This is a genomic window from Pantoea sp. GD03673 (assembly GCF_029844725.1).
In the GTDB taxonomy this organism is placed as follows: Bacteria; Pseudomonadota; Gammaproteobacteria; order Enterobacterales; family Enterobacteriaceae; genus Pantoea.
Genome location: NZ_JAOCKJ010000004.1, coordinates 171,981 through 400,505, shown reverse-complemented (window position 1 = coordinate 400,505; position 228,525 = coordinate 171,981). Strand labels below are relative to the sequence as shown.

Annotated in this window: 217 protein-coding genes, 1 tRNA gene, 1 other RNA gene, 7 pseudogenes and 1 other annotated feature (2 of these 227 running past the window's edge); of the genes and pseudogenes, 117 read left to right on the top strand and 109 right to left on the bottom strand. The window is 55.8% G+C overall.

Features of this window, described 5'->3' with window-relative positions; genetic code table 11:
- The 6 genes from N5J69_RS10115 to yniD form a co-directional block, all read left to right on the top strand.
- Positions 1-355 carry the end of a cyanate transporter gene (locus N5J69_RS10115; protein WP_279770009.1) on the top strand. The gene continues 815 nt to the left of window position 1, outside the view, so 355 of the gene's 1,170 nt are visible here — the last part of the coding sequence; its start codon lies off the left edge, out of view; it ends in the stop codon at positions 353-355.
- A 207-nt stretch (positions 356-562) separates the two neighbouring features.
- Positions 563-2,218, top strand: a complete 1,656-nt coding sequence (gene lldP / locus N5J69_RS10110) for an L-lactate permease (protein WP_279770008.1) — start codon at positions 563-565, stop codon at positions 2,216-2,218.
- Entirely contained in the window at positions 2,215-2,991 is a 777-nt protein-coding gene (gene lldR / locus N5J69_RS10105; protein WP_279770007.1) for a transcriptional regulator LldR, read from the top strand. The genes lldP and lldR overlap by 4 nt, the downstream gene beginning before the upstream one ends.
- Positions 2,991-4,178, top strand: coding sequence for an FMN-dependent L-lactate dehydrogenase LldD (lldD, locus tag N5J69_RS10100; RefSeq protein ID WP_279770006.1), 1,188 nt, complete (start codon positions 2,991-2,993; stop codon positions 4,176-4,178). The genes lldR and lldD overlap by 1 nt, the downstream gene beginning before the upstream one ends.
- A gap of 57 nt (positions 4,179-4,235) precedes the next feature.
- Positions 4,236-4,664 carry an OsmC family protein gene (locus N5J69_RS10095; RefSeq protein ID WP_279770004.1) on the top strand — a complete coding sequence of 143 codons (429 nt, stop codon included), beginning with the start codon at positions 4,236-4,238 and terminating at the stop codon, positions 4,662-4,664.
- Positions 4,665-4,784: 120 nt separating this feature from the next.
- A complete protein-coding gene (yniD, locus tag N5J69_RS22215) occupies positions 4,785-4,892 on the top strand; it encodes a small membrane protein YniD (protein ID WP_085980552.1) in 108 nt (35 codons plus the stop codon).
- Positions 4,893-5,007: 115 nt separating this feature from the next.
- Here yniD and N5J69_RS10085 read toward each other — a convergent pair whose 3' ends face one another.
- The 3 genes from N5J69_RS10085 to N5J69_RS10075 form a co-directional block, all read right to left on the bottom strand.
- Positions 5,008-5,238 carry a hypothetical protein gene (locus N5J69_RS10085; protein ID WP_033731707.1) on the bottom strand — a complete coding sequence of 77 codons (231 nt, stop codon included), beginning with the start codon at positions 5,236-5,238 and terminating at the stop codon, positions 5,008-5,010.
- A gap of 99 nt (positions 5,239-5,337) precedes the next feature.
- Positions 5,338-5,508 carry a hypothetical protein gene (locus N5J69_RS10080; RefSeq protein ID WP_003850083.1) on the bottom strand — a complete coding sequence of 57 codons (171 nt, stop codon included), beginning with the start codon at positions 5,506-5,508 and terminating at the stop codon, positions 5,338-5,340.
- A 173-nt stretch (positions 5,509-5,681) separates the two neighbouring features.
- Positions 5,682-6,332 (bottom strand): type II CAAX endopeptidase family protein, encoded by a 651-nt coding sequence (locus tag N5J69_RS10075; protein WP_010255238.1) that lies wholly within the window; start codon positions 6,330-6,332, stop codon positions 5,682-5,684.
- A 213-nt stretch (positions 6,333-6,545) separates the two neighbouring features.
- Between N5J69_RS10075 and N5J69_RS10070 the strand changes: the two genes are divergently transcribed.
- From N5J69_RS10070 to N5J69_RS10060, 3 genes are all read left to right on the top strand, one after another.
- Positions 6,546-9,149, top strand: a complete 2,604-nt coding sequence (locus tag N5J69_RS10070; RefSeq protein WP_279770000.1) for an EAL domain-containing protein — start codon at positions 6,546-6,548, stop codon at positions 9,147-9,149.
- Between the two features lie 274 nt (positions 9,150-9,423).
- On the top strand, positions 9,424-9,720 hold the full coding sequence (locus N5J69_RS10065) for an I78 family peptidase inhibitor (protein ID WP_279769997.1): 297 nt from the start codon (positions 9,424-9,426) through the stop codon (positions 9,718-9,720).
- A 155-nt stretch (positions 9,721-9,875) separates the two neighbouring features.
- Complete coding sequence (locus tag N5J69_RS10060) at positions 9,876-10,193, top strand: hypothetical protein (RefSeq protein ID WP_279769995.1); 318 nt, start codon at positions 9,876-9,878, stop codon at positions 10,191-10,193.
- Positions 10,194-10,202: 9 nt separating this feature from the next.
- Here the strand turns inward: N5J69_RS10060 and N5J69_RS10055 are convergent, their stop codons facing one another.
- Positions 10,203-10,454, bottom strand: a complete 252-nt coding sequence (locus N5J69_RS10055; RefSeq protein ID WP_279769993.1) for a biofilm development regulator YmgB/AriR family protein — start codon at positions 10,452-10,454, stop codon at positions 10,203-10,205.
- 433 nt (positions 10,455-10,887) lie between these two features.
- Here N5J69_RS10055 and N5J69_RS10050 point away from each other — a divergent pair, with 433 nt between their 5' ends.
- Positions 10,888-12,162: a multidrug efflux MFS transporter gene (locus N5J69_RS10050; RefSeq protein WP_279769992.1), complete on the top strand. Its 1,275-nt coding sequence runs from the start codon at positions 10,888-10,890 to the stop codon at positions 12,160-12,162.
- On the opposite strand, the gene N5J69_RS10045 is transcribed toward N5J69_RS10050, so the two are convergent.
- Entirely contained in the window at positions 12,044-15,184 is a 3,141-nt protein-coding gene (locus tag N5J69_RS10045) for a beta-galactosidase (protein ID WP_279769991.1), read from the bottom strand. The genes N5J69_RS10050 and N5J69_RS10045 overlap by 119 nt on opposite strands.
- Before the next feature lie 610 nt (positions 15,185-15,794).
- Between N5J69_RS10045 and iraP the strand changes: the two genes are divergently transcribed.
- The 3 genes and pseudogenes from iraP (at position 15,795) to N5J69_RS10030 (ending at position 18,221) form a co-directional block, all read left to right on the top strand.
- The gene (gene iraP, locus N5J69_RS10040) at positions 15,795-16,046 is read left to right on the top strand and encodes an anti-adapter protein IraP (protein WP_279769988.1); all 252 of its coding nucleotides are present in this window, start codon (positions 15,795-15,797) and stop codon (positions 16,044-16,046) included.
- Positions 16,047-16,161: 115 nt separating this feature from the next.
- Entirely contained in the window at positions 16,162-16,464 is a 303-nt protein-coding gene (locus N5J69_RS10035; RefSeq protein WP_013356938.1) for a PsiF family protein, read from the top strand.
- Positions 16,465-16,693: 229 nt separating this feature from the next.
- A pseudogene (locus N5J69_RS10030) lies at positions 16,694-18,221 on the top strand (FAD-dependent oxidoreductase).
- Between the two features lie 46 nt (positions 18,222-18,267).
- Here the strand turns inward: N5J69_RS10030 and proC are convergent.
- Positions 18,268-19,080, bottom strand: a complete 813-nt coding sequence (gene proC / locus N5J69_RS10025) for a pyrroline-5-carboxylate reductase (RefSeq protein ID WP_279769985.1) — start codon at positions 19,078-19,080, stop codon at positions 18,268-18,270.
- Positions 19,081-19,248: 168 nt separating this feature from the next.
- On the opposite strand from proC, the gene N5J69_RS10020 reads away from it, so the two are divergent.
- Positions 19,249-19,698: a YaiI/YqxD family protein gene (locus tag N5J69_RS10020; RefSeq protein WP_279770103.1), complete on the top strand. Its 450-nt coding sequence runs from the start codon at positions 19,249-19,251 to the stop codon at positions 19,696-19,698.
- Positions 19,699-19,700: 2 nt separating this feature from the next.
- On the opposite strand, the gene N5J69_RS10015 is transcribed toward N5J69_RS10020, so the two are convergent.
- Positions 19,701-20,429 (bottom strand): DUF2076 domain-containing protein, encoded by a 729-nt coding sequence (locus N5J69_RS10015; RefSeq protein ID WP_279769984.1) that lies wholly within the window; start codon positions 20,427-20,429, stop codon positions 19,701-19,703.
- A gap of 315 nt (positions 20,430-20,744) precedes the next feature.
- Here N5J69_RS10015 and aroL point away from each other — a divergent pair, with 315 nt between their 5' ends.
- The 7 genes and pseudogenes from aroL to ppnP all read left to right on the top strand — a co-directional run bounded on the left by aroL (position 20,745) and on the right by ppnP (position 26,525).
- A complete protein-coding gene (gene aroL, locus N5J69_RS10010) occupies positions 20,745-21,269 on the top strand; it encodes a shikimate kinase AroL (RefSeq protein WP_279769982.1) in 525 nt (174 codons plus the stop codon).
- A 111-nt stretch (positions 21,270-21,380) separates the two neighbouring features.
- Positions 21,381-21,572 carry a YaiA family protein gene (locus N5J69_RS10005; protein ID WP_033731718.1) on the top strand — a complete coding sequence of 64 codons (192 nt, stop codon included), beginning with the start codon at positions 21,381-21,383 and terminating at the stop codon, positions 21,570-21,572.
- Positions 21,573-21,915: 343 nt separating this feature from the next.
- Positions 21,916-22,668, top strand: a complete 753-nt coding sequence (locus N5J69_RS10000; protein WP_279769979.1) for an IclR family transcriptional regulator — start codon at positions 21,916-21,918, stop codon at positions 22,666-22,668.
- A gap of 286 nt (positions 22,669-22,954) precedes the next feature.
- Positions 22,955-24,511 (top strand): annotated as a pseudogene (locus N5J69_RS09995) (OPT/YSL family transporter).
- 10 nt (positions 24,512-24,521) lie between these two features.
- Positions 24,522-25,454, top strand: coding sequence for a DUF1177 domain-containing protein (locus N5J69_RS09990; protein ID WP_279769978.1), 933 nt, complete (start codon positions 24,522-24,524; stop codon positions 25,452-25,454).
- 1 nt (position 25,455) lies between these two features.
- A complete protein-coding gene (locus N5J69_RS09985; RefSeq protein WP_279769976.1) occupies positions 25,456-26,133 on the top strand; it encodes an AroM family protein in 678 nt (225 codons plus the stop codon).
- 95 nt (positions 26,134-26,228) lie between these two features.
- On the top strand, positions 26,229-26,525 hold the full coding sequence (ppnP, locus tag N5J69_RS09980; RefSeq protein ID WP_013356948.1) for a pyrimidine/purine nucleoside phosphorylase: 297 nt from the start codon (positions 26,229-26,231) through the stop codon (positions 26,523-26,525).
- Positions 26,526-26,552: 27 nt separating this feature from the next.
- On the opposite strand, the gene N5J69_RS09975 is transcribed toward ppnP, so the two are convergent.
- Complete coding sequence (locus N5J69_RS09975) at positions 26,553-27,965, bottom strand: hypothetical protein (RefSeq protein ID WP_279769974.1); 1,413 nt, start codon at positions 27,963-27,965, stop codon at positions 26,553-26,555.
- An 83-nt stretch (positions 27,966-28,048) separates the two neighbouring features.
- The gene (gene rdgC, locus N5J69_RS09970; protein WP_279769973.1) at positions 28,049-28,960 is read right to left on the bottom strand and encodes a recombination-associated protein RdgC; all 912 of its coding nucleotides are present in this window, start codon (positions 28,958-28,960) and stop codon (positions 28,049-28,051) included.
- Between the two features lie 146 nt (positions 28,961-29,106).
- Between rdgC and mak the strand changes: the two genes are divergently transcribed.
- Positions 29,107-30,018, top strand: a complete 912-nt coding sequence (gene mak, locus N5J69_RS09965) for a fructokinase (RefSeq protein WP_279769970.1) — start codon at positions 29,107-29,109, stop codon at positions 30,016-30,018.
- A gap of 108 nt (positions 30,019-30,126) precedes the next feature.
- On the opposite strand, the gene eat is transcribed toward mak, so the two are convergent.
- On the bottom strand, positions 30,127-31,491 hold the full coding sequence (gene eat / locus N5J69_RS09960) for an ethanolamine permease (RefSeq protein ID WP_279769968.1): 1,365 nt from the start codon (positions 31,489-31,491) through the stop codon (positions 30,127-30,129).
- Positions 31,492-31,741: 250 nt separating this feature from the next.
- On the opposite strand from eat, the gene N5J69_RS09955 reads away from it, so the two are divergent.
- Together N5J69_RS09955 and N5J69_RS09950 are read left to right on the top strand one after the other, a co-directional pair.
- Positions 31,742-32,746, top strand: a complete 1,005-nt coding sequence (locus N5J69_RS09955) for a phosphotransferase (RefSeq protein WP_279769967.1) — start codon at positions 31,742-31,744, stop codon at positions 32,744-32,746.
- A 162-nt stretch (positions 32,747-32,908) separates the two neighbouring features.
- Positions 32,909-33,976, top strand: a complete 1,068-nt coding sequence (locus N5J69_RS09950; RefSeq protein WP_279769966.1) for an AraC family transcriptional regulator — start codon at positions 32,909-32,911, stop codon at positions 33,974-33,976.
- Here the strand turns inward: N5J69_RS09950 and N5J69_RS09945 are convergent.
- From N5J69_RS09945 to sbcD, 3 genes are all read right to left on the bottom strand, one after another.
- Positions 33,973-34,287, bottom strand: coding sequence for a cell envelope integrity TolA C-terminal domain-containing protein (locus N5J69_RS09945; RefSeq protein WP_279769964.1), 315 nt, complete (start codon positions 34,285-34,287; stop codon positions 33,973-33,975). The two genes, N5J69_RS09950 and N5J69_RS09945, sit on opposite strands and share 4 nt — an antisense overlap.
- Positions 34,288-34,644: 357 nt before the next feature.
- Entirely contained in the window at positions 34,645-38,319 is a 3,675-nt protein-coding gene (locus N5J69_RS09940) for an AAA family ATPase (RefSeq protein ID WP_279769962.1), read from the bottom strand.
- Positions 38,316-39,515 (bottom strand): exonuclease subunit SbcD, encoded by a 1,200-nt coding sequence (gene sbcD / locus N5J69_RS09935; RefSeq protein ID WP_279769960.1) that lies wholly within the window; start codon positions 39,513-39,515, stop codon positions 38,316-38,318. Before sbcD ends, N5J69_RS09940 begins: the two co-directional genes overlap by 4 nt.
- Positions 39,516-39,712: 197 nt before the next feature.
- Here sbcD and phoB point away from each other — a divergent pair, with 197 nt between their 5' ends.
- The 6 genes from phoB to proY all read left to right on the top strand — a co-directional run bounded on the left by phoB (position 39,713) and on the right by proY (position 47,074).
- On the top strand, positions 39,713-40,402 hold the full coding sequence (phoB, locus tag N5J69_RS09930) for a phosphate response regulator transcription factor PhoB (protein WP_279769958.1): 690 nt from the start codon (positions 39,713-39,715) through the stop codon (positions 40,400-40,402).
- A 14-nt stretch (positions 40,403-40,416) separates the two neighbouring features.
- On the top strand, positions 40,417-41,730 hold the full coding sequence (gene phoR / locus N5J69_RS09925; RefSeq protein WP_279769957.1) for a phosphate regulon sensor histidine kinase PhoR: 1,314 nt from the start codon (positions 40,417-40,419) through the stop codon (positions 41,728-41,730).
- Between the two features lie 19 nt (positions 41,731-41,749).
- Complete coding sequence (locus tag N5J69_RS09920) at positions 41,750-42,670, top strand: PstS family phosphate ABC transporter substrate-binding protein (RefSeq protein WP_279769956.1); 921 nt, start codon at positions 41,750-41,752, stop codon at positions 42,668-42,670.
- A 164-nt stretch (positions 42,671-42,834) separates the two neighbouring features.
- A complete protein-coding gene (locus N5J69_RS09915) occupies positions 42,835-43,941 on the top strand; it encodes a cobalamin-independent methionine synthase II family protein (RefSeq protein WP_279769955.1) in 1,107 nt (368 codons plus the stop codon).
- A 391-nt stretch (positions 43,942-44,332) separates the two neighbouring features.
- The gene (gene brnQ / locus N5J69_RS09910) at positions 44,333-45,652 is read left to right on the top strand and encodes a branched-chain amino acid transporter carrier protein BrnQ (protein WP_279769953.1); all 1,320 of its coding nucleotides are present in this window, start codon (positions 44,333-44,335) and stop codon (positions 45,650-45,652) included.
- A gap of 69 nt (positions 45,653-45,721) precedes the next feature.
- Positions 45,722-47,074 carry a proline-specific permease ProY gene (gene proY / locus N5J69_RS09905; RefSeq protein ID WP_279769951.1) on the top strand — a complete coding sequence of 451 codons (1,353 nt, stop codon included), beginning with the start codon at positions 45,722-45,724 and terminating at the stop codon, positions 47,072-47,074.
- Positions 47,075-47,595: 521 nt separating this feature from the next.
- On the opposite strand, the gene N5J69_RS09900 is transcribed toward proY, so the two are convergent.
- The 3 genes from N5J69_RS09900 to N5J69_RS09890 form a co-directional block, all read right to left on the bottom strand.
- Complete coding sequence (locus N5J69_RS09900; RefSeq protein WP_279769949.1) at positions 47,596-48,852, bottom strand: histidine-type phosphatase; 1,257 nt, start codon at positions 48,850-48,852, stop codon at positions 47,596-47,598.
- Positions 48,853-49,665, bottom strand: coding sequence for an inositol monophosphatase (locus tag N5J69_RS09895; protein ID WP_279769948.1), 813 nt, complete (start codon positions 49,663-49,665; stop codon positions 48,853-48,855).
- 208 nt (positions 49,666-49,873) lie between these two features.
- The gene (locus N5J69_RS09890) at positions 49,874-50,455 is read right to left on the bottom strand and encodes an ACP phosphodiesterase (protein WP_279769946.1); all 582 of its coding nucleotides are present in this window, start codon (positions 50,453-50,455) and stop codon (positions 49,874-49,876) included.
- A 103-nt stretch (positions 50,456-50,558) separates the two neighbouring features.
- On the opposite strand from N5J69_RS09890, the gene queA reads away from it, so the two are divergent.
- From queA to secF, 5 genes are all read left to right on the top strand, one after another.
- The gene (queA, locus tag N5J69_RS09885) at positions 50,559-51,629 is read left to right on the top strand and encodes a tRNA preQ1(34) S-adenosylmethionine ribosyltransferase-isomerase QueA (RefSeq protein ID WP_279769944.1); all 1,071 of its coding nucleotides are present in this window, start codon (positions 50,559-50,561) and stop codon (positions 51,627-51,629) included.
- 79 nt (positions 51,630-51,708) lie between these two features.
- Positions 51,709-52,857, top strand: coding sequence for a tRNA guanosine(34) transglycosylase Tgt (tgt, locus tag N5J69_RS09880; RefSeq protein ID WP_111140010.1), 1,149 nt, complete (start codon positions 51,709-51,711; stop codon positions 52,855-52,857).
- Positions 52,857-53,189 (top strand): preprotein translocase subunit YajC, encoded by a 333-nt coding sequence (gene yajC, locus N5J69_RS09875; RefSeq protein ID WP_009091760.1) that lies wholly within the window; start codon positions 52,857-52,859, stop codon positions 53,187-53,189. The genes tgt and yajC overlap by 1 nt, the downstream gene beginning before the upstream one ends.
- Before the next feature lie 25 nt (positions 53,190-53,214).
- Positions 53,215-55,062 (top strand): protein translocase subunit SecD, encoded by a 1,848-nt coding sequence (gene secD, locus N5J69_RS09870; RefSeq protein ID WP_279769941.1) that lies wholly within the window; start codon positions 53,215-53,217, stop codon positions 55,060-55,062.
- 10 nt (positions 55,063-55,072) lie between these two features.
- Complete coding sequence (gene secF, locus N5J69_RS09865) at positions 55,073-56,041, top strand: protein translocase subunit SecF (RefSeq protein WP_279769939.1); 969 nt, start codon at positions 55,073-55,075, stop codon at positions 56,039-56,041.
- Positions 56,042-56,103: 62 nt separating this feature from the next.
- Here the strand turns inward: secF and N5J69_RS09860 are convergent, their stop codons facing one another.
- The gene (locus tag N5J69_RS09860; RefSeq protein WP_279769937.1) at positions 56,104-56,682 is read right to left on the bottom strand and encodes a DUF3251 domain-containing protein; all 579 of its coding nucleotides are present in this window, start codon (positions 56,680-56,682) and stop codon (positions 56,104-56,106) included.
- A 16-nt stretch (positions 56,683-56,698) separates the two neighbouring features.
- Positions 56,699-57,136 carry a peptidoglycan-binding protein LysM gene (gene lysM / locus N5J69_RS09855; RefSeq protein ID WP_279769936.1) on the bottom strand — a complete coding sequence of 146 codons (438 nt, stop codon included), beginning with the start codon at positions 57,134-57,136 and terminating at the stop codon, positions 56,699-56,701.
- Positions 57,137-57,323: 187 nt separating this feature from the next.
- Here lysM and nrdR point away from each other — a divergent pair, with 187 nt between their 5' ends.
- The 6 genes from nrdR to pgpA all read left to right on the top strand — a co-directional run bounded on the left by nrdR (position 57,324) and on the right by pgpA (position 61,394).
- On the top strand, positions 57,324-57,773 hold the full coding sequence (nrdR, locus tag N5J69_RS09850; RefSeq protein ID WP_009091750.1) for a transcriptional regulator NrdR: 450 nt from the start codon (positions 57,324-57,326) through the stop codon (positions 57,771-57,773).
- 3 nt (positions 57,774-57,776) lie between these two features.
- Positions 57,777-58,877, top strand: a complete 1,101-nt coding sequence (ribD, locus tag N5J69_RS09845; protein WP_279769933.1) for a bifunctional diaminohydroxyphosphoribosylaminopyrimidine deaminase/5-amino-6-(5-phosphoribosylamino)uracil reductase RibD — start codon at positions 57,777-57,779, stop codon at positions 58,875-58,877.
- Positions 58,878-58,967: 90 nt separating this feature from the next.
- Positions 58,968-59,438, top strand: a complete 471-nt coding sequence (ribE, locus tag N5J69_RS09840) for a 6,7-dimethyl-8-ribityllumazine synthase (protein ID WP_275219971.1) — start codon at positions 58,968-58,970, stop codon at positions 59,436-59,438.
- A gap of 19 nt (positions 59,439-59,457) precedes the next feature.
- The gene (gene nusB, locus N5J69_RS09835; protein WP_098051325.1) at positions 59,458-59,877 is read left to right on the top strand and encodes a transcription antitermination factor NusB; all 420 of its coding nucleotides are present in this window, start codon (positions 59,458-59,460) and stop codon (positions 59,875-59,877) included.
- A 55-nt stretch (positions 59,878-59,932) separates the two neighbouring features.
- Complete coding sequence (gene thiL / locus N5J69_RS09830; RefSeq protein WP_279769929.1) at positions 59,933-60,910, top strand: thiamine-phosphate kinase; 978 nt, start codon at positions 59,933-59,935, stop codon at positions 60,908-60,910.
- Positions 60,855-61,394: a phosphatidylglycerophosphatase A gene (gene pgpA / locus N5J69_RS09825; protein ID WP_279770101.1), complete on the top strand. Its 540-nt coding sequence runs from the start codon at positions 60,855-60,857 to the stop codon at positions 61,392-61,394. Before thiL ends, pgpA begins: the two co-directional genes overlap by 56 nt.
- 64 nt (positions 61,395-61,458) lie before the next feature.
- On the opposite strand, the gene N5J69_RS09820 is transcribed toward pgpA, so the two are convergent.
- From N5J69_RS09820 to xseB, 4 genes are all read right to left on the bottom strand, one after another.
- Positions 61,459-62,433: an aldo/keto reductase gene (locus N5J69_RS09820; protein ID WP_279769928.1), complete on the bottom strand. Its 975-nt coding sequence runs from the start codon at positions 62,431-62,433 to the stop codon at positions 61,459-61,461.
- Positions 62,434-62,514: 81 nt separating this feature from the next.
- Positions 62,515-64,380, bottom strand: coding sequence for a 1-deoxy-D-xylulose-5-phosphate synthase (gene dxs / locus N5J69_RS09815; protein WP_279769927.1), 1,866 nt, complete (start codon positions 64,378-64,380; stop codon positions 62,515-62,517).
- Positions 64,381-64,399: 19 nt separating this feature from the next.
- The gene (gene ispA / locus N5J69_RS09810; RefSeq protein WP_279769925.1) at positions 64,400-65,299 is read right to left on the bottom strand and encodes a (2E,6E)-farnesyl diphosphate synthase; all 900 of its coding nucleotides are present in this window, start codon (positions 65,297-65,299) and stop codon (positions 64,400-64,402) included.
- Positions 65,299-65,541, bottom strand: coding sequence for an exodeoxyribonuclease VII small subunit (gene xseB, locus N5J69_RS09805; RefSeq protein ID WP_013356982.1), 243 nt, complete (start codon positions 65,539-65,541; stop codon positions 65,299-65,301). Before xseB ends, ispA begins: the two co-directional genes overlap by 1 nt.
- A 232-nt stretch (positions 65,542-65,773) precedes the next feature.
- Between xseB and thiI the strand changes: the two genes are divergently transcribed.
- On the top strand, positions 65,774-67,222 hold the full coding sequence (gene thiI / locus N5J69_RS09800) for a tRNA uracil 4-sulfurtransferase ThiI (protein WP_279769922.1): 1,449 nt from the start codon (positions 65,774-65,776) through the stop codon (positions 67,220-67,222).
- 66 nt (positions 67,223-67,288) lie between these two features.
- Here the strand turns inward: thiI and yajL are convergent, their stop codons facing one another.
- Both yajL and panE read right to left on the bottom strand, forming a co-directional pair.
- A complete protein-coding gene (yajL, locus tag N5J69_RS09795; protein ID WP_279769921.1) occupies positions 67,289-67,885 on the bottom strand; it encodes a protein deglycase YajL in 597 nt (198 codons plus the stop codon).
- Entirely contained in the window at positions 67,839-68,759 is a 921-nt protein-coding gene (panE, locus tag N5J69_RS09790; RefSeq protein WP_279769920.1) for a 2-dehydropantoate 2-reductase, read from the bottom strand. Before panE ends, yajL begins: the two co-directional genes overlap by 47 nt.
- Positions 68,760-68,894: 135 nt before the next feature.
- On the opposite strand from panE, the gene N5J69_RS09785 reads away from it, so the two are divergent.
- Positions 68,895-69,386 carry a YajQ family cyclic di-GMP-binding protein gene (locus N5J69_RS09785; protein ID WP_003852530.1) on the top strand — a complete coding sequence of 164 codons (492 nt, stop codon included), beginning with the start codon at positions 68,895-68,897 and terminating at the stop codon, positions 69,384-69,386.
- A 683-nt stretch (positions 69,387-70,069) separates the two neighbouring features.
- Here N5J69_RS09785 and N5J69_RS09780 read toward each other — a convergent pair.
- The 8 genes from N5J69_RS09780 to N5J69_RS09745 all read right to left on the bottom strand — a co-directional run bounded on the left by N5J69_RS09780 (position 70,070) and on the right by N5J69_RS09745 (position 78,898).
- Positions 70,070-71,434, bottom strand: a complete 1,365-nt coding sequence (locus tag N5J69_RS09780; protein ID WP_279769919.1) for an MFS transporter — start codon at positions 71,432-71,434, stop codon at positions 70,070-70,072.
- Positions 71,435-71,566: 132 nt separating this feature from the next.
- Positions 71,567-72,454, bottom strand: a complete 888-nt coding sequence (gene cyoE, locus N5J69_RS09775) for a heme o synthase (RefSeq protein ID WP_010255394.1) — start codon at positions 72,452-72,454, stop codon at positions 71,567-71,569.
- Positions 72,455-72,467: 13 nt separating this feature from the next.
- Positions 72,468-72,797 carry a cytochrome o ubiquinol oxidase subunit IV gene (locus N5J69_RS09770; protein WP_008924889.1) on the bottom strand — a complete coding sequence of 110 codons (330 nt, stop codon included), beginning with the start codon at positions 72,795-72,797 and terminating at the stop codon, positions 72,468-72,470.
- A complete protein-coding gene (locus N5J69_RS09765) occupies positions 72,797-73,414 on the bottom strand; it encodes a cytochrome o ubiquinol oxidase subunit III (protein WP_279769918.1) in 618 nt (205 codons plus the stop codon). Before N5J69_RS09765 ends, N5J69_RS09770 begins: the two co-directional genes overlap by 1 nt.
- Positions 73,414-75,396, bottom strand: a complete 1,983-nt coding sequence (gene cyoB, locus N5J69_RS09760) for a cytochrome o ubiquinol oxidase subunit I (RefSeq protein WP_279769916.1) — start codon at positions 75,394-75,396, stop codon at positions 73,414-73,416. The genes N5J69_RS09765 and cyoB overlap by 1 nt, the downstream gene beginning before the upstream one ends.
- 4 nt (positions 75,397-75,400) lie before the next feature.
- On the bottom strand, positions 75,401-76,327 hold the full coding sequence (gene cyoA / locus N5J69_RS09755) for a cytochrome o ubiquinol oxidase subunit II (RefSeq protein WP_279769915.1): 927 nt from the start codon (positions 76,325-76,327) through the stop codon (positions 75,401-75,403).
- Positions 76,328-76,771: 444 nt separating this feature from the next.
- Complete coding sequence (gene ampG / locus N5J69_RS09750; protein WP_279769913.1) at positions 76,772-78,262, bottom strand: muropeptide MFS transporter AmpG; 1,491 nt, start codon at positions 78,260-78,262, stop codon at positions 76,772-76,774.
- A 57-nt stretch (positions 78,263-78,319) separates the two neighbouring features.
- On the bottom strand, positions 78,320-78,898 hold the full coding sequence (locus tag N5J69_RS09745; RefSeq protein ID WP_279769911.1) for a lipoprotein: 579 nt from the start codon (positions 78,896-78,898) through the stop codon (positions 78,320-78,322).
- A 286-nt stretch (positions 78,899-79,184) separates the two neighbouring features.
- On the opposite strand from N5J69_RS09745, the gene bolA reads away from it, so the two are divergent.
- The 9 genes from bolA (at position 79,185) to N5J69_RS09700 (ending at position 89,597) form a co-directional block, all read left to right on the top strand.
- A complete protein-coding gene (bolA, locus tag N5J69_RS09740) occupies positions 79,185-79,499 on the top strand; it encodes a transcriptional regulator BolA (protein WP_279769909.1) in 315 nt (104 codons plus the stop codon).
- Between the two features lie 293 nt (positions 79,500-79,792).
- The gene (gene tig / locus N5J69_RS09735; protein WP_279769907.1) at positions 79,793-81,097 is read left to right on the top strand and encodes a trigger factor; all 1,305 of its coding nucleotides are present in this window, start codon (positions 79,793-79,795) and stop codon (positions 81,095-81,097) included.
- A gap of 336 nt (positions 81,098-81,433) precedes the next feature.
- Positions 81,434-82,057, top strand: a complete 624-nt coding sequence (clpP, locus tag N5J69_RS09730) for an ATP-dependent Clp endopeptidase proteolytic subunit ClpP (RefSeq protein ID WP_010255410.1) — start codon at positions 81,434-81,436, stop codon at positions 82,055-82,057.
- Between the two features lie 134 nt (positions 82,058-82,191).
- Entirely contained in the window at positions 82,192-83,463 is a 1,272-nt protein-coding gene (clpX, locus tag N5J69_RS09725) for an ATP-dependent protease ATP-binding subunit ClpX (RefSeq protein WP_003850494.1), read from the top strand.
- A 186-nt stretch (positions 83,464-83,649) separates the two neighbouring features.
- Positions 83,650-86,004, top strand: coding sequence for an endopeptidase La (gene lon, locus N5J69_RS09720; RefSeq protein WP_279769903.1), 2,355 nt, complete (start codon positions 83,650-83,652; stop codon positions 86,002-86,004).
- Positions 86,005-86,218: 214 nt separating this feature from the next.
- The gene (gene hupB / locus N5J69_RS09715) at positions 86,219-86,491 is read left to right on the top strand and encodes a nucleoid-associated protein HU-beta (RefSeq protein WP_033731763.1); all 273 of its coding nucleotides are present in this window, start codon (positions 86,219-86,221) and stop codon (positions 86,489-86,491) included.
- A gap of 247 nt (positions 86,492-86,738) precedes the next feature.
- Entirely contained in the window at positions 86,739-88,607 is a 1,869-nt protein-coding gene (gene ppiD / locus N5J69_RS09710; RefSeq protein ID WP_279769900.1) for a peptidylprolyl isomerase, read from the top strand.
- 140 nt (positions 88,608-88,747) lie between these two features.
- The gene (locus N5J69_RS09705) at positions 88,748-89,098 is read left to right on the top strand and encodes a helix-hairpin-helix domain-containing protein (protein WP_279769898.1); all 351 of its coding nucleotides are present in this window, start codon (positions 88,748-88,750) and stop codon (positions 89,096-89,098) included.
- Between the two features lie 100 nt (positions 89,099-89,198).
- Positions 89,199-89,597 (top strand): YbgC/FadM family acyl-CoA thioesterase, encoded by a 399-nt coding sequence (locus N5J69_RS09700; RefSeq protein ID WP_279769896.1) that lies wholly within the window; start codon positions 89,199-89,201, stop codon positions 89,595-89,597.
- Between the two features lie 50 nt (positions 89,598-89,647).
- Here N5J69_RS09700 and queC read toward each other — a convergent pair whose 3' ends face one another.
- Together queC and N5J69_RS09690 are read right to left on the bottom strand one after the other, a co-directional pair.
- Positions 89,648-90,343 (bottom strand): 7-cyano-7-deazaguanine synthase QueC, encoded by a 696-nt coding sequence (gene queC, locus N5J69_RS09695; RefSeq protein ID WP_279769894.1) that lies wholly within the window; start codon positions 90,341-90,343, stop codon positions 89,648-89,650.
- A 41-nt stretch (positions 90,344-90,384) separates the two neighbouring features.
- A complete protein-coding gene (locus tag N5J69_RS09690; RefSeq protein ID WP_279769892.1) occupies positions 90,385-92,103 on the bottom strand; it encodes an SgrR family transcriptional regulator in 1,719 nt (572 codons plus the stop codon).
- A gap of 92 nt (positions 92,104-92,195) precedes the next feature.
- Here N5J69_RS09690 and cof point away from each other — a divergent pair, with 92 nt between their 5' ends.
- Positions 92,196-93,017, top strand: a complete 822-nt coding sequence (gene cof, locus N5J69_RS09685; protein WP_279769890.1) for an HMP-PP phosphatase — start codon at positions 92,196-92,198, stop codon at positions 93,015-93,017.
- Positions 93,018-93,051: 34 nt separating this feature from the next.
- On the opposite strand, the gene N5J69_RS09680 is transcribed toward cof, so the two are convergent.
- The gene (locus N5J69_RS09680) at positions 93,052-94,086 is read right to left on the bottom strand and encodes a PLP-dependent cysteine synthase family protein (protein ID WP_279769888.1); all 1,035 of its coding nucleotides are present in this window, start codon (positions 94,084-94,086) and stop codon (positions 93,052-93,054) included.
- 116 nt (positions 94,087-94,202) lie between these two features.
- On the opposite strand from N5J69_RS09680, the gene N5J69_RS09675 reads away from it, so the two are divergent.
- From N5J69_RS09675 to amtB, 5 genes are all read left to right on the top strand, one after another.
- On the top strand, positions 94,203-94,664 hold the full coding sequence (locus N5J69_RS09675) for an Lrp/AsnC family transcriptional regulator (protein WP_279769886.1): 462 nt from the start codon (positions 94,203-94,205) through the stop codon (positions 94,662-94,664).
- 24 nt (positions 94,665-94,688) lie between these two features.
- On the top strand, positions 94,689-96,458 hold the full coding sequence (locus N5J69_RS09670) for a SmdA family multidrug ABC transporter permease/ATP-binding protein (RefSeq protein WP_279769884.1): 1,770 nt from the start codon (positions 94,689-94,691) through the stop codon (positions 96,456-96,458).
- Positions 96,451-98,226 (top strand): SmdB family multidrug efflux ABC transporter permease/ATP-binding protein, encoded by a 1,776-nt coding sequence (locus N5J69_RS09665; RefSeq protein WP_279769883.1) that lies wholly within the window; start codon positions 96,451-96,453, stop codon positions 98,224-98,226. The genes N5J69_RS09670 and N5J69_RS09665 overlap by 8 nt, the downstream gene beginning before the upstream one ends.
- A 257-nt stretch (positions 98,227-98,483) precedes the next feature.
- Positions 98,484-98,822, top strand: a complete 339-nt coding sequence (gene glnK, locus N5J69_RS09660) for a P-II family nitrogen regulator (protein ID WP_003850469.1) — start codon at positions 98,484-98,486, stop codon at positions 98,820-98,822.
- Positions 98,823-98,855: 33 nt separating this feature from the next.
- Positions 98,856-100,142, top strand: coding sequence for an ammonium transporter AmtB (amtB, locus tag N5J69_RS09655; RefSeq protein ID WP_279769881.1), 1,287 nt, complete (start codon positions 98,856-98,858; stop codon positions 100,140-100,142).
- Positions 100,143-100,192: 50 nt separating this feature from the next.
- On the opposite strand, the gene tesB is transcribed toward amtB, so the two are convergent.
- Positions 100,193-101,056, bottom strand: a complete 864-nt coding sequence (tesB, locus tag N5J69_RS09650; protein ID WP_279769879.1) for an acyl-CoA thioesterase II — start codon at positions 101,054-101,056, stop codon at positions 100,193-100,195.
- A 190-nt stretch (positions 101,057-101,246) separates the two neighbouring features.
- Here tesB and N5J69_RS09645 point away from each other — a divergent pair, with 190 nt between their 5' ends.
- Positions 101,247-101,804, top strand: coding sequence for a YbaY family lipoprotein (locus tag N5J69_RS09645; protein WP_279769878.1), 558 nt, complete (start codon positions 101,247-101,249; stop codon positions 101,802-101,804).
- Positions 101,805-101,835: 31 nt separating this feature from the next.
- Here N5J69_RS09645 and N5J69_RS09640 read toward each other — a convergent pair whose 3' ends face one another.
- On the bottom strand, positions 101,836-102,156 hold the full coding sequence (locus N5J69_RS09640; protein WP_279769876.1) for an MGMT family protein: 321 nt from the start codon (positions 102,154-102,156) through the stop codon (positions 101,836-101,838).
- A 175-nt stretch (positions 102,157-102,331) separates the two neighbouring features.
- On the opposite strand from N5J69_RS09640, the gene ffs reads away from it, so the two are divergent.
- Positions 102,332-102,428, top strand: an RNA gene (gene ffs / locus N5J69_RS09635) — signal recognition particle sRNA small type.
- 138 nt (positions 102,429-102,566) lie between these two features.
- Here ffs and N5J69_RS09630 read toward each other — a convergent pair.
- The 3 genes from N5J69_RS09630 to N5J69_RS09620 form a co-directional block, all read right to left on the bottom strand.
- Positions 102,567-102,782, bottom strand: coding sequence for an HHA domain-containing protein (locus N5J69_RS09630; protein ID WP_279769874.1), 216 nt, complete (start codon positions 102,780-102,782; stop codon positions 102,567-102,569).
- Between the two features lie 24 nt (positions 102,783-102,806).
- Positions 102,807-103,184: an Hha toxicity modulator TomB gene (gene tomB / locus N5J69_RS09625; RefSeq protein ID WP_279769873.1), complete on the bottom strand. Its 378-nt coding sequence runs from the start codon at positions 103,182-103,184 to the stop codon at positions 102,807-102,809.
- A 147-nt stretch (positions 103,185-103,331) separates the two neighbouring features.
- Complete coding sequence (locus N5J69_RS09620; protein ID WP_279769871.1) at positions 103,332-103,685, bottom strand: hypothetical protein; 354 nt, start codon at positions 103,683-103,685, stop codon at positions 103,332-103,334.
- A gap of 339 nt (positions 103,686-104,024) precedes the next feature.
- Here N5J69_RS09620 and N5J69_RS09615 point away from each other — a divergent pair, with 339 nt between their 5' ends.
- Genes N5J69_RS09615 through N5J69_RS09605 form a run of 3 tightly spaced genes read left to right on the top strand, consistent with a single transcriptional unit; the run spans position 104,025 to position 106,423 of the window.
- Complete coding sequence (locus N5J69_RS09615; protein ID WP_279769870.1) at positions 104,025-104,693, top strand: ABC transporter ATP-binding protein; 669 nt, start codon at positions 104,025-104,027, stop codon at positions 104,691-104,693.
- Entirely contained in the window at positions 104,690-105,529 is an 840-nt protein-coding gene (locus N5J69_RS09610) for a metal ABC transporter permease (RefSeq protein WP_279769868.1), read from the top strand. The genes N5J69_RS09615 and N5J69_RS09610 overlap by 4 nt, the downstream gene beginning before the upstream one ends.
- A 15-nt stretch (positions 105,530-105,544) precedes the next feature.
- Entirely contained in the window at positions 105,545-106,423 is an 879-nt protein-coding gene (locus N5J69_RS09605; protein ID WP_279769866.1) for a metal ABC transporter substrate-binding protein, read from the top strand.
- Positions 106,424-106,468: 45 nt separating this feature from the next.
- On the opposite strand, the gene ykgO is transcribed toward N5J69_RS09605, so the two are convergent.
- From ykgO to N5J69_RS09585, 4 genes are all read right to left on the bottom strand, one after another.
- Positions 106,469-106,609, bottom strand: coding sequence for a type B 50S ribosomal protein L36 (gene ykgO / locus N5J69_RS09600; protein ID WP_009091664.1), 141 nt, complete (start codon positions 106,607-106,609; stop codon positions 106,469-106,471).
- 11 nt (positions 106,610-106,620) lie between these two features.
- Positions 106,621-106,875 (bottom strand): type B 50S ribosomal protein L31, encoded by a 255-nt coding sequence (locus N5J69_RS09595; RefSeq protein ID WP_033731777.1) that lies wholly within the window; start codon positions 106,873-106,875, stop codon positions 106,621-106,623.
- A 144-nt stretch (positions 106,876-107,019) separates the two neighbouring features.
- Complete coding sequence (locus N5J69_RS09590; RefSeq protein ID WP_279769859.1) at positions 107,020-110,175, bottom strand: efflux RND transporter permease subunit; 3,156 nt, start codon at positions 110,173-110,175, stop codon at positions 107,020-107,022.
- A 16-nt stretch (positions 110,176-110,191) separates the two neighbouring features.
- The gene (locus N5J69_RS09585) at positions 110,192-111,385 is read right to left on the bottom strand and encodes an efflux RND transporter periplasmic adaptor subunit (RefSeq protein ID WP_222924417.1); all 1,194 of its coding nucleotides are present in this window, start codon (positions 111,383-111,385) and stop codon (positions 110,192-110,194) included.
- A 142-nt stretch (positions 111,386-111,527) separates the two neighbouring features.
- Between N5J69_RS09585 and acrR the strand changes: the two genes are divergently transcribed.
- Entirely contained in the window at positions 111,528-112,166 is a 639-nt protein-coding gene (gene acrR / locus N5J69_RS09580) for a multidrug efflux transporter transcriptional repressor AcrR (protein ID WP_279769853.1), read from the top strand.
- Here the strand turns inward: acrR and rsmS are convergent.
- From rsmS to N5J69_RS09565, 3 genes are read right to left on the bottom strand one after another with little or no spacing between them, the layout of a single operon-like run.
- On the bottom strand, positions 112,163-112,315 hold the full coding sequence (gene rsmS, locus N5J69_RS09575; RefSeq protein WP_279769851.1) for a pleiotropic regulatory protein RsmS: 153 nt from the start codon (positions 112,313-112,315) through the stop codon (positions 112,163-112,165). The genes acrR and rsmS overlap by 4 nt on opposite strands.
- 8 nt (positions 112,316-112,323) lie before the next feature.
- Positions 112,324-112,569: a hypothetical protein gene (locus tag N5J69_RS09570; protein WP_279769849.1), complete on the bottom strand. Its 246-nt coding sequence runs from the start codon at positions 112,567-112,569 to the stop codon at positions 112,324-112,326.
- 57 nt (positions 112,570-112,626) lie between these two features.
- Positions 112,627-113,157: a primosomal replication protein gene (locus N5J69_RS09565; protein ID WP_279769848.1), complete on the bottom strand. Its 531-nt coding sequence runs from the start codon at positions 113,155-113,157 to the stop codon at positions 112,627-112,629.
- A gap of 57 nt (positions 113,158-113,214) precedes the next feature.
- Between N5J69_RS09565 and N5J69_RS09560 the strand changes: the two genes are divergently transcribed.
- From N5J69_RS09560 to htpG, 6 genes are all read left to right on the top strand, one after another.
- On the top strand, positions 113,215-113,604 hold the full coding sequence (locus N5J69_RS09560; protein ID WP_279769847.1) for a DUF454 family protein: 390 nt from the start codon (positions 113,215-113,217) through the stop codon (positions 113,602-113,604).
- A gap of 144 nt (positions 113,605-113,748) precedes the next feature.
- Positions 113,749-114,300: an adenine phosphoribosyltransferase gene (gene apt, locus N5J69_RS09555; protein WP_279769846.1), complete on the top strand. Its 552-nt coding sequence runs from the start codon at positions 113,749-113,751 to the stop codon at positions 114,298-114,300.
- 157 nt (positions 114,301-114,457) lie between these two features.
- On the top strand, positions 114,458-116,545 hold the full coding sequence (gene dnaX, locus N5J69_RS09550; RefSeq protein WP_279769845.1) for a DNA polymerase III subunit gamma/tau: 2,088 nt from the start codon (positions 114,458-114,460) through the stop codon (positions 116,543-116,545).
- Positions 115,887-115,948: a sequence feature (DnaX frameshifting element), on the top strand. (Overlaps the previous gene by 62 nt.)
- Before the next feature lie 55 nt (positions 116,546-116,600).
- Entirely contained in the window at positions 116,601-116,933 is a 333-nt protein-coding gene (locus N5J69_RS09545; RefSeq protein WP_003850423.1) for a YbaB/EbfC family nucleoid-associated protein, read from the top strand.
- The gene (recR, locus tag N5J69_RS09540) at positions 116,933-117,538 is read left to right on the top strand and encodes a recombination mediator RecR (protein WP_279769844.1); all 606 of its coding nucleotides are present in this window, start codon (positions 116,933-116,935) and stop codon (positions 117,536-117,538) included. The genes N5J69_RS09545 and recR overlap by 1 nt, the downstream gene beginning before the upstream one ends.
- A gap of 97 nt (positions 117,539-117,635) precedes the next feature.
- Positions 117,636-119,510, top strand: a complete 1,875-nt coding sequence (gene htpG, locus N5J69_RS09535; RefSeq protein WP_279769842.1) for a molecular chaperone HtpG — start codon at positions 117,636-117,638, stop codon at positions 119,508-119,510.
- A gap of 264 nt (positions 119,511-119,774) precedes the next feature.
- Here htpG and N5J69_RS09530 read toward each other — a convergent pair whose 3' ends face one another.
- Positions 119,775-120,644, bottom strand: coding sequence for a LysR substrate-binding domain-containing protein (locus N5J69_RS09530; RefSeq protein ID WP_279769841.1), 870 nt, complete (start codon positions 120,642-120,644; stop codon positions 119,775-119,777).
- Positions 120,645-120,831: 187 nt separating this feature from the next.
- On the opposite strand from N5J69_RS09530, the gene N5J69_RS09525 reads away from it, so the two are divergent.
- The 4 genes from N5J69_RS09525 to N5J69_RS09510 all read left to right on the top strand — a co-directional run bounded on the left by N5J69_RS09525 (position 120,832) and on the right by N5J69_RS09510 (position 124,898).
- Complete coding sequence (locus N5J69_RS09525; RefSeq protein WP_279769839.1) at positions 120,832-121,707, top strand: DUF6024 family protein; 876 nt, start codon at positions 120,832-120,834, stop codon at positions 121,705-121,707.
- Positions 121,708-121,821: 114 nt separating this feature from the next.
- Complete coding sequence (gene adk / locus N5J69_RS09520) at positions 121,822-122,466, top strand: adenylate kinase (RefSeq protein ID WP_279769837.1); 645 nt, start codon at positions 121,822-121,824, stop codon at positions 122,464-122,466.
- 113 nt (positions 122,467-122,579) lie between these two features.
- Positions 122,580-123,539: a ferrochelatase gene (hemH, locus tag N5J69_RS09515; RefSeq protein WP_279769835.1), complete on the top strand. Its 960-nt coding sequence runs from the start codon at positions 122,580-122,582 to the stop codon at positions 123,537-123,539.
- A 57-nt stretch (positions 123,540-123,596) separates the two neighbouring features.
- The gene (locus tag N5J69_RS09510) at positions 123,597-124,898 is read left to right on the top strand and encodes an inosine/guanosine kinase (protein ID WP_279769833.1); all 1,302 of its coding nucleotides are present in this window, start codon (positions 123,597-123,599) and stop codon (positions 124,896-124,898) included.
- 265 nt (positions 124,899-125,163) lie between these two features.
- Here the strand turns inward: N5J69_RS09510 and ybaL are convergent, their stop codons facing one another.
- Positions 125,164-126,858, bottom strand: coding sequence for a YbaL family putative K(+) efflux transporter (gene ybaL / locus N5J69_RS09505; RefSeq protein WP_279769831.1), 1,695 nt, complete (start codon positions 126,856-126,858; stop codon positions 125,164-125,166).
- 553 nt (positions 126,859-127,411) lie between these two features.
- Here ybaL and ushA point away from each other — a divergent pair.
- Entirely contained in the window at positions 127,412-129,178 is a 1,767-nt protein-coding gene (gene ushA / locus N5J69_RS09500) for a bifunctional UDP-sugar hydrolase/5'-nucleotidase UshA (protein ID WP_279769829.1), read from the top strand.
- 34 nt (positions 129,179-129,212) lie between these two features.
- On the opposite strand, the gene N5J69_RS09495 is transcribed toward ushA, so the two are convergent.
- Positions 129,213-129,644 carry a multidrug/biocide efflux PACE transporter gene (locus N5J69_RS09495; protein ID WP_279769827.1) on the bottom strand — a complete coding sequence of 144 codons (432 nt, stop codon included), beginning with the start codon at positions 129,642-129,644 and terminating at the stop codon, positions 129,213-129,215.
- A gap of 88 nt (positions 129,645-129,732) precedes the next feature.
- Here N5J69_RS09495 and N5J69_RS09490 point away from each other — a divergent pair, with 88 nt between their 5' ends.
- Entirely contained in the window at positions 129,733-130,602 is an 870-nt protein-coding gene (locus tag N5J69_RS09490) for a LysR family transcriptional regulator (RefSeq protein ID WP_279769825.1), read from the top strand.
- Here N5J69_RS09490 and ybaK read toward each other — a convergent pair.
- The 3 genes from ybaK to copA all read right to left on the bottom strand — a co-directional run bounded on the left by ybaK (position 130,599) and on the right by copA (position 134,640).
- Complete coding sequence (ybaK, locus tag N5J69_RS09485) at positions 130,599-131,078, bottom strand: Cys-tRNA(Pro)/Cys-tRNA(Cys) deacylase YbaK (protein ID WP_279769823.1); 480 nt, start codon at positions 131,076-131,078, stop codon at positions 130,599-130,601. The two genes, N5J69_RS09490 and ybaK, sit on opposite strands and share 4 nt — an antisense overlap.
- A gap of 173 nt (positions 131,079-131,251) precedes the next feature.
- Entirely contained in the window at positions 131,252-132,055 is an 804-nt protein-coding gene (locus N5J69_RS09480) for a TraB/GumN family protein (protein WP_279769821.1), read from the bottom strand.
- Between the two features lie 71 nt (positions 132,056-132,126).
- The gene (gene copA, locus N5J69_RS09475) at positions 132,127-134,640 is read right to left on the bottom strand and encodes a copper-exporting P-type ATPase CopA (RefSeq protein ID WP_279769819.1); all 2,514 of its coding nucleotides are present in this window, start codon (positions 134,638-134,640) and stop codon (positions 132,127-132,129) included.
- A 97-nt stretch (positions 134,641-134,737) separates the two neighbouring features.
- Here copA and cueR point away from each other — a divergent pair, with 97 nt between their 5' ends.
- A complete protein-coding gene (cueR, locus tag N5J69_RS09470) occupies positions 134,738-135,142 on the top strand; it encodes a Cu(I)-responsive transcriptional regulator (RefSeq protein ID WP_279769818.1) in 405 nt (134 codons plus the stop codon).
- Here cueR and N5J69_RS09465 read toward each other — a convergent pair.
- The 5 genes from N5J69_RS09465 to tesA form a co-directional block, all read right to left on the bottom strand.
- Positions 135,130-135,576, bottom strand: a complete 447-nt coding sequence (locus N5J69_RS09465; protein WP_279769816.1) for an NfeD family protein — start codon at positions 135,574-135,576, stop codon at positions 135,130-135,132. The two genes, cueR and N5J69_RS09465, sit on opposite strands and share 13 nt — an antisense overlap.
- Positions 135,576-136,490 (bottom strand): SPFH domain-containing protein, encoded by a 915-nt coding sequence (locus tag N5J69_RS09460; protein ID WP_279769814.1) that lies wholly within the window; start codon positions 136,488-136,490, stop codon positions 135,576-135,578. Before N5J69_RS09460 ends, N5J69_RS09465 begins: the two co-directional genes overlap by 1 nt.
- Positions 136,491-136,548: 58 nt before the next feature.
- Positions 136,549-137,406, bottom strand: a complete 858-nt coding sequence (locus tag N5J69_RS09455; protein ID WP_279769813.1) for a co-chaperone YbbN — start codon at positions 137,404-137,406, stop codon at positions 136,549-136,551.
- Between the two features lie 79 nt (positions 137,407-137,485).
- Complete coding sequence (locus tag N5J69_RS09450; protein WP_279769812.1) at positions 137,486-138,259, bottom strand: SDR family oxidoreductase; 774 nt, start codon at positions 138,257-138,259, stop codon at positions 137,486-137,488.
- Positions 138,260-138,289: 30 nt separating this feature from the next.
- Positions 138,290-138,916, bottom strand: coding sequence for a multifunctional acyl-CoA thioesterase I/protease I/lysophospholipase L1 (tesA, locus tag N5J69_RS09445; protein WP_279769811.1), 627 nt, complete (start codon positions 138,914-138,916; stop codon positions 138,290-138,292).
- Here tesA and ybbA point away from each other — a divergent pair.
- Both ybbA and ybbP read left to right on the top strand, forming a co-directional pair.
- A complete protein-coding gene (gene ybbA, locus N5J69_RS09440; protein WP_010259059.1) occupies positions 138,884-139,570 on the top strand; it encodes a putative ABC transporter ATP-binding protein YbbA in 687 nt (228 codons plus the stop codon). The two genes, tesA and ybbA, sit on opposite strands and share 33 nt — an antisense overlap.
- A complete protein-coding gene (gene ybbP, locus N5J69_RS09435) occupies positions 139,567-141,984 on the top strand; it encodes a putative ABC transporter permease subunit YbbP (RefSeq protein ID WP_279769809.1) in 2,418 nt (805 codons plus the stop codon). Before ybbA ends, ybbP begins: the two co-directional genes overlap by 4 nt.
- Positions 141,985-142,217: 233 nt before the next feature.
- Here the strand turns inward: ybbP and purK are convergent, their stop codons facing one another.
- The 4 genes from purK to ppiB form a co-directional block, all read right to left on the bottom strand.
- Positions 142,218-143,282, bottom strand: a complete 1,065-nt coding sequence (gene purK, locus N5J69_RS09430) for a 5-(carboxyamino)imidazole ribonucleotide synthase (protein ID WP_279769808.1) — start codon at positions 143,280-143,282, stop codon at positions 142,218-142,220.
- Positions 143,279-143,785, bottom strand: a complete 507-nt coding sequence (gene purE / locus N5J69_RS09425; protein WP_279769806.1) for a 5-(carboxyamino)imidazole ribonucleotide mutase — start codon at positions 143,783-143,785, stop codon at positions 143,279-143,281. The genes purK and purE overlap by 4 nt, the downstream gene beginning before the upstream one ends.
- A 130-nt stretch (positions 143,786-143,915) precedes the next feature.
- Positions 143,916-144,632, bottom strand: a complete 717-nt coding sequence (lpxH, locus tag N5J69_RS09420) for a UDP-2,3-diacylglucosamine diphosphatase (protein WP_279769804.1) — start codon at positions 144,630-144,632, stop codon at positions 143,916-143,918.
- Positions 144,632-145,126: a peptidylprolyl isomerase B gene (gene ppiB, locus N5J69_RS09415; RefSeq protein ID WP_279769803.1), complete on the bottom strand. Its 495-nt coding sequence runs from the start codon at positions 145,124-145,126 to the stop codon at positions 144,632-144,634. The genes lpxH and ppiB overlap by 1 nt, the downstream gene beginning before the upstream one ends.
- A gap of 212 nt (positions 145,127-145,338) precedes the next feature.
- Here ppiB and cysS point away from each other — a divergent pair, with 212 nt between their 5' ends.
- Complete coding sequence (gene cysS, locus N5J69_RS09410; protein WP_279769802.1) at positions 145,339-146,724, top strand: cysteine--tRNA ligase; 1,386 nt, start codon at positions 145,339-145,341, stop codon at positions 146,722-146,724.
- Positions 146,725-146,757: 33 nt separating this feature from the next.
- The gene (locus N5J69_RS09405; protein WP_279769801.1) at positions 146,758-147,864 is read left to right on the top strand and encodes an AAA family ATPase; all 1,107 of its coding nucleotides are present in this window, start codon (positions 146,758-146,760) and stop codon (positions 147,862-147,864) included.
- A 27-nt stretch (positions 147,865-147,891) separates the two neighbouring features.
- Here N5J69_RS09405 and ybcJ read toward each other — a convergent pair whose 3' ends face one another.
- Positions 147,892-148,104: a ribosome-associated protein YbcJ gene (gene ybcJ, locus N5J69_RS09400; protein WP_279769800.1), complete on the bottom strand. Its 213-nt coding sequence runs from the start codon at positions 148,102-148,104 to the stop codon at positions 147,892-147,894.
- The gene (gene folD / locus N5J69_RS09395) at positions 148,105-148,971 is read right to left on the bottom strand and encodes a bifunctional methylenetetrahydrofolate dehydrogenase/methenyltetrahydrofolate cyclohydrolase FolD (RefSeq protein WP_279769798.1); all 867 of its coding nucleotides are present in this window, start codon (positions 148,969-148,971) and stop codon (positions 148,105-148,107) included. It abuts the gene before it with no gap.
- A gap of 179 nt (positions 148,972-149,150) precedes the next feature.
- Between folD and N5J69_RS09390 the strand changes: the two genes are divergently transcribed.
- Positions 149,151-149,227, top strand: a tRNA-Arg gene (locus N5J69_RS09390).
- Positions 149,228-149,457: 230 nt separating this feature from the next.
- Here the strand turns inward: N5J69_RS09390 and N5J69_RS09385 are convergent.
- Positions 149,458-149,896 (bottom strand): annotated as a pseudogene (locus N5J69_RS09385) (YfjP family GTPase); the annotation flags it as partial.
- Between the two features lie 292 nt (positions 149,897-150,188).
- Between N5J69_RS09385 and N5J69_RS09380 the strand changes: the two are divergent.
- Positions 150,189-150,860, top strand: a complete 672-nt coding sequence (locus tag N5J69_RS09380) for a DotU family type IV/VI secretion system protein (protein WP_279769796.1) — start codon at positions 150,189-150,191, stop codon at positions 150,858-150,860.
- A 10-nt stretch (positions 150,861-150,870) separates the two neighbouring features.
- Here the strand turns inward: N5J69_RS09380 and N5J69_RS09375 are convergent, their stop codons facing one another.
- Positions 150,871-151,005 carry a hypothetical protein gene (locus N5J69_RS09375; protein WP_279769795.1) on the bottom strand — a complete coding sequence of 45 codons (135 nt, stop codon included), beginning with the start codon at positions 151,003-151,005 and terminating at the stop codon, positions 150,871-150,873.
- On the opposite strand from N5J69_RS09375, the gene N5J69_RS09370 reads away from it, so the two are divergent.
- The 9 genes and pseudogenes from N5J69_RS09370 to N5J69_RS09330 form a co-directional block, all read left to right on the top strand.
- Positions 151,004-152,038, top strand: coding sequence for a type VI secretion system Vgr family protein (locus tag N5J69_RS09370; protein ID WP_279769793.1), 1,035 nt, complete (start codon positions 151,004-151,006; stop codon positions 152,036-152,038). The genes N5J69_RS09375 and N5J69_RS09370 overlap by 2 nt on opposite strands.
- 14 nt (positions 152,039-152,052) lie before the next feature.
- Positions 152,053-153,027 carry a DUF4123 domain-containing protein gene (locus tag N5J69_RS09365; protein ID WP_279769791.1) on the top strand — a complete coding sequence of 325 codons (975 nt, stop codon included), beginning with the start codon at positions 152,053-152,055 and terminating at the stop codon, positions 153,025-153,027.
- Positions 153,027-155,690 carry a T6SS effector BTH_I2691 family protein gene (locus N5J69_RS09360; RefSeq protein WP_279769789.1) on the top strand — a complete coding sequence of 888 codons (2,664 nt, stop codon included), beginning with the start codon at positions 153,027-153,029 and terminating at the stop codon, positions 155,688-155,690. The genes N5J69_RS09365 and N5J69_RS09360 overlap by 1 nt, the downstream gene beginning before the upstream one ends.
- Positions 155,687-156,676 (top strand): putative type VI secretion system effector, encoded by a 990-nt coding sequence (locus N5J69_RS09355; RefSeq protein ID WP_279769787.1) that lies wholly within the window; start codon positions 155,687-155,689, stop codon positions 156,674-156,676. Before N5J69_RS09360 ends, N5J69_RS09355 begins: the two co-directional genes overlap by 4 nt.
- A gap of 12 nt (positions 156,677-156,688) precedes the next feature.
- Positions 156,689-156,967: a PAAR domain-containing protein gene (locus N5J69_RS09350; RefSeq protein WP_279769785.1), complete on the top strand. Its 279-nt coding sequence runs from the start codon at positions 156,689-156,691 to the stop codon at positions 156,965-156,967.
- On the top strand, positions 156,967-157,299 hold the full coding sequence (locus N5J69_RS09345; protein ID WP_279769783.1) for a hypothetical protein: 333 nt from the start codon (positions 156,967-156,969) through the stop codon (positions 157,297-157,299). The genes N5J69_RS09350 and N5J69_RS09345 overlap by 1 nt, the downstream gene beginning before the upstream one ends.
- 328 nt (positions 157,300-157,627) lie before the next feature.
- Positions 157,628-157,822: a type VI secretion system baseplate subunit TssG gene (locus N5J69_RS09340; protein ID WP_279769780.1), complete on the top strand. Its 195-nt coding sequence runs from the start codon at positions 157,628-157,630 to the stop codon at positions 157,820-157,822.
- 86 nt (positions 157,823-157,908) lie between these two features.
- Positions 157,909-158,448, top strand: coding sequence for a type VI secretion system baseplate subunit TssG (locus N5J69_RS09335; RefSeq protein ID WP_347882075.1), 540 nt, complete (start codon positions 157,909-157,911; stop codon positions 158,446-158,448).
- Positions 158,424-159,157: pseudogene (locus N5J69_RS09330) on the top strand (IS3 family transposase); the annotation flags it as partial. The gene N5J69_RS09335 and the pseudogene N5J69_RS09330, both read left to right, overlap by 25 nt.
- Before the next feature lie 35 nt (positions 159,158-159,192).
- On the opposite strand, the pseudogene N5J69_RS09325 reads toward N5J69_RS09330, so the two are convergent.
- The 15 genes and pseudogenes from N5J69_RS09325 to N5J69_RS09255 form a co-directional block, all read right to left on the bottom strand.
- A pseudogene (locus tag N5J69_RS09325) lies at positions 159,193-159,270 on the bottom strand (hypothetical protein); the annotation flags it as partial.
- Positions 159,236-160,087: pseudogene (locus tag N5J69_RS09320) on the bottom strand (IS3 family transposase); the annotation flags it as partial. The pseudogenes N5J69_RS09320 and N5J69_RS09325, both read right to left, overlap by 35 nt.
- A gap of 209 nt (positions 160,088-160,296) precedes the next feature.
- Positions 160,297-160,818 (bottom strand): type VI secretion system lipoprotein TssJ, encoded by a 522-nt coding sequence (gene tssJ / locus N5J69_RS09315; protein ID WP_279769777.1) that lies wholly within the window; start codon positions 160,816-160,818, stop codon positions 160,297-160,299.
- 29 nt (positions 160,819-160,847) lie between these two features.
- A complete protein-coding gene (locus N5J69_RS09310) occupies positions 160,848-161,108 on the bottom strand; it encodes a hypothetical protein (RefSeq protein WP_279769775.1) in 261 nt (86 codons plus the stop codon).
- A gap of 187 nt (positions 161,109-161,295) precedes the next feature.
- Positions 161,296-161,520, bottom strand: a complete 225-nt coding sequence (locus N5J69_RS09305) for a hypothetical protein (protein WP_279770116.1) — start codon at positions 161,518-161,520, stop codon at positions 161,296-161,298.
- A 9-nt stretch (positions 161,521-161,529) separates the two neighbouring features.
- A pseudogene (locus N5J69_RS09300) lies at positions 161,530-161,818 on the bottom strand (type VI secretion system baseplate subunit TssF); the annotation flags it as partial.
- Positions 161,811-162,305 (bottom strand): hypothetical protein, encoded by a 495-nt coding sequence (locus tag N5J69_RS09295; RefSeq protein ID WP_279769773.1) that lies wholly within the window; start codon positions 162,303-162,305, stop codon positions 161,811-161,813. The pseudogene N5J69_RS09300 and the gene N5J69_RS09295, both read right to left, overlap by 8 nt.
- Before the next feature lie 190 nt (positions 162,306-162,495).
- Positions 162,496-165,774: an ImcF-related family protein gene (locus N5J69_RS09290; RefSeq protein ID WP_279769772.1), complete on the bottom strand. Its 3,279-nt coding sequence runs from the start codon at positions 165,772-165,774 to the stop codon at positions 162,496-162,498.
- On the bottom strand, positions 165,767-166,906 hold the full coding sequence (locus N5J69_RS09285) for a hypothetical protein (RefSeq protein WP_279769770.1): 1,140 nt from the start codon (positions 166,904-166,906) through the stop codon (positions 165,767-165,769). The genes N5J69_RS09290 and N5J69_RS09285 overlap by 8 nt, the downstream gene beginning before the upstream one ends.
- A 4-nt stretch (positions 166,907-166,910) precedes the next feature.
- Positions 166,911-167,180 (bottom strand): PAAR domain-containing protein, encoded by a 270-nt coding sequence (locus N5J69_RS09280; protein ID WP_279769768.1) that lies wholly within the window; start codon positions 167,178-167,180, stop codon positions 166,911-166,913.
- Positions 167,181-167,192: 12 nt separating this feature from the next.
- Positions 167,193-168,185: a putative type VI secretion system effector gene (locus N5J69_RS09275; protein WP_279769766.1), complete on the bottom strand. Its 993-nt coding sequence runs from the start codon at positions 168,183-168,185 to the stop codon at positions 167,193-167,195.
- Positions 168,182-170,815 carry a T6SS effector BTH_I2691 family protein gene (locus tag N5J69_RS09270; RefSeq protein WP_279769765.1) on the bottom strand — a complete coding sequence of 878 codons (2,634 nt, stop codon included), beginning with the start codon at positions 170,813-170,815 and terminating at the stop codon, positions 168,182-168,184. Before N5J69_RS09270 ends, N5J69_RS09275 begins: the two co-directional genes overlap by 4 nt.
- 11 nt (positions 170,816-170,826) lie before the next feature.
- A complete protein-coding gene (locus tag N5J69_RS09265; protein WP_279769763.1) occupies positions 170,827-171,819 on the bottom strand; it encodes a DUF4123 domain-containing protein in 993 nt (330 codons plus the stop codon).
- An 11-nt stretch (positions 171,820-171,830) separates the two neighbouring features.
- Positions 171,831-174,215 (bottom strand): type VI secretion system Vgr family protein, encoded by a 2,385-nt coding sequence (gene vgrG / locus N5J69_RS09260; RefSeq protein ID WP_279769762.1) that lies wholly within the window; start codon positions 174,213-174,215, stop codon positions 171,831-171,833.
- Between the two features lie 155 nt (positions 174,216-174,370).
- Positions 174,371-175,024, bottom strand: a complete 654-nt coding sequence (locus tag N5J69_RS09255; RefSeq protein ID WP_279769761.1) for a DotU/TssL family secretion system protein — start codon at positions 175,022-175,024, stop codon at positions 174,371-174,373.
- A gap of 553 nt (positions 175,025-175,577) precedes the next feature.
- Between N5J69_RS09255 and ddpX the strand changes: the two genes are divergently transcribed.
- Positions 175,578-176,159, top strand: coding sequence for a D-alanyl-D-alanine dipeptidase (gene ddpX / locus N5J69_RS09250; RefSeq protein WP_279769760.1), 582 nt, complete (start codon positions 175,578-175,580; stop codon positions 176,157-176,159).
- A gap of 176 nt (positions 176,160-176,335) precedes the next feature.
- Here the strand turns inward: ddpX and N5J69_RS09245 are convergent, their stop codons facing one another.
- Positions 176,336-176,572 carry a DUF2171 domain-containing protein gene (locus N5J69_RS09245; RefSeq protein ID WP_098051257.1) on the bottom strand — a complete coding sequence of 79 codons (237 nt, stop codon included), beginning with the start codon at positions 176,570-176,572 and terminating at the stop codon, positions 176,336-176,338.
- Positions 176,573-176,915: 343 nt separating this feature from the next.
- Between N5J69_RS09245 and N5J69_RS09240 the strand changes: the two genes are divergently transcribed.
- The 8 genes from N5J69_RS09240 (at position 176,916) to N5J69_RS09205 (ending at position 183,825) form a co-directional block, all read left to right on the top strand.
- The gene (locus N5J69_RS09240; RefSeq protein WP_279769757.1) at positions 176,916-177,512 is read left to right on the top strand and encodes a DUF1349 domain-containing protein; all 597 of its coding nucleotides are present in this window, start codon (positions 176,916-176,918) and stop codon (positions 177,510-177,512) included.
- A 96-nt stretch (positions 177,513-177,608) separates the two neighbouring features.
- Positions 177,609-178,628, top strand: a complete 1,020-nt coding sequence (locus tag N5J69_RS09235) for a DUF481 domain-containing protein (RefSeq protein WP_279769756.1) — start codon at positions 177,609-177,611, stop codon at positions 178,626-178,628.
- Positions 178,629-178,731: 103 nt separating this feature from the next.
- Complete coding sequence (locus N5J69_RS09230) at positions 178,732-179,697, top strand: magnesium and cobalt transport protein CorA (RefSeq protein ID WP_279769755.1); 966 nt, start codon at positions 178,732-178,734, stop codon at positions 179,695-179,697.
- 372 nt (positions 179,698-180,069) lie between these two features.
- Positions 180,070-181,434 (top strand): cytochrome ubiquinol oxidase subunit I, encoded by a 1,365-nt coding sequence (locus N5J69_RS09225; RefSeq protein WP_279769753.1) that lies wholly within the window; start codon positions 180,070-180,072, stop codon positions 181,432-181,434.
- A gap of 9 nt (positions 181,435-181,443) precedes the next feature.
- Positions 181,444-182,379: a cytochrome d ubiquinol oxidase subunit II gene (locus tag N5J69_RS09220; RefSeq protein WP_279769751.1), complete on the top strand. Its 936-nt coding sequence runs from the start codon at positions 181,444-181,446 to the stop codon at positions 182,377-182,379.
- Positions 182,380-182,446: 67 nt separating this feature from the next.
- On the top strand, positions 182,447-182,956 hold the full coding sequence (locus N5J69_RS09215; RefSeq protein WP_279769750.1) for a hypothetical protein: 510 nt from the start codon (positions 182,447-182,449) through the stop codon (positions 182,954-182,956).
- A gap of 12 nt (positions 182,957-182,968) precedes the next feature.
- Positions 182,969-183,418, top strand: coding sequence for a YetF domain-containing protein (locus N5J69_RS09210; protein ID WP_279769748.1), 450 nt, complete (start codon positions 182,969-182,971; stop codon positions 183,416-183,418).
- Between the two features lie 173 nt (positions 183,419-183,591).
- Positions 183,592-183,825, top strand: a complete 234-nt coding sequence (locus tag N5J69_RS09205; RefSeq protein WP_279769746.1) for a hypothetical protein — start codon at positions 183,592-183,594, stop codon at positions 183,823-183,825.
- Between the two features lie 15 nt (positions 183,826-183,840).
- Here N5J69_RS09205 and N5J69_RS09200 read toward each other — a convergent pair whose 3' ends face one another.
- Positions 183,841-184,737, bottom strand: a complete 897-nt coding sequence (locus tag N5J69_RS09200; protein ID WP_279769744.1) for a lipid kinase — start codon at positions 184,735-184,737, stop codon at positions 183,841-183,843.
- Positions 184,738-184,906: 169 nt separating this feature from the next.
- Between N5J69_RS09200 and N5J69_RS09195 the strand changes: the two genes are divergently transcribed.
- The 3 genes from N5J69_RS09195 to N5J69_RS09185 all read left to right on the top strand — a co-directional run bounded on the left by N5J69_RS09195 (position 184,907) and on the right by N5J69_RS09185 (position 186,073).
- Positions 184,907-185,179, top strand: coding sequence for an AraC family ligand binding domain-containing protein (locus N5J69_RS09195; RefSeq protein WP_279769742.1), 273 nt, complete (start codon positions 184,907-184,909; stop codon positions 185,177-185,179).
- Between the two features lie 12 nt (positions 185,180-185,191).
- Positions 185,192-185,617 (top strand): DUF4186 domain-containing protein, encoded by a 426-nt coding sequence (locus N5J69_RS09190; RefSeq protein WP_279769740.1) that lies wholly within the window; start codon positions 185,192-185,194, stop codon positions 185,615-185,617.
- 138 nt (positions 185,618-185,755) lie between these two features.
- Positions 185,756-186,073: a hypothetical protein gene (locus tag N5J69_RS09185; RefSeq protein WP_150012385.1), complete on the top strand. Its 318-nt coding sequence runs from the start codon at positions 185,756-185,758 to the stop codon at positions 186,071-186,073.
- A 64-nt stretch (positions 186,074-186,137) separates the two neighbouring features.
- Here N5J69_RS09185 and N5J69_RS09180 read toward each other — a convergent pair whose 3' ends face one another.
- Positions 186,138-187,376 carry an AI-2E family transporter gene (locus N5J69_RS09180; protein ID WP_279769737.1) on the bottom strand — a complete coding sequence of 413 codons (1,239 nt, stop codon included), beginning with the start codon at positions 187,374-187,376 and terminating at the stop codon, positions 186,138-186,140.
- A 352-nt stretch (positions 187,377-187,728) separates the two neighbouring features.
- On the opposite strand from N5J69_RS09180, the gene N5J69_RS09175 reads away from it, so the two are divergent.
- Positions 187,729-188,058, top strand: a complete 330-nt coding sequence (locus N5J69_RS09175; RefSeq protein ID WP_279769735.1) for a hypothetical protein — start codon at positions 187,729-187,731, stop codon at positions 188,056-188,058.
- A gap of 14 nt (positions 188,059-188,072) precedes the next feature.
- Here the strand turns inward: N5J69_RS09175 and N5J69_RS09170 are convergent, their stop codons facing one another.
- Positions 188,073-191,834, bottom strand: coding sequence for an NAD(P)-binding protein (locus N5J69_RS09170; protein WP_279769733.1), 3,762 nt, complete (start codon positions 191,832-191,834; stop codon positions 188,073-188,075).
- A 575-nt stretch (positions 191,835-192,409) separates the two neighbouring features.
- Here N5J69_RS09170 and N5J69_RS09165 point away from each other — a divergent pair.
- A complete protein-coding gene (locus tag N5J69_RS09165; protein WP_279769731.1) occupies positions 192,410-193,102 on the top strand; it encodes a YetF domain-containing protein in 693 nt (230 codons plus the stop codon).
- A 35-nt stretch (positions 193,103-193,137) separates the two neighbouring features.
- Here the strand turns inward: N5J69_RS09165 and N5J69_RS09160 are convergent, their stop codons facing one another.
- Positions 193,138-193,848 carry a GNAT family protein gene (locus tag N5J69_RS09160; RefSeq protein WP_279769729.1) on the bottom strand — a complete coding sequence of 237 codons (711 nt, stop codon included), beginning with the start codon at positions 193,846-193,848 and terminating at the stop codon, positions 193,138-193,140.
- Between the two features lie 182 nt (positions 193,849-194,030).
- Here N5J69_RS09160 and N5J69_RS09155 point away from each other — a divergent pair, with 182 nt between their 5' ends.
- Positions 194,031-194,237 carry a hypothetical protein gene (locus tag N5J69_RS09155; protein ID WP_279769728.1) on the top strand — a complete coding sequence of 69 codons (207 nt, stop codon included), beginning with the start codon at positions 194,031-194,033 and terminating at the stop codon, positions 194,235-194,237.
- A gap of 52 nt (positions 194,238-194,289) precedes the next feature.
- Here the strand turns inward: N5J69_RS09155 and N5J69_RS09150 are convergent, their stop codons facing one another.
- A complete protein-coding gene (locus N5J69_RS09150) occupies positions 194,290-195,483 on the bottom strand; it encodes a zinc-dependent alcohol dehydrogenase (protein ID WP_279769726.1) in 1,194 nt (397 codons plus the stop codon).
- 149 nt (positions 195,484-195,632) lie between these two features.
- Entirely contained in the window at positions 195,633-196,223 is a 591-nt protein-coding gene (locus N5J69_RS09145; protein WP_279769725.1) for a hypothetical protein, read from the bottom strand.
- A 364-nt stretch (positions 196,224-196,587) separates the two neighbouring features.
- Here N5J69_RS09145 and N5J69_RS09140 point away from each other — a divergent pair, with 364 nt between their 5' ends.
- From N5J69_RS09140 to N5J69_RS09125, 4 genes are all read left to right on the top strand, one after another.
- The gene (locus tag N5J69_RS09140; RefSeq protein ID WP_279769723.1) at positions 196,588-197,874 is read left to right on the top strand and encodes an HAAAP family serine/threonine permease; all 1,287 of its coding nucleotides are present in this window, start codon (positions 196,588-196,590) and stop codon (positions 197,872-197,874) included.
- 231 nt (positions 197,875-198,105) lie between these two features.
- Complete coding sequence (locus tag N5J69_RS09135; protein WP_279769721.1) at positions 198,106-199,203, top strand: ABC transporter substrate-binding protein; 1,098 nt, start codon at positions 198,106-198,108, stop codon at positions 199,201-199,203.
- A gap of 271 nt (positions 199,204-199,474) precedes the next feature.
- Positions 199,475-199,948: an RcnB family protein gene (locus tag N5J69_RS09130; RefSeq protein WP_279769719.1), complete on the top strand. Its 474-nt coding sequence runs from the start codon at positions 199,475-199,477 to the stop codon at positions 199,946-199,948.
- 101 nt (positions 199,949-200,049) lie between these two features.
- Complete coding sequence (locus N5J69_RS09125; RefSeq protein ID WP_279769717.1) at positions 200,050-200,886, top strand: Cof-type HAD-IIB family hydrolase; 837 nt, start codon at positions 200,050-200,052, stop codon at positions 200,884-200,886.
- A gap of 199 nt (positions 200,887-201,085) precedes the next feature.
- On the opposite strand, the gene N5J69_RS09120 is transcribed toward N5J69_RS09125, so the two are convergent.
- Positions 201,086-202,234 (bottom strand): iron-containing alcohol dehydrogenase, encoded by a 1,149-nt coding sequence (locus N5J69_RS09120; protein WP_279769715.1) that lies wholly within the window; start codon positions 202,232-202,234, stop codon positions 201,086-201,088.
- Between the two features lie 291 nt (positions 202,235-202,525).
- Here N5J69_RS09120 and gntT point away from each other — a divergent pair, with 291 nt between their 5' ends.
- A complete protein-coding gene (gene gntT / locus N5J69_RS09115) occupies positions 202,526-203,842 on the top strand; it encodes a gluconate transporter (RefSeq protein ID WP_279769714.1) in 1,317 nt (438 codons plus the stop codon).
- A gap of 177 nt (positions 203,843-204,019) precedes the next feature.
- Here gntT and N5J69_RS09110 read toward each other — a convergent pair whose 3' ends face one another.
- Positions 204,020-204,265, bottom strand: a complete 246-nt coding sequence (locus N5J69_RS09110; RefSeq protein WP_150012361.1) for a hypothetical protein — start codon at positions 204,263-204,265, stop codon at positions 204,020-204,022.
- A gap of 1,306 nt (positions 204,266-205,571) precedes the next feature.
- Here N5J69_RS09110 and cspE point away from each other — a divergent pair.
- From cspE to tatE, 4 genes are all read left to right on the top strand, one after another.
- Positions 205,572-205,781, top strand: a complete 210-nt coding sequence (gene cspE, locus N5J69_RS09105; protein ID WP_006118399.1) for a transcription antiterminator/RNA stability regulator CspE — start codon at positions 205,572-205,574, stop codon at positions 205,779-205,781.
- Between the two features lie 226 nt (positions 205,782-206,007).
- Complete coding sequence (locus N5J69_RS09100; RefSeq protein WP_279769712.1) at positions 206,008-206,439, top strand: GNAT family N-acetyltransferase; 432 nt, start codon at positions 206,008-206,010, stop codon at positions 206,437-206,439.
- 459 nt (positions 206,440-206,898) lie between these two features.
- On the top strand, positions 206,899-207,687 hold the full coding sequence (locus N5J69_RS09095; RefSeq protein WP_279770098.1) for a deaminated glutathione amidase: 789 nt from the start codon (positions 206,899-206,901) through the stop codon (positions 207,685-207,687).
- Between the two features lie 163 nt (positions 207,688-207,850).
- Positions 207,851-208,054, top strand: coding sequence for a twin-arginine translocase subunit TatE (tatE, locus tag N5J69_RS09090; protein ID WP_003854033.1), 204 nt, complete (start codon positions 207,851-207,853; stop codon positions 208,052-208,054).
- Between the two features lie 112 nt (positions 208,055-208,166).
- Here tatE and lipA read toward each other — a convergent pair whose 3' ends face one another.
- The 13 genes from lipA to leuS all read right to left on the bottom strand — a co-directional run bounded on the left by lipA (position 208,167) and on the right by leuS (position 221,659).
- A complete protein-coding gene (lipA, locus tag N5J69_RS09085) occupies positions 208,167-209,132 on the bottom strand; it encodes a lipoyl synthase (RefSeq protein WP_279769710.1) in 966 nt (321 codons plus the stop codon).
- A gap of 169 nt (positions 209,133-209,301) precedes the next feature.
- A complete protein-coding gene (gene lipB, locus N5J69_RS09080) occupies positions 209,302-209,961 on the bottom strand; it encodes a lipoyl(octanoyl) transferase LipB (RefSeq protein ID WP_279769708.1) in 660 nt (219 codons plus the stop codon).
- Positions 209,962-210,041: 80 nt separating this feature from the next.
- A complete protein-coding gene (gene ybeD / locus N5J69_RS09075; RefSeq protein WP_279769707.1) occupies positions 210,042-210,305 on the bottom strand; it encodes a DUF493 family protein YbeD in 264 nt (87 codons plus the stop codon).
- Between the two features lie 100 nt (positions 210,306-210,405).
- The gene (dacA, locus tag N5J69_RS09070; RefSeq protein ID WP_033732040.1) at positions 210,406-211,617 is read right to left on the bottom strand and encodes a D-alanyl-D-alanine carboxypeptidase DacA; all 1,212 of its coding nucleotides are present in this window, start codon (positions 211,615-211,617) and stop codon (positions 210,406-210,408) included.
- Positions 211,618-211,748: 131 nt separating this feature from the next.
- Positions 211,749-212,843 (bottom strand): endolytic peptidoglycan transglycosylase RlpA, encoded by a 1,095-nt coding sequence (gene rlpA / locus N5J69_RS09065; RefSeq protein WP_279769705.1) that lies wholly within the window; start codon positions 212,841-212,843, stop codon positions 211,749-211,751.
- 10 nt (positions 212,844-212,853) lie between these two features.
- Positions 212,854-213,966, bottom strand: a complete 1,113-nt coding sequence (gene mrdB / locus N5J69_RS09060) for a peptidoglycan glycosyltransferase MrdB (RefSeq protein ID WP_279770095.1) — start codon at positions 213,964-213,966, stop codon at positions 212,854-212,856.
- 8 nt (positions 213,967-213,974) lie between these two features.
- Positions 213,975-215,879 (bottom strand): peptidoglycan DD-transpeptidase MrdA, encoded by a 1,905-nt coding sequence (gene mrdA / locus N5J69_RS09055; protein WP_279769703.1) that lies wholly within the window; start codon positions 215,877-215,879, stop codon positions 213,975-213,977.
- 34 nt (positions 215,880-215,913) lie between these two features.
- Positions 215,914-216,384 (bottom strand): 23S rRNA (pseudouridine(1915)-N(3))-methyltransferase RlmH, encoded by a 471-nt coding sequence (rlmH, locus tag N5J69_RS09050; protein WP_013357098.1) that lies wholly within the window; start codon positions 216,382-216,384, stop codon positions 215,914-215,916.
- Positions 216,385-216,387: 3 nt separating this feature from the next.
- A complete protein-coding gene (rsfS, locus tag N5J69_RS09045) occupies positions 216,388-216,705 on the bottom strand; it encodes a ribosome silencing factor (protein WP_111139027.1) in 318 nt (105 codons plus the stop codon).
- 92 nt (positions 216,706-216,797) lie between these two features.
- Positions 216,798-217,442: a nicotinate-nucleotide adenylyltransferase gene (gene nadD, locus N5J69_RS09040; protein WP_279769700.1), complete on the bottom strand. Its 645-nt coding sequence runs from the start codon at positions 217,440-217,442 to the stop codon at positions 216,798-216,800.
- Positions 217,435-218,466: a DNA polymerase III subunit delta gene (gene holA / locus N5J69_RS09035; protein ID WP_279769699.1), complete on the bottom strand. Its 1,032-nt coding sequence runs from the start codon at positions 218,464-218,466 to the stop codon at positions 217,435-217,437. Before holA ends, nadD begins: the two co-directional genes overlap by 8 nt.
- Positions 218,463-219,062 (bottom strand): LPS assembly lipoprotein LptE, encoded by a 600-nt coding sequence (lptE, locus tag N5J69_RS09030; RefSeq protein ID WP_279769698.1) that lies wholly within the window; start codon positions 219,060-219,062, stop codon positions 218,463-218,465. Before lptE ends, holA begins: the two co-directional genes overlap by 4 nt.
- A 14-nt stretch (positions 219,063-219,076) precedes the next feature.
- Positions 219,077-221,659, bottom strand: a complete 2,583-nt coding sequence (gene leuS / locus N5J69_RS09025; protein ID WP_279769696.1) for a leucine--tRNA ligase — start codon at positions 221,657-221,659, stop codon at positions 219,077-219,079.
- Between the two features lie 222 nt (positions 221,660-221,881).
- Between leuS and N5J69_RS09020 the strand changes: the two genes are divergently transcribed.
- Entirely contained in the window at positions 221,882-222,364 is a 483-nt protein-coding gene (locus N5J69_RS09020; RefSeq protein WP_279769695.1) for a zinc ribbon-containing protein, read from the top strand.
- 44 nt (positions 222,365-222,408) lie between these two features.
- On the opposite strand, the gene N5J69_RS09015 is transcribed toward N5J69_RS09020, so the two are convergent.
- The 6 genes from N5J69_RS09015 to corC all read right to left on the bottom strand — a co-directional run.
- Positions 222,409-223,134, bottom strand: coding sequence for an amino acid ABC transporter ATP-binding protein (locus N5J69_RS09015; protein ID WP_279769694.1), 726 nt, complete (start codon positions 223,132-223,134; stop codon positions 222,409-222,411).
- Positions 223,135-223,812, bottom strand: coding sequence for a glutamate/aspartate ABC transporter permease GltK (gene gltK / locus N5J69_RS09010; RefSeq protein WP_279769692.1), 678 nt, complete (start codon positions 223,810-223,812; stop codon positions 223,135-223,137).
- A complete protein-coding gene (locus N5J69_RS09005; RefSeq protein ID WP_279769691.1) occupies positions 223,812-224,552 on the bottom strand; it encodes an amino acid ABC transporter permease in 741 nt (246 codons plus the stop codon). Before N5J69_RS09005 ends, gltK begins: the two co-directional genes overlap by 1 nt.
- Before the next feature lie 281 nt (positions 224,553-224,833).
- Entirely contained in the window at positions 224,834-225,730 is an 897-nt protein-coding gene (locus N5J69_RS09000) for an amino acid ABC transporter substrate-binding protein (RefSeq protein WP_279769690.1), read from the bottom strand.
- 627 nt (positions 225,731-226,357) lie between these two features.
- Positions 226,358-227,881, bottom strand: coding sequence for an apolipoprotein N-acyltransferase (gene lnt, locus N5J69_RS08995; RefSeq protein ID WP_279769689.1), 1,524 nt, complete (start codon positions 227,879-227,881; stop codon positions 226,358-226,360).
- A gap of 4 nt (positions 227,882-227,885) precedes the next feature.
- Positions 227,886-228,525: the 3' portion of a CNNM family magnesium/cobalt transport protein CorC gene (gene corC / locus N5J69_RS08990; protein WP_013357111.1), read on the bottom strand. 242 nt of this gene lie beyond the right edge of the window; only the last 640 of its 882 coding nucleotides appear in the window; its start codon lies off the right edge, out of view; it ends in the stop codon at positions 227,886-227,888.

The window sequence follows — 228,525 nt, the reverse complement described above, 5'->3', positions numbered from 1 at the left end:
GGCCATGCAGCTTTGCGGCATGCTCGGCTTTCTGTTTGCGCCGCAGCTGGCACCGTGGCTCTGGGCGGGGATGGCAGGTTTCGGGCTGGGCGGGGCGTTTCCACTGGCACTGGTGCTGGCGCTGGATCATCTGGCGCAGCCCCAGGCTGGTGCGCGGCTGGTGGCCTTTATGCAGGGCGTCGGCTTTATTATCGCGGGCAGCATGCCGTTTATCGCCGGACAGCTGCATGCGCTCACCGGAAATTTCACCAGCGTCTGGATCCTGCAGGCGACGGTCACGCTGCTGTTGATTGCGCTTAATCTGCGTTTTCATCCGCACAGCTATCAGCGCGCCTTTCCCGAAGGAAATGGCTGATTTTGGTCCGACCAATTCCGGCAATATTTTTCTCTGGTTCACACTCCGGGAAAATTCACCCAACTTCTGTTGCCATAGATTAACAATGCATTAACTATCTGTTGCCATACGCCCCGGGACAGCGGTTTGGTCTGACCAATCCGGGGCGAAAGGGTATGCAGCAGAGCGGCTGTGTGCCACGTCACCTCTTCCTCTGGAGATACTGGCATGCAGATCTGGCAACAAAATTACGATCCGCTGGGTAATATCTGGCTCTCAAGCCTGGTCGCGCTGATCCCGATTCTCTTTTTCTTTTTTGCGCTGATTAAGCTGAAGATGAAAGGCTACCTGGCGGCGACCACCACCGTGGTGCTGGCGTTGCTGGTGGCGCTGTTTCTCTACCAGATGCCGGCGGCCCAGGCGCTGGCCGCTGTGGTGTATGGCTTTCTCTATGGGTTGTGGCCGATTGCCTGGATCATTGTCGCCGCGGTTTTCGTCTACAGGATCTCGGTCAAAACGGGTCAGTTCGACATTATTCGCGCCTCCATTCTGTCAATTACCCCCGATCAGCGTCTGCAGATGCTGATTGTGGGCTTCTCGTTCGGTGCTTTCCTGGAGGGGGCGGCGGGCTTTGGTGCGCCAGTGGCGATAACCGCCGCGCTGCTGGTCGGGCTGGGTTTTAATCCGCTCTACGCCGCCGGGCTTTGCCTGATTGTGAATACCGCGCCTGTTGCGTTTGGCGCGATGGGGATCCCCATTATCGTGGCGGGCCAGGTGACCGGGCTGGACAGCTTTGCCATCGGCCAGATGGCCGGACGCCAGCTGCCGCTGCTGACGCTGATTGTGCTGTTCTGGATTATGGCGATTATGGATGGCTGGCGCGGCGTGAAAGAGACCTGGCCCGCGGTCATGGTCGCGGGGGGATCGTTTGCCATTGCCCAGTTCCTCAGCTCCAACTTCCTGGGCCCGGAGCTGCCCGACATTATCTCGTCGCTCGCCTCGCTGATTTCGCTGACGCTGTTTCTGCGCGTCTGGAAACCGGTGCGCATTTTTCGCTTTGCCGATGCAGAGGCGAAGCAGGACGCCTCCCTGCAGCCGCCGCAGACGTATCGGCTGGGGCAGGTGCTCCGCGCCTGGATGCCGTTCCTGTTTCTTACCGCCACCGTCACGCTCTGGAGCATCCCGCCGTTTAAAGCGCTGTTCGCCAAAGGCGGTGCGCTCTATGACTGGGTGCTGGCTATGCCGGTCCCGATGCTGAATGAGCTGGTGGCACGTATGCCGCCCGTGGTCGGCAGCGCGACCCCTTTTCCGGCCATCTTTAAGCTGGATCTGGTGTCCGCCACCGGCACCGCCATCTTAATTGCGGCGATCATGGCTATTCTGTTCCTGCGCATGAAGCCAAAGGCGGCGCTGCAGACCTTTGGGGAAACGCTGAAAGAGCTGGCGCTGCCGATCTACTCCATCGGGATGGTGCTGGCCTTTGCGTTTATCTCCAACTATTCCGGCCTCTCTGCGACGCTGGCGCTGGCGCTGGCACACACCGGCCACGCGTTTACCTTCTTTTCGCCGTTCCTGGGCTGGCTGGGCGTCTTCCTGACCGGATCCGATACCTCGTCGAATGCGCTGTTTGCTGCTTTACAGGCCACCACCGCCCAGCAGATTGGTGTCTCCGATGTTCTGCTGGTGGCGGCTAACACCACTGGCGGCGTGACGGGCAAGATGATCTCGCCGCAGTCGATCGCCATTGCCTGTGCGGCGGTCGGGCTGGTGGGGAAAGAGTCTGACCTGTTCCGGTTTACCGTTAAGCACAGCCTGATTTTCACCTGTATGGTGGGGGTGATTACCACGCTTCAGGCCTACGTTTTCCCCTGGATGATCCCATGAGCAACAACACTACCGAACCGCTGGTGACGCGCCTCCAGGCGTACATCACCGACCATCAGCTTGAACCAGGCATGCGCCTGCCTGCCGAGCGGCAGCTCTCGGCGGAACTCGGCGTCTCTCGCTCCTCGCTGCGTGAAGCAATACAGCAGCTGATCAGCAGTGGGATGCTGGTCAGCCGACGCGGCGGCGGCACCTGGATCCGCCAACAGCTGGCACCCTGGTCGGAACAGCGCATTGTCGGGCCGATTCGCCAGCTGCTGCATGACGATCCCGACTACCGCTACGATATTCTGGAGGCACGCCACGCCATTGAGGCCAGCACCGCCTGGCATGCAGCACTGCGCGCCACCGGGGCCGACAAAGAGAAGCTGCAGTTCGCTTTCGACGCCACCCTGAAGCTGAAAGAGAGTGATGACCCTGATCTCGCTGCTCAGGCCGATGTGCGCTTTCATCTGGCCATTGCCGAAGCGTCCCACAACGTGGTGCTGCTGCAGACCATGCGCGGCTTTTTCGCGCTGCTGCAGTCGTCGGTGATGCAGAGCCGTCAGCGCATGTATACCCAGCCCGCGATTTTTGCCCGCCTGACGGAGCAGCACCAGGCGCTGCTTGATGCGATTCTCGCGGGCGATGCGGAAGCGGCCCGTCAGGCCGCGATGCAGCATCTGGGGTTTGTCCACGCCACCATGAAAAGCCTCCATGAAGATGAAGCGCGCCAGGCGCGCATCACCCGCTTACCGGATAACGACACACGCAACCCAAAGGAATCTGACTGATGATTATCTCAGCTGCCAGTGACTATCGCGCCGCCGCGCAACGCATCCTGCCGCCGTTCCTGTTTCACTATCTTGACGGCGGGGCGTATGCCGAGCACACCCTGCGCCGCAACGTGGAAGATCTGTCAGATGTGGCGCTGCGCCAGCGCATTCTGAAGAACATGTCGGAACTGAGCCTTGAAACCAGATTATTCAATGAAACCCTGTCGATGCCGGTTGCGCTGGCACCGGTCGGCCTGTGCGGCATGTATGCCCGCCGGGGAGAAGTGCAGGCGGCACGTGCGGCAGCTCTGAAAGGCATTCCGTTTACCCTGTCGACCGTCTCGGTCTGCCCGATTGAAGAGGTGGCCCCGCAGATCAACCGGCCGATGTGGTTCCAGCTTTACGTGCTGCGTGACCGCGGTTTTATGCGCAATGCGCTGGAACGTGCCAAAGCCGCCGGTTGCTCAACGCTGGTGTTTACCGTGGATATGCCGACGCCGGGTGCGCGCTATCGTGATGCGCACTCCGGTATGAGCGGCAATCACGCGGCGCTGCGTCGTTACTGGCAGGCGGTCACGCATCCACAGTGGGCGCTGGATGTGGGTTTGCAGGGCCGTCCTCACGATTTGGGGAATATTTCTGCCTATCTGGGCAAGCCCACCGGGCTGGAAGATTACATCGGCTGGCTGGCGAACAACTTCGATCCCTCTATCAGCTGGAAAGATCTGGAGTGGATCCGCGAATTCTGGGAGGGGCCGATGGTGATCAAAGGCATTCTCGATCCGGAAGATGCGCGGGATGCGGTGCGCTTTGGTGCCGATGGCATCGTGGTCTCGAATCACGGCGGACGCCAGCTGGATGGCGTGCTCTCCTCGGCACGCGCATTACCGGCCATCGCGGATGCGGTCAAAGGCGACATCACCCTTCTGGCAGACAGCGGCATCCGCAACGGGCTGGATGTGGTGCGGATGATTGCGCTGGGCGCAGACAGCGTGCTGCTGGGACGGGCATTTATCTATGCACTGGCCACTCACGGTCAGCGCGGTGTGGAAAACCTGCTGAACCTGATAGAGAAAGAGATGCGGGTGGCCATGACGCTGACCGGGGCGAAGTCGATTAGCGACATCACCCGTGACTCACTGGTGCAGGCGGAGGCGTTGCTGGCACCACAGAGCATCGCATCACGTCCCCGCGCAGTGAGTTAGCCTGCGAAAATGAATGCGTTGTCTATACTTAGCTTCTTTACCAACAGGAGGAATGACATGACCATTCATAAGAAAGGTTCGGCGCACTGGGAAGGCGATATCAAAGGCAAAGGCACCGTCAGCACCGAGAGCGGCGTGCTGAGCCAGCAGCCTTATGGCTTTAATACCCGTTTTGAAGGCGGCAAAGGCACCAACCCGGAAGAGCTGATTGGTGCAGCACATGCGGCCTGTTTCTCCATGGCACTGTCGCTGATGCTGGGCAATGCAGGCCATACGCCGGAAAGCATTGACACAACGGCGGACGTGTCGCTGGATAAAAAAGGCGACGGCTTTGCCATCACCAAAGTGGCGCTGACCAGCACGATCTCTCTGCCTGGCGTTGATGCGTCGGCCTTTGACGAGATCATCAATAAAGCCAAAGCGGGCTGCCCGGTTTCTCAGGTACTGAACGCGGAAATTACGCTGGATTACACCCTGAACAACTGATGCTGGCAACGGGTCGCCTTTTGGTGGCCCGGACGTTATGCTATGCCTCCCGGTCCTGTTACTGACCGGAACAGATGCGCCTTCTGGCGCATCTTCGCTTTCTGATCAGAGGAAACCGAGGTGACAAGATACCGGGCGGCTAAAAAATACTGGAAGATGGTGCTGGTTCTGTTGTGCATCTGCGGCGGGCTGCTGCTGATACGCTGGGCTGCCATGATCTGGGCCTGAGCCGATGAAGTGGATAAGTCGCCACTCGCTGGGCATATTACTGATGGTGATTATCGTGCTGGAAGCGGTTTATTTTCTGCTGACAGCCTCATGGCTGCCGTGGCGATAAACGCACTCAGACAAAGGCATCTTCGCGCCGTTTAGTCCGCACGTCGCTGCGCGCAATGCGATAAGCCTTGCGTGGATCGCCCACCACAAACTCAAAGGTTGGTGTGTAGTAAAAAGGCAACCAGCCGCCATAGCTGCTCTCCCACTCCCATCGGACGGGGCAGGGCCACAGAATGCCATCATACAAAAGATAGTAAACCCAGCGTCCACCAGGACGACGGGGGCGTGATGTTTTCATGGGATTCACAACGGTAATGGTTAACAACAGCTTATATTTTGTACGCTAAAGCGTCAGCTTGCAATGTTGCAGCCCGGCTTTATTGAATCTGGTCCTGAATCATCGATGTACCTCACCACAAAGCAGTACCACATTTGGTCTGACTTTATGAATACGGTTTGCCATTGTTTCACAGTCGACCTTCGTCGGATAGATGCGCTCCGAGACCGGCAGTGCTTCGCAGGCATCGTAACCGCACGCGCTCACTAACAACACAAATCCTATCAACATAGATCCTCTCCTTAACACGGTCTGGTGGTCCGGACTGTGGTGCTTTTTTTCCCTTTTTAACATCCAGTATAGACAAACGTGACGGGGCGGCATTGTCAGTGTGAGCTGTGGCCTGCCAGACAGGAGGTGGCGGCAGGGTGCGGGCGGTGTAAGAGGGGGGAGCAGGTGCAGAACTAGCCCGCGAAATACCAGGCGGGCAGCAGCGCAATCAGGTTGTTCAGGGTGTGCAGGAAAATGGGCAGCGCCAGACTGTTACTGCGCAGCCGGGCGTAGCAAAGCAGCAGCGAAAACAGCGTCAGCGCAATAAGGGTCTGCCAGTGCACATACTGCGTATGCATCACGGCAAACAGCAGTGAGGTCAGCAGCATACAGGCAAAGCGACTGCGGGGTGCCCACAGCAGAAAACCCTGCAACAGGAAACCGCGGAACAGCACCTCTTCAAATACCGGGGCCAGCAGCACGGCGGTCAGCAGCAGGATCAACAGTGAATTACGTCCCTGCTGGGCCTGCATCACCAGCCACCCTTCCGGCTGCATGAACTGCATCTGTGCCGCCATCAGCACAAACAGTGCGCCGGTAAACAGCAGGGTTTGCAGCGTGCAAAGCTCACCCAGCGGCAAATCGGTGCGACGCTGGCAGTAGAAGCGATAAAGCGGGTAGATAACAGCAAATTCAAACAGGCAGAGTACGGGAACCAGCAGGCCGTCATTACGCAGCACGCTGTAATTAGGAAACAGCGTGATCAGCATGGTAACCAGGTAATAGACCACAAAGCTGCCGACGTAGAACAGCGTCAGGGTCACTCTGTCGGAATTGGTGTTCATAGGCGACTCTGCCAGCGAAGGTTAGCGCATAGTAGCAATGCACCCGATCGCTGTCGAGTGAGCCTGTAACACAATATTTAAGCGCAAAATGTTACCTGCAGGCTAAACACCCGGGCATGTGAGCCGATAACTGATGAAACTAATCTGGCCAGCAACGTATGTGGTATTGCAGGCCTGTGATCTTAACCTCTGGCTGTGTAGTGAGCACTCTTGATGACTTTTACCCCTCCGACGCCGCCGTCGCCGCCATTCAGACATGCCGCTGAAGACCGCACTGTCCGCTTTACGCGGCGCAGCCTGCGCACGCTTTCGCTGCTGCTGTTTGGTGTGCTGGTGCTCTCGATGCTGATGGTGCTGACAATTGCGCAGCGCCAGAACAGCGCATCGGTTGAGCATGACCGGATGCTGATGCAGCAGGCGTGGCAAAATCGTCAGGAGGCGATGATTACAGATATCCGGGACTATGCCTTCTGGGGTGAAGCCTGGCGCAATCTCCATGTCAGGGTGAACAAAGTCTGGGCGTATGACGAAGAGAACTTCGGACCGGGCCTCTACGAAGAGTATCACTATGAAGGCGTGTTCGTGGTCGACAGCAAAGGCCACACCACCTACAGCGTGATTAACGGGCAGCTGGTGGATACGCCGCTGGAGGCGTGGCTGGGCAGTGAGACCCGGCCGATGATTGCGGCTGCGCGTCAGCTCAACAATAAAGCGATAGCCCGTGATGCCCTGGTCAATCACCTGCCCGCCATTGTGGTAGCCGCACCGATCAGCAGCGGCAAACTGACGAACGTGCCGCCTATGGCGGGGCCAGCGTCAATCATGGTGTTTGTCAGTCTCTTCACGCCCGACAAATTACAGGCGCTGGGCACAACGCTGGATGTGCGCGGACTCCGTCTGCCCGTCAGTGAAGAGGATGCCCTGCGTGAACCGCGGATGACACAACCGTTGCCTGGCGGCGAGCCGGTTGTGCTGCGCTGGACGCCAAAGATGCCTGGCATGGGCCTGATCTGGTTTCTGCTGCCACTGCTGATGATGACGGCGATCATCATCGGCATCATTACCCATCGCGTCAGCCGCCATGCACTCTCCAATGCGATCCTCTCAGACCGGCGCTTTGCTATGCTGGCGATCAGCCAGCAGGAGCTGGCCAGCAGCGAAGCGCGGTTTCGCGATCTCGCTGAGGCGGCGTCAGACTGGATCTGGGAAACGGATGAGGAGGGCCGCCTGATCTACCTGTCCGCACGCTTTGAAAACGTCACCGGACACGACATGTCACACTGGCTGGGACGACACATTGATCAGCTGCTGACCCATCCCAGCCACTCGCTGGTCGCCTGGCTGCTGCGCCAGGAGCAGGAGGCGCAACAGATGCCTCTGCGCTGCCAGTTTATGTCGGCCCAGGGTAACCGCCGTATCGGCCAGCTGGTGGCGAAAACCGTCTGGCACGACACTCGGCGCATCGGCTTCCGCGGCACGGTATCGGACATCACGCAGGGTATGGAAGCGGAGGCGCGCATTCAGTTCCTGTCGCGTCACGACGTGTTAACGGGTCTGTCGAACCGTGTGCAGCTGCAGGAGTTTCTGACACAGCATCTTGAGAAGCCGGAGGGAATCGCGCCGCTGACGCTGATTACCCTCGATCTCGATCAGTTCAGGCCAATCAACGAAACCTGGGGCCATGCAACGGGCGATGAGGTGCTGAGCCAGGTCGCACAGCGTCTGAAGCGCTGTATCGGCCCGCAGGAGCTGGTGGCGCGACTGGGCGGGGATGAGTTTGTGCTGGTATTGCGTGAAACGAACCGCGAGCGCGTCGATCAGCGTTGTGCCCGGCTGGTGCATGAGATCCAGCAGCCGATCAGCACCGGCCAGCATGTCCATTATCTCACCATCAGCATGGGGATTGCCTGTGTCCCGCAGGATGCCAGCCACCCGGAAGGGCTGCTGCGCATGGCCGATATTGCGCTGACGGAGGCGCGCGAAGCCGGACGCAATCAGTGGGTCTGGTATGCCAGTGAAATGGCCAGCCAGCGCGAGGATAAGCGTGAAATGGCGCGGCGGATTGAGAAAGCGCTGAAGAACAATGAATTTCGCCTGCACTACCAGCCCCGCTATCAACTGCTGACCGGTCAGCTGGCGGGGGCCGAGGCACTGATTCGCTGGCAGATTGCCCCGGATCAATGGATTACGCCTGACCACTTTATTCCGCTGGCGGAAGAGAGCGGTCTGATCGCCACCATCAGCGACTGGGTGCTGATGCGCGCCTGTCAGGATGCCCTGGGCTGGGGCGGCGACCGCTATGTGTCCGTCAACATTTCGCCGATGGAATTTCGCACCAGCGATCTGGTGCAGCGGGTGGCCGATACGCTGGCGAAAAGCGGTCTTCCCGCGACAAGGCTGGAGCTGGAGATTACGGAGAACGTCACCTTTGAACATCCACAGCATGCGCTGGAGGTGATGCAGGGGTTGCGGTCGCTGGGCGTGAGGTTAACCGTTGACGATTTCGGAACCGGCTATGCGGCACTGGGTTATCTGAAAACCTTCCCGTTTAATGGCCTGAAGATCGATCGTTCCTGGATGAAGGATTTCCCTGAGTCGCAGCAGGCGCAATCGGTGGTGGCGGGGATTATCGCGCTGGCACGCGCCTTTGCGCTGACGATTACGGCTGAGGGGATTGAGACAGAAGCGCAGCTGAATCAGCTAAAGCAGCTGTCGTGCGAAGAGGGGCAAGGCTACTTCCTCGGTCGTCCGATGCCACTGGCTGCCTTCAGTACGCTTCTGGAAAGAACCACGCAAAACCAGACTGAGTCGGTTTAACGGACTTTGACCGCTACGGCGGTCATCAGCATCGCGCAGACAACAAAAATAATCAGTTCCATCATGACCTCCACAGAGATAAGAATATTCCTGAAATAGTCTAGCGGCTCACTGTGCTTTTTTTAGGCAGTCAGTGCGATTAATCTTAAAAACAGGCGCGTGCGACATCCGGATTGCGGTTGCATTTAACAACTTTACCTTTTCTGGCTTCTGGTCAGGAGGCTCGCTTTGCTACTCTTGGGGCAGGTTTTACACGTCCAACAGGAGAACAAACGTGAAATTTTATGGAAAAGGGCTAGTGGTAGTGGGTCTGTTTGCTTTAACCGCCTGCCAGTCTGCAACTCAACCTGATACTGCCAGTGCGCCGCAGGATCCTGAAGCAGACCGCTGCGGAGCCTCTCAGTTTCAGCACTATGTCGGCAAACCCCTGACCGCGCTTCAGGGGCAGCACTTCGAGCAGCAGGTGCGTCCCATCCCGTATCATTCTGCCGTCACCATGGACTTCAACCTCAACCGGCTTAACTTCCTGGGCGACAAAAATGGCAATATCAGCTCGGTTTATTGTGGCTGACGACCGGCCTGTCATAGGCTTGTCATAACGGCAGGCGAGGATAACAGCGCGTTTAAGAAACTTCCTCGTCACACAATAAATAGTGCTCGTCTTGTTTATTCCCGCCCCGGCGGGAATTTTTTTAGCGCCCTCGGGCCGGAACAGGAGCAGAGAAGATGAAACGCACAGGGGCACTTCTGCCCATACTGTTACTCAGCAGCACACTGGCGCAGGCGTCCAGTGAAGAGGCCTGGCAGCAGAGCCGTCAGGTCATGGTGCAGGCGTGCATTAACGCCAGCCACCTGAGCAAAGTAAAGCTGTCGGGTGAGCCAATCGAGTATGACGACAACACGGGTTACAGCGCACTGTTGCTGGAGGGGCGTTATCCCCAGCCGCAGATGAAAAACAGACGTGGACGGGAGCTCTGCCTGTTTCAGCGCAGCAGCGGACGGGCCAGCATCAGTGAAGCGGATAACCTGCGCTGGATAAAGTAAACGGCAGGTTCACACGTCTGGCTGGGTGTCGATGAGCTGTGCCAGCAGGGTGCGATAACGCTGCAACTGCGCCTCATCGCCCTCCACGGCCAGTTTGTCGATCACCCGCGCAATAAGCGCTTTACTGGTGGCGGGTTCACCCGCTTCCATAATTTCGCGCAGAATAACCGCCAGCAGATCGGACTCTGGCGGGGTTCGCCAGTTCGGGCTGTTAAAATAGTCGCTGATGGCACGGCTGGCGCTGCCAGGTTGCATTCTCATTTCCCTACCTCCGCTGAAACACTCTCCCGACCCTTACGCCTGCGTAAGGGCATATGTGTATGTCATAAGCTGGACTGCCCCAGCGTAGCCGGATGATCTACCGTTTTTTAGCGGAGGACGTCGCGCCAGGCGGAATGATCGCCGCATCGCCAAGACTGACGATTTTTTAAACATAGAAGCGGGGTGAAGGGTTGTCAGTAACAGAATGACATATTTTTTCATATTGATGAGGGCGGGTTGAGGAAGAGGGCGTCAGAGCAGGTTGCCCACCGCGAGGTTCACGCTGTAAACCGCAGATCAGGGACATTTTTCGCGGGTATAGTGTGCTGAATCAGAAAGAATGCGGTCTTTTGCCGTTTGTGCCATGTTTTGTCGGTCACGCTGACAACGCCCGCGGTAGACTGAACGTTCCTTCTCTTAACATCATCTGCTCATGCCACGTTCGCCTGAATCCTGGAAAATAAACCTGATCTCGGTCTGGTTTGGCTGTTTTTTTACTGGCCTGGCTATCAGCCAGATTATCCCGTTTCTGCCGCTCTACCTTGAGCAGCTTGGCGTCACCGGTGGCGAATCACTGAGCCTCTGGTCGGGTCTCACCTTCAGCATCACCTTTGTGATCTCGGCGGCAGTGGCCCCGCTGTGGGGCAGTCTGGCCGATCGCAAAGGCCGTAAGCTGATGCTGCTGCGCGCCGCGTCTGGCATGGGAGTGGTGATTCTGCTTCAGGCGTTTGTCACCGAAGCCTGGCAGCTACTGCTGCTGCGCGCCCTGATGGGGCTGACCTCCGGCTACATCCCCAACGCCATGGCGCTGGTGGCCGCTCAGGTTCCGCGTGAACGCAGCGGCTGGGCGCTGAGCTGTGTTTCAACCGGGCAGATTGGCGGAGTGATTCTGGGGCCGATGCTGGGCGGGCTGCTGGCAGACTGGGTCGGTTTGCGTATGGTGTTTCTTGTCACCGCCGCGCTGCTGATGGTGAGCTTTCTGGTGACGCTGTTCCTGATTAAAGAGACGGGGTATACCCCGGTCAGTAAAAAGGAGACGCTCAGCGGACGTGACGTGTTCCGCTCGCTGGATAACCCGAAACTGATGCTCTGCCTGTTTTTCACCACGATGGTGATCCAGATGTGCAACGGATCGGTGAATCCGATCCTGACGCTCTTCGTGCGGGAACTGGCACCGACCGCGGAGAATATCGCGTTTCTCAGCGGGGTGATTGCGGCGCTGCCTGGGGTCTCTGCACTTCTGGCCGCGCCCCGGCTGGGACGACTTGGCGATCGCATTGGTACGCAGCGCATCCTGCTGGCGACCATGATCATCTCACTGCTGCTGTTTGTTGCGATGTCCTTTGTTACCAGCGCAACGCAGCTGGGCGTATTGCGTTTTCTGCTGGGCTTCGCCGATGGCGCGATGATGCCTGCGGTGCAGACCCTGCTGGTACGTCACTCACGCGACACTATCACCGGCCGGATCTTCGGTTATAACCAGTCGTTTATGTATCTGGGTAATGTCACTGGCCCGCTGCTGGGGGCGGCGGTGTCGGCGGTGGCAGGTTTTCGCTGGGTCTTTCTTGCCACCGCCGTGATGGTGCTGATTAATGTGGTGTTTCTGACGCGTTTTTACCGGCGTCCGAAGACCGCGCTGCCTGCGTCGGCTGACAAATCGTCAGTTCAGCCTGCCAGCGCTGCTGAGTCAGCAAAAACTCAGGACTGACGCTGGGACTCCAGGAGTCATCACCGCCAACACCCATATGGAAGGCATCCAGATGCAGCCAGCAGCCCGCTTCCGGGCGCAGAAGATGGCGGTGGGAGGCGTCACGCAGCTGCTCCAGACTGAAGCGGCTCAGTGAGAAAGCAAACCCGCCGCCGCTAACCTGCCAGCTGCCGCTGTCGAGCTGACGCACGCCGCCGCGCAGGCCATTCTCACCGGGGAAAATGTAGGGCGTTGAAAGCTGATCCAGCGGCAGTTGCCAGCGGGAAAACTGTGCAGCCAGCTGGCGATCGGGATAGTTCTCATGCGGCCCCAGGCCGAGCCAGCTCACCTGCTGCGGAATCTGCACCAGCGCGCAGCGCAAGCCGATGCGTGCGGGGGGCGGCAAGCCGCGTGACTGCTCAACGGAAAGCTGTAGCTGTAACTCACCCTGTGCGGTGATCAGATAACGTTTCCGGCTGATAAAGGCGCACTGGCCGTTGGCGAGCCAGCGGTGCAGCGTCTCAATCTGCACCGCGTGCGACAATGCATTCGCGGTGATCGACACCCGCTGGCTGCTCATCTGGTCATAACCCGCCGCTTTCCAGCGTTCGACCCACGCGTTCGGATCGACCCGCTCCGCTTCGCTGGTGCCGATATCATTGTCCAGCGGCGCGCGAATAAAGCAGTCCTGAAGCGGGGAGAGCAGCGTCGGCTGTTCATCAACAAACCATTGCGTCAGTTCGCCGCTGTGGCGTGAAAAATGCCAGCGTTGCTGCTGATGGGTGACGATTATTTCACTGGCGTCCTCATGGAGGACTGGCGCTGCAGCTGTTTCCGGCTGCGATGGCAGCGCCAGCACCGAAGGCAGCGCCCACTGGTGCCAGGCAACACGCCAGTCGGCGGCGCTCCAGCGGGTTGGGTGAATCTGATGAACCGCGACATTAAGCCAGCATTCGCCGTGTAACGCTGGCGGTGACGGCAGCGTGATCCGCTGGTCTCCCTGCGCGGCGATATCCAGCATGACTTCACCTTCCGCCACCCTGTGTCCTTCCTGCTCAATGCGCCAGCGCAGCACTTCATTGTCGCTGTGACGGAACAGATAGTCGCTGCTGACCGTAAAGCTCAGCGGATCGCCGGGATCGACCGTGAACTGGAAGAACTGCTGGGCGCGCTGGGCTTCATAAAGCGCCGGATGCGGCGTGCGATCGGCAAACACCAGCCCGTTCATACAGAACTGGCGATCGTTAGGTTTATCGCCAAAATCGCCGCCGTAGGCCTGCCAGGGCTGGCCCTGGTCGTCATAGCGGGTCAGGCTTTGATCAACCCAGTCCCAGACGAAGCCACCCTGCAGACGCGGAAACTGGCGGAACGCCTCCCAGTACTTCGCAAAACCGCCGAAACTGTTGCCCATCGCATGGGCGTATTCACACAGGATCAGCGGGCGCGTCTCACCCGGCAGACCGATCCACTTTTTCAGCGACCATTTCGGCACGGCCGGGAACGGCTGATCTTCATCGACCCTGGCATACATCGGGCAGATAATATCGGTTGCGGCGGTATCCGCACCGCCGCCTTCATACTGAACAGGACGGGTTGGGTCGCTGCTTTTCACCCAGCGGTAGAGCGCATCATGCGTGGCACCATGCCCCGACTCATTGCCCAGCGACCAGATAATAATGCTGCAGTGGTTACGATCGCGCTGCACCATGCGCGTCACGCGCTCGCTGTAGGCGGCAAACCAGCGCGGATCGTCGGAGAGCCGGTTCATCGGCTGCATGCCGTGGGTTTCGATATTCGCCTCATCCACCACATAAAGCCCATACTGGTCACACAGCCGATACCAGAGCGGATGATTGGGATAGTGCGAACAGCGCACCGCATTGAAATTGTGTTGCTTCATCAGCTCAATGTCACGGCGCATCGTCGCTTCATCCACCACCTGTCCTCGCTCCGGGTGATGTTCGTGGCGGTTGGTGCCGCGGATCAGCAGCGGTTTACCGTTGAGACAGAGCAGGCCGTTGTCGATAGTGACCTGACGGAAGCCGACATCATATGCTTCCACTTCGATCAGCTGCTGGTTCTCATCCAGCAGCGCCAGCGTGGCGCGATAGAGGTGAGGCGTTTCGGCGCTCCACAGCGCGGGCTGCTCCACCGGCAGACTGAGCAGGGCGCGTTCAGGATAATGACCCCGTTCGTCAATAATGGCGCTGCCCAGCGGCTGCTGACACTGCGCAATCTGCTGTTCACCCTGCCACAGCGTCAGGCGCAGCTGATAGTGCGAGGTGACGTCAGGCGGCAGAGCAACGCGGACCTGAGTGCGCAGAGTGGCAGTGTAAAACGCCGGGCTGAGCCGGGTTTCCAGCTGCACATCGGCCAGATGCACCCGCGGTTTATGCAGCAACGTGACGTCACGGAAAATGCCGCTCATCCGCCACATATCCTGATCTTCCAGATAGCTGCCGTCGCTCCAGCGCAGCACCATCACCGCCAGCCGGTTTTTGCCCGGTCGCAGCGCGGGCGTCAGGTCGAATTCGGCAGGCAGGCGGCTGTCCTGAGAGTAGCCAATCCAGCGTCCGTTACACCACAGATGAAAGGCCGAATTGACGCCGTCAAAGATGATGCGTGTCTGCCCGGAAGCAAGCCAGTCAGCGTCGGCATTGAATGTGAGCGAGTAACATCCGGTTGGGTTCTCTTTGGGCACATACGGGGGATTAACCGGAATGGGATACTGCACGTTGGTGTAAATGGGCGCATCAAAGCCCTGCATCTGCCAGTTTGCCGGGACCGGAATTGTTGTCGCATCCGGCAGATCCTGCAGTAACCAGCTGGCCGGGACCGCCTCAGGCTGCGAAAAATAACTGAAGCCCCACTCGCCATTCAGGCTTTGCTGTGACCGAGAGGGACTGTCATCACGCGCTGCCATTTCATCCCGCCAGCTGGCAAAGGGCGGGTGCGCATCCAGCCGATGCAGCGAGGTCACAACCGGATTTTCCCAGTCGCGCCGGGAGAGGATGTCACTGAAAGCAGCCTGAGAGAGAGTCATGATTGTATCCTGTAAATGTAATGCGCTCACAATGCGCAAATTTATGCAGGCTGTAAAGCGTCCGCCATCCCGATTTGCACAAATAGTTTGCTCCGGTAACGGGGCGCGATGTTGAGAATGTGGCGGTTTACTGACAGTAAAACGTTAAGTCTGGTCAGCAAAGATGAACAGGCACCGGATGCGGAGGAATCTCACTTGCCGCCATGCGGGTCGCTTCATACACTCAGCCCGATTTTATCACCCTGAGGTAACTATGGTACGAATCGTTAAGCTGGCTGCCGTTGTGGCATTGGTGACTGCGTTAAGCGGATGTCTTTTCCCGCCTCCTGGCGGCGGCGGTGGTGGAGGTGGTGGCTGGGGCGGACCCGGCGGCGGGCCGGGCCGCGGATTCGTCGATCCGCGCTAAGCCTCGCCTGTTGATTACTGGCAGGCGAAACGTTTAACAGCGGTGATGTTTGCCCGCAAAACGTTTCGCCTGCAAGGTTAGCCGGAAACGACTGAGAAGCGGGCAGGAATGTGGGTTAACTCACTGAAAAAAGGGCTATTGCCCTCTTTTTTTTTAACCAGTGTGGTGATAATTTCAGCTTTTCATCACCGCTGAGGCAACAGCATGAAAAACCTGATTGCTGAGTTACTGGTTAAGCTGGCTGAAAAAGAGGCGACAGCGAAAGAGCAGGTTGCGCAGATAGAGGCGCTGGAAATTGTTGTGACCGCACTGGTTCGCAAGCTGGAGCCGCAACAGCATCTTGAAATGACTGCCACGATTGAAACCGCCATCAACAACGTGGCCGATGCAGACAATGACGATGTGCGCCTGTTGCGCAATTACCTCGAAAAGCTGCTGCGGTACCCCCGCCAGTAACGACCCCGGAGCCAGGCGGGAATGGGATCTTCACATCACTTTAACCTGAAACATTTTCCGCTTTGCTTATTCGCTGCCAGAATAACAGGGGATAATCCACTGTGGAGATAAGAAGATGAAAGTCGGTTTAATGGCGATGATGATGGCGGGTCTGCTGGTCAGTGGTCTGGCGGGTGCGGCGGAGAAAACGCCGCAGCAGGAAAAAATGACGATGTGTAACCAGCATGCCAAATCTCAGGATCTCAAAGGGGATGCACGTAAAACCTTTATGAGTGAGTGCCTGAAAAAGGACAGCAAACTCTCTCACATGTCGCCGCAGCAGATGAAAATGAAAAGCTGTAACGGCGAAGCTGGCGATAAAAAGCTGGCGGGCGATGCGCGCAAAACCTTTATGAGCCAGTGCCTGAAAAAAAGCTGATCGCGTCCCACGGCCACCCAGGTGGCCGCTTCTCCCTGTCGCGCACTGCCGACCCATCTCCCGCCCGGCGCGGATTAAATTACCTGCTATAACAGCCAGTTAACTTTCTGATAAACATTCATCGTCAGGCTTCCCGGTTCCTTTGCCACACTTACTGTTTGTGGGGATTTGCGACGGCCCTTGTTTTGCCGCGCAGCACCAGACCAGAAACAGCGAAAGGAGCCATGCCGTGAACTATCAATTTACCGCCGACCTGAACGATTTGCCCCAGCGACAGCCGGTTAAAAAAACGCTTGGCGAGGTGGAGGTGTTACTGATTCGCGACGGGGAAAACGTCCGTGCTTATCAGGCGAAATGCCCGCACGCGGGTGCGCCGCTGGAGCAGGGCGCGATCTGCGGCGACCGGCTGGTCTGTCCGTGGCATAAAGCCGCGTTTCATCTGGCCGACGGCAAAATGTGTGAGCCACTGGCGTTAGCCAATCTCAAACAGTATCCGCTCCGCATCGAAGAGGGGCGGGTGCTGGTGAATCCGAAAGCGATGTCACCCGCAGCCCCCATTGGCAGCGGGGCAGCCGCACCGGTCTATGTGGTACTCGGGGGGGGGCGCGGCGGGCAGTGCGGCGCTGTGGCGTCTTCGCCATGAAGGTTTTAAAGGTCGCCTGATTCTGGTTGAACGGGAAGCGGACGCGCCTTATGACCGCACCGCGCTGACCAAATTTGTGCCGTCGGGCAAAATGGATATCAGTGAGGTGCCGCAGCTGCTGAAAGCCGATGTGATGGATCATGTAGAGCGTCTGCAGGCCAGGGTGAGTCGCCTGGATGCTCAGCAGCAACGATTGATCTTAGAGGATGGCGAAACACTCGCCTTCGATAAATTGCTGATCGCCAGCGGCGCGACGCCTGTCCGTCCCGATTTGCCGGGCAGCGATCTCGATGGGGTTCATCTGCTGCGCAGCAAAGCGCAGACCGATGAGCTGCTACAGGCGGTGGATGCCAGCCATAAAATCGTGATTATCGGCAACAGTTTTATCGGCACCGAACTGGCGTCGGCACTGCGTAACCGTGACATTGACGTCACGGTGATTGCCCGTCAGGCGTTGCCCTTTGCTAAACGGTTTGGCGATCAGATTGGCCGCTATTTTTATCAGCTGCATCAGGAAAACGGCGTGAAGTGGGTGCAGGGTGAGATTGAAGCCATACAAGGCGATAAGCAGGTGAGCGGCGTCCAGCTTAAGGGCGGACGGCAGCTGGATGCGACCGTTGTCCTGTTTGCCACTGGCGTTAAACCGGCTACCGATTTTATCCACGATTTGCCGCTGGCAGAGGATGGCAGCCTGCAGGCAGATGAGCAGCTGCGGGTCGCTGACGCTATCTGGGTGGCGGGCGATATCGCCACGTATCCGTCGGCACAGGGGCCGTTGCGCATCGAGCACTATCGCGTCGCACATCAGCAGGGGCAGACCGCCGCATGGAATATGCTGGATCAGAACGTCGTCTTTAATCGTGTGCCGTTTTTCTGGACGACCCAGTACGGCACCCGTTATGAGTATGTTGGCCACGCGGCAGAATGGGATGACTTCCAGCTGATTGGCTCGCTGGAGGATAAAAAATTTATGGCGTTTTATGGTCAGCAGGGACAACTGGCCGCCGTGTGCTCATGCGGCATGTATACGCTGACCGCTGAGCTGGTGGAACGGATGCAGCAACCGATGACGCTCGCTGACGCGGTGGCGCACTGTCAGGCGCACATCAGTTAAGCTGCGCGCAAGGCGGGTCAGGCCGCCTTGCGCAACGTCTGCTGAGCTAGCTGCGGCTCAGTTTCTCAGACTTCGCCATGCACTGCTGCATCGCTTCAATCACCGCCGAGCGCATCCCTTTTTCTTCCAGCACCTTCACGGCTTCAATGGTGGTGCCGCCGGGGGAGCAGACCATATCTTTAAGTTCAGCCGGATGTTTACCGGTGGCGAGCACCATCTGGGCTGCCCCTTTCACCGCCTGGGCAGCAAACTGATAGGCCTGGGCGCGTGGCATGCCGCCCAGTACGGCCGCATCCGCCATCGCCTCAATAAACATAAACACATAGGCAGGCGCAGAACCGCTGACACCGACCACCGAATGAATCAGATACTCATCCACGACGGCGGCTTTGCCAAAGCTCTCAAAAATCGCCACCACTTCATCGATTTCTGCCTGCTCAACCAGCACATTGGGGGTGACTGAGGTCATGCCTTCGCTCACCAGCGAGGGGGTATTCGGCATCGCCCGGACAATTTTGCGGTCATAGCCCAGTACCGATGAGAGCGAATCCAGCGTCACGCCCGCCGCAATCGACACCACCAGCGCCTCTTTTTTCAGGCTGCTGGCCAGCTCTTTTAATACTTTCAGGATGACATTGGGTTTCACCGCGCCGAACAGGATGTCCACTTCACGGGCCAGTGCCTCAGCACTCTCAGCCGCGCTGATACCATACTGCTCTGCCATCGCCTGGTTGGTCTCTGCTTTGCGATCGTAAACGACGATATCAGACGGGGCGATTTTGCCGCTGTTGACCAGCCCGCCAATAATGGCCTTCGCCATGTTTCCCCCGCCGATAAACCCGATTTTCTTTGCCAGCATCGCCATCTCCTTAGGACATTATTCGGTTTTCTCAGTGGGCTAGCTTACTTCAGTCAGCCCGAATAACAAGTCAGCCGCGAGCAGGCTGGAAAGCGTGCCGCAAATAAAATTTGCCATTTAAGGGGAACCCGGCAAGATCTCAGGCTTCTCTGACTGTAAGGAATCATGATGTTTATCTGGGTCGATGCTGATGCCTGTCCGAATGTGATCAAAGAGGTGCTCTACCGTGCGGCGGATCGCACCGCGACCACGGTCACGTTTGTGGCAAACCAGTTTCTGCGCGTGCCGCCATCGCCTTATCTGCGCACCCTGCAGGTGCCAGCCGGATTTGATGTGGCGGATAATGAGATCGTCAGACGCTGTCAGCCCGGCGATCTGGTGATCACCGCCGATATTCCGCTGGCGGCTGAGGTGATTGAGAAGGGGGCGGCGGCGCTGAATCCGCGCGGTGAACGCTACTCTCCGGCGACCATACGTGAACGTCTGACGATGCGGGATTTTATGGATACCCTGCGGTCAAGCGGCGTGCAGACCGGCGGCCCCGCGGCGTTAAGTCCGCGTGACCGCCAGCAGTTTGCGAATGAGCTGGACAGCTGGCTCACCCAGCAGAAACGCTGAGGTTAAACGAAGCTGTCATCGTCGTCGAAATCACCGCCGCCAAAATCGTTAAGATCGCTGTTGTCAGCGTAACTACTGTCCCAGCCCGTATTCTGATCGAGGAAGGCGCTGTCGTTACCGCCGTTAAAATTATCGGCATTGTCGTCGCCACCGTTAAAGGTGTTGAGATTATCATTCACCTCCGGCAGCGGCGGCTCGTTAATGATATTCACAATCTCTTCCGGCTGTGAATGGTGGAACATACTGGTCAGCATATCGGCCATCACCACACCCCCTGCCACGCCCACTGCTGTTTGCAGTGCGCCGCCAAGGAAACCGGTGCCGCGTGGTGCTGCCGCCGGGGCCGGGGCATATTGCTGCTGAGCCGGTTGCTGTGGCGCACTGTTCCACGGTGACTGTTGCTGCTGCTGTTGTTGCTGAGCGGGCTGCTGGCGCGAACCGCTGCCAAACAGTCCTGACAGAAAACCGCCGCTGCTCTGTGCAGGTTGTTGTTGCTGTTGCTGCAACTGTGCAACCTGGCTTTCCAGCGCCGACACTTTCTCATTAAGTTTTTTCAGCGCGGCTTCCTGAATCAGGATCGCCTGCGCCATGTAGTAAGGCGCGCCCGGCTGCGCCTGGAGATGCTGGTTAATCAGTTGTTCGGCAGCGGCATCGCGTGCCACGGTCTGGCTTTCAGCCTGTTTCAGACGGCTGAACAGCCCTTCAATCAGTTGTTGTTCTTCGCGTTGCATGATGTCTCTCCTGTGGCGATTGTTATCAGTATATGTGGGCGCCAGTGTGAAAAGTAAAATTGCGGCGGTAAGCAAATATTGCCAGCCTCTTCCGGCCGCTGTTTTACGCCGCTTTTATCGCTCCGTTACCGCACTGATGCACAAAACGTGCATGCATTTCTCCTTGAAAACATGAAGATTATTGCTGTTCAGGGAACGAAAATGCGTAAATCGTGCCTGACGGGTGGAGGCCTTAATAATTTCCAGTTATTATGCGTCGCATTATTAAGCTAACCATGCAGCCGCATCGCGCGGTCAGGCGGAGGAACGGCCCTGATGTCACTACCCATCTTTTTGATTGGCGCTCGCGGTTGCGGCAAAACCACGGTCGGCGAAGCGTTGTCGCAGGCGCTGGGCTACGCCTTCACGGATACCGACCACCATCTGCAACTCAGCACGCAGCGCAGCGTGGCCGAGATTGTTGCGGCAGAAGGCTGGGAAGGCTTCCGCGCTCGTGAAACGGAATCGCTTAAAGCGGTGACGGCACCCGGAACCGTGATTGCCACCGGTGGCGGTATGATTCTGGCTGAAGAAAACTGCCGTTTCATGCAGGAGCAGGGCCAGGTGATCTGGCTCAGCGCATCGCCTGAGGTGCTGGCAGAGCGGCTGGAAAGTGAACCGGAAGCGGCCCAGCGTCCGACCCTGACCGGACGTCCGATTGCGGATGAGATGAGTGATGTGCTGCGTGAGCGCGCACATCTCTACCAGGCCGCAGCCCATCATCAGGTGAATGCCATGCAGGCACCTGAATGCGTGGTGGAAGAGATTCTGCTTTCTCTCTCTCTGGCGCGCGCCAGCTAACCCTCAGATTTTTCCCGCTTTGGCTCCGCTTAAGATGGCATTGTCTATACTGATCTTATGACAGGCAGCAGCCTGTCCTGTGGAATGTTTTTCAGACAAGAGGGACACAGTATGCCGACCAGACCACCATACCCCCGTGAAGCGAAAGTTGTGCCCGTTGAAAAGGGTCCTGAGGGTAATAAAGTAACCTCCTACGAATTGCGTGCTGATCACCCCAAACCGAATTCATTAATCAGCGAGCATGAAACGGAAGAAGAAGCGCGTGACGCTAAAGAGCGTTACGAGGATGTGGAAAAAGAGTAAAGCTTTGCTGCTGGCAGGGACGCCAGCCTGTCATGCCCGCCCCTGAGCGCTTTTTTCCTGCCTGAAGCGGTTTCAGTCCCACGCCGCGTTGTCCCCCCCTTTCAATCTGATTATTAAAGAAGCGAAAATGACGCAGATTTCTTGTTACAGGCTTTCTGCTCGCGCTTCTGTTCTGCACTCTCTTTGCGTCGCAAAATAAAGCCCCGCTAATTATTTTTTTTACGTTATTTTCTCTGCTGTCGATTCCTGCGTGAGATGAATTGTCGCTTGACCGATTAAGCGCGACGTTTTATTTTCGTCACACCAATTGAGGAACTCAGTTCCATATAGTGGAACACGTAACATGACCACACTTGAAAATGCCGCTGCCGTACTCCGTTTGTTTCAGCATAAAGGCGTGACGCAGGGACATGTCGGTCTCTCATTCAGTGAGGTCGTTGAGGCGCTGGCGCTGCCGAAGAGCACCGTTTCGCGTCTGCTGGCCACGATGGAAAGTCAGGGGCTGCTGGAGCGGGATGCGGACACGCGGGGTTATCATATTGGTCGCGTGTTGCTGGCCGCCGCCGGACATTATCTTTCGGCACCGCTGGTTGACAGTGTTTCAGCGCCGATGGTCAGGCTGGCTGCGAAGACCGGCTGTATGGGATACGTGTCGAAGCTTGATGGGCGTGAAGTATTAGTTATGCGCATGTTTCATGGGCGTCACTTTACGCAGATGGTCACACCGCCGGGCAGCCGAATGCCTGCTGCCGCGACCTCAACCGGTCGGGCGCTGTTAGCGCAGCTCAGTGACGAAGAGGTCCTGGCGCGCTTTCATGATCACTGGCAGGCTGGCCCGGCGAACTCGCCCCAAAGCCCAGAGGCGCTCTGTGCGAGTCTGGCCGACATTCGCCAGCACGGCTGGTCACTGGCCCGCAATGAATCGTTGCCCGGCATCAGCTCGCTGTCGGTCATTGTTCATAACAAACATCATGGCGAAACGGTGGCACTCTGCCTGTCGTTTTTGTCACTGGAGACTGAACCGGGTTTCCCGCCAGCGCTCCTTGAAGCATTACGTGCAACGGCCACAGAGATGACCGAAAAATATGGCGCGTAACTTCACCACGATTTTATCGGCGTAATATTTTCGCCACACCAGGGAAAACCAAGGCCTTCGGGCCTTTTTCTTTCAATCTGATCGTCACGTTGTACGCAGCAACCCGGTTGCCTGTGTTCGTCTCCCCCTGTCTCCTGTATCGGTTTACATCCGGGGCGACGTCTGCCTGCAATGGCTGTTGAAATGCGGCACGTATCAGATCAGTGAAACAGAAAACCGGCGTAAACCTGCCAGCAGGCGGGCGGGCGTTATTTCATTTCTTCTGAACAAGGACTGGCGGGGACATATGGAACGGGTAAATCCGATTAAGCACGTTGGCGTAGCACTGGTTTTAATTTTTCTTTCCATCGCGGGTGCCATTATCGGCATTCAGCTGATTACCACCATTGGCGTAACGCCAAACACCTCAATTATCGGCGCGCTGTTTGCCATGCTGCTGGCGCGAATTCCGCTGCAGGCATTTCGCCGTTATCGTTCGATTGAAATCCAGAACCTGGCGCAGACCGCTATCTCGTCAGCGACCTTCGGGGCGGCGAACAGTCTGCTGATGCCCATTGCCGTGCCCTGGGCGCTGGGTGAGCCTCAGCTGGTGCTGCCGCTGTTCTGTGGCGTCAGTGCCGCGATGCTGCTGGATGCCTGGCTGCTTTATCGGCTGTTCGATACCCGCGTCTTTCCGGCCAGCAATGCATGGCCACCCGGCGTGGCGGCAGCATAAGCGATCAAAGCGGGCGATAAAGGCGGACGCCAGGCATGGCTGCTGGTGGCGGGCATTGCGGGTGGTATTGTCGGTGCCATGCTGAAGATTCCGATGTCCGCTTTTGGCACCGCCTTCATTGGCAATATCTGGGCGCTGGCGATGCTCGGCATCGGTTTTCTGCTGCGCGCCTACGCGCAACCGGTAGCCGGTATTGATATTAATGCGCTCTATATTCCGCACGGGGTCATGGTCGGTGCCGGTCTGGTGGCGCTGATTCAGGTGGTGATGGTCATCCGCAGCCGTAAAAATGATGCGCTGATGGTGAGCCGCAACGGCAATGAAGTGCAGCGGGCGCTGGGTTTTGGCAGCGTGGGGTATGTCGTGATCTCGGCGCTGCTGGCGCTGATGGGCGGCCTGTGGAGTGAGATGGGCATCGCGATGCTGCTGCTGTTTGTGCTCTATGCGGCTTTTGCCGCATTCGCCCATGAACTTATTGTCGGCATTGCCGCCATGCACTCCGGCTGGTTCCCGGCTTTTGCCGTGGCGCTGATTACGCTGATTATCGGCATTCTGCTCGGCTTTCCACCGCTGGCGCTCTGCCTGCTGTGCGGCTTTACTGCCGCCACCGGCCCGGCGTTTGCTGACATGGGCTATGACCTGAAGGCGGGCTTTATCCTGCGCGGAAACGGTGCCGATCTGCAGCAGGAGTTGTGGGGACGTCGTGTCCAGCTCATCGCGGCAATGATCGCCTTTGTGGTGTCCATTCCCCTGGTCTGGTACGCGCATACCCTTTTCTTTGCCGACAATCTGCTGCCGCCGGTGGCGCGGGTTTATGCCAAAACGATTCAGGCAGGTGCTGAACCCGGTATCGCCGGAAACCTGCTGATGTGGGCGATTCCGGGGGCCATTATCCAGTTGACTGGCGGGCCGAAACGCCAGTTGGGCGTCCTGCTCGCCACCGGTTTATTAATTAATAACGCGATGGCGGGCTGGGCGGTAGTGGTGGGGATCGCCTTACGCATTGTGATTATTCGCATCTGGGGCGAACGGGGCCGCTCGCCTATGGAGGTCATGGCGGCAGGTTTTATTGCCGGTGATGCCCTCTACAGCTTCTTTCATTCGCTGTTTGCCAGCAGCAAAAAATAAAGGATAAAGCATGAGCTTGCAGCAGACCCTGGCGGTTTTTGAGTTACTGGACAGCGCCCACATTGACGGGCAGCAGGTCGTGGATCTGTTCGCTGCCTATCCTGATGTTGTGGCCCGCTTTACCCGCGTCACCGGACCCAAAGGGCGTACGGATTTTGTGCGCGTTGATATCCCTGGTACGCAGGGTAAATCAGGCGGCGGCACGGCACCAACGCTGGGCATTATTGGTCGCCTGGGGGGCATTGGTGCCCGTCCAGGCCGTATCGGTTTGGTATCGGATGCGGATGGTGCGATAGCGGCAATCGCCAGCGCGCTTAAGCTGGCGCAGATGCAGAGCAAAGGCGACAGGCTCGCAGGCGACGTTATTATCACGACCCATATCTGTCCTGATGCGCCGACACGGCCGCATCAGCCGGTCGATTTTATGGATTCACCGATTGATGATGTCACCATGAATGACAATGAAGTGGTGGCAAACGTGGATGCGATTCTGTCGATCGATACCACCAAAGGTAACCGCATCATCAATCACAAAGGATTTGCCCTGTCGCCGACGGTAAAAGAGGGCTACATCCTGCGGGTGTCAGAAGATTTGCTGCGCATCATGGAGATGACCAGCGGCCGTCCGGCGGTGACATTCCCTGTTACCACGCAGGATATTACGCCTTACGGCAATGGGGTTTATCACCTCAACAGTATCCTCCAACCCTCAACCGCCACCGATGTCCCGGTGGTGGGTGTGGCCATCACAGCTGAGTCGGTGGTGCCGGGCTGCGGAACCGGGGCCAGTCATGAAGTGGACATTGCGGCAGCGGCGAAATTTGCTATCGAGGTGGCGAAGGAGTTTGGTCGTGGAACCTGTCACTTCTACGATGCCGAAGAGTATGCGCGGCTGATTTCGCTCTATGGCAGCCTGGCGCATCTGCGTCACCGGAATCACTGAGATGGCGAAATCACTGGCGACGCTCACCATTGGGCAGTCACCGCGCAGCGATATTCTGCCATTACTGCGTCAGCATCTGCCGGATGCGGTGACCGATCATGCCGGTTTGCTGGATGGACTCAGCGTGGCTGATATCGCCGCACGCTTCGCGCCAGCAGCGGGCGAAAGGGTTCTGGTATCGCGGTTACAGAATGGGGAACAGGTGCGGCTGTCCGCGCCAAAAGTCGAGCAGGGATTACAGCGTAAAATCAGCACGCTGGAGCAGATGGGGTACGACACCATTCTGCTGCTCTGCACCGGTGAATTCAGCCAGCTCGTTACCCGGCGTGCGATCCTGCTGGAGCCGGATCGCATCATTCCTCCGCTTATCTGCGCCCTCGTGCAGCAGCAGCGGGTCGGGATTGTGGTGCCGGTTGAGGAGCAGATTGTTGAGCAGGCGGGCAAATGGAAGAAACTGCCCGGGCAACCCTGCTATGCGGTTGCCAGTCCTTATCAGGGCGATCCGGCAGCCTTCTTTGATGCTGCAGACAGTCTGAAAGCGCAGGGCGCAGCGCTGGTGGTGCTGGACTGCATGGGATATCACCAGCAGCATCAGGCAGTGTTACAGCAGCGGCTGGGTGTGCCGGTTCTGCTCTCTAATCAGCTGGTGGCCCGACTGGCGGCGGAGCTGCTGCCCTGACGCAGGCGATCACAAACCGCCATCATTTCGCGTGACAGATCAGCAGGTTCCCTTCTACACTGCCTGACACACAACATGTGCTCTGGAGAACTATTATGCTCAATGTAAGTGAGTATTTTGACGGAAAAGTTAAATCTATCGGTTTTGACAGTGCGAGCACCGGCCGTGCCAGCGTGGGTGTAATGGCTGAAGGTGAATACACATTTGGTACCGGCCAGCCGGAAGAGATGACCGTGGTCAGCGGCTCGCTTAAAGTGCTGCTGCCAGGTGAGACCGAGTGGAAATGGTTTGAAGCGGGTTCGGTATTTAACGTGCCGGGCCACAGCGAATTTCATCTGCAGGTTGGCGAGCCAAGTTCTTATCTCTGCCGTTACCTGAAAGATAAAGACTAAAAAAGGGCCGCTAAGCGGCCTTTTTTTCTAGCGAATAATCTTCACATCACTCAGGGTGATAGTGTCCATCGGTTTATCACCTGTTTTTGCCCTTAGTGGTGCTAAAACCCGCAGGTCTTCAAGCCAGGCACTCTCTATGATGGTGACAGGCTGTTTGTCTGTCGCGATGGTACAGGCCACCTTCAGATAACGTCCGCTAAATGCTGGGTTAATCTCCCGCGCGTCACCACCGCTGGAGACAGCACAGGTTTCCCGCTGATGACTTTCCTCATCTTTTTCCACGCTACCCTCACTCACCATGTCGTTCTGATAGTGCTGTCCGGCGATAAGCGGATAACGCAGCGTCGAGCTAAGCTGTTTTAAGCGCGAAGGGGAATAGGAAATCGACATGGCAAAGGCGAGCTGAATATCATTGGCAATCGTCAGACGCTGCACTTTCCAGAGACCGTAATCCTCCAGCTTGCGAATAAAGCCCGACTCATCCGCCACCATCTGAACGCTGACGTGACTTTTTCGGCCATTTTCAACCCAGCTGAGCTGGCGAAAACGCGGCGTGGCCCAGGGATGAACCAGAGTTTTCAGCTGCTGCTGCAGTGCAGGATCAAGCGGGACGGCGGCCAGCACCGAGGCCGGATTGCCATTCAGGTCGGGTAGCATATGCTGTGCCGTCGCACCGGAAGATTTATGCGATGCGGATTTGAAGCGCCCCAGCGCATGAAATTTCTTCATATCTGGCAGCGTACAGAGTTGAGCAAAGGTTTTTTGTAGCAGTGGTGTCAGAGCAAAATCAGCTTTACGGCGCGCCAGTTGGCCTCCATCCAGCGAATCGGTCACGTAACCTTTGTCATCAATATCAAACATGGACAAAGGTGTACTGACACCAGTTGCGCAGTTAAAACGGTAATTTTCAACCTTCAGGCTGTAGGGCGCATCAAAGGGCGGATCGAAATCGCTGGCTGCGTAATCGGTGCCGACCCGGACCCGCAATTTATCTCCCTCACGTTTCAGGCTGGCAACGTCAATCAGCGTCGTAGCGCCATATTTATCAGTCGAGTCGATTTTTTCCCAGGTCACTGATTGTTCTGGCAATGCGCAGATTTTTTTCAGAACAGCCGGATCCTGATTGGGGCCAGGCTGAGGTGCGCTGTAGCGGTCATACTCATTGCCATAAAAACGGCCTTGTGGGTTGCCTTCTGCATCGACCATGTGGCGGTAAAGTGCTTCGGAATAAGGCTTTTTGCAATCAAAAGCCTGCCAGATCTGCATTGCGCCTCCGTTTTTACCGGGAATAGCTATCATCACATTCAGGCGATCATTGATGCGTACGGCATCGAAACGGCTGACGCTGGGCGGATCATCCGAGGCGGGCTGGCTGCGTGCAGAGAGTGACAGAAGCGACAGAGTGCAGAATAAAAATAGGTACCGTAATAAGCGGGTCATGGGTGGAAGTCCTTTACCAAAGAACCGGTTATCGGCAAAGTGGGCCAAAACTTCAGGGCGGAACAGCGCCGCCCTATTATTGATTAACGCTGGGCTTCGCCGCCTAACGCTTCAACCAGACTGCTGGTCAGGGCGGCCAGTTCGCTGGTCATCAGAATAAAGTCCGCATCAAAGCGCTGTGCGAAGTCTTCGCGGTCAATATCGTCGTTCTGGTCACGCAGCGTATCGCTGAACTTCAGACGTTTTACTGAACCGTCATCGGCCAGCATGAACTGAATGCGCTCCTGCCAGTCGAGTGCCAGTTTGGTCACCAGCTTGCCCGCTTCGATATGGTTTGCGATCTCATCACACACCAGATCCTGTTTCTTGCAGCGAATGACGCCGCCATCTTCCAGCAGCGCTTTTAACTCCGCTTCATCCATCAGGGCGAAACCGGCGGGCAGGTCGCCCGAACGCACCCATTCGGTCAGCGTCAGTTCAATCGGATTTTCCAGCGTCAGCGGCACCACCGGCAGTGACCCCAGGCTTTTGCGCAGCAGCGCCAGGGTATCTTCCGCTTTTTTCGCGCTGGCGCAGTCAACCATAATCAGATTATTAACCGTGTCGATCCAGAGCCAGGTCTGGCTGAAGCGGCTGAAGGCGCGCGGCAGCAGGCTGTGCAGCACTTCATCTTTCAGGGAATCTTTTTCGGTTTTTTTGAGCTTGCGGCTCTGCTCAGATTCCAGCTTGCTGATTTTCGCTTCCAGTGCCTGTTTCACTACCGGAGAAGGCAGGATTTTCTCTTCTTTGCGGGCGCAAATCACCATCTGACCTTTGTTCTCATGGATCAGCGCATCGCTGCGGTTGCCCATTGGCGAGACCCAGCCGGTCTTGCTCATATCCTGACTGCCACACGGTGAAAAAGTGAAGGCGTCGAGCTGTTTTTCCATCTCATCTGCGGACAACGAAATGTCACGATTCAGACGATAAACCATCATATTTTTAAACCACAACATCGGGATTCCTTACCGTGGCGCGATCGGGCGCACAAGTCTGCGAGAGTCAGCGCGCATGATAGCGAAACATCGGAGTGGTTTCATTGCCTTTAAGGCAGACGCCTTTTACTGTATCTCTCACCTGAACGAATAACGAGGACGTAACCTTGCGCATAGGCATAGATCTGGGTGGCACCAAGACAGAAGTGATTGCATTGTCGGATAGGGGACAGGAGCTGTTCCGCCACCGGGTGAATACCCCGCGTGATGATTATCCGGCAACGGTACAGGCGATTGTCGATCTGGTGACACTGGCGGAGCAGAAAACCGGCGAGACCGGCACGGTCGGCCTCGGGATTCCCGGTTCGCTTTCGCCTTACAGTAAGCGGGTCAAAAATGCCAACTCCACCTGGCTCAATGGTCAGCCGCTGGATAAAGATCTGGCTCAGGCGCTGAACCGGGAAGTGCGCATCGCCAACGATGCGAACTGCCTGGCCGTGTCGGAAGCGGTTGACGGGGCCGGTGCCGGACAGTCGCTGGTGTTTGCGGTGATCATCGGCACCGGATCGGGCGCGGGCGTGGCGATCAACGGAGAATCGCGCATCGGTGGCAACGGCAATGCCGGTGAGTGGGGCCACAATCCGCTGCCATGGATGGACGAGGATGAGCTGCGCTACCGTCAGGAAGTGCCCTGTTATTGCGGGCAGCAGGGCTGTATCGAAACCTTTGTATCAGGCACCGGTTTTGGTATCGATTATCAGCGGCTGAGCGGCGTACATCGCAAAGGTGCTGAGATCGTTTCGCTGCTGGCACAGCAGGATCCGATCGCCGAGCTGGCAATGAGTCGCTATGAGCTGCGGCTGGCAAAATCGCTGGCGCAGGTGGTGAACCTGATCGATCCCGATGTGATCGTGCTGGGTGGCGGGATGAGCAATGTTGATCGCCTCTATCAGACCGTGCCGGTACTGATGAAGAAATGGGTGTTTGGCGGGGAGTGTGAAACGCCGGTGCTGAAGGCGCAGCATGGCGATTCCAGCGGCGTTCGCGGTGCGGCGTGGCTCTGGCCGCTCAAGGCGTGATGTGTCAGTCGGGCAAGGCGCTGCCCTGTTAACGCGGTTACTGTTGAGCGGTGGCTCAGCCCTGAAGTACCAGGCGTTGAGCCGTCACTCCGGCGTGGCCGTGCCGGTTTACTCGCCCACCAGCATCGTGTCCTGCGGGGCGCGTCCGCGCTGCGCTTTGGTGGCAAGGAAGTAAAGATAGCCCACAACCATAATGGCGACAAACAGCGCGCCAATCACCGGATTAAACCACAGCATTGCCAGTAAACAGATGACCGAAAGCAGCAGGGCGATACCCGGTACAATCGGATAGCCTGGCGCACGGAAACTGCGGACCATCTCCGGCGCGCTGCGGCGCAGTTTAAACAGGCTTAGCATGCTCATGATGTACATCACGATGGCGCCAAACACCGCCATTGTGATCATCGCCGCCGTCAGCGTCATCCCCTGCAGATTAATCACGCCATCGCTGTAAATGGCCGCGATGCCCAATACGCCGCCGAGAATAATTGCGCGATGTGGGGTCTGGAAACGTGAGAGTTTTGCCAGAGAAGGCGGCAGATAGCCCGCACGTGCCAGGGCAAAAAACTGGCGTGAGTAGCCGAGGATGATGCCGTGGAAGCTGGCAATCAGGCCAAACAGCCCAATCCACACCAGCATATGCATCCAGTTAGAGTGTTCACCGACGATCATTTTCATCGCCTGCGGCAGCGGGTCGTTAATGTCGGCGAGTTTGCGCCAGTCGCCCGCGCCGCCCGCCATCAGCATCACCCCAATCGCCAGCACCACCAGTGTCAGAATCCCGCTGATGTAGGCGCGGGGAATGGTCCGGGTCGGATCTTTCGCCTCTTCGGCCGCCATCGCTGCACCTTCAATGGCAAGGAAAAACCAGATGGCGAAGGGAATGGCAGCGAAAATGCCGGAAAAGGCGGGCAGTCCGAAGCTGTCGCTGCCCGCCCAGCCATGCGCGGCGAAGTTTGCCAGGCTGAAGCCGGGTGAAACCACGCCCATAAATACCAGCAGTTCAATCACTGCCAGCACGGTCACCACCAGTTCGAACATCGCGGCCAGTTTTACGCCGAGGATATTCAGCGTCATAAACACCAGGTAAGCCCCGACCGCAGCCGTTTTCGGGTTGAGTTCCGGGTACTGCACGTTGAGATAAGCCCCAATCGCCATGGCAATCGCCGGGGGCGCAAAGACAAACTCAATCAGCGTTGCCAGACCGGCAATCAGCCCGCCGGTTTCGCCAAAAGCGCGACGGCTATAGGCAAAAGGGCCGCCCGCATGGGGGATCGCGGTGGTCAGTTCGGTGAAGCTAAAAATAAAGCAGGTGTAAAGCGTGGCGATCAGCGCGGTAGTGACCAGAAACCCCAGCGTGCCTGCCACGGCCCAGCCGTAACTCCAGCCAAAATATTCGCCTGAGATCACCAGGCCAACCGCAATCCCCCACAGATGCAGGGTGCCCAGTGTGGGCTTGAGTCTGTTTGTCATACTGTTATCCCCGTCGTTGTTGGTCTCACGCGGCGTTACACCGCCATTACGCTACAGTAGAAGGGATAATGCCGAAGCCTGACGCGCTGCGACTTGACGCGGGCGCAGTGACTTCTGTCCTCCAGAGTCAACTCACAGGCACCAACCGGGCCAGCTGCACGCTGCGGTCAACTTTGTCTCCTCTGGAGTCAAGCAGCTCACCTTCTGGCAACGCATGCTGAGATAACGCAAGTGAAAAGGAGCCGGACTGATGAGCGCTAAACAATATGACAACCTGACTGATTCTCAACTCACCCTGATGGCACAACAGGCGCTGGCCTGTTATCCCGCCGCGCTGCAGGGCCAGCTCAGCCTGCTGTGCCGCTCAGAGAACGCTACGTTTCTGGTGAAAGCGGCAGGCCAGCGTTATGCACTGCGGCTGCATCGTGGCGATTACCATCAGAAAGCGGACATCCTCAGCGAGCTGCTGTGGCTCGATGCGCTGCGTGAAACCGGCATTATGGTGCCGGAAGCGGTGCCGGACAGCACGGGCGAAACCGTACTGACGCTGCGGCTGCCGGAGGGCGGCGAACGCTACGTGGTGCTGTTTCACTGGATTGACGGGGAGATGCCGACCACCGACGTCGATCCCCGCGCCTTTCAGCAGCTGGGCCAGATCACCGCACGGCTGCATCAGCAGAGTAAGCAGTGGCAGCCGCCAGCCGGTTTCCAGCGGATAATCTGGGATCACCACACCATGACCAGTGCCGAGAGTCACTGGGGACGCTGGCAGGATGCGCCGAATCTCAATCCCGCCGATCACGGCGTGGTTGAACAGACCATCGCGCAGGTCGGCGCGGCGATGGCACAGTTTGGTAAGGGAGCGGATCGGTATGGCCTGATCCATGCCGATCTGCGGCTGACCAATCTGCTGCTGCATAAAGGCGAAACGCGGGTGATCGACTTTGATGACTGCGGGCTCGGCTGGTATCTGCACGATCTGGCGGCGGCGATCAGTTTTGTTGAGCATCATCCGCGTGCGCCAGAGTGGATCGATCACTGGATCCGGGGCTATGAGCAGGTGGCGCATATCAGCGATACGGAGATGGCGATGCTGCCCGCACTGCTGATCCAGCGTCGCATCCAGCTTACGGCCTGGGTGGGATCGCATGCCGACACGGAGATGGCACGCAGCCTCGGCCCGGCGTGGGCCAGCCATTCGGTCCGCCTCTGCCGCCGTTATCTGGAGGGGGATCTGCGGCCGGTTGGCGTCTGATGCACCAGCGGCGGGCGTCGCTGCGCTGTCGCAGTGCCGGTTTCACTGCCCGTGCGCAGCCCGGCCTGACCGCAGGCAGCATGCCGGGCCTCGGGGACCTGGTATGGAATTTGCTCTGATCTCAGGGACGGGTGCTCCACCTGACTTCTGACTGAGGCGACCATGAATCCGACACTGATCAAGCCCGATGCCTTTGCCGCCTGCTCTGCAGCGGCGGGGGCAGGCAATCACGGCGTGCTGGCAGCCGCGGCGACCGGCTTAAGCGAGTTTATTCATACCCAGGGCGGCGATGTTGATCGCATTTTCGGCATCAGCGGCATCGATCCGGAACGCCTGTCCAGCCCGACGCTGAGCCTCGGACTGGTTAACTACTGTCGGGTACTGGAAGAGGCGGCGCGCCACTCCGGTTCTGATAACTTCGGTTTGCACTACGGCAGGCAGTTTAAACCGCAGTTATTAGGCCTGATAGGCTATATCGGCTTGTGCTCTGACACGCTGGAACAGGCGCTGCACAATGTAGTCAGCGCATTTCCCTGGCATCAGCACGACACCTTAACCCGGCTGGTGGACAAGGGAGAGTGCTGGCGGCTTGACTATCAGGTGCGGCACGGCGCGATCCTGTCGCGCCGTCAGGATGCAGAGCTGACGCTGGGGATGTTTATGAATCTGATCCGTCACGTGGCGGGCAGGCACTGGGCACCCCGCGAAGTCCATTTTGAGCATCCGCGTCCCGGCCAGTGGCACGATCACTGCAAAGTATTTGATGCCCCGGTCTGGTTCGATCAGCCGTTTAATTCGCTGGTGATCCCGAAGCGGGATCTGCTGCGCGCAATGCCGGAAAGCGATCCGATCCTGCTGATGGTGATGCAGGATGCGATCCGGCGGCTTAACCGCGGGACGTCGCAGCAGAGCATGATCGAGCTGGCGCGTTCTCAGGTTAATTTATCTCTGATGCAGGGGGAGCCGGTGCTGGAAGAGGTGGCTGATAAACTCGGGCTGTCGAGCTGGTCACTGCAGCGGCGGCTGCGCGAGGAGGGCAGCAGCTTTACCGCGCTGGTGGATCAGGTGCGCTGCGAAATGGCGACGCACTATCTGCAACAGAAGCAGCTGCCCATTTCGGAAATGGCATTGCTGCTGGGCTACTCGGAAGTCAGCGCGTTCTCACGTGCATTTCGCCGCTGGTTTGGCATCAGTCCGCGTCAGTGGCGTCAGGAAGGTCTGGCCAGCTAACCACGCGGCGCAAAGCCGAACCACGCCGGTTGTCCCGGCTCCGGCGGTGGTGGCAGATCGCGGGTCTGCGCCACCAGCTGCCAGGCACGCAGGCAGAGCGCTTCATCCCCCTGAGTCCGGGTCACCGCATAACGTCTACTCTGTTGTTGCCACTCCATCCGTACCAGACATTGCTGGCCCGCGTAACGCGCCGCATCAGTAAACTGCCGGTTCAGCACCGGCTGCATTTGATGCGTCCAGTGACAGGATTTGCTGTCCGGATCTTTGGCAGGCTCACACAGGTTTGCCACGCTATCAGCTTGCTTTGACACAGGTTGCTGACAGGCGCTAAGCGACGCTGCGATAACTATCCCTGGCAATATTCGCACGACTGCATTAATAACATTCATTTAACTGGCCAACTTTCCTTAAAGATCTTCCGGTCTGCTGCTGACAGTCTACAGACCGGCCTGCTGAATGCTATGGCATTCCTCCGACTGTCGGCAGAACCAGAATTTACCGCCCCTGTGCAGATGAGCTCTTGTTCACTTCAGTGATGAGAAAGGCAGGAAATACGGCACTCGCCCTGTTAACGGCATCGCTGATGCGCGGGCGGTGCCACCGAATCGGGCTATTCCGGCCCCGCAGGTTCGCGCAGCCCGCAGGTTTAACAGGGCGTGCGCCGCGCGTTATCCCTGCGGCAGTTCCAGCTGGCTGTAACCCAGCCCGTTCATCTTGCGCACTTTAATCTGCACCGGAATGCGCTCTTTCATCGCTTCCACGTGGCTGATCACCCCAATGGTTTTGCCGCTGGCGTTCAGCGCGTCCAGGGCATCCAGCGCGGTGTCAAGCGTCTGGGCATCCAGCGTGCCGAACCCCTCATCCAGAAACAGCGATTCGATGCGCGTTTTGTGGCTGACCAGATCCGATAACGCCAGCGCCAGCGCCAGACTGACCAGGAAGCTTTCACCGCCCGACAGCGTGCGCGTATCGCGTGCGGCATCGGCCTGCCAGGTATCGACCACGTCCAGCTCCAGCAGATCCTGCGCCCGGCGCTGCAGCAGATAGCGGCCATGCAGCCGATCGAGCTGACGGTTGGCGAGCGCCACCAGATGATCCAGCGTTAAGCCCTGAGCGAAGCGCCGGAATTTGTCGCCACTGGCGGAGCCAATCAGATCGTTGAGCAGGCTCCACTGCGCCAGCACTACGCCATCCTGTTCAATCTGCGTCATCAGGCTCTGCTGGCGGGCACGCAGGCTGGCATCGCTGTGCAGCTGCTGCTGAATCTGACCCTGCTGGCTGGCGTTGTCGCGCAGTGCCAGCCGCAACTGCTCCAGTTGCTGCGCGAGCGCCTCCGCAGATTCCGGCATCGCATCGGGCTTCGCCTGTTGATGGATGCTGTGCCGCTGACGCAGATCCGCCAGTCGGGCCTGCTGGTGCTGACACTGCTGATCGAGCTGCTGCAGCTGCTGACGCAGTTGCAGCGCGGTCTGCTCATCCAGCAGCGCCGCACGCAGGCTGGCTTCATCCGCGAATCCGGTGCTCTTCAGTGCCTGGTGCAGGGCGTTTTCTGCCTCTGCCAGTTTACCGCTGAGGGCGTGACGCTGATTTTCCAGCCCTGACAGCTCACCCTGCAGGCGACTGACCTCAGCCTGCGCCTGCTGCAGGGCGGTAAGCTGCCGCGCCAGCTGTTCATCACACTCCTGAATGCGGGCCTGCATCTGCTGACGGGCGTGGGCGGCATCGCGATCGCCAAACAGTGCCAGACGCTGCTGGCGCATCCCGTCGAGCTGCGTCTGGCTCTGCTGTTGCTGCTGCTGACGGGTCGCGAGCTGCTGCTGCTCCAGCGCTGCCTGCTGCTGCAGGGCAGCGAGCTGGGTTTCCCCTTTTAACAGCTGCGGCTGCAGGTTAGCGAGCAACTGCTCACTTTCCTGCCAGCGCTGCCAGCGCTTCTGCTGCTCCGCCAGCCACGCATCGCGATCGGCCGCATCGGGCAGGGTAAGGTTGTGCGCACTGAACTGCTGCTCTAAGCGACTCTGTAGCTGCTGCCAGGCCTGCTGTTCCTGCTGCTGACGCTGTTGCAGCGCATCCAGCGCCTGCTGCAGGCTGGTGAGCGACTGCTGCGCCAGTTGTTCAGCCTGCAGATGTTGATGCCAGGCCTGCGCCTGCTGAAGATGGTGATCTTTTGCCGCCTGACGCGCCTGTTCGGCGGCTTCCTGCGTCTGTCGCTGCTGCTCAAGCTGGCGTTCACGTTCGCTTTGCTGCTGCTGCCACGCGGCTAAGGCCTCGCGATCGCCAGGTGAGAAGGTAAGTGCCAGCTCACTGCTGAGCGCCTGCCATTGCTGTTCAAGCTGGTCCAGTTGCTGCTGCGCCCCGGCGATTTCGTCGCGCAGCGCCTGCTGCTGGGCGGCGGACTGCTTCAGCTGTTCGTTTTTTGCCGTGCCCGCTTCGCGCAATGCCTCGGTTTGCTGCTGCAGCGCAGCCCGGCGCTGCTGGTTAGCACTCACTTCCAGCGTACGGTAGGTCTCAACTGCGGGATGGGTGCAGGAGCCGCATAGCGGGCAGGGCTGTTCGGCGGTGAGCCGGGCGCGATAATCGCTGAGATCGGCAATCTGCTGCTCCAGTGCGCAGATTTTTTCGACATCATCCAGCTGCTGCTTCTGGCGTTTCCACGTCTCACGCAGGGTCTGACGTTCCGCTTCATTCTGCTGATGCGCGTTTTCCAGCGCCGTCAGCTGTTGCTGACGCTGGCTCAGTTGCTGGTGCAGGGGCTGCCACTGCGCAGCGAGCAGCAGCAGTTGCTGACGGGCCGGACGGCTGTTATGCAGCTCATTTAATGCCTGCCGCAGTGCGACGGGCGGATGCTGTTCCTGAAGCGAAGTTAGTGCTTGCTCCGCCTGTAACAGCGCCTGGCTGGCCTGTTGCTCCGCCTGCTGACGGGGCAGCGCCTGGTGTGCCTGCTGTTGCTGTTTCGCCTGCTGCGCGGCAATCTGTTGCTGCTGCTGTTCGCCCTGTTGTGTCAGTGCCGCCAGGGTCGCTTCACGCTGTGCCAGCAGGGCGAAGTTCTCCTGCCACACCGGCAGCGAAGCGCCCCAGTGCGCCAGATCGGCAAGCTGCTCACGTAACTGGTGCTGTTCAGCAATCGCCTGCTGCCAGCCTGCGACCTGCCGCGTCTGATCTGTCAGGCTGAGCTGTGTCTGGCTGGCATGCTGCTGCTGATGGGTCATTTCCTGCTGCTGCTCTGCAAGCTGCTGCTGCTGCGTCGTGATGCGCTGATCGAGCGGCAGCACCTGTTCTGTCAGCAGAGTTTCCTGCTGCTGTTGTGCCTGCTGTGCCTGCTGGCGGGCTACCTGGGCGGCAGCGTAGTGCTGCTGATGCTGCTGTTGCTGGTTCTGTGCCTGCGCCGCTGCGGCCGTGAGCTGCTGCCAGCGACTCTCTGCCTGCTGCTGTTCACTGCGTAACGCATCACGCTGCTGCAGTGTGACCCGCAGCTTTTCAGCCGGTTCGCTGCGAGCCAGTCGCTGGCGGCTAGTTTCTGCCGCCAGGGAGGCGACCTGGGCCTGCTGCAGCGCGGCTTCAGCCTGCACACTCTCCTGCTGCAACTGCTGCGCCTGTTGCTGCCACTGCTGCTGCTGCTGGGCCAGCTGATAGTGCGCGCTGAGCCGCTGTTCAGCCTCGGTCAGGTCGGTGAGCTGCTGATGCAGTGAATCGCGTGCGTCGCTATCCAGCAGTGCCATCGCTCCCGCCTGGCTGCGCAGCAGATCCAGCCGGGTTTTCGCCTCTTTGTGGCGCTCGTAGATAGCGGCAGAAATCAAACCGTAAATTTCGGTGCCGGTCAGCTCCTCCAGCAGTTCGGCGCGCTCACTGGCTTTCGCGTTGAGAAAGGCGGCGAACTGGCCCTGTGACAGCATCATTGAGCGGGTAAAGCGTTCGAAATCCAGACCAGAGAGGGTTTCGATCAGCTTCAGCTTGTCACCCACTTTGTCGGCCACAATGGTGTTGTCGGCGCAGCGTGCCAGCTCAACGCGTGGGGCCTGCAGCTTGCCGTCGGCGGTGCCGCGTGCCCGGTTCTGACTCCAGAAGGCGCGCCAGGCTTCGCCTTTGATCTCAAACTCCACCTCAGCCAGACATTCCGCGCAGTCGCGGGTCATCAGCGCGTTCTGGCTCTGGGAAATCGCGCCCAGGCGCGGCGTCTGGTGATAGAGTGCCAGGCAGATGGCGTCCAGCAGGGTGGTTTTACCGGCCCCGGTTGCACCGGTTATGGCGAACAGGCCGTTACTGGCAAACGGCTCGGCGCGGAAGTCGATGAACCATTCACCGCGCAGGGCGTTGAGATTTTTAAACCGTAACGTGAGGATCTTCATTGGGTCTCTTCCATGGCGGCCAGCGTCTGGCGGAACAATGTGGTCATCTCGTCGATTTGCGCCGGTTGCAGCTCCTCATCCAGCGCCAGACGGCGGGCAAAAACTTCTTCCACCTTCAGCTCACTCAGGGTTTCATTGTCGAGCCGCGCCAGGCTCTGCTGCCGCTGTTCGCGGCTACGGCGCAGCAGCAATACCTCGACGGGCAGCGCAGCGGTCAGGGTTTCTACCTGACGTTGCAGATCGCTGAGGTACTCCTGGGTGGTCACTTCGATGTCGAGCCAGGTCGGTTTTTCCTGCCCGGTCGTGCTGAAGGCGTTTAACTGTTCCGCAATCTGCGCCAGCGATCCTTTCAGCACCTGCATCGGCTGCGCCTGCGGCACTATCAGCGGCGTGACTGACTGCAGGCCGCTGGCCGCCAGTTCCAGCAGGAAGACGCTTTTTTCGCTGCCCAGCTCATCAAAACTCAGCGGAATCGGCGAGCCGCTGTAGCGGATATGCTCGCTGTCCGCGACCCGCTGGGCGCGATGAATATGGCCCAGCGCAATATAGTCCGCAGCGGGAAAGGCGCTGGCGGGGAAGGCGTCCAGCGTACCGATATAGATGTCGCGCACCGAATCGCTCTGGCTGACGCCAACGGTGGTGAGATGGCCGGTAGCAATAATCGGCAGCGCATAGCCCAGCGCCTGGGCGGCGGCGAAACGCTGCTGATAGTGGTGGGCGATCGCCTCCAGCAGCGAGGTCTGTTTATCGCGTCCCGACTGACCCGCCCGGCTGCGCAGGATATCGCGTGGCCGCAGATAGGGAATGGCACACAGCAGCGCACCCGGCTCGCCCTGGCGGGTGTTGAGCAGTAGCACATCATTCTGCTCCTGTGGGGTGGCGATGACGCGGGTATTAAGGCAGGCGAGCAGTTCGCGGGACTCATTCAGCGTTGCCACCGAATCGTGGTTACCCGCCAGCACAATCAGCTGGCAGCCTGAAGGCTGAAGCGCCACCACAAAGCGGTTAAACATCTCGCGGGCGTAGCTGGGCGGCGTGCCGGTATCAAACAGATCGCCTGCAATAATCAACGCATCCACCTGATGCTGTTCAATCTGGATCAGCAGCCAGTCAAGGAACGCCTGATGTTCCGCTGCCCGACTTTTGTTGTAAAAGAACTGCCCCAGATGCCAGTCCGCAGTATGAATGATGCGCATGATGACTCCCTGCCGTTGTGATTCGCCGGGCGATTATACTGGCTCTGCGGCCAAAGCAAAAAATTGTCGCTGTGCCGTCATAAATGATTACCCGTGAGGTTACAGGCAGGTTATGTTTTTCATAAAAGTGTCACAAATCTGACGCATAATGGCGCCGCGAATCTCAGTGACAGCCGTCATAATCAGCAGGAGTAATAATGGCTAAGCGCATTTTGGTTGTGGAGGATGAAGCCCCCATCCGTGAAATGTTGTGTTTTGTTCTGGAGCAGAACGACTACCAGCCAATCGAGGCGGAAGATTATGACAGCGCCGTTGGCAAGCTGATTGAACCCTGGCCCGATCTGATTCTGCTGGACTGGATGTTACCCGGCGGCAGCGGTATTCAGTTTATCAAACATCTGAAGCGCGAGGCGATGACCCGCGATATCCCGGTGATGATGCTGACTGCGCGTGGCGAAGAGGAAGATCGGGTACGCGGCCTGGAAGTGGGTGCCGATGATTACATTACCAAGCCTTTTTCACCCAAAGAGCTGATGGCGCGGATCAAAGCGGTGATGCGCCGCATTTCGCCGATGGCGGTGGAAGAGGTGATTGAAATTCAGGGACTGAGTCTGGATCCCTCCTCACATCGCGTGATGTCCGACACCACTCCGCTGGAAATGGGCCCTACCGAATATAAGCTGCTGCACTTCTTTATGACCCACCCGGAACGCGTCTACAGCCGCGAACAGCTGCTGAACCACGTCTGGGGCACCAATGTTTATGTGGAAGATCGCACTGTCGATGTTCACATTCGCCGTTTACGTAAAGCGCTGGAAGTTTCCGGCCACGATCGCATGGTACAAACCGTCCGTGGAACAGGGTATCGTTTCTCTGCCCGCTACTAAACGGAGCCTTTACCGTGCTGGAACGCCTCTCCTGGAAGAGATTACTGACAGAACTGCTGCTGGCCTGTCTGCCTGCGGCGCTGCTGGGCCTGCTGTTTGGCGGGCTGCCCTGGTGGCTGCTGCTGAGCGTGCTGGGGGTACTGTTATGGCATTTCCACAATCTGATGCGGCTGTCGCACTGGCTGTGGCTTGACCGCACCATGACGCCGCCTGCCGGGCGTGCCAGCTGGGAACCGCTATTTTATGGTCTGTACCAGATGCAGCTGCGCAACCGTCGGCGGCGGCGCGAACTGGGCAATCTGATTAAACGCTTCCGCAGCGGGGCCGAATCATTACCGGATGCCGTGATCCTGACCACGGAAGAGGGCACCATTTTCTGGTGTAACGGCCTGGCGCAGCAGCACCTTGGCCTGCGCTGGCCGGAAGATAATGGCCAGAATATCCTCAATCTGCTGCGTTACCCGGAGTTCTCCCGCTATCTTCGCCAGCGCGACTTTGACAAGCCGCTGACGCTGGTGCTGAACAACAAACTGCATATGGAATTCCGCGTCATGCCCTACAGCGAAGGGCAGTGGCTGCTGGTGGCGCGGGATGTGACGCAGATGCATCAGCTGGAAGGCGCACGTCGCAACTTCTTTGCTAACGTCAGCCATGAGCTACGCACGCCGCTCACGGTGTTGCAGGGCTATCTGGAGATGATGAATGACTCGGTGATGAGCGAGCCTTCGCGCAGTAAAGCGCTGCACACGATGTCGGAACAGACGCGCCGCATGGACAGCCTGGTGAAACAGCTGCTGACGCTGTCGCGCATTGAAGCTGCCCCTGCTATTGATCTGAAAGAGAAGGTCGATGTGCCGGTGATGCTGAAACTGCTGCAGCATGAGGCGGCGACGCTGAGTGGCGGTCGTCACGACATCCATTTCCATACCGATCCCCATCTGAAAGTGTTCGGCAACGATGAACAGCTGCGCAGCGCCATTTCCAATCTGGTTTACAACGCGGTGAATCACACCCCGGAAGGCACACGGATTGATATTAGCTGGCTGCGCGGCAAACAGGGTGCCATCTTCCGGGTGTGCGACAACGGACCGGGTATCGCGCCAGAGCATATTCCGCGTCTGACCGAGCGGTTCTACCGGGTCGATAAAGCGCGTTCGCGTGCGACCGGCGGCAGCGGGCTGGGGCTGGCGATTGTGAAACATGCACTGAGCCACCACAACGCGCGGCTCGATATCACCAGCGTGCCGCACAAAGAGACCTGTTTTACCTTTACGCTGCCTGCAAGGTTGATTGTCAGCAGCGTGATGCAGGAGAATGCCGTTCATTAATTGCTGCCGGATCTTCCTGATGCGCATCCTTCTTTTACTGATCGTCACTCTGCTGCCGGGCCTGGCGCTGGCTCAGCCCGGCACGCTCTCCGGCAATCTCAGCAGCGTCGGATCCGACACGCTCGGTTATCTGATGACCCTGTGGGGCGAAGATTTCAGTCGCCAGGCACCGGGCGTCAATGTGCAGGTTCAGGCCTCCGGTTCGTCTACCGCGCCAACCGCACTGGCGGCGGGGGCCGCCCAGCTCGGTCCGATGAGCCGCCCGATGCAGGCAGATGAACGCCAGGCCTTTGAGGCGCGCTACGGCTATCCGCCGCTGGCGGTTCCGGTGGCGATGGATGCGCTGGTGGTGGTGGTGAATCAACGTAATCCGCTGCAGCAGATTGAACCGCGTCAGCTCGACGCTATTTTCTCCGTGACCCGTCTGTGTGGCGCACACTCCGTGCCGCAGCGCTGGGGCGATCTCGGTTTAACCGGTGCGCAATGGAGCAAACGGCCCATTCAGCGTTATGGCCGCAACTCCGCCTCCGGCACCTGGGGGTTCTTCAAACAGCAGGTGCTGTGCAAAGGCGATTTTCGCAGCGACGTGGCGGAATTCCCCGGTTCGGCTGCGGTGGTGCAGGCGGTGGCAGGAAATTCACGCAGCATCGGCTACGCCAGTTTTGGCTTTCATCTTAGCGGCGTAAAAATGCTGTCGGTGGTGAATGCGCAGGGGCAGGCGATTGCCCCGGATGCCGATGCTATCCGCAGTGGCCGCTATCCCTGGGCGCGCCCGCTCTATCTCTACGTCAATAAAGCGCCTGGCAAGCCGCTGCCGCCGCTGGTGGCCGCGTTTCTGCAGCAGGTGCTTTCGGCGCAGGGACAGCGGCGGGTCAGCGAGGCCGGCTACCTGCCGCTTTCTGACAGCCAGATGGCACAGGCACGCGCAGCCCTGCAATAAGTCTGGAACGTGAATTTTTTTCATCATTGCTGAATTTTCTTCAGTTGCAGACAGCGTCGGCGCGTGTCACTCTGCATTCAGACATATAGCCATCCAGATGGCTATTTATATCAGAATGTAATTATTTCCTGCCGTAACAATTTGCAGGAGAGACAGGAGTGATCATGCAAAGAGAAACCGCCCCGTTCCGTGCCGATACCGTCGGCAGCTTCCTGCGTCCCGCTGCGATTAAACAGGCTCGTGAGCAGTTTGCAGCCGGAGAGATTGATGCCGCAGCCCTGCGCCAGGCTGAAGATGAAGCCATTCGCGATGTGGTAGCGAAACAGCGTGAAAATGGCCTGAAAGTGGTAACTGACGGCGAGTTTCGTCGCGGCTGGTGGCACTTCGACTTCTTCTATGGCCTGAATGGCGTCGAGCGCTATGAAGCGGAGCAGGGCATCCAGTTTAATGGCGTGCAGACCAAAGCGCATGGCGTGAAAGTGGTGAGCAAACTCGGTTTCCCGGCAGATCATCCGATGCTTGAACATTTCCGCTTCCTGCAGAGCGTTGCCGGGGATGCGGTGCCGAAAATGACCATTCCCAGCCCCAGCGTGCTGCACTTCCGTGGCGGCCGCAAAGTGATCGACGCTGCGGTCTATCCCGATCTGGCGGACTACTTCGACGATCTGGCGCAGACGTACAAAACGGCAATCAGGGCGTTTTATGATGCAGGCTGTCGCTACCTGCAACTGGATGACACGGTCTGGGCTTACCTCTGTTCTGAAGATCAGAAGCGTGACATCCGGGCGCGTGGCGACGACCCGGACCAGCTGGCACAGACTTATGCTCAGGTTCTGAATAAAGCGCTGGAGGATAAACCTGCCGATCTGACCGTGGGTCTGCATGTCTGTCGCGGTAATTTCCGATCAACCTGGATCTCTGAAGGCGGCTACGGGCCGGTGGCAGAAATCCTGTTCGGCAGCGTCAACGTGGATGCGTTCTTCCTGGAGTATGACAATGCCCGTTCCGGCGGCTTTGAGCCACTGCGCTACATTAAGCCGGGACATCAGCAGGTGGTGCTGGGCCTGATCACCACGAAAGTGGGTGAACTGGAAGATCCGGCACAGGTGAAAACCCGGCTGGAAGAGGCGGCGCAGTATGTCAGCCTGGCGCAAATCTGCCTCAGCCCGCAATGCGGCTTCGCTTCAACCGAAGAGGGCAACAGCCTCAGCGAAGCGGAGCAGTGGCAGAAGATTCGTCTGGTGGTCGATATCGCTAATCAGGTCTGGTAATGCTGTAACGTTGTGCAGACAGGCGCGTAAAACGCGCCTTTTGTGTATCTGTCAGCCCGTTTATGCAGGGAATTCTCACGCTCTGTTTATTATTCAGGCACATCATCTTGTGTGCCTGCTGCAAAAATCAACGCTATCCTCTGCCTTTTCAAAAAATGGCGGTATAACCTTCTGGTTTTCCGATCCCGTATTGCCTTTCACCGCTATAAACGTTTTACTTAGCGCCGTTGTCGATCCATCCCTCTGTGAACAGAATAAAAGCAGCTTAAATCACCTGCGTTTTACCCTGCGACGAGCATAATGCGCTGACATTGTCAGCCCCATCGCGGTTTGCACGCAGCGAGGGGACAACACTAACCCAACTTCCACCGCAACATCAGTGACAGGCCGTATGACACATCGTTTAACTTCGAAGGACATTCTCGCGCTGGGCTTTATGACATTCGCCCTGTTTGTTGGCGCGGGTAACATTATTTTTCCGCCAATGGTCGGTATCCAGTCTGGCGAACACGTCTGGATGGCCGCAATAGGTTTTCTGATTACCGCCGTCGGTCTGCCCGTGATGACGGTGATCGCGCTCGCTCGCGTCGGCGGCGGCGTGGATGCGCTCAGCACGCCGATTGGCAAGGTCGCTGGCATCGTGCTGGCGACCGTATGCTATCTGGCTGTCGGGCCGCTGTTTGCCACCCCGCGCACGGCAACGGTCTCGTTTGAGATGGGCATTGCGCCGCTGACCGGTGAGGGCGCGCTGCCGCTGTTCATCTACAGCCTGATCTACTTCGTGCTGGTGATTGGCGTATCGCTCTATCCGGGCAAGCTGCTCGACACGGTAGGGCACTTCCTTGCGCCATTAAAAATTATCGCGCTGACCGTGCTGGGCGTTGCTGCACTGCTATGGCCTGCGGGCGGCACCATTCCGGCGACCGCTGATTATCAGCGTGCAGCGTTCTCCAGTGGTTTCGTTAATGGCTATCTGACCATGGATACGCTGGGCGCGCTGGTGTTTGGCATCGTGATTGTTAACGCCGCCCGTTCGCGTGGCGTGGACAATGCCGCGCTGCTGACCCGCTATACCGTGCTGGCAGGACTGATTGCCGGTGTAGGCCTGACGCTGGTTTACCTCTGCCTGTTTAAACTGGGCGCGGGCAGCGGTGCGCTGGTGGATCAAAATGCCAACGGCGCAGCGATTCTGCACGCATACGTTCAGCACACCTTTGGCAACATGGGCAGCTTCTTCCTGGCCGCGCTGATCTTCGTCGCCTGTATGGTGACCGCTGTGGGCCTGACCTGTGCCTGTGCGGAATTTTTTGCGCAATACCTGCCGTTATCGTATAAAGCGCTGGTGTTTATTCTGGGACTGTTCTCTATGGTGGTGTCGAATCTCGGCCTGAGCCACCTGATTCAGATCTCCATCCCGGTACTGACGGCGATCTACCCGCCGTGTATCGTGCTGGTGGTACTGAGTTTCACCCTTAACTGGTGGAATAAGAGCAGCCGGATTATCGCGCCTGCAATGCTGGTAAGCCTGCTGTTTGGTATTGTTGATGCGATTAAAACTACCGGGTTTAAAGATTTGCTGCCTGCATTCAGTCAGCATCTGCCACTGGCCGATCAGGGTCTTGCCTGGTTGCCGCCATCGCTGGTGATGCTGCTGATTGCCGCGGTTGTTGATCGGGTGAAAGGGCCGGAACAGGTGACGGTTCACTCGTAACAGAGGCACTGATTCTTCTTTAACCACGGGCTTGCCCGTGGTTTTTTCATTTCACAGGTACAGGTTGTTATGCAAGAAACCAACAAGCTCAAACGCGGACTGAGCACACGCCACATCCGTTTTATGGCGCTGGGATCGGCGATTGGCACCGGGCTGTTTTACGGTTCCGCCGATGCGATAAAAATGGCCGGACCGAGCGTACTGCTCGCCTATATCATTGGCGGTGCAGTGGCGTATGTCATCATGCGCGCACTCGGTGAGATGTCCGTTAACAATCCACAGGCCAGCTCTTTCTCACGCTACGCGCAGGACTATCTTGGGCCGATGGCGGGCTACATCACCGGCTGGACTTACTGTTTTGAAATCCTGATTGTGGCGATTGCGGATGTTACCGCGTTCGGCATCTATATGGGTGTCTGGTTCCCCGAGGTGCCGCACTGGATATGGGTGCTGAGCGTGGTGCTGATCATCGGTGCTGTTAACCTGATGAGCGTGAAGGTGTTCGGCGAAGTGGAGTTCTGGTTCTCCTTCTTCAAAGTTGCCACCATCATCGTGATGATTCTGGCCGGTCTGGGCATGATTATCTGGGGGATTGGCAACGGTGGTCAGCCGACCGGTATCCATAACCTCTGGACCAACGGCGGTTTCTTCGCCCACGGCGTGGTCGGCATGCTGCTGTCGCTGCAGATGGTGATGTTCGCTTATGGCGGCATCGAAATCATCGGTATCACCGCCGGTGAAGCGAAAGACCCGGAGAAGTCGATTCCGCGCGCCATCAACTCGGTGCCGTGGCGCATTCTGGTGTTCTACGTCGGCACGCTGTTTGTGATTATGTCGATCTATCCGTGGAATCAGGTCGGGACGTCGGGCAGCCCGTTTGTGCTGACCTTCCAGCATCTGGGGATCGCGGCGGCCGCCTCTATCCTCAATTTCGTGGTGCTGACCGCGTCACTCTCTGCCATTAACAGCGATGTCTTTGGCGTGGGCCGCATGCTGCATGGTATGGCGCAGCAGGGGCATGCCCCGAAGGTCTTCATGAAGGTCTCTTCACGCGGCATTCCGTGGGTGACGGTGGTGGTGATGATGTTCGCCATGCTGATTGCGGTTTATCTCAACTACCTGATGCCCGAAAAAGTCTTCCTGGTGATCGCGTCGCTGGCCACCTTTGCAACGGTGTGGGTCTGGATCATGATTCTGCTGTCGCAGATTGCGTTCCGTCGCAAAATTGGCAAAGAGGCGGCCAGCAGGCTGAAGTTTGCGCTGCCCGGTGGCAGCTGGACTGCGGGTGTTGGTGTGGCGTTCCTCTGCTTTATTATCGGACTGATTGGGTATTTCCCCGATACCCGTATTTCACTCTATGTGGGTATGGTGTGGATCGTGGTGCTGTTGCTGGGCTATAAGCTGGTGCGTAAACCACGTTAATCTCCTGTTCTGCTCTCCCGATTCATGGGAGAGCAGAACACGCTATTTCCTTCTTTTATTTCCTCCTCCCTCTGCTTATTTGTGTGATCTGCACCACAACCCGAAATCCTTTTATCAGGAGAAGAAACTCTGTCTGCAAAATAAATATTTGCGCCGGTTTATTTGGGCGAAGGCATCCGGGATGGGGGATTTAAAGCGGCAGTGAATATCAGTGAACGTCAGAGGGGGAAAAGCGCTGATGACGCCTGAGGCCAGAGTGAATGCGGCCGGACAGGCAAGGTCGGTGTCAGAAAGGAGAAAAAAGAGAAATAAAAAACGGCGAAACCAGTCGCCGAAATACGCAAGAATTACAGGAAAAGAGTTAATAAAGGGATGATTGACGTCACTATCGTAAAACAAAAAGGGGGGCGCTGATAGTCGGGCGATTTAAATAAGAAAAGGTCGGAATGGCGTTAATTAACCGCAGTTAACATTATTCAGGTCACACGGCGGCAGCGGCCTGAATTTGATTAGCCACAGACTCAGGGCAATATAACCGAAACCGGCAGCACAGCGCTGTTATCCTGATTTTTACGCAGCGCAGCCAGCGTGGATTGATAAGGGCAGAGCAGGCCGACATCGGTAACTCTGCAGTCGGGCTGATGCCACTCCTGACGTAATAACGGGTGTTTATCATCAATCGGTTGCAGCTGACGGATGTCGTCCAGGCTTTGTGCCTGAAAATAGAGCCGCAAAAAACGCTCGCCGCTGCGGGTGTCCCGCCAGCGTTCCAGCACCAGACTACTGCCCGGTGGAATGTTGCCGCGTGAGTAGCCGGGTAATTGCCAGTTAAAGCCCATCAGGGTACGCACCATCGCAATATTGGTGTCATGCGCCACCAGAATCAGCCAGCGATCTGGTGAATTGTCGGCGGCAATGGCCTCCAGCAGAGTGTTGAGCAGTATCGAACCGCGTCGCTGTGCCAGGTAGAGCACGTCGTTGCTGAGATCGTAGTTTGCGGTCAGCAGGGGCAGCAGCGCGGTGATTTGCGCGGCGGAGGTAATGTGTCCCCAGGCTAACTGATCAAACGGCAGATTTTCGCTGTAGCCCAGGCGCAGCGTCTCCACCATACTCGCCATCACGCTCAGCCCGTAAACGTAGCTGTTGCCGCTGCGGGTTTGCCGGAATGCCCAGGGGGCATCAAACAAGGGGCAGTCAGTGGCAGGCGGACAGACAGCGGCTTTCAGTTGCTGAACTGCCGGTTGCAGCTGCTGTTGCAGCCGTGCCAGATCGCCCGCTTTCTGCTGTTTAGCGGCCAGCGCCTGAGCGGGATCGGTCTGGGTGAGCGGCAGCTTTTCACTCTGAAACAGCGGATCAACATCGCCCGTCACGTGATGCACCGGCACGCCGCAGCCGGGAAAAGCGCCGTCCGTCAGCGCCGAGGCCGTGGCACGGGTGCGCTGCAGCGGACTGGCGCGCACGTAGACCTGAGCCGCATCAGGACAGCCCGCATTCAGCAGGCCGAGCTGGCGATAATGCTCGCCTTCCCAGCGTCCTTTATTCACCACGGCACTGTAGCCGTGGCCCGTCAGCTCGCCATCAGCCGTGGTCCACTGCGTCCAGGATTGCTGGCTGGCGGCTTCAATCTCTTTACGGTTGCCGGGCGTTGGGGGGCGGACGCCGTGGCGGCTCAGTTCAACCACTTTTTCCAGCTGATAATCCGCTGCCTGTGACGCCGGACTGAGCAGCCAGAGAGCACTGAGGATAAGCGTACCGCGGCACAGTGGGAGCAGCGTCATTTACTCTTCCAGTGCGCAATTACCGGTCAGCGCTTTAATGGTGGGATAAAGGGCCGCATTTGCCAGCAACACCGGGTTACCGTTCTTCAGACCGTCATTACGCAGATAATCATTGGTCACACCGCCTGCTTCACGCATCAGGACGATGCCCGGCAGGCTGTCCCACGGGTGCATATGCGCTTCATAATAACCAATCAGCCGCCCGGCCGCCGCCCATGCGCTGGTCAGCGCACCTGAACCGATGCGAATAAACATGCCGCCCTGCTCAATTAAGCCGCTAATCAGGCGCGAGAGACTTTCGCCCGGCGTACGACTGGAGTTGCTGATGCCGAGTAAACCCTCACTGAGATGTGCTGCGTCATGTACCTGCAGACGACTTTCGTTGAGCCAGGCACCCTGACCCGCACGGGCATGAAACAGCTCCTGATGATTGGGATCGCAGACCACGCCGATCACCGGTTCGCCGTCGCAGACGACCGCCAGCGACACGCACCAGTTAGGCAGACCGTTGACGAAGCAGGCGGTGCCATCAATAGGATCAACGACCCAGATAAAGGGCGCGCCCTCAACCTCGCCGCCGCTCTCTTCGCCATAGACGATATCCTCAGGAAAACGTTCAGCGATTAATGTCTTAATTAATGCTTCAACGTTACGATCAGCCTCGCTGACCACGTCCTGCAAATCCCTTTTGTGTTCCACCACCAGCGTCTGACGCTGCTGATACCATGACAGGGCCCGGCTACCCGCCGCACGGGCGATGTCGCAGGCGTAACGGTAACGCGCGTCAATTTCAGAATGCGAAGCGGATGACATCTTTTCCTCTTATGATTTTTTTGCCATAACGAACGGAAGGCGCACCTGAACAGGTGGTCTGGCTGTGATGTTGACATCACTATTGTTAAGAAAGGCTTCATTAAGCCGCAGATATGCAACAATGGCAAGATGGTGCGGAGCCGGGCGGCAGGCTTTTTTGATTACGCAAAAGCGGGTATCTGCCACCCCGGCAGCAGAGGATCGGGTTTTACAGGGTTCTGCTGGTCGCCAGCGCCATTAAACGCGGATAAAAAACAAAAAACAGCGCTTCAAGCTGATCATAATGTTGCGTGAAATCGTGGTAAGAGTCGCGCAGTGCCGCCAGACGCGGACGGCGACTGGCCATGCCGTGCAGCACCCGCTCCAGCCGGGCAGGCTGGGCATAATGCTCAAACCAGCGCTCGCGCCACATCACCGCGTTGAGCGCCTGAAATTCGGGGGGCGTGTCTGCCAGTTGCGGCATAATGTCGCGCTCGGCGGCGGCAGAGAACTGCACCAGCGTCTGGTCGGGCGTAAATTGCTGCCAGTGGCGGGCCAGGAAATGATCCCAGATGACGTCCAGCGTAATCGGTGCCACGCGATAGGTTTCGGCACGGAATAGCTGACGGGCGCTGCGCACTTCGGGCAGCGCATCGGTCATCACATCCAGACGACGATGCATCAGAATGCCGTCTGCGACAGGCGCGGACCAGTGCTGGTGCGGGTTGCCCCGCACAAAGTCGGCCATCAAATTGCCGAGCAGGGAGCTGTCGGCCAGCTGAGCCAGATGGAGATGAGCAAGAAAGTTCATGCCGCATTATAGGCTGAACTGCCTTTGCGCAGCCAGTTGTTCAGAATTGGTCGATTTTCCGCTAAACTGTGCCGCCTGTTTTTGCCTGAGAAAGAACATTTCAATGCGTGTCGCCGATTTTGCTTTTGAACTGCCCGAATCCCTGATTGCTCACTATCCCCAGGCGCAGCGCAGCGGCTGTCGCCTGCTGTCGCTCGATGGCCCCAGCGGTGCGCTGTCGCACGGTGTTTTCACCGATGTGCTGGATAAGCTGAATCCAGGGGATCTGCTGGTGTTCAACAATACCCGTGTGATTCCGGCGCGCGTCTTTGGCCGTAAAGCCAGCGGCGGCAAAATCGAGATGCTGGTGGAGCGGATGCTCGACGACAAGCGCGTGCTGGCGCACGTGCGTGCTTCAAAAGCGCCGAAGCCGGGTGCAGAACTGCTGCTGGGCGAAGATGAGAGCGTGAAAGCCACCATGGTGGCACGCCACGACGCGCTGTTTGAGATTGAATTTGATGATGAGCGCGCGGTGCTCGACATCCTTAACAGCGTTGGCCACATGCCTCTGCCGCCCTATATCGACCGCCCGGATGAAGACGCGGATCGCGAGCTTTATCAGACGGTTTACAGCGCCCGTCCCGGTGCTGTTGCGGCCCCGACCGCCGGTCTGCACTTCGATGAACCGCTGCTGCAGGCCCTGAAAGAGAAGGGCGTTGAGATGGCGTTTGTGACGCTGCATGTCGGTGCGGGCACCTTCCAGCCGGTGCGCGTCGAGACCATTGAAGAGCATCACATGCACGCAGAATATGCTGAAGTGCCGCAGGAGGTTGTCGACGCGGTGCTGGCCTGTAAAGCGCGTGGCAATAAAGTGGTCGCCGTCGGCACCACCTCGGTGCGTTCGCTGGAGAGCGCCGCCAAAGCGAGTCAGGATGCCCTGATTGCGCCGTTCTTTGACGACACTCAGATTTTTATCTATCCGGGCTATGAGTATCAGGTGATCGATGCGCTGATCACCAACTTCCATCTGCCTGAATCAACCCTGATTATGCTGGTCTCGGCGTTTGCCGGTTACCAGCACACCATGGCCGCGTACCGCGCAGCCGTGGCTGAGCAATATCGTTTCTTCAGTTATGGCGACGCGATGTTTATCAGCAAAAATCCGCAGGCGCCGCTGGAAAAAGTGGGCGACTGATTTATTAACCGATAGCCGGAGTCGCCCGTCGGGCGACTGAAGGTTATCTGCATCGGACTGTTTCTCCGATGGAGGCTTTGTGAAATTTGAACTTGATACCACAGACGGGCGCGCACGCCGTGGCCGTCTGATTTTTGATCGCGGCGTGGTAGAAACCCCTGCGTTTATGCCGGTCGGCACCTATGGCACCGTTAAAGGCATGACGCCGGAAGAAGTGCAGGAGACCGGCGCACAGATCATTCTGGGCAATACCTTCCACCTCTGGCTGCGTCCAGGCCAGGAGATCATGAAGCTGCATGGGGATCTGCATGACTTTATGCAGTGGAAAGGCCCGATCCTGACCGACTCCGGCGGTTTCCAGGTCTTCAGCCTGGGTGACATCCGTAAAATCACTGAAGCAGGCGTTCACTTCCGTAACCCAATCAATGGCGACCCGATCTTCCTCGATCCGGAAAAATCGATGGAGATTCAGTACGACCTCGGTTCAGACATCGTGATGATTTTCGATGAATGTACGCCTTATCCTGCGGACTGGGACTACGCCAAACGCTCTATGGAGATGTCGCTGCGCTGGGCGAAACGCAGCCGCGATCGCTTCGACAGCCTCGGCAACAAAAATGCGTTATTTGGCATCATTCAGGGCTCGGTTTACGAAGATTTACGAGATGTCTCGGTGAAAGGTCTGGTAGAGATTGGCTTTGATGGGTACGCTGTGGGCGGCCTGGCGGTGGGTGAGCCTAAGCAGGACATGCACCGGATTCTTGAGCACGTCTGTCCGCAGCTTCCGCAGGATAAACCGCGTTATCTGATGGGTGTCGGTAAGCCAGAAGATCTGGTTGAAGGCGTCCGTCGCGGCGTTGATATGTTTGACTGCGTGATGCCAACCCGCAATGCGCGAAATGGTCATCTGTTTGTGACTGAAGGTGTGGTGAAAATTCGCAACGCCCGATACAAAGATGACACTGCGCCGCTGGATGCGGAGTGTGATTGTTACACCTGTCGCAATTATAGCCGTGCCTACTTGTATCATCTCGACCGTTGTAACGAAATACTGGGCGCGCGTCTGAATACTATCCACAATTTGCGCTACTACCAGCGTCTGATGGCAGGTTTACGCCAGGCTATCGAAGAGGGTAAATTAGAGCGCTTTGTAACTGAGTTTTACCAACGGACGGGCAAAGAAGTTCCGCCATTAACGTCTGATAATTCATCAATGAGGGAAATTTAATGAGCTTATTCATTTCTGACGCCGTTGCCGCAGCAGGCGCTCCGTCTCAGGGAAGTCCGTATTCTCTGGTGATCATGCTGGTGGTGTTTGGTCTGATTTTCTATTTCATGATCCTGCGTCCGCAGCAGAAGCGTGCGAAAGAGCACAAGAAGCTGATGGATTCTATCTCTAAGGGTGATGAAGTGCTGACCAGCGGTGGCCTGGTAGGCCGCGTAACAAAAGTCTCTGACACGGGCTACGTAGCTATCGCGCTGAATGACACCAATGAAGTCGTCATTAAACGTGATTTCGTCGCCGCCGTGCTGCCTAAAGGCACTATTAAGGCGCTGTAATTCTTTCTTCCCTAAGGGAACTGCCGTGTTAAATCGTTATCCTTTGTGGAAGTATGTGATGCTGGTCGTCGTGATTCTCGTCGGCCTGCTCTATGCGCTTCCCAACCTGTATGGTGAGGATCCGGCCGTTCAAATCACTGGTGCGCGCGGAAGCGCCGCCAGTGAGCAGACGTTGGATCAGATTCAGTCCGCATTAAAACAAGACAATATCCAGAGCAAATCGGTTGCGCTGGAAAATGGTGCGATTACCGCGCGTTTCGCTAATACGGATGTGCAGTTACGCGCCCGTGAAGCGATCATGAAAGCGCTGGGTGAAAACTACGTTGTCGCGCTGAACCTTGCGCCAGCCACGCCGCGCTGGCTGACGATGCTGTCAGCAGAGCCGATGAAACTCGGTCTCGATCTGCGTGGTGGTGTGCACTTCCTGATGGAAGTGGACATGGACACCGCCCTGAGCAAGCTGCAGGAGCAGAACGCTGATACGCTGCGTAGCGACCTGCGCACCAAAAATATCCCTTATACCAACGTCAACAAAATCGCGAACTACGGCGTGGAAATTCGTTTCCGTGACGCTGCCAGCCGTGATGCGGCAATCTCCTGGCTGGCCTCGCGTCATCAGGATCTGGTGATCAACAGCAGCGGCAGCGATGCCCTGCGTGCCACCATGAGCGATGCCCGTCTCAGCGAAGCGCGTGAATATGCGGTTCAGCAGAACATTACCATTCTGCGTAACCGTGTAAACCAGCTGGGCGTGGCGGAACCGCTGGTACAGCGTCAGGGTTCCGATCGTATCGTGGTTGAACTGCCGGGCATTCAGGATACGGCGCGCGCCAAAGAGATTCTGGGTGCGACCGCGACGCTGGAATTCCGTCTGGTGAACACCAGCGTGGATCCCACCGCAGCGGCCAGTGGCCGGGTTCCGGGTGACTCTGAAGTCAAAGACATGCGTGATGGTCAGCCAGTGGTGCTCTACAAGCGGGTGATCCTGACCGGTGACCATATCACCGACTCGACCTCCAGCATGGATGAGTACAACCAGCCACAGGTGAACATTTCACTGGATGGCGCAGGCGGTAACATCATGTCTAACTTCACCAAGGACAACATCGGCAAGCCGATGGCGACCCTGTTTGTGGAGTACAAAGACAGCGGTAAGAAAGATGCCAATGGCCGTTCAATTCTGGTGAAACAGGAAGAGGTGATTAACGTCGCTAATATCCAGTCTCGCCTGGGGAACAGCTTCCGCATCACCGGTATCAGCAACCCGAACGAAGCGCGTCAGCTGTCGCTGCTGCTGCGTGCCGGTGCGTTGATTGCGCCAATCCAGATTGTGGAAGAGCGTACTATCGGGCCGACAATGGGTCAGCAGAACATTACTCAGGGTCTGGAAGCCTGCCTGTGGGGCCTGCTCGCCTCGATCCTGTTTATGGTGGTGTTCTACAAGAAGTTTGGTCTGATTGCGACCAGTGCGTTGCTGGTGAACTTGGTGCTGATTGTCGGCATTATGTCCCTGCTGCCGGGCGCGACCCTGACCATGCCGGGTATTGCCGGTATCGTGTTAACCCTGGCGGTAGCGGTTGATGCTAACGTACTGATTAACGAACGTATTAAAGAAGAGCTGCGTAACGGGCGCTCGGTTCAGCAGGCAATTCATGAGGGCTACAAAGGTGCCTTCTCCAGTATTGTCGATGCGAACGTGACCACCCTGATCAAAGTTATCATTCTTTACGCGGTCGGCACCGGTTCGATCAAAGGCTTTGCGATTACCACCGCAATTGGTATCGCGACCTCAATGTTCACCGCGATTATCGGTACCCGTGCCATTGTTAACCTGGTTTACGGTGGCAAACGCATCAACAAGCTGTCTATCTGAGGAGTGCGTTGTGGCACAGGAATATAACATTGAGCAGTTAAACCACGGGCGTAAAGTCGTCGACTTTATGCGCTGGGATAAGCTGGCCTTCATCATTTCGGGACTGCTGATTCTGGCCGCGATTGCGATCGTGAGCGTGCGTGGTTTTAACTGGGGCCTCGATTTTACCGGCGGTACGGTAATTGAGATCGCGCTGGAGAAACCGGCCGACCTCGACATGCTGCGTAGCGATCTGGTGAAAGCGGGCTTTGATGAGCCGCTGGTGCAGAACTTTGGCAGCAGCCGTGACGTGATGGTGCGTATGGCACCGGTTACCGGCCCGGCGGGCACCGAGTTAGGCAATAAAGTGGTGTCGGTGATCAACCAGACCACTCAGCAAAACGCCACCGTTAAGCGCATTGAGTTCGTGGGTCCGAGTGTGGGCAGCGACCTGGCGCAGGCGGGTGCGATGGCGCTGTTGTCAGCACTGATTGCGATTCTGATCTACATCGGTTTCCGCTTTGAGTGGCGTCTGGCGCTGGGGACCGTGCTGGCACTGGCGCATGACGTGATCATCACCTGCGGCCTGCTGGCGCTGTTCCGCATTGAAATCGACCTGACGATTGTTGCCTCACTGATGTCAGTCATTGGCTACTCGCTTAACGATAAGATCGTGGTCTCTGACCGTATTCGTGAAAACTTCCGCAAGATCCGTCGCGGCAGCGCTTACGATATTACAAACGTGTCACTGACCCAGACGTTAAGTCGTACGCTGATTACCTCGCTGACAACGCTGGCGATGATCCTCATCCTGTTCGTGTTTGGTGGTGCGCTGCTGAAAGGCTTCTCACTGACCATGCTGATTGGTGTGACGATTGGTACGGTTTCATCCATTTATGTCTCTTCAGCGCTGGCGCTGAAGCTGGGCATGAAGCGTGAACATATGATGGTGCAGAAAGTCGAGAAAGAGGGGGCCGATCAGCCTTCTATCCTGCCTTAATAGCACGTCAGAAAGAAAAAACGGACAGCCTTATGGCTGTCCGTTTTTTTTTGCACCGTCTGCTAAGGATTTGCAGGTGCAGCAGGGGAGGTCTGGGTCGACGTGTCACCGGACACGTTATGCACGCGGACATAACCCAGTTGCTCCGGTGTCAGGCCGCTGAGTCGCAGCGGGACGGTGGCCGTATGCTGCGGCAGCAGCGAGGCAGGCACGTCAATCGTCTGACTCAGACTGTCACCGCCCAGCGGTTTACCTGTCGCCGGGTCAAGTTCACCCCAGATCACCGTTGCGTGCAGCGCAGGCAACGGCCTGTCGTCCATTGAGCGTACCGTGAGGGTTGCCCGCGAGCCGCTGGCTTCCGCAGTGACGGGCGACAGTGTCAGTCGCAGTGTGCCGAGCTGCGTGTGAAGCGCCACCGGCGTGTTCGCCTGCGGCACCAGCCACGCACCTTGCTGCAACTGGCTGTTGAGCTGCCCCTGGATTTCCAGCGCGCTGGCCTGCGTGGTCAGGTGCTGCATCTGTTGATTAAGCTGACTCACTTCCTGATGCAGTTCTTTCACCTGCGGATTGCCGGCCGTGCTGCTGCAGCCGCTCAGCGTCACCAGAGAGAACACGACCGGAACCCAAACCAACCTGTTCATAAGTTATCCTTGTCCGTTATTCAGGAATACGTAATACCTGGCCAGGATAGATCTTATCAGGATGGGTGAGCATTGGCTTGTTCGCTTCGAAAATCTTGTTGTATTCACTGGCATTTCCATACACCTCTTTGGAAATGGCGCTCAGCGTGTCGCCTTTCTTCACGGTGTATAGCTTTGACTCGGCCGCACTGTCTGTTACGGTGACCTTGTCTTCCACTTTTGTGATGCCAGCAACGTTACCTGCTGCGATCAGAATCTTCTCTTTCAGCTCCTGAGAAAGGCCATCGCCGGTCACGGTTACGGTATCACCATTGACCTTCACGTCCACCTTGTCGCTGTCTGGCAAGCCGAGCTTGTTGATGTGATCCTGCAGTTTTTTATTCTGGTCTTCACCGCCATGCACGGCATCCCACAATTTTTCACCCGCTTCTTTCACAAAATTAAACAGACCCATACAACCTCCAGTGTGTTAGTGGATATACGCCGTCTTTCGGCTCTATAAGCGTAGACCCTTTTGCCAGCACTGATATTTAACATCATTTGTGCTGTGCGCGGTTGTTCACGAAAGGCACGAAGAGATTTTGTTGATTCGCAGTTCGCGCTACACTGTGTGGCCCATCTATCTCGCGTCAGGAAACGTCATGCATTGCCCATTCTGCTCCGCTGTGGACACCAAAGTGATTGATTCTCGTCTGGTTAGTGAAGGCTCCTCGGTGCGCCGCCGCCGCCAGTGTCTGATGTGTCATGAACGCTTCACCACCTTTGAGGTGGCAGAACTGGTGATGCCACGCGTGGTGAAAAGCAATGATGTGCGCGAACCTTTCAATGAAGACAAAATGGCCAGCGGGATGATGAAAGCGCTGGAGAAGCGTCCGGTCAGCGCCGACGCGGTGGAAAGCGCCGTAAACCATATTAAAACGCAGCTGCGCGCCACCGGCGAACGTGAGATCCCCAGTAAGCTCATTGGCAATCTGGTGATGGATGAGCTGAAGAAACTCGATAAAGTTGCCTATATTCGCTTCGCCTCGGTGTACCGCAGCTTTGAAGATATTCGTGATTTTGGCGAAGAGATCGCCCGGTTACAGGATTAAAGTATGGATGAGCTCTATATGGCGCGCGCGCTGGAACTGGCGCGACGCGGCCGTTTTACCACCATGCCTAACCCGAATGTTGGCTGTGTCATCGTGCGCGATGGCGAGGTGGTGGGTGAGGGCTGGCATCAGCGTGCCGGTGAGCCGCATGCTGAAGTCCACGCCCTGCGCATGGCGGGCGAGAAAGCGCGTGGCGCAACCGCCTATGTCACGCTGGAGCCATGCAGCCATCATGGCCGCACGCCGCCCTGCTGTGATGCGCTGATCGCCGCGGGCGTTACCCGCGTCGTGGCCGCCATGCAGGACCCGAATCCGCAGGTCGCAGGTCGCGGACTGCACCGTCTGCATCAGGCAGGCATTGACGTCAGTCACGGTCTGATGATGCCGGAAGCGGAAGCGCTGAATCGCGGCTTCCTCAAGCGGATGCGCACCGGATTCCCCTGGATTCAGCTCAAACTGGGTGCGTCGCTGGATGGCCGCACGGCCATGGCCAGCGGTGAAAGCCAGTGGATAACGTCGCAGGCTGCCCGCCGCGATGTACAGCGTCTGCGGGCGCAAAGTGCCGCGATTCTCAGCAGCAGCGCCACTGTGCTGGCGGACGATCCCTCCCTGACAGTGCGCTGGTCTGAACTCACTGCCGACAGCCAGGCGCTGCTCGATGAGCAGCAGCTGCGTCAGCCGGTACGGGTAGTTATCGACAGCCAGAATCGCGTCGCACCGCAGCATCGGCTCGTTTCACAGCCGGGCGAAACCTGGCTGATGCGTCATCAGCCGGACCAGCAGCGCTGGCCTGCCGGGGTGACGCAAATCGCGGTTCCACTGCGCGAACAGCAATTAGATCTGGTGGCAATGATGATGCTGCTGGGACAGCGTCAGATTAACAGCGTCTGGGTTGAAGCGGGGGCAACGCTGGCCGGTGCCCTGTTGCAGGCCGGGCTGGTCGATGAACTGATTGTTTATCTGGCACCGAAGCTTTTAGGTCATGAAGGACGCGGCCTGTGTCAGTTGCCGGGACTCAGCCAGCTGGCTGACGCGCCTGCCTTCCGTTTCAGCGACGTCCGGCAGGTGGGTGACGATTTGCGTCTGACCCTGACACCACAATAACACGGTCGGAAAAGCGAGAGCACGCCGCCCAAGAGTATGATAGAATCCGCCCCCCTGCGCGGGGCCAACCAAACCCCTGAAAGGATAAGTATGAAAGTTATCGAAGCTGCTGTTGCAACGCCTGAGGCCAATGTTGCCATCGTTATTGCGCGTTTTAACAACTTCATTAATGACAGCCTGCTGGATGGCGCAGTTGATGCCCTGAAACGTATTGGCCAGGTCAAAGATGACAATATCACCGTAGTCTGGGTGCCTGGTGCCTACGAACTGCCTCTGGCAGCACGTGCGCTGGCGAACTCAGGCAAACATGATGCGATTATCGCACTCGGCACCGTTATTCGTGGTGGCACTGCGCACTTCGAATATGTGGCGGGTGAAGCCAGCTCCGGTATCGCCAGCGTTGCCATGAACAGCGATATTCCTGTCGCGTTCGGCGTGCTGACGACGGAAAGTATTGAGCAGGCCATTGAGCGTGCCGGCACCAAAGCGGGTAATAAAGGTGCTGAAGCGGCGCTGACTGCGCTCGAAATGATCAACGTATTGAAAGCCATTAAAGCCTGATTTTTGTAAGGGGAATTTTGTGAAACCTGCTGCTCGTCGTCGCGCCCGTGAGTGCGCTGTTCAGGCGCTTTACTCCTGGCAGTTGTCGAATAACGACATTGCCGATGTGGAATACCAGTTTCTGGCGGAACAGGACGTCAAAGACGTCGACATTACCTATTTCCGCGAACTGCTGTCCGGTGTGGCGACCAACAGTGCGTATCTGGATGGACTGATGAAGCCTTATCTGTCGCGTCAGCTCGAAGAGCTGGGCCAGGTAGAAAAAGCTATCCTGCGCATCTCGCTGTATGAGCTGAGCAAACGTGATGATGTGCCCTATAAAGTGGCCATCAACGAAGGGATTGAGCTGGCGAAAGTCTTCGGTGCCGAAGACAGTCATAAATTTGTTAACGGCGTGCTGGATAAAGCCGGTCCACAAATTCGACCCACTCGCAAATAAACAAAAAGGCCGGCTTGCCGGCCTTTTTTCATGAAGAGTTAAGCGGAACGCAATTATGTCTTGTGGTGAATTTGAACTCATCGCACGCTATTTCAACCGCAGAACACGCAGCCGCCGTGATGTCGAACTCGGCATCGGTGACGATTGTGCGTTACTTAGCGTGCCGGAAAAACAGACGCTGGCGATCAGCACCGATACCCTGGTCGCGGGAGTGCACTTCTTACGTGATATCCATCCTGCCGATCTCGGTTACAAAGCCCTGGCTGTTAATCTTAGTGACCTTGCGGCCATGGGTGCCGATCCCGCGTGGCTGACGCTGGCCCTGACGCTGCCGCAGGTCGATGAGAGCTGGCTTTCTGCCTTCAGTGAGAGCCTGTTTGAACTGCTGGAATATTACGATATGCAGCTGGTTGGCGGCGACACGACCCGTGGCCCGCTGAGCCTGACGCTGGCGATTCACGGTCTGGTACCCCAGGGCCGCGCCCTTAAACGTTCGGGCGCAAAGCCGGGCGACTGGATCTACGTGACCGGCACGCTGGGTGACAGCGCGGCAGGTCTGGCGCTGCTGCAGCATCACTGCCGCATCAGCGATCCGGCGGTACACGAAGCGCTGATTAAACGTCATCTGCGTCCCATGCCGCGCATTCTGCAGGGGCAGGCATTGCGTTCGCTGGCCTCCTCTGCGGTGGACCTTTCCGACGGCCTGATTTCCGACCTCGGCCACGTGCTGAAAGCCAGTGGCTGCGGCGCACGGCTTAACCTTGACGCGTTGCCACTGTCGGCGGCGCTGCGTGACCACTTTGAACCTGAGCAGGTATTGCGCTGGGCACTGAGCGGCGGGGAAGATTACGAACTCTGCTTCACCGTGCCGGAAGTTAACCGCGGCGCGCTCGATGTGGCGCTGGGCCATCTGGGCGTGCCTTATACCTGTATCGGGCAGATTGCACCGGAATCGGAAGGCTTAATGCTGCTGGATGATGGCAAACCCGCCACCTTCCGTCATAAAGGGTTTGATCACTTTGACACTAAATAATGACGTGGCGAAAAGCCGCCTGCGGATGAGCAATCCCTGGCACCTGCTGGCGACCGGTTTCGGCAGCGGGCTAAGCCCGGTCGTGCCCGGCACCATGGGATCGCTGGCGGCCATCCCCTTCTGGTGTCTGATGACCTATCTGCCGCAGGATCTCTATTCGCTGGTGGTGCTGGTGGGTATCTGCGTCGGCGTCTATCTCTGCCATCGCACCGCCAAAGATATGGGCGTGCACGATCACGGCAGTATTGTCTGGGATGAGTTCATCGGCATGTGGATTACGCTTATGGCGATTCCGGTCAACACCTGGCAATGGGTACTGGGCGGTTTTGTGCTGTTCCGTATTCTTGATATGTGGAAGCCGTGGCCGATTCGCTGGTTTGACCGCAATGTGCATGGCGGCATGGGGATCATGGTTGATGACATCATTGCTGGCGTGATTTCTGCGGCCATGCTCTACGGCTTTGCCGCCTGGCTGGCGGGCTGACGGCAGGCGCTGCCTACCTGATGGACGGTGACGCCCGCGCAGGGCGTCACTTTCTGGTTCAGCTTTATTCGAATCCTGTCGCCTGATGCGGCTGATAGACCTCTTCCAGCAGCGTCACCTCTTCTTCACTCAGCGTGACATCTACTGCCTTCACCAGATCCTCAAACTGCTCTGCACGTGACGCACCAATAATCGGTGCCGTAACAGCAGGCTTGCTGAGCAGCCAGGCCAGAGCCACCTGCGCCCGCGTCACGCCTTTACGTTCCGCCACCTGCGCCAGCCGCTCTGCAATTGCGGCATCGTTCTCTTCGGTGTTGTCATAGAGCTTCGCCATCACCTGGTCAGAGGCGGAACGCGCGGTGTTTTCACCCCACGGGCGGGTCAGCTTACCGCGTGCCAGCGGACTCCAGGGCAGCACGGCGATCTGCTCTTTCAGACAGAGCGGATGCATTTCACGCTCCTCTTCGCGCTGAATCAGGTTGTACTGATCCTGCATACTGACAAAGCGATGCCAGCCCTGTTCAGACTGCATCTGCAATGCGCGGTCAAACTGGCTGGCGTGCATTGATGAGGCACCGATGTAGCGGGCTTTACCGGACTGCACCACCTCATGCAGCGCTTCCAGCGTCTCTTCCAGCGGCGTGTCGTAATCCCAGCGGTGAATCTGCAGCAGATCGACATACTCCATGCCCAGACGCTGGAGGCTGTCATCAATGGATTGCAGGATATTTTTGCGCGACAGCCCCTGTGACAGATTGGTGAGCGGGAAATAAACTTTGGTAGCGACCACAATCTCGTCGCGGCGGGCAAAATCTTTCAGCGCCCGACCCAGGATCTCTTCGCTGCTGCCATCTGAGTAGCTGTTGGCGGTATCGAAGAAGTTGATGCCCGCATTGAGCGCCTGCTGGATCAGCGGGCGACTGCTTGCTTCCGGCAGCGTCCAGGCGTGATTACCGCGTGCTGGCTCGCCATAGGTCATACAGCCAAGACAGAGACGTGACACCTGCAGATCGGTGGTACCCAGTTGAATCATTTTCATGGTGGAGGCTCCTGCGAAAGTGCAAAGGCTTTAGCATAGCAGGATGTTGCGCTCCCCGAGGGGGAGCGCAGAGAGGGGAGGTTACTGTGCCAGCCAGCGGGCAATCTGTTGCTGAATGCCCGCCGCGTCCAGCAGATAGTCATGACGGACTTCTTCCTGCGTTCCCTGCGGGATGAACTCATCAGGCAGACCGATGTTCAGCACCGGAACGGCCAGGCGTTTCGCCATCACAAACTCATTGACGCCACTGCCCGCGCCCCCTTTGATTGCGCCTTCTTCCAGCGTAATCAGCGAGTCGTGCGTTTTGGCCAGCTCAGCGATCAGCGCTTCATCCAGCGGCTTCACAAAGCGCATATCGACCAGGGTCGCGTTCAGCGCCTCTGCCGTGGCGGCAGCTTCCGGCAGCAGCGTACCGAAGTTCAGAATCGCCAGCTTTTCACCCTGACGTTTCACCACCGCTTTACCAAGCGGCAGACTCTGCAGCGGAGCCAGCGGTGTGCCGACACCCGTGCCGCGCGGATAGCGCACCGCACTTGGACCATCCTGATGGTGATAGCCGGTGTACAGCATCTGCCGACACTCGTTTTCATCGCTCGGCGTCATGATCACCATATCCGGCACGCAGCGCAGATAGGCGAGATCAAACGCGCCCTGGTGAGTCTGACCGTCCGCCCCGACAATGCCACCGCGATCGATAGCAAACAGGACCGGCAGTTTCTGGATGGCTACGTCATGGATCAGCTGATCGTAGGCGCGCTGCAGGAAGGTGGAGTAGATGGCAACAATCGGTTTATAGCCACCGATCGCCATACCGGCGGCAAAGGTCACCGCATGCTGCTCCGCGATCGCCACATCAAAATATTGCTTCGGAAATTCGCGTGAGAACGCCACCATGCCGGAGCCTTCACGCATCGCCGGGGTAATCGCCATCAGTTTTGGATCGTCGGCGGCCATTTCACACAGCCAGTTACCGAAGATTTTAGAGTAGCTCGGCAGACCTTCTGCGCTTTTCGGCAGCTCACCAATTGCCGGATCAAATTTAGGTACGGCGTGCCAGGCAATCGGATCTTCCTCTGCCGGTGCGTAGCCTTTCCCTTTTTTGGTCATGATATGCAGGAACTGCGGCCCTTTCAGGCTGCGCATGTTGCTCAGTGTGTTCACCAGCGTCAGCACATCGTGACCGTCCACCGGACCGATGTAGTTAAAGCCCAGCTCTTCAAACAGCGTTCCCGGCACAACCATGCCTTTGAGGTGCTCTTCGGTGCGTTTTACCAGCTCTTTGATCGGAGGCAGATTCGTGAGCACGCGCTTGCTGCCTTCACGCAGCCGCGCGTAGGTTTTACCCGACAGGATCTGCGCCAGACGGTTATTGAGCGCGCCGACGTTTTCAGAGATCGACATCTCGTTGTCGTTAAGGATGACCAGCATGTCCGGCTTGATATCACCGGCATGGTTCATCGCTTCAAACGCCATGCCTGCGGTGATTGCGCCGTCGCCAATAATACAGGCGGTGCGACGGCCCTGACCTTCACGCTCAGCCGCCGCCGCCATGCCGAGACCAGCACTGATAGAGGTCGACGAGTGACCGACGCTTAGCACGTCATATTCGCTTTCACCGCGCCACGGGAACGGGTGTACGCCATTTTTCTGGCGAATGGTGCCGATGCGATCGCGGCGACCGGTCAGAATTTTATGCGGATAAGCCTGATGACCCACATCCCAGACCAGATGGTCAAAAGGGGTGTTATAGACATAATGCAGTGCGACCGTCAGTTCGACGACGCCCAGACCCGATGCAAAATGGCCGCTGGAGCGGCTCACACTGTCTAACAGATACTGACGCAGTTCATCACAGAGCGCAGGCAACTTCTCTTTTGGCAGGGCGCGGAGCGCCTGAACCGTGTCTGCCAGCGCCAGTGTCGGGTATTTAGCAATATCAAAACTCATCAGAGACTCATTATGGAAGTTATTTGTCGCGTTCAATTATGAAGCTCGCCAGCGCCTGCAGTGCTGTCGTGTTATAGGAGTGCGCAGCGAGCAATGCTAAAGCATCAAGAGCTTCCTGATACAAATCCCGCGCCTTGGCACGGGCATCTTCAAGGCCTAACAGTGAAGGATAGGTGCTTTTTCCCAGATCCTGATCGGCACCCTGGCGTTTTCCGATCACCGCCGTATCTCCCACCACATCCAGGATATCGTCCTGCACCTGAAATGCGAGACCGATAGCCTCTGCGTAGCGGTCGAGCAGCGGCAGCGCTTCGCGACCCGCATCGCCTGCCGCCAATGCCCCTAAGCGCACCGCTGAGCGGATCAACGCGCCGGTTTTATGGCGATGGATCTGTTCCAGCTGATCGAGATCCACAGACTGGCCTTCCGCTGCTAAATCGAGTGCCTGTCCGCCACACATGCCGGCAACACCGCTGGCTTTCGCCAGTTCCGAGAGCATCATCAGACGGTATTCAGCGCTGACACCGGGCATCGCTTCATCGGCCAGAATAGAAAAGGCCAGCGTCTGCAGGGCGTCGCCCGCCAGAATCGCGGTATCTTCGCCATATTTTATGTGACAGGTTGGCTGCCCGCGACGCAGTGCATCATCGTCCATCGCAGGAAGGTCGTCATGAATCAGAGAGTACGCATGAATGCATTCAACCGCGGCGGCGGGCGCATCCAGACTCGCCGGGTCGGCGTGGAGCATGTCGCCGGTAGCGTAGACCAGAAAAGGACGCAGGCGTTTACCGCCTAATAATGCCCCATAATGCATGGCATTCACCAGAGGAGAACTCTGAAAAGGAAGTGGCTCTATAAAACGCGTCAGCGCAGCGTTGACCTGCTGCTGATAAGCGTCGAGTAATCGGGCAAAATCCATTAGTCGTTTTCCGGCGTGAAAGCAGTGAGGTCGGCATCTTTATCATCGTTCAGCAGAATACGGACCCGCTGTTCAGCCTGTTGCAGCGTCTGCTGGCCATTGCGCGCCAGCTGCACGCCGCGCTCAAATTCGTTCAGGGCTTCTTCCAGCGGCAGTTCGCCACTTTCCAGACGGCTGACAATCTGCTCCAGCTGCTGCAATGACGTTTCAAAGCTGGCTGGCTGTTCGGCTTTTTTCGGCATATTTCGTGTCGACTCACGGTTGGGACATTATCTCGCAATCGGTCATGGTAGCTGAGACCCTATGATTAGCAAAATAATCAATGCGACGGCTGATGAAGAAGCAGTCACCTGACAAAGGTGATATACTCCCGCGCCTCGGATGCGGTTGCGCCATGCAGCCCGCAATTTTGTGATTTTACCAGCTAAGTGCTGCCTGTTTTAGCACTTATTTGCCCAACGAAGCTGTGTCGCCATGAAGTTTATCATCAAGTTATTTCCTGAAATCACCATCAAGAGTCCGTCGGTGCGTTTGCGCTTTATTAAGATTCTTGCCAGCAATATTCGCAACGTCCTGAAAACCGTAAGCGACGAAATCGCCGTGGTGCGCCACTGGGATCACATTGAAGTGCGTTCGAAAAATCCGGTGCTGCGGGACATTATTCCCGATGAGCTGACGCGCATTCCGGGGATTCATCACGTTTTAGCGGTTGAAGATCGTGAGTACACCGATATTCATCACATCTTTGAACAGACGTTAGCGCAGTATCGCGAGAGCCTTGAAGGCAAGAGCTTCTGCGTGCGGGTTAAACGTCGTGGTAAGCATAGCTTCAGTTCACAGGATGTGGAGCGCTATGTTGGCGGCGGTCTGAATCAGCATATTGAAAACGCCCGCGTACAGCTTAAAAACCCGGACGTGACGGTGAATCTTGAAGTGGAAGAGAATCGCCTGACGCTGGTGACCGCACGCTACGAAGGTCTGGGTGGTTTCCCGATCGGTACGCAGGAAGATGTGCTGTCGCTGATTTCCGGTGGTTTCGACTCGGGTGTCTCCAGCTATATGCTGCTGCGTCGCGGCAGCCGCGTGCATTACTGCTTCTTTAATCTTGGCGGTGCCGCCCATGAGATTGGCGTCCGTCAGGTTGCGCACTATCTGTGGAATCGTTTTGGTCGTTCGCACCGCGTGCGTTTCGTGGCGATCAATTTTGAGCCGGTAGTGGGTGAGATCCTCGAAAAAGTGGATGACGGCCAGATGGGCGTGGTGCTGAAGCGCATGATGGTGCGTGCCGCGTCAACCATTGCTGAGCGCTACGGCGTGCAGGCGCTGGTTACCGGTGAGGCAGTGGGTCAGGTGTCGAGCCAGACGCTGACCAATCTGCGTCTGATTGATAACGCGTCCGATACGCTGATTCTGCGTCCGCTGATCTCGCACGACAAAGAGCACATCATCAGAATTGCCAGGGAGATCGGCACCGAAGATTTCGCCAGCACCATGCCGGAATATTGCGGCGTGATTTCAAAAAGCCCGACGGTGAAGGCAGTGAAAGCGAAAATCGAAGCTGAAGAGCAGAATTTCGACTTCTCGATTCTGGATCGGGTGGTGGAAGAAGCAACCAACGTCGATATCCGTACCATCGCTGAGCAGACAGACGAAGAGGTGACCGAAGTTGAGACCGTCGCACTTCTGAGTGAGAACGATGTGGTGCTGGATATCCGCTCCATTGATGAGCAGGAAGAGAAACCACTGACGCTGCAAGCCACGGAAGTGAAATCGCTGCCGTTCTACAAACTCAGCACACAGTTTGGCGATCTCGACCAGAACCGGACCTGGCTGCTCTACTGCGATCGCGGTGTAATGAGCCGTTTGCAGGCGCTCTATCTGCATGAGCAGGGCTTTAAGAACGTTAAAGTTTACCGGCCATAATCACATCTTAATGCCAGTCAGCGCCTGTTCAGGTCTGACTGGCTCTCTCGTTTTAAGTCTGAGTCTTTACGCCTGATAGTCGTAAATGCCGGGAGCCAGCACCAGCTGTGCAGCGACCTTGCGTGCGTTCTCTTTTCCCGCCAGCAGATCAATCAGCTTCAGCGCAAAATCCATTGCCGTGCCCGGCCCCTGGCTGGTCAGCAGATTGACGCGCGGATCCCAGACGACACGCCGCTCCATCCATTTCTCTTCCGGAATCGTCTCTTTCAGGCCAGGAAAGCCGGTCATATTACCGACCGGGAAGAGATCGTGCGGGATCAATACCGTGCCTGCCGCCGCGCAGATTGCCGCGACAATTTTCTCATTAAGGTGAAACTGACGTACCGTTTCGACCAGCAGTGGGCTATCGCGAAAGGTTTCAGCGCCTTTCAGGCCACCGGGCAGGACGATGGCGGCGAAATCATTATCAGCGACTTCAACCAGTGTCACATCAGCCAGCAGGCGAACACCGCGTGAACAGACGATCTCCCGGCTGCCATCGCTTTCGACGCTGGCGGTAACCACGTTCAGGCCGGCCCGTACCAGCAGGTCGATGGTGGTAACGGCTTCGATCTCTTCACTGCCATGTGCCAGGCAAACCAGCACCGATGCGTTCGCGGTCATAATGGGACTCCTTGCGTTTTACACTATCATACAGACGGGTGTTCTCCGTCAGCACCAGGCCGTGCGTCCGGGCGCGTCGCAGCAAAAAGCCGCTGATGTAGTCGATTTCGGTGAGCCGCTGGGCGCGAACGTCCTGCAGCATTGAAGAGGTGTTGGCCGCCGTGCTTTCAATCACATCGAAGATGATATCCTGCAAGCTGTCACTGGCGACGTTCTGGCCTTCACGCTCCATGACCCAGCTGATCTCTTCGCACAGCTGAGCGATCTGCTCCGGATACGCGCGCAGTGCGCCGTTCTGGCACTCATACGCCACGCTGAGCGGATTGATGACGCAGTTAACTGCCAGTTTACGCCAGCAGGCAGCCCGGATGTTGTCATGCCACGCCACATCGGGCAGGGCAGGGTGGAGGATGTCGGCGAGGTCGCTGTAAGCGGCACTTTTGCGGTTACCGGGGCCAATGTGGGTTATGCCACTGGCAATGTGTTTGATGACGGTGCCATCACGCATCGCCGCATGGGTCGTGACACCGCGCAGCAGGGGCTGAGTCAGCCCTTTGAGCTCTTCAAGCGTGCCCATGCCGTTGTGCAGCAGCAACACCGGGCAGTTTTCTGGCAGCACGCTTTCCAGGTTTTTCACTGCTGGTGAGACCTGCGGTGCTTTTAGCGTAACCAGCAGCAGCTGGCTTTCCGCCAGAAACAGCGGATCGTTGGCGATAAACGTGCGGTTCGAAATGTTGCCCTGTGGATCGATCACATTGGCTGAACAGTAGGGCTGCGGCACCCGCAGCCATCCCTGTACTTCATGCCCCTGTCGGGCCAGCGCTGTCAGCCAGACCTGACCCAGAGCACCGCAACCTAACACGGTAATTTTCATGCTGCCTCCCGCTGGCGGGCTATCCATCTGTTATTCACTGTCACACCTTCAGTATAGCGTTGTGTGCAGCCTGATTTTATTTAGCACCCTAACACGCGTATTATGCATGTCACTTTAGCGTCAGGAGAAGAAGAGATGCCATCTTTCGATATCGTTTCAGAGGTCGATCTGCAGGAAATTCGCAATGCGGTGGAGAATGCCAACCGTGAAGTGTCTACCCGCTTCGATTTCCGCAACGTGAGCGCCGAATTTGAGCTCAACGAAAAGAATGAAACCATCAAGATCACCAGCGAGTCTGATTTTCAGGTTAAACAGCTGGTCGATATTTTGCGTGAGAAGTTACTGAAGCGCGGGATTGAAGGCGGTGCCTTAGAGGTGCCGGAAGAGATTGAGCACAGCGGTAAAAGCTGGGCGGTCGATGCCAAACTGAAAAAAGGCATTGAAAGTGACGTGGCGAAGAAGCTGGTGAAGCTGATCAAAGACAGCAAGCTGAAAGTGCAGACCCAGATTCAGGGTGAAGCGTTACGAGTGACCGGCAAAGCGCGTGATGATTTGCAGGGCGCGATGGCGATTGTGCGCGGCAGCAATCTGGGACAGCCGTTCCAGTTTAAAAATTTCCGCGACTAAGCGGGGGGCGGCTGAATTTCAGCATGAATGCAGTGATAAAAACCCGGCTAAGGCCGGGTTTTTTGTTATCTGGCAGGCGCAACCCTGCTTCGATTCAAATTTGTGAGCCGTCTGAATTAAGGCGTGGTTTGGGACGTCTGTGGGAACGTGCACTGGCTTGCATCTCTTTGAACAAGTCAAACGTCTGGAGCGCGCTGTGAGCTGTAGGGCGTCTGTAAGATCGCGGCCCGGCTCAGGGAGCCTGTGCCTTTCGCAAAGACGCAAAAGCGCCATCCATGGCGGCTCAGCGCGGGTGATTACGCACCTCATCCCTGAGGTGCGCCCGTAAACGGGCCAACGCTCTGCGTTGTTCAAAAACGCTCCCGGCGTTTTTGTCCCTGGCCCGCGATGCTTTGCTACAGGCACAGGCTCCCATCGCTTTGAATTTCTGAGTTGTCTGTAAGAAGACTTATGCGGGGTTTAAGATTAAGCACAAAATCAAATTCGGGGGGATTCAGCAGCAACTCAAAAGCTCAGGGGCGCAGTGAACACGGGCAGAAGAGGAAAGCGTCCCGCGGCAGGGATGGCGCGGGACGAGCGTGCCATGGATGGCGGCTTTTGCGTCTTTCCGATCTGAACGTGTTCTCTGAGCCAGCTCGATCCTGAAGCGAAACGAGCTGACGTTATCACTAAACTTTTTGAAACTAGCAGCTCCCCAGCAACGCTTCCAGCTCAGGGCGGCTGGTAACTTTACTGTCGATTTTGATGTAGGCGCTTTTCTCTTCCGGCACGATAAACACGGAGTTCACGCCTTTCTGCGCTTTCAGGCGCTGCTCCAGATTCGGCAAAGCCAGTGCCGCATCACTCAGCACAATTCGCAGACTGCTCACATAAGGCGGCTCCTGCATCGTCATACTGACAAACAGCCATGCCGCAGCCACCATCGCACCCACCATAAATACGGTCTGCGCATCGAAATGACCAAACACCCAGCCGCCCATACTGCCGCCAACGGCCACGCCCAGGAACTGGCTGGTGGAGTAAATCCCCATCGCCGTGCCTTTGTAGCCAGCAGGCGACTCTTTACTGATCAGTGAAGGGAGAATGGCTTCCATCAGATTGAAAGCGAAGAAGAAGAGCTGAACCCCAACCACCAGCGTCCAGAAATGGCCTTCTGCACCCCATAACACGATCTCAGCAATCACAATCATTCCGACGCAGCCGACAAAGACGCGCTTCATGCGGCGTTTCACTTCGGCATAAATGATGAACGGCACCACGCCGGCAAAAGCGATCAGCATCGTGGAGAGATAGACTTTCCAGTGCTCAGGGGCCGGAAAACCCGCTTGCTCAAACTGCCCCGGCAAGGCGACAAAACTCGACATCAGCAGAACGTGCAGGCAGAAAATACCGATATTGAGCTTCACCAGACGGGGGTTAGCCAGCACTTTGCGGAAGCTGCCTTTCACCATACCCGATTCACGGTTCAGCACATGATGAGAAGCGGATGGTACCACCAGCAGCGTGATGACGATACCCAGCGAGGCCAGAATCGCAATCATCCAGAACAGCGCCTGCAGGCCCAGTGCGTGGGTGACGACCGGGCCGACCACCATCGCAATCGCGAAGGTGACACCAAAACTGATGCCGATAAACGCCATCGCTTTGGTACGATTCTGCTCACGGGTTAAATCGGACAGCAGTGCCATCACGGCGGCGGCAATTGCGCCTGAGCCCTGCAGCGCACGGCCCAGAATAATGCCCCAGATAGAGTCGGTGCAGGCAGCAATAACGCTACCCAGAACAAACAGCAGCAGTCCGCCGACGATCAACGGCTTTCGCCCGATGCGATCGGAAAGCAGACCAAAAGGAATCTGAAATATTGCCTGAGCCAGGCCATAAATACCAATGGCCAGACCGATTAAGGTTTCACTCGCGCCCTGTAATGCCATGCCATAAGTGGTCAGTACCGGCAGGACCATAAACATTCCCAGCATGCGCAGGGAAAAGACCGTACCGAGGCCCCATGTGGCGCGCAGCTCCACCGGAGTCATTTTATTATCGTTCATTCCAACCTCTGTTAATGTGCTGCATTTATTCTAGGTGGCGGGGCAGGGCGGGTAAAACAATAGTTTTTAAGCAGTCGTAACAAAAAGAAAGGGCGCGAAAATCGCGCCCTTTTCATGCTCTTGCGGTGTCGGTTACCAGACGTAAGTCAGCAGGTCCTTCGAGGCCGGAGCCATCGAATCTACCGACATCATCACGCTCAGCGCAGTGATGGTCACGATAGAGAAGACAAACAGTTTACGCGCCCAGACACGGTCATCTGCGGTTTTATAACCCGATAACGCCATGCCCAGCCACCAGACGCTGACCGCAGCGGCCACCACCAGATATTTGTAGCCCGCGTAGCCGCCCAGCGTCAGCATCAGCGTGGCAATCATAAACGCCAGAATGTAGAGCGTAATATGATTCTTAGCCACGGAAATGCCTTTCACCACCGGCAGAACCGGGATGTTCGCTGCCTGATAATCTTTAAAGCGGAAGATAGCAATCGCGTACGAATGCGGCATCTGCCACAGGCTAAAGATCGCCAGCAGGATCAACGCGCCCGCATCAAACTGGTTGGAGACTGCGCAGTAGCCGATAACCGGCGGCGCAGCACCCGACAGACTGCCAATCAGCGTACCGTAAACGGAATTACGCTTCATGTAGAGGCTGTAGATGCCCACGTACACCACGAAGCCCATGACCGCCAGCCACATGGCCAGCGGATTAGCGCCGAAGTAGAGCAACGCAAAGCCAGCAATACCCAGCACAGTGGCATAAACCAGGCTAACTTTCGCGGAGATTAGGCCTTTTACCAGCACCCGATTCCGGGTTCTCTCCATCTTGATGTCGATGTCGCGGTCAATCACGTTGTTGAAAACACAACCCGATGCAACCACCAGTGACACGCCCACCAGGGTGATGAGAAACAGGGCGTAATCCGTGTTGCCTTTGGAGGCCAGCAGGAATCCGCCGATCACAGAAATTAAATTCCCGAAAATAATTCCTGGTTTTGTAACTTGCAGGTATTGCTTAAACATTACGTATGACTCTTTAGTGAGGCATCATGTTGTAGTTGAGGTTCCACATGATCCACAGTGAGCCTACTACGACAATCAGGATGATGATGGCCGAGAAAACAATGGCTACCATGTTCCAGCCACCCTCAGATTTGCTGTCTAAGTGCAGGAAGTAAACCAGGTGAACCAGCACCTGAATTACCGCACACACCAGAACAACACCGAGGATAGTACCGTGAGATGCACTGCCATCCATTACCATCCAGAACGGGATTGCCGTCAGGATGATAGAGAGGATGAAGCCGATCATGTAGGACTTCACGCTACCGTGTGAAGCGCCATGTTCGTTAACAGAATGACTCATTACATGGCTCCCATCAGGTAAACAACGGTGAAGACGCAAATCCAGACCACGTCCAGGAAGTGCCAGAACAGGCTCAGACACATGATACGGGTGCGGTTAGTCGCGTTCAGGCCACGTTTGGAAATCTGGAACATCAGAACCAGCATCCAGATCAGACCTGAGGTCACGTGCAGACCGTGGGTACCGACCAGCGTAAAGAAGCCAGACAGGAAGCCACTGCGATCCGGACCAAAGCCTTCTGCAATCAGGTGATGGAATTCATAGATTTCCATTCCGATGAAGCCCAGACCAAACAGGAAGGTCAGCGCCAGCCAGCCGATAACGGCACCTTTTTGCTCCTTGTTCATGGAGATAACAGCCATGCCGTAAGTGATCGAACTCAGCAGCAGCAGGGCGGTTTCTACCAGAACAAATGGCAGCTCAAAGATATCTTTACCTGCCGGGCCACCGGCAGTGTTGTTGACCATGACGGCATAGGTCGCAAACAGGGTTGCGAAGATAATGCAGTCACTCATCAGGTAGATCCAGAAGCCAAAGACTTTGTTGGCTCCTGCATCGTGATGCCCATGCTCCGCATGGACGTCGTGGTGATGTTTAATCAGAGTTTCAGTTGACATTATTTCAGACCTGCTTTGCTGATTTCGTCAAAATGCTGGTTCTCAATCTTCTGAACTTCGGCAACCGGAACGTAGTAATCCACGTCTTCGTCGAAGCTCTTCACGATCCAGGTAACGATCATGCCGAGGAATGAAAGACCCGCCATCCACCAGATATGCCAGATCAGCGCGAAGCCCATAATAGTGGCGAATGCGCAGATGACGATGGCAGCACCACTGTTTTTCGGCATATGAATTTCTTCATACGATGCCGGCTGTTTGTACGCTTCGCCTTTCTCTTTCATTTCCCAGAACGCATCACGCTCATGCACGTGCGGGATAACAGCAAAGTTGTAGAACGGTGGTGGTGAAGAGGTTGCCCACTCCAGCGTACGACCGCCCCACGGGTCACCCGTCACATCACGGTTCTGATCGCGGTCACGTACTGAGACGTAGAACATGGTCAGCTGACACAGGATACCCAGTGCAATCAGGCCCGCACCGACCGCAGCAACCACCAGCAGAGGGTGGAACTGTGGATCGATATCCTGGCTCAGACGACGGGTCATACCCATGAAGCCCAGTGCGTACAGCGGCATAAAGGCAACGAAGAAGCCAATGATCCAGAACCAGAACGCGCGCTTACCCCAGGTTTCGTTCAGGGTGAAGCCAAAGGCTTTCGGGAACCAGTAGGTCACGCCCGCCATACAACCAAAGACTACACCACCGATGATAACGTTGTGGAAGTGCGCAATCAGGAACAGGCTGTTGTGAAGGATAAAGTCAGCACCCGGAACGGCCAGCAGTACGCCGGTCATACCCCCTACAGAGAAGGTGACCAGGAAGCCAACGGTCCACAGCATGGCAGAGTGCATCTGAATGCGGCCCTGATACATGGTGAACAGCCAGTTAAAGATTTTAACCCCGGTCGGAATCGCGATGATCATCGTCATGATACCGAAGAAGGCGTTAACGTTGGCACCTGCACCCATGGTGAAGAAGTGGTGCAACCATACGATAAACGACAGTACGGTAATGGCGATGGTCGCCCACACCAGTGAGGTATAACCAAACAGACGTTTTTTGGAGAAGGTCGCGGTGATTTCTGCGAACACACCAAATACCGGCAGCACCAGGATATACACTTCCGGATGGCCCCAGACCCAGATCAGGTTGACGTACATCATCATGTTCCCGCCCATTTCATTGGTGAAGAAATGGAAGCCGAGATAACGATCAAGGGTCAACAGCGCCAGGGTCACGGTCAGAACCGGGAACGCAGCGATGATCAGGACGTTGGTGCACAGCGCGGTCCAGGTAAATACCGGCATTTTGAACAGGCTCATGCCCGGTGCGCGCATCTTCAGGATGGTCACGAAGAAGTTAATACCGGTTAAAGTCGTACCGATACCTGAGAGCTGAAGGCTCCAGATCCAGTAATCGACCCCGACCCCGGGACTGTACTCCGCGCCGGAAAGCGGCGGATAAGCCAGCCAGCCGGTCTGCGCGAACTCGCCCACACCCAGCGACAGGTTAACCAGGATCACACCGACCGCAGTAAACCAGAAGCTCAGGTTGTTCAGGAACGGGAACGCAACGTCACGTGCACCAATCTGCAACGGAACGGCGATGTTCATCAGGCCAACCACGAAAGGCATCGCCACGAAGAAGATCATAATCACGCCGTGCGCGGTAAAGATCTGGTCGTAGTGGTGCGGTGGCAGAATGCCCGCTTCACCGGCCGAAGCCATAACCTGTTGGGTACGCATCATAATGGCATCAGCGAAACCACGCAGCAGCATGACGAACGCCATGATGACATACATGATACCCAGGCGTTTGTGGTCGACTGACGTCAGCCATTCAGACCACAGATATTTCCACTTACCAAAATAGGTGAGCGCAGCGACCAGCGCCAGACCACCTATGATGATAGCGGCAACCGTAACCATGATAATCGGCTCATGATACGGCACTGCATCCAGTGTTAATTTTCCGAACATCGTATTATTCCTCGGCTCCCGCGGAAGCGGCGTGACTCATGTCCATACCTTCATGCTGTGGCATGTCCATTTTCCCGTGGCTCATCTTGAACTTGTCGATGACTTGCATGAACAGTTTCGGATCAGCTGAAGAGAAATATTCCACCGGATGATTTTCGCTTGGCACTGCCACTTTCTCGAAATCTTCCATGGTGGTCAGCGTGTTAGGGGCTGCTTTAACTTTAGCCACCCACTGCTGGAATTCCGCATCGTCTTTGGTTGCAATGGCTTTAAACTTCATGCCAGAGAAGCCACGACCACTGAAGTTTGCAGAGATACCGTCGAAAGTTCCTGGCTCATTCGCAATCAGATGCAGCTTGGTCTGCATACCGGCCATCGCATAAATCTGGCTGCCGAGCGTTGGAATGAAGAAAGAGTTCATGACGGAGTTAGAGGTGATTTTGAAGTTCACCGGAGTATTTGCCGGGAAGGCAATCTGGTTCACGGTCGCAATACCCTGTTCCGGGTAAATGAACAACCATTTCCAGTCCAGTGCAACCACATCAATCTCAACCGGTTTCACATCAGATTGCAGCGGTTTGCTGGGCTCCAGTGCGTGGGTTGATTTCCAGGTCAGTACGCTGAGGAAGATAATGATCAGGATCGGAATGGTCCAGACCACGGCTTCCACTTTGTTAGAGTGTGACCAGTTAGGGCTGTACTTCGCATTCGTGTTGGACGCCCGATACTTCCAGGCAAACACCACGGCCATCAGGACTGCGGGAATCACGACGATCAACATCAGGCCAAAGGCAGTCAGTATCAGCGAACGTTGCTCCAGTGCAATCTGTCCTTTGGGATTTAACAATGCACTATCGCAGCCACTCATTAATAAAGTGCCTGCAATTAATGACAAAATCCCCAAACTTTTATTGTATTTACTGAGTCTCATTTAACGACCTCAATGACAAAGGGCTCTATTGTCGTTTAAGTGTGCGCGCATTTTACGGGAAGGTTTATGCAGTGTAAACCAGCTTAAGGATGTGTCAGATACGTGTTGACACCTTTTGCTAAGGGTGTCACAGATGTTGCGCCAGGTGACAAATAATTAACGCAGACAAGCAGTTGGCATCAATATAACGAAAACCAATGGAAGTAACCGTAAAAAAATCAGGGAAAGGAATAACCCTTACTTTTAACTCCCAAATATTTAACAACTCTGCATCATTTGCGCGACTAAATTTAACTAAAGTAATTGCTCACCGGTTTTTAGTATTTCCGCTACGCCTCCTCAGGTTCAATTCTTAATTTTTAAAAATAACACGCGATGATAAATGACGGCGACTTATCCGGATGTGAAAAAATAAGCCGCCCCCCGTTAACCTATCGATTTCACTTAAGCATCTGACGCGGGCAAATCAGGCGTTTTCTTCAGCGCCCGATAGTCCAGCAGCACGCCCGCCAACACGGCCAGTAAAGAGAGGGTCATACCCAGCTCAAACAGGCGGGTGAGCAACGGCGTCAGCGCAGTCAGCCCCAGTGCATTCAGTGCCAGCGCGATCAGCCAGAGAGCCAGTACGCCGCATCCGGCTGCAAACAGACGATTCGTCCAGCGATAGCCATGAGGATAGTAGCTTCGTGTGAGGAAATTGCCACTCTGCTCGACCTGATTAAGCGTTTGGCGGCAAAAAGCCAGCAGCACCAGTCCCGGCAGACCCGCGATCACCGTGAAAGCATAAAAGGTCGGCCAGCCCCAGAGTTCCACCAGCCAGCCCGCCGCCGGGCCGACATAAACACGACCTACCGCAGATAGCGCCGACAGCAGGGCAAACTGGGTCGCTGAAAACGATTTGTTACACAGCGTCATCAGCAACGCGACAAAGGCCGCGGTGCCCATGCCGCCGCAGAGGTTTTCGACAAAGACGGCGCTGGCCATACTCCACAGCTGTTTGTCGGTGACGGCCAGCAGCCAGTAGCCAAAATTCGAGACCGCCTGCAGCAGGCCAAAAATCAGCAGCGCCCGGAACAGACTCAGGCGCTGCATCAAAACGCCGCCATAGAGCGCTCCGATAATGGTCGCCAGCAGGCCCAGCGTCTTGTTCACCAGCCCGACGTCACCGGCATTGAAGCCGACGCCGCGAATCAGAAAGGTGGTGGTCAGCGAGGCGGCAAAAGCATCGCCCAGCTTGTAAAGAATAATCAGGGTAATCAACAGCCAGGCGTTGTTGCGCTGGAAAAAATCTTTTAGCGGGTCGACCACCGCCTGTCGCAGTGAATGCGGCGTGGAGGTACGTGTGTCCGGCTCGCTTGCCATCAGCGTTGCGATAATGCCCGGCACCATCATCAGCGCCATCAGCCAGTAGGTCGCCTGCCAGCCCAGATAGCGGTCAGCAAGCCACAACGCCAGCCCGCCTGAAATCAGCATCGCCAGGCGATATCCCAGCACGGTGATCGCCGCGCCGCTGCCACGCTCTTCAGGTGGCAGAATATCCGTTTTCCAGGCATCAAAAACGATGTCCTGTGAGGCAGAGCAGAAAGCGATCAGCACCGCCAGCGCCGCCATCAGGGTCAGATCGCGGCCCGGCTGCAGAAAGCCCATCGCAACAATCCCGCCAGCCAGCGCCAGCTGACTCAGCAGTAACCAGCCGCGACGCCGGCCCAGAAACGGCGGCGTATAGCGGTCCATCATCGGCGACCAGAGAAATTTAAAGACATAGGCCTGGCCGACGAGTGAAAAGAAGCCGATGGTTTTCAGATCGACATTTTCCACCGTCATCCACGCCTGTAACGTGCCCGATGTCAGTGCCAGCGGCAGTCCGGAAGCAAAACCGAGCAGCAGCAATACGGCGGCGTTTTTCTGGCTGAAGAGGCGAAGATAGTGGTTCATGCGGATCCTGCAGATAACAAAAAGCCCTGCACGAGGCAGGGCAGGGGTGAGACGGTCTTAACGGGCGTTCTGTTTGATGAAGTCGTTCACGCTGGTGTCCTGAGCCATATCCGCGATCACATCGCTCATGGTGGCGTTCACCGCATTGGTAATCTTCTGGTTGCTCGCGCTGAACGCGCCTTCTACGCTGTAGGTCTGGCGGTAGTTTTTAACCTGTTTGTTGCCGTTTTTCGCGGTTGCGATGATAGAGATGTCCGCTTTGGTGGTGATGCTGTAGCGCACATTGCCCTGCGTCACGTCGGCGTAAAGATTGTTAACGACGATTTGCAGATCGACCGCGCCATCAGGACCAATCATATAGCCACGTGCGGTCATCTGTTTCTCCAGCACTTCCTGCAGCAGGAAACGGAGATCGCGCGATGGCGTTAAGGTCACTAACTGACCATCACGGTTAACTTTTGCCAGCGCCTGATCTTTACGCTGGTCGGCACCGTTGATGCTGACAGTGACGCCCATCAGGCCTGGATCCTGCTGCGGCAGCTGAATTTTAGGCTGAATCGTGAGGGTATTATTGCTGGTTGCACAGCCGGCTAAAATAAACGCAGCCAGCAGTGGGAATAACAGTTTTTTCAACATACTTTTTCTCGTTGGTGTCAGGGGGTTGGTTTGCAAAAACTGCGGTCATCATAGCATTGCCCGGCAGTGAAAAAAGCCCTGTTGCGGGTGAAATTGTCTCTGAAACTGTTTTAAGCGGGTTCAATGTCAGCCTGGTTTGCTGAGGGTTTCAGCTGCGTTATGATGCGCGCCGAAAGCCCGCAGACAACAAATGCAATATTTACCGTCTGCTGACGGGTAAGCGCACTAAAAGCGACTAAGATTGAATGAGATGGGGCACTGCGCTCGCCATTGAGGAGTAATAGCCATGATTCGCGAACAAATAGAAGAAAAGCTGCGTGTGGCGTTTCAGCCAGCTCATCTGGAAGTGCATGATGAAAGTTACCGGCACAACGTGCCTGCCGGATCGGAAAGTCACTTCAAAGTGGTCATTGTCAGCGACTGCTTTGCTGGTCAGCGCTTCCTGGCTCGCCATCGCCTGATTTATGGCGAACTGGCGACTGAATTAGCGGGCAGTGTTCATGCCTTAGCCCTGCATACGTATACCCTGAAAGAGTGGGAAGGGTTGCAGGATACCGTTCTGGCTTCCCCTAACTGTCGCGGTGCCGGAACACTCGCCTGATCTCCCCTCTCCCCAACGGCCTGCGGGCCGTTTTTTCTGTTATTAAGCGAAAAACGCGATCCCTGGCTCAAAAAAGCAGCAAACCTGCTGAAAAGTGGTGAGTTAGCGTCCTCGACTCATTCCAGCGATGCCGCTATAATGCTGCGTCTATTTTTCCGGAATGTCTTCGGGACGCTTCTGGTAACAGGGATCAGGTTCTCTTCACGGAAGCCGTCCCGGTTGTTAGATACGGCGCATTTCACTATGTGTGGTGTCTGAAGTTGACCGAGCACGTGATTTTTTGAGGTAACAAGATGCAAGTTTCTGTAGAAACCACTCAGGGCCTGGGCCGTCGCATTACGATTACTGTTGCAGCTGACAGCATCGAAAGCGCAGTAAAAAAAGAACTGGTTGACGTTGCCAGGAAAGTTCGCATCGATGGTTTCCGTAAAGGCAAAGTGCCGATGAACATCGTGGCGCAGCGTTACGGCGCTTCTGTCCGTCAGGACGTGCTGGGCGAACTGATGACGCGTAACTTTGTTGACGCCATCATCAAAGAAAAAATTAATCCGGCTGGCGCACCAAACTACGTGCCAGGCGAATACAAAGAAGGTCAGGATTTCACCTACGCGGTTGAATTCGAAGTTTATCCTGAAGTTGAGCTGAAAGGCCTGGAAAACATCGAAGTCGAAAAACCTGTCGTTGAAGTGACGGATGCTGATGTTGATACCATGCTGGACACCCTGCGCAAGCAGCAGGCCAACTGGATCGAAAGCGACGCTGCTGCAGGCCCGGAAGATCGTGCCACTATCGATTTCAACGGTTCTGTTGACGGTGAAGAGTTTGACGGCGGCAAAGCCTCTGATTTCGTTCTGGCCATGGGCCAGGGCCGCATGATCCCAGGCTTCGAAGAAGGCGTTGTGGGTCACAAAGCGGGCGAAACCTTCACTATCGACGTGAAATTCCCGGACGACTACCACGCAGAAACCCTGAAAGGGAAAGATGCGAAGTTCGAGATCGTGCTGAAGAAAGTTGAAACGCGCGAACTGCCAGAGCTGACTGAAGAGTTCATCAAACGTTTCGGCGTTGAAGATGGTTCTGTTGCTGGTCTGCGTACTGAAGTACGTAAGAACATGGATCGCGAGCTGAAAGGCGCTATCCGCAACCGCATCAAAACGCAGGCCATCGACGGTCTGGTTGAAGCTAACGAAATCGACGTGCCAGCTGCGCTGGTTGACAGCGAGATCGACGTTCTGCGTCGTCAGGCTGCACAGCGTTTCGGTGGCAACGAGCAGCAGGCGCTGGAACTGCCACGCGAACTGTTCGAAGAGCAGGCTAAACGCCGTGTTGTTGTCGGTCTGCTGCTGGGCGAAGTGATTCGTACCCACGAGCTGAAAGCTGACGAAGCGCGCGTAAACACCATGATCGAAGAGATGGCTTCTGCGTATGAAGATCCTAAAGAAGTCATCGAGTTCTACAGCAAGAATAACGAGCTGATGAACAATATGCGCAACGTCGCGCTGGAAGAACAAGCGGTTGAAGCAGTCCTGGCGAAAGCTAAAGTGACTGAGAAAGAGACCAACTTCCAGGATCTGATGAATCAGACCGCTCAGGCCTGATCACGCAGTTAACCGTCTGTGCTAAGCCCGTGACTGAAAAGTCGCGGGCTTTTTTGTATTTTGCGTTCAGAACGCTATTCTTCGCCGCTATTTGCTTAATAAACAGGCAAATTATTCACGCATCGCTTTTTCCGGGTTAGCGAACAGGGAAAAGATTGTTATGCTTGAAACAGGCGTGCAGTATCCCCAGATACAAGGGAGTATGCAGGAATGAGAGTGAGGCTGGCTGATTAACCGTCCTGAAGGTGTCGGAAAAGGCGTCGCGTGGTGTTTCCCGCGCGTCTTACGTAGAATCGGTACAGAATGTTGCCAATGAAATTTATCCAGGAGACGGTAATGTCATACAGTGGCGATCGTGAATATACTGCACCGCACAATGCGCTGGTGCCAATGGTGGTTGAACAAACTTCGCGTGGTGAGCGTTCTTACGACATCTACTCCCGTCTGCTTAAAGAGCGCGTTATCTTTCTGACCGGCCAGGTTGAAGATCACATGGCTAATCTGATCGTTGCGCAGATGCTGTTTCTGGAAGCTGAGAACCCGGAAAAAGATATTTATCTCTACATCAACTCTCCGGGCGGCGTGATCACGGCAGGTATGTCGATCTACGACACCATGAAATTTATCAAGCCGGATGTCAGCACCATCTGTATGGGACAGGCCTGTTCAATGGGCGCGTTCCTGCTGACAGCGGGTACTAAAGGCAAGCGTTTCTGTCTGCCAAACTCACGTGTGATGATCCACCAGCCGCTGGGCGGCTATCAGGGCCAGGCTTCAGACATTGAAATCCATGCGCGTGAAATCCTTAAAGTTAAACAGCGTATGAATGAGCTGATGGCTGAGCACACCGGTAAAACGCTGGAAGAAATTGAGCGTGATACTGAGCGTGACCGTTTCCTCTCTGCAAATGAAGCGGTAGAGTATGGATTAGTCGATTCAATTCTGACGCATCGCCAATAAGACCCGACTGACCGTTGTCCCTGGTCTATAGTTAACAGGACAACGGTACTATTATGGGTTGAATGAATTTCGGCCGTCTCTGCACGGCCTGAGCCGTACGCGGGTATGGCCTGAGAACAAGAAGAGGTTAACTGATGACAGATAAGCGCAAAGACGGTTCAGGGAAGTTGCTGTACTGCTCTTTTTGCGGCAAAAGCCAGCATGAAGTGCGAAAGCTGATTGCCGGGCCGTCAGTGTATATCTGCGATGAATGTGTTGACCTGTGCAACGACATCATTCGCGAAGAGATTAAAGAAGTTGCCCCGCATCGTGAACGCAGTGCGTTGCCAACCCCGCACGAAATTCGCCATCACCTCGATGATTATGTCATCGGTCAGGAAAGAGCGAAGAAAGTGCTGGCGGTTGCGGTTTACAACCACTACAAGCGTCTGCGTAATGGCGATACCAGCAATGGCATCGAACTGGGCAAAAGTAACATTCTGCTGATTGGTCCGACCGGTAGTGGTAAAACGCTGCTGGCAGAAACGCTGGCGCGCCTGCTGGATGTGCCATTCACCATGGCTGACGCCACCACGCTGACTGAAGCCGGTTACGTGGGTGAAGACGTTGAAAACATCATCCAGAAACTGCTCCAGAAGTGCGACTACGACGTACAGAAAGCGCAGCGCGGCATCGTTTACATCGATGAAATCGACAAAATCTCACGTAAGTCTGACAACCCGTCTATCACCCGTGACGTATCAGGTGAAGGCGTTCAGCAGGCACTGCTTAAGCTGATTGAAGGCACCGTCGCTGCCGTTCCACCGCAGGGTGGCCGTAAGCATCCGCAGCAGGAATTTTTGCAGGTTGATACCTCGAAAATTCTGTTTATCTGCGGCGGTGCATTCGCCGGACTGGATAAAGTGATCTCCCAGCGTGTGGAAACCGGATCCGGTATCGGCTTCGGCGCTACCGTGAAAGGGAAATCGCAGAAAGCCAGCGAAGGCGAGCTTCTTTCACAGTGTGAACCTGAAGATTTGATCAAGTTTGGTCTGATCCCTGAGTTCATTGGTCGTCTGCCGGTGGTAGCGACGCTGAGCGAGCTGAGTGAAGAAGCGCTGATTCAGATCCTGCGTGAGCCGAAAAACGCCCTGACAAAACAGTACCAGGCGCTGTTTAACCTGGAAGGTGTTGAGCTGGAGTTCCGTGACGAGGCGTTAACCGCCATCGCGAAAAAAGCGATGTCACGTAAAACCGGTGCGCGTGGTCTGCGTTCTATCGTTGAAGGCGCGTTGCTGGAAACGATGTATGACCTGCCTTCCATGGACGACGTAGAAAAAGTAGTGATTGATGAATCAGTTATTGAAGGTCAGTCTGAGCCCATGTTGATCTACGGTAAGCATGAAGCGCAGGCATCTGGCGAATAATTAAACAGATCGTCCATGCTGCTCTACTAAAAAAGGGGAAAATGTTTCCCCTTTTGCTTTTCTCGCCTCTGTGACGTTGAATGTCGGACAATCATCCCCATATACTCAGATACCTGTGGGTTTAACTGCATACCTGCCTGATGCGGTTCCCATCACCTGGCGGACATTAAACAAAGAGAGAGCTCTATGAATCCTGAGCGTTCTGAACGCATTGAAATCCCCGTGTTGCCGCTGCGCGACGTGGTGGTTTATCCGCACATGGTAATTCCGTTGTTTGTTGGCCGGGAAAAATCAATTCGGTGCCTTGAAGCCGCAATGGATCATGATAAAAAAATCATGCTGGTCGCACAGAAAGAGGCTTCAACGGATGAACCTGGCATTAACGATCTCTTTTCAGTAGGGACCGTTGCATCAGTCCTGCAGATGCTGAAACTGCCGGATGGCACTGTCAAAGTCCTGGTTGAAGGTTTACAGCGCGCCCATATTACGACGCTGGCCGACAACGGTGACCATTTTGTGGCACAAGCTGAATATCTGGTTTCGCCAGAGATTGAAGAGCGCGAGCAGGAAGTTCTGGTGCGCACGGCGATCAATCAGTTTGAAGGCTATATCAAACTCAATAAAAAGATCCCACCTGAGGTTTTAACCTCGCTGAACAACATTGACGATGCGGCTCGCCTTGCCGACACCGTTGCAGCACATATGCCACTGAAACTGGCAGACAAACAGTCTGTGCTGGAGATGTCCGACGTCAACGAGCGTCTGGAATATCTGATGGCGATGATGGAATCTGAAATCGATCTGCTGCAGGTTGAGAAGCGCATTCGAAACCGTGTTAAGAAGCAGATGGAGAAGAGCCAGCGCGAGTACTATCTGAATGAGCAGATGAAGGCGATTCAGAAAGAGCTGGGCGAGATGGACGATGCGCCTGACGAGTACGAAGCGTTAAAACGCAAAATCGACGCGGCAAAAATGCCGGAAGAAGCGCGTGAGAAAGCGGAAGCTGAGCTGCAGAAGCTGAAAATGATGTCCCCGATGTCCGCTGAAGCGACCGTCGTTCGCGGCTACATCGACTGGATGGTGCAGGTTCCGTGGAACGCGCGCAGCAAAGTGAAGAAAGATCTGCTTAAAGCGCAGGAGACGCTGGATACCGACCATTACGGCCTTGAGCGCGTGAAGGATCGTATTCTTGAGTATCTTGCGGTTCAGAGCCGTGTCAGCAAAATTAAAGGGCCGATTCTCTGCCTGGTCGGACCGCCAGGGGTAGGTAAAACGTCCCTCGGTCAGTCGATCGCCAAAGCGACCGGACGTAAATATGTGCGTATGGCGCTGGGTGGCGTGCGTGATGAAGCAGAAATCCGCGGTCACCGTCGTACCTACATCGGCTCCATGCCGGGTAAATTAATCCAGAAAATGGCGAAAGTCGGGGTTAAAAACCCGCTGTTCCTGCTGGATGAAATCGACAAGATGTCCTCGGACATGCGCGGCGATCCTGCGTCAGCGCTGCTGGAAGTGCTTGATCCTGAGCAGAACATTGCGTTCAACGATCACTATCTGGAAGTCGACTATGACCTCTCTGATGTGATGTTTGTAGCAACGTCGAACTCAATGAACATCCCGGCACCGCTGCTGGACCGTATGGAAGTGATTCGTCTTTCGGGATATACCGAAGATGAAAAACTGAATATCGCTAAGCAGCATCTGCTGACCAAGCAGATTGAACGCAATGCCCTGAAAGCCAGCGAAATTACGGTTGAAGACAGTGCGATCATCGGCATTATTCGTTACTACACCCGTGAAGCCGGGGTGCGTAGCCTTGAGCGTGAGCTGTCGAAATTATGCCGTAAGGCGGTGAAATCACTGCTGATGGATAAGACGAAAAAGCACATCACCATCAATGGCGAAAACCTCAAGGACTTCCTGGGCGTACAGCGCTTTGACTATGGCCGTGCTGACAGTGAAAACCGTGTTGGTCAGGTGACGGGACTGGCGTGGACGGAAGTGGGCGGCGATCTGCTGACCATCGAAACCGCCTGCGTGCCGGGTAAAGGCAAGCTGACTTACACCGGTTCTCTGGGTGAAGTGATGCAGGAGTCGATTCAGGCTGCGCTGACCGTGGTGCGTGCCCGTGCCGAGAAGCTGGGCATCAATGGCGACTTCTACGAAAAACGTGATATTCACGTTCACGTGCCAGAAGGTGCCACACCGAAAGATGGTCCAAGTGCCGGTATCGCGATGTGTACCGCGCTGGTTTCCTGTCTGACCGGTAACCCGGTGCGTGCGGATGTCGCCATGACCGGTGAGATCACCCTGCGTGGTCAGGTACTGCCGATTGGCGGGCTGAAAGAGAAACTGCTGGCAGCGCACCGTGGTGGCATCAAAACCGTGCTGATCCCGGACGACAACAAGCGCGACCTGGAAGAAATTCCACAGAACGTGATTGCCGACCTGGAAATCCATCCGGTGAAACGCATTGAAGAGGTGCTGAATCTGGCACTGGAAAATGCGCCTTACGGCATGCAGGTCGCAACAGCAAAATAGTGATTAACGGCATAAACCGTTAAAAAGCGGAGCTGGCAAGGCAATTGGCGCTTGCCAGCTTTTTTTTGTGCCGCTAATTTAGGTGGCTGTCGACGCGACGTTCTCAGAGAAATTCCGTTGTTTCGGCTCCACAGGCTTGATATAACTTGCTGCGCGTTCGTACCCGGCCGGAAGCCCGGTACGATGTGAAATAATAAAAGAGGGGATGAAGAGAGTGAATAAGTCACAATTGATCGACAAAATTGCTGCCGATGCTGATATTTCTAAAGCTGCAGCAGGACGTGTTTTAGATGCATTTATGGGCTCAGTTTCAGATGCTCTGAAAGAGGGTGATGAAGTGGCTCTGGTCGGCTTCGGCACATTCTCTGTACGTGACCGCGCTGCACGTACCGGCCGCAACCCGCAAACCGGTAAAGAGATCACCATCCCGGCCGGTAAAGTACCCGGTTTCCGCGCGGGTAAAGCATTGAAAGACGCTGTCAATTAATAACAACGAATAGATTCATTGACGCATTTTCTTCAGTGGATTAGAGGACGATTAACCCGTTCTCATGTAACATACGGGCACATCAATGAGATGTGCCTTTTTTGTTTTAACCGGTGCGAATCGGGCCGTAAGATGGACCTGGACCGGATTGAGACTGCCAGCTAAGCCAGCAGTTGCGTGAGTCGCCAGCCAGTGGCGAATTGCGACCGGGCTTTACATTCACACTACAGCGGAGTGTTGCCATACCATGATGGACAATTTACGCGCGGCGTCGAACCATGTCGTGCTCAAGATTATTCTGGGACTGATTATCGTCTCCTTTGTGCTGACAGGCGTTGGCAACTATCTGATTGGCGGCAATAACGATTATGCGGCCAAAGTTAACGGTCAGGAGATTAGCCGGGGACAGCTGGAGCAGGCATTCAACAGTGAGCGCAGTCGTCAGCAGCAGATGCTGGGCGACCAGTTCTCTCAACTGGCCAGCAACGATGGCTACATGCAGCAGATCCGTCAGCAGGCGCTGTCGCAGTTAATCGATCAGGCGCTGCTCGACAGCTACATCAAAGATCTTCACCTCAGTATCAGTGATGATCAGGTTAAGCAGGCTATCTTCGAACAGCAGGCTTTCCAGACCAACGGCAAATTCGACAATGCTAAATATCTGGCGGTGATCGGCAACATGCGTTTCAGCGCAGACCAGTATGCCGAAGCGCTGCGTAAGCAACTCTCTAATCAGCAGCTGATCAATGCCGTGGCGAACACCGACTTCACGCTGAAAGGCGAAGCCAGCAAACTGGTGGACCTGGTTTCACAGCAGCGTGATATTCGTCAGGCGACGCTGGACGTTAATGCCCTGGCGGCGAAACAAACCGTCACCGATGACGAAATCAGCCAGTATTATCAGCAGCATAAAAGCAGCTTTATGGCACCGGAACAGTTCCGCGTCAGCTACATCCTGATGGATGCCGCCAGCATGCAGCAGGATGCCAGCGAAGCAGATGTTCAGGCCTGGTACGACCAGCATAAAGCAGACTATTCGCAACCACAGCGTAATCGCTACAGCGTCATTCAGACTAAAACTGAAGCGGATGCCAATGCGGTACTGGCTCAGCTGAAAGGTGGCGCCAGCTTTGCGGATGTGGCGAAAGCCAAATCAATCGACCCTATCTCTGCGCGTAAGGGCGGGGATATGGGCTGGCTGGAACCGTCAACGACGCCCGATGAGCTGAAAAATGCGGGTCTGACTGAAAAAGGCCAGATGTCAGGCGTGATCAAATCTTCAGTGGGCTTCCTGGTTGTTCGTCTCGACGATATTCAGCCAGAACAGGTTAAGCCACTGGATGAGGTTCGCACGACTGTTGCAGCGAAAGTGAAACAGGAGAAGGGCGTTGATGCCTTCTACAAACTGCAACAGAAAGTCAGCGAAGCGGCCAGCAATGACAATGAGTCACTGGCAGGTGCCGAGCAGGCGTCTGGTCTGAAAGCGAAAGAGACCGGCTGGTTCAGTCAGGACACGCTGCCAGACGCACTTAACTTTGATGCGGTGAAGCAGGCGATCTTCAACGGTGGTCTGGTCGGTCAAAACGGTGCACCGGGCAACAACTCCGATATCATCACTGTCGATGGCGACCGTGCCTTTGTACTGCGTATCAGCGAGCACAAACCGGAAGCGGTAAAACCGCTGGAGCAGGTTAAAGCGCAAATTACGGATACGCTGAAGCATGACAAAGCGACGCAGCAGGCTAAAGCACAGGCCGATAAACTGCTGGCCGATCTCAAGGCTGGCAAGCAGGATGCACTGGCTGCGGCAGGCCTGACGCTGAGCGCCAGCAAAACCGTTGACCGCAATGCGCAGGATCCGGTAGCACAGGCCGCCTTTAATCTCCCTCAGCCTGCAGACAACAAGCCTTCATGGGGTGTCAGCGAAGATATGCAGGGCAATGTGGTGCTGGTGGCCGTTGATAAAGTGAAAACTGGCAGCATGCCGCAGGCGCAGATTGACGAGATGATCAAAGGCGTCACGCAGAATAATGCGCAGCTGACGTTTGAAGCGTTACTGCAAAACCTGCGTAAAGAGGCCAAAATTAAGTACGGCGCTGCCGCACAAATGCAGTAAGCCTCGCAAAATTTACGCAACGACTGTAACAATCAAAGGCCGCATTCGCGGCCTTTTCCATTTCTGTAATCCCGCTTTTGAGCCTTTTACGCCGTAGTGCCACTCTGTCGTTGCTGTTTACACACAAGGAGAAACACAGCATGGCTAAACCTAAACTCATTGCCTTTTATCTCTCGCTCGCGCTGGGCGGCGCACTCTGTCACAGCAGCGTCTCTGCGGCACCTGAACCTGCCAGTTCAGCTGTCTCGCAGAGCTCACCTGCGTCGAAGCCGGCGGCAGCCGTGCCGCCTCTGCAGGAGCAGGTCAGCATTAATGAAGCGACAGCGGAAGAGCTCTCTGCCGCCATGAATGGCGTAGGGCTGAAAAAAGCACAGGCGATTGTGAACTACCGCGATCAGTACGGACCCTTTAGCGCGGTTCAGCAACTCAGTGAAGTGCCAGGCATCGGCAATGCGCTGATAGAGCGAAATGCGGCCCGGCTGAAATTGTGAAGCAGTACACATCTGTGATGCTTAACCCACGATAAACAGACGACTCTGCTAAAGTGAACAGGTCCAACCAGTTAACTCACAGCAGCAGGAGAGCATGAACATGCAGACCACCATAAAAGTGCGCGGCTATCATCTGGATGTCTATCAGCACGTCAACAATGCGCGCTATCTTGAGTTTCTTGAGGAGGCTCGCTGGCAATGGCTGGAAGAGGTTGAGGCCTTCCACTGGTTGCAGGAACAGAAACTGGCTTTTGTGGTGGTCAACATCAACATCAATTACCGTCGCCCGGCAGTACTGGGCGACGTACTGAGTATCGACAGTGAGATTACGCAGTTAAATGGCAGAAGCGGCATCATTGCCCAGCGGGTTTTGCTGGCGGGCCAGGAGACCGTGGTGGCCGATGCCGCCCTCACATTTGTCTGTATTGATTTGCGGACCCAGAAGGCAGTTGCGCTGGAAGGGGCGTTACGTGAGCGGCTGATGCGCCTGATGGTATGAGCTGATAGAAAGGCGGCAAACCGGATGACTTTGCCGCCACGCTGGCAGCCTTAGTTAAGGCCGCTCTTCGCTTTCATCGCTGCCATGACGGCAGTGCGATCGTTGAGATAACCCTGTAAGCCCTTGGCGCGTAAATGACAGGCAGCACACTCACCACATCCATCACCTTTCACACCGTTATAGCAGGTCAGCGTCTGCTCGCGTACCAGTGCAAGTTGCTGCCAGTAATCGGCCAGTGCCCAGGTTTCCGCTTTATTGAGCCACATCAGCGGCGTCTCAAAACGGACATCACGCGCCATGCCAAGTGACACCGCGTGGTTCAGCGCTTTAACAAACTCATCGCGGCAATCGGGATAGCCAGAAAAGTCGGTTTCGCAGACGCCGGTGATGACCGCTTCCGCTTCTACCTGATAGGCGTAAACCGAGGCCAGCGTCAGAAAGAGAATATTCCGTCCCGGTACGAAAGTGCTGGGTAATCCACTGGCCTCAGGATTGTAAGCCGGCACCGGAATATTATCCCGCGTCAGGCTGCTGACGGCGAGTTCGTTCAGCATGGTCACGTCCAGCACTTTATGCGCACGCGCACCCAGGGTAATCGCCAGATCGCGGGCCACCTCGATCTCTTCCCGGTGGCGTTGTCCATAGTCAAAAGTGACGCAGTGGACTTCATCATAAAGCTGTAAAGCCTGAATCAGGCAGGTAGTGGAGTCTTGTCCACCGCTGAAAACTACAACAGCGCGTTTCATGGTGTTTTCCTGATCATTAATTTTGTGCTTATGGTAATGCCTTAGTCCGCTGCTGAACAGCTGCCTGGCGGATCAATGGGCGGCGGAATCCATGCGCGGCTGAAATCAAACCAGCCCAGCGTGTTCAGTTCAATTCCTTCAACCGCAGGGGGGGCATAAATCTGGTAGCGATAATTAAAGAGGGGCAGCAGGATACCGTCGCTCATCAGTTGATGATAAAGCTGCTGCAGCGCACGGGTTCGACGGTCGCCGTCGGCTATTTGCTGGATACGCAGCAGTTTCGCCTGGACTTCTTCCCCTTCAGGTGTGGGCCACAACGGTCGCCATAGCGGGTCACTCTGTAACCAGCTGGCCAGGGTGAAAACCGGCGCATCGCCAATCAGCCTGTCCCCCATCACGATATCGGCCTCATCAGGCGGATCGATGCGGTGCCAGCTTTTTACCGGGTGAAAAACAACGTTCAGACTACAGCCGTGCTGTTTTAACAGGGCGACCAGCGCCTGTGACATCTGATGCAGTTCAACCGGCAACTGATAATGCAGCGTCAGCGTTGCTGGCAAGCGCACCGGGGGGCTATCAATCTGCGGCACAGTCCAGCCGGGTAACAGCTCTTTGCTGGGGGTGATTAATCCCTCGTCCAGGGGTAACCGGCTGACGATGCCGCTTTGCTGAATCAGCTGGAAAAGCGTGCGCGCCTGCCCGGATGTAAAACCGGCTCGTGGCCGACAGACCAGATAACAGAAGCCGAGACTGATGCTGCTGCTGACGGGTTGTAATGTCCTGAGCTCTGCGACATCGCCAATCGCAATCTGCACCGGATGGCGACAGCTGCTGCCCAGGCTGGGGTCAAAAAGCTGCGGGGTAATCCAGTACTCCACCGCCTGTAGCAGCGGACGCTGCAGATGCCAGCGCGCGTGACTTTCAATCCTGACCAGCTCAGCGCTGAAGTGCCGCAGTTTCCACGGCCCGCTGCCTGTAGCCGGGTCATCAGGATGGGGCAACAGGCACAACAGATGAGCAAGGCGGTGAGGCAGCCAGAAATCAGGCCGTTGCAGGTTAAACCGCAGCGCTAACGGGTGGGGGGCATCCACGCTGATCACATCAGCAAGCAATACTCTGACACGCGTATCCTGCAGCAGCTGGCGAAACTGCGCCACCAGTTGTTCAGCCTGAACCGGCTCGTCGTTGTGCCACATCAGCTGGGGGCGCAACCAGAATAGCCAGCTGCATGACGCTTCATCATGCTGCCAGTGATGCGCCAGATCGCCGACCGGTTCATCCTGTTCGAAACGGGTCAGGCCGGAATAGAGCTGGCGAACCAGGTGTTGTTCAGCCCGTCCGGTGATCTGGCGAGGTTGCGCACTCTCCATCGGGCGGTAATAAGGAATGCGCAGAACCGGGGTGTCATTCTGCCACTGTCCGCCCATCAACGGTCGCAGCATATTGATGAGCCTTTCCGGCGGCAGATCCAGCAGCTGTAAAGCGTCAGCTGCCTCTCCGGCATCAAGCTGCTGTTGCAGCAACTGCTGTCGTAACTGTTCAGGCGTAAGCAGAAACGCCAGGTGTCCCTGTTTGCCACGGCCTGGTTCGCCATGCCAGCTGAGCCAGCCTGCATGCTGCCATTGTGACAGCAGCGTGCGGAGATGACGCTCGCTGCAGATGCAGTGGCGTGCCATTTCTGCCACACAGGTCTGCTGAGGCGCGCCCTGGCTCTGCTGCCACAGACGCTGAAACTGATTAAGGCGGTTTAGCTGGCGCATGTTAAACCCGGAACACTTTTTTTAAAGTATTCACTATTAGTTCCGCAATTAACAGGCAATAGTAAGCGCATCTTTTCAGCAGGAGGTAAACCATGGTGCGTTTAGCCGCATTCGATATGGATGGCACCCTATTGCTGCCAAATCATCAGCTGGGTCAGCAGACGCTGGATAGCCTGCAGGCGCTGCATCTGCGCGGGGTTAATCTGGCACTGGCGACGGGTCGCCATCTGCTGGAGATGCAGATTTTACGTGAAAAGTTAATCCTGCCCGCGTGGCTGATTACCGGCAATGGCACGCGCGTACACGATCGCTCCGGCAACCTGATCTTTGCGCGTGATCTGCCTGCTGCTGTGGCTGAAGAGGTCATCCATCGCAACGGGAAGACATCCGCCTCGATCCACATTTTCAACGATCAGGGATGGTTTACCGATCGCGATCAGCCTGAACTGCTGAAAGCCCATCAGATGAGCGGATTTGGCTATCAGCTGTGCGATCTGAAAAGGCTGCCCGCGCGTCAGGTGACAAAAATCTGCTTTATCGATGAGCACCAGCGCCTGTGTCAGCTAAAAACAGAGCTGGATGCCGCACTGGGTGAGCAGGCGAATATCTGCTTTTCTGCCGTGGATTGTCTGGAGGTGTTGCCCGCACACTGTAATAAAGGCAGCGCGCTGGCGCTGTTGTGTGAACATCTTTCGCTGACGATGGCAGAGTGCATGGCGTTCGGCGATGCAATGAATGACAGAGAGATGCTGTCGCAGGCTGGACAGGGGTTCATCATGGGCAATGCGATGGCGCAGCTGAAAGCCGCGCTGCCGCATCTGCCGGTATTAGGGCATTGCGAGACACAGGCGGTGTCTCACTATTTGAATCACTGGCTTGCCACACCCGACCTCGCGTATTCCCCCGAATGCTGAGGATTGCCGTGAGCCGGACAGGATGTCCGGTTTTTTACTCCAGCTCGCGCTGCCACGGCGTGATATCGCCGATATATTTTGCCACCCACTCCGGCTGATAGTAGCTATCGGGATAACGTTCGCCGCTGTCGCACAATAATGTTACCAGTGCTCCCTGCTGATTCGCTGCCCGTAAGCGTTTCGCCACCTGCATCATACCCCAGAAATTGGTGCCGGTAGAGGCACCCGGCTTGCGTCCCAGAATGTTTTCCAGCTTCAGCATGGCGGCGAGCGTCGCACCATCTGGCACTTTGATCATTTCATCAATGACGTCAGGCATAAAAGAGGGCTCCACCCGCGGACGACCAATCCCCTCGATCATGCTGCCGCGTGTGCTGGTGAGGGTTGCATCACGCTGCTGCCAGTAATCGAAAAACACCGAATGCTGCGGATCCACCACCAGCAGTTTCGTTTCCAGACCCTGATAACGAATATAACGGCCCAGCGTTGCTGAGGTGCCGCCAGTGCCCGCACTCATAATGACCGTATGGGGAATCGGATGAGGTTCATGCTGCATCTGACGGAAAATGCTCTCAGCAATATTGTTATTGCCGCGCCAGTCGGTAGCACGTTCAGCGTAGGTAAACTGATCCATAAAATGGCCATTCAGCTCACGCGCCAGCCGTTCAGACTCAGCATAGAGCTGGCAATGATCCTCCACAAAATGGCACTGTCCGCCATAAAAGGTGATCTGTTCAATTTTGCGCCTCGCCGTACTGGCCGGCATTACCGCAATAAAGGGCAGGCCCAGTAGCCTTGCGAAGTACGCCTCAGAAACGGCAGTGCTGCCTGACGAGGCTTCAATAATCGGCGTATCCTGTTTAATCCAGCCGTTGGAGAGACCGTAGAGGAACAGGGACCGAGCCAGCCGATGTTTAAGGCTGCCACTGGGATGGGTGCTTTCATCTTTCAGGTAAAACCAGATGCCGGGAAAGTCCGCCAGATCGAAACGGATCAAATGGGTTTCAGCCGATCGTTGAAAATCAGCGTTAATTTCGTTGATGGCGTGGCGAATCCAGCAGGTCTGCATCTTAATCATCCGGTAAAACGTCGTGCGGCTATTTTATGGCACGTGCAGGAAAAAGAGATTGCAAAAATACCGCTAAAATCGCGGTAATGGAGAAAATGATTCTCCCGGAGTCCCCAATGTTAGATAAAACTGACCTTAAATTGCTCGCACTGCTGCAGCAGGATTGTACGCTGTCGCTGCAGACACTGGCAGATGCCGTCAATCTCACCACCACACCCTGCTGGAAGCGCCTGAAAAAACTGGAAGATGATGGCATTATTCGCGCGCGGGTGGCGTTGCTGGACGGGGACAAAATCGGACTGTCACTCACGGCGTTTATGTTTGTGAAAACCCAGCAGCACAGCCGCGACTGGTATCAGACATTTGTTTCGGTGGTCAACAGCATGCCGGAGGTGATGGCCTTTTACCGCATGGCAGGCGAATATGATTATCTGCTGCGGATTCAGGTGGCCGATATGAAAAGCTATGATGCTTTCTACAAGCGATTAGTGAACGGTGTGCCCGGCCTGATTGATGTGACATCCAGCTTCGCCATGGAAGAGATTAAATACACCACGGCTTTACCTGTCGCCCCCTGAGGGCCTGAGATTGAGAGCAGCGTTGTGCGATTATTCAGTCAATTAAGTTGGTATTTTCTGCGGGAGTGGCGGCGCTACCTGGGCGCGGTCATCCTGCTGATTGTTATTGCTGTTCTGCAGTTGCTGCCGCCGCATGTCGTCGGCGTGATTGTCGATGGTGTAACACGTGACAACATGAGTACCAGCCGCATCCTGATGTGGATTGGTATCATGCTGGCAACTGCAGTGGTGGTCTATCTGCTGCGCTATGTCTGGCGTGTGCTGCTGTTTGGGGCTTCCTACCAGCTGGCGGTTGAGCTGCGCGAAGATTTTTATCGCCAGCTGAGTCGTCAGCAACCTGCATTTTACCTGCGTCACCGCACGGGTGACCTGATTGCGCGCGCCACCAACGATGTGGATCGGGTGGTGTTTGCGGCCGGGGAAGGGGTGCTGACGCTGGTCGACTCGCTGGTGATGGGCTGCGTGGTGCTGCTGGTGATGAGTACGCAGATCAGCTGGCAGCTGACGCTACTTGCGCTGGTGCCGATGCCCATTATGGCGATCGTCATCCATCGCTACGGTAATCAGCTGCATCATCGCTTCAAACTGGCTCAGGCAGCCTTCTCCAGCCTTAACGATCAGACGCAGGAGAGCCTGACGAGCATTCGGATGATCAAATCCTTTGGTCTTGAACAGCACCAGTCGCAGCAATTTTCGGAGATTGCCCGCGATACCGGTGAAAAAAACCTGCGCGTGGCGCGGGTTGATGCCCGCTTCGATCCCACAATCTACATCGCTATCGGCTTCTCAAACCTGCTGGCGATTGGCGGCGGCAGCTGGCTGGTGTGGCATGACCAGATGACGCTGGGGCAGCTCACCAGCTTTGTGATGTATCTTGGCCTGATGATCTGGCCGATGCTGGCGCTGGCGTGGATGTTTAATATTGTCGAACGCGGCAGCGCCGCCTGGAGCCGTATCGGTGCGCTGCTGGCAGAAGCACCGGCGGTGGAGGATGGCGATAAGTCACTGCCACCGGATCCGGGCACGCTGCAGGTCGCGATTCGCGCCTTCCACTATCCGGCCAGTGCGGGGCCGGTGTTAAGCGATGTCAGCTTCCAGCTGAAACCCGGTGAAATGCTGGGGCTGTGCGGGCCAACAGGCAGTGGTAAAAGTACATTACTGAGCCTGATTCAGCGCCACTTTGATATTCAGCAGGGGGATATCCGTTATCACCAGATCCCGCTGCCGCAACTGCGGCTGGACAGCTGGCGCAGTCGTCTGGCCGTAGTCAGCCAGACACCGTTCCTGTTCTCAGACAGCGTGGCGAACAACATTGCGCTGGGGAAACCAGGTGCAACCCAGCAGGAGATTGAACATGCCGCCACGCTGGCCTGCGTGCATGACGATATCCTGCGGTTGCCGCAGGGTTATGAAACGGAAGTCGGGGAGCGGGGTGTGATGCTTTCGGGTGGACAGAAGCAGCGTCTTTCGATTGCCCGTGCACTGTTGCTGAACGCCGAAATCCTGATTCTGGACGACGCACTCTCTGCGGTGGATGGCCGTACTGAACATGAAATCCTGCATAACCTGCGCATCTGGGGACAGGGAAAAACGCTGATTATCAGCGCGCACCGGCTGTCGGCGCTGACAGAGGCCAGTGAAATCCTGGTGTTGCAGCAGGGCAGTGTGGCACAGCGGGGCGATCACGACGCGCTGACCGGCAGTGCTGGCTGGTATCGTGACATGTACCGTTACCAGCAACTCGAGGCCGCGCTGGATGATGATGAAAATGAGAAAGGAGTGCCGCATGGCTAAGTCTGCCCGCTTGTGGCCAACCCTGAAGCGCCTGCTGAGTTACGGTAAGCCCTGGCGCAAATCCCTGTCGCTGGCGGTAGGCATGCTGTGGATCGCGGCGGCGGCGGAAGTGACCGGCCCGGTGCTGGTCAGCTATTTTATCGACAATCTGGTGGCGAAACATCAGATGCCCTGGGGACTGGTCGCCGGGCTGGTGGTCAGTTTTATCCTGCTTCAGCTGCTGGCCGCCGCGCTGCACTACTGGCAGGCGCTGCTGTTCAACCGCGCCGCTATCGGTGTGGTACAGCGGTTACGCAGCGATGTGATGACTGCCGCGCTTTGTCAGCCGCTGAGCGCCTTTGATACGCAGCCGGTTGGGCAGATTATTTCACGCGTTACGAACGACACCGAGGTGATCCGCGATCTCTACGTCACGGTGGTTTCAACCGTACTGCGCAGCGCCGCACTGGTTGGTGCCATGATGGTGGCGATGTTCAGCCTTGACTGGCGCATGGCGCTGGTGGCGATGATGATCTTCCCGCTGGTGCTGGCGGTCATGTTCATCTATCAGCGTTTCAGCACGCCGATCGCCCGCCGGGTTCGCAGCTATCTGGCTGACATCAACAATGGCTTTAACGAAGTGATCAGTGGCATGAGCGTGATTCAGCAGTTTCGTCAGCAGGCGCGTTTTGGTGAGCGCATGGGCGAAGCGAGTCGCTCTCACTATCTGGCGCGCATGGAAACGCTGCGTCTTGATGGCTTTCTGCTGCGTCCGCTGTTGAGCCTGTTTTCAGCAATGGTGCTGTGCGGGCTGCTGATCCTGTTCAGTTTCTCCGTGCCCGGCGTGTTCGAAGTGGGGGTACTGTATGCCTTCATTACTTATCTGGGCCGCCTGAATGAGCCGCTGATTGAGCTGACCACCCAGCAGTCGATGCTGCAGCAGGCGGTGGTATCAGGCGAGCGTATCTTTGAGCTGATGGATGCCGCACAGCAGCAGTATGGTGCCGATCAGCAGCCGCTGGCTTCGGGGAGTATCTCCCTGAATAATCTCAGCTTTGCTTACCGTGAAAACCGCGATGTGCTCAGTGATATTAATCTTGAGGTCGCCCCGCGTGAGTTTGTCGCACTGGTGGGGCATACCGGCAGCGGTAAAAGCACGCTGGCTAACCTGTTGATGGGTTACTACCCGGTGACGCGTGGCGAAATCCGCATTGATGATCGCCCCCTTGGCGACCTGAGTCATGCCGTGCTGCGACGCGGCATTGCGATGGTACAGCAGGATCCGGTGGTGCTGGCCGATACGCTGCTGGCGAATGTGCGGCTGGGCCGCGATATCAGCGAAGAAGCCGTCTGGAAAGTGCTGGAACAGGTGCAGCTGGCAACGCTGGCGCAGGCCCTGCCGGAGGGGATTCATACCCGGCTGGGCGAGCAGGGTAACAACCTGTCGGTCGGACAAAAGCAGCTTCTGGCGCTGGCCCGGGTACTGGTTGACCTGCCGCAGATACTGATCCTCGACGAAGCAACGGCCAATATTGACTCCGGCACCGAGCAGGCCATTCAGCAAACGCTGACGACGCTACGTCAACACAGCACGCTGGTGGTCATTGCGCACCGTCTCTCAACGATTATCGAGGCGGACACTATTCTGGTGCTGCATCGCGGCCGTGTGGTTGAGCAGGGCACTCATCAGCAGCTGCTGGCGATGCAGGGACGTTACTGGCAGATGTATCAGCTGCAGCAGGCAGGTGATGATCTGGCGTCGGGCGTAGCTGTAACATCTGAAAGCTGACTTGCACCTTTTTTGCGCACCTTTATCAGAATAATCTGTATAAATGCACTCCTTTGACGCCTGAAGCACCAAAGGAGTGCACTCTTCTGCTGCGATCTCTGTCACATCCCCTCTCTGTTCCGCATCTGGTTTGAAGCATTCCTTGCTCCGTCTCGCCTGAGTCACTGATTAAGGTCAGTTTTACACTCTGGCACAGGCTTTGCTTATATCCCTGCGTGTCCGTAAACGTTACCTATTTACTCGCTGGAGGGGATCCAATGAAGCTGGTTACCGTCGTAATTAAGCCATTCAAACTGGAGGATGTACGTGAAGCTTTATCCTCTATCGGCATTCAGGGACTGACCGTCTCCGAAGTGAAAGGTTTTGGCCGTCAGAAAGGGCATGCAGAGCTCTATCGTGGCGCTGAATACAGCGTGAACTTCCTGCCGAAGGTCAAAATTGATATTGCTATCGCCGACGATCAGTTAGACGAAGTCGTGGATGTCATCAGTAAAGCGGCGTACACCGGCAAAATTGGCGACGGTAAAATTTTCGTGGCTGAACTGCAGCGCGTCATCCGTATTCGTACCGGCGAGACCGACGAAGCCGCTCTGTAATTAAGACTCAGTACTGTGATGGGATGGAATAAAATGAATAAAATTTTCACTAAGCTGGGTCTTACCAGCCTTGCACTGTTACCCTCACTCGCGATGGCTGCGCCTGCCGTTGCGGACAAGGCTGATAACGCATTTATGATGATTTGCACCGCGCTGGTGCTCTTTATGTCAATTCCAGGTATTGCGCTGTTTTATGGTGGTCTGATTCGCGGCAAAAACGTTCTGTCGATGCTGACGCAGGTTGCCGTTACCTTCTCGCTGGTTTGCGTCTTGTGGGTGGTCTACGGCTACTCCCTGGCCTTCAGTGAAGGCAACGCCTTTTTCGGCGGCTTTGGCTGGGCCATGCTGAAAAACATTCAGCTCACCGCCGTCATGGGCAGCTTCTATCAATATATCCATGTAGCATTCCAGGCGTCGTTTGCCTGTATTACCGTAGGCCTGATCGTTGGCGCTATTGCAGAACGTATCCGTTTCTCTGCGGTGCTGATCTTTGTCGGTGTCTGGCTGACGCTCGCCTATTTACCTATCGCACATATGGTCTGGGCGGGCGGTTTCCTGGCACAGGATGGCGCACTGGACTTTGCTGGCGGTACCGTGGTGCATATTAACGCTGCTGTGGCAGGTCTGGTTGGCGCTTACCTGGTCGGCAAACGTGCGGGCTTCGGTAAAGAGGCTTTCAAACCCCACAACCTGCCGATGGTCTTCACCGGCACCGCCATTCTGTATGTTGGCTGGTTCGGCTTTAACGCCGGTTCAGCGTCAGCTGCAAACGAAATCGCAGCGCTGGCTTTCCTTAACACCGTGGTCGCAACAGCGGGTGCGGTATTGTCATGGACCTTCGGCGAGTGGGCAGTACGTGGTAAGCCTTCGCTGCTGGGTGCCTGTTCAGGCTTCATTGCCGGTCTGGTCGCCATTACCCCAGCCTGTGGTTATGTTGGCGTTGGCGGTGCGTTGATCATCGGTCTGGTCGGCGGACTGGCAGGACTGTGGGGCGTCACCACCCTGAAAAAATGGCTGCGCGTGGACGACCCCTGCGATGTGTTCGGCGTGCATGGCGTGTGCGGCATCGTCGGCTGCATCCTGACTGGCGTGTTTGCTTCTTCTTCTCTGGGCGGCGTGGGTTATGCACAAGGCGTCACCATGGGCCATCAGGTCTGGGTTCAGCTGTTCAGCGTGGGCCTGACAATCGTCTGGTCAGGCGTTGTCGCCTTCATCGGCTTCAAGCTGGCCGATCTGATTGTGGGACTGCGCGTACCGGAAGAGCACGAACGTGAAGGTCTGGATGTCAACAGCCACGGCGAGAATGCTTACAACCAGTAATGGACCGATACTGAAATGAACCATCGGGGGCGAGCAATCGCCCCCTTTTTTTATTCGCTGCGCTGGCGCATCACCCCTTCCTGAACCGTTGAGGCCACCAGCACGCCCTGCTGATTGTAAAACTCGCCCCGAACAAAACCACGTGCGCCAGAAGCGGAGGTGCTGACCACGCTGTAGAGCAGCCATTCAGTGAAGTCGAACGGGCGGTGGAACCACATCGAGTGGTCGATAGTGGCGACCTGCATGTCCGGCTCTAAAAAGCCTTTGCCGTGCGGCTGCAGGGCGACCGGGAGAAAGTTGAGGTCGGAAGCATAGCCGAGCAGATACTGATGGATACGCAGGTCGGCGGGCAGTGGGCCGGTAGCGCGGATCCAGACCTGGCGCTCAGGTTTATCAACATGCCCGCGAAGCGGGTTGTGAATCTGTACCGGACGGATCTCCAGCGGACGTTCAGCAATAAATTTCTCGCGTAACTTTTCTGGCAGCAGGTGCGCCATTTTCTGTGCCATCGCCTGTTCGGTTAACAGGTTTTCTGGCCCTGCCACCTGCGGCATCGGATTCTGATGTTCAAATCCGCTTTCCGGTGACTGGAAAGATGCCGTCATATAAAAAATCGGCTGGCCATTCTGAATGGCACTGACGCGCCGGGCGCTGAAACTTTTGCCATCACGCAGCGTTTCAACATCATAGATAATCGCTTTCTGGCTATCGCCGGGCCGCAAAAAGTAGCTGTGAAAGGAGTGAATAATGCGATCTTCCGCGACGGTTTGCTTTGCGGCATACAGCGCCTGGCCCACCACCTGACCACCAAACACCTGGCGCAGTCCCAGATCTTCGCTCTGGCCGCGATATAAACCCTCTTCCAGTTTTTCCAGATTCAATAAATTCAGCAGATTTTGCAGTGCCTGACTCATGGCGCATTCCTCAATATAGTGACCCGCCCAGTGTGAAAGATCGGACCAGTTGACGTCAATCAGACTTTCAGCTTTGCCTCTGCCAGGCAAAATTTCGTTTTTGTGCCAATATTAAGGACATACGGCGAGTGAAGCGCTGTAAGCAGGATTCGCTGCCGACAATCATTTTGATCAAATGGAGACGACATCAATGAAACTCAGGCATGTGTTCAGTGGGGTAGTTATGGCGGTTGCTGTTGCGGGATGCGCCGACAAGAGTAAACCCGTGCCAACCCCAACGCTGGGTTCTGCAATTGCAGGACAGACGGCCGCGATTGCGCAGCCAAACGTAAGTGGTTCAGTCTTTATCCGCCAGCGCATTGCGCTGCCGCCGGATGCGGTATTAACCGTGACGCTCTCTGATGCCTCTGTGTCCGACGCACCATCAAAAGTGCTGTCTCAGCGCGTGGTACGTACCGAAGGCAAACAGGCGCCGTTCCAGTTTGTCCTGCCATTTAATCCGGCCGACATCCAGCCCAACGCGCGCATTCTGTTAAGCGCAGCCATCTCAATTGACGGCAAGCTGGCCTTTGTCACTGAAGGCGTGAAGCCGGTCATCAACCAGGGCGGCACCAAAGCGGAACTGGTACTGGTACCCGTACCGTCAATGGCGATGCCAACCCAGCCGGGCGCGGCGACTACGGTGCCTTCGACTTCACCGACGCAGGTGACGCCGTCTGCTGCTGTTCCGGCACCAACCCATATTTAATTCTCTATCGGGGCGACTTTCGTCGCCCCTTTTATCCTGCCAGAAATTGCCAGCGATACGTCGCCAGATCGAGCTGCCCGTCATCACTCACCGCTATTCCTTCTGCTTCAAGTGCATCCCGCTGACGCAACAGACGGTCACCCTGCAGTGAGATAGTGCCATGACGATTGACGACGCGATGCCAGGGAAGGGTGCTGCCTTCGGGTAACCGGCTCAGCACGCCGCCGACCTGGCGTGCCGCGCGTGGCGAACCGGCCAGTCGCGCTACATCGCCATAGGTCGTGACCTTGCCATAGGGAATGGCGGCAACAATTTGCCAGATGCGCTGCTGGAAAGTGTCAGGTTGATCCATGTGCTTATTTCATCAGGAAAAAGGGGGTTAACTTTAGCATGAGGAGGGAAAGGGGAAAGCGTCAACCCGGCGGTTGTTCAAGAAAACAACGGTTGTCCCGACTACGCTTGCAATTGCCCCCTCCTTCCCAGATAATGCCCCCGCTCTCGTAAAGAGGGCTTGTCAATGGGGGCCCTGTTGGTTCTCCCGCAATGCTAGCTTGTGAACTCGGTCAGATCCGGAAGGAAGCAGCCGCAGCAGGTGACGCGTGTGCCGGGATGTAGCTGGCAGGGCCCCCACCATTTTCTCCCCATAAAATATCTCCCTCCAGAAACTGCAGACAGGCAAAACCCGCCTGGGCCGATCCTTTGCCGGCAGGCAGGAATATCCGGTACTAAAAAGGGGGTATAACTTAGCAGCAGTCCGTCAGATTAACGGACGAATTTCCATACTGAACCTGGTACTTTATCGTAGAGCTTGTTCATCGTCAGTTCCGCCAGGCGATGGTCAGCTGCGGAGTAAAATACCGCTAATTCATCCTCCGGTAATTCATACTTATTTTTTTCAATCACCCTTTCCAGGGTATCAAGTGAGCGGCAACGCCGCAGTCGCATCAAATAATCGGTTTTAGTCAGGGATTTGTTCATAAATAAACCGTTCTCATGTCTGTACTATAATGAATGGCTTGGCTGCTGGAGAAAAGCGCACTCTTCAGTGAACAGATTAAATAAGCGTTTTGCTGAACGTTGCCACCGCTGAAGATCAGGACTATTGATACCATAGTTGCTGAATAGCATAAAAGTATCATCAAGATATTCATCGATTTGCAAAATCAGCGCTTCGTCTTCAACGTGCTTAATTTTGTAATTCATGGTGAAAGAGGCAATGTGTTCAATCAAATCGTTAAGCTGTAGATTGCTTTCAGAAGTGGGGTCATTCACCCAGCCGTGATGGCTGTCGGTTAATGTTGCCATGCTGTCGTCAAACAGGCTCTCACACAGATATTTAAGCTGGGCAATATCATGCCGTTTCGGTGAGTATTCGTCCATCTTTTTCCCCTCCATAGCTAGCACAGTTGCCGCTGGGCGGCGATATGGGATAACGCGGCCAGGAAGCAATATTTCGGGCAGTTATTAAACGGGATACCTTAAAGATAGTGCAGAACCATTAGTTATGCTCACCTCCATTACTAAATATTACAATTCATCGCCAGGGGAAGGTTGCTGATTGTCGATCACATCAAACTCAAGTGCTCCGGGCTTAATGTGAAAGTTGACCTGCTCCGATTGCGTTACGGTTTCATTTAGATCCTGACAGGGACTAAATAGATTCCAGTCAAAATCGTAAAGTAATTTAAAACTATTCATAGACCGGTATTCAACGGAAACAATTTTTAAGCTGCCTGGAACTAACCGGGCATTTTGTGAATACCAGCGTAAATCGCCCACCAGCAAATCTGTTATTTTGAGAATATTCCGCTGAACAATCCCTGCTATTTTTGCGCAGTCTGATTCGCCTTCAGCAATATCACATTCAATTCGTGACAGCATCTTTGATCCACTGATAATTGTTAATAAACCTATCATTGGTTTTCTGCAACTGGTTTGCAAGCCAGATGAGCACAAAACCGTCAGATTATAAGATACCCCAGCCCCGTGAGCGAACAGGCCCCCTGGTGCGCCTGACACCCGGCACAGGCGGTATTTATCTTTTGATACACATTCACGCGTTTACCTGACGGCAGGATTCGATATGCTGTTTGTTATGTTATAACATATTGGTGAAGTGATGCGTCAGAGTGGATTACTTATGTCACTGGGTGGGCGGCTGACAGTCGCACTGCTATTCATTGCGCTGCTTGCCGTGGCGATAAAATGGGGGATCAGCGCATGATCCGGTTTCAGGCACTGCGTGCTGGCTACCAGGGGCAGGTTGTGACGCCCGCCATTACCGGTCAGCTTGTGGCAGGTTCGATGACAGCCCTGGTCGGCGCTAACGGAAGCGGTAAATCAACCCTGTTAAAAACCATCGCGGGCTTACTGCCAGCGGTAGCCGGAGCCTGCGAGCTGCAGGTTGCGCGTCAGGATATCGGATGGATGCCGCAGCGCACCGAACTTGAGACCCGCTTTCCCCTGACCGTATTTGAACTGGTTTCTATGGGCTGCTGGCCACGCTGCGGCTGGTTTGGCGGCATCAACCGCGCACTGCGCCAGGAAATCTGGCAGGCGCTCGAGGCGGTTCAGATGAGTGATTATGCCGATGCGCAGCCCGCGACTTTATCCGGCGGACAGCTTCAGCGCGTATTGTTTGCGCGGCTGATGCTGCAGCGCAGCCAGCTCTGGCTGCTGGATGAGCCGTTTAACGGCATTGACAGTCAGACGGTGACATTACTGATGTCGATTCTTGAGCAGCAACAGCAGAACGGTACGACGCTGCTGGTGGTGCTGCACGATCGTCCGCTGGTGGCACGCTACTTCAGTAATGTGATGTCGATGGATGACAGTGATATTCGCTGCACCTGCCTGCCTGTTGCCCCCCTGCGGAGTTGTGCGCCGTGACCCTGATACAGCCTTTTATTGAGTTTGGATTTATGCGGCGCGCGCTGGTGGCCTGCTTTGCACTGGCGGTCAGTACCACGCCGCTCGGCGTGTTTCTCTCGCTGCGCCGGATGAGCCTGATTGGTGATGCCTTATCACACGCGGTGCTGCCCGGTGCCGCCATTGGCTATCTGATCTCCGGGCTCTCACTGGTCGCGATGGGCATTGGCGGCCTGATCGCTGGTCTGGCCGTGGCGCTGCTCTCCGGGGCGGTCAGTCGCTATACGCCCCTGAAAGAGGATGCCAGTTTTGCCGGATTCTACCTTGGCTCCCTGGCGCTGGGCGTCACGCTGGTTTCATTACGTGGCTCAAGCGTCGATCTGCTGCACGTGCTGTTTGGTTCTCTGCTGGCGGTGGATAACGCCGCGCTGCTGCTGGTAGGCGGCATCGCGGCCTTTACGCTGATTCTGCTGGCGATCATCTTTCGTCCGCTGGTCATCGACGCGTTTGACAGTGACTTCCTGCGGGCGCAGGGGAAATGGAGCGCGCCGCTGGTGCATGGCCTGTTTTTAATGCTGGTGGTGCTGAATCTGGTTGCGGGCTTTCAGGTGCTGGGCACGCTAATGTCGGTGGGTTTAATGATGCTGCCCGCGGCCAGTGCCCGTTTCTGGAGCCGCCATCTTGCCGCGATGCTGGTTATCGCCATGTTCATGGCAATGGTGTCAGCGCTGGCTGGCCTGATGCTCTCCTGGCACTTTTCATTGCCAGCCGGTCCCGCCGTGGTGCTGAGCGCCGCCATGCTGTTTTTTCTTTCCATTCTTGCAGGGCCATGCGGCGGAATTTTGCGCCGCCATTAATCTTAAGGGGTATCTATGAAGAAATTACCGGTTAGCCTGGCGCTCGCTGCGCTGTTTGCCACGCCATTCGCGATGGCAAAAACGGTGGATGTGGTGGCCAGCTTTACCGTGCTGGCAGACATTGTTAAACAGGTCGGCGGCGATCATGTCAACGTGAAAAGTCTGGTGGGGCCGAATGGCGATCCTCATACGTTTGAACCGACGCCACAGGACAGCCAGGCCCTGGCGAAGGCCGATCTGGTGTTTGTCAGTGGGCTGGGACTGGAAGGGTGGATGGATCGGCTGGTCAGCGCCTCCGGGTATCGCGGCCAGCCCATTGTTGCCTCAACGGGGGTCACCACGCGCAGCATGGAGGAGGAGGGCAAAACCGTTACCGATCCCCACGCCTGGAACAGCATGCAGAACGGCGTTATCTATGCCACCAACGTGATGAATGCGCTGGTCAACGCCGATCCTGAAGACGCTGCGGCCATTCGTCAGCGCGGGCAGAGTTACATTCAGCAACTGCAGGCGCTGGATCGCTGGGCAAAAACAGCCTTTGACGCCGTGCCGGTCGATAAACGGAAGGTCCTCACCAGTCATGATGCGTTTGGTTACTTCGGACAGCGATATGGCGTGACGTTTCTTGCGCCGGTAGGGTTCTCTACTGAAGCGGAAGCGAGTGCCAGTGACGTGGGCAGCTTAATTACCCAGCTGAAGCAGCAGCATATCAATCGCTATTTTATCGAGAACCAGACTGACCCGCGCCTGGTAAAACAGATTGCCAGCGCCACCGGTGCCGAGCCGGGTGGCGAACTTTATCCGGAAGCGTTATCCACCGCTTCTGGCCCGGCAGCCACTTATCAGGCGGCCTTTAAACATAACGTGAATGCGATGCTAAAGAGCATGCACTAAGCAAAAAAAAGGCCGGGCAAGCCCGGCCAGTCATCGCAACACACACTAACGTTTTTTCTTTCTTCCCTGTACGGCTTTAAAACGGGGATTCGTTTTACAGATCACGTAAATCCGTCCCTTGCGGCGCACCACCCTGCAATCACGATGGCGATTTTTTGCTGAACGCAGCGAACTTAATACCTGCATGAACCTTTTCCTTATTTACGGCCAAGAAAGCGTCCGAAACGCTGATTAAAGCGTGCGGTGCTGCCCTCTTTGGCAAAATCTTTCTGTTTACCGGTATAGAAAACGTGTGAGGCCGACGACACATCCAGCGTGACGTAGGGCAGCGTTTCACCTTCAAACTCTACGGTGCGATCGGTTTTGATGGTCGAACCGATCTTGAAATAGACATCAGCAGAAGTGTCATGGAAGACCACGTGACGATAGTGAGGATGAATATTCGGTTTCATATTACTCGCCTATGTAATGTTATAATATAACAATATTATGCGCTGCACCGGGCTGGATTGCAACTGTCGGTGAATCAGGAGGGGGGCGAAACAGACTTGCAGGCATAAAAAAGGCCGCTTGCGCGGCCTCAGGTCATTTACAGCTTAGTGAGTCTGGTCAGACTCAACCGGATGATGTCGTGCTGATTCTTCTTTTTTCTTGCCAAAGCGGCGGCGTACCACCACAAAGAACACAGGAACGAAGAAGATAGCCAGTATGGTCGCGGTCACCATGCCCCCGATAACGCCAGTACCTACGGCGTTTTGCGAACCGGAGCCAGCACCCGTACTGATCGCCAGCGGCAGTACCCCGAGAATAAACGCCAGCGACGTCATCAGGATAGGACGCAGACGCATACGACAGGCTTCCAGCGCTGCTTCAATCAGTCCTTTACCTTCTTTATCCATCAAATCTTTGGCAAATTCGACGATAAGAATGGCGTTCTTGGTCGAGAGGCCGATGGTTGTCAGTAACCCCACGACGAAGTAGACGTCATTACTCAGGCCACGCAGCGTGGTAAAGATCAGCGCACCAATAACCCCGAGAGGAACAACCAGCATGACCGAGAAAGGAATCGACCAGCTCTCGTAGAGTGCGGCAAGACACAGGAAGACCACAATCAGCGAAATGGCGTAGAGCGCAGGTGCCTGGTTGCCTGACAGACGTTCCTGATAGGACATACCGGTCCAGTCATAGCCGATACCTGCAGGCAGCTTCGCCGCCAGCTCTTCCATCAGGTCCATTGCTGCACCGGAGCTTTTGCCAGGTGCGGCCTGTCCCAGAATTTCCATCGCAGGCAGACCGTTGTAACGCTCAAGACGCGGTGAACCGTACTGCCACTTCGCTGACGAGAAGGCAGAGAAGGGCACCATGGTTCCACTGCTGTTACGCACGTACCACTTACCAATGTCGTCCGGCAACATACGGGAATCCGCTTTACCCATGACGTAAACTTTCTTCACACGACCGCGGTCGATAAAGTCGTTGACGTAGGAGCCGCCCCAGGAGGCCGCCAGCGTGGTATTGATATCACTCAGTGAGACGCCCAGTGCCTGCGCCTTTTCCTGATCGATGGTCAGTTTGTACTGCGGTGTATCTTCCATCCCGTTAGGGCGAACACCCACCAGCGTATCAGGATGCTGCGCAATCATACCGAACAGCTGATTACGGGCTTCCGTCAGCTTATCGTGGCCGAGGTTATTCTGATCGATCAGCTCAAAGTCGAAGCCGGTCGCGTTACCCAGTTCGATAATCGCTGGCAGGTTGAAGGGGATGACCATCGCATCTTTGATTGCGCCCAGTGCCTGCATGGCACGGCCAGCAATCGCCGGTACTTTCATGTCGCTACCGGCACGTTCATCCCACGGCTTAAGACTGACAAAGGCGATACCGGTGTTCTGTCCACGACCGGCAAAGCCGAAGCCGTTAACGGTAAACACCGACTTAACCGTATCTTTTTCCTGCGTCAGGAAGTAGTCCGTGACCTGATCCAGCACTTTCTGCGTACGTTCCTGGGTAGCACCCGCTGGCAGCTGTGCCTGAGCGAGCAGCAGACCCTGATCCTCTTCCGGTAAGAATGAAGAGGGCAGTCGCATAAACAGAAACGCCATACCGACCACGATTACCAGGTAGATCACCATATAGCGACCCGTACTGCGAATCATGTGACCGACGCTGTCGACATAGTGATGCGTGCTTTTGTCGAACATACGGTTGAACCAGCCGAAGAAACCGGTGGTTTTGCCGTGTTCGCCTTTTTTGATCGGCTTCAGCATGGTGGCACAGAGTGCCGGTGTCAGAATAAAGGCGACCAGCACCGACAGCGCCATCGCTGAAACGATAGTAATGGAGAACTGACGGTAAATAACGCCGGTTGAACCACCAAAGAACGCCATCGGAATGAATACGGCGGCGAGTACCAGCGCGATACCGACCAGTGCGCCCTGGATCTGCTCCATCGAACGTTTGGTGGCTTCTTTCGGCGGTAATCCTTCTTCCGCCATAACACGCTCAACGTTCTCGACCACCACGATGGCATCATCCACCAGCAAGCCGATGGCCAGCACCATCCCGAACATCGTCAGGGTATTGATCGAATAACCAAACGCGCTGATGACGGCAAACGTCCCCAGCAACACCACGGGTACAGCGATGGTAGGGATCAGCGTGGCGCGGAAGTTCTGCAGGAACAGGTACATGACCAGGAACACCAGCACAATCGCTTCGATCAGCGTTTTCACCACTTCGAAAATCGAGATCTTAACGAACGGCGTGGTGTCATACGGATAGACCACCTTCAACCCGGCCGGGAACGTCGGCTGCAATTTAGCCAGTTCCGCTTTCACCGCATTGGCGGTATCCAGCGCATTCGCACCGGTGGCCAGCTTGATACCGATACCGGACGCAGGCTTGCCATTATACCGGGCGATGATTTCGTAGTTTTCTGCACCGAGCTCGATTTTAGCCACATCACGCAGACGAACCTGAGAACCATCTTCGTTCACTTTGAGCAGGATTTTGCCGAACTCATCCGTTGAGGTCAGACGGGTTTGCGCAATGATTGAGGCGTTGAGCTGCTGGCCCGGCACCGGCGGTGTTCCCCCTAACTGACCGGCGGCGACCTGGGTATTCTGCGTGTTCAGTGCGCTGATCACATCAACCGGTGTCAGGTTGTAGTTGTTCAGCTTGTGCGGATCCATCCAGATACGCATCGCGTACTGCGCACCAAATACCTGGGTATCACCCACGCCTTTGGTACGGCTGATGGGATCTTTGATGGACGACGAAATGAAATCAGAAATGTCATTCTGCGTCATGTTGTCATCGTCGCTGATAAAGCCCGCAACCATCAGGAAGCTGCTGGAGGACTTTTTAACCTGAATCCCCTGTTGCTGCACTTCCTGTGGCAGCAGCGGCGTCGCCAGCTGCAGTTTGTTCTGCACCTGAACCTGCGCGATGTCCGCATCTGTGCCTGACTCAAAGGAGATAGTCAGGGTCAGCGTACCGGATGAATCGCTGCTCGAGGACATATACATCAGTCCATCGATACCGTTCATGTTTTGCTCAATGACCTGCGTCACCGAGTCCTGCAGCGTTTTGGCATCCGCACCAGGGTAGGTTGCCTGAATCTCAATCGCCGGTGGCGCAACATTGGGATATTGCTCAATCGGAAGTTTGAGAATCGATAGCGCACCGACCAGCATGATGATGATGGCGAGCACCCACGCAAAGATGGGGCGATCGATAAAGAACTTAGCCATGAATCAACGGCTCCTGTTATGACGATGACTTGTCAGACTGCGGCTTTGAATCGGGAGCCGCTTTCGCATCGTCTGAGACTTCTTGTGGGGTAACCTGTGCGCCTGGCTTGGCACGCTGCAGACCGGTGCTGATCACGCGTTCGCCTGCTTTAACGCCGTCGGTCACTAACCACTTGTCGCCAATCGCCTGAGACGTGGTGACCTGACGTGATTCGACTTTGTTATCCGCACCCACGACCATCACGGTTGCCTGACCCGTTGGGGTGCGGGTAACGGCCTGTTGCGGCACCAGCATCGCATTCGGGTTAATCCCCTCATCCAGACGCGCACGCACAAACATGCCCGGTAACAGCGTGTGGTTCGGGTTCGGGACAATGGCACGCAGGGTGATGGAGCCGGTGGTTTCATCAACGGTCACGTCAGAGAACTCCAGCGTACCCGTCTGTGCATAGCTGCTGCCGTTTTGCATCAGCAGGGTCACGTTAGCTTTGCCATCGTTCTGCTTCAGCTGACCCGACTCCAGTTCTGAACGTAAGCGCATGAAATCTTCGCTCGACTGGGTAACGTCAACATACATTGGGTCAAGCTGCTGCACGGTCGCCAGCGCAGTAGTTTGTGCGCTTTGTACCAGCGCACCTTCCGTAACTGACGATTTGCCGATGCGGCCACTGATAGGCGAGGTTACTTTGGTGTAAGCCAGGTTAATACGGGCTGTTTCAACGTTGGCTTTTGCCACCTGAACGGCAGCATCATTTTGCGCGGCAGTAGCAACGGCGGTGTCGTAATCCTGCTGACTGATATATTTGGTGCCGAGCAGCGGTTTATAACGTTTGACGGTCAGCTGAGCGATGCGTGCATTGGCCTGAGCCTGCGTTAAGTCGCCTTTAGCGCTGTCGTAAGCGGCCTGATAAGTCGCCGGATCGATCTGGTAAAGAGACTGACCTGCTTTGACATCGCTGCCTTCAACGAAATTACGCTTCAGAATGATACCGGAAACCTGCGGACGGACTTCCGCCACGCGATAGGCTGAGGTGCGGCCAGGTAATTCAGTCGAAATTTTCAGGGGTTCAGTTTTGAGTGTCACAACACCCACTGCTGGCGGTTGCTGGGCGGCTTGTTCGGATTTATTGTTGTCACATCCTGTTAACAAAAAGCTGCCTGATAGCATCAGGACGGCCGCCAGAGGCGATAATCCTCTGATTTTATTCATAAATAAACCTCTAGTGTCCGATATCAATTGGTCAATGGATCACAAACTGAAAAACCCATTGCTGTGTCAAGTCGCAGGTCATGCTATGGTACATACATTCACAAATGTATGTAAACTTACCTGTTTGTAAAAAAAGCCCCCTATGGCACGAAAAACCAAAGCGCAAGCACTTGAAACGCGACATCAAATTCTTGATGCCGCCATTGTTCTGTTTTCGCAGCAGGGCGTCTCAGCCACTTCTCTCGCAGAGATTGCAACCGCAGCCAGTGTCACGCGTGGAGCTATCTACTGGCACTTCAAAAATAAAGCCGATGTGTTACATGAAATATGGCTTCGTTGTGATGCCGGTCTGGACGATGTGGAACTTGAGTATCAGACAAAATATCCTGGTGATCCACTCTCTGTGTTGCGCGCAATGCTGGTCTATATCTTTGATGCAACAGCAAAGGATCCGCAGCGCCGCGCTTTAATGGAGATCATTTTCCACAAATGCAAATTTGTGGGCGAAATGGCGGCACTTAAGAATATTCAGCAGAGCCTGTTACTGGAATGCTACAACAAAATAGAAGATGTCCTGCGTCAGTGTATTGAAGCCGGACAACTTCCTGGCAGTCTGAGTACGCGTCAGGCAGCACTTATCCTGCGTGGTTACGTCAACGGCATGATGGAAAGCTGGCTGTTTGCGCCCGAAAGTTTTGATTTAGCTGCTGATGCGCCGACGCTGGTCAATGCCTTTATCGATATGCTGCGTCTCAGTCCGACGCTGACCGCTCAACGCTAAGCAGGCTGACTGTCGCGCTTGTTCTCGAAATCACGCTGTACCATGGCCAGAGCGGAAAGCACCGTGTCTACCGGTAGCTGATGCTCTTCCAGAAGCTGAATCAGATCCACTGCCAGTTTGACGTCGTCAGGGGCGTTTTCCAGTGACATCTCTTCTCCTAAATACGTAGTCGGGCCGCGACCAGCAGCATCAGCAATGCGCCGAGAATCGCCATGCCGAGCGCACCCGCATGGAACGTGGCCAGCGAGCCCAGTTCAAAATAGGTGGCGATGTAGCCGCCAATCAGTGCGCCGATCATCGACAGCGTCAGGGTCGCCATCAGGCCGCCGGGACGTCCCGGCAGCAGCAGACGCTTCAGCAATCCCAGCAGCAGTCCGCACAGCAGCCACGTCAGTAAACCCATATTTCTTCTCCGCGCAGAATTACACCCAGTATAGAAGCGCTTTTGTCACGCTGCGTTTTATTCGCCGTCTTCGTTGCCGCGCAATGAGGCGGCCCACTCAACCGAGCGGATCGCCTGTCGGCAGCGTGCCAGTCGTCCCTCTAACGTTTCGAGATCCTGCTTTAGCTGATGCTGAACGGCCAGCGTTTCAGCCAGCGCCAGTCGCTGCTCACGTTGATCGATCATCGCCAGCAAACGCCGTTCAAATTCGCGGTACTCCTGATATTGCGTCGTGCGTGGGAGCTTTATGGGCTGTTCGCGCCGGGTGCGTAACTGTTGGGTACTCGCCTCGCGTTGCAGGGCGGCAATCTGATCGACCAGGCGTTCAGCCAGCCAGGCACTGCGGGCCAGGTCGTGGCTGCTGTCGCACAAGCGGGCAAAGTTCTGTTCCACTTCCTGCAGGTAATCTGCCAGTCGCGTCCCTTTGGTCAGGAATAGCTGGGCATCAAAACGCGGCAGGCGGCAGGCACCATCGGCATGGCGGGCAATCTCCTGACGCAGGGCGATAAGGAGCTGTTGCAGGCGCTGTTGCACAGCGATCGCGCTCATCGCCTGGCCCTGAATTGTGCTAACGTACGCTGATGAGGAAAGAGTTGAGCGAGATTCATGCAACGCATTCTGTTATTAACCCTCGGCTGGCTGGCGATTGTGCTGGGGACGCTGGGCATTGTATTACCTTTATTACCCACCACGCCATTCATGCTGCTGGCAGCCTGGTGTTTTGCCCGTTCATCGCCGCGTTTCCATCACTGGCTGCTATGGAAATCTCCCTTTGGCCGCTATCTGCGTCACTGGCAACAGCATCGTGCGATGCCGCCAGGTGCCAAAGTGCGGGCTATCTGCCTGATCGTCGCCACCTTTAGCCTCTCACTCTTTCTGGTGCATCAGCTCTGGGTTCGCATCATGCTGCTGATCATGCTGGCGGCGTTGCTGCTGTTTATGTGGCGTATTCCGGTGGTGGCAGAAACAGCGGACGCACCGCCGCCGCCGCGATAAAGTTGCATTTAGCCGGTCATTTGCTTAGATTTGGGCGTCTTCGTGCGTGGCTTCCCTTTGTGAATTGACTTCCGCTGAGCCTTTTACCAGGTATTAGCGCTTTTGAAGCTGCGCGAAACAGAATTTTTTACCAGGCGTATCATTATGACCGACACTGCGCAGCAGCTTGAATTCATTAAAAACAGCATTAAAAGTATCCCCGATTATCCTAAGCCAGGCATCCTGTTCCGCGATGTCACCAGCCTGCTGGAAGATCCCAAAGCCTACGCCGCGTCGATTGCGCTGCTGGTTGAGCGTTACCGTAATAAAGGCATCACCAAAGTGGTGGGCACGGAAGCGCGCGGTTTTCTGTTTGGGGCACCCGTGGCATTAGGTCTCGGTGTCGGTTTTGTTCCGGTGCGTAAGCCGGGCAAACTGCCCCGTGAGGTTTACAGCGAATCCTATGAGCTGGAATACGGCACCGATAAGCTGGAATTGCACAAAGATGCCATCCAGCCAGGCGATCAGGTGCTGGTGGTTGACGATCTGCTGGCGACCGGTGGCACAATTGAAGCGACCGTTAAACTGATTCGTCGTGCAGGCGGTGAAGTCAAAGATGCAGCGTTCATTATCAACCTGTTTGATCTGACGGGTGAAACGCGCCTCACTGCCCTGGGCGTTGAAAGCTACAGCCTGGTCAAATTCCCCGGCCACTAAGCCACTCTCTCGGCCTTGCCACCAGGCGGGGCCGTCACGCCTTCAGCGTCAAGATAACGAGTGCCAGCCAAAAGCGTAGCTGGTAGACTACTGCAATCTTATACAGGGGTTGCAGAGCGTCTGCGCTCATCTTTCCATCCAACTTCGTCGAATCCACATGAGCTATCAGGTACTTGCGCGAAAATGGCGTCCCCAGGCTTTTGCTGATGTTGTCGGTCAGGAACATGTTCTGACGGCGCTGGCGAATGGATTGTCTCTGGGACGCATCCATCATGCTTATCTCTTCTCCGGCACCCGCGGAGTAGGGAAAACCACCATTGCGCGTCTGCTGGCCAAAGGCCTTAACTGCGAAACCGGCATCACCGCGACCCCCTGTGGTCAGTGTGATAATTGCCGTGAAATTGAGCAGGGCCGCTTTGTCGATCTGATCGAGATTGACGCCGCATCGCGTACCAAAGTTGAAGATACCCGCGATCTGCTCGACAACGTGCAGTACGCCCCGGCGCGTGGCCGCTTCAAAGTCTATCTGATCGATGAAGTACACATGCTGTCGCGTCACAGCTTTAATGCGTTGCTCAAGACGCTGGAAGAGCCACCCTCACACGTTAAATTTCTGCTGGCGACCACCGATCCGCAGAAACTGCCGGTGACCATTCTTTCGCGCTGCCTGCAGTTTCATCTCAAAGCGCTGGATGTTGATCAAATCCGTCAGCAGCTTGAGCATGTGCTGCAGCAGGAACAGATTGAGAGCGAAACCCGGGCGCTGCAGCTGCTGGCGCGGGCCGCCGACGGCAGTATGCGCGATGCGCTGAGCCTCACCGACCAGGCGATTGCCATGGGGCAGGGCGCGGTGACCAGCAGCACGGTCAGCGTTATGCTCGGCACGCTGGACGATGAACAGCCGCTGGGACTGCTGGAAGCGCTGGTCGACGGTGACGGTCAGCAGGTGATGAATCTGCTGAGCCAGGCCGCGTCACGCGGGGTTGAATGGGAAGCGCTGCTGGTAGAAATGCTGCGCCTGCTGCACCAGATTGCGATGGTGCAGCTGCTGCCAGCCTCGCTCAACGACGATGATGAGAGCAATGCTATCCGGCTGCGTGAACTGGCCCGTGTGGTGCCGCCAGCCGATCTGCAACTCTATTATCAGACCCTGCTGATGGGCCGCAAGGATCTGCCGATTGCGCCCGATCGCCGCATGGGCGTGGAGATGACACTGCTGCGAGCACTGGCGTTTCATCCCAAAGCGGCGGTAGCTGACCCCATTGCGCGTCCAGCGTTAACTGAACAGATGGCACCCGTTGCCCCTCCGGCGCAGACGTCACCGGCAGCCTCCGCGCCGTCGCAAGGTGCGCGACTGGCGGCAGCACAGTCCGCCACGCCGTCACCTGCCGCCGCCATGTCGTCGCCGCAGCCAGCATCACCCGCAGCGCCGCAGCCGATGCCTGCACAGCAGCAGGTTGCTGCTCAGCCGAAGATGGCCGCGCCCGATCCGGCTCCGCAGAGTCCGTCACCGGCGGATGCGGCTCCTGATACCGCACTCTCCAGTTCCACCAGCCAGCTCCTGCAGGCGCGCACTCAGTTGCTGCGTCAGGGAGCGAACAAGCCAAAAAAGAGTGAGCCGGCGGCGCCAGGTGCGCGGCCGGCCAACTCCGCGCTTGAGCGGCTGGCCTCGGTTACCGAGCGCAGTCAGCAGCGTATACGCGATCGTGAGCCTCCAGCTCCGGTAAAAGAGGAAGCATACCGCTGGAAAGCGGTAAATCAGCCGGTTGACGTGGCGGAGCCGGTGGCAACGCCAAAGGCCTTGCGTTCCGCACTGGAGCATGAGAAAACCCCTGAGCTGGCGGCGCGTCTGGCGGAAGAAGCGCAGCAGCGCGATCCCTGGGCCGCAGAGATTGCGGCTCTGCCGCTGCCGAAGCTGGTGCAGCAGCTGGCGTTAAATGCCTGGAAAGAGACCACCGAAACCGGGGTCTGCCTGCACCTGCGCAGCAGCCAGCGTCACCTTAATTCACCGTCGGCGCAGCAGGTGTTAAGCGATGCACTTAGCCAGCATGCCGGGCAGAAAGTTGAACTCTCTGTCGTTGAAGACGATAATTCATCGGTATTGACGCCACTGGAGTGGCGTCAGGCCATTTACGAAGAGAAACTGGCGCAGGCGCGTCAGTCGATCACCTGTGATACCCACATCCAGACGCTGCAGCGATTTTTTGATGCCGATCTGGATGAGGAGAGTATCCGACCTGTTTAGACACGCTGCTGCTATCTTAACGATAGCGTTGCAGCCTCAGCTGAGAGAGAAAACTATGTTTGGTGGTAAAGGCGGATTGGGCAACCTGATGAAACAGGCCCAGCAGATGCAGGACAAAATGGCCAAAGTTCAGGAAGAGATCGCCGCGATTGAAGTGACCGGCGAATCGGGTGCTGGCCTGGTAAAAGTCACCATTAATGGCGCGCACAACTGCCGCCGCGTGGAAGTCGATCCCAGCCTGCTGGAAGATGACAAAGATATGCTGGAAGATTTAATCGCCGCCGCGTTCAACGATGCCGCTCGTCGCATTGATGAAACCCAGAAAGAGAAGATGGCGTCTGTCTCCTCAGGCATGCAGCTGCCACCAGGCTTTAAGATGCCGTTCTGATGCAAACCAGCCCACTGCTTGAGTCATTGATGGAGTCGCTGCGCTGTCTGCCTGGCGTTGGGCCGAAGTCGGCGCAGCGCATGGCTTTTCAGCTGCTGCAGCGGGATCGCAGCGGTGGCATGCGGCTGGCGCAGGCGCTGACCCGGGCGATGTCGGAGATTGGTCACTGTGCCGATTGCCGGACATTCACCGAGCAGGAGATTTGCACCATCTGCGCCAATCCCCGGCGTCAGCAGAATGGTCAAATCTGCGTGGTGGAAAGCCCGGCAGATATTCACGCCATTGAGCAAACCGGCCAGTTTGGCGGTCGCTATTTTGTGCTGATGGGGCATCTCTCGCCGCTCGACGGCATCGGTCCGGCGGATATTGGTCTGGATCGTCTGGAGCAGCGACTGGAGAGTGAACCCCTGCAGGAAGTGATCCTCGCCACCAACCCGACGGTGGAAGGCGAGGCAACCGCAAACTACATCGCGGAACTCTGTGGTCAGTATGGCGTCGATGCCAGCCGTATCGCGCACGGCGTGCCGGTGGGCGGTGAGCTGGAGATGGTAGATGGCACCACGCTGTCTCATTCGCTGGCAGGCCGCCAGAAGTTTAAATTTTAATCACTTGCCGGTGTTGTGACAGACACCGGCTTGAAAATCTTCCTGTCATCCCCACATCAACCTCAACGTTTGTTCAACCTGTTTTGTTGAGGTAGCAATGACCATGAAAGGACAAGAGACCCGTGGCTTTCAGTCGGAAGTAAAACAACTTCTGCACCTGATGATCCATTCTCTCTATTCAAACAAAGAGATTTTCCTGCGTGAGCTGATCTCCAACGCCTCGGATGCGGCAGACAAACTGCGCTTCCGCGCCCTGTCAGATTCCAGCCTGTATGAAGGTGATGGCGAGCTACGCGTTCGTCTCTCTGTTGATAAGGACCACCGTACCATTACGCTCAGCGACAACGGTATCGGTATGCGTCGCGACGAGGTCATTGAGAACCTCGGGACTATCGCCAAATCAGGCACCAAATCTTTCCTGGAATCCCTGGGCTCCGATCAGGCTAAAGACAGCCAGCTGATCGGTCAGTTCGGTGTTGGTTTCTACTCTGCCTTTATCGTGGCGGATAAAGTCACGGTGCGTACCCGTGCCGCTGGCGCATCTGCCGATGAAGGCGTGTTCTGGGAATCAGCGGGTGAGGGCGAATACACCCTGGCTGAAATCGAGAAAGCCGATCGCGGCACCGAGATCACCCTGCATCTGCGCGAAGGTGAGGATGAGTTCCTGGATGCATGGCGTGTGCGCAACATCATCAGCAAATATTCCGATCACATCGCGCTGCCGGTTGAGATCGAAAGCAAAGATGAAGAAGGCGAGGGCACGCACTGGGAGAAAATCAACAAAGCCCAGGCGCTGTGGACCCGCAACAAGGCTGAGATCAGCGATGACGAGTACAACGAGTTCTACAAGCATATCGCCCATGACTACAGCGATCCGGTCGCCTGGAGCCACAACCGGGTGGAAGGTAAGCAGGAATACACCAGCCTGCTCTACATTCCGGCGCGTGCGCCGTTTGATATGTGGAACCGCGATCAGAAGCATGGCCTGAAACTCTATGTGCAGCGCGTCTTTATCATGGATGACGCTGAGCAGTTTATGCCGAACTACCTGCGCTTTGTGCGTGGTCTGATTGACTCGAACGATCTGCCGCTGAACGTCTCCCGTGAAATCCTGCAGGATAGTCGCGTAACCCAGAGCCTGCGTGCTGCGCTGACGAAGCGTACTCTGCAGATGCTGGAAAAACTGGCGAAAGATGACAACGAGAAATACCAGACCTTCTGGAATGAGTTTGGTCTGGTTCTGAAAGAAGGCCCGGCGGAAGACAACGCCAACCAGGAAACCATTGCAAAACTGCTGCGCTTCGCCACCACCCAGAGCGAAGGGTCGGCACAGACCATTTCGCTGGAAGATTACGTCAGCCGCATGGTGGAAGGTCAGGAGAAGATTTACTACATCACCGCTGACAGCTATGCCGCAGCGAAAAGCAGCCCGCATCTGGAACTGTTCCGCAAAAAAGGCATTGAGGTGCTGCTGCTCTCCGATCGCATTGACGAATGGATGATGAGCTACCTCACCGAGTTCGACGGTAAAACCTTCCAGTCGGTCAGCAAAGCGGATGAGTCACTGAGCAAGCTGGCAGATGAAGAGACCGAAGAGCAGAAAGAGGCGGAAAAAGCGCTGGAGCCGTTTGTTGAGCGGGTGAAAAATCTGCTGGGCGAGCGCGTTAAAGAAGTGCGTCTGACCCACCGTCTGACCGACACGCCAGCGATTGTCACCACCGACGCGAACGAGATGACCACGCAGATGGCGAAGCTGTTTGCGGCGGCCGGACAGGACGTGCCGGAAGTGAAATACCTGTTTGAAATCAACCCGGATCACCCGCTGGTGAAACGGGTTGCTGATACGCAGGATGAAGTTCGCTTCGGTGAGTGGATTGAGCTGCTGCTGGATCAGGCATTGCTGGCAGAGCGCGGTACGCTGGACGATCCTAACCAGTTTATCCGTCGCATGAACCAGCTGCTGACCGCATAACGGTAACAGACCGGTGACGTTCACCGGTCTGAAATGGCGGTGACGGTGCTGGCTCGGGGAGCTTTTCGTTCTCCGCAAAGATACCCTCCCTGGCCGCTTCAGCGCGGGCTGTCCGTGGCCCGCGAGGCTTTGCTCCGGGCATCTGCTTCCCCTGCGTTGAGTCTGTTGCGGCCTGTCTGATCCTGCTCAGCGTTGATCAGGATCGGGTGCCAAAAACATTGCATGTGTCAGTCATCTGAAGCCGGTCATCAGCACCGGCTTTTTTTATGGCTGTGCGGCATCCTGCAGCCAGTCACGAAACACACTAATCTCCGTATCGTGACGTCGGCTCTGCTTCGTCATCATCCATGTCGACCGCTCTACGCCGACAAAACCAAGCGGCGCAAGCAGTGTGCCATCCTCCAGCTCTTTGCGAACCAGCAAACGCGGTGCCATCAGGACGCCAAGGCCACTTCGTGCAGCCTGAATAGCCAGCGTGAGCGTCTCAAAATGTTTACCGCTGTTAAAATGGCCGCTGTAGTCTGTTTTTGCCGCCCACTCTGACCAGGCGTGGAGTCGGGTATCCGCATGCAGCAGGGGCAGTGCGGCCAGATCCTCGCCGACCCGCAGCTGCGAGGCAAAATGCGGTGCACAGAGGGGACCAATCTCATCCTCGCTGACCAGCGTCGCGTCTATATCGGCTTCAGGCGGCTCGCCATGACTGAGGATCAGTACATCCACATGCTCACTGCGCAGTTGTGAGATCTGCGCCAGCGGCTGAAAGTGAACCTCAATCTCCGGGTAGCGTTGATAAAAGCTGGCGATACGGGGAATCAGCCATTGTGACAGGAAACTGGGGGCACAGGAGATTCGGATCTGCTGAAGCAGGCCGGTACGGATATTCTCGCAGCTGCTGCGTAACTCACTGAAGGCCTGCTGACAGCTCAGCAGCAGACGATCGCCGTGCGCGGTCAGTTTCACCCGGCCATTGGTACGGACAAAAAGCGGTTTGCCCATCCAGCTCTCCAGCTGACGAATCTGGTGGCTGATGGCGCTGTGCGTGACATGCAGATGGTCAGCCGCCACACTAAAGCTGCTGTGTAAGGCTGCCTGGTGAAAATAGTGCAGCGCTCTCAGTGGCGGCAGTCCGTTCATTCTCATCTCCTGTGCAAAAAACTAACAGAGATTGTCAATTTATATCATTTTAAAGTCCAGACGCATTGACCTACTCTGAATGGCAAATTCTGGCGGGTTGACTCAGTTTGGTATCTGTGTTTTTTCACGGGTATTCCGCCTCGCTTCACCTGCGCTTACGCCGCACCCTCACTAAAGCGAGACACCCATGGCACACGGCCCCTTATCCTCTGAAACCTCAGCAGAGGCGCGCCATCGGTTACGCCTGGCGCTCTCCCGTTTTTACAGGCTGGAGCAGTTCGATCTCTTCTTTGCGCCCTCGCTGCATGTGGCAAAAGTGCTGCTTTCTCAGCTGTTTCTGCGACAGGAGCAGGCACGCAATCAGAACCGTTACGCGTCCTGCTTTCCGGTAACCGAACTTAATATCCTGCCAGCGGTGCCGCTGATAGCGGGCAGCATCATGCTGGTTCCGCATGTGGAATTACCGGACGGCCGCGTGCGGCCATTGCGGGATTGCCAGAAACAGGGCGTGACAGAGGCGAGTGAAAGTTTTGCCAGCGTGCTGCATCAGAAACTGATCGACGAAGCCGACTTGTTTGTCACCCGGCTGGATCGCCACGCCGGGATCTGCAGTGATCTGGTGCTGGTGGCATTGCGGACACACGAGTTCAGTACGCTGGTCCGCAGCGAACTGCGTCTGTTTGAACAGGGGCTCACCCTGACCGCCACGCACGACGCACTGCGCCGCTTCGACGATCCGCAGTGGCGGCCTTATAATGCTGCCACCGTCGATGCGCTTTCCCTGTCAGGCCCGCTGCCGCTGAACTCCTGCCATCAGCCTGGCCTGCCGTTTGCCAGCTTTGATGTCCCGGCCTCGATAATTTCAGCGCTGTCAGATGCGGAGGATGTGGTGAAATGGCCGCAGCATGCGCGGCTGCAGCTGAACGCTGACGTGCGCGGCAGCGGCAAAAAAAGCGTGAATATGACGCATCATCTGAGCCGGCGACTGCAATTCCTGCTCAGCGCAGGCGGTAAATCTGAAAACGCGCCGGGCCGTCCAGCCGGGTCGGGCTCCGGTCCGTAAAGAGGGTAAAGTCACCCTGCGCGATCCTCGCCCTTCCTTGTGATGAGCGGGTCATAATGGTATGTTCTTCCGCTTCTAAGATAGATCAATGCGATTCGCAAGGGGATTTACGCAATGCGTATTATTCTGCTCGGAGCTCCGGGCGCAGGTAAGGGGACTCAGGCCCAATTCATCATGGAGAAGTACGGCATTCCGCAAATCTCCACGGGCGACATGTTGCGTGCAGCAGTAAAAGCAGGCAGCGAGCTGGGTAACCAGGCGAAAGCCATCATGGATGCTGGCAAACTGGTGACCGATGAGCTGGTGATTGCGCTGGTTAAAGAGCGTATCACTCAGGAAGACTGCAAAAATGGTTTCCTGCTGGACGGTTTCCCGCGCACCATTCCTCAGGCAGATGCGATGAAAGAGGCCGGGATCAACGTTGATCACGTGCTGGAGTTCGCCGTGCCGGACGAACTGATCGTTGAACGTATCGTGGGCCGTCGCGTTCACGCGCCCTCTGGCCGCGTCTATCACGTCACCTTTAATCCACCGAAAGTGGAAGGCAAAGATGATGTGACCGGTGAAGAACTCACCACGCGCAAAGACGATCAGGAAGAGACCGTGCGTAAGCGCCTGGTGGAATACCATCAGATGACCGCGCCGCTGATTGCTTACTACAGCAAAGAAGCGGAAGCGGGCAACACCGCCTATCACAAAATCGATGGCACCCGTAAGGTGACCGAAGTGAGTGCCGAGCTGGCTAAGATCCTTGGCTAAGCTTAATGGGGCCGGTATTACTGGCCCCTTTTGCAGTAATTGCTTTTACCTCCCACTAATTCCGCTACAATTTCCCTGTTTTCACGCATCCCCGTTGTCATCAAGGAACTCAAATGAGGCAAGATAAGCCCGGCGTGTTATTGGTTAATTTAGGTACGCCAGACGCCCCAACCACACCTGCAGTTAAACGCTATCTGAAACAGTTTTTAAGCGATCCGCGCGTGGTCGATGCGCCGCGCTGGCTCTGGTGGCCGGTTCTTAATGCTGTGATTCTGCCGTTTCGCTCGCCGCGCGTATCGAAGCTCTACGCATCGGTCTGGATGGAAGGGGGCTCACCGCTGCTGGTCTATAGCCAGCGTCAGCGCGATGCGCTGGCAGCACGTGTTGATATGCCCGTCGAGCTGGGTATGAGCTACGGCAATCCGAGCCTGAAAAGCGCGGTGGATAAGCTGATGGCGCAGGGCGTCACCCGCCTGATTGTGCTGCCACTCTATCCGCAATTCTCCTGCTCCACCGTGGCGGCGGTCTGGGATGGCCTGACCACGGTATTCAAAGGTTACCGCTCGCTGCCCGATGTGCAGTTTATCCGCGACTATGCCGAACATCCGGCTTATATCGCTGCGCTGAAAGCGACGGTAGAGCGATCGTTTGAGCAGCACGGTCAGCCCGATCTGCTGGTGTTGTCGTTCCACGGCATTCCACAGCGATTTGCTAATGAAGGCGATGACTATCCGCAGCGCTGCGCGGATACCACGGCGGCCCTGGTCAAAGCGCTGGGTCTGCGTGACGATCAGTATATGATGACCTTCCAGTCGCGTTTCGGTCGTGAGCCCTGGCTAATGCCTTACACCGACAAAACGATGGAAAGCCTGCCTGCCAAAGGCATCAAACATGTTCAGGTTATGAGTCCGGGCTTCTCGTCTGACTGCCTGGAGACGCTGGAGGAGATCAGTGGTGAAAACTGCGAAATCTTCATACATGCCGGTGGTGAGAAGTTTGAATATATTCCTGCGCTGAACGCCGATGAGGCGCATATCGACATGATGGTGCAGCTGGTCGACGCACGCCGTTAAAGCGCAGGCGGAGAGTGTGATATCATTCTCCGCCTGTTTTTCCAGACGGCACTCCCGATGAAATTTCCCGGCAAACGCAAATCCAAACATTACTTTCCCGTCAGCGCACGCGATCCCCTGTTACAGCCTACTCAAACCGACGTTGATGCGGGCAGCTGGGTGGTGGGTATCGACCAGACGCTGGTGGATATCGAAGCCAAAGTCGATGACGACTTTCTCGCCCGTTACGGCCTGAGTGCCGGACACTCGCGGGTCATCGATAATGCCGTTGCGGAAGCGTTGTACAACGAGCTGATGCGCGACGCGCTGATCACCCATCAGTTTGCCGGTGGCACCATCGGTAACACGCTGCATAATTTCTCCGTGCTGGCCGATGACCGCTCCGTGCTGCTGGGCGTGATGTGCAACAACATCCAGATTGGCGGCTATGCCTATCGCTACCTCTGCAACACCTCCAGCCGGGTCGATCTTAACTATCTGCAGGGCGTCGATGGCGCGATTGGCCGCTGCTTTACGCTGATTGGCGAGCATGGCGAGCGAACCTTTGCTATCAGTCCCGGCCAGATGAACCAGCTGCATCCCGATAATGTGCCGGAAGAGGTGATTGCCGGTGCCTCTGCGCTGGTGCTGACCTCCTATCTGGTGCGCTGCGCCGAAGGTGAACCGATGCCGCAGGCAACGCTGCGGGCGATCGAGTACGCCAAACGTCACCACGTGCCGGTGGTGCTGACGCTGGGCACCAAACACGTGATTGGCGACAATCCTCAGTTCTGGCGGGACTTCCTGCGCGATCATGTGAGCATCGTCGCGATGAATGAAGAGGAAGCGCTGGCGCTGACCGGCGAAGCCGATCCGCTGCTCGCCGCCAATATGGCGCTGGACTGGGTCGATCTGGTGCTCTGTACCGCAGGCCCGGTCGGGCTTTACATGGCGGGCTACACCGAAGACGCGTTCAAACGCAAAACCAACCATCCGCTGCTGCCTGGCGCAATTGCTGAATTTAACCAGTATGAGTTCAGCCGCGTGATGCGCCAGCAGGATTGCCAGCAGCCGCTGCGCATTTTCTCGCACATCGCCCCTTATATGGGCGGGCCGGAAAAGATCATGAACACCAACGGTGCCGGTGATGGTGCGCTGGCGGCGTTACTGCATGACATCACCGCCAACACCTATCACAGCCTGAATGTGCCGAACTCCAGCAAACATGCGCGTCCGTATCTGACCTATTCATCGCTGGCGCAGGTGTGTAAGTATGCTAACCGCGTCAGCTATCAGGTGCTGAATCAGCATTCACCGCGTTTAACCCGCGGTCTGCCGGAGCGGGAAGACAGCCTGGAAGAGTCTTACTGGGATCGGTAAAGCAGGCCGCTGCCGCGTATAAAAAAGGCCCTTCTGTTCAGAAGGGCCTTAGATGACTGGTAACATCTGACCTGGTTAGCGGTGAAATCGAGTCTGCCCAGGGAACACGGTCAGATCGGAAAGTCGCTTAAGCTATCCCTGGCCGCCCGGCCCGCGACGCTTTCCTCCGCTGCCCGTGTTCCCTGCGCGTGGAGTGTATTCGTTGCGGTAAAATTCATCCTGATTTGGCTCTATCAGTAGTCTGGCAGAACGTTCTGAACAGGAATCAGCGCACGACATCGCAGGGCTGTAAATCTTCGCCCTGTGTCATTTCATCCTGCAGGATCTGCAGCATACTGCTGGCAATCTCCCGTTCACCCATCACCACGCGTGTAGCGCCACGCTCCATGATGTACTCCACCTCATCGTCATAGTGGGCGCGGGCGATAATCTCAATATTCTGATGTTTTTCACGCGCCGCCGTCACCACTTCACCCGCTTCGTAGCCATTCGGGATAGTCAGTAACAGCCAGCGGGCGCAGTCGAGTCGTGCCAGTTCCATGGTATCCGCACGGGCAGCATTTCCCAGTACCGCCTTGATGCCCTGTTCGCGGAGCGCTTCGACCCGCGTGCGGGAATTTTCAACCACCACCAGCGGAACATTAGCCTCAAGAAGCTTCTGACCAATCAGGCTGCCAACCCGGCCATAGCCCACAATCACTGCGTGATTGCAGAAATCCACCGGGATCTGTTTCTCTTCTTCAATGGCCTCTTCCAGCGTCTGCTCTTCCATGGTCTCCGTTTTGGCGAGGAAACGCTCCAGCAGGGTAAACAGAATCGGGTTAAGCATAATTGACAGGATGGCCGCAGCCAGCACCAGGTTGCGTCCCTCATTACTCAGCAGACCCAGCGAGATGCCCAGGCCGGCCAGAATAAAGGCGAACTCACCAATCTGCGCCAGGCTGACCGAGATGGTCAGTGCGGTGCGACGGGAATGGCCGAGCAGCGACACCAGTAACCACGCGGCGACCGATTTGCCCACCACAATAATTACCAGCGCACCCAGCACCGCCAGCGGCTGCGTTATCAGAATCGATGGGTCGAACAGCATGCCGACCGAGACGAAGAACAGCACGGCAAATGCATCACGCAGTGGCAGCGTATCCCGTGCGGCGCGGTGGCTCAGTTCCGATTCGTTCAGCACCATACCGGCGAAGAAGGCACCCAGCGCAAACGAAACATCAAAGAATTCAACGGCACCAAAGGCGATGCCCAGCGCCAGGGCTAACACGGCCAGCGTAAACAGCTCGCGTGAGCCGGTTGCCGCGCTGCGGGCGAGGATCCAGGGCACAGCACGGCGTCCTACCACCATCATCAGCACCATAAAGGCGGCCACTTTGCCGATGGTCCACAGCAGATCCCAGGCCAGCAGTCCGGCGCTGGCGTTGCCCTGTTCCATCATCCCGGCGATCGCGGGCAGCAGGACCAGCGTGAGTACCATCACCAGATCTTCAACAATCAGCCAGCCAATCGCTATCTGCCCGCGCTGGCTGTCAATCAGCTGTCGTTCCTCTAACGCACGCAGTAACACCACGGTACTGGCGGTAGAGAGACAGAGACCAAACACCAGGCCGGTCATCCACGACCACCCCAGCGTCCATGACAATCCCATTCCCAGTAGCGTCGCGACCGCAATCTGTGCGATGGCACCGGGAATGGCAATCGACTTTACCGACATGAGATCTTTCATTGAGAAGTGCAGGCCGACACCAAACATCAGCAGGATAACGCCCAGTTCTGCCAGTTCAGGGGCCAGATTGGTATCTGCAACAAAGCCGGGAGTAAAAGGGCCAGCCAGCACGCCTGCCATCAGGTAGCCAACCAGCGGCGAAATACGCAGGCGGTTCGCCAGCATCCCAAGGAGAAATGCCAGAACTAATGCTCCGACAATGGTGGTGATCAACGGTGTGGTGTGATGCATGCCTGTCTCCTTGTATACAAATGTATCCGCTTGTAACAAATGAGTTTAAAACAAAATCTATTCTTTCGCTGAGCAATTTGCGGGAATACCCTAAAAAATCAGGAAAAATAGTCGAATACTCAATCGAAAGGGTATTTTCGTTCATTATCCCGAATGCTGGCTGATTTGACGCTTTAAACCGGACCAGATAAATAAAAATTACCCTCAGTAAATGACGCCAGTCTGCTACGAATAAGGGTTAAATTCGCATACAAAGTGGATAAAGCCTTTCTGCGGTACTTTTGCAGGGATAAGCTCGGGTTCCGTCACATCGCGTCCTGACGGACTCTGCTCAGTTGCACGAAACCGGAGGTGTGCTGGCGTGATAGCCCGCGATTACGCTGCTGCTGCCAGGCGGGCCCGACCACGTTCATCAGGCAGTCCGGCGATAAAAAGTGGGGGCCTGGTCAGCGAGTCAGATGTGCATTGGCCTTGAGTTCGCGGGGGGAATGTGCGACACAGTGGGGCAAAGCGGCAGAAAATCGGGCCAGAGAGCAAATTAAGGAGAATCACCGTGTTGTTATCAAAATGGACAGGGGCGGGCGTGGCGTTACTGGTGGCCCTGATGCCGCTGTTTTCACCGGCCGCTGAGGCCGACCGCACCTATCGCTTCAGCCTGCTGCATACCAACGATGAGCATGGTCATTTCTGGTTTAATGAACAGGGCGAATATGGTCTGGCGGCGCAGAAAACGCTGATGGATACCCTGCGCTACGATGTACAGGCTCGGGGCGGCGGCGCACTGATTCTTTCCGCCGGTGATGTGAATACCGGCGTGCCGGAATCTGACGAGCTGGACGCTGAACCCGATTTTCGCGCAATGAATCTGATTGGCTATGACGCGATGGCGCTGGGCAATCATGAGTTTGACAAGCCGATTGCGGTTCTGCGCAAGCAGGAGAAGTGGGCGCGATTCCCGCTGCTGGCCGCCAACGTGTATCAGAAAGGCACCGATCAGCGGCTGTTCAAACCCTGGGCGGTATTCAACCGCCTTGGACTGAAAATCGCCGTCGTCGGGCTTATTACCCCGGACACCGCAAAGCTGGCCAATCCGGCCGGTCTGAAAGATACCGAGTTCCGCGATCCCATCGCGGAGGCGGTGAAGGCGGTGGCTGAACTGCGCGCCACCGTTAAGCCGGATGTGATTGTTGCGCTGACCCATCTGGGCCACTATGACGACGGTAAGCACGGCAGCAACGGCATTGATGACGTCACCCTGGCACGCAGCCTGCCTGTCGGCACAGTTGATCTGATTGTGGGAGGGCATTCCCATGATGCGGTCTGCATGGAAAAAGAGAACGTCAGCGTAAAACATTACCAGCCCGGCCAGCCCTGCAAACCCGATCAGCAGAACGGCATCTGGATTATGCAGGCCGATAAATGGGGTAAATATGTCGGACGCGGTGACTTCACCTTCCGCAATGGTCAGGTGTCACTGGAGGCTTATCAGCTGGTGCCGGTCAACCTCAAACATCAGGTGAAGAATGCCGATGGCAGTGAGACCTGGCTCACCTGGCAGGAGGAGATCCCGAAAAACACCGCCATGATGAAGCTGCTGATGCCGTTCCAGAAACGGGCAGAAGCGAAGCTGTCCGTGAATGTCGGCAGCGCTGACGGCGACTTCAGCGGTGAAAAAGAGCAGGTCCGGTTTGAGCAGACGAATCTTGGCCAGCTGATTCTGCGTGCCCAGATGGCGCACACCAAAGCCGATTTTGCGGTGATGAGCGGCGGCGGTATTCGTACCTCGCTGAAATCGGGAAAACTGAGCTGGCGTGACCTGCTGCAGGTCCAGCCGTTTGGCAACCAGGTGGTCTCCGTCAGCCTGACCGGCGCGGAGATCAAAAACTATCTGGATGTGGTCGCCAATATTCAGCCTGACTCAGGCGGCTATGCCCAGTTTGCCGGTATCAGCCTGACCGCCGACGGAAAGCATGTCAGCAACGTCAGCATTAACGGCAAACCGATTGACGATACGCAGCATTATCGCATGGCAACCAACAGCTTCAATGCGGCGGGCGGCGACGGCTATCCGCGTCTCGATGACCATGCGGGTTATCTCAACAGCGGGGCAGTGGATGCGCAGGTCTTGCGAGAGTGGATCAACGCACATGCACCGGTTAAAGCCAGTGACTATCAGCCGAAAGACGAGATTGTGCATCTGACCGATGAGCAAATACGGGCGCGGGATGAAGCAGCAGAAAAAGCGCGGAAGCGTAACTATCCCAAAATGATTCTGGCGTGGATCTGGCCGTGGGGGAATGAAACAGCCCGCACGCATTGAGCTTAACGGGAGGTGCCTGCACCTCCCTTTTTTTTCAGGCCTGACAGGCGCGACGTCTGATCCAGCGTGCGCGCAGTTTGTCCCATACCCAGTTGTAGCCCATGGTGTAGGGCAGGAAGAAGAGGAAAAAGGCCATTTCGATCAGAAAAGCCTGCCACAGGGTGATATCCAGCATCCAGGCGGCAATCGGCAGGCCAATCAAAATAAACCCACCTTCGAATCCCAGTGCATGGAGCACGCGCACGCCCGGCCCGCGTTTCTGTCCTGGCGCATAGAGCCTGTCAAAGCCGCTGTTGTAGATCATATTCCATAGCATCGCGACCGTTGAGAGCATAATCGCCAGCGATCCCATCTGAAAAAGCGGTTTGTCCATTGCCCATGCCGCCAGCGGCGAAACGATCAGAATCGCCAGCGTTTCAAAGCAGGCAGCGTGAAGAATACGTTCTTTAAGTGAGCGGGTACGCATTGTTTGTTCTCCTTCAATTATGCGGCGCATTTTCCCATGGCAGAATGCTAAGATAAAATGAAGACCTATCGAAAAAAGCGATGGAAAAATGCGATACTCCCCGGAATCCCTTGAGGCATTTATGCAGACCGTGGCGAGCGGTTCCTTCTCAGCGGCCGCGCGTGCGCTGGGAAAAAGTCAGTCCACCATCAGCGCAGCGGTAGCGAGTTTAGAAGACGATTTCGGCTTTGCGTTGTTTAGCCGGACGGGGCGTCAGCCGACTCTCACCGAGCAGGGACGTCGCGTTGTGCCACAGGTTCAGCAGATTCTGTCAGCCAGCGAGCGGCTGGATGCGCTGGCGATGCGTCTGTCGCAGGGCGTTGAACCCCGGCTCAGTATTGCCATGTCCGATTTCTGGCAAACCGATCATCATGAACAGCTGCTCAGGCAATTTGATGCCCGTTATCCGGAGATCGAACTGGAAGTCATGATTGCTGAAGATGGCGATGTTCTGGATCTGTTGCAGGCCGGGCGGGTACATCTGGGCATAGTGCGGGCGCAGCCAAATCTGCCAGGGGATATTGCGGTGGCAAGACTGCAGGTTGAAGCGCAGATGGCGGTGTTTTTACACCGGGATCACCCGCTGGCACAGCTTAAAACCCTGAGCGAAAGCGAACTGGAAGGGGTGCGTCACCTGCGATTAAATACCTGGGTTGAGGCCCCTGAACCCGCGCCCACGGGGCGCATCTGGTCGGCACCCACCTATTTGCTGCTGCTGGAGATGGCAGAACAGGGATTTGGCTGGACGATTCTGCCACGCTGGCTGGTGAAGCAGTTTGGGCATGGCGTGCTGAAAGAGCTGTCGATGCCGGGCTGGCCACAGCACATCGCTGTTGAGGTGGTCTGGTCACGACGCACACCGCCCGGCCCGGCGGGACGCTGGATGATCGATCAGCTTTGCGCTCAGCCACGGGTTTAGTCGTGGCGAGCGATATCCGCAAACGGCGCGTCCAGCAGCCGTGAAAGATCCTGCGGGGCCAGTTCGATATCCAGGCCACGCTTGCCCCCTGAGATAAACATGGCGCTAAACGCGCTGGCAGAGTGATCGATCACCGTGGGCAGCCGTTTTTTCTGTCCCAGCGGACTGATGCCCCCCACCAGATAGCCGGTAACCCGCTGCGCCAGCTGGGGATCGGCCATATCCGCTTTTTTCGCGCCCAGTGCTTTTGCCACCTTTTTAAGATCGAGCTGCGTCGATACCGGCGTAATCGCTACCGCCAGCTGTTTTGCCTCGCCATTCAGCGCCACCAGTAGCGTTTTATAGACCTGGCGTGCATCAAGATTAAGCTTACGGACCGCTTCGTCACCAAAATGCGTTTCGTTACTGTCATGCTCATAAGGATGAAGAGTAAAGCTGACCTTTTGTTTTTCCAGCAATTTTACGGCGGGCGTCATACAGGTTCCTTACTAAGAAAAATCTTATTGCGCAGAATTATGGAAAAAGGTGGCGAAATTTTGCTCTTTGCGTAAAATTGGCCGCGCGCCAGCAATCTGATTGCTGAGCGATAACCAAAATCATAAACAAATTCCTCTTTGACGGGCCGATAATATTATCGGCTCTCTTTTTTTCAGGGCTTCTTCAGCATTTCGGGCAGATTATCTTCGCCGTAAAGATGCAAAGCACCCACCGCGACCACATAGTTGCCCGCCGCTAAACCCTGCAGCCTGTCACACCACTGCGCATTACGCTGACCGATCAACGTATCATTGAGTGCCTGACTGAAGGTGGCGGGCAGGGTGATTTCCGGCTGCCGTGGCGGCGTATCAAGCCACCAGCTCACCATCAATTGCAGCAGTCGAGCATTCGTGTGCCAGTGCAGCAGCGTATCCTGTAACAGCGCCATGCCATCATCCGGCAACGCGGTAAGCAGGGCGATCTGCGCATCTGCGCCTTCCAGCTCAATCACCGGTTTGTTCAGATCTTTCGCTGCCTGTAACAGCTGATAATCAATACCGTAGTCAGGTCGTAATCCCAGCCTTTGTGCCTGCTGTGCCTGTAACATCAGCGCCACCTGCCAGGCAGGCAGATTATCCAGCAGGCTTAGCGTGAGACTCATCTCCTGACACAGTGCAGTGAGCGTCTGCATTGCGCTGCTCTCCAGACGCGCAGAGAGCGCAGGACGATCGCCGTGATGATCAAAGGGTGAGCCGCCCTGCGTAATATCCGCTTCCACTATCAGCGCATCAGCCTGCTGCAACTGACGCAGCAGGCGGGCGGGCAACGGCTGCATGTCGCGCGTGCCCATGTGGATGCTGCCCACCAGATGCAGCTGCCGATCGCCCAGCCGGACATCTATCGCAGGCCAGCGGTAACTGGCGGGAAAAAGTTGGCTTATAAAGCCGCGCAGTGAGCGCCAGATGTTGCCTGTCATTCCCGGTCCTTTGCGATTCAAAACGCCATGCTAGCGACTTCAGCGAGGGAAAAACAGCGCTGAAAAGGCGATTACTGGCGCGGCGGACGGTAACGCAGCAGGCGGTTAGCATTGCTGACCACGGTTATGGAGGAGAGCGCCATCGCTGCACCCGCCACAATCGGGCTGAGCAGGGTGCCGGTCAGCGGATAGAGCACGCCTGCGGCCACCGGAATGCCAATGCTGTTATAAATAAATGCGCCAAACAGGTTCTGCCGGATATTGCGTAGCGTCGCGGAAGAGAGCGCTAATGCATCTGCCACACTGTTGAGATCGGCACGCATCAGGGTGATACCCGCCGTTTCCACGGCCACATCGCTGCCGCCACCCATGGCAATGCCCACATCGGCCTGCGCCAGTGCAGGCGCGTCATTAATGCCATCACCGATCATCGCGACGCGACGACCCTGCTGCTGTAGCTGTTCGATGGCGGCCGCTTTGCCTTCCGGCAGCACGCCAGCAATCACCTCGTCAATGCCCGCTTCGGCAGCAATGGCGCGTGCGGTCGTTTCGTGATCGCCGGTCAGCATAATCAGGCGATAACCCTGCTGATGCAGTCGCGTAAGGGCCGCGCTGCTTTCCGGGCGAAGCTGATCGCGCATCGCAATCAGGCCGGTCAGCTGACCCTGTTCTGCCAGTAACACCGGCGTGGCTCCCTGTTGCGTCAGGCGCGCTATCTCTGCTTCCGCCGCCCGGCAATCGACGCCGTTATCCTGCAACAGCGCGACGTTACCCAGCAGCAGCGTTCTGCCATCCAGACTACCGCTGACCCCTTTGCCACGTATTGTACGAAATTGCGCTAACAGAGGCGGCTGCGTCAGTTTCGCTTCGGCTACAATCGCTTTTGCCAGCGGATGACCCGAGGCGAACTCCAGCGCAGCGGCGGTCGCTAGCACGGACTCCCGGCTGCCATCACCCCAGACCCTGACCTCACTGACCTGCGGCTTACCGGCTGTCAGGGTGCCGGTTTTATCAAACACCAGGGTGTCGGTCTGGCTGGCGCGTTGCAGCGCATCGGCATCGCGCACCAGCACGCCCAGCTCGGCAGCGCGGCCCACACCGGCAATAATCGACATCGGCGTTGCCAGTCCCAGCGCACAAGGGCAAGCGATAATCAGTACGGTTGTCGCGATCACCAGCATATAGGCAATCTGGGGCTGCGGCCCGAACAGATACCACACCGCGCCGCTCAGCAGCGCAATCAGCACCACGACAGGGACAAACACGGCGGAGATGCGATCGGCCAGACGGCCCACATCCGGTTTGCTGCTCTGGGCCTGGCGCACCAGCCGGATAATGCGCGACAGGGTGGTGTGGTTACCGGTCGCCCGGGCGATAAATTCTACCGAGCCGTCCTGCACCAGGGTTCCGGCAAAGATCGCCGCACCCGGACGTTTGCTTTGCGGCACCGCTTCGCCGGTCAGCATCGCTTCATCAAACCAGGCTTCACCCGTGGCGATTTCGCCATCGACCGGTACCCGATCGCCGGTCACCAGGCGCAGCGTCATGCCGGGCTGGACTTCGCTGACCGGGATCAGCCTGTCACCCTGTTGATCGACGAGCCGTGCCTGAGCCGGGGTCAGATCAAGCAGTCGTTCCAGCGCCTTCGACGATCGCTGACGCGCCCGCTGCTCCAGAGCATGTCCCAGATTAATCAGCCCCAGGATCATGACGCTGGCTTCGAAATAGAGATGGCGCGCCTGCGGCGGGAAAAAGTCAGGCCACAGCACCACGCTAAAAGAGTAGATCCAGGCAGCACCGGTACCGAGTGCGACCAGCGTATCCATGGTGGCGCTACCGTTGCGTAAACTGCGCCAGGCACTGCGATAAAAATGGCTGCCGGTCACGACCATGATCAGCAGGGTCAGGATGCCCAGCGTCAGCCAGACGCCGTGGTTATGGTCGGTGAGCATCATGTTGTCGCCCGCCATGCCCCAGATCATGAGTGGCACGCCAAAGACTAATGCGACAGCCGCCTGCCAGCTGAAACGACGCATCGCACGACGGGCGCTGCTCTGCTGCTTCTCCCGGCGTTCCTGCTCGTCATCTGCCACCTGCGCGCCGTAACCTGCGGCATCAACAGCCGCCACCAGCCGCTGTGGGTCAGCATCGCCCAGCACCAGCGCACTGCGCTCGCCGAGATTGACCCGCGCCTGGCTGACGCCTTCGACCTGTTGCAGTGCTTTTTCTACCCGGCTCACGCAGCTGGCGCAGGTCATGCCCTCAATCAGCAGCACGTGGCTGGGCAAGGTTTTTTCTGCCGGATAAGAAGCAGTCTCCGTTGTCAGCGCCTCCGGCGGCGGCTCAGATGCTGTCAACGGTTCAGACTTTGGGGAAGCGTCCGCCGTTTTCAGCGTCGCGTGATAGCCCGCCTGCTCTACAGTGGCGATCAGTGCGTCTGCATCCGCATGCCCGAAGACCTGTGCTTCCTGCTGGGTAACTTCGGCCTGGTCAACATCGTCGCGCTGTTCCAGTGCCTCTTTGACGCGTTTAACACAGTGGCCGCAGGACAAGCCGTCCAGTGCCAGAGAAATAGTGTGTGACATAATCAACTCCTTCTGTGATCCCATTTGACCGATTGGTCAGTTTCGACTCATGCTTAAGCATAAACCTTCCATCAAGGGGAAGGTCAAGGGGATGAAAATGAACATCAGCGATGTGGCAAAAAAGACCGGACTGACCAGCAAGGCGATTCGTTTTTACGAAGAGAAAGGGGTGGTGACACCGCCGTTGCGCAGTGAAAATGGTTACCGCCATTACGACGGTCACCATCTGGATGAACTGAACCTGTTACGTCAGGCGCGACAGGTGGGCTTCACGCTGGATGAGTGTCGCGAACTGGTGGCGCTGTTTAATAACCCGTCGCGCCACAGTGCCGATGTGAAAGCCCGTACCCTGCAAAAAGCGGATGAAATTGCGGCGCACATTGAAGAGCTGCATGCCATGCGCAATCGCCTGCTGGCGCTGGCAGACGCCTGTCCGGGCGATGAGGGCGCAGAATGCCCGATCATCAATAACCTGGCCGGGTGTTGCGGTCAGCGTGGCTGAATCCGCAGCGTGATCCCCTCAATGCCAGCCACGACCACCGGTGTGCCCGCAGGCAGATCCTGCTCCGCCTCAACCCGCCAGCTGCTGTCCCCGATGCGCACGTGTCCGGTGCGGTTATGCAGCGCGGTATCCAGCGTCAGGTGTAACCCGATCATCTGACTGCCGCGCTGGTTCAGGGCATTGGGACGCTGACGCGTTTCACGGTGGCGCATCCAGCGGTACCACAGGAAAACGCAGACCAGCGTCAGCACGGCAAACAGGGAACCCTGCGTCGTCCAGCTCACCGGCACCAGCCACTCACAGATACCAACGATAACCGCCGCCAGTCCGCTCCACAGCAGATAACCGCTGGTGCCCAGCATCTCCGCTGCCAGCAGTAATCCACCCAGCGTCAGCCAGAACCAGTGCGGATGAGCGATAATGTCGACCAGCATCAGCGTTTCGACTCGGAGCGTGATTCCTTCAGTAGCTCACCGATACCCGCAATCGAACCCAGCAGGCTGCTCGCCTCCAGCGGCATCATCACGACTTTGCTGTTGTTGCCTTCGCCGATTTTTTGCAGCGCATCGGTGTACTTCTGCGCCACAAAGTAGTTGATGGCCTGAATATCACCTGCGGCGATCGCTTCCGAGACCATTTTCGTGGCGTTAGCTTCCGCTTCCGCCTGACGTTCACGCGCTTCTGCCTGCAGGAACGCCGATGTACGTTCACCTTCTGCTTTAAGAATTTGCGACTGCTTCTCTCCTTCAGCCCGCAGGATCGCCGCCTGTCTTACCCCTTCGGCTGTCAGAATATCGGCACGCTTGGTGCGCTCCGCTTTCATCTGGGCATTCATCGCACCAACCAGCTCCTGCGGCGGACGCACGTCGCGAATCTCAATACGGGTGATCTTGACGCCCCACGGATTGGTCGCTTCATCCACGATGTGCAGCAGCCGGGTGTTAATGCTGTCGCGTTGTGACAGCATTTCGTCCAGCTCCATGCTGCCAAGCACGGTACGCATGTTGGTCATGGTGAGGTTCAGAATGGCCTGCTCAAGATTGCTGACTTCATAGGCGGCACGCGCCGGGTCAACGACCTGAATAAAGCAGACTGCATCGATGGTGACGTTGGCATTGTCTTTGGAGATGATCTCCTGCGAGGGGATATCCAGTACCTGTTCCATCATGTTGATCTTACGACCGACACGATCCATGAACGGTACGACCAGGCTTAAGCCCGGCTGCAGGGTGCGGGTATAGCGGCCAAAGCGCTCAACCGTCCATTGAAAACCTTGTGGCACGATCTTGACGGTCGCCCAGACCGCCGCCAGTGCCAGAATAATCAGGGCAGGAATAACAGTTATCATACAACCTCCACATTGTCAGATTAACGGGCCGAGTCGCTTCGGCCCGTGGTGCTGCTGGTCAGTACAGCAGGGAATAGAGCTGGCGACGATAACGCGCAGCCAGTGCATCGCCGGTACCCAGTGCAGCAAGAATCTCCTGCAGCATTTTACGTGCCTGGCCATCAGCGGCGTTAAGGTCGGATTTCAGGAAGCTGAACAGCAGTTCCAGTGCTTCTTCATTACGGCCCACCTGATGCAGCTGTAACGAGAGTTTAGCAGCCAGCCCGGCGTTAGTCGGGTCAGCCTCCAGCTCGGCCTGAAGCTGCTGAATTTCCGGCGTGTCGGCGGCCTGTTTCAGCAGATCGATCTGCGCCATCAGGCTCTGATAGCGGGTATCCTGATCCTGCAATGGCACCACTTTCAGAACGGCTTCTGCTTCATCGCTGCGGTTCAGCGTGATCAGCACGTCAGCCAGCAGGAAACCGATCTCACTTGACTGGTTGCTCAGCTGCCACGCCTCTTTTAACAGTGGCAGCGCCTCCAGCGGTTTACCTTCCTGCATCAGCACCATCGCCTGCTGTGCTTTAAGCTCCTCTTCACGCGGCAGCACTTTTTCCAGCAGCGCGCGGATCGCGTCTTCTGGCTGCGGCCCCTGGAAGCCGTCAACCGGCTGACCATCCTGGAACAGATAAACGGTCGGGATTGAACGCAGACCAAACTGCGACGCCACCCTTTGCTCTTTATCACAGTCCAGTTTTGCGAGAATAAACTGACCCGCGTACTCCTGTGCCAGGCGCTCCAGCACAGGTGTCAGTTCCAGACAGTGCTGGCTGCGCTCAGACCAGAAGTAGAACAGCACCGGCAGCTGCATCGACTGCTCAAGGGTCTGCTGCAGGTTAGATTCGTTGATGTCGATGATCGAAGCATGTGGTGACATGGATAAGTCTCTTTGCAAAAAGTGTTCTAAGAATATGGGGCCAACGGGCCCGGCTTCAAGCGCTATTGCGCCTGGCTGATTAATGGCTGCGCAAAATGCGATCCAGCATCCAGCCAGGCAGTAACCGTTTCAGCAGGCTCATTACGTGTGCGACCAGCGTCACCGGATAGCGTAAACGTGGATGTTTATGCTCGAGTGCATGACGAAGTTTAGGCAGAATGGCTTCCGGTGGCAGGGTAAAGCGGGCCGCTATGCCGGGATTACGCACCGGGTTATGCTGTTCGCCCTGCGTCACATTGTCGGTAAAGCGGGTCTCAATCGGACCGGGTTCAATCAGACTGACGCGGATGCCGCTGCTGCGCACTTCAAGCCGCAGCGCATCGCTCCATGCTTCCAGCGCATATTTACTGGCGGCATAGGCACCCCGGCCAGGCGTGGAGATCAGTCCCAGCACCGAACTGGTGTTAATAATGCGGCCATCGCCGCTGGCCTGCAGCGCAGGTAACAGCCGCAGCGTCAGCTGATGTACACCAAAAAAGTTGCTGGAAAACTGATGTTCAAGCTGCTGACGGGTAAGGGTTCGCAGCGGGCCATAGAGGCCAAATCCTGCATTGTTAAATAGCGCGGCCAGACGGTTATCACAGAGTGCGAGCACCGCGTCCGCAGCCTGATCCACGCTCTGCGGATCGTCAAGATCCAGCTGTAAGCCGGTAAAACCCAGCGTGTTCATGCGGGCGACGTCGTCGGCTTTGCGGCAGGCGGCGATCACCCGGTAACCCCGCACCAGCAAATCGTGCGCGGCAACCAGGCCAATACCGCTGGAACAGCCTGTAATCAGAATCGTTTTTTGCATTTCTTTACCCTTTTTGCGCATCCAGGCGCGCTACGGCTGCTTAACTAAGGGGGCCAGTTCTTTCGCCATTAATCCGGCGATAAACGGCTGAGCATCAGGATTAGGATGAATGCCATCCTGCTGCATCCACTCGGGTTTCAGGTAAACCTGCTCCATGAAAAAGGGCACCAGCGGTATGTCATGCTGCTGGGCGAGTCCGGGATAGATGCCGCTGAACGCCTCCGTGTAGCGGCGGCCATAGTTAGCTGGCAGGCGGATCTGCATCAGCAGTGGCTTCGCATTGGCGGCTTTAACATCGTTGATGACTTTACTCAGATTCTGCGCGATAGCGTCGGGCGGGAAACCGCGCAGGCCATCATTACCGCCCAGTTCGATTAACACCCATTGGGGCTGATGCTGTTTTAATAGTGCAGGCAGGCGCGCCAGCCCCTGTGCGGCTGTATCGCCGCTGATGCTGGCGTTGACGATTTTAGGTTTCTGCTGCCATTGCTTATTAAGCAGGCTGGGCCAGGCTTCGGTGGCCGACATGCGATAGCCCGCACTCAGGCTGTCGCCCAGCACCATCAGGGTATCTGCAGCAGCAAGACGCGACACCATCAGAAGAATCAATAACAGGAAGGGATAATGCCAGCGGAAAACATTGTTGAAGTTCATCATCTTACTAAGTCCGTCGGTCAGGGAGAGCATCAGTTAACCATCCTTACCGGAGTTGAGTTGGTTGTCAAACCAGCCGAGACCATTGCGTTAATTGGCGAGTCCGGTTCCGGTAAGTCAACCCTGCTGGGCATTCTGGCCGGGCTGGACGATGGCAGCAGCGGTGAAGTTCATCTGCTGGGCCAGCCACTGCACCAGATGAACGAAGAGCAGCGTGCGGCCCTGCGTGCCCGTCAGGTCGGCTTTGTCTTTCAGTCATTCATGCTGGTGCCGACCCTGAATGCGCAGGAGAACGTGCAACTGCCGTCACTGTTGCGCGGCGACAGCGACCGCCAGAGCCGCGAACAGGCACGTGAACTGCTGACGCTGCTTGGCTTGGGTGAACGTCTGCATCATCTGCCGGCCCAGCTGTCGGGTGGTGAGCAGCAGCGGGTCGCGCTGGCCCGCGCCTTCAGTGGCCGTCCGGGTCTGCTGTTTGCCGATGAGCCCACCGGAAACCTCGATCGTAAAACCGGCGATCGCATCGCCGATCTGCTGTTTTCCCTTAACCGCGACTTCGCCACCACGCTGATTCTGGTGACGCATGACGAGCAACTGGCGGCACGCTGTGACCGTCGTCTGCGGCTGCGCGACGGTAAATTGTGGGAGGAGCAATGATCTGGCGCTGGTTCTGGCGCGAGTGGCGCTCGCCCTCGCTGTTGATTGTCTGGCTGGCTCTGACGCTGGCGGTGGCCTGCGTGCTGGCGCTGGGGTCGATCAGCGATCGCATGGAAAAAGGGCTGAATCAGCAGAGCCGTGACTTTATGGCCGGTGACCGCACGCTGCGTAGCAGTGGTGCTGCACCAGAAGCCTGGATAGAAAAGGCGAAGGAAACCGGCCTGACGGTCAGTCGTCAGCTGACCTTTATGACCATGACCTTTGCCGATCAGTCACCTCAGCTCGCCGCCGTTAAAGCGGTGGATGACCGCTACCCGATGTTTGGCACGCTGCAGACGCAGCCGCCGGGGCTGAGACCCCAGGCAGGCACCGCGCTGGCGGCACCGCGCCTGATGGCACTGCTGAATCTGAACGTTGGCGACATGCTGGAAGTGGGTGATACCCGGTTGCGCATCAGCGGTGAAGTGATCCAGGAGCCGGACGGCGGCTTCAACCCGTTTGAAATGGCGCCACGTCTGCTGATTAATCTGGCGGATGCCGCCAGAACCGGTGCGATTCAGCCTGGCAGCCGCATCACCTGGCGCTATAAATTCTCTGGTGATCCCGCGCAGCTGGCCAGCTATGACCGCTGGATTCAGCCCCAGCTGAAGGCAGACCAGCGCTGGATCAGCGTGGAGAACTCGGAAGATGCGCTGGGACGTTCGATGCAGCGCGCACAGCAGTTTTTGCTGCTCTCAGCCTTGCTGACGCTGATGCTGGCAATTGCCGCTGTGGCCGTCGCCATGAGCCACTATTGCCGCAGCCGCTACGATCTGGTGGCGGTCCTGAAAACGCTGGGCGCGACGCAGGGCGCGTTGCAGCGGTTGATCATCGGTCAGTGGCTGGCGGTACTGCTGCTGGCGGCGATTGCTGGTGGGCTGGTCGGGCAGGGCGTTGAAGCGATCCTGATGGCGATGCTGAAACCGGTTCTCCCTGCCAGCTTACCGGCGGCGAGTCTCTGGCCCTGGATCTGGGCGGTGGGATCACTGTTTGTGATTTCGCTGCTGGTGGGGCTGCGTCCCTATCGTCTGCTGCTGGCGACGCAGCCGCTGCGGGTACTGCGGCGTGATGCGGTGGCCAATCTCTGGCCGCTGAAGTTTTACATTCCGGTGATGAGCGCGGTTGTCGTGACGCTGTTAGCGCTGCTGGTCGGTGGCAGTAAAATGCTCTGGGCGTTACTGGCGGGCGTGGTGGTGCTGGCAGGATTGCTGGCGTTACTCGGCTGGGGAACCCTGCTGCTGCTGCGTCGGATGGTGGTGCGGAATCTGGCGTTACGGCTGGCGATCAACCGGCTGCTGCGCCAGCCCGGCATGACGCTGAGCCAGCTCGCCGCGTTTTCGCTGTCGTTTATGCTGCTGGCGTTGCTGCTGGTCATGCGTGGCGATCTGCTGGATCGCTGGCAGCAGCAGTTACCGGCAGACAGCCCGAACTTCTTCCTGCTGAACATGACGGCGGATCAGGTGCCGCAGGTGCGTGATTTCCTGCAAACGCACCAGATCAAACCTGAAACCTTTTATCCGATTGCGCGGGTGCGGCTGAGCGAACTCAACGGTAAACCGGCCGATCCGAAACAGGATAATGCCCTGAACCGCGAGCTTAACCTGACGGCACTGGCCGATCGCCCGGATCATAATCCGCTGGTGGCAGGCAGCTGGCCGCCAGGGGCAGGGGAAGTGTCGATGGAAGTGGAACTGGCGGATCGGCTGGGACTGAAGCTCGGCGATACCCTGACGTTCGATGGCGATACGCAGACTTTCAGCGCCCGCATCACCAGCCTGCGTAAAGTGGACTGGGAAAGCCTGAAGCCAAACTTCTTCTTCATCTTCCCGCCGGGAGCGCTCGACAGCCAGCCGCAGACCTGGCTCACCAGCTTCCGCATGCAGGCTGATCCTGCTCTGCTGGCCCAGCTGAACCGCGCTTTTCCGGCACTGAGTCTGCTGGATATTGGCAGCATCATGCGGCAGATCGGGCAGGTGCTGACGCAGGTCAGTCAGGCGCTGGAAATCATGGTGGTGCTGGTCACTGCCTGCGGCGTGTTGCTGCTGCTGGCGCAGATTCAGGTCGGGATGCGGCAGCGTCGGCAGGAGCTGGTGGTCTATCGCACGCTGGGTGCCGGTAAACGACTGCTGCGCACGACGCTGTGGTGCGAATTTGCCCTGCTCGGCGTGGTTTCTGGCGTGGCGGCGGCAGTGGGGGCTGAAGCGGCGCTGTGGGGATTACAGACCAGGATTTTCGACTTCCCGTGGCAGCCTGACTGGACGCTATGGCTGGCGCTGCCGTTGTGTGGTGCGCTGCTGTTATCGCTGTGCGGCGGCTGGCTGGGAATACGATTACTGAAAGGGAAGGCACTGTTCAGGAAGTTTGATGCGGCGTGAGTGTTAACCGGGTTTCGCTCTCATCCAGCTGTAAAAACATTATCCGCTCGCCCTCCAGAACGCACCCGGAACCAGCAAGCGGGTAACGAAAAGTAAAGCGTCACGCGCCAGGGATGGCGCGTGACGAGCTTAAGGAATGCCGTTTTGCGATCGTTTCCCGTTACCGCTCTCTGCCTTTGACTTAGCCACTGCTCAATCGTTCTGAGCGGCCTGATAAAGCCATCAGAGGGGGATTAGAGTGTTTCAACCGCCCAGGCGATGCCGCTGGCGTACTCTTCCGGTAGCTGAGGTACCAGCGCATTCAGCGCTGCCTTAAGCCGCGCTGTGTCGCTGTCGGTCAGATTCAGATGGCCGACTTTACGCCCCTGACGCACCTCTTTGTCATACCAGTGCAGATGCACCAGCGGCTGCTGCAGCCAGTCAGGGTTCACCGCCGTACCGATCAGATTGACCATCACCGAGGGCGCAAATACCACCGGCTGCGGCAATGCCAGGCCAAGAACGGCACGCAGATGCAGTTCAAACTGGCTGATGGATGCACCGTTCTGCGTCCAGTGACCACTGTTGTGCACACGCGGGGCCAGTTCATTGATCAGTAAGCCAGCTGGCGTCACAAAGCACTCCATCGCCATCACGCCCGTGTAATTCAGCGCCTGCATGATAGCACTCAGCATCGCTTCGGCCTGCTGCTGCTGAGCCTGATCCGCCTGCGGCAGCGCGACGCTGGTTCGCAGAATGCCGTCCTGATGCAGGTTATGCGTCAGCGGGTAGAACACGACGGTGCCATCGTGACCGCGTGCGCCCACCAGTGACACTTCCCCGGAAAAGTTGATGCCCTGCTCAACGATACATTCGCCGTAGCACGCATCCGGCAGTTGGTGAGTTTCATCAGCACGCAGACGCCACTGACCCCGCCCGTCGTACCCGCCGGTGCGGCTTTTCACAATTGCCAGCTCGCCCAGGGCATCAAACACCACTGGCCATTCACTTTTGTCCGCCAGCAACTGCCAGGGCGCGGTGGCCAGTCCCAGTTCATCCAGCAGCTGTTTCTGCGTCAGGCGATCGGCCAGACGCGGAAAAATTTCACGGTTAACGAAGGCCGAATGGCTCGCCAGCTCCCGCGTCAGCGCGGTTTCCGGCCAGCGTTCAATCTCGGCTGTGATCACGCTGTCGGCGATCGGCAGTGCGGCAGGATCGGCATCCAGTCCCACCGGATAAACGGCAATACCCAGCGGCTCGCCCGCCTGACGCAGCATACGGCCTAACTGGCCGTTGCCCAGTACGCAAACCGGCTTCATGCGTCCACCCGCGGATCGGGATGGTTCAGCACCTCATCAGTCTGGCTCTGACGCCAGATATTCAGGCGTGAAGCCAGCGCGCTGTCGTGCAGCGCCAGGATCTGCGCCGCCAGCAGTGCGGCATTGGCGGCACCTGCTTTGCCAATCGCCAGCGTACCGACCGGAATACCGCGCGGCATCTGCACAATTGAATAAAGGCTATCCACGCCGCTCAGCGCCGCGCTCTGCACCGGCACACCCAGCACCGGTACCAGGGTTTTAGCCGCCAGCATACCCGGCAGATGTGCTGCGCCACCTGCGCCAGCAATAATCACCTGGAAACCGTTGTCCGCTGCCGTTTCGGCGAAGCTGAACAGTTTATCCGGGGTGCGGTGCGCCGAGACCACTTCAACATGAAAAGGGACGTCCAGGCTGGTGAGGATTTCAGCGGCGAACTGCATGGTGGCCCAGTCACTTCTGGAACCCATAACGAGGGCGATGCGGGCCGGGGCGTTGGATGACATGCGGTCAACTCCTGTGAATGAACAAACAGACCTGGCCGGGCGGACAGGTTTTGAAGGGCACCGAGAATAGCATGACCAGCACGGAAGGAAAACGGTTGCGTCGGACTGATGCCGTGGATTTAACCGACGATCAGAAGTCGAAATCGATGAGCTGAATACCGCTGGCGTCGAGCTGGATCATGGAACCACGGCTGTGCCAGGCACCCAGCACCGCACGCTGTGCTGTTTCGCCCTGCAGGTTCAGCGTATGGATCGCCGGACGGTGGGTGTGGCCGTGTATCAGCAAAGGCACCTGCTGGCGCTGCATGGTGGCGATGACCGCATCCTGATTCACATCCATGATGGTCTGTGACTTGTGCTGGTTGGCCTGTTTGCTGTCGGCGCGCATCCGGGCGGCAATGCGTTTACGTAGCCGTAACGGCAGCGTCAGGAAGAGCCGCTGAATCCAGGGCGTGTGCACTTTAGCCCGAAAGCGCAGATACCCCGCGTCATCCGTACAGAGCGTATCGCCGTGCATGATCAGCAGTCGATGGCCGTACAGCGTCAGTACCTGCTCTTCCGGCAGCAGCGTCATGCCGCTGGCGTGCGCAAAGCGTCGGCCAATCAGGAAGTCACGATTGCCATGAATGAAGCTGACAGGAACCGGAAGGGCGCGCAGGGCGCAGGCAACCTGCTGATGCAGGGGATTCGGGTCGTCGTCACCAATCCAGGCTTCAAACAGATCGCCAAGAATATAGAGCGCGTCGCAGTGGGGCGCTTCGCGCTGTAAAAAATGCAGAAAACCGGCAGTAATTGCCGGTTCTTCCTGACACAGATGAAGATCTGCGATAAACAGCGTGCGGGACATTACTCGCTGACGGTCACTTTCTGGATAACAACGTCATCTTTTGGCACATCCTGGTGCATGCCACTGCGGCCGGTAGAGACGGCTTTGATCTTCTCGACCACGTCCATACCTTCAACGACTTCAGCGAATACGCAGTAGCCCCAGCCCTGAACGCTTTCGTCACGGAAGTTCAGGAAGTCGTTATCTGCCACGTTGATGAAAAACTGTGCGGTCGCAGAGTGCGGCGCAGACGTACGTGCCATTGCCAGCGTACCTTTGGTGTTTTTCAGACCGTTGCTGGCTTCGTTCTTGATTTCATCTTTGGTTGCTTTCTGCTTCATGCCCGGCTCGAAGCCGCCGCCCTGAATCATAAAGCCGTTGATTACACGGTGGAAAATGGTGTTGTCGTAAAAACCTTCACGGCAGTAATCCAGGAAGTTCTGTACGGTTGCTGGCGCTTTATCATCGAAAGTTTTGATTACGATATCGCCATGGTTCGTCTGGAAAGTTACCATTTTTGTTGTCCTGTAAAGGTTGTGATCAGTTGCCGGGATCGCGCTGTTGACTGGCGTACCCCTTTTAGTCGACCGTTCTTATATCATAATTTCCAATGACGCGTCAGCAGCACGGCGCAGTTGGCTTGCTTTGCGTCGCGCGAGCGATAAAAATACGGCACAATGTCTGGATACTTAAAAGTGTCAACCACACGCGAAAACGGAACCGTTCAATGCTTAAGATTTATAACACCCTGAGTCGACAGAAAGAGGAATTCAAACCCATTCATGCCGGTAAAATCGGGATGTATGTTTGCGGCATCACGGTGTATGACCTCTGTCACATTGGTCATGGGCGGACGTTCGTCGCGTTTGACGTGGTGGCGCGCTACCTGCGCTACCTCGGTTATCAGCTTAATTATGTACGCAACATCACCGACATTGATGACAAAATCATCAAACGCGCCAACGAAAACGGCGAGAGCATTGAAACCCTGACCAACCGCATGATCGGCGAGATGCACAATGACTTCGCCGCGCTGGGGATCCTGCCGCCCGATGAGGAGCCGCGCGCCACGCGTCACATCGCGGAGATCATTGAGCTGGTGGAGAAGCTGATCGCCCGCAATCACGCCTATGTGGCGGACAATGGCGACGTGATGTTTGATGTCCTCAGCGACACCGATTACGGCGCGCTGTCGCGTCAGGACCTGGAGCAGTTGCAGGCAGGGGCACGGGTTGAAGTGGCGGACGTGAAACGTAATCCAATGGACTTTGTGCTGTGGAAAATGTCCAAGGCGGATGAACCTGCCTGGCCATCACCGTGGGGCAACGGCCGTCCAGGCTGGCACATTGAGTGCTCGGCGATGAACTGCAAACAGCTGGGCACCCATTTCGATATTCACGGTGGCGGTTCAGACCTGATGTTCCCGCACCATGAAAACGAAATCGCCCAGTCGAGCTGCGCCCATGACGGTCCTTATGTTAACTACTGGATGCACTCCGGCATGGTGATGGTTGACCGCGAGAAGATGTCCAAATCGCTCGGTAACTTCTTCACGGTGCGTGACGTGCTGCAGCATTATGATGCGGAGACGGTGCGTTACTTCCTGATGTCCGGTCACTATCGCAGCCAGCTTAACTACGGCGAAGATAACCTGAACCAGGCGCGTGCGGCGCTGGAGCGCCTCTACACCGCGCTGCGTCACACCGACAGCAGCGTTAAAGCCGACGGCGGCGAAGCGTTTGAAGCGCGTTTCCGTAGCGCGATGGATGATGATTTCAACACCCCGGAAGCCTATTCAGTGCTGTTCGACATGGCGCGTGAAGTGAACCGCCTGAAAAGCGAGGACGGCGCGTCAGCGCACGGTCTGGCGTCGAAGCTGCGCGAGATGGCCAACGTGCTGGGCATCCTGCAGCAGGATCCTGAGCTGTTCCTGCAAAGCGGCGCGCAGGTGAATGATGAAGAGGTTGCCGAAATTGAGCATTGGGTGAAAGCCCGTGCCGATGCGCGTGCCGCCAAAGCCTGGGCGGAAGCGGATATCGCACGCGACAAGCTTAACGCACTCGGCGTTATCGTCGAGGACGGGCCGCAGGGCTCCAGCTGGCGTCGAAAATAAACCGGAGAGGGCGAGCAATCGCCCTTTTTTATTATGGCGATTGAACAGATTCAGATCCGTGGCTTCCGCTCAATACGAAACCTGACGTTGTCCCTGCAGCAGCTGAATGTGGTGAGTGGTCCCAACGGCTGCGGTAAATCTAACCTCTATAAAGCAGTGCGGTTATTGCACGAGGCGGCCAGCGGTCGTCTCGCGCTGGCACTGGCTGAAGAAGGTGGCATTCAGAAAGCGATGTGGGCAGGTGGCTTACGCCGGGGCGATCGCCGACACGATCCTAAGCGGCTGACGCTGGCGGTGGTGATGGATGACATGGATTACCAGCTGGAAATCGGTTTTCCGGAGCCGCTGTCGACCAGTCTGTTCAATCTCGATCCCCTGGTGAAGCAGGAGCGGCTCTGGCTCAGCGGTCAGCGTCGTCGTCCTTCTGCCTGCATCATGCAGCGCGAAAACCAGACCGCCTTTCTGCACAACGTTGAGGGCGATCGCATTGCCTACCCGGCCGTGCTGCATCCTGAAGAGTCGCTGTTTGGTCAGTTTGGCGAGCCGCATCTCTATCCGGAGCTTTCTCAGCTGCGCGAACGGCTGAAGCAGTGGCGCTTTTATCATGAATTTGCCGTGTGGCCTGGCTCACCGATACGTGCGCCGCAGATTGGTGTGCGTGCGCCGGTGCTGAGCCATGATGGCAGCAATCTGGCGGCGGCCTGGGCGACCATCGTGGAGCGCGGTCATTCAGAGTTGTTATCAGAGGTGATGGCGCAGGCGTTTCCCGACAGCCAGTTTACTGTTGAGGTGCAGAACGGCCGCTTTCAGATGCTGATGTCCCGCCGCGGCATTCTGCGCCCGCTGGAGAGTGCGGAGTTTTCGGATGGCACGCTGCGATTTCTCTGTCTGGTGGTAGCGCTGCTCAGCCCGCGTCCACCCGCCTTTATGGCACTGAACGAGCCGGAAAACAGCCTGCATGACGATTTGTTGCCTGCACTGGCACGCTTGATTGCCGAAGCCAGCGAGTTCAGTCAGCTCTGGATCACCAGCCATTCCCCCCGTCTTGCAACGCTGATTGCGCAGCATACGGCGGTGAATCATATTGCACTGGAACAGCAGGAAGGGGAGACGCGGGTAGAGGGGGAAGAGGGGGCGTAACAGCGTCCCCGCAGGGACGCCCGGAAGTTACTCGACCACCGTAATACGAAAACCGGCAAATTCCACGGTCTGACCGGCAACGATTTTGCAGCGTTTGCGTGTCTCTACCGCGCCATCGACCTTCACTTCTCCCTCGGCAATCACGACTTTTGCCTGTGCGCCGCTCTGAACCCAGCCTTCCAGCTTCAGCAGGTCACACAGATCGACATGCGGGAATTTTCCCAGTGAAAAACTTGCCATTTAAACGTCCTCTTTATCGTGAAACTCTTCACACGCCTGCAGCGTGTTTTGAATCAGGGTGGCGACTGTCATTGGTCCGACACCGCCCGGCACCGGGGTGATCCAGGAGGCGCGTTCTGATGCGCTCTCAAAATCCACATCGCCCACCACTTTGCCGCTTTCCAGCCGGTTAATGCCGACGTCGATCACGATGGCACCCGGTTTGATCCAGTCACCCGGAATAAAGCCCGGTTTACCCACCGCAACGACCAGCAGATCGGCATGCTCAACGTGGTGGCGCAGATCTTTGGTAAAGCGATGAGTAACAGTCGTGGTGCAGCCCGCGAGCAGCAGCTCCATGCTCATCGGACGACCGACGATGTTAGACGCCCCGACCACCACGGCGTTCAGGCCATAGGTGTCAATGTTGTAGCGCTCCAGCAGCGTCACGATACCGCGCGGTGTGCACGGACGCAGAGTTGGCGCACGCTGACACAGGCGACCGACGTTATACGGGTGGAAGCCATCGACATCTTTATCAGGCGTGATGCGCTCAAGCACTTTCACATTATCGATGCCATCTGGCAGCGGCAGCTGTACCAGGATGCCATCAATGTCATTGTCCTGATTGAGCTTATCAATCAGCTCCAGCAGCTCAGCTTCGCCGGTCGTGGCGGGCAGATCGTAAGAGCGGGAGTGGAAACCAACCTCTTCACAGGCACGGCGTTTGCTGGCCACATAGATCTGCGATGCCGGGTTTTCACCTACCAGAACAACAGCCAGACCCGGCGCACGTTTTCCGGCGGCCAGACGCTGCTTCACTTTTTCCGCAACCTCAACGCGCACCTGCTGCGCAATCGTTTTACCGTCAATAATTTTTGCTGCCATCAGAGAGGAAATCCACTGTGTTATGTTGAATCGGGGAAGGGGGGTATTTTGTCAGAAGCGCGGCGCGCTGTCAGGTTTTGAATTGCTGACATTGTCTTATTCTTCATCAACCACGCCCGGCGGCGGGTCAAAAGCGTTGACTCAATCGGGTCTGCCCGTATAATCCGTGCCATCTCCATGCGCCCTTAGCTCAGTTGGATAGAGCACCGGCCTTCTAAGCCGTAGGTCACAGGTTCGAATCCTGTAGGGCGTACCAAATTCTCTTCTCCTGAAGTCCATAAATCCCCAGGCAGCAAGCACTTTCCTGTTAATCTCTTTATCCTGGCGTCTACTAACATATATTGAAATCTATATCTATGTGGGGGTGAATTTGGGGGTAGATCCCCGTTCAATGAAATGAGATACCCCCAAATTTAAACTAAATGCCCGTACAGTGGATACGTCAAAAGCCAGATAGAGCCTACAAGCTCTCTGACGGTGGCGATTCACTTGTTGCTGATAAGGCTGCATACCCCGAGCCAAAACTGCTCGTACACCGACAGCGCCCGGTCATCAGTCTTAATGACCCACAACACCATGTCCAACTCCGGTAGTGTACGCCGGTACAAGGTGCGCTATTCATGGTCTCGCTGTCCGTTTTCTCCCACGCCCGGCAAATCGACAATCAGCAGGTTTTGACGACCACTGCGCAGCCGGAAGCGCAGCACGTCACGAGTACAGGCGTTCATATCACTGACGGGAGAAACTTCTCCCCGGAAGCGGCCGTTGCAGAGGCTGTTTTTACCGCCCCCACTTTTGCCCATAATGCCGATCTCTGGCTCGTAGTGTGTGAGTCTGCGAAGACGTTCAGAATGTGGTTGCGGAAGGAGTGTGGAAGAGAAGCCAGTGGCTTCTCAATTGCTTGGAGGCATTCAGATTTTTTCATATAGAGATCTCAGCTTGAAAACAAAAATTCCCTCAATCCGGTAAGGAAGCGAGAGGATCCGCATAGAAAATATCTTTCTGAAATCATATTAAATATCAGGAAGTCACATAGCGTCACTAATAACGATTTCTTTTTTGGGAAAATATCCGTAGCCAGACACAGCAGCAAGAAGCACTTAATAAGTTACTTGAATTTACATTTTGTAACATTTGTCTGGGTTACTTCCGCTTTTCGCTGATATATTTTCCATCCGTTACTGAATAAACCACAACCAGAACAAGGATATGTTCATTTGCCCTCTTTCAGTGAAACCTCCGCTACAGATCCGATACGCTTAATTGATGTCCTGTTGATGGACACTTTTTTATTCGTCATGGACGTTCGCCACGACAAACAGCTGGTGCGCGATGAAGCATTTTTTTGTTGGGAGGGGGCGCTGGTTGAAGAGGCGAAGTCTCGCCTTGACAGCATGAAAGCAAGCGATGACTTTGTCAGCCATGAGCAATATGCGCAGTGCGGATTGCTTGACCATACGGTAATGAATACCGCGCCGGAGGCAGACGATCGTGTATGGCGAAGAGCACCGCTCGAAGGAGCTTTCCTGGGCACGTTAAGAGCCGGTGAAATCATTCCGGATAATTTACGTAAGCTGTTGCGTCAGGAGGCGCCGGACGGGCGTTTGTTGGTGCTGTACCAGCGTATTTATGCGTTTGGGTTTTGTCGCTTTCTTACCGGCTATGAAAATGAACACCGCCAGGCAATGGAATCCCTCGATGTACTGGTCCATGCCGCTGAACAGCCGCAGTCTGCTCCGCTGATTGTCGAATGCCTTCCGGGTGTGCGCCGTGGGCTGCTGCGCTCGCGCCTGTTTCATGTGATGGTGCTGACGGCTTTGGTTATAACCCTTTACTGTGGTCTTGATTACCTCCTGCATCATTGTCTGCTTGCCTCTCTGTCTGGCTGAGTGAACGATTTCACACAAGATCCGGCAGGCTGATGGTGTGGCGTACCGGGTTACAGAACATGACCTGATGCGCCTGGGTGCAGGGCGAGGGGCGATAGTGTGCCGTCTGTTCAGGTCTTCTGCTGATACAGGGACTTTCTGCCATGACCTCACTGCCGTACGTTCTCAATGCTGACACACTCGACCGCTATCACTTGCAGATTAAAGGCTGCGATATCCCGCTGGATGTGGAATCGTTTGATGCCCGCGAAGCGCTGAGCGAGTGCTACCGTTACATTCTGCGCACTCCTGCCGCCAACGAACTGCGTCTGCAGGATGAGCGCCAGAAAGAGCATATTCACCTCTCAACCCCGCCTGTAAACAGTGAGTTAAACCTCGGCTATAACGTCCTTGAGGACAACCAGAAGGAACTGCGCGGTGAGGGGGCTGAGCTGCGAACTGACGGACACGGTGTCATGCGTGCTGCAAAAGGCGTGTTTATCACCGCTGATGCCCAGCCACAGGTGCAGGACAAGCTGCAGGAGATGGAGCCCGTAATTCAAGAGCTGGAAGCCGCAATACAGGAAGCGGGCAGCCTGCACACGGCAGCCGAACGGGCGAAAGCTGGGCTGGCTGATGTACAGAAACAAACCGAACTGCTCAACAATGCCCCGAAAGACTTGCAACAGCAGGTGCTGTTGCTTTCTGCACCCTCCGGTATCGCTCAGCTGACCCCGTCAAGCATTAAGCTTGCAGCCGGGCAAAAACTTATTGCCAGAACTGGACAGGATACCGATTTCAGCATCGCTAAAGCCTTCAGAATGGCCGTGGGCAGTACGCTGAGTCTGTTTGCCAAAAAGGTCGGAATCAAACTCTATGCTGCAGCCGGAAAAGTGGATATTCAGGCGCAGAGTGATGCGCTGGATATGCTGGCGCAGAAGGACATACAGATAACCAGCAAGGATGGGAAAGTGAAAATATCAGCAAAAACTGAGCTGCTGCTGGAATGTGGCGGCGCGTGGATACAGCTGAAAGACGGCAATATCGTTGAGGGTGGCTCAGGTAACGTCAGCATCAAATGCGGCACCCTGGAAAAACTCGGTCCCGTCTCACAGACCAGTAGTATTATCCTGCCAGAGCATTGCCCGTCCATCGTACTAAGAGCCGCTGGCAACAAAAATGCCAGCGTATCGTTATGACAGGGAAAGCCAGGATGACGGAATACGATTACAGCGATGGCGCGCGCCAGAACAATGCGAAGCAATTGCACACCGCGATAGCCAAAGCCGTGAAAGACAGGGGTGAAAGCCTGTACCTGTTGGTGGACCCGGCGTCCCTGCCTGCCGATATTGACATCCCGCATGTTCAGGCGCTGGTGGCAGAACACCCGGTTCCGGTGATACTGCTTCACGAGTCACTTACCCGTGACAGCGACCCGTGGCTTATCAACATTGAGATGGATAAACCACAACATGTACCGCTGCTGGAAATCAGCATTGGTTTTGCCCTGAACGAACTGCATACGGACCATCTGGGTCAGGGAAACGGTCGGGCGGTCTGTGGCTGGCTGCTGAGCCCGTTTGATGCCGAAACTGTTGCCCGACAACTGGGCAATACCGCCATTCAGTCCCTGAGTGACCATTCACAGATACTGCTGCGCTATTACGACCCGATAGTCCACAGTGTGCTCTGGTCACATTTCAGTGCGCTACAGCATCAGCGCTGGCTGGGCGTGCTCAGCCACTGGCTTTATCCGGATGGCGACGGCCAGATAATTACCCGCGAACATACCCCGGTTTCATCCCCGTTTTTGTCATTCTCGCTGGCGCTGTCGCCGGAGGATGAAGCGATGTTTGATGCGACAGGGAAAGTTAACCGTACCCTTGAACGGCATCGCAGTCTGCACATTAATCACCACCGTCACGGTGAGGTGGAGGCTGTTGTAATTGTCAGTCAGGCCCTTGAACGGGCTTCATCACAGCATGGCTTTAATTATGAACGTGACCAGCAGTTACTGGCGCTTGACTGCCTGCACTGGCATCCACAATTCAATACCCATCCGGATGTGCGGATTTTGCTCTCCCGGAGGGAGCGTGACCTGAGAGCCAGCTATACCGACTGTCTCGCATCACTAAATAAAGCCCGTTACCCGCAACTGTGCAATGAACTGAATGAAAGGAATCAGTAATGGCCGAATTTATCCCTGATATGAATAACTGCCCGATGTGCATGGTGAAAGGACCGGCCCTTATTCCCGCACGCTACGCCGTGGTGACCGACAACATTACCGGGGGAATACCGTCCTGGGCGACACCAGCAAATGCTGAACCCTATAAATTAGTTCCCGGCTACAGCTATGCCCTGCGTGCCATGCGTCAGGGATTTATCTATGTGTTCTATGAAATCAGCCAGCACTGGGATGCTTGGGCGATATGCAAAGATGGCAGCCTGTGGAAACAACCTTCCGGTGCCTATGCTCAGCCAAAGAAAAAGCCTGACTGCAACTCACCGAAGCATCAGGCCACCAATCTGGAAATGATGATCCTCGATGAGATGGCGCTGGAGGGCAATACCTGGCTTGCTTTCTCACCGTCCAAATGGATGCAGGAAACGCTGGAGAGATACGCCAGTGATGCCGATTTGCGTAAAAAACGTATGCAGTGCCTTGAGTCATGGCAGTGGACCACACCTGGTAATTCGCTGGGGGTTGCGGCAGCCTCGCCGGGAAGTCTGGAAAGTATTCTGGACTATAAAGACAGCGGGATGACCCACCCGGCGCAACAGCTGCCATATAACCCTGCGATCCGCCGTATCAGCCAGACGGAACCGAAAGCCCCTTGGTACAACTTTGAAGAAAGCGAAGTCAAACCTCAGGGGACCATTTATCCGTGGAGTCAGAGCCGTATCGGTGGTGCACACCGTACCATGCAGGCGCTGAAGAACCGGCATGAAGGGAAAAACAAATACGATAAGGATATTACACCGCTGGTGATGGCGATAGCAGATCCGGTGGGGATAGCGCATGAGCTGGCAGGGTTCGGAGATGACTTTGCTGCGCTACATAAGGCGTGGATGGACGATTTATCGATTGAGTTTATGTCAGATCAGGCGCTAAACGCTGCTGAAAACCAGCTACATGCACTGAAAAATGCCAGAGCATTAAAGCAATCTGATGACAGAGTTGACTATAACCTGGAGATGATGAAGAAGTATGACCAGTACGGACATACATTGAGTGATGAGGTCATTGCCGACTGGCGAAAAAAAGAATCAGATCGGGCATTTCAGAATAGCGAAGATGAATTTGCCAGTGACTGGAAAAAGTATGCCAAAAAACTAAACCTGCAAAAGCGACAGGCATTTACTGACTGTAACCAACGTTTTTTTGATTGTATGGCGCAAAAGCTGGATTTATTAGCAGCATTACGTGTTGAATGGCTTCGGAATGCTTTATTTGTCTTATGCAGCCAGGATTTTTATTCCACCCGCGTCGAAGATAACCTGAGCTATCTGGAAATTGTGGATTATGCGATCGCATCTCTGAACCTGACACGGCCAGGCACCGATTTTATTGACAAGTTGATAGATCAGTATTCCGCCGATGATGAGCAGAATCTGGTCTGGCGCTCAATCATGCTTAATAACCCCGAGGTCATTAAAGACACCCGATCTTTTTTGAAAGGGATGGAACAATATAAAGATAACCATCATAAAGCGGATCAACTTGCTTATATTGCACTGGCGACCAAGCTGGAAGGTAAGTTCATTAAGGCTTATGCGAAAGCGAATGATATTACTGCTAAAAACCCAACGCCAACGTCATCCTGGTCTCGCGCTATGCTGGCAACTGATCGACGTCTTACCACGCTGGGCGATCGTTTCTTCAGTTTTACCCGTTTGGGTAAAACCCTGGACACGATGAATGAGCTGTTAAGTAAAGTGCTTTTTACTGCCTCGGCAGGTGTTGCAACCGTGGGCGAAGAAGTGGAACGCGGCGTTGCACAGCTTGTCAGTGCAGATGCTTACAGGCAACAGATGTTAGATAACCTGAAACAAAGTGCATCAGGTACTGAAAGTAAGTCAGTAAAAAATACATATAATGCTTATAAAGAACGCTTCAACGATTTTGCTAAAACAGCAGATGGAAAAGATGCTTTAAAAAAATCCCGGATTAAACTGCTGGTTTTTGCTTTTAACGCTCTCGAATATGCCAACTTGCTTAATAAAACGGAGAAAGACCCAAGAAATAATATTGTCAGAGCAACGCTTATCGCCACCTTTCTGAGTACCGTTAATGTCGCCTCAGATGTCATGGTTCCAGCGGTAGAACATGGATTAAAAAGTACTATGTTGACCAACAGTATTAAGTGGGCTGGGAGCGTTTCAGGAAGCAGCGCCTCAACATTGATGCTTGCAATCGATATTATTGGTGGATACAAGGAAGCAACAGGGAAACAGCGCTGGCAATTTATTTCATTATCTTTTGGTAAGGTGGCTGCAGATGCTAGCGTTGCAGTAAAAGCGCTAGAAGGGCTACTGAATTTTGCCATTGAAAGAGAGGTCATGTCTGTTAATCATATATTATTTAGAGGGGTTTCCCGTATTTTAGCAATAAAAATGACCGCCTTTTTAGCTACCTGGCAGGTGATGATTGCTATCTTTATTATTGAGCAATTGGTCATTTATTTTTCCGATAATGATTTACAGGACTGGTGTGAGGCCAGCGTATTTGGCGAACTTCCTGAAGTGTCATTAACTTCGACAGAAAAGATTGAATTACTAAAAGTGCGAAATGGACTTCTTAAAAAACAGGAAGATAGTTTTATTCAAGCTGTAAAGGTGATCCAATGAAGGTCGATCGTTTAATAAAAGATGCTATTTATTTTGAAGAATTTAGAAAGCAAAAAGCAAGTTTTGAAAGCGATATTAGGGTTCATGAAAAACTGTTGGCAAAGCATCAACAGAGCAGTCTGTCATTGAGGTATAGTGAAGAAGCAAAGAAAAAAATCCCTGAGATAAATGCGATCTTGGAAAAAGAACCTCCTTCACCCGAACTACCACCACGCCAGCCACTAATAAAAGTGTGCGGGATGCTGGAGGAAATCGAAATACTGTTTACCAGAGGTTTTTTTACTGATCGGGAATACGAAACAGAAGAGTTTGTTCGCAAAGAAAGGAGTCGACATTGGGGGAGCGTATTGCTGGCAGTTATCGGTGAATCTGCCGCAGCAGCAGTAAGCTCGCAGGGTGAAATCCGTCAGACTGATGTCTTCGACTTTGTGAAAGGAAAAGTTAATGGTGTCCCTTTTTATGGCTGGTTTGGAAGAACAACAGCAAAGCAAGGTGATTACATTGAACTTGCCGTAGTAGCGAAGGGGGGACACTACGAAGCTTATGCATTAGCCGTGCCTGAATTACGAATCATTTCAATGTTGCCACGTTGTTATCAAAGTGTACGTTCAAAAGCAGCCGATGAAATAAAAGGATGCTTCATTATGCCAGTGGTTATTGCTGCAATTGTCGCTGTTGTTGGAGCTTTTGCGCTTGGCTTTAATTTTGACATGGGATATTTTCAGCTAGTAGGCGGAGTCGCTGCCATGACTGTTTTATATAGCATTCTCGCCTTGCCGTTTACTTATCGTTTAAGTTTAAAAAAGCCAAAGCCAACAAATGCTATGGCACAAAAAATTTTCACTGTTTTAGAAATGAAAAATCCGGAAGATGTAAATTTAGAAAGAACGACAAAGGAAGTGTTGAAAAATAAAAGTGACAAACAGAATGAAGATCGTGTCATGCCTAAAAAAAATCTCTTGTCAGATTATTATTATTTTTACTAAAAGGGCTTCTCTGTGTCCAAAGGTATTATCCGTAAAGGCGATAAGCTTACCAGTGGTGGTGAAGTGATCTCAGCCTCTTCGACGATCAAAGTTGAAGGTATTGTTGCATCCCGGATTGGCGATCTGGTCAGTTGCCCTAAACAGCGGCATGGGAGCAACCCTATCGTCGGCAGCACATCGCAATGGCTTTCTGAAAGCGGTGAGCTGGCATTTGATCAGCGCTACTGTGAGTGTAGCTGCCAGGTCATAAGCAGTTCCCTAATACTGTATTTGCAGACTAAGGATCGCTAATGGAATGGAAGATCCCACAGCCTGATCCTGTCCTCACTGTTCGCTCCACTAACTGGGCTCTCTGGTGGCGTGTGGCATCTGTTGTGTGTCTGCTGATTGTTTTATCCGGGGTTGGCGGCTGGTTTATGCTTAAAGATAATCGGATCTGGCTATATACCTTTGGTGGCGTGATTGCCTGGGGGCTGGTTTGTGCACTTCTGCCAGGCTGGATGCCGTTTCGCTCGGGTGTAGATGGTGAACATGCCGAAGGCATCGCGGAGTATAACCGTCTGCTGGAGCATGACTGGCGTCGTACTCACCGCAGCGTGACCGGCTCCACTGGCAGATGCTGAGCCAGTGCGGCGGCAGTTTTCTGTGGATGATGGATAACACGGAAGTGCTGCGTAACACACTGGCGGCGGCAGAAGTGGAAACGCTACCTTATGCGTGGCGTGGATAATGAAGTGACTCTCAACTCTGGCCATTTCAGCTGTGAAGGGGATGTATGGCAGTTTGGCTCCCTGCTGAACCAGTATGCTGATATGCACCTGTATAACCCTCTGACACTGATACTGGAGCCGTCAGGGAATGTCTGCGATGGAAAGAGAATCACAACTGAGTTTTACCGAACTGGAAGAGAGGTCTGGAAGATAACTGCCGTACACCAGCTTCTACCGGTCTATGCAGTGGCTGGAGCAGCGGCACCCCGGACTACCACTCATTGGCAGTACTTCACAGATAAAGAATGACCCGGTTCATTTACGTCTGAATCCGGGGATGGGATTCCCGTCCGGTGAATTTAAGGGCATTGAGGTTAACGCCGAAGATGACCCGAAATCACCGCCCACAGTCAGAACCACCTTTATGGAACTCTAGGGCATCGACTCACCGCTGCCGATAGCCTATATCGACGATATCACCCAAAGTCGTGAGGGGCATGAAACGGTTGAGCATTTCTCGATATATTCAACTGCCACATTCTCACGCAGTTTTATCGCATCTGGTATAAACACAACTATCCGGTAACTTTTGAACCGGTCGGCACTGACCACATTTCCCAACGCCTGTTGGGAATAGGCGGGCTGGGTATCCCCGGTACTGAAAACAATCTGGATGCGCCGTTGTCACGATTTCCTTATATTCCCGATATGCTGCATCAGCCGGTTAAAACCGCAGATGGCCTGAAGCAACTGGTGCGCATGGTCACCCCGGATACCGAAGCAATTATTGTTCCAAACTACCGGCGTAAAGTGGAAGTCCCCGAGCCCCGCTTTGACGTCACCTTTTTCCTTGATGACCGCCCTATATTCGGCGGCATTGCAGAGGACATTAACAGCGCGGTAGAAATTCGTCTGTATACCGAAAGCAAAGCCGATTCCCGAGGATGGATGCCTCCGCATCAGCCGCTGTTCCACGACCTGCAGTCCCTGCTGCGGATATACCCTGGCTGGCGCTACGATGCGTATATCACCCTGACGATACTGCGGTGTTGTACCGGATAAATGCAGCGGTGGCCGGCCTGCCCACGTACGGTTATCGACGGGTATGGGCACTGTTGCGACGAGAATCTGAGCAGGACGGGCAGCCTGTTGTTAACGCAAAACGGGTGTACCGCATTATGAGCACCCATCATCTGCTTCTTGAGCAAAAACCTGCTGATAACCACCGGAAGCGGGCCCATAAAGGACGCGTGGCGGTGACTGACAGCAACCGACGCTGGTGTTCAGTCGGCTTTGAGTTCCGCTGCGACAATGGCGAAAAGTTGCGGGTAACTTTCGCCAATAACTGCTGTGACCGGGAAATCATCGACCAGGCCGCAGGCTCAGGTGGTAATGACCAAGATACCGTGCAGGAGGTGATGTCGGGTGCGGTAGAAAAACGCTTCGGGCAGCATCTGCTGTCAGCGTCACTGGAATGGCTGACGGACAATGGTTCGGCCTACAGAGCACATGAAACGCGAGCGTTCGCCCGGATGCCGGGGCTGGAACCGTGCACGACAAGAGTGCGCAGTCCGGAAAGCAACGGCATAGCAGAGAGCTTTGTGAAAACGATGAAGCGGGATTATACAGCATCATGCCTAAACCGGACTGCCAGATTGCGTAAATCAATCTGGCAGTAACGTTCAGCCATCACAATGAACATCATCCTCACAGCGCGCTGGGATATCGTTCGCTGCGGGAATTTATACGCAGGAAATTATCGCAACCGTAAGAGAGAAAATGCGTCTGTATTTACAGGGCCAAATCCTTCCTTTGCATATCAACCTGCGTCCATTCCGGGTCCAGAATGTCAGAACGGCGAAGCCCCGTAGCCAGCGCAAAGATGTAGTGGCGAACAAAAACTGGCCACCGCGTCAGAGTTTATCCAGTATCGGTTTTCCGATTCGCTCGGTGGTTACTCACCATTATATACGTGCAGTCTGAGTGCGCTGTAATATCCAGCGATATAGTCCGTTATTACGTGAGTTGCATCGCTGAAGCTTACGTAAACCTTCACCGGCACCCACTCGTTCTTCAGACTCCTGAAGATCTCCATCGGGCTGTTATCCCGGCAGTTTCCGCGCCGGCCCATTCTCTGCCTGAGCCGGTATCGCCACAGTAATTGTCGGAACTGCCTGCTCGTATAATGGCTGCCCTGGTCACTGTGAAACATCACTCCGACGGGCTTACTACGAGTTTCCCATGCTATTTCCACCGCTTTCATGGTGAGTCTGTTGTCCGGCGAGAACAACAATGCCCAACCCACGGGTTTTCTAGCGAACAGGTCGAGAACAACGGCGAGGAACGCCCGGCGCTTACCCGTCCAGATATAGGTCACATCACCGCACTATACCTGGTTTGGCTCTATTACAGCGAACGGCTGCTCAAGATGATTAGGGATAGCAATATGCTCATGACCACCACGCCTGTACCAGTGAGTTGGCTGCTGGCAACTCACTAGCCCCGGCTCTTTCATTAACCTGCAAGCGAGCCAGCGCCCCATCTGGTAAGCCTCTCTGGGTTGCCATTGTGGCAATGCTTCCTGCTTCGGCCGAACCGTGGCTGATACCATGCAGCTCAGGTACCTGACTGCGCAATACAGCCTGTCAGCCGTCTGGTTTTTCAGGCTTTTCCAGTATTTGTAGCTGCTGCGATGAACCCCGTCTTGTTCTGAGATGAGCATATCACCCCTGTTCAGGTGGACTGATTCAGTAAACTACTACACATGGCATTAGCTGGCGTGGGATTTGTAAACCAACCACAGCTACGTGAGAAGAGGTCGAACAGATAATAAAAATAATGCCAGCCAGTGCAGGCAGAGAAATGAAACGCATGAAATATCATTGTCTCGGAAAAACAGAGGCTGTCAGGCTAGTTGCTGGCCTGCTTTAGCAGCACGGCATACTTTGCCATATCAACCATCCGCTCCTTATCTGGGTCAAGCTCATCCCTATTCAACACAATCCGCCAGTCATTTTTACGAAAATCGGGCTTGCGGTACTGTGCGACGATGGCAACAAATTGTGCCTGTTCCTCCATCGGCATGGTGAACGGCACCGTTTGCTGCGGGCGAATCTGTACTTGTTTTTTTGCCACCAAATCGGCACTCAGAGCATGGTCTGCATCACTAATCAACGTGTTGTAGTCCGCTTTATCAAATGCCTGTCGGTCTTTGAGCGTAAAGACCTGCACGCGCGTAGCGAGTGACATGCCATCCTCATCCGGGTTTAGCTCGGCGCGAGCATGAAACTCCAGATGCACGGTTTTCACCTTCTTATAAAACACTGCTTTTGCCACGTCTTTTGTGCCGTCAGTGATGCTTTGCGTCAGGCCACAGCCTGCCACCAGCGCGGTGAACATCAGGGGCAGGGAGCGTTGTATTGTCCGTTTCATTAATCGTCATCCACTTCTGTTACTTTGCGTTATTGCGGATTAAGCGCTAGCCCTTCATAAGAACCAAGCAGCACCGTCAACGTATCTGAATCATTGTTATCATTTTTTCCCGGCAGGAAGGCACAACCCGCGAAGGTACTCTGCAGGGCGTCAGCTTTTGCGCTAAAACGCGGAACCGGAAATAACCGGCGCGACAGAGTCAGCGTCGTATCGCCAGCCTGGGTATACCCGCAGTAGGGAGAGCAAATCATGGTAAAGCGGTGGGTTTGGTGGCTGCCATCCACGCGCATCAGCGGGACTTTCTGTATAGAGCAGGATCGCCACCGTGCTGTTGACGTCGGTCGCTTTCCCCCTGGCACCGGCTGATTGTCCAGGCTGAAATGCCTGTCGAGCCGTGGCTCAGGTACGTTAACCCGGCGCTTACAATTTGGGGTGATGGTAGCGCGGGTGTCAGGTGTGACAAGCCGGACCTGCGCTTCAAGGCCTTAGGCAGTTCTCCCCGGCTGGCGCAGAACGCCCGGCAGCGACAGGAAGCGAGACAGCGGTGTGCGAAAAGCGGTTGAGCAGGGAGCCACACATCCACACATCCCCTTCACCCGCAAAGTGAGCGGTATCCAGCGTGACGTCAATATCTACGCCGCGCTGCCGATAACTCGGCCAGCGCTGAAGCCGCCAGTGCCGAATATCATCGCTAAGTTTCATGCCGTCTGCATCGGGCGATATCTCAGCAACGCAGGCTGAAGGCAAGGGACGCAGTGCGTGCGGCACAGCAGACTGATAATGCCCTCGGTCAGCTCAGAGTAATCATCGTCGAGCTTCTTACGCAGCCGCCCATTGAGAAAGGCGAATCCCTCAGGCTCTCAACTGAGTCATCCGCTGCACCGTGCGTGGTCAATCTCATCATGCTTGCCTGCCCGGGATGCTGACGGGCAAATTCTCGTGCCGCATCTTTGATATAATGCAGTTCGGCTTCGTCGTAGCGCAGGGTTAGATCATCCAATATTTTGTCCCCTGCGGGATTTTGTATCTGAAGTCTGGATTCCGTTATCCTGAAGATAAGGTTTCAATTGTTTCCAGAAGGCCAATCCCTGGTTCATTTTTTTGCATTCTTCCATGCTGTAATAGAGAATAATTAGCCATTCCAACATGTAAACACAGGAAAAAAATTTGACTACAGGATCATCAAATCCTGTGGACTCCTGAAGCATAGTCAGATATACAGCAACGCATATTAGTAAGGCTGCGATAAAAGGGAATATTCCAAAAAACCATTTGGAACACTTAGCGCCACGAACATTGAAATGAAATTCGGTTGGCGATATAAACATTATGCTTCGGCAAGCTAGAAAATAGCGGCCCTTAATGTCTTTGAAACTTAAACCGCTGTCTGAATAAAATCCAATAATCAGACGATTGATTTTATTATGGAATGTTAGGCCGATACGTTCGTAGCAAGCTTTTATCTCAGCCTGCTTTAATACAACCAACTCCTTGGCTTCAGAAGTAGGGGTTCATGTAATTCGCGAATCTGCTTTAATATCTTTATGCGAACATCATCATTCACGGTATTAAACTGACTGTCGCGTGAATACTGCCATCGTGCGTAAAAAAATGCCGCTATTCCTGAAAGAAAAGTCAGAATGCTGCCCGCACTACTTAATATTTTTATAAGTTCTGTCATTCGTCTTCAGATTCTTTAATTTGATTGGCAAACACCTGCTGTGGCAACCTGAACCCTTTCAATCCAAGCAGCGCCAGCGGACCGTTCGACACTTCCGTGCGCAGCATATAGTTAAGACCAAAGCCGTCGCTGGTTTTCCAGCTCAGCTTGTAGGTGCTGTTATCCACGGCAGTGACCTGAGCGCGGTCCAGCAATCGAATCAGGCCCCAGCTGCCCGGATAGCTGGCGTAAATGCGCTCACCTGTGGTGGTAGTTACCCATGAGAGCGAAGTGCGCGGTTTCCAGTGGCTGTCAGGCCAGCTGATGTTCTGCCACTGCTCCTGCTGGTTGTGATAATCCAGCACCAGCTGGTCGAGCTGCAGGATGGTCTGTATCACGTCCCTGCCAGGCTTACCCATCAGCGCAAACTGTACGCTGGCATCACCGCCGGTAAAGGCCACGTCGGCCAGCGCACTGAGCTGATTCAGCGCATCGATAAACGCCGGGTTGAAGTGCAGCCCCTGTGCAGCCATGGCATCCGGTACCCAGCGTCGACCTTCCTTACGCAGCACGCCGCCCAGGTTCTCCTTCACGAACTGCGTGACGCGTCCGGTGTCGTTGCGCAGATACTGCGACAGCAGCGGCAGTGACGCTTCGCTCTGCTTCTGCGGCGAGAACGGCCAGCGGTCGTTGAAGTCACTTTCCCAGTCCTGCACGATGCTGGTCTGCCACTGGCTATTAATGCTGGATGCGGTCGGTGCCAGCACCTGCTGCCACGCCTGCACCATAGGCTGTACGAATACCGCCTGTCCAAAGCCGCTCCACTCCTGACCAAGACTTGCGGCGACCAGGCTTCCATAGTCGCGGGTATCGGTGATATCCACCGACTTGCCCCGGAACACGGTCTGCGCCAGCGCCTGCATCATGGCTTGCGGATCAGCTGCGCCGGTGACTTGCTGTAGTTTGAGGCGCACGCGGGTGACGCGGGTGAGGAAGGTCTGCAGGCTCAGGCTGTTGCCGCTGTCGTTACTGCGGTCCATCAGGCTCAGCACCGGGGCAAAGGTAGCATCCATCGGGCCATGCGGACCGGACTTCTGGTCGATGTTGTTTTGCGGGGCGTGGTTCAGCAGGTTTTTGGCTGATTTCACCAGCGAATCGCTGAGTGCCTCGCGCATCTGTCCGGTGCGTCCCTGCTGGTTAAGCGTGTTCATCAGCGCCACTAACGGTGACTGGCGCACGTCGGCCAGCAGCGTCAGCTGGTCGATGGCGTCTGACAGCGTATCGGCCTGCTGCCAGCGAATGCCGTTAAGGAAATCCTGCCAGGCTCCGGCATAGTCGGTGAAGTAGCGTTCGGTGAGGCGGGCCTTCAGCATCTCGGGCGAGTTCTCGCTGCCGGACGGCTGCTCGCTGTCGCTCAGCACCCAGTCGATTTCCTCGCGCCGATCACTCACCACCTTTTCAATGGCGGGTTGCACCGCACCTTCCCACGCCTGGCGAGTAAACATGCCCGACACTACGCTGTCGCTGACAAACAGCCGCCCGGCATCGGTATCGCCGGTCATGTCATGCAGGCTGAGGTCCGCGTAGTTGTGGGATACCCGCGCCAGCACCTTCTGGTACTGAGCCGATTCACCGTTGCGCATGCCGATGGTGCGCAGCAGGGCGGTGCGTGACGCTGAGACCAGCGCCATATCCGGCTTTATCTGCCATTCTTTATGATCAGGCAGATGCTGCGCCATAAAGCGCAGTTGGTTTGCGCCTTCCGCCTGCCAGAGTCCCAGGCTGACGTCTTTGCGCTGCGGCCAGACGCGCATTACCGTGTCGGCAAACAGCGCTGCATCCATCTTCTGCGGATGGCTCAGCATCAGATACGCTTTCAGCCAGCCATAAGCGTCTTTACTTTGCTCAGCACGCTGCGGGTCGTTGACCGGCAGTGTGCTCCAGCGTTCCAGAGCCATTGAAAGATGCTGTACCGCGCCGTCTCGCAGCTCGGGCAGAGCAATACGCGCGTAATGCGGCCACAGCGCATTGAGCAGCGCATCATTCTGACTCAGTCCAAGACGACTATTCCAGGGCGTGCCGTGCTGACGCCGCCAGTCGAGCTGGTCCACTTTTCGCTGTAGCTGGCCGAAGCTGATAAGTCGTTTATCCTCCGGCAGTGAAACATCAGCAGCAGCCTGCACAAGCTGCTGCGCCTCACTCATGGCACGATGGTTAGTCCACCATGACAGCAGCAATCCACCCCACAGTAACAGCAGTACCGCCATCACCGTCTGATAAACTACGCGCTCCCAGGCAAACCCGGCGCGACGGATTTTCAGGCCCGGCAGGTCGTCCAGAATACGTTGCCAGCTGTTGTCAGGCAGCCAGCGATGTTTGTCGGCGTCCTTCGCAGCAACCGGCGGGCTGAACATCACACCACGCAACGGCACCGCATAAGGTCCGGTCAGCAGCGGCGTGCTCAGACGCTGAAATTGCTCAGCAGCGCCATCGCGCAGCATGGCGCTTAGCTGCAGCAGAAAAGCAAAGTGAGAATTGTTCATGCCCTGGCGGATGCCGGGTTCGGTGAGCTGAGCGGGCAACGTCTGCAGAGCAGCAGCCAGTTCTGCTGGAGATGCCTGCGCGGGCAGCAGCACGCCGACCGGCTGGGTCTCGCGCTCCTGCTGCGGCCAGACGTAGTTCTGCACTTCCCACAGGTAAAGCGGCACCTGCCAGCCAAGTTTTTTGCAGCGCTCCGTCAGCTGACGCGCAACGGTGTCAGTTGGCATCGCCTGACGCAGCGCGGCATCATACGCCAGCACGATGGCGCTGACCGGGCAGCGCCTGAGCTTACGCAGCGCGGTGATGCGCACACTTTCCGCGCCAGAGGTGAGATTACCGCCCCAGACGGCGACCACGCCGTTAGCTTCCAGCCACTGGGCTTCGACCAGTCCCGGTATAATTTGCCCGGCCTGATGCGGCGTGCCGGTAATAACAACAAACCTTACCTTACGCTTCCATCTTCGCCCGTAGTGATGACTTAAGTAAGTGCGAATCTCATTAATGAAAGTGGGCTCTGCTGGCGTATCTTTCTTTACGTGGGGATTTCCTGTCGACTCTGGCATTCGCTGGCGATACTGCCGCCAGGCCACCTGCAGCAGTGCTGTTACCGCCATCATGGCCAGCCAGTACAGTCCCTGTTGCTGGCGAGTGAGATGCCATTCCGGCCCGAAAAACCAGATAGCTAATCCGGCAATCAGCCCGACCACCAGCAGCATCATCATGCTGCCCGGAATACGAAAAAGACGCTTATTCATAACTAAAGGCTCCAGCACTGACACTACAGAACGTCAGCACGTTTTGTTCCTTGTGGAGTAAAACCTGCGTTCCCTTGCGGCATTCAGCCATCTGCATCATCAGGGTGACAGCAAAAAAAGGACTCTCTTCACTGACCTTGCCGAGCCAGTGAAGAATATGGTGTTGTGTTATTTCAGGTAGTGCGATTTTGTCTGATGATGTCGTCTGCAGGCAGGCTGCTCGCTGTATCATGACTGGTGCGGCCAGCGCGGATGTACCTGCGCTGAGCCACAAATCTGAAGCCTGCTGCGCCAGTGGCTGGTAATTCAGAAACTGTATGATTTCCTGAGATGTTTCCCCTTCACTTGCTCGCATGGGACGATGCAACGTTGCGCGTACCGGCAGGCTGAATTTGTTCACTGAGGGTCCCAGCAGCCAGGCAACAGCGCCCTGAGTACAGTTGCGGTTGTCTCCCCAGTCAGAAAGTACAATCAGTCGACAGACAGCGGTATCTTCACTGTCTGCCCATCGAAACAGCGTGGAGAAAATATTACTGCTGTCAGTAACTGCGGCTGAAATGGACGCAAGAGGTAATTCCGCCTCTACACAAAAACGTTGAAGTTCGCGCACGCTCACTGATTCGGGAAGTGATACCGTCAGCGGATGGCGACCCACTGCCGCTCGAAGAGCGGGAAGAAGTGGCAGCAATAATTCCCGTAACAGGGAAGCCGGGCCGGGGTGGGGGCCTGGAGAGTAAGCTTCTTCGCTGACGACCGGCTGAGGCGCTAACATCACAGGGGGAACCTGCTGCGGAAATATAAAACTGTAATCCAGTACTGACAGCCCCTTTTGCGACCAGCGTTGCCACTCAGCGTCCTGCAGTTGATTATAAAGGTGCAGCCCTTGCGCATGTTCATGGTCCACGCCACAGCGGTACATCATCCAGCCTGCTACCAGTGCACAAAGCAGCCCCCACCCAGCGACTGCACCAAAGGCATACAACCAGATGCGGCCATCCCTGAGCCACAACCAGCCCAGTGCGGCGATAGATAACACGAATACGGCGATTATCAGGCTTACACGCCACAACAAGGCCCAGCGAAGCGGCTTAATTGCAGGGACTGGATGCGGAGATGGAATATTCCAGTGCATAGGCTTAACCTGAAAAAAGGGCATCAGGTGTACTGCTTATTACCTGACAGCCGCATTCACAGTAATACTGGTCAAAGGCCAGTTCGCCACCATCAGAACGCCATTGCGGTGTACTCCCTACAATACGATTGATGCCATGTCCCGTTTTAGGGCAACTGACTATATCGCCAATGCGGGATGCCATGATCCCGTCGATTCTGATGGTGGATGAAGCTGAGATCACTTCTCCACCGCTGTTGAGTTTATCGCCTTTGCGGATAATACCTTTGGTCATCAGAAGTCCATTTCAATAATAATAATAATAATAATCAACCCATTCTCTATAATCAGGCATGATTCGTTTCTGATTTTCCTGCCGTGATTTATGTTTTGATTTTTCTTTGGTGATTTTTTCTAAGTTGATTTTTTCTGGTTCTTTCATTTCTAATGCGGTGAAAATTCTTTGCGCCATGACATTGATTGGATTGGGTTTTTTCACATTCCGGTAATAAGCAAATGGTGATGCAATTATACAATAGGCCATCATCACTGTTGCGATGTAACCTAAGAATATAAAAAAGTTTTCATCAACACTGATGCCCGGAAAAAAAATGCCAAAAACACATACGAATGCAGCCATGCCAAATGGAAGATAAATGATACTTTTTAAATCCATCAAGGCCTTTGAATATATTGCCTGATAACAACGGGGAAACATAGATACTGTTCTTAACTTTGGTAATGCCAGTGCATAAACTTCGTAATGTCCGTTTTTGTCAATTGCAGCAAGTTCAATATAATCTCCTGGTATCGCTGTAGTTCTCCCTAGCCAGCCGTAGAAGGGTTTTCCATTAATTTTCCCTTTTACGAAATCATAGACATCAGCCTCTCGGATATCATCCTGAGAATGAACGGCGGCAGCGGCAGATTCCCCAACTGCAGCTAAAATCACACTGCCCCATAAACGGTTGCTCTCATTCCTTTCAAACTCTTCTGGTTCATATTCTCTGCCTGAAAAAAAACCTCTTGCTAACAAGATATCGATCTCTTCCAATACGCCGCTGACTTTTATCAGGGGCTGGCGTGGTGGCAATTCAGGTGTGGGCGGCTCTTTAGCCAGCAAAACATCAATTTCAACTATTTTTTTCTCTGATTCACTTATTTTATCTTTTGAGTCAATACTGCGCGGGTGGCTAGACAACCATTCCGAGTGAACTCTTATGTCGCTTTCGAGAGCTCTCTTTTCTTTTTTTAGCCTGTGGAAGTATAAAGCATCCTTCATTAAACGATCTTTCTTCATTCAATCACCTTTACCGCTTTGTTGAAAGCACTCTCTTGTTTTCTAAGTAACTCAGTTTTAACATCGAGGAGCTTAATTTTATCTGTAGATATTAACTCTGCTTCAGGATCTTCTCCAAACACACAAACTTCACACCAATCCTGAAGATCGTTGTCAGAGAAGTAAATCACTAGCTGCTCAATAATAAAAATTAATAACATAGCTTGCCAGGATGCTAAGAACGCTATAATCTGGTTTGTTAAAAGATGTGACGTACCGGTCAATAATATATTTCTGGCAGACATAATCTCCCTGTCAACAGCAAATTTCATTATGCCTTCTAAAGCTTTTAGCAAGGTCCCGGCGTCTACTAATACCTTTCCAGTAAATAACAGAATAAACTGCCAGCGACTTTTGCCATTAAATTCATTTATGCCACTGAAGACATCTATTCCTAGCATCAATGATGAAGCGGAGTTTGCTGCTGCATGACCAATCCATTTTATGTTTTTTGTGAAGTATGGGTTCTTGATGCCAGATTCTACAGCTGGTTCAATTACATCTGTGGCAACCTTTATTGTACTAAACAAACTAGAGTAAACGGTTAAACGAAGAAGTGAATTTTCAGGCTCTTTGTCCGCTTTAGAAGCTATATAAGAATACTCCAACATATTAAATGCAAAAAGCAACAGCTGGATGCTTGATTTTTTTATCGATTTTTTACCGTCAGCGCTTTTGGCAAAGTCATCAAAATTAATTTTATATTTGTTTGTTTTTGATATTTTTTCTGAGTCCCTCTCTCCTATTTTAAGATTGTCCAGTAACTGTTTCCTGAAAGCGTCAGCACTAACCAGTTGTGCTACTCCGCGTTCCACTTCCTCACTTACGGTCGCCACTCCTGCTGATACAGTAAACAACACTTTACTCAATAATTCATTCATCGTGTCTAATGATTTTCCCAACCGAGTAAAATTAAAAAACCGATCACCCAGAGTAGTCATTCGCCTGTCTGTCGCCAACATAACTCGTGACCATGCTGATGTAGGTGTTGGATTATTAGCTATTATGTCGTTCGCTTTTCCGTAAGCTTTTACAAATTTTCCTTCCAACTTTCCTGACGTGATAATATATGTCAGTTGGTCAGCTTTCTTATAGTTATCCTTATGCTGTTCCATCGCCTGTAGAAAGGACTGCGTTTCTGCAATGACTTCCGGGTTATTGAGCATAATTGACCGCCAGACGAAATTTCGCTCATTATTAGCGGAATACTGCTCGATTAGTTTATCCAGGAATTTCGTGCCAGCCTGTGTCAGATTGAGTGAAGCAAGCGCATAATCCACTGCTTCACGATAACTGAGGTTGTCTTCAACTTGTGTAGAGTAAAAATCCTGACTGCACACAACAAATGAGTTCTCATTCATCCATTTAATACGCAACTCTGCCAATGTTTCGAGTTTTTGCGCCAGCACTTCAAAGAAACGATTATTGCAATTATGAAAAGCCTGTCGTTTCTGCAGATTCAGTTTTTTTGTATACTTTTTCCATTCACTGGCATATTCATCTTCACTTTCCTTGAATGCTCTTTCAGACTCCCGCTTGCGCCACTCGGCAACCACAGCATCATCCACTTTATGTCCGTAGCGGTTGTACTTTTCCATCATCTGCTGGTTGTAATCCAGTCGGTCATTGGACTGAATTTTGGCACGGGCATTCTTTAGCGCATGTATTTGGTTTTCAGCGCCGTTCAACCAGCTATCGGAGGCAAATTCAATCGATAGATCATTCATCCATGACCTATGCAACGCAGCATAATCATCACTAAAACCCGTCAGCTCATGAGCAATACCAATCGGATCATGCAGGGCCATCACCAGCGGGGTAATTTCCTTACCATAACGATTTTTACCCTGTCCACGGCTTTGCAGTGCTTTCAGCGTGCGAGATACGTTGCCCGCGCGAAGCTTACTCCAGGCGTAAAGGGTGCCCTGCGGCTTAACGTCACGCTCTTCAAATGTATACCAGGGCGCAGACACTTCAGTCTGACTGATGCGTTTTACCGGGAGATTACACGGCAGCAAAAACATGGGGTTGGCGGGACCTGGCTGCTGATAGTCGAGGATATTGCCAATGCTGCCAGGCGATGCGGCAGTGACTCCGTCGGCATTGGCCGGTGCACTCCATTGCCATGACGCCAGACACTGCATCCGCTTTTCGCGCATTCCCTTGTCCTGTGCATAGCGGTCAAGCGTGACCAGGCCCCATTTAGAGGGCGAGAACGCAATCCAGGTATTACCCTGCAGCGCTTCTTCACTCAGCACCATCATCTCCATATTGGTGGCGCTGTGTTCAGGTGAGTGGCAGTCCGGCGTCTTTTTGGGCTGAGCATAGGCAGCGGCAGGCTGTTTCCACAGGCTGCCGTCCTCGCAAACGGACCAGCCGTCCCACTGCTGGTTGCTCTCGTAATAAACATAGACAAAACCCTGACGCAGGGCGCGTACCGCATAGTCGTAGCCTTCCGCATGTGGAAATTGGGTCGCTGGTGTCGCCCAGCCTGGAATGCCGGAGCGGATGTTGTCAGTGACTACGGCATAACGAGCCGGTAGCAAAGCCGGGCCGATTGATGCACAACGGGTGCAGAGTGATGCAGACATAACAGCTTCCTTCAGTATGTCGGGGGAGTCATGGAGGTTGTGACTAATTCATCACACATTTTCTTGCGCACGGTATCCGCCAGAAGCTGTGTACAGCTCTGATAGCTTGAGTGAGGGGCACGTTCCTGTGGCGAGAGCAGTATGCGCATATGAGGATGCAAATCGAACTGGCTGTGCCAGTGCAGGCAGTCAAGCGCCAGTGCCTGCTGGTCATTATCCTTTTCAAAGCCATGAAGCGATGCCGCTCTTTCAAAGGCGGCACGGACAGTCTGGATGGCCTCAATTTCCCCGTGGCGTGAAGATGCCATCCGATTAAAACGGTACTGTTCAAGCGTGCGATTAATTTTCCCAACGAGGGCAAGCGTTGCGGAATCTACATCAGACAGCGCCAGTGAAAATGTGTAGAGCGGATGGACTGAAGGTAGGTGCTCATGAATAACCGGCTGGCCATCACCATCGGCGTAAATCCAGCTGCGAATAACGCCCATCAATCGCTGTTGCTGCAGTCTGCTAAAATATAACCACAGCACGCTGTGTACCGCCGGGTCGTAATAACGCAACAAAAACCGGGAATGATCGTGAAGCCGCTGGATAGCCGTTTCACCTAACTGACGGGCAATGGTCTCTGCATCATGAGGGCTGGTGAGCCAGCCACATATGGCCCGGCCATTTCCCTGGCTCAGATGTTCCGGATGAATTTCATCAAGAGCAAACGCGAGACTGCTTTCCAGTAATGCAACGTGGTCGGCATTACGAATGTCCAGCGCCACCAGCCAGGGATAGCTGTCCGCACCCAGTTTTTCGTGTGGTAGTCGGACGGGAACGGGTCGCCGCTCCAGCAGCAAACGAATGAAGGGATGTTGCACATCTTCAGGCAGAGATACCGGATCCACCAGCAGGTAAAAGTTTTCATCAGAACCCGCCAGTGATTTATTAATAATGTCCCTGAATTTTTTCTTCTGCTGAGATTGTGCATCTGGACTGTAATCAAATGAAGTCATCATGATGTTTCCCGTTAAAGTGCCACGCCAGCATCTTTCCCGGCTGCAGCTTGGGTAACCATGGATGCACAGTGCTGAGGCAGGGTAATGCTTCCCTGTTGCGAAGCCGGTCCCAGCTTCTCCAGCGTGCCGCACTTCACGCTGACGTTGCCGTAACCACCGAGTGTGATGTTGCCGTCTTTCAGTTGCACCCACGCGCCGCCCGATTCCAGCAGCAGCTCGGTTTTAGCCGAAATCACCACCTTGCCTTCCTGACTGCTAATTTGCATATCCTTGTGCGCCAGCAGATTCAGCGCATCGCTCTGCGCCTGGATATCCACTTTCCCGGCAGCGGCATACAGCTTTATGCCCGCCATTTTGGCGAACAGGCTTAACGTGCTGCCCACGGCGATGCGCAGCGCTTTACCGATGCTGAAATCCGCATCCTGACCGCTGGTGGCAATCAGGTTCTGACCCGCCGCGAGCTGGATGCTGGCAGGAGTAACCTGCGCGATACCAGCTGGCGCAGAAAGCAGCAGCGCCTGCTGTTGCAGATTCTTCAGCGTGTCGTTGAGCAAATCGGTTTGTTTCTGGATGTCGGCGAGTTCCGCTTTTGCCATTTCTGCGGCGTGGCGCAGGCTCGATGCTTCCTGGCATGCCGCCTCCAGCTCCTGAACCGCCGGAGCCATATCCAGCAGTTTGCCCTGTGCGTGAGGCTGCGCATCGGCGGTGATAAACACGCCTTTCGCAGCACGCAGCACGCCGTGGCCGTCGGTGCGCAGCTCGGCACCTTCACCGCGCAACTCCTTAGCATCGTCATCCATGACGTTGAAGCCGAGATTAAGCTGCGATTTGCCGGAGTGCGGGGTAGAGAGGTGGATGTTCTCTTTCTGGCGTTCGTCCTGTAGTCGCAGTTCGTTGTGTGCCGGAGAGCGCAGAATGTTGCGCTTGTAGTTCTCAATCGTAACCAGGTCGGGATGAAGCGAGTCGTGCAGCGTAAAGGCGATAAACGGCTTATCCGGATGTCCGCCGTCGAACATCACCGAGACTTCTGTACCCGCCAGCAGCGGCAGGTGCAGACCGTAAGTGTCACCGGCATAGGGTCGTGCCAGACGCAGCCACGGGCTTTCACAGCCGGTTTTCCAGTCGGCCTGGTCGAAGTGGAACTTCACCCGGTAGCGGCCATGTTTGTCAATATGGCTGTAGATGTCGTTGCTGGTCAGACTGGTGATGCGAGCGGGTAACGGAACGGTGATACGCGGGCGCGGTTGTATAGCCGGTCGCCAGTTGAGGTGGGCTCGCCACGCCATCCCCTCGGCCCGCAGCTTATAGTGCGAACTGCGTGACGCTTCACTGTTGATAGCGGTAATCAGCATCCCCTCGTCAAATGCCGCGGGAACAGTGCCTTTGGGTTCGAGGATCTGACCGGGTGCAATAACCGTTGCGTTGCTTTCCAGGCTCAAACGGTGCTGATCGTTGAGGGCACACTCATGGCGCAGCCGGGAATAAAACTGGCCGCTTTCCGGCTGAACATTTTGCCCGGCATCTCTCTCGCCCGCAGCCAGATAGCCCTCCGCATACTGGTAATCATTACCACAGGTGATGCTGTCGTCATCGTGAGTGATATCCGCCAGTGTATCGAGCGTGTTACCGGCAGTGCGGTAGTTATAGTCCCGATGCGAAGCTGAGCGCTCTACCACCTGATGATGTGTCTGCAGATTCCACAGGGATTCAGCGCGACCGTCAAACATGCCTGCCGGATTGACCACAGGTACAGCTATGCCTGGCTGCCAGTCGCGTCCGCTGTCGGTGAAGATCACCACTTCATATTTGATCTCCTGATCCATTTCAAAGCGAAACCCGATCCCCACTTCTGACAGCAGGCAACTGATGAACTCAAAATCTGACTGCATAAACTGCGTGATCAGTTCCCGTTTCGGATAGCTTTGACGGAGCCGAAAATCAAATAGCCAGCCTGCCCAGTGGTGATTCTTACGCAGGATTTGCTCCACCACCTCGGCGACGGACAGGTTTTGATAAATGGCGGTACGGCGGGATTTGTCCAGTAGAGCGAGACGCGGGCGCAACGTCAGCGTGTAGGTTGCTTCATCACGTGAAGAGGAAATGCGGGAAAAGTGGGTGATGACGCCATGAACCGATCGCTGAACTTCGGGCTGGCTCGCAATGCGCAACGCGGTTTCCGGCAGGGACTGCATGATAAAGGTGACATTTTTCATCAGCACCGAAGACGGATCGATATCCTGGTTTACGCTGGTCAGCACGATTTCGTAGCGATAGCACTCGCTGAGCGCCTCGCGGGCCGTAAAGGATTCGACGTCCAGCGGAATATCGCTGCCTTTCACCTGCAGGTGGTAGCGGTTGAGCGTGGTGCCGTTGAGGACAGGGGGAAGCGTGGTCATGACATCATTCCTTGTATCGGTGACCTGGCGTTATGGCACGCTACCGCCCTTCGCTGTTTCCTGGGGCAGGGAACCAAAGCGCATCAGGTCGTCATCCATTTCACCCGGTGTATGGCTGGCTCACGGGTGTTGAAAGTCTGGTGGAGCTTTCAGCCCTAAAAGTTGCTGTTGAGAATGTGTGAAAGTGAATACGACAGGCCGTACCACAGGGCTGCGATGACAGCGGCAAGCAGCGCAATATGGAATCGCCCGGAGCGGAGCAAGCCATCACGGACACGAGGGCGAAGCTCGACGACCAGCGGTGCGGATTGCGGCGTATCAGCAGTGGGCACCAGCGCATCCAGTGACGCCATCAGCTCCCGGCGTTCATGCTGAAAATCGGGAGTGTGGCGACCAAATCCCATGGCGAAGATGCGTTGATACAGCACCAGCAGACGCATATCCGGCGCGGGTTGACGAAGCAGCATTTTGAGTTGGTCCGGGATCACTTCTCCGGCACGCATTTCACCGAGATAACGTGACTGAAGTGGCGCAGCCAGCCAGACGTGGTTTTCCTGTTGTGGCGCGCTGTTGAGTACTGTCTGATCAATAAGGCCGCACTGGGCATAGAGCACGTGGTAAATGAATTCATCGCTGGTCTGCCGGGCTTCGAGCTGCTCTTTCAGCGTTTCAACAAGCTTACAGCCACGACGATAAAAAGTGCTATCCCGCTGTAACGATGGGTTGTGCAACACGTCCATGACGAACAGGAAAGTATCCTGCATTTGCGTATCGAGGGTACTGGTTGTGATGTCGTGAGACGAAGACATTGTGGGCACCATCCTGGCAACTCCTGAGTGTTATTAATCCTTTATCCCAATCACAAATTTCATCGGGGAACATTGTCTCTGCTGACTTCGATCATGCTTCAGAGTTAATCATTCGACGGCATGTCAATCAGATTAACGCCAAAACTTCATTGCGGCTGATGATATTACACAAGGTGATAGTTAATCAAACTTACAGTTACAGCTTTTAGTACAAATTCGCTTCCACAAATCCTCGTTTTAGTTACCTGCAAAAGTTTCTCTTAACGACATCCTGTTATCAAAACCGGTTTACTGTGCTCGTTGATATTGAGCCCCAGGTTGAGGTTGAACCGTGTTTTCGTGGTTTTCAGATGCATCACCAGCCGCTCAAAAAATCGATCGATAAAAACGATTTAAACGATTTGTTGATCTGACCTGTTCCCCCTCGTGACTTTCACCTCAACTCTCCTCACTGGCTTTCACAACGCCTTTTTTTCCTCCCGCCGCAATGCCATGATAACCGCCTCATACCTATCCTCTTTGCCCAACACGCTAAAACAGGGAGCACTCCGTCATGGAAAGTAAAAAATTGACAGACATTGCTGAGGCCTTTCCTCAGTTAGCCATTGATCTGAAATACGCCACCGCTGACAACCTTACCGGGCGGCCGATCTACCGCGATGCGCGCTGTCTGCTGCATGTTGATGCGGCGAAGGCACTGGCGAAAAGTATCAACATCGCAAAGGTGGCGGGCTATTCGCTGCTGATCCTCGACGCATATCGGCCTCCCGCAGCGCAGGCAATGCTTTGGCAGGCTTGCCCGAATCAGGACTATGTCGCACCGCTCACGCGCGGATCACACCACAGTCGCGGCACAGCGGTTGACGTTACGCTCATCGATGAGCGCGGTGAGATCGTGGATATGGGCACCGGCTTCGATGAGATGAGCGAGCACTCCCATCCTTATCACCCAGCGGTGGCCGTTCAGGCACAGCGCAACCGGCTGATGCTTAATGCCATCATGCTGGGGGGTGGCTTCACCGGTATTGCAACCGAGTGGTGGCATTTTGAATTGCCCGGTTCAGAAAGTTATCCGCTGATTGACGGTGTATTTGGCTGTTATGCCTCAACGCAGGTCGAAAATATCAACCTCTGAAACGTGCTAAACAGTGTGATATCACGCGTGTGGGGGAAGTCGTATAGCATTTAAGTACAGAGGGGAGCGCGATTAAAATAGCAATTTCGGGCAGGATGAGGTCCGGGGGAAATTTAAATCGCATGTTTATCAGGTAATAAAGCAATAAGCCGTGACGGGTGCCACGGCTTGTTTTTTTATGCGGACTGCCACTCGCTTTCAACATCCGCTTTGGCTTTCGACAGGATGACTTTATTATCATCAACGTCTTTCACCCAGCTGAATGGAATAATGTGGTGTTTGCCGCCTGCTTCAGGATCGCTTTTCGCCAGCTTAATTTTGTCGTCGCCTTCGAAATGGTCAACAATTCCGACATGTTCGCCATTCACATCAACAACCTGTGCGTGATCCAGAATTTCTGATTTATCTACCATGTTGACTTAATCCTTATATTTGATGAGTTCAGTTGCCCTCAGACAAAACAAGCCTGGTTGTTAAACGAGGTTTGCGCCAGGCAATTAACAAAATGAAATAGTTAAGCCGACTGGACCTGAACGCGGTCATTTGTTTCCGCGACACGAAAAAAACGAAACCGCAAACCTGCCCCGACGTTCGCAATACCGGATCGGCTGTCATCAGTGCTTTCCACACCGGCATGATCAGATTTGCCACGTTCCTCTGCGGCTCCTGCTCTCATCAACGCTATGATAATCAGGCCAATCGCCGCGCACGGGTCTGTCTGAACGCAGGCGGTTTCACTTACACAAAGGAGTGCCTATGTCCTCAGTCAGTTCATTGACCACCGAAGGTGGCGTCTGGATTAATCAACCGCCGGTACACAGTCTGGATGGCGATACGTTGCAGTTTGAAACTGCGCTGAACAGTGATTTCTGGCAGCGCACCTGGTACGGCTTCGAACGGCACAGCGGTCATGCTTTTGGCTTCCGGGTGGAACACGATTTTACCGTTCAGGTGCAGGTGAGGGCAGACTTCAGTCAGCTCTACGATCAGGCTGGCCTGTTTATTCAGGACAGCGAAACGCAGTGGGTGAAGGCGGGCATTGAGTTTAACGATGATCAGCCCGCCATCGGCAGCGTGGTCACGCGTGAGTTTTCAGACTGGTCTACCGGGGTGTTTCCCGGTGATGCGCGACAGTTATGGATGCGTGCCACGCTGGAAAATGCGGTACTGAGAATTCAGTACTCTGCTGACGGCCTGACGTGGCCGCTGTTGCGGCTCTGCCCGTGGCCGGGTCAGACGCAGCGTTTTGTCGGCGTGATGGGCTGCTCGCCTGAACGCGAGGGGCTGGCGATCAGTTTCAGCAACTTCACGCTGGGTCCGCCGCTCGGCAAAGCGCTGCATGACCTTTCCTGACGTCATTGCATATCCTCGCGGAATCAGCTTAATTGTCAGGTCCGACTTTGCGGTGACGCGTCGCCCGGACAGGACGACGCCTTTACAGGGAAAGCTATGCGTTGTGCCTACGTGTTTACCAGGCTGCTGGTCATCATCTGCTGTGCCGGATGGGCAGGGCAGGCCGCAGCCGATACCGTCTGGCTGAATAACGGTGACCGGCTGACCGGCACGATCCGTTACCTCAGCGAGGGCAAGCTGGCGATAGAGACGCAATATGCGGGCACCGTCACTCTGGACTGGAAGGCAGTCAGTACACTCGCCAGCGATAATCCGGTCAATGTGGAAAATAAACAGACCGGCGAACACTATCAGGTGCGGCTCTCTTCGTCCGATCCCGGCTATGTCTGGGTGGAACGCAATGAGCAGGAGCAGCAGGTCTCCGTCAGGCGCATCGATGAGTTTATGAAAGCCAAAGTGCGCAGCGATCAGCTCGCCTGGACCGGTAACATTGATGCTGGTGTGAAGGTTAAAAAGGCCTCGACCAAAACCGACGACTACAGCTTTGCGCTTAACACTAAGCTGAATCAGGGAAAATGGCGGCACGACATCGGTGCAACCTACAATCGCGAGCAGGAAAATGCGAACGTCAACACCGATAACTACAGCCTGCGCTACGCCGTTGACTACCTGTTCAGGGAGCAGTTTTTCTGGCAGACCCGCGCCACCTATAAGCGCGACTGGGTAGAGAATCTGTCGCGCCAGGCACTGATCGGCACCGGTCCGGGCTATCAGCTGTGGGACACCGAACTCAGCGCGTTCTCACTTTCCGTGCTGGGCGGTGCCTTTGAATATGGCTACAGCGACGATCGCGAAGAGCGGCACTTTGGCGGCTCGCTGCGCTGGAACTATCAGCGCTATCTGCTGGGTAAATCGGTCACGCTTTACAGCAACGGCGATGTTGGTCATTCCCTGGATGATGACGGGGTCTTTATGCTGGATGCGGAAGTCGGCCTGCGTTACAGCCTGACCTCCTGGTCCACCCTGCATCTTGGCTATCATCGCAATCTGGTCAGCGGCATTCCCGATACGCTGAACGAGGGCATTTTCTCCACCGGATTAGGGCTGAAGTGGTAACCCGCTGATCGCACAGCATCGCAGCAAATCCTTACTGTTTTTATCCGGTTACAGGCCCGGCTTTAGCTAAGCTGCATGTACTGTCACAACGGGAATGCAGAAGATGATCGTAAGCAGCAGGGTTTACCGTCCGGGATGTGTGGGCGAAGATGTTGACGTTGAAGATATCAGTGACGTTATTAAAGAGCCGGAGGCGTTTATCTGGCTCGGGCTGTGGCAGCCAGACGCTGAATTTATGGCGAAGATTAAAGAGGAGTTCGGCCTGCACGAACTGGCGGTTGAGGATGCGCTTAATGCCCATCAGCGACCTAAAATCGAACATTACGGCGAATCACTGTTTATCGTGGTCAAGACGGTATGCGCAAAGGATGACAGCTGCGAACTGGGCGAAACCCATTTCTTTGTCGGAAAAAACTTCCTGATCAGCATCCGTCATGGCGCATCGGAAAGCTATACCCCGGTGCGACAGCGGGCGTCTGAAAATCCGGCCCTGCTGAAGTTTGGCCCCGCTTATCCGCTCTACTGCCTGCTCGACTTTATTGTTGACCGTTATGCTGAGCTCTCCACCTCGCTCAATGAACGGGTCGGGCAGATGGAGAACGATCTCTTCACCAGCGAATTTGACCGTCAGTCAGTTCAGTCGGTTTACACCATGCGGCGTCACCTGCTGTCGCTCCGCAATGCAGCACAGCCCGTGGAGGAGATCTGCAATCAGCTTATCCACCTGCACGAAGATCTGATCCCGCGTCCGCTGCGCGCCTACATCCGCGACGTTCAGGACCACGCCCGCCATGTGGTCACCGACGCAGAAGATATGCGCGAGATGCTGACCAGTGCCATGCAGGTCAATCTGGCGCTGGTGACGGTGCAGCAAAATGAAGTGGTCAAAAAGCTGGCAGGCTGGGGGGCGATCCTGGTCATTCCGACCGTGGTGTTCAGTATGTACGGCATGAACTTTGAGCATATGCCGGAACTGAAATCGCTTTATGGCTATCCGCTGGCGGTAGGACTGACGCTGGTGGCCTGTGGCGGACTCTGGGCCAGACTGCGACGCTCCGGCTGGCTGTAAGCGGACCTGCTGATGACGGCGGGGCCGGATTAATTATCCGCCTCGCTTAATTTTATTTTCCTTTATTTAAGCGCAGCGAGAACTGTCAGCAATAATAACCGCCTTTCACCTCTTTCCGCTCAGCCACAATAAATTCATCTTCATCATGATTGTTATTATCCCGCCACCGGAACTGGCTGTTTTTTATTTCTTCACTACGATAAACAGATAATAAACTTTCTGCTGGCGAAGGAATCCCGATGCTGACGTCGTGCAGCCCCAGCAGGCTCGATCATGTTTCTGCCAGGAGATTTCGATGAAAGTAAGGCTGCCTGCTGCGTGCCTCTCCACGCCAGGCACTTCTCCCAGCGTCTCTGCGCCGGAAACCCCCGCATGAATGACAGTGACTGGGTTTTGACGATCGCCCGGACGCAGTTTGCGCTGACCATGGGCATGCATATCACGCTGGCGGCGCTGACGCTGGGGCTGGCACCGTTCCTGGTCTGGTTTGAGGCGCGCTGGCTGTGGGGAAAGCAGCAGGCCGCCCGGGATGCCCTTCACTTCTGGCTGAACCTCTTTTCCCTGACGGTAGCGATTGGTGCCGCCTCGGGTGTCGTCATGGAGTTTCAGTTTGGTACGCACTGGGCGCGCTTTTCGCATCAGGTCGGCGGCGTGATTGGACCCTTAATGTTTTATGAGGTGCTGGTCGCCTTTTTTCTTGAATCAGCCCTGACCGGAGTGATGCTGTTTGGCTTCAATAAGATTCGGCCCGGTGTGCATTTTGCCGTGACCTGTCTGGTGGCGGCCGGGGCGCTGCTTAGCGCCTTCTGGATTCTGGCCGCCAATTCGTGGATGCAGACGCCGGTCGGATTTACGCGCAACGAGCAGGGTGTTTTTCTGGCTGAAAGCTGGCGGTCAATTTTGCTGGCTCCCTCTTTTCCGTGGCGCTTCAGTCATATGGTGGTGGGATCACTGATTGCCGTCGCGGTGTTGATGATGGGCGTTGCGGCCTGGCGACTTCGGCATTTTAAGGGTGAGCCGGCTTCGCGACTGATGCTCAACAGCGCGCTGACCTTTCTGCTGTTTGCCGTTCCGCTGCAGATCGTCCTTGGCGATCTTCACGGTGAAAATACCCGCGACTATCAGCCTGCCAAACTGGCCGCGATGGAAGGCAGCTGGCATCCCCCTCCGCAGGGGGAGGGGGAACCGTTGCGCCTGTTTGCGTTACCGGACCAGCAGGCGCAGCGTAACCATCTGGAAGTGAGCCTGCCCGCTCTCGGCTCGCTCTATCTGCGGCACAACCTCTCCGGCCACATCAAAAGCCTGAGTGACTTTCCTGCAGAAGCCATTCCCCCCGTGCTGCCGGTCTTTTTCGCCTTCCGCCTGATGGTGGGGCTGGGTGGGGTGATCTTACTGACCACGCTGGTGGCTAATTTTCAGCGCTGGCGTGGGCGGCTGGCCGCATCAGGGCGCTTACTGCGCTGGATGGCATGGCTCTCGCCTGCGGGCTTTATCGCCCTGCTGTCTGGCTGGGTCGTGACCGAAGTGGGGCGTCAGCCGTGGACGGTCTACGGCATGTTACGCACCGAACAGAGCGTTTCACCGCTGTCGCTCGGTGCCACGCTGACCATTTTCGGGGCGGTGCTGCTGATCTACCTTCTGGTCTTCGCCCTGGGCTTACACTACCTGCTGCGCCGGGTTAAGGGCGAACTGCCGTCAGGGCAGCCGGTGGTGATTGCGCTAAAAACGCCGGATTAGGAGTCTGTGATGGCCGATCTCTCTGCGCTGATTATCTGTCTTTCTCTGCTGCTTTATCTGCTCCTGGATGGCACTGATCTGGGCGTGGGAATGCTGTTTTGCTGGTTCCACGATGAGGAGCAGCGTGAACTGATGACGCACAGTATTTTGCCGGTCTGGGATGCGAATGAGACCTGGCTGGTGCTGGCGGCAGGCGCACTGCTGGCGCTGTTTCCGCCGGTCTATGCCCAGCTGTCCAGCCAGCTGAGCGTGCCGCTGTTTGCCATGTTACTGGCGTTGCTGGTCCGGGCGATGGCGCTGGAATACCGCGCCCAGAGCGCGTCGCGGCTGCGTCACTGGCTGGACCGCATCATGGCCGGAAGTTCAGCGCTGGCGACCTTTATTCAGGGATGGTGTGCCGGAATGATCATCAGCGCGCAGCCGCAAACCGGCCTGCCGGATGGTCTGAGCCTGATTCCGCTCATCAGCGGCGCGGGCCTGATGGCGATCAATTCACTGCTGGCCTGCTGCTGGATCGGCTGGCGTATTGGCGATAGGGTTCAGCCGCTGGCAGCGGCACAGAGCTGGCTGTGGTGGCTGCTGGCGCTGATAATCTTTCTTGTTGAAGGCTATCTCAATGCAGATATCTGGCAGCAAAGCTGGCAGCGGTGGCCGGGTAAGGTCGCCGCTGTGGCGATGATAATACTCTGGATCGCCGTGCCTGTGGCCTTATGGCGCGCCAGGCCGCTGTTCCCGCTCATCCTGACGCTGATGCTGATCGGCGCCGTGTTTACCGGCCTGCTGTGCGGCCTCTACCCGTGGCTGGTGCCACATCAGTTCAGCATCAGTGAAAGCGCGTCATCGCCGGTCACACAGCGCTTTGTGCTGGTGGGGGCTGCAATTGCCATGCCGCTGACGCTGCTGTATCACAGCTGGTCGTTCTGGGTTGAGCGTCGGGCGAAATAACGGCTGTCCACGATGCTTCAGACGGTGAGCCATCGGGACGGGTGTGCTGAGAGGAGAGACGAACAGCATGAAAAAAGAACAGACAGCGGCCGTGGATAGCCCGATAAAAGAGGATCTCCGCTGGGTTCGCCGCGAATGGCTGATTCAGCGGGCAGGGGTGTATCTGTTAATCCTGGTGGTCATTCTGGGTGCATGCGGCCTCTTTTCTAAAGGCGTGCTGAGTGACAGCAGCGCCCGCTCGCCGGATGGCACCCTTGAGGTGGCGTATGAGCGGTTTGGCCGCGTTGACAGCAATATGGCTATGCGTATTCGCTACACTGCACCGGTAACCGACCACTTTACTGTGACGATTGGCGCGGGCGCACTGGATAACCTGCAAATCCAGACGCTGCAGCCTCAGCCGCTGGAGGCGGTCACGATCGGCAGCGATCTGCGGCTGACCTTTTCCACCCGCGACACCGGACCGGATCACGCCATCTGGCTCGGTCTGCAGCCACATGATCCGGGCCGCATTCATGTCGCCATTAACGGCGATGACCATCCTCCGGTCCGCTTTACCCAATGGATCTATCCCTGACAGAGGCGCGTTATGGAAACGGTATTACGTGCGGCAGCCATTTACCTGGTGCTGATGGTGGTGTTCAAAATTGCTGGCAGACGCACCCTGTTGCAGATGACCTCTTTCGATCTGATTCTGCTGCTGATCATCAGTGAAGCGACCCAGCAGGCGCTGCTGGGCGACGATTTTTCGGTGACGGGTGCGGCGCTGACCATTATCACGCTGGTCACAATAGATATTTTGCTGGGCAAACTGAAAAGTCGTTTTCCGGTAGTAGAACAGGCGATCGATGGCGGCCCGGTGATCCTGGTGGAAAATGGCAATCTGCTGACCGAGCGCATGAAGATGACCGGTATTGATCCTGACGATGTGCTTGAAGCGGCACGCTCCGGTCCGGGGCTGGAGCGATTCGATCAGATCAAATATGCGGTGCTGGAGGTGAACGGCCATATTTCGATCATTCCCCGTGCGGAAAAGTAGCCTGACCCCCGTAAGGATTCGCCGGGCTGCGGGCTCTGCGCCCGGTCAACGCCGATCGTGCTCTTTTCCTTGTTATTCTGCGGATTTGCGCCAGGCTCTTTAATCAATCCACGTTTTATTATCCGAGCTGGCCTGACACTCAATCAGCGTTATGCTTCACAGTCAGGTTTAAAGTGAATGAATTTACCCGTTTTACCTTCTATCCGGTCACAGGCTGGCACATCGGGCCGCTGAACGGTCATCAGGCGCTGGTGCTGCAGTTCGGCTATGTCGATCCGGCAGCCACTCAGGAACAGCCTTTGCAGGAGACGCTCTTTTTTGGTCTGACGATCGAGATGGCAAAAGCGCTGGTCAGCAGCCTTTCCGAACAGATCGACATTGCCGAGAAAAAGGGGAGCAGGCATTGATTCCCGGGCACTTCCTTATCTGACGGATTCACCGTCGGGCGCATAAACCTGCAGCGCACGCGCGATCAGGCGGAAATGCGCAGGGGTCTGTCCGATAATTTCGCCGTCTGCATTGATGTAATGAGGACGGCGCGTCTCAATGGTCACTTCTGTTGTGCTGAACGCCCGCACGTTACGCCAGCGGCCGTGGGTGCCACGCCGCAAAAAGGGCAGCAGCGCAATCAACTGCCAGCTGTGCTGTAACTCCAGGCTGTAGACATCCAGTAACCCATCATCGGGTGTTGCGCGCTGTTCGACCGTCATGCCGCCACCGTAAAAACGACCGTTGCCCACCGACACCTGAACCGTTTTGATCGGCACCCGCTGGCCCTGATGCACCAGCGTGGCGCTGAACGGGCGGCTCTGCCGCAGCAGCCGCAACGCCGCCAGGGCATAGCCGCCTACTCCCCAGCGTTTTTTGGATTCAGCCGTGAGATTACGCGCCAGCTCTGCCGAGAAACCAATGCTGGAGACGTTAAGAAACAGGTGCTGATTCACTTCACCCAGATCCACAGCGCGCAGTCGCCCGTCTGCAATAATCTTCACCGCCTGTTCCAGGCTGGCGGGAATGCCCAGCGTACGGGCAAAATCGTTGGCAGTGCCCAGCGGTAAAATCCCCAGCGGCAGGCCGGTCTGCATGAGTCCTGGTGCCGCCGCGTTGAGCGTGCCGTCGCCGCCGCCGACAATCACCGCATCGACGCGATCGGCATAAGCTGCGATTAACGCGCTGTAGCTGCGGGTCTCCTCCTCGTCCGGGTGCAGCAGCGTAAACCCGGCCTGCGCCAGCAGCGTCTCCGCCCGGCTGGCCTCCGTGCGTCCTTTGCGTGAGCGCCGGTTAATCAACAGCAGGGCGGTTCTTTCATCGTCAGGCATACTTTTGCGTCATCCTGTTGTCAGAATAGGGGAACGAGACGGCAAGTACAGCATCGGCATGACCCGTGAACAACCCTGTTTGCGCGACTTTACGAACCCGGTGCGTGCCATAAGTGGCGATAAAGATCGTCTACATTGCTTAGGATCAGTTCCACTTTGAGGTGTTGCAATGACCGAAAACGAATTCAGAAAAGTGTTAGCCGAACAGGGCTTTGATGAGCCGTTACTGATTGAGCGGGCCGCTTCAGCCCGGCTTGATAATCACGTCCATCCTTTTGAAGCGCTGGCCCTGATTCTCAGGGGCGACATCACCATCAGTACCGAGCAGGGCGACATCACCTATCATCCCGGTGAGACGTTTCATCTGCAGCCGAATGAACTGCATCGTGAGGCGTTCGGACCCCAGGGCGTCAGCTATCTGGCGGGGCGTAAATATGAGTGACTGGCAATCAGCATGACGATTTCTGACGATCTTTTTACCCGGCTGGCACGGTCGCCGTTTCGTCGGCGTTTTCGGCTGGGACGCGCTGAATATGAGTATGCAGGCAGCAAAGGCGAGCCGGTTTTACGACAGCATGCCGCAGCATTTGTGGCACAGCGACTGGCTCCTGCTCAGCCTGAAAACGATGGAAAACAGACGCCAATGCGCGGCCATCCGGTTTTTATTGCGCAGCACGCCACCGCGACCTGCTGCCGTGGCTGTCTGAGTAAGTGGCATAACATCGGGCAGCACCAGCCGCTGAGCGCGGAACAGCAGGACTATGTGGTTAGCGTGCTATTGCAGTGGATTACCCATCAGATGCAGCAGCCTGCACCGCCTGCTCGCGTGAGCCGAAACCCGCCGAAAACGGACGACGATCCACAGCTTGCCCTCTGGTGATGGGTAAAAAAACTACAGTCAGCGGCTTTTTCTGGTGAAAACTGGCCCTTTTTCATTCCTGGTTTATTCTTAAATCTTTCCTGGGAACGCTATGCCAGGATTAAAACCTACACGGCAACAACGAATACAGAGGGAATTATGAAGAAATCAATTATTGCACTGTCTGCTATTTTGCTGGCCTCGCCAGTATTTGCTGCTACCACCACCGATAACACCGTTGCGGAAGCGCATAAAGGCGCTGACACCGCGAAAGAAAAACTGCATCAGACCCAGAATGAAGGCAAAGAGCTGAAGCTGAAGTCTGAGCATGCCGCTGAAGGCAAAAGCCACACCACCGGGAGCAAAATCACCGAAGGTGCTCAGAAAGGCTGGCACAAAACCAAAGAAGGCACTGAGAAAGGCTGGGATAAAACCAAGCAGGGTGCTGAAGAGCTGAAAAACAAAGCGACCAACTAAGGCGCTGGTTTTCAGGTTAAAAAAAACCCACCGCAAGGTGGGTTTTTTTATGGGCCGATCGGAATTACGCTTTGTTTTCCGCTGCCTTTCTTTCTGCGGCTTCTCTTTCCGCCGCCGCTAATGCCGACACTTTTATTTCCGCTTCAGCGGCCGCATCGGCTGCGGCAGCCGCCGCTTCAGCGGCTGCTTCGGCCGCAGTCTCGGACTGCTTTTTGCCTTCTTCAATCACCTCTTCGTCGATGACTTCAATATTCTCGCGGTTATCGCGGCCGGAGAGCAGATTCCAGCAGGCGATAAACAGAGCAGCAATGACCGGACCGATAACAAAACCGTTGATGCCGTAAATTTCCATGCCGCCCAGCGTGGCGATCAGGATCATATAGTCAGGCATTTTGGTGTCTTTGCCGACCAGCAGCGGACGCAGGATATTATCCACCAGACCGACAATCACCACGAAGAAACCGACCAGAAACAGCCCTTTCCACAGTGCGCCGGTCGCGAAGAAGAAGACTGCGGCAGGCACCCAGATAATGGCGGAACCGACCGCCGGGATCAGGGAGAGGAACGCCATCAGGGCACCCCACAGCAGGCTGCCATCGATGCCGGTAAACCAGAACGCCAGCCCGCCGAGAATACCCTGCACGACACCGACCACCACTGTGCCTTTCACCGTCGCACGCGCCACGGCAGCAAACTTCACCATCAGGTGATGTTTCACGTAAGTGGATAGCGGCAATGCCTCCAGAATCAGATGCACCAGATAGGAGCCATCTTTCAGCAGGAAGAACAGCAGATAGAGCATGATGCCAAAGCCGACGGTGAAGCTGAACGTGCCTCTGCCAATGATAAAGGCGCTGCCCGCAACATACTGACCGCCCTTAAGCGCAAACGAGGAGAGCTTCTGCTGAATCTGTCCGGCGTTATCCAGATTATTTTCAGCCAGGAAATGCTTCGCCCAGCGCGGCAGATGTTGCAACAGATCGGCGAAGACCGCCGGGAACTGCGATGAGTTGGTCTGCAGTTTGTGATAGACCGCATTGGTTTCAACCACCAGCGAAGAGGCGATAATCGCCAGCGGCGTGAACACAATCAGGCAGATACAGAGCAGGGTAATCAGCGCGGCCACGCCGTTGCGATCACCCAGTCGGTTGCGCAGCCAGCTTTTCAGCGGATGGAAAATAACAGCCAGAATCGCCGCCCATAAAATCGGCGAAAAATAGGGCGAAAGCACCTCGAAAAACGCGACGGTGGCGATAGCCAGAATCAAAATGAAAAACCCGATGTTCAATCCTTTAAAACGCATGGAAAAACCTCATCTGGAACAAACTCTGATAAACCCGCCGCACGAATTTGCTGCGTCTGGCTTTGCTTACGCAGCGGCCTCGTCACAAATGAACGGTCAGGCTTTGCTCATTAAATGCTGATACTGGCAGCATCATGCTGGCTAACTCGTTGAAAGGTCTTGCAGAAGTGATGAACGGATAATGTGCGTTCGCTGCGTGACTTCCGGCCGGTAGCAGGCTGCCTCTGACTGCAGCGCGCTGAATCCTACATTAGCGTAGCGGTTTCGACCATTATTGGTAGGTCAGAGACTCATGATCTCTGCGTATGCTGCCGATAACCGTGTTAATCGGGCAAAAAACAGGCAATGAAAAATGGCTAAACAGAGCGTCTTAATGGCACTGATGGCGTTGATATTAAGCGGTTGTGCGACCAAACAGTATCCACAGGCCGCGGCGGTGACGCCGGAAGAGACCGCGACACTGAACTGCAGCGCACTGGATCAGGAACTGGTCAGGGCGCACAGCGTACAGCATGATATTGAGCAGACCGGCCAGTTTGATGCACTGACCGTGCTGGGCTTTGTCGGGGATTTCGGGCTGGGCAATGGCATTGCAAAATACAATGCCAGCCAGAAGGCGGAACGGCGACTGACGCAGTTGCAGTCGCTGAAAGCCGCGAAGTGCAGCCAGCGTCTTACGTAGCGGGCGGCGTCGGATCAGCCCAGCGTCCCTGCGCTGACATGCTGCAACCGGACATTTTCCGCCGCGCGTTTACCGGCCAGGAAGGCGTGATCCGAGTTGTAATATTCCCACTCGCTGTAACGCCCCGACAGATGAATATCCTGGGTCAGCAGCCACTGGCGGATCAGCGCCACGTTGTCGCTGCGCGCATGATCATAGACCACGTAGGCATAGGGCATATCAACCTCTGACGCGCAGAGCAGCGGATCGTCTGCGGTGATCATGCCGACCCGGATGCAATCCTGACGGCAGCGCTCGATCAGCGCATCCCCTTCCAGCGGCAGCGGATTAGCCGCGTTGTAGGTGATTTCACAGGTTAAGCCAAAACCGCCCGGCGGGTTGCAGTGCGGACTCGCGTTACCCTGCACAAAAATGCGGTGAAACAGCGTATCGCCAGGGTAATAAATCCAGTGTTTTTCAGTCAGGTCAGCCCGGCCAATGCCCAGATTCACGCAGCGCACCGACACAAACTGCAGCTGCTGCGCCGCCAGCCGGACACTCTCCGGCACCTCATCGCCCATCAGCTTAATCAGTTCCGGCAGCGGCATGGTGCTGATCAACTGCTCATACCGGTAGTGACGGCCATCCGCCAGCAGCGCAACATGCGCCTGCGGGGAGATGCGGGTCAGGATGGCGTCGGTTTCCAGCGTACATTTGAGGTGCGGCAAAAAGCCGGACATCAGTGCCTGAAAGCCACCGCGCAGCGGATAGCCGAAGCGGGCGTTAGGCCCGACCGGCTTCGCCAGCGGTTGCAGCGCACCATCAATAATCTGTGACAGATCCGGCAGCGGCACACGCCCGCCGAGCCATGAGGTCTCCATGTCGGTCAGCGGCACTTTCCACAGTTTCTGGTTGTAGGGCAGGGCGAAATGACGTGCGATGCCTTTACCCCAGGTGCGCATAATAAAGTGCTCGAAATCCTCTTTGCCCTCTGCGATGCCGGCAGTGCTGCCCTCATCGGGAATCGCACCGTCAGCGCAGCAATCCCGCCGGGCCCGCGCCCGATCCAGCGGCACGGCGGCGACCGCTGTTTCACCATAACGCGCTTCAATAGCCCCCAGCACGCACTCTTTCACGACCCCGACCGGCAAACCGTGCAGCGCCGACTGGAAGGGATAGCGGGTATAAACACCGTCGCTGTAGACCCAGGCTTCACGCGCCTGCCAGTGCAGATTATCGCCCAGCAGCATCTCATAGAGCTGTAACACGTACGGGTCCTGCGAGAACATGATGTGACCGGCATAGTCAAAGGTAAAACCCCGATCGTTAATCGACCGGCACCAGCCGCCCGGCGTGGCATTTTTCTCCAGTAATACGGCACCTTCACCGTAGTGATAACCGGCGCTCAGGCCGGTGGGCCCGGCCCCGATAATCAGACAGGGCACCGCTTCGCTCGCCAGCATCGCTGGGGTGAGGGGGGAGATTTCAGCCTTTGCGTGGGTCTGGCTGGCGGACGTCACGGCGGGCTGACGCTGCGTCAGCGCCTGCTGAATCAGGCCATGTATCTGCTCAGCCGTGCGATCCCATGAGGTGGCATCCACTTTCGCCTGCATCCGTCCCGCCAGCGTCAGCCGTTCTGCGGCACTGATGGCCATTGCCTGTTCACAGGCGGCAATAAATTCCGCGTGCGTTTCTGCCACCGCCACTTCCTCTGCGTAATGACGCGCCACATCGACAATCGCGGTACTGACAATCGGCAACTGCGCCGCCATATACTCCAGCACCTTGGTGGGCGAGATATAGCGGGTCGAGGCATTGATGGCAAACGGCATCAGGCAGACATCCCAGCCCGCCAGAAACTGCGGCAGTGCCTGATAAGGCTGCTGGCCGAGCCAGTGAATATTGTCGCGCTGCGGCAGGCTGTCGGGATCAATTTTCACTACCGGCCCGACCATGATGATCTGCCATTCGGGATGGCTGTCTGCCAGCGCCGCAATCAGCGGCAGGTCGATGCGCTCATCCAGCACGCCGTAATAGCCCAGACGCTGGGGCGGAATCGCATCCTGCAGCGGATGACGGTTAGTGCGATCGCGCGCCTGTTCAAAATGAATCGCATCCACGCTGCTGGGGAAGCAGTAAACCTGAGGGTGTTTATCACGCTTCGCTTCATAAAGGCTGGAGCCGCCGGTAAAGACCAGATCGGCGCGGGTCATCAGCGCCGATTCGCGCTGTTGCAGCTGGCGCGGCGCATTCCGGAAGGCAGAAAGCTCATCCATGCAGTCGTAAATCACCAGTGCCGGATCAAAAGGTGTCAGCAGTGGCAGCGCCATCGGCGTATAGAACCAGATTAGCGGCTGGTCATCGTCATCCAGCAGCGGCGTCAGCAGCAGCAGCAGCGGGGCGATCTGGCTGTCGTGAAAGCCGGGCGCATCACTGTCGGTGTGCGGCTGGATCACCGTGATGTTGGCGGCAGGCGAACTCTGATGCAGGCCCGGTGGTCCCGCCTGCCAGACCGGCTCCTCGACAAACAGCACGCGATAATGCTGTGCCAGGCGTGTCAGTAGCTGCTGCGGACGCTGAAAAACAAAACCCCAGCGTAAATGGCTGAAAACGATGAGAACAGGTGGTTTCATGGTGTGCTCCTGGCTGGGATGTTGTGGTGACGGGAGGTGCTGCAAAAAGCGCTGTGCCTGGCGCAATGCCTCGGCATAAGGCTGCTGTAACTGGCGGGCGTAAGGATCCGGCCCGAGCCGATCGAGATCCCACAAGCCGCTGCGGGTCCAGGACGTGGTCGCCTCCCACAGGGGACGGTCGAGAATCGGGTAGAGGCAGATGCCGAGCAGATTTGCGCCCGCCAGCTGCGCCTGCGCCACCTGTGAGGCGATCTCACGGATCCAGGCACCGCGTCCGCTGCCAACGTGGCTGGTTTCTGCCAGCAACAGCGGACGCTGATAACGGTGCCAGACCTGCAGTAGCAGCTGATGCAGCGGCTGGCGTCGGCTGTCGCCCAGATGCCAGTAAAGCCGCCGGTTTGTACCCTGTTCCCACTGGTTGTCGTGGTAGTAATTCACCCCAATCAGATCGAGATAGCGGGGCGCGCCACCCAGCGCCGGGTTACGGCGACCGCTGAGCATGTCCCACGCCTGATACTGGGTGTCGCACGTCTCACGCGCCAGACGGTCTCTGGCCGGATCGGCGGGATCGGGCACGATATGGATCAGCGGATCGCAGTGCAGCACACGGGCGCGCGGATCGGCGAGCCAGATCGCATCACAGGCGGCCAGGGTGGCGCGCACCAGCTGCTGCTTGGCGGCATCGGCCCGATCCGGTCCCGGAATCGCTTCGCAGGCGAATAGCCCGACCGAGATGCCCCAGCTGACAAAGGAGATTTCATTCATCGGGGAGTAGATCGGTGCCTGCTGATACCAGGGGGCCAGAAAGCGGGCCAGTGCGCCGCAGAACGCAGCAAAGCGGCTGACAAAGTCGTGATCAAACAGGCTGACGCCTGCGGGCCAGCCGTAGTGGCAGATTGTCCAGCTCAGCTGAATACCCTGCTGCTCTGCTGCCTGCATCCGTGCAGCGACCGTGGAGAAGTCATAGCGGCCATCGCGTTCACATAACCGCCAGCCGACGCTTTCGCGCACCGTGCGAATGGAAAAGGGGCTCAGCGCGGCATAATCCTCTGCCGCCCGTGCCTGATGCTGGTTCAGCTCATTCATCGACAGCGCAAGACCGTCCGGATTGATATGATCGGCACCTTCATAGCCGGCCTGCCAGAAACTGGAAAAGGGCGTCATGGCATCTCCCGAAAAAAAGCAACATGCTTCCCGCTGACGGGCCGTCGTGAAACGGGTCAGGGCGTTATGGGTATGCAAAGCAGGCTGGCAATCCTTGCCATAAGCCACAGACGCTGAGGTGCAGGCATCAGATCCTGTGGCGGTTTGGACGAGTGAGATAGCAGGACTACACGTGCGGCGCTATCGGCAGGAAAAGTGTGGCTTCTCTGAATGTTAACGGGTTTTACGGAAGCCTTACTGGAAAGTATAGGTGGGTGGGGTTTGTTAGCAAATTATTGATGTAAAAAGAAAAAAGCGCAGCGGCAAAAGCCATCCAGTCAGAAACAGGAATTTTCACGGTTGTTTAAGTTGTCAGATTGATAAGCGCAGCGTGAAGAGGCTCAGCGCTATTTTCAGCTTTGTTAACCTTTTCCTTAGCATGCAGTGCGGTCAGACTGACCCGTTTTCGCGCTACAGCTTCGCTTGCATTTTGGCAGGATGGCGACAAGATTTACTTATTACTGGCCTGAATCTGCGGGCTATCAATGGGCGGCTGCGACGATGCGCGCCCCTTAAAACAGGATGTTTAGCAGACTATGTTCTCATTCGACTGGCACCGCTTTTTACTGAACGACCAACCGGCCACCTTTTTGTTTGAGGTCGTAGCGCGGGTGCTGATCGCCTATCTGGTGGTCTTCACCTTTCTGAAAGTATCTGGCCGACGCGGCGTGCGCCAGCTGTCGCTGTTCGAACTGGTGGTGATTCTGACGCTGGGTTCCGCGTCCGGTGACGTGACGTTTTACGATGATGTCCCGGTGCTGCCGGTGATTATGGTGTTTGTGGTCCTGCTGACGCTCTACCGTCTGACCACCTGGCTGACGGCACATAGCCCGCGCTTTTCACGGCTGATTCAGGGGGATGTCATTACCCTGATTAAAGACGGTCTGTATGTGCTGGAGAGTCTGGATCGGCTGAATATTTCTGAAGATGAGTTCTATATGGAGTTGCGCCAGAGCGGCGTAGAGCATCTGGGGCAGATTCGGCTGGCGCTGGTGGAGGTGGACGGAGAGCTCAGCCTCTATTTCTATGATGACGACGAGATGCGCGCCGGGTTAAGCGTACTGCCGCCGGCGCACCGGCAGGATTACAGCACCGTGCCGGTCAGCGCACTTTATGCCTGCACCCATTGTGGTCAGACGCAGAGGATTGAGGCAGAGCAGCAGGCCGTCTGCCCGCGCTGTCAGCGACAGCGCTGGTCTGCGGCACTCAGCGTGCGTCGGCTGCATTAACAGCCAGCGTTTCAGCATTCAGGGCTAAGCGCGTCTCAGCTCCCTGCAGGACTGTCGGCAAAGCAGGCGCTGAGCGAACGCTTTTGCTGACCTGCAGCGTTAAAATTATCCGCGTTCAGCCAGGCGCGCAGGGCGCGATGAACAGCTGGCCATTCACCGTCGATAATGGACAGCCAGTCTGTATCGCGGTTGCGTTGTTTACGCGTCATCGCCTGACGAAAACGGCCCTCAAAGCGGAATCCCAGCCTTTCTGCCGCCCGCCGTGACGCGACGTTCGTTGAATCACAGCGCCACGCCACCCGACGATAGCCGAGTGAAAAAGCCTGTTGCAGCAGCAGAAAAATCGCCTCACTGCCCATTACACTGCGCTGCATCAGCGGCGACCAGGTGACGTGACCGATTTCAAGGGTGCCATGTGCGGGCTCAATGCTGGCAAAGCAGATCACCCCACAGGGCTGCTGATTCAGCGTGCAGACCGTGAAGGGCACCAGCGCGGTGTCCGCCACTTTATCCGCAATCCAGCGCTGCATCTGCGGCAGTGTGACGGGCCGCTCTGCACTCAGCCAGGTCCAGTCGCGATCATCCGGTGCAAGCATAAATGCCTGCAACAGCGGTTCCGCATGGTCAGGGCTCAGCGGCAGGAGAACGCAGTGCTGGCCGGTGAGTGGTGTGCAGGACGGTCTGCCTGCGGGCTGCCAGTCGGGCAACGCTTCACCAACCGGCTGACCAAATTGATTGATGTTCACTGGCATCCTCCTGAAGCAAAACGGACGGTAAGCAGGAAGGCTGCCGCTCTGAATGGTTATCCTGAACCGCGCGTAAACCCGTTGCAGCTTGTTCCCGCTTCCCACATAACTTTGCCTGTTACTGACAGAAAATGAAAACCCTTCGGGCAGCATAGCGACACCGTTACCAAAGAGGTGTGCGTATGAAAGTGAGGCTGGCCAGTGCATTGCTGTTTTTGCTGTTATCGTTTGGCGCGTTTTCACAACAGGTGATGAGCGAAAGTCATCCCCATTCACGCAGTGCGCAACTGCTGGAGCAGGGGAGTCAGACAGATACGGCGGATTCGCCGGATGAGCATCTGATGGAGAGGCAGGAGTGGCGCAGCAGCCTGCAGCGCAAGCCCTGTTAAGCTGAACTCCCCGGCAGAGGTCTGCCGGGGAATCGTGGCGGCCTTCAGGCCATCAGATCGTGGCCTGGGTGGCGGCCATGCCAGGCACCAGAATGACCTTACGGCACTCCTCTTCGCGTCTGGCGAAAATATCGTAGCCACGTGCAGCATCTTCCAGCGGCAAATGGTGGGTCACAATCTCTTCCGGCGTCAGATGGCCCTGCTCAATGAGCTTCAGCAGGTCTGGCAGATAAGCGTGTACATGCGTCTGCCCCATCTTAAAGGTCAGCCCTTTGTCAAAGGCATCCCCAAACAGGAAGCCGTGAATAAACCCGGCGTAGACGCCCGGCACGCTGACGATACCGCCACGCCGCACCGCGGCAATACACTGACGCAACGCTTTACCGCTGCTGCCTTCCAGTTTGAGATTGCTGAGCACGGTTTCGGTCAGGCTGCCTTTTGCCTCAAATCCCACGGCATCAATCACCGCATCCACGCCGCGATTGCCCGGGCTGTGTTCAATAATCCAGCCCGCCGGGTCATCAACGTCATCGAAGTTAATCGGGATGACGCCGTAGCGCTCACGGGCAAAGTTTAAGCGATAGGCGTTGTGGTCGATCATGTAGATCTGTTCGGCACCCTGCTGTCGGGCGCAGGCGGCGCTGAGCAGGCCAACCGGTCCCGCACCGAAAATCGCCAGGCTGGAGCCGGGTTTAACCTCCGCGTTTTTAACCGCCTGCCACGCGGTCGGCAGAATGTCTGACAGGAACAGCACTTTTTCGTCCGACAGCACAGCGGGAACTTTGAACGGGCCGGTATTGGCTTTTGGCACCCTGACATACTCCGCCTGGCCGCCGGGCACCCCGCCATAGAGCTTGCTGAAACCAAACAGCGCCGCGGGCGGCGTGATGTTCTTGCGGTTAAGAATGGCACCCCGTCCGCTATTGGTATTTTCACAGGCGGCATACTGGCTCAGAAGACAGAAAAAGCAGTCGCCACAGGCGATCACGAATGGAATCACCACCCGATCGCCTTTGGCGACGGCAGTCACTGCGCTGCCTGCCTCAACCACTTCGCCCATAAACTCATGACCAAAGATATCGCCGTGCCCTGTACCGGGGATTTTGCCGCGGTAAAGGTGCAGGTCTGAACCGCAAATGGCGGTAGCGGTTACGCGCAGAATAATGTCATCTGCGGCTTCAAGTCCCGGATCCGGCACGGTATCCACGCTGACTTTATGCGGGCCGTGATAGGTTAATGCTTTCATCTTTTGATCTCCTGCTGGCGAGGGGAGGGCAGCCAGACCAGAAGGTAAGGCTACCTGCGAGGCAGACTCAGGGATCCTGAAATCCAGCCTGCCTGAAGTGTAGTAACCCTGTGAGGAGTAAGCAGAGCGGTGCAGAACGCGGGGCGGTTTCAGACCGGCGGGCAGGAAGGAGGCATCCGGACTGGGGCGGCGGTGACGGACAGCGCATCCGGTTGCCCGCCTGTAAGATCAGCCAGCGCGCGCCGGTAAGCGGTGTCGATTTGCGACGGCACCTTTTCCATGTAGCGCCAGGCGTGTTCACGCGTTTCACCGGTCAGTTGCTGCAGATAGTGCCGCGCCTGACTCAGCGTCGGTATCTGGCCTTCAACCCCTGCCATGCGGGCGGGCAAATCAGTCCAGATCAGACCCTCAATGCCTCGGGCCTGCGCCCACTCTGCCAGCGGGCCTGTCGCGTTGTCCGTCACCGTCATCATCCCGACGCCATCGGCGCGGCTGTCGGGTATCCCCTCACGCAGGCGCAGCGCGCGGCAGGCGCTCTCAGGTGAGGCCGTGTTCAGCCAGGCCCAGCACACCGGCACCGGGCGGGCGTTAAGAGTGATCGCCGTTGACAGTTCGCCGCCGTCAGCGATGCGCACAAACTCAATCGGTACGGCCGGTCCATCATGATGCCACTGACTGGCCACCGGCAGTGCGCCGGGTTTCCAGATTAACGATCCCCATCCCAGACAGGCAATTTTCATTCTTTTCTCCTGTGTCTCAGCAGCTACCGGCGCGGCCAGTCAGAATTAAAGCGTAGCCCGTTACGTTTAATCGTTACAGGGATCACCTATTTTAGTGCGGTAAACACGCCTCAAAGATGGCATGATTTCCCTCGCTGTCGCTTTGCACAACCTGACGGTTTTTTCAGCAATTCATGCGCGTTTATCGGTGCAGCTTGAACTTTTATCGTCAGGTAGTGTAAAAAGTGGCGCACGCAAACGATTACCTGTGCATGCGCACTGGCAGCATCACGCTCGCAGGTTTCGCTGCGGCCGGGCCGGAAAGCAGGGAACAACACCTTCTTTAACGGCTCAGGGTACTGGCGCTTTTAACACGGACTATCTGATGAAAACCACGCAAACTGGCACGCTGGGCGCGCTTGAGAGTGACGTCGATACGGGATGGCGTAAAACCGACACCATGTGGATGCTGGGTTTATACGGCACCGCCATTGGTGCGGGCGTCCTGTTCCTGCCCATCAATGCCGGTGTCGGCGGGCTGATCCCGCTGATCATCATGGCGATACTGGCGTTTCCGCTGACCTTCTTTGCGCACCGCGCCCTGACACGGTTTGTGCTCTCCGGGAAAAACCCGGCCGGGGATATCACCGAGGTCGTCGAGGAGCATTTTGGCGTCGGCGCGGGCAAGCTGATTACGCTGCTCTATTTCTTTGCGATCTACCCCATTCTGCTGATGTACAGCGTAGCGATTACCAACACGGTGGAGAGCCTGATGGTCAATCAGCTCGGCCTGGTGCCGCCGCCACGGGTGCTGCTGTCGCTTTTGCTGATTGTCGGACTGATGACGATTGTGCGCTTCGGCGAGAAGATGATTGTTAAAGCGATGAGCGTGCTGGTCTATCCCTTTGTGGCGGTGCTGATGCTGATGGCCTGCTATCTGATCCCGCACTGGCACGGCGCTGCGCTCTCAACCCTGACCGTTCAGCCCGCGGGCAGCAGCCTGTGGATGACGCTGTGGCTGGCGATTCCGGTCATGGTCTTCTCCTTTAACCACTCACCGATCATCTCCTCCTTTGCTCTGGCAAAGCGGGAAGAGTATGGCGATGCCGCGGAGAAAAAGTGCTCGCGTATTCTGGCCTGCTCGCACCTGATGATGGTGGTGACGGTGATGTTCTTTGTCTTCAGTTGCGTGCTGAGCCTGTCGCCAGAAGATTTACACGCCGCCAAGGCGCAGAACATTACCATCCTCTCTTATCTGGCTAACCATTTTCAGGTGCCGATGATCGCCTGGCTCGGGCCGCTGATCGCCATCGTGGCGATCACGAAATCGTTTCTGGGTCACTATCTGGGGGCCCGCGAAGGGTTTAACGGTATGGTCAATAAGGCGCTACGCAGTCGCGGTAAAACCCTCGCGCCAGCCAGACTGAACCGCCTGACGTCACTCTTCATGCTGCTGACCACCTGGCTGGTGGCGACGCTGGACCCGAATATTCTCGGCATGATTGAAACGCTGGGCGGGCCGGTCATTGCCATGATCCTGTTCCTGATGCCGATGTATGCCATTCAGAAAGTTCCGGCGATGCGCAAGTACAGCGGTAAAATCAGTAACCTGTTTGTCGTGCTGATTGGTCTGATTGCTATCTCTGCGATCTTCTATTCGCTGGTGAAGTAACACTGTACACCGCAGGCGTCGCTCAACCGGGTTGAGATGCGCCTGCGGGTCTGCCCGCCACGCCTTATCCTCCCTGCGTATCGCCCGCCATCGACCCCGGTTTTAAGCCAGCTGACGCACAGTCAACCCTCTCTGTCAGACGCATCTGTTCAGCAATATTTACATTTGTGATTATCTGACATGGTAGAGTTAACGCGAATAATTATTATTCCATTAAAGGACCGGAGAGAAATGAAAATCGGGATTGCTGCTGCCACCACACTATTACTGTCAACTGCCTGCGCGGCGACCACCTATCCGGTCACGGTGACCGACATGGATGGTCAGAAAATTACGCTGCAAAAGGAGCCGCAGCATGTGATTTTGCAGGATGGACGTGACGTGATGGCGCTGGCACTACTGGATCGACAGAACCCGTTTCAGCGGGTTGTTGCCTGGAATAACCTGCCGAAAAAACAGGATACCCAGACCTGGAATCTGCTGAAGCAGCGCTGGCCGCAGGCGGCATCAATTGTGGATATGGGCTTTAACGATCAGGGACAGGTCAATCTGGAGAGCGTGCTGGCGAAGCAGCCCGATCTGATGATTGCGCAGCTACGCGCCAAACCGGCACTGACGCAGTCGGGCGTGCTCGCCACCCTGAAGAATCTGCATATTCCGGTGCTGTTCCTGGATGATGAGCTCCACCCCAAAGAGAACACTCTGAAGAGCGTAAGCGTGCTGGGTACCGTTCTGAATCGCGAAACCGAGGCGAAAGCCTATGCTGATTTTTACCAGCAGCGCTGGCAGATGATTCAGCAAAAGATTGCGCAGGTGCCGCATAAGCCGACGGTGTTCATTGAACCGATTGCCGGTAACAGCGACAACTGCTGCTTTACCCACGGTCATAATGGCTGGGGCGCGCTGGTGGAAGCGGTCGGTGGCAGGAATATCGGGTCGGCGCTGCTGCCCGGCAGCTCAGGTTTTGTGTCGCTGGAGAAGATTATCGCCATGAAGCCGGACGTCTACATCATGACCGGCTCGAAGCGTCCGAACAGTAACGTACTGCCGTTTGGTTACGATGCCAGTCAGGCCGACGTAACCGCCACCTTTAACCGCCTGCAGAGCCGTACCGGGCTGGCGCAGATCGAACCGGTGAAACAGAAACGGGTGTATGGCGTTTATCACCATTTTTATAATCACCCTTACAACATCATCGGCATGGAAATTCTGGCAAAAGATCTCTATCCAGCGCTTTTCAGCGATCTTGATCCGACCGCCGATTATCACCACATCGTGAAACAGTTCACGGGATTGCCGGATGCGCCAGTGATCCTCAGTACGCCATAACCGGATTGAACAACCCGGTAAAAGCCAGGGTGCACGTCAGCATCCTGGTTTTCATCAGGCCCGGAGGCGTCAGTCAGTTACAGGAGGCGCAGGCAGATTACTATCCCGATTACGGCAGGAAAATTGTAGCGCGTGTTAAGAAATCGCTAAGCAAGCGTAATGGTATGTAAGTTACCGGATTTTAAGACTTTTACAGATGTTCCCCGCCAGGATTATTGCCATGATACGGAACAACGGTGCCAGAACAGCCGTTATTTTCGGAGGCAATATCATGAAAAAAACAACATTAACGCTTATCGCTTCACTTTTAACCTGCAGCACGCTCTTCTCTCAGGCTTCACTGGCAGACGATCATGATGACGGACACCGCATGCCCGTGCCGCATCAGAACAGTGACCCGCGTCCTGACAATCGCGGCCCTGACAAGAATCATAACCGCGGCAACAATCCTCATGATAATCACGACATGGGAAATCATCGGCATGAGGAAGATAACAACCGTCGTGACAAAGAATCCCGCCATGACCGCGACCATTTCGCCTGGCAGGGCCACGAATTCCGTCGCGGCCATCCTGTCCCGCAGGCGTATCGCGGCGACCGTTACCGCGTCGCTGACTGGCATGAACGCGGTCTGCGTGAACCGCCACGGGGTTATCACTGGGCAAACATTGACGGCAACTATGTGCTGATTGCTGCCGCGACCGGCGTGATTACCGCGCTGGTGCTGAACAGCGCCCTGAACTGATCCCCAGGGATGGCTGCGGCCATCCCTGTTTCTTTCCGTTTTACTGCGCCAGCGGCTATCCTGAGACTCCACGCTGAAAATTTTCTGTGTAAGGAGTCATGATGACGACGGTTAAGATGGTTGCGGTAGATATGGATGGCACATTTCTGGACGATAATAAGCAGTACAATCGATCCCGTTTTCTCGCCTGTTATCAGCAACTCACCGCCCGCGACATCAGATTTGTGGTGGCCAGCGGCAATCAGTATTACCAGCTCAAATCTTTTTTCCCTGAGATCGCCAGCGAGATCGCCTTTGTGGCAGAAAACGGCGCATGGATTATCGATCGTGATGAGGAGCTTTTTTGCGGTGCTTTTGAACGCCGCGACGTTGAAGCGGTAATCAGCACCCTGCAAAACGGCGACTATCCGGGTCTGCGTTATCTGCTGTGTGGCCGTGACAGCGCCTATTACTTTGATGGCATGGAAGAGGCCTGGCTGAAGAAGATGCGCCATTACTGCCACCGGCTGAAGCCGATTCATCATCTGGATGATGTACAGGATGACCGGCTTTTTAAGTTCGCGCTGAACCTGTCTGATGATTACATCGGGCCACTGATGGCCGATATTGAACGACTGCATCAGGGCCGCGTGGCCGCGACGTCAAGTGGTCATGGCTCGGTGGATCTGATCGTGCCGGGAAATCATAAAGCGCACGGTCTGGATCTGCTGGCTAAACGCTGGGGGATCACGCACGACCAGGTGCTGGCCTTCGGCGATGGCGGTAACGATCTGGAGATGCTGAAACAGTCCGGCTTTAGTTTTGCTATGGGCAATGCGCCTCAGCGGGTGAAGCAGACGGCACGCTATGCAGCCCCGTCCAATAATGAGCAGGGCGTGCTGCAGGTTATTGAGCAGATGCTGGCAGGCGAAGGGCCTTTTACCGCCCGGCAACCTTAGCCGGATAGCTCTGCGGCTTACCTTAGCCGCATGGCTCTGCGACTTACCTTAGCCGGATGGCTCTGCGACTTACCTTAGCCGGATAGCTCTGCGACCCGGCCTGGTCGCTTTTGCTGAGGCGAAGCCTGACAGGATAGCGCGGAGCACCCCTTATCTGTCCGGGGTGTCGGACCGGGCAGGGCGGCCAGCGCCCCCCTGATTACGCCGTAATCTGCCAGGCCTGCGTAATCATCGTCTGCATCTGTTCGCGGCTGTAATTCACCAGCGAATTTTTGCTGTTGGCACGTGCCAGAATCCATTCCACGTCGGTGTGACTCAGCGACGGGCCATCCTGCCAGAACGGGATGATCGCCTGCTGTTGCAGCCATTGCTTCAGAAACTGTGCCGGTGAATCCGTGGTGTCGCTGAACAGCTGCGGGTGCAGCTCCGTCATCAGCCTGCGCTGCAGCGGCTGCTGGCTGTCAGACAACAGGTCCAGGAACGGAAACAGCAGACGTCCGCACACCTCGCCGTGATGGAACGGCTTAATGGCACCCAGTTCTCCGGCGATACCGTGGATCACCCCCAGCCCCGCACTGCTGAGACTGACACCGCCCAGCCAGGACGCCATCATCATCGCCTCACGTGCCGCATCACCCGCCGCATCGTCGCGATTCAGCGCGGGCCAGGCCTGGATAAACTGACGCAGGCCGGTCAGCGCCAGCTGTCGGGTAAAGAGGGTGCCTTTGCCGGAAAGATACGCCTCAAACAGGTGGGTAAACGCATCAATGCCGCAGGTTGCCAGCACGCTGTCAGGCGCGCCTTTCAGCAGGTCGGGGTCAAGAATCGCCACTTCCGGGACAAAGACCGGGTGGCGCAGTGACGCTTTGATTTGGATATCCAGCTGGTCAGTCACGACCGCATTTTGTGTCACTTCACTGCCGGTCCCGGCAGTGGTCGGAACCGCAATCAGCGGCAGCGTGATGGGCTGAACCGCCGTATCCCCCACTTTTTCCAGATACCGGGCGGTGGGTAGCGGATGCTGTATCATCGCGCTGAAGGCTTTTGCCGCATCCAGCACGCTGCCCCCGCCAATCGCCACCACCCGATCAACATGACCGCGCCAGCGGGTAACCCAGCCATCGATCTCGGCGGGCGAGGCTTCATGGCTGACAATTTCATAGCCGAGAATGTGATCGTTGAGTTCAGCTTTTATTCGGGCATAGGCCGGACCCTGCAGGAAAGATTGTCCGCAGAACAGCAGGGTGGGTTGGGACCGGGCGGCCAGCAGCGGCACCAGTTTATCCAGGCTACCACGGCCAAACAGGGTTCGTTGATTGCTGTACAGCTCACTCAGGTTCTCACTCACCAGCGCATCCTTTTTACATTTCGCTAAAATCTGAGTGTAACGAAAAGCGCGCCGCCAGCACTGGCAAACTTTCTGATAACACACTGGCAAAAAGTTGATCATCTTCGCAAAACAGAAATTCACCGTCGGCGGGGTGGTGCTTTCCTGCTGATGTTACCCTTAACATGTTATCGGTAACAGCGTTTGTCGGGATGTGTAAACATCTTACAGCGCACTGTTTTGTAGCCCTCAGGGGATCATGATAACAAACCGGCACTGAAGTCCGTTCAGTGCGCAAGGTGGAGAAAACCTATGCCATTACTCTATGTGGCGATTGGCGTCGCGTTACTGCTGTTGCTGATGATTCGCTTTAAGCTTAATGGATTTATCGCGCTGATCCTGGTGGCGCTGGCGGTCGGCGTGATGCAGGGCATGCCGGTCAATAAAGTCATTACCTCAATCAAAGCGGGTGTCGGGGGCACGCTTGGCAGTCTGGCGCTGATCATGGGCTTCGGTGCCATGCTCGGTAAGTTGCTGGCCGACTGCGGCGGCGCGCAGCGTATCGCCACCACCCTGATTGAAAAATTCGGCACAAAGCATATTCAGTGGGCACTGGTGCTGACCGGTTTTATCGTCGGATTTGCGCTGTTCTACGAAGTTGGCTTTGTGCTGATGCTGCCGCTGGTGTTCAGCGTTGCGGCGTCGGCGCGTGTGCCGCTGCTCTACGTCGGGGTGCCGATGGCGGCAGCCCTCTCTGTGACGCACGGCTTCCTTCCCCCGCATCCCGGCCCAACGGCCATTGCCACGCTGTTTAACGCAGACATGGGTAAAACGCTGCTGTTTGGTACGCTGCTGGGTATCCCTACGGTAATTCTGGCGGGTCCGGTGTATGCCCGTTTCCTGAAAAATATCGACAAACCCATTCCGCAGGGACTCTACAACCCGAAAACCTTTACCGAAGCGGAAATGCCCAGCTTTGGCGTCAGCGTCTGGACGGCGCTGGTTCCGGTGGTGCTGATGGCACTGCGTGCCGTGGCGGAGATGCTGTTGCCTAAAGGCCATGTGCTGCTGCCCTACGCAGAGTTCTTTGGCGACCCGGTAATGGCAACGCTGATTGCTGTACTGATTGCAATCTTTACCTTTGGCCTGAATCGCGGTCGTACGATGGAACAGGTAATGGATACCCTTACCGACTCGATCAAAATCATTGCCATGATGCTGTTGATCATCGGCGGCGGCGGTGCCTTCAAACAGGTGCTGGTGGACAGCGGCGTGGATAAATATATCGCCAGCATGATGCACTCTACCCAGCTTTCACCCATCTTTATGGCCTGGTCAATTGCCGCCGTGCTGCGCATTGCCCTGGGCTCTGCCACGGTCGCGGCGATTACCGCCGGGGGCATTGTGGCACCGTTGATTGTTACCAGCGGGGCCAGCCCGGAACTGATGGTGATTGCGGTGGGGTCCGGTAGCGTGATCTTCTCTCACGTTAACGACCCAGGCTTCTGGCTGTTCAAAGAGTATTTCAACCTGACGATTGGCGAAACCATCCGCTCCTGGTCTGCGCTGGAAACCATTATTTCGGTTTGTGGTCTGGTGGGATGCCTGCTGCTCTCCTGGATGATCTGACCTCTTGCCGCTGGCAGTACTGCCAGCGGCTTTTTGCTTTCGCTTCTCTTCAGCGCGTTTCCTTTTTTATCCTGAGCTGTTTCCGGTCATCTCTCCGCAACGGCTGGCGTGTAACCTCACTGTAAAAAGGGCCGCAAAACGCGGCCCACGGGTCTGTATCAGCGTAAATCTGGCCTCTTAATGAGGCGGTTCAAAACCGGCTTTCACCATCTGTTCCCGCAGCGCACGCGCAATTTCACGGTTGCCGCCGGTGACCGGATAGATAACGTTGTTGACCACATCATCAAGGTAGTGCTCTTCAAACTCCTGCATCGTGAGTTGAGTGCCGCCTTCATCGTTGATGGCGAAAGAACCTTTGATGTGGTTACCGCTGTTTTTTGCCTTAAGGCTATAGCGGCCCATGCTGGTATTAATCGTGCTCATAAGATCTCCTCGCGACTCGTTTTCAATCTCATCACTGCTGAGGCCTGCCTTGCCGCCTAAATTTTAGCCAGGAGTGGTCTGGAAAACGAAGAAAGAGGGCCGGTAAAAAGTGGTGTTGCGATCGTTATCCCAGAATATAAATAAAAGTGAAAGTTGCTGAACTTATGACCAGTTAAACCCTAAGGGAAGCGGCGTAACAAATTTTTCTGTCTATACTGCTTACAGGAAAAGTGTTTAATCGGTGAGGGGAAAAGGAAATGAAAATTATTCTGTGGATTATCGCGATCATTTTTATCGTGGGCTTACTGACCCTGACAGGGGTATTCAAACTGATTTTCTGATGTCAGATTTTTGTTAAAGCTTCAGCGACAGCGGGCACCTAATCAGGTGCCCGAACTGTTTTCTGGCTGGCTAATAAATACTGGCTGATGGGATCCATTGGCGTGTTCGGCAGCAGATCCTGTGAGCCCAGCTGTTTTTTACAGCATGCGCAGCGGGCACCGTGAAAGTTGCGCTTACCTTCCCGATAATCAGTGAAAACGAACCGTGCGCTTCCACACTGGCTACAGCGTATCTTCATGACCATTCTGCGTTTCATCCTCCTTTTTCATGAGCACTGACTGATGCCTGCTTCTTTTCGGTTAAGCAGATTTTATCTATTGCCAGGCAATATTATTCCGGGCTGCGATGAGAAACGTAATTTCTTATGACGCTGATTGTTTGTTGCCAAATGCGAATTTAGCCACTAAAAAGCACTTCATTGATTACGCTCAATGTTTCTTAGCTATTGGCTAAAATATCCACGAATAGCCCATTCTGGCGGGGGTTAATGGCACGGCTCGCTTATTTTCCCGCGATTAAAAGCAGGAACTGCGCTCGGAAATTTAAGATTCAGCGTCTGTTTAATGTGTATTTGTCCCGCAGTAACCTGCAGAAGCGCCAAAATCGGCTCTGTGGGTAAAAAGTATTTTCCGAATGAAGATCAAAAAATTGCCCTTTTGCACCGCCGGGTTTCCTTGATGTGCGTCATGCGTCTTAATAAGATTTTTCTTTTTAACATGAGTGCTGCATCAGTTTTCAATCAAAAAGGTGCCTTATTCCAGCGGGTTAGCGTGCAGGGCCGATCCAGCGTCTGCTAGTCGCTCAGGGAGGATTCGCAAGTCCGAAAGCAGGAAAGTGTGATGGATGCACGGAAAGTCGATATTTATCACTTTTTCATCAAATCGGACTGGACAAATCCCTCGGCAATTGCTGTACTAGACCCCGACACAGTTTAGTGTCCATTTTTCATGTAAAGGTAATATAGATGTCTAAGATCAAAGGTAACGTTAAGTGGTTTAATGAATCTAAAGGATTCGGTTTCATTACTCCTGAAGATGGCAGCAAAGATGTATTCGTACATTTCTCTGCAATCCAGAGCAACGGCTTCAAAACTCTGGCTGAAGGTCAGCGCGTAGAGTTTGAAATCACCGACGGCGCTAAAGGCCCATCTGCTGCTAACGTTATCAGTCTGTAAGTTAACAGTCAGAATTCTAAAAACCCGCCTTATGGCGGGTTTTTTTATGGCTGTAATCTGCGCTTCATCCCTCTGATCGTACCCTCTGTATCGGCTGTATGCCGCACAAACTGCGCGGCGGCTCACAACAAATACTCGTAACATCTTTATAACAACCCGACAGGCAGCTTTTTAGCGTGCGACGCTATATAACTGTGCGACAGAACCCGGTGAGTAAGGAGGCAGGATGAAGATACGTCAGGCGGAGTTAAAAGACAGTTTTGCGTTGAGTGCCTTGCTAAGCGAGTTAGGTTACGGCGGCACCGAAAGCTTCATAGAGCAGCGCCTGGCGCAGTTATGCAGCGATCCCAGTGAATCACTGCTCGTGGCTGAACATGGCAGCCAGGTGCTGGGTTTCCTTTCCCTGCATTTTATTCCTCAGCTGGCTCTGGCGGGGGATTTTGCCCGCATCAGCTATTTCTGTATTGCAGAAGGAGAGCGCAGTAAAGGCGTCGGCCAGCAGCTGCTTCAGCACGCTGAAACGCTGGCAGCGCGTCGTGGCTGCGATCGCATGGAAGTTCACTGTCATCAGTCACGTCTCAAGGCGAATCAGTTTTACGCCCGCGAAGGCTATGCTGAATCACCCTGTTATCTCGTCAAAGCGTTACAGGCGGGTTAATTGCCCATTCACAGGGCCGACCCGCGTCCCGGCCAGCGTCTCCCGCTGCGTTTCCCTGAGGCTGGTAACAGACATGATCACAGTCCACGGCATTCTGTGCCTGTCAGCACGTTCTGCTTTCAGCGTAGCGTCAGGAGAGCAGAAACGGTTGCCGGGAGGGGGCGCTATCGGCCGGACAGCAGGCCTCTGCAAACCAGTAGTCCTTTATCTGACATGAAATGCCAGCGGCATTAAGCTGATGTGATTGCACACATCAGGCGAGGCAGAGAAGGGTAAACGGGACGATACTTTGCAGGAAGGCCTGACGATATGCGGTACCTGACACAGACATGCCTGCTCTGCTGGCAGCAGAAGAGTGTCAGGAAGATGACGGCGCACGCCAGCATTATCAGCAGGGGCTGATCCGCCGATGCGTGACGCCAGACGTGATGTTTCCGGCGCTGCAGGAGAAGAAAAATGATGAAAGTGGCATTAGGGCAATTTGCAGTGAGCCGAGCATGGCAGGAGAACGCCTCTGTCTGTCTGGACTTCATGCAGCGAGCGGCAGAAGAGGGGGCCGATTTGCTGGTGCTGCCGGAAGCGGTACTGGCACGTGATAATGCCGATCCTGATTTTGTGCTGCAGGCGGCACAGCCGCTGGACGGGCCCTTCCTGCGCCCGTTGCTGGCGTCGAGTCAGGACAATACGCTCACGACCATCATGAGCGTTCATGTCCCCACCGATCAGCATAAAGCGCTCAACGTGCTGGTGGCTTTCCGCCAGGGTGAAATCATTGCCGTCTATGAAAAGCTGCATCTGTACGATGCCTTCGCGATGCAGGAGTCACAGCGGGTCAATCCGGGCCATGCCATTCCGCCGTTGATTGAGGTAGCGGGGATGAAAGTCGGATTGATGACCTGCTACGACGTGCGCTTCCCGGAGCTGGCACGTCGTCTGGCACTGGATGGTGCAGAGGTGCTGGTACTCCCTGCTGCCTGGGTTAAAGGTCCGCTTAAAGAGATGCACTGGGAACTGCTGACTCGTACCCGTGCCCTGGAGAACACGTGTTATATGGTGGCGGTGGGCGAGTGTGGCCCACGTAACATCGGCAATAGTCTGGTTGTCGATCCGATGGGCGTGGCGGTGGCCAATGCGGCGGAGTCTCCGGCACTGCTGTTTGCCGATCTCGACCCTGAGCGTGTTGCCTATGCCCGCCGTGTACTACCTGTCCTGGAAAACCGGCGCTTCGCCCGTCCAGAACTCATGTGATCGGCTGAACCAGAAGCGACCGCGAATCCGCTTTATCTGCCGACAGGAGCGCTTCGCCGTGGCTTCACGGCGATCTCACTCTGTTACAGATTCCAGTTGTCGCCACGGGTAAACTGCGCGTAAATAACAGTCACCGTGATTTAATAAAGTTCAAAGGGTAAATATGGAAGGTATCAGTATTGCCAAGCTGCTGATTATCGGTGCGCTTATCGTACTGCTTTTTGGTACCAACAAGTTGCGTTCACTGGGCGGCGATCTGGGTTCCGCAATCAAAGGCTTCAAAAAAGCCATGAAAGATGAAGATACCAGCGCAACCCGAACGACAGCTGAAGATGTGCCAGCAGAACGCGTCGTTCATAAAGATTAATCGGTTATCGTCTGCAAATAACTGTTACTTTTTATTTCAGGCACACATAAAAAAACCAGGCTGTTTCCAGTCTGGTTTTTTTGTTTTCGCAGCAGCCTGAGCGGTTTTGCGTTTATTTCACTTCTTCGCCTTTGGCCTGCATATCTGCATGATAAGAAGAGCGGACAAACGGACCGCACGCGGCATGGGTAAAGCCCATCGCCATCGCTTCTTCTTTCATCTCATCGAACTCGGCCGGGCTGACGTAGCGCTGAACCGGCAGGTGATGACGACTCGGCTGCAGATACTGACCCAGCGTCAGCATGGTGACACCGTGGCGACGCAGATCGCGCATCACCTCAACGATTTCGGCGTTGGTTTCACCCAGGCCCACCATCAGACCCGATTTGGTCGGCACATCAGGATGCGCTTCTTTGAAACGCTCCAGCAGCTTCAGTGACCACTCGTAGTTCGCGCCCGGACGTACCTGACGGTAGACGCGCGGTACGTTTTCCAGGTTGTGGTTAAACACATCCGGTGGCGTCGCGGTAAGAATCTCCAGCGCACGATCCATACGGCCACGGAAGTCCGGCACCAGCGTTTCGATTTTGATCGCAGGATTTTTTTCGCGAATCGCGCTGATGCAGTCGGCAAAGTGCTGTGCGCCGCCATCACGCAAATCGTCGCGGTCAACTGAGGTGATGACCACGTAGCGCAGGCCCATGTCAGCGATTGTCTGCGCCAGTTTTGCAGGCTCGTTGGCATCAGGCGCATTGGGACGACCATGTGCCACATCGCAGAACGGACAGCGGCGGGTACAGATTGCACCCAGAATCATAAAGGTGGCGGTGCCGTGGTTAAAGCATTCGGCGAGGTTAGGGCAGGATGCTTCTTCACAGACCGAGTGCAGCCCGTTTTTGCGCATCGCGGCTTTAATGCCCTGAATACGACTGGAGTCGGCTGGCAGCTTGATTTTCATCCATTCCGGCTTACGCAACATCTCCTGCCGTTCAACAGCCACGGTTTTCACCGGGATTAGCGCCATTTTGTCTGCGTCACGATATTTGACGCCGCGTTCCATCTGAATTGGTTTACTCATAAATCAGCAGGTTCCGGTCGGATTGCGATTTGAAAGCGTTCCCGCTCAAACCGGGAAAGCTGCTTTCAACTTTATTTGAAAAAAGTGCAAAAATTATATCATTACATCGCCTGCGAAGCAGCCACAGTCAGCACGGATAGGTTACATATTTGTAAATTCGCATTCTGCGTTAAGGCTTAACAGGGAGATCGTCTGATATCCATTCAACATTTTCATAACCTGCCAGCCGTGCAAATGCGCTGACCAGTGGAGAGCGTACCTGCTCCGTGGTGACCTCTGGCTGGAAATTTTTCAACTGGGTCATGCTCATACCGGCGTAACCACAGGGATTGATGCGCAGGAACGGGGATAAATCCATGGCAACATTCAGCGCCAGACCGTGAAACGAGCAACCTTTACGGATGCGTAATCCCAGCGAGCAGATCTTCTCTTCCCCGACATAGACGCCAGGGGCATCCGCACGGGCGCGGGCGCTGACACCGAATTTTTCCAGGGTCGCGATAACCGTCTCTTCCAGAATGGTCACCAGCTGGCGTACGCCGAGCTTACGGCGTTTCACATCAATCAGAACGTACATGACCTGCTGTCCCGGCCCGTGATAGGTAACCTGACCGCCACGATCGCTCTGCACCACCGGAATATCGCCTGGCATCAGCAGGTGTTCCGCTTTTCCTGCCTGACCCTGAGTAAAGACCGGGGGATGTTCGACCAGCCAGATTTCGTCACGACTCTGGTCGTCGCGCTGGTCGGTGTAGTGGTGCATGGCGTCGGAGACGGATTGCCAGTCGCGCAGATCTGACTGACGGACAAAGAGGGTTTCAACTGACAAAGCGATAGCCCGCTAAAGGAAAAAACGCTGAGGATAACGTCGGCAAACCGTCAGGCAGAGACGCCTTGCCGACCCGTAAATTACAGCACCATCCGCACAATTTCGATGTTGCCCAGCTCTTCATACAGGCGTTCAACCTGCTCAATGTGGGTGGCGTTGATAGTGATGTTTACGGAGTGATAGTTGCCTTTGCTGCTCGGCTTAACTTCAGGGCTGTAGTCGCCGGGCGCATGACGTTGCACCACTTCAACCACTTGATCAACCAGCTCCGGTTGCGCCAGACCCATTACTTTGTAGGTAAACGGGGTAGGAAATTCGAGCAGTTCATTCAGTTTGGTTTTCATATTAACTCCGGTGCATAAAAAACAGGCTCCCGCCTGAGCGGGAGCATCATAATATCGTGTAATGGGGGCGAAGGGGTGATTTTTCAATCACCCTCTGCGCTTAACCGAACCAGTGATGGAACATCAGCTTGATGTAATCAACGATGCGGCCAAAGAAACCCCCTTCAGAGATTTCGTTCAGCACCACCAGCGGACGCTGTTCGATAGTCTTGCCATCCAGCTGGAAGTTGATGCTGCCGACAACCTGGTTTTTCTTCAGTGGTGCATGCAGTTCCGTGTTGGTCAGCACATAGCTGGCTTTCAGATCTTTCATGCGGCCACGTGGAATGGTCAGGTAAGCATCTTTTTCCACACCCAGCTGCACGCGATCGTTATCGCCGAACCAGACTGGTTCAGAGGCGAACTCTTTGCCCGCTTTCAGTGGCGCAACGGTTTCAAAGAAACGGAAGCCCCAGGTCAGCAGTTTCTTGCTCTCAGTTTCACGGCCTTTAAAGGTATGACCGCCCATCACGGCAGAGATCAGGCGCATCTGGCCTTCAGTTGCTGACGCCACCAGGTTGTAACCCGCTGAGTTAGTGTGGCCGGTTTTGATGCCGTCCACGTTCAGGTTGGTATCCCACAGCAGGCCGTTACGGTTCATCTGACGGATGTTGTTGAAGGTGAACTCTTTTTCTTTATAGACAGCGTACTCTTCCGGCACGTCGCGGATCAGCGCCTGGCCGATCAATGCCATGTCGCGGGCAGAACTGTACTGACCTTCAGCGTCCAGGCCATGCACGGTCCCGAAGTGGGTATTCTGCAGGCCAATCGCTTTGACGTAGTTATTCATCAGATTCACGAACGCATCCTGGCTGCCGGCGACATAGTCAGCCATCGCAACACAGGCGTCGTTACCCGACTGCAGCACAATGCCACGGGTCAGCTGAGAGACCGGCACGCGGTCGCCTGGCTTCAGGAACATCAGCGAGGAGCCTTTGAACACCGGATTACCGGTCGCCCAGGCATCCGGGCCGACGGTGACCATATCGTCCTGATGAATTTTACCGGCTTTTACAGCCTGACCAATGACATAGCTCGTCATCATCTTGGTCAGACTGGCAGGATCGCGGCGTGCGTCGGCGTTTTTCTCGGCCAGCACTTTGCCCGAGTTGTAGTCGATAAGGACATACGCTTCGGCATCAATGTCCGGCACGCCCGGAATCATGGTTTTGAGATTGACGTCATCAGCAATAGCAGCATGGCTGAGAGAGAAAGCGATCAGTGATCCCACTGTCAGGCGTTTCAGCAAACGAGATGATTTCAGCGTGTTCATGTGTAGGACTACAACATCCGTGAGTTTGAGGTTAAAAATGTCACTCATCATACCCAATGCCACATAGTCTGGCACCGGGCGTGATGATTGGGTTGTTAGCAGACGTTACGTGTCACTGTCTGATAAACGAATCAGCGACGCGTATTCGTAATAAATGAGGCGGTCTGGCCTTCACTGCTCAGGCGCTGTTGCAGTGCAGCCGCTTCGGCGCGGGAGCTGTAACCGCCGAGCTGTACGCGATAAACATTGTTGCCCGCGTCTTCAACCTTGCCGGGCACCCCATAGCGCTGGCTCAGGCTTTTCATCATCTGCCGGGCGCGCGCCGGATCGTTCAGCGCGCCGACCTGCACCACATAGCCGGTGGCACCACCGCTGGCTGCAGGCGCGGCGCTGGCGGCGACAGGAGCAGCACTGCTGGCGGCGGGGGCCGTATTGACGGGCGCGGCGGCGGGCGGCTCACTGCCTTCCAGCACGCCGTTCGCTAAGGGCTGAGGTGCGCCAAGAAAACCGCTGCTCTGTACCGGTGCACCCATGTTGTCACCGCCCTGCAGCGTACTGTTGCTGATGGCTTCGACATTTTGCGCGGGGGGTTCAGAGGGGGCTGCGCTGCCGCCGTTCATGACTGCGCCACCGCTCAGGTCCGGACGGGCAGGCAGAGAGTAGCTCTGTTTCGCTACCACCGTTCCGATGGTGCCGGGGCCAGAGAGCGTGCCATCAGGTGCGACCTTGATGTAGTCGACCCGCACCCGTGAATTATTGGAGATGTTCAGACGATCACCGGCAGCCCGCGACAGGTCGATAATGCGTCCTGGCGTGTAGGGGCCGCGATCGTTGACGCGCACCACAATCTGACGGCCGTTCGCGATATTGGTCACGCGCACATAGCTCGGCAGCGGCAGAGTAGGGTGGGCCGCAGTCAGCGCATCGGGATCGTAGGCTTCGCCGGTGGCGGTGCGGTTGCCCTGCGCCTCTTCACCGTACCAGGTTGCCAGACCGACTTCGCTGTAGTTGGACGGGTCGCTGATGATGCGATAATTCTTGCCGTTAACGCTGTAATCCTGGCTGGTGCCTGGATTGATCGGCTCATAACGTGGCTCAACGCCTGGAATTTCTACCACCGGCCCATTGTAAGCCGGTTGCGGCGGCGCCGTATTTTGGGGTTCGGGCGTGGTACAGGCCGCCAGAACCAGTGATGCCAGTGCAACGCCAAGCCATTCCTTACGCATCTGCAGCCTCTTAGACACTTTTAGATAACATTTTTCGGTGAGTGTGGATCGACATCACAATGCCAAATCCCGCCATAAGCACGATAAGCGCGGAGCCGCCGTAACTGACCAGCGGCAGCGGCACGCCAACTACCGGTAAGATACCACTAACCATGCCAATGTTAACGAAAACATAAACGAATAAAATCAGCATCAAACCGCCCGCCATGACCCGTCCAAAGGTGGTCTGCGCCCGGGCTGCCACAACCAGCCCCCGCATAATCAGCAGCAGATAGAGGGTCAGCAGCAGCAGCACCCCTACCAGACCCAACTCTTCGGCCAGAACCGCAAAGATAAAGTCGGTATGACGTTCCGGCAAAAATTCCAGCTGTGACTGGGTGCCCTGCAGCCAGCCTTTACCGCGCAGTCCCCCTGAGCCGATGGCGATTTTCGACTGGATAATGTGATACCCGGCACCCAGCGGGTCCGTTTCCGGGTCGAGCAGCATCATGACGCGATCGCGCTGATAGTCGTGCATCAGGAAGAACCACAGAATCGGGATAAAGGCGGCGACCAGCAACACGGCAACGCCAATCAGTTTCCAGCTCATCCCCGAAAGGAACAGGACAAACAAACCGGAGGCCGCAACCAGAATCGAGGTACCGAGATCGGGCTGTGCGGCGACCAGCAGGGTTGGCACAAAGATTAACAGCAGCGCAATGCCGGTGTTTTTGAGCGTGGGCGGACAGACATCGCGGTTGATAAAGCGTGCCACCATCAGTGGCACGGCTATTTTGGCTATTTCTGAAGGCTGAAAACGCACAAAACCGAGATCGAGCCAGCGCTGTGCGCCTTTACTGATCTGACCAAAAGCATCCACTGCCACCAGCAGGATGACGCAGACAATATAAAGATAAGGTGCCCAGCCTTCATAAACACGCGGCGGTACCTGCGCCAGCACAATCATGATCACCAGACCCATCGCAATCTGACCGAGTTTACGCTCCATCATGCCAGGATCCTGCCCACTGGCACTCCAGATCACCACGGCGCTGTAAGTCAGCAGGCCGAGAATGATCAGCATAAACATCGGATCAATGTGGATGCGCATCCAGATCGATCGTTTCTGCGGACTATCTTGCATCGACATGTTTATTCACCTTCATAACCGGGCGGCACAGGTGCGGCGTCCGGCAGGACTGTATTGTTATCACCCAACATAATATGATCCAGAATCTGGCGCATTACGGTGCCGACAGCCGGACCGGCGCCACCGTTTTCCAGGATGATGGTCACAGCGACCCGAGGTTTGTCATAAGGAGCAAACGCGGTCATTAATTTATGGTCGCGTAATCGTTCAGCAATTCTGTGGGCGTTATACGTTTCGTTTTCTTTCAGGCCAAAGACCTGTGCCGTACCGGACTTGGCGGCAATTTTATAAGGCGCATCAGCAAAGCTTTTATGCGCGGTGCCGTTGGGGCGATTTGCTACGCCGTACATGCCATCTTTGGCGATTTCCCAGAAGCCGGAATGGATGTCACCAATCGGGGCCTCAGGTGGCTGGCGATAGGGCACCAGGGAACGGCCTTCGCGGGTGGCACGCAGCATGTGTGGCACTTTGACGACGCCGTCGTTAATCAGAATCATCATGGCTTTGTTCATCTGCAACGGGGTAGCCGTCCAGTAACCCTGGCCGATCCCTACCGGGATGGTGTCACCCTGATACCACGGCTTTTTAAAACGCTTCATTTTCCAGTCGCGGGTCGGCATGTTACCGGCGCTCTCCTGCGGCAGGTCGATGCCGGTACGGCTGCCATAACCGAATTTATTCATCCACTCCGACAGGCGATCAATACCCATGTCATAGGCGACCTGGTAGAAGAAAGTATCGGCAGACTCTTCGAGTGCTTTGGTGACGTTAAGCCGACCGTGCCCCCATTTTTTCCAGTCGCGGAAACGTTTTTCTGAACCGGGAAGCTGCCACCAGCCAGGGTCAAACAGGCTGGTGTTACGGTTAATGACGCCAGCACTCATGGCCGAAACCGCTACATAAGGTTTGACGGTGGAAGCCGGTGGATAAGCCGCCTGAATCGCACGGTTATAGAGGGGACGATTTTCATCTTCCAGCAGGCCGCGGTAATCCTTACTGGAAATACCGTCGACAAATAAATTGGCATCGTAGCTGGGCGTTGAGACCATCGCGAGAATTTCGCCGGTGCGCGGATCGCTGACGACAACAGCCGCACGACTGCCCGCCAGCAGGGTCTCGACATACTGCTGCAGTTTGAGATCGATAGTCAGATAGATATCCCGGCCCGCCTGCGGTGACTCCTCATGCAGCTGGCGAATAACGCGGCCACGGTTGTTAACCTCAACCTCTTCAAAGCCGGTTTTGCCGTGCAGCAGTCCCTCGTAGTACGCCTCAATCCCCAGTTTACCGATGTCGTGCGTGGCGGCATAGTTGGGCCAGAGGCCCTCTTTATCGAGGCGTGCAACGTCACGATCGTTGATTTTTGACACGTAGCCGACCACATGCGTCAGCGTGGCACCGTAAGGGTAATAGCGGCGCTGATAACCTTTAACTTCCACGCCGGGAAAGCGGTACTGATTGACCGCAAAGCGTGCCACCTGCACTTCATTCAACCCGGTTTTAACCGGAATGGAGGTAAAGCGACGCGAGCGTTTACGCTCTTTCTGGAAGTTTTCGAGATCGTCGTCAGTCAGCTCTAAAACAGGGCGTAAGTTTTCCAGCGTCTGCTGCAGGTTATCGACCTTTTCGGGCACCAGTTCCGCCTGATAGATGGTGCGGTTCAGTGCCAGCGGTGTGCCGGTGCGATCGTAGATTATGCCGCGACTGGGAGCGACAGGGACCAGCTTGATACGGTTCTGGTTAGAGCGGGTGCTGTAATCATCAAAGCGAAGAATTTGCAGATGGTAAAGGTTAACCACCAGGATCGAAGAGAGCAGTAAGATACCGACGAAGGCGATGAACGCCCGACGGACAAAGAGTTTCTGTTCGGCGCTGTAATCGCGAAAGGCGTTGCTTTGTAATTTCATCCGCTACTTGTCATGTCTGATGTGGGCTGATCGGTCATTCACGATGATAAGGATGATTAGTCGTTATACTCCAGGCCCGATACAGACTTTCGGCTACCAGCACGCGCACCAGCGGATGGGGCAACGTCAATGCTGACAGTGACCAGCTCTGCTCTGCCGCCGCTTTACAGGCGGGGGCCAGGCCTTCAGGCCCGCCAATCAGCAGGCTGACATCGCGGCCATCCAGCTTCCAGCGTTCAAGCTGCTGCGCCAGTTGCGGGGTTTCCCACGGTTGGCCAGGAATATCCAGCGTGACGATGCGATTGCCTTTGCCGACCGCCGCTAACATCGCTTCACCCTCTTTTTCAAGGATGCGTTTGATATCAGCATTTTTGCCGCGTTTACCTGCGGTTACTTCGGTCAGCTCAAACGGCATATCTTTCGGGAAGCGGCGCAGATATTCCATAAAACCGGTCTGCACCCAGTCGGGCATTTTAGTGCCGACGGCAACAAGTTGCAGTTTCACCGATCAGCTCCAGAGTTTTTCCAGCTCATACAGCTGGCGACTCTCTTCCTGCATCACATGTACGATGACATCACCCAGATCAACCACGACCCAGTCTGCTGCGCTTTTACCTTCAATGCCTAATGGCATCAGGCCAGCTAAACGGGACTCCTGCTCAACGTGTTCTGCGATCGAAGTCACATGACGCGTGGAGGTGCCGGTGCAGATGATCATGAAATCGGTGATGCTGGATTTGCCCTGAACGTCGATGGTGACAATGTCCTGGCCTTTGAGATCATCAATCTTATCAATAACGAACTCTTGGAGTGCTTTACCTTGCAAAAGGTTCCCCTTGGAATCTGGTGGTATCGGGCTGGCTGTAAGCCCGGAGAGTACAGCCAAAAATTTAAGCGGCGCAGTATAGCATGCCCGGATCAGTCGCGATATAAGCCTTCGCGGTCGATATAATCGATAACTGCGGCGGGCAGCAGGTCGTCGCAGGGCTGGTGCTGATGGCGGCGGCGGCGGATTTCGGTCGCCGAAATATCATAGAGTGGGGTTTCTGCCAGCCAGATATGGCCTGCGGGCTGCTGATGCAGCTGCCGGATATCCTGAGCAAGGTGGTGATCGAGCCACTGCTGCATCTCCGGCGCGTCAAACCGGGTCGGATAGCCAGGCCGCTGGCACACCAGCAGATGGCAGAGTGACAGCAGGTCCTGCCAGCGGTGCCATTTCGATAAGCTCAGCAACGAATCCTGACCAATGATAAAGCCCAGCGGCTGGCGTGCACCGCGTTCGGCACGCCAGGCTTCCAGGGTCGTCACGGTCCAGGAGGGCGTGTCGCGTTCCAGCTCACGGGTATCAATTTCAAACAGCGGCAAGTCGCGAATAGCGCAGCGCAGCATCGCAACCCGCTGGGCAGCGCTGGCTTCAGGTTGTGGACGATGCGGCGGCACATTGTTGGGCAGCAGCGTCACACGCTGCAGGCCGGTCTGCTGAGCCAGCGCCTCGACCGGGCGCAGATGACCAAAATGAATCGGGTCGAAGGTGCCACCGAACAGCGCGTGTAACTCAGACATGGGCAAAACTCGTCGGAAAAGCACGACTGCTGAGCAGCAGCGTCAGGGTCTGCAACTGCGGCCACACCGGCTGTCCATAATCCTGCTTCAGGGTGATCTCAATCTGACTGAGCAGATGAATCGCACGTTGCAGACGCGTCGCATCCAGTCGTTGCAGGGCGTCGGTGAACAGCGCGCGGCGGTTCTGCCAGATACGCTGCTGATCCATCAGCGTTCGCAGCGGCTGCCGGGTCTGCTGGCGCTGCAGATGCAGCAGCGTCAGCAAATCGCGCTGCAGCGTACGCAGCAGAATCACCACTTCGCTCTCTTCTTTCTCCAGCTGATGCAGGATATGCAGCGCACGGCGGCTCTTACCGGCCAGTAACGCATCCACCCAGTGGAACGGGGTAAAGTGCGCCGCATCGCTGACCGCCTCTTCAACCCGGGGCAGGGTCAGCTTGCCGTCGGGCCACTGCAGCGAGAGACGCTCCAGGGCCTGGGCCAGCGCCAGCAGATTACCTTCATAGCAGTAACACAACAGCTGCACGGCCGCGTCATCTACCGAAAGTTTCAGCGCCTTTGCACGATTAACGACCCAGCGTGGCAGTTGTGCCTGCTCGGGCGTCTGGCAGGGCACCAGAACCGCAGAGGCGGACAGGGCCTTGAACCATGCGCTGTTTTCCTGCGCTTTGGTCAGCTTTGCCATCCGGCAGATCAGCAGAATATCGGCGTGCAGCAGCTGCGACAGCTTTATCAGCTGCTCGGCCATGGCGGCGTTTGGGCCGTTATCGGGGAAATGCAGCGTCATGGTCTGACGCCGTGCAAACAGACTCAGTGACTGACAGCTGACAAACAGGTTCTCCCAGTCGGTCTGAGCATCCAGCGTAAAACTAAAATGTTCTTCAAATCCCTGCGCACTTGCGGCGGCACGGATGGCATCTGAACTTTCCTGCAACAGCAGCGGTTCGTTTCCGGCTAACAAATAACAGGCGCGCAGCCCCTCACGGAGCTGCGCGCTGAGTTGCTCAGGGTAAATCCTGATCATTGCAGGCTGGTAGCAGAGGAAGAAGGTGCTTCCTGTGAACCCTGACCCGGAACCGGAATCACTGACGCCGGTAAGGTCTCTTTTTTGTTGATCTGCGCGGCATGCACGGTCAGCAGTTTACGTACCAGCTGTTCGGCAGCACGCTGACGCATCTCCTGCGTAATCAGCTCCTGCTCGGCATCTTTTGCCAGTGCAGCATTCGGGTTATCGAAGAACGAACGATAAACGGTGGTGCTGATTGGGTAGATTCCTTTGCCCGGCAACAGAACCTGCGCCGTCAGCGTCATGACCAGCTGATACTCCGCAGAGGTGCCGCTGATAAAGACCGATGCGGTGTTACGTCCCTGCGCTTCAGGACCCAGACGCAGCGTCGGAATATCGGTGCGGTTCTGTTTAGTGTCTTCAACAATGGTGACATCGTTGACACGCAGTTGCTGGCGCACAGTACGTGCCAGCGGTCCATACGGATCGCCGGTAGAAACAATCAGGGTTTTCAGTTCGCTGGGCACCTGCGTGGTGCCGCGAGGATGAAAACCACAGCCGGCGGTGATCACCACCGCCAGCATGACAAACAGCCTGATAATCGGATGTCGCACAGTTCCTCCTGAACTTAACCTACGACCAGGTTAAGCAGTTTGCCCGGTACATAAATGACTTTACGGATAGTCACGCCGTCAAGATACTTCGCCACCAGATGCTCCTGGGCAGCGCGTGCCTGAACCTGTTCCTGCGTAGCATCGGCTGGCACGGTAATTTTGCCACGCACTTTGCCGTTCACCTGCACGACGACCAGCAGTGAATCTTCAACCATAGCGGCTTCATCTGCCACCGGCCAGGTCGCTTCATCGATGGTGCCTTCACCCCCCAGCGTCTGCCACAGAACATAGCAGGCGTGCGGGGTAAACGGATAGAGCAGACGGACAATCGCCAGCAGCGCTTCCTGCATCAGAGCGCGATCCTGCTCGCTCTCCTGCGGGGCACGTGCCAGTTTGTTCATCAGCTCCATAATCGCCGCAATGGCGGTGTTGAAGGTCTGACGACGGCCAATGTCATCCGCCACTTTAGCGATGGTTTTGTGCAGGTCACGACGCAGCGATTTCTGCTCGTCATTCAGGCTGTCTACATCCAGTGCTACGGTTGCACCCTGTGATGTGTGCTCGTAAACCAGTTTCCAGACACGTTTCAGGAAGCGGTTAGCCCCTTCAACACCCGATTCCTGCCACTCCAGCGTCATATCCGCCGGTGAAGCAAACATCATGAACAGACGCACGGTATCCGCGCCGTAACGCTCAACCATCAGCTGTGGGTCGATGCCGTTGTTTTTCGACTTCGACATTTTGCTCATGCCCGCGTAAATCACGTCGCGGCCCTGGGTGTCTGTGGCTTTTACAATGCGGCCTTTCTCATCACGCTCAACCTCAACGTCAACCGGTGAAACCCAGTTACGCTCGCCGTTGGCACCGAGGTAGTAGAAAGCATCAGCCAGCACCATGCCCTGGCACAGCAGACGTTTGGCAGGCTCATTAGAGTTCACCAGGCCTGCGTCACGCAGCAGCTTGTGGAAGAAGCGGAAATACATTAGGTGCATGATGGCGTGTTCAATACCGCCCACGTACTGATCGACCGGCAGCCAGTAGTTTGCTGCCGCCGGATCCAGCATGCCTTCCTTGTAGCTGGCGCAGGTGTAGCGTGCGTAGTACCAGGAGGACTCCATAAAGGTGTCAAAGGTGTCGGTTTCACGCAGGGCTGGCTGGCCATTCACCGTGGTTTTCGCCCACTCAGGGTCTGCTTTGATCGGGCTGGTAATGCCATCCATCACCACATCTTCCGGCAGGATTACCGGCAGCTGGTCTTCTGGTGCAGGCATTACGGTGCCATCTTCCAGCGTCACCATCGGGATAGGTGCGCCCCAGTAGCGCTGACGGGACACACCCCAGTCGCGCAGACGGTAGTTCACTTTACGGACGCCAACGCCTTTTGCCGCCAGAGAATCCGCAATAGCGTTAAACCCTGCAGCGTGATCCAGGCCGTTGAACTCACCTGAGTTAAACAGTGCGCCTTTGTCGGTCATTGCTGCGGCGCTGACGTCCGGAATTGAGCCATCCAGATTCAGGACGACCGGCTTAATCGCCAGATCGTATTTGGTGGCAAATTCCCAGTCGCGCTGGTCGTGCGCCGGAACCGCCATGACAGCACCGGTGCCATATTCCATCAGTACGAAGTTGGCAACCCAGACCGGGAGAAGCTCGCCGGTCAGTGGATGAATAACAGACAGGCCGGTCGCCATGCCTTTCTTCTCCATGGTCGCCATATCCGCTTCGGCCACTTTGGTATTGCGGCATTCAGCAATAAAGTCAGCCAGCGCGGGATTGTTGACCGACGCCTGGGTTGCCAGCGGATGACCCGCCGCGACGGCAACGTAGGTTGCGCCGATAAAGGTATCTGGTCGGGTGGTGTAGACGGTGACCTTCTCTTCGCTGTCAGCTACGTCGAAGGTGATTTCAACGCCTTCAGAACGGCCAATCCAGTTACGCTGCATGGTTTTGACCTGCTCAGGCCACTCTTCCAGCGTATCCAGGTCGTTCAGCAGCTCTTCCGCATAATCGGTGATCTTGATAAACCACTGCGGGATCTCTTTGCGCTCAACCTTGGTGTCGCAGCGCCAGCAGCAACCATCGATCACCTGCTCGTTCGCCAGCACGGTCTGATCGTTCGGGCACCAGTTAACGGCAGAGGTCTTTTTATAGACCAGACCTTTTTCATACAGTTTGGTGAAGAACCACTGTTCCCAGCGATAGTACTCTGGCTGACAGGTTGCCAGTTCACGACTCCAGTCATAGCCAAAGCCCAGCAGCTTAAGCTGGTTTTTCATGTAGGCGATGTTGTCGTAAGTCCAGGGAGCCGGTGCGGTGTTGTTTTTAACCGCAGCGCCTTCTGCAGGCAGGCCAAAAGCATCCCAGCCAATCGGCTGTAGTACGTTTTTGCCGAGCATACGCTGATAACGCGCGATTACGTCGCCGATGGTGTAGTTACGAACGTGGCCCATATGCAGACGGCCAGAAGGATAGGGCAACATGGAGAGGCAATAGTATTTCTCTTTACCTTCCTGCTCAGTCACTTTAAACGTTTCGTTTTCATCCCAGTGTTGCTGCACACGGGATTCAATCTCTTCCGGGCGGTATTGCTCTTGCATGGCTGCCTGTGGTCCTTTATGAATAACATTTTTCTGGCTCTACGATCCGCATAGCATACCCATAAGGCCGCGTATCAACAACACTTCCCACTTTTGCTGGCACGATTTCTGCTGAAAGCGTCAGCCTCTTCACTCTTTTGTAATTCACTGTACAGACGACACGGCAAAAGCAGCATTGCGACTAAACTTAGTTCAGCGAGGGTCTGCATAAAGGAGAATAAAATGAATAAAGTGGCTCAGGAATATCGCGAGTCGTTAGCCGTACTGACTGACCGTCTCCGTCAGGGCGATCGTAACCTTGATGAGCTGATTGCCGGGCGACGCAGCCAGTTACTGGTGCGCGAGGATATGACGGAAGAAGAGATTGACCAGGCGCTGAGCTCAGTGCGCCGCGATTTGGGCGAGTTTGCACGCAGTTATACGGATACTGAAGAGCCGCTGGCGGATTCACTGTTTATGCGGATCATCCGCGAGAGTGTCTGGAAAGAGCTGGCGGATATCACCGACAAAAGTCAGCTGGAGTGGCGGGAAGTCTTCCAGGATTTGCATCATCACGGTGTCTATCAGAGCGGTGAAGTGGTGGGACTGGGCAATCTGGTGTGTGAGAAGTGCCAGTTTACCCGGGCGATCTACACGCCTGAAACCCTGTCGCGCTGTCCGGAATGCGGCAACGATCAGTTTCAGCGTCAGCCTTTTGAACCCTGATAGCAAAACCGATGCGGGCCACTCAGGTGACCCGCATGGCGGTATTAGTGCAGAATTTTAGCGAGGAAATCTTTAGCACGGTCAGACTGTGGGTTATTAAAGAAGTCATCTTTGTTGGTGTCTTCGATAATTTTTCCTTCATCCATGAAGATCACACGATTAGCTACTTTGCGGGCGAAGCCCATCTCGTGTGTGACCACCATCATCGTCATCCCTTCCTGAGCCAGCTCGACCATCACATCCAGCACTTCGTTGATCATTTCCGGATCCAGCGCAGAGGTCGGTTCATCAAACAGCATTGCGATCGGGTCCATGCAGAGCGCACGTGCAATCGCCACACGCTGCTGCTGTCCGCCCGACAGCTGGCCTGGAAATTTCTCGGCATGGGCTGAGAGACCCACACGCTTCAGGAGCTTCAGCCCTTTATCGCGGGCCGCCGCTTTGTCGCGTTTTAGCACTTTCACCTGCGCCAGAACCAGATTATTGATAATGCTCAGATGCGGGAACAGCTCGAAGTGCTGGAACACCATGCCGACCTGGCTGCGAAGCTGCGCAAGGTTGGTTTTTTTGTTATTCACCTCGATGCCGTTGACGGCAATCACGCCCTGCTGAACCGGCTCAAGTCCATTTACCGTTTTGATCAGCGTTGATTTACCGGAGCCGGACGGCCCGCAGACCACCACTACTTCACCGGTTTTGACCTCGGTTGAGCAGTCGGTCAGCACCTGAAAGTGACCATACCACTTAGAAACATTTTTCAGGCTAATCATTTAAACCGTCCTTTTTCTTTTTAGATAGCTGACCAACAGCGATGCGCTCAGGCTGATAACGAAGTAGACCAGACCTGCAAACAGAACCATTTCAACCTGGGTGCCGTCGCGCTCACCAATGGTGGACGCGGTACGGAAGAAGTCCGCCAGGCTCAAAACATAGACCAGCGAGGTATCCTGAAACAGCACGATACCCTGCGTCAGTAACAGCGGAACCATGGCGCGGAACGCCTGCGGCAGGATGATCAGGCGCATTGCCTGCGACTGCGTCATTCCCAGCGCCAGCGCGGCGTTGCCCTGTCCACGGGAAATACTGATGATGCCGGCGCGAATGATTTCTGAGTAGTACGCCGCTTCAAACAGCGAAAAGGCGACCATGGCGGAAATCAGCCGGATATCGGTTTTGGGCGACAGGCCCAGCACCTGCTGCAGAAAACTCGGTACCACCAGATAGAACCACAGCAGCACCATGACCAGCGGCACCGAGCGGAACAGGTTGACATAAATTTTGGCAAACCAGCTGATGGGCTTAAAGCTCGAAAGACGCATCACCGCCAGCAGCGTGCCCCACAGAATCCCGAAAACCACGGCGGTCAGGGTGATTTTAAATGTAATCACCAGGCCGTTGAGCAGATAGGGCAGGCTGGGGGCAATGGAACTCCAGTCAAACTCGTGCATTACTTGCCTCCCGCATTGCCTGGCAGCCGGACTTTGCGCTCGACCAGACTCATCAACAACATAATCACCAGGTTAATCGCCACATAGGCCAGCGTAATGGCGGTAAAAGATTCATAGGCGTGAGCAGAATAGTCGAGCAGTTTACCCGCCTGAGCCGCCATATCGACCAGACCAATAGTGGAGGCGATAGCGGAGTTCTTCACCAGGTTCAGCATTTCCGATGTCATCGGCGGGACAATCACGCGATACGCATTCGGCAGCAGCACATAGCGATAGGTCTGCGGCAGGGTTAATCCCATCGCCAGACCGGCATTCTTCTGCCCGGTCGGCAGTGACTGAATGGCTGCGCGCACCTGCTCGCAGACGCGGGCAGCGGTAAACAGGCCAAGACAGATCATCGAGGAGAGGAAGAACTGAATGTTGGGGTCCAGCTCAGACTTAAACCACATGCCGAGCTTTTCGCCTGCCAGTTCGGGCGCAACCAGATACCAGAAGAAGAACTGGACGATCAGCGGGATGTTACGAAACAGTTCGACATAGCAGGTGCCAATGGTGGCCAGCAGACGATTAGGCACCGTGCGCAGAATGCCGAAAAATGAACCCACGCAGAAGGCGATAATCCAGGCGCAGCAGGAGACGGCAATCGTCACCTGAAAACCGGACCACAGCCAGCCGAGGTAGGTCGTGTTACCGAACGGGGCCTGTTCGAGAAAAATGCCCCAGTTCCAATCGATACCCATAACGAGCTCCGGAAAAAAAGGGTAGCTAAGCTACCCTGAAGATTGATGAACGGCGTTTTATTTCCTGACTCAGGGGAACGACCCGTGTCAGTCTGTCTGTCCATGCCGCGGTTTCAGCAATCGAGAGGGCAGCCAGGCCGCCCTTGTTATACCCGTCATCGTTCAGGCTGCATTTTTGGTGGCTGCGTTCACTCACCCGATTCACTCACCTGAATAAGCTCATCGGGATGCATTCTCCTGCCGCCTCAATGCAATCTGAAATCCGTTGGGTATTTTTTTTGTTAATTCAGTGCTTTGTCATTTGGCGTTTTGAACAGCGCTTTCATGTCATCAGAGAGCGCAAAGTTCATGTTCAGATTCTTTGGCGGAATCGGCTGTTTGAACCAGGTGTCGAACCATTTTTCTGCCTGACCAGAGGTCTGGGCTTTGGCAATGGTTTCATCCACCAGCGCTTTGAACTGCGGATCATCTTTACGCAGCATGCAGCCATAGGCTTCTTTTGACTGCGGCGTGCCTAAGATTTCCCAGTTGTCCGGCTTTTTCGCTTTGGCGCGTTCGCCCGCGAGCAGGGCATCATCCATCATGAAGGCCACAGCACGACCGGTTTCCAGCGTACGGAAGGAGTCGCCGTGATCTTTGGCGCTGATGATGCGCATATCCATCTTCTGTTCGTCGTTGAGCTTGTGCAGCAGCACTTCAGAGGTGGTCCCTGACGTCACAACCACAGTCTTGCCTTTCAGATCGGCGAAATCTTTGATCGGGCCATCTTTCTTAACCAGCAGACGGGTGCCGATGACAAAAATGGTGTCCGAGAACGCGGCCTGTTTCTGGCGCTCAAGGTTGTTGGTGGTCGAGCCACACTCATAATCGTAGGTGCCGTTTTGCAGCAGCGGAATACGGTTTTGTGAGGTGATCGGGATCATTTTGACCTGCAGATCCGGCTTGTTCAGCTTCGCTTTGATGGCTTCAACGATGGCGTTTGAGTAAGCCTGTGAATAGCCCACGACTTTTTGCTGGTTGTCATAATAAGAAAAGGGAACTGATGATTCGCGATGCCCGACCACAATGACGCCGTTGTCATTGATCTTCTTCAGGGTGCCGCTGAGATCTTCCGCCTGGGCCGCTCCCGCCGCTGCGCTGATCAGCAGAAGAGATAATGCCACTTTGCGTAGTTGCATGTTCCAACTCCTTCGTATGAAAAAGGCCCAGGCTATAACCTGCGCTGATTATGATGTTGTGTCTGTTTTCTGCTGCGTTTTTGCTCATTCTGCGGTTTAAAAGGGCGCAGATGAGTCACTAACATAGCGGATTGTTAACGCAATGAAACAAAAAAGTTTCTTTTTTGCGAGGTGATCCGCACCAAAAAAAGGCAAATATGTCGCTCTGCCCGTTAACGGTGCAAAGGAGGTAACTCTTTTGGTGCAGCCTGCCACGCGTCAGCGCCTGTAATCCGCCTGCTGGCGTAAAACAGTGAAACATTCTGCAATCATCGTGCCAGAAAGCGGTACAGATTGAGAAAGGCAGCAGAGTATGCGGTCAGGAGAGTGAGTTATATCGGGGGGAAGGAAATAAAAAAGCGAAGCCGCAGAATGCTGACACGCCCTGAGCCTGATTAATCTGGCTCAGGGCGTCAGATGAAAGCGCAGGGAGCATTGGCAGAAAAGGAAAGCGTCCCGCGTCCTGGACAAAAGTGCAGGGAGCGTTTTTGAACAAGGCTCCGCGCTGGCCCGTTGCCGGGCCAGTGCGTGCGGTTTTTGCGATCTGACCCCCCAGGCTGGGCCTCACCGTTAACCGCGTCTGTACGGTTATCGGCGTCGACGCAGCAGGGCTATCAGTGCTGCCAGCAGCGTCAGTGACCAGACTGGCCAGATGCCAGCCTGCGCATACGGCGTTTCCCCCTGCGTCGGCGTGACCTTGCTGGTCAGCACATCGCGGGTAAACTGCGGCAGCATCGCCTGCACATCACCACGGGCATTCACAACCGCAGTCACGCCGTTATTGGTGCTGCGTAACAGCGGGCGGCCCAGTTCCAGCGCGCGCATCCTCGCCATCTGGAAGTGCTGCCACGGGCCGATAGAGTGACCAAACCACGCATCATTTGAAACAGTGAGCAGGAAGCTGGTGTCAGGATGGAAATTGGCCCGTACCTGTTCACCCAGCACGATCTCATAACAGATGGCGCTGGTCAGGTTATAGCCCGCTACGCTGAGTTGCGGCTGAAGATAGTTGCCACGACTGAAGGCCGACATCGGCAGATCAAAGAACGGGGCAAGCGGTCGCAGCAGATCGGCCAGCGGTACAAATTCGCCAAATGGCACCAGGTGATTTTTCTGATAGCGATTGCCGCTGAAGTAGTTGTAGGGCGTTTTGCCGCCCAGCACGATTACGGTGTTGTAATCGTGATAGCGGTTCTGTTCCAGCCGGGAGTCTACAATACCGGTGACCAGCGAACTGCCACGTTCACGCAGTTCATCATCCAGCGAACGCAGGAAGGGTTGCTGATTACTTTCCAGATCGGTAATCGCCGATTCAGGCCAGATAATAATCGGCGCTTTGCCCATCAGCGGCTGACTGAGGCCATGATAAATGCGCAGGGTATTGAGCAGCTGCTGCGGGTCCCACTTCATCGATTGCGGGATATTCCCCTGTACCAGCGCCACGTCTACGGCACGCTCCGGCATCGGCTGAACCCACTGGATGTAGCGCAGCGGCCACGGCAGGGCCAGCAGCAGCACGGCCGCGGCCAGGCTTTTGACGTTGCGCTGCTGCAGGGCATAAGCCAGCAGACCCGCGATCACCATCAGCAGGAAGGTCAGGGTCTCTACGCCAGCCAGGGGTGCCAGGCCTTTTAACGGGCCATCAATCTGGCTGTAACCAAACTGCAGCCACGGGAAACCGGTCAGCACCCAGCCGCGCAGAAACTCCGTAATCTGCCACAGGGCCGGTGCCGCCAGCGCCAGGCGCCATAGCGTCGTTCGCGGCCAGATGCGATTCAGCAGGCCCGCAAACAGCGCCGGGTAGACCGCCAGATAAGCGGCCAGCAGCGCCACGATAAAGACATTGACCGGACCCGGCATGCCACCAAAGGTGGCAACGCTGACATACACCCAGTTAATGCCGCTGCCGAACAGCCCCAGTCCCCACACAAAGCCGATTGCGGTGGCCTGCGGGCTTGAGCGGTTCAGGGTCAGCAGCTGTAATCCGCACAGCGAGAGCAGGGCGGCGGGCCAGAAATCGTAAGGGGAGAAGGCGAGGGTGCCGAGCGCACCCGTTATTAAAGCCAGCAGCAGGCGAACCCGCTGGCGCGGGTAGAGTGAGGCTAAAGCCATAGACTTATTCGTCTTCCAGTTGAGGTTGTGGCGAATTTTCCGGAATAGTCACGTGAACCTGGATGATGCGGCGGCTGTCAGCCATCGCCACCTTGAACTGGTAACCCTCAATCTCGATGCTTTCACCACGTGCAGGCAGATGCCCGAAGCCCTGCATGACCAGACCACCAATGGTGTCGACTTCATCATCACTGAACTGCGTGCCAAACACCTCATTGAAATCTTCAATGGCGGTCAGTGCGCGCACCGTGAAGGTGTGACGGTTGAGCTGACGGATATCACGATCTTCTTCGTCGTCATACTCATCTTCAATCTCACCCACAATCAGCTCAAGAATATCTTCGATAGTGACCAGGCCAGAGACACCACCAAACTCATCAATAACAATCGCCATGTGGTAACGCTGGGAGCGGAACTCTTTCAGCATCCGGTCAACACGCTTGCTTTCAGGCACCACCACCGCAGGACGCAGCACTTTCTCGATGCTGAACGGCTCAGATTCACTGCTCATAAACGGCAGCAGATCTTTCGCCATCAGAATGCCTTCCACATGATCTTTATCTTCGCTGATCACCGGAAAGCGGGAATGCGCGGAGTCGATGATGACATCCAGACACTCTTCAAGGCTCTGATTACGTTTCAGG

What these genes read in the sequence shown, in the direction of transcription:
- N5J69_RS09665 (WP_279769883.1), top strand. Translation starts at nt 96,451, where the DNA reads ATGGCTAAGTCTGCCCGCTTGTGGCCAACCCTGAAGCGCCTGCTGAGT.
- mrdA (WP_279769703.1), bottom strand. Translation starts at nt 215,879, where the DNA reads ATGAAATTACAAAGCAACGCCTTTCGCGATTACAGCGCCGAACAGAAA.
- N5J69_RS09285 (WP_279769770.1), bottom strand. Translation starts at nt 166,906, where the DNA reads ATGCACTGGAATATTCCATCTCCGCATCCAGTCCCTGCAATTAAGCCG.
- glnK (WP_003850469.1), top strand. Translation starts at nt 98,484, where the DNA reads ATGAAGCTGGTTACCGTCGTAATTAAGCCATTCAAACTGGAGGATGTA.
- N5J69_RS09955 (WP_279769967.1), top strand. Translation starts at nt 31,742, where the DNA reads ATGAGCGCTAAACAATATGACAACCTGACTGATTCTCAACTCACCCTG.
- lldP (WP_279770008.1), top strand. Translation starts at nt 563, where the DNA reads ATGCAGATCTGGCAACAAAATTACGATCCGCTGGGTAATATCTGGCTC.
- N5J69_RS10000 (WP_279769979.1), top strand. Translation starts at nt 21,916, where the DNA reads ATGACCACACTTGAAAATGCCGCTGCCGTACTCCGTTTGTTTCAGCAT.
- panE (WP_279769920.1), bottom strand. Translation starts at nt 68,759, where the DNA reads ATGAAAATTACCGTGTTAGGTTGCGGTGCTCTGGGTCAGGTCTGGCTG.
- ybeD (WP_279769707.1), bottom strand. Translation starts at nt 210,305, where the DNA reads ATGAAAACCAAACTGAATGAACTGCTCGAATTTCCTACCCCGTTTACC.
- N5J69_RS10045 (WP_279769991.1), bottom strand. Translation starts at nt 15,184, where the DNA reads ATGACTCTCTCTCAGGCTGCTTTCAGTGACATCCTCTCCCGGCGCGAC.
- N5J69_RS09490 (WP_279769825.1), top strand. Translation starts at nt 129,733, where the DNA reads ATGCGATACTCCCCGGAATCCCTTGAGGCATTTATGCAGACCGTGGCG.
- N5J69_RS09495 (WP_279769827.1), bottom strand. Translation starts at nt 129,644, where the DNA reads ATGCGTACCCGCTCACTTAAAGAACGTATTCTTCACGCTGCCTGCTTT.
- N5J69_RS09190 (WP_279769740.1), top strand. Translation starts at nt 185,192, where the DNA reads ATGACGATTTCTGACGATCTTTTTACCCGGCTGGCACGGTCGCCGTTT.
- N5J69_RS10060 (WP_279769995.1), top strand. Translation starts at nt 9,876, where the DNA reads ATGAAACGCACAGGGGCACTTCTGCCCATACTGTTACTCAGCAGCACA.
- N5J69_RS09290 (WP_279769772.1), bottom strand. Translation starts at nt 165,774, where the DNA reads ATGAATAAGCGTCTTTTTCGTATTCCGGGCAGCATGATGATGCTGCTG.
- dnaX (WP_279769845.1), top strand. Translation starts at nt 114,458, where the DNA reads ATGAGCTATCAGGTACTTGCGCGAAAATGGCGTCCCCAGGCTTTTGCT.
- N5J69_RS09345 (WP_279769783.1), top strand. Translation starts at nt 156,967, where the DNA reads ATGGAATGGAAGATCCCACAGCCTGATCCTGTCCTCACTGTTCGCTCC.
- tig (WP_279769907.1), top strand. Translation starts at nt 79,793, where the DNA reads ATGCAAGTTTCTGTAGAAACCACTCAGGGCCTGGGCCGTCGCATTACG.
- cspE (WP_006118399.1), top strand. Translation starts at nt 205,572, where the DNA reads ATGTCTAAGATCAAAGGTAACGTTAAGTGGTTTAATGAATCTAAAGGA.
- clpP (WP_010255410.1), top strand. Translation starts at nt 81,434, where the DNA reads ATGTCATACAGTGGCGATCGTGAATATACTGCACCGCACAATGCGCTG.
- cueR (WP_279769818.1), top strand. Translation starts at nt 134,738, where the DNA reads ATGAACATCAGCGATGTGGCAAAAAAGACCGGACTGACCAGCAAGGCG.
- N5J69_RS09110 (WP_150012361.1), bottom strand. Translation starts at nt 204,265, where the DNA reads ATGAGCACGATTAATACCAGCATGGGCCGCTATAGCCTTAAGGCAAAA.
- rdgC (WP_279769973.1), bottom strand. Translation starts at nt 28,960, where the DNA reads ATGTTGTGGTTTAAAAATATGATGGTTTATCGTCTGAATCGTGACATT.
- N5J69_RS09215 (WP_279769750.1), top strand. Translation starts at nt 182,447, where the DNA reads ATGAAAAAAGAACAGACAGCGGCCGTGGATAGCCCGATAAAAGAGGAT.
- N5J69_RS09785 (WP_003852530.1), top strand. Translation starts at nt 68,895, where the DNA reads ATGCCATCTTTCGATATCGTTTCAGAGGTCGATCTGCAGGAAATTCGC.
- N5J69_RS09820 (WP_279769928.1), bottom strand. Translation starts at nt 62,433, where the DNA reads ATGAAAATGATTCAACTGGGTACCACCGATCTGCAGGTGTCACGTCTC.
- N5J69_RS09605 (WP_279769866.1), top strand. Translation starts at nt 105,545, where the DNA reads ATGAAGAAATTACCGGTTAGCCTGGCGCTCGCTGCGCTGTTTGCCACG.
- N5J69_RS09480 (WP_279769821.1), bottom strand. Translation starts at nt 132,055, where the DNA reads ATGACAGGCAACATCTGGCGCTCACTGCGCGGCTTTATAAGCCAACTT.
- holA (WP_279769699.1), bottom strand. Translation starts at nt 218,466, where the DNA reads ATGATCAGGATTTACCCTGAGCAACTCAGCGCGCAGCTCCGTGAGGGG.
- N5J69_RS10075 (WP_010255238.1), bottom strand. Translation starts at nt 6,332, where the DNA reads ATGAACACCAATTCCGACAGAGTGACCCTGACGCTGTTCTACGTCGGC.
- purE (WP_279769806.1), bottom strand. Translation starts at nt 143,785, where the DNA reads ATGTCATCCAACGCCCCGGCCCGCATCGCCCTCGTTATGGGTTCCAGA.
- N5J69_RS09220 (WP_279769751.1), top strand. Translation starts at nt 181,444, where the DNA reads ATGGCCGATCTCTCTGCGCTGATTATCTGTCTTTCTCTGCTGCTTTAT.
- N5J69_RS10050 (WP_279769992.1), top strand. Translation starts at nt 10,888, where the DNA reads ATGCCACGTTCGCCTGAATCCTGGAAAATAAACCTGATCTCGGTCTGG.
- N5J69_RS10070 (WP_279770000.1), top strand. Translation starts at nt 6,546, where the DNA reads ATGACTTTTACCCCTCCGACGCCGCCGTCGCCGCCATTCAGACATGCC.
- N5J69_RS09005 (WP_279769691.1), bottom strand. Translation starts at nt 224,552, where the DNA reads ATGGGTATCGATTGGAACTGGGGCATTTTTCTCGAACAGGCCCCGTTC.
- N5J69_RS10035 (WP_013356938.1), top strand. Translation starts at nt 16,162, where the DNA reads ATGAAAGTCGGTTTAATGGCGATGATGATGGCGGGTCTGCTGGTCAGT.
- tssJ (WP_279769777.1), bottom strand. Translation starts at nt 160,818, where the DNA reads ATGAAACGGACAATACAACGCTCCCTGCCCCTGATGTTCACCGCGCTG.
- ykgO (WP_009091664.1), bottom strand. Translation starts at nt 106,609, where the DNA reads ATGCAGGTATTAAGTTCGCTGCGTTCAGCAAAAAATCGCCATCGTGAT.
- N5J69_RS09255 (WP_279769761.1), bottom strand. Translation starts at nt 175,024, where the DNA reads ATGTCTTCGTCTCACGACATCACAACCAGTACCCTCGATACGCAAATG.
- N5J69_RS10005 (WP_033731718.1), top strand. Translation starts at nt 21,381, where the DNA reads ATGCCGACCAGACCACCATACCCCCGTGAAGCGAAAGTTGTGCCCGTT.
- N5J69_RS09365 (WP_279769791.1), top strand. Translation starts at nt 152,053, where the DNA reads ATGACGGAATACGATTACAGCGATGGCGCGCGCCAGAACAATGCGAAG.
- N5J69_RS09130 (WP_279769719.1), top strand. Translation starts at nt 199,475, where the DNA reads ATGAAAAAAACAACATTAACGCTTATCGCTTCACTTTTAACCTGCAGC.
- N5J69_RS09990 (WP_279769978.1), top strand. Translation starts at nt 24,522, where the DNA reads ATGAGCTTGCAGCAGACCCTGGCGGTTTTTGAGTTACTGGACAGCGCC.
- N5J69_RS09700 (WP_279769896.1), top strand. Translation starts at nt 89,199, where the DNA reads ATGCAGACCACCATAAAAGTGCGCGGCTATCATCTGGATGTCTATCAG.
- N5J69_RS09585 (WP_222924417.1), bottom strand. Translation starts at nt 111,385, where the DNA reads ATGAATAAAATCAGAGGATTATCGCCTCTGGCGGCCGTCCTGATGCTA.
- apt (WP_279769846.1), top strand. Translation starts at nt 113,749, where the DNA reads ATGACCGACACTGCGCAGCAGCTTGAATTCATTAAAAACAGCATTAAA.
- cyoA (WP_279769915.1), bottom strand. Translation starts at nt 76,327, where the DNA reads ATGAGACTCAGTAAATACAATAAAAGTTTGGGGATTTTGTCATTAATT.
- N5J69_RS09235 (WP_279769756.1), top strand. Translation starts at nt 177,609, where the DNA reads ATGCGTTGTGCCTACGTGTTTACCAGGCTGCTGGTCATCATCTGCTGT.
- N5J69_RS09245 (WP_098051257.1), bottom strand. Translation starts at nt 176,572, where the DNA reads ATGGTAGATAAATCAGAAATTCTGGATCACGCACAGGTTGTTGATGTG.
- htpG (WP_279769842.1), top strand. Translation starts at nt 117,636, where the DNA reads ATGACCATGAAAGGACAAGAGACCCGTGGCTTTCAGTCGGAAGTAAAA.
- N5J69_RS10095 (WP_279770004.1), top strand. Translation starts at nt 4,236, where the DNA reads ATGACCATTCATAAGAAAGGTTCGGCGCACTGGGAAGGCGATATCAAA.
- adk (WP_279769837.1), top strand. Translation starts at nt 121,822, where the DNA reads ATGCGTATTATTCTGCTCGGAGCTCCGGGCGCAGGTAAGGGGACTCAG.
- clpX (WP_003850494.1), top strand. Translation starts at nt 82,192, where the DNA reads ATGACAGATAAGCGCAAAGACGGTTCAGGGAAGTTGCTGTACTGCTCT.
- N5J69_RS09000 (WP_279769690.1), bottom strand. Translation starts at nt 225,730, where the DNA reads ATGCAACTACGCAAAGTGGCATTATCTCTTCTGCTGATCAGCGCAGCG.
- tatE (WP_003854033.1), top strand. Translation starts at nt 207,851, where the DNA reads ATGGAAGGTATCAGTATTGCCAAGCTGCTGATTATCGGTGCGCTTATC.
- N5J69_RS09360 (WP_279769789.1), top strand. Translation starts at nt 153,027, where the DNA reads ATGGCCGAATTTATCCCTGATATGAATAACTGCCCGATGTGCATGGTG.
- N5J69_RS09460 (WP_279769814.1), bottom strand. Translation starts at nt 136,490, where the DNA reads ATGATAACTGTTATTCCTGCCCTGATTATTCTGGCACTGGCGGCGGTC.
- N5J69_RS09450 (WP_279769812.1), bottom strand. Translation starts at nt 138,259, where the DNA reads ATGCAAAAAACGATTCTGATTACAGGCTGTTCCAGCGGTATTGGCCTG.
- N5J69_RS09155 (WP_279769728.1), top strand. Translation starts at nt 194,031, where the DNA reads ATGAAAGTGAGGCTGGCCAGTGCATTGCTGTTTTTGCTGTTATCGTTT.
- N5J69_RS09860 (WP_279769937.1), bottom strand. Translation starts at nt 56,682, where the DNA reads ATGAACAGGTTGGTTTGGGTTCCGGTCGTGTTCTCTCTGGTGACGCTG.
- N5J69_RS09100 (WP_279769712.1), top strand. Translation starts at nt 206,008, where the DNA reads ATGAAGATACGTCAGGCGGAGTTAAAAGACAGTTTTGCGTTGAGTGCC.
- ybcJ (WP_279769800.1), bottom strand. Translation starts at nt 148,104, where the DNA reads ATGGCAAGTTTTTCACTGGGAAAATTCCCGCATGTCGATCTGTGTGAC.
- N5J69_RS09590 (WP_279769859.1), bottom strand. Translation starts at nt 110,175, where the DNA reads ATGGCTAAGTTCTTTATCGATCGCCCCATCTTTGCGTGGGTGCTCGCC.
- N5J69_RS09530 (WP_279769841.1), bottom strand. Translation starts at nt 120,644, where the DNA reads ATGAACGGACTGCCGCCACTGAGAGCGCTGCACTATTTTCACCAGGCA.
- proY (WP_279769951.1), top strand. Translation starts at nt 45,722, where the DNA reads ATGCAAGAAACCAACAAGCTCAAACGCGGACTGAGCACACGCCACATC.
- tomB (WP_279769873.1), bottom strand. Translation starts at nt 103,184, where the DNA reads ATGGACGAATACTCACCGAAACGGCATGATATTGCCCAGCTTAAATAT.
- cyoB (WP_279769916.1), bottom strand. Translation starts at nt 75,396, where the DNA reads ATGTTCGGAAAATTAACACTGGATGCAGTGCCGTATCATGAGCCGATT.
- N5J69_RS09180 (WP_279769737.1), bottom strand. Translation starts at nt 187,376, where the DNA reads ATGCGTTTTAAAGGATTGAACATCGGGTTTTTCATTTTGATTCTGGCT.
- pgpA (WP_279770101.1), top strand. Translation starts at nt 60,855, where the DNA reads ATGGCAAACCCGCCACCTTCCGTCATAAAGGGTTTGATCACTTTGACA.
- ybaK (WP_279769823.1), bottom strand. Translation starts at nt 131,078, where the DNA reads ATGACGCCCGCCGTAAAATTGCTGGAAAAACAAAAGGTCAGCTTTACT.
- N5J69_RS09015 (WP_279769694.1), bottom strand. Translation starts at nt 223,134, where the DNA reads ATGATTAGCCTGAAAAATGTTTCTAAGTGGTATGGTCACTTTCAGGTG.
- ppiD (WP_279769900.1), top strand. Translation starts at nt 86,739, where the DNA reads ATGATGGACAATTTACGCGCGGCGTCGAACCATGTCGTGCTCAAGATT.
- lon (WP_279769903.1), top strand. Translation starts at nt 83,650, where the DNA reads ATGAATCCTGAGCGTTCTGAACGCATTGAAATCCCCGTGTTGCCGCTG.
- bolA (WP_279769909.1), top strand. Translation starts at nt 79,185, where the DNA reads ATGATTCGCGAACAAATAGAAGAAAAGCTGCGTGTGGCGTTTCAGCCA.
- aroL (WP_279769982.1), top strand. Translation starts at nt 20,745, where the DNA reads ATGTCACTACCCATCTTTTTGATTGGCGCTCGCGGTTGCGGCAAAACC.
- N5J69_RS09095 (WP_279770098.1), top strand. Translation starts at nt 206,899, where the DNA reads ATGAAAGTGGCATTAGGGCAATTTGCAGTGAGCCGAGCATGGCAGGAG.
- lldD (WP_279770006.1), top strand. Translation starts at nt 2,991, where the DNA reads ATGATTATCTCAGCTGCCAGTGACTATCGCGCCGCCGCGCAACGCATC.
- ybbP (WP_279769809.1), top strand. Translation starts at nt 139,567, where the DNA reads ATGATCTGGCGCTGGTTCTGGCGCGAGTGGCGCTCGCCCTCGCTGTTG.
- N5J69_RS09185 (WP_150012385.1), top strand. Translation starts at nt 185,756, where the DNA reads ATGAAGAAATCAATTATTGCACTGTCTGCTATTTTGCTGGCCTCGCCA.
- N5J69_RS09135 (WP_279769721.1), top strand. Translation starts at nt 198,106, where the DNA reads ATGAAAATCGGGATTGCTGCTGCCACCACACTATTACTGTCAACTGCC.
- proC (WP_279769985.1), bottom strand. Translation starts at nt 19,080, where the DNA reads ATGCTGGCAAAGAAAATCGGGTTTATCGGCGGGGGAAACATGGCGAAG.
- brnQ (WP_279769953.1), top strand. Translation starts at nt 44,333, where the DNA reads ATGACACATCGTTTAACTTCGAAGGACATTCTCGCGCTGGGCTTTATG.
- N5J69_RS09145 (WP_279769725.1), bottom strand. Translation starts at nt 196,223, where the DNA reads ATGAAAATTGCCTGTCTGGGATGGGGATCGTTAATCTGGAAACCCGGC.
- sbcD (WP_279769960.1), bottom strand. Translation starts at nt 39,515, where the DNA reads ATGCGCATCATTCATACTGCGGACTGGCATCTGGGGCAGTTCTTTTAC.
- hemH (WP_279769835.1), top strand. Translation starts at nt 122,580, where the DNA reads ATGAGGCAAGATAAGCCCGGCGTGTTATTGGTTAATTTAGGTACGCCA.
- dacA (WP_033732040.1), bottom strand. Translation starts at nt 211,617, where the DNA reads ATGAACACGCTGAAATCATCTCGTTTGCTGAAACGCCTGACAGTGGGA.
- N5J69_RS10015 (WP_279769984.1), bottom strand. Translation starts at nt 20,429, where the DNA reads ATGCAACGCGAAGAACAACAACTGATTGAAGGGCTGTTCAGCCGTCTG.
- N5J69_RS09195 (WP_279769742.1), top strand. Translation starts at nt 184,907, where the DNA reads ATGACCGAAAACGAATTCAGAAAAGTGTTAGCCGAACAGGGCTTTGAT.
- iraP (WP_279769988.1), top strand. Translation starts at nt 15,795, where the DNA reads ATGAAAAACCTGATTGCTGAGTTACTGGTTAAGCTGGCTGAAAAAGAG.
- N5J69_RS09705 (WP_279769898.1), top strand. Translation starts at nt 88,748, where the DNA reads ATGGCTAAACCTAAACTCATTGCCTTTTATCTCTCGCTCGCGCTGGGC.
- N5J69_RS09565 (WP_279769848.1), bottom strand. Translation starts at nt 113,157, where the DNA reads ATGAGCGCGATCGCTGTGCAACAGCGCCTGCAACAGCTCCTTATCGCC.
- N5J69_RS09125 (WP_279769717.1), top strand. Translation starts at nt 200,050, where the DNA reads ATGACGACGGTTAAGATGGTTGCGGTAGATATGGATGGCACATTTCTG.
- ribE (WP_275219971.1), top strand. Translation starts at nt 58,968, where the DNA reads ATGAAAGTTATCGAAGCTGCTGTTGCAACGCCTGAGGCCAATGTTGCC.
- N5J69_RS09210 (WP_279769748.1), top strand. Translation starts at nt 182,969, where the DNA reads ATGGAAACGGTATTACGTGCGGCAGCCATTTACCTGGTGCTGATGGTG.
- N5J69_RS09675 (WP_279769886.1), top strand. Translation starts at nt 94,203, where the DNA reads ATGTTAGATAAAACTGACCTTAAATTGCTCGCACTGCTGCAGCAGGAT.
- rlpA (WP_279769705.1), bottom strand. Translation starts at nt 212,843, where the DNA reads ATGCGTAAGGAATGGCTTGGCGTTGCACTGGCATCACTGGTTCTGGCG.
- N5J69_RS09165 (WP_279769731.1), top strand. Translation starts at nt 192,410, where the DNA reads ATGTTCTCATTCGACTGGCACCGCTTTTTACTGAACGACCAACCGGCC.
- copA (WP_279769819.1), bottom strand. Translation starts at nt 134,640, where the DNA reads ATGTCACACACTATTTCTCTGGCACTGGACGGCTTGTCCTGCGGCCAC.
- N5J69_RS09640 (WP_279769876.1), bottom strand. Translation starts at nt 102,156, where the DNA reads ATGGATCAACCTGACACTTTCCAGCAGCGCATCTGGCAAATTGTTGCC.
- queC (WP_279769894.1), bottom strand. Translation starts at nt 90,343, where the DNA reads ATGAAACGCGCTGTTGTAGTTTTCAGCGGTGGACAAGACTCCACTACC.
- mrdB (WP_279770095.1), bottom strand. Translation starts at nt 213,966, where the DNA reads ATGCAAGATAGTCCGCAGAAACGATCGATCTGGATGCGCATCCACATT.
- N5J69_RS09770 (WP_008924889.1), bottom strand. Translation starts at nt 72,797, where the DNA reads ATGAGTCATTCTGTTAACGAACATGGCGCTTCACACGGTAGCGTGAAG.
- queA (WP_279769944.1), top strand. Translation starts at nt 50,559, where the DNA reads ATGCGTGTCGCCGATTTTGCTTTTGAACTGCCCGAATCCCTGATTGCT.
- eat (WP_279769968.1), bottom strand. Translation starts at nt 31,491, where the DNA reads ATGACAAACAGACTCAAGCCCACACTGGGCACCCTGCATCTGTGGGGG.
- lnt (WP_279769689.1), bottom strand. Translation starts at nt 227,881, where the DNA reads ATGGCTTTAGCCTCACTCTACCCGCGCCAGCGGGTTCGCCTGCTGCTG.
- thiL (WP_279769929.1), top strand. Translation starts at nt 59,933, where the DNA reads ATGTCTTGTGGTGAATTTGAACTCATCGCACGCTATTTCAACCGCAGA.
- N5J69_RS09525 (WP_279769839.1), top strand. Translation starts at nt 120,832, where the DNA reads ATGGCACACGGCCCCTTATCCTCTGAAACCTCAGCAGAGGCGCGCCAT.
- cof (WP_279769890.1), top strand. Translation starts at nt 92,196, where the DNA reads ATGGTGCGTTTAGCCGCATTCGATATGGATGGCACCCTATTGCTGCCA.
- lysM (WP_279769936.1), bottom strand. Translation starts at nt 57,136, where the DNA reads ATGGGTCTGTTTAATTTTGTGAAAGAAGCGGGTGAAAAATTGTGGGAT.
- N5J69_RS09020 (WP_279769695.1), top strand. Translation starts at nt 221,882, where the DNA reads ATGAATAAAGTGGCTCAGGAATATCGCGAGTCGTTAGCCGTACTGACT.
- N5J69_RS09900 (WP_279769949.1), bottom strand. Translation starts at nt 48,852, where the DNA reads ATGACGCTGCTCCCACTGTGCCGCGGTACGCTTATCCTCAGTGCTCTC.
- N5J69_RS09465 (WP_279769816.1), bottom strand. Translation starts at nt 135,576, where the DNA reads ATGCTGGTCGACATTATCGCTCATCCGCACTGGTTCTGGCTGACGCTG.
- N5J69_RS09690 (WP_279769892.1), bottom strand. Translation starts at nt 92,103, where the DNA reads ATGCGCCAGCTAAACCGCCTTAATCAGTTTCAGCGTCTGTGGCAGCAG.
- N5J69_RS09745 (WP_279769911.1), bottom strand. Translation starts at nt 78,898, where the DNA reads ATGTTGAAAAAACTGTTATTCCCACTGCTGGCTGCGTTTATTTTAGCC.
- gntT (WP_279769714.1), top strand. Translation starts at nt 202,526, where the DNA reads ATGCCATTACTCTATGTGGCGATTGGCGTCGCGTTACTGCTGTTGCTG.
- nadD (WP_279769700.1), bottom strand. Translation starts at nt 217,442, where the DNA reads ATGTCTGAGTTACACGCGCTGTTCGGTGGCACCTTCGACCCGATTCAT.
- N5J69_RS09240 (WP_279769757.1), top strand. Translation starts at nt 176,916, where the DNA reads ATGTCCTCAGTCAGTTCATTGACCACCGAAGGTGGCGTCTGGATTAAT.
- N5J69_RS09270 (WP_279769765.1), bottom strand. Translation starts at nt 170,815, where the DNA reads ATGTCTGCATCACTCTGCACCCGTTGTGCATCAATCGGCCCGGCTTTG.
- N5J69_RS09375 (WP_279769795.1), bottom strand. Translation starts at nt 151,005, where the DNA reads ATGGCAGAAAGTCCCTGTATCAGCAGAAGACCTGAACAGACGGCACAC.
- tesA (WP_279769811.1), bottom strand. Translation starts at nt 138,916, where the DNA reads ATGATGAACTTCAACAATGTTTTCCGCTGGCATTATCCCTTCCTGTTA.
- thiI (WP_279769922.1), top strand. Translation starts at nt 65,774, where the DNA reads ATGAAGTTTATCATCAAGTTATTTCCTGAAATCACCATCAAGAGTCCG.
- N5J69_RS09275 (WP_279769766.1), bottom strand. Translation starts at nt 168,185, where the DNA reads ATGAAGAAAGATCGTTTAATGAAGGATGCTTTATACTTCCACAGGCTA.
- cyoE (WP_010255394.1), bottom strand. Translation starts at nt 72,454, where the DNA reads ATGTTTAAGCAATACCTGCAAGTTACAAAACCAGGAATTATTTTCGGG.
- N5J69_RS09765 (WP_279769918.1), bottom strand. Translation starts at nt 73,414, where the DNA reads ATGTCAACTGAAACTCTGATTAAACATCACCACGACGTCCATGCGGAG.
- yajL (WP_279769921.1), bottom strand. Translation starts at nt 67,885, where the DNA reads ATGACCGCGAACGCATCGGTGCTGGTTTGCCTGGCACATGGCAGTGAA.
- N5J69_RS09310 (WP_279769775.1), bottom strand. Translation starts at nt 161,108, where the DNA reads ATGCGCGTGGATGGCAGCCACCAAACCCACCGCTTTACCATGATTTGC.
- lpxH (WP_279769804.1), bottom strand. Translation starts at nt 144,632, where the DNA reads ATGTCCCGCACGCTGTTTATCGCAGATCTTCATCTGTGTCAGGAAGAA.
- N5J69_RS09560 (WP_279769847.1), top strand. Translation starts at nt 113,215, where the DNA reads ATGCAACGCATTCTGTTATTAACCCTCGGCTGGCTGGCGATTGTGCTG.
- lldR (WP_279770007.1), top strand. Translation starts at nt 2,215, where the DNA reads ATGAGCAACAACACTACCGAACCGCTGGTGACGCGCCTCCAGGCGTAC.
- ddpX (WP_279769760.1), top strand. Translation starts at nt 175,578, where the DNA reads ATGGAAAGTAAAAAATTGACAGACATTGCTGAGGCCTTTCCTCAGTTA.
- N5J69_RS09280 (WP_279769768.1), bottom strand. Translation starts at nt 167,180, where the DNA reads ATGACCAAAGGTATTATCCGCAAAGGCGATAAACTCAACAGCGGTGGA.
- N5J69_RS09340 (WP_279769780.1), top strand. Translation starts at nt 157,628, where the DNA reads ATGCAGTGGCTGGAGCAGCGGCACCCCGGACTACCACTCATTGGCAGT.
- leuS (WP_279769696.1), bottom strand. Translation starts at nt 221,659, where the DNA reads ATGCAAGAGCAATACCGCCCGGAAGAGATTGAATCCCGTGTGCAGCAA.
- N5J69_RS09950 (WP_279769966.1), top strand. Translation starts at nt 32,909, where the DNA reads ATGAATCCGACACTGATCAAGCCCGATGCCTTTGCCGCCTGCTCTGCA.
- N5J69_RS09150 (WP_279769726.1), bottom strand. Translation starts at nt 195,483, where the DNA reads ATGAAAGCATTAACCTATCACGGCCCGCATAAAGTCAGCGTGGATACC.
- N5J69_RS09545 (WP_003850423.1), top strand. Translation starts at nt 116,601, where the DNA reads ATGTTTGGTGGTAAAGGCGGATTGGGCAACCTGATGAAACAGGCCCAG.
- N5J69_RS09620 (WP_279769871.1), bottom strand. Translation starts at nt 103,685, where the DNA reads ATGCTGTCACGAATTGAATGTGATATTGCTGAAGGCGAATCAGACTGC.
- N5J69_RS09230 (WP_279769755.1), top strand. Translation starts at nt 178,732, where the DNA reads ATGATCGTAAGCAGCAGGGTTTACCGTCCGGGATGTGTGGGCGAAGAT.
- ppiB (WP_279769803.1), bottom strand. Translation starts at nt 145,126, where the DNA reads ATGGTAACTTTCCAGACGAACCATGGCGATATCGTAATCAAAACTTTC.
- N5J69_RS09405 (WP_279769801.1), top strand. Translation starts at nt 146,758, where the DNA reads ATGGCGATTGAACAGATTCAGATCCGTGGCTTCCGCTCAATACGAAAC.
- N5J69_RS09895 (WP_279769948.1), bottom strand. Translation starts at nt 49,665, where the DNA reads ATGTCATCCGCTTCGCATTCTGAAATTGACGCGCGTTACCGTTACGCC.
- N5J69_RS09780 (WP_279769919.1), bottom strand. Translation starts at nt 71,434, where the DNA reads ATGAACGATAATAAAATGACTCCGGTGGAGCTGCGCGCCACATGGGGC.
- phoB (WP_279769958.1), top strand. Translation starts at nt 39,713, where the DNA reads ATGGCTAAGCGCATTTTGGTTGTGGAGGATGAAGCCCCCATCCGTGAA.
- N5J69_RS10080 (WP_003850083.1), bottom strand. Translation starts at nt 5,508, where the DNA reads ATGTTGATAGGATTTGTGTTGTTAGTGAGCGCGTGCGGTTACGATGCC.
- N5J69_RS09975 (WP_279769974.1), bottom strand. Translation starts at nt 27,965, where the DNA reads ATGACCCGCTTATTACGGTACCTATTTTTATTCTGCACTCTGTCGCTT.
- folD (WP_279769798.1), bottom strand. Translation starts at nt 148,971, where the DNA reads ATGGCAGCAAAAATTATTGACGGTAAAACGATTGCGCAGCAGGTGCGC.
- N5J69_RS10055 (WP_279769993.1), bottom strand. Translation starts at nt 10,454, where the DNA reads ATGAGAATGCAACCTGGCAGCGCCAGCCGTGCCATCAGCGACTATTTT.
- N5J69_RS09175 (WP_279769735.1), top strand. Translation starts at nt 187,729, where the DNA reads ATGGCTAAACAGAGCGTCTTAATGGCACTGATGGCGTTGATATTAAGC.
- recR (WP_279769844.1), top strand. Translation starts at nt 116,933, where the DNA reads ATGCAAACCAGCCCACTGCTTGAGTCATTGATGGAGTCGCTGCGCTGT.
- ampG (WP_279769913.1), bottom strand. Translation starts at nt 78,262, where the DNA reads ATGAACCACTATCTTCGCCTCTTCAGCCAGAAAAACGCCGCCGTATTG.
- N5J69_RS09170 (WP_279769733.1), bottom strand. Translation starts at nt 191,834, where the DNA reads ATGACGCCCTTTTCCAGTTTCTGGCAGGCCGGCTATGAAGGTGCCGAT.
- acrR (WP_279769853.1), top strand. Translation starts at nt 111,528, where the DNA reads ATGGCACGAAAAACCAAAGCGCAAGCACTTGAAACGCGACATCAAATT.
- N5J69_RS09200 (WP_279769744.1), bottom strand. Translation starts at nt 184,737, where the DNA reads ATGCCTGACGATGAAAGAACCGCCCTGCTGTTGATTAACCGGCGCTCA.
- lipA (WP_279769710.1), bottom strand. Translation starts at nt 209,132, where the DNA reads ATGAGTAAACCAATTCAGATGGAACGCGGCGTCAAATATCGTGACGCA.
- ybaL (WP_279769831.1), bottom strand. Translation starts at nt 126,858, where the DNA reads ATGCATCACACCACACCGTTGATCACCACCATTGTCGGAGCATTAGTT.
- N5J69_RS09630 (WP_279769874.1), bottom strand. Translation starts at nt 102,782, where the DNA reads ATGAACAAATCCCTGACTAAAACCGATTATTTGATGCGACTGCGGCGT.
- dxs (WP_279769927.1), bottom strand. Translation starts at nt 64,380, where the DNA reads ATGAGTTTTGATATTGCTAAATACCCGACACTGGCGCTGGCAGACACG.
- xseB (WP_013356982.1), bottom strand. Translation starts at nt 65,541, where the DNA reads ATGCCGAAAAAAGCCGAACAGCCAGCCAGCTTTGAAACGTCATTGCAG.
- N5J69_RS09595 (WP_033731777.1), bottom strand. Translation starts at nt 106,875, where the DNA reads ATGAAACCGAATATTCATCCTCACTATCGTCACGTGGTCTTCCATGAC.
- ybbA (WP_010259059.1), top strand. Translation starts at nt 138,884, where the DNA reads ATGCCAGCGGAAAACATTGTTGAAGTTCATCATCTTACTAAGTCCGTC.
- vgrG (WP_279769762.1), bottom strand. Translation starts at nt 174,215, where the DNA reads ATGACCACGCTTCCCCCTGTCCTCAACGGCACCACGCTCAACCGCTAC.
- rsmS (WP_279769851.1), bottom strand. Translation starts at nt 112,315, where the DNA reads ATGTCACTGGAAAACGCCCCTGACGACGTCAAACTGGCAGTGGATCTG.
- N5J69_RS09455 (WP_279769813.1), bottom strand. Translation starts at nt 137,406, where the DNA reads ATGTCACCACATGCTTCGATCATCGACATCAACGAATCTAACCTGCAG.
- N5J69_RS09140 (WP_279769723.1), top strand. Translation starts at nt 196,588, where the DNA reads ATGAAAACCACGCAAACTGGCACGCTGGGCGCGCTTGAGAGTGACGTC.
- N5J69_RS09940 (WP_279769962.1), bottom strand. Translation starts at nt 38,319, where the DNA reads ATGAAGATCCTCACGTTACGGTTTAAAAATCTCAACGCCCTGCGCGGT.
- N5J69_RS09355 (WP_279769787.1), top strand. Translation starts at nt 155,687, where the DNA reads ATGAAGGTCGATCGTTTAATAAAAGATGCTATTTATTTTGAAGAATTT.
- N5J69_RS09615 (WP_279769870.1), top strand. Translation starts at nt 104,025, where the DNA reads ATGATCCGGTTTCAGGCACTGCGTGCTGGCTACCAGGGGCAGGTTGTG.
- ispA (WP_279769925.1), bottom strand. Translation starts at nt 65,299, where the DNA reads ATGGATTTTGCCCGATTACTCGACGCTTATCAGCAGCAGGTCAACGCT.
- N5J69_RS09920 (WP_279769956.1), top strand. Translation starts at nt 41,750, where the DNA reads ATGCGCATCCTTCTTTTACTGATCGTCACTCTGCTGCCGGGCCTGGCG.
- N5J69_RS09225 (WP_279769753.1), top strand. Translation starts at nt 180,070, where the DNA reads ATGAATGACAGTGACTGGGTTTTGACGATCGCCCGGACGCAGTTTGCG.
- N5J69_RS10085 (WP_033731707.1), bottom strand. Translation starts at nt 5,238, where the DNA reads ATGAAAACATCACGCCCCCGTCGTCCTGGTGGACGCTGGGTTTACTAT.
- N5J69_RS09890 (WP_279769946.1), bottom strand. Translation starts at nt 50,455, where the DNA reads ATGAACTTTCTTGCTCATCTCCATCTGGCTCAGCTGGCCGACAGCTCC.
- N5J69_RS09570 (WP_279769849.1), bottom strand. Translation starts at nt 112,569, where the DNA reads ATGGGTTTACTGACGTGGCTGCTGTGCGGACTGCTGCTGGGATTGCTG.
- N5J69_RS09265 (WP_279769763.1), bottom strand. Translation starts at nt 171,819, where the DNA reads ATGATGACTTCATTTGATTACAGTCCAGATGCACAATCTCAGCAGAAG.
- ppnP (WP_013356948.1), top strand. Translation starts at nt 26,229, where the DNA reads ATGCTCAATGTAAGTGAGTATTTTGACGGAAAAGTTAAATCTATCGGT.
- N5J69_RS09985 (WP_279769976.1), top strand. Translation starts at nt 25,456, where the DNA reads ATGGCGAAATCACTGGCGACGCTCACCATTGGGCAGTCACCGCGCAGC.
- purK (WP_279769808.1), bottom strand. Translation starts at nt 143,282, where the DNA reads ATGAAGCCGGTTTGCGTACTGGGCAACGGCCAGTTAGGCCGTATGCTG.
- gltK (WP_279769692.1), bottom strand. Translation starts at nt 223,812, where the DNA reads ATGCACGAGTTTGACTGGAGTTCCATTGCCCCCAGCCTGCCCTATCTG.
- N5J69_RS09510 (WP_279769833.1), top strand. Translation starts at nt 123,597, where the DNA reads ATGAAATTTCCCGGCAAACGCAAATCCAAACATTACTTTCCCGTCAGC.
- cysS (WP_279769802.1), top strand. Translation starts at nt 145,339, where the DNA reads ATGCTTAAGATTTATAACACCCTGAGTCGACAGAAAGAGGAATTCAAA.
- N5J69_RS09680 (WP_279769888.1), bottom strand. Translation starts at nt 94,086, where the DNA reads ATGCAGACCTGCTGGATTCGCCACGCCATCAACGAAATTAACGCTGAT.
- N5J69_RS10020 (WP_279770103.1), top strand. Translation starts at nt 19,249, where the DNA reads ATGTTTATCTGGGTCGATGCTGATGCCTGTCCGAATGTGATCAAAGAG.
- ribD (WP_279769933.1), top strand. Translation starts at nt 57,777, where the DNA reads ATGGATGAGCTCTATATGGCGCGCGCGCTGGAACTGGCGCGACGCGGC.
- amtB (WP_279769881.1), top strand. Translation starts at nt 98,856, where the DNA reads ATGAATAAAATTTTCACTAAGCTGGGTCTTACCAGCCTTGCACTGTTA.
- nrdR (WP_009091750.1), top strand. Translation starts at nt 57,324, where the DNA reads ATGCATTGCCCATTCTGCTCCGCTGTGGACACCAAAGTGATTGATTCT.
- tesB (WP_279769879.1), bottom strand. Translation starts at nt 101,056, where the DNA reads ATGAGTCAGGCACTGCAAAATCTGCTGAATTTATTGAATCTGGAAAAA.
- N5J69_RS09305 (WP_279770116.1), bottom strand. Translation starts at nt 161,520, where the DNA reads ATGAAACTTAGCGATGATATTCGGCACTGGCGGCTTCAGCGCTGGCCG.
- N5J69_RS09370 (WP_279769793.1), top strand. Translation starts at nt 151,004, where the DNA reads ATGACCTCACTGCCGTACGTTCTCAATGCTGACACACTCGACCGCTAT.
- N5J69_RS09915 (WP_279769955.1), top strand. Translation starts at nt 42,835, where the DNA reads ATGCAAAGAGAAACCGCCCCGTTCCGTGCCGATACCGTCGGCAGCTTC.
- yajC (WP_009091760.1), top strand. Translation starts at nt 52,857, where the DNA reads ATGAGCTTATTCATTTCTGACGCCGTTGCCGCAGCAGGCGCTCCGTCT.
- N5J69_RS09645 (WP_279769878.1), top strand. Translation starts at nt 101,247, where the DNA reads ATGAAACTCAGGCATGTGTTCAGTGGGGTAGTTATGGCGGTTGCTGTT.